Here is a 223892-nt window from a genome sequence, read left to right on the forward strand (position 1 = left end):
ACTCTTTGGTAGAGGTTTCTTTAGGATTGAAAGGTGTTGAGTATATGGTTGAAGATATGATTGAGGTAGACGGATTAGTCAAACGGTATGAAAAGCACACCGCGGTAAGTGGTGTGACATTCAAAGTGAAAGCAGGAGAGGTTTTCGGTTTACTTGGACCGAATGGTGCCGGTAAAACCACAACGATTGAAATGCTGGTGGGTCTTCGAAAGCCCGATGAAGGGACGGCTCGACTGGCTGGATTTGATATTCGGAAAGAGATTGGTAAAGTAAAAGAAGTAATTGGGATTCAGCTTCAATCTACCTCATTATTTGAATTATTAACAATCCAAGAAATTATGGAGATGTATGCAAGCTTTTATCCAAGTCATGTATCAATACCAGGAATAATAGAAGAAGTGTTATTAACAGAAAAGAAAAAGGCACGCATTAAAACCTTATCTGGTGGCCAGAAACAGCGATTAGCCATTGCACTCGCATTAATTCATGACCCTAAAATTGTTTTTCTCGACGAACCAACAACAGGCTTAGATCCCCAAGCAAGAAGAACATTATGGGATATTATTGAAAACCTGAAAGCAAAAGGTAAAACGGTTGTGCTTTCCACGCATTATATGGATGAAGCACATGTGCTATGTGATCGAATTGCTATTATGGACCAAGGTAAGTTAATAGCGCTTGATACACCTGCTACGTTAGTGAAAAATCTTCAATCAGATAGTGCGGTGGAATTTTCACTTTTACATAATGAAGATGTTTCTTTTTTACATTCATTACAAGGAGTAAAGCAAGTGAGCAATCGAAATGAACGATATGTTTTATACACAGATTCCATTCAGCTAACGTTAACGGATTTAATTCAACAAGCATCGAATCAAAACATCAATCTCCAAGATCTTCAGACGAGAACTTCAACATTAGAGGATGTATTTATTCATATGACAGGAAGGAGTCTACGAGAATGAAGGCATACTGGCAACTAACATTAGCCCAACTCCGAATCTTTTCACGCAATCGCCAAGTACTCTTCTTCACACTGCTGTTTCCGCTAATTCTGATGATTGCATTAGGAACATTTGTCGGTTCGGGTGGTGGCGTCTCCATCTCACTTTCGATTGTAAATGAAGATGATACGAGTGCTTCAAAAGAGCTTGTCTCTCTATTTAAAGAAAATGAAGCGATGACTGTCGATGAATCTGATGATCTAAAGGCAGCGCTTGACCGACTAGAAAAAGGCGATGTACAAATTGTCATGGTACTTCCAAAAGGCTATGGAGATTCCATATCGACTAGAACTGAACAGGATCCCGCCTATACATTACCTGTTTACTATAACGAAACCAATATGTCTGCTTCACAGATCGGGCTCGCCGTCGTGAATGCAACTATTGATCAATGGAGTAAGAAAGAGACCAACTATACTCCAATAGTTGATATTGAATCTAAAGGGGTCCGTGCACTAGACATTGGATACATTGACTTTCTAGTACCAGGTATTGTCGCCATGATGATTATGAGTAACAACATGAATGGTGTTGCTGGTCAAATCTCAGCTTGGCGAGAACGAGGTATTTTGAGAAGAATGCAAGGTACAAGACTAAAAGCCTCAACATTTATCGCAGCTCAAATTACGGCAAGACTCTTATTAAACGGATTGCAAGCTTTACTCGTTTTACTCATTGCTAACTTAGTCTTTGGTGTCAATGTGAGTGGCTCGTGGTTGGTGTTAATTGGATTTGTCATTTTAGGAACATTGGCTTTCATGGCACTTGGGTTTATCATTGCAGGCATTGCAAAGAATCCTGAAAGTGCTGGACCGATTGCCGGGTTTGCAACATTTCCGATGCTCTTTTTAGGTGGCGTCTTTTTCCCTATTAGCAATATGCCAGACTTTCTCCAACCTATTGTGAAAATTTTACCTATTGCTCATTTAAGCACAGCTCTTCGTGAAACGATGAATGTGGGGACATCTTTAACTGGACTTTGGGTGGAAGGACTCATTCTTAGTGGGTGGGCTATTGTTGCCTTCTTTATTGCCAGTCGTACTTTTAAATGGGAATAAGGTATGGTTGACAGCTGACTGGAAAATAACTGAAAGGACGTTCCAGTCACGGTACGTAACTGGAAGACAATCAATAAACTTGTAGTGATGTCAAAGGAAATGTAAAGTTAGGATTTTAAAGAACAAGTCTAACAAACGGTGATAAACATGATACATACCTTCAAAGATGAAACGATACGTTTTGAAATCAAGTATAAAAACAGAGGTACTATTGGAATCTCAATAGATGGCTATGGAAATATTGAAGTTCTTGCTCCAAAGAAGACACCTAATCATCGTGTCATTGAGGTGTTAGAGGCAAATTGGGATCTTATCCAAAACAAAGTAATGGAAATAGAGGAACGGCTGAACGGACCTCAGGAAAAAGTATATGAAAATGATGAGAATTTTCTATATCTAGGTAAGACCTATCCTATAAAAATTACGCAAGATTCAAGTACACCAAAAGACCGGGTAGAGTTTCAGGTAGAATCGTTGCATATCTATGTGAGGCAGCTTGATGATGAAACAATCAAACAAGCATTGAAGAAATTCTATTACCAGCAATGTAAGGCTTTAGTGGAGGAGAGAATCTCTTTCCATCAACCGAACTTCAAATCCAAACCACGGTCTGTACGTATTATTGACAGTACAACCAAATGGGGAACCTGTGATTCTAATCTCCAATTAACCTTTAACTGGAAACTAGCAATGGCTCCACTTGAAGTCATCGATTATGTAGTCGTTCATGAAATGTGTCATATGGTTCATTTAAACCATGACCGTTCCTTTTGGCGTCTTGTTGGGAAGATCATGCCTGACTATAAAGAGAAAGAGGCTTGGTTGGGAATGTCTAGTTGGAGGATGACGGTTTAGTTTTATTAAATATGTAAGAAAGTATAAATTTCTATTGTTCTTTTCTAACGATTTTGTGTAGTAATCCAGCTCCAGCGCCCAGCCCCTCGAGGTCAAATAACCCTATGACAAATAAAAGGAAAAACCACCTTTTCTTTGTCATAGGAACATTTGCTTGTCGGAGCTAAACGGGGCGCTTGCGCCTTTTGATCTTGGAAATGAACGAATGGTTGATAGATATATTACTGAAAAGGAATAGAAAATAGAAAAGGGTACCCCAGTAAAATTTTACTAAGGTACCCTATAATCTTTATTTAAAACACTTTCGTAGTCCAATCCTCACAATTCCAAATATCAGTCGCAATTTCACGATAGAAATCAGGTTCGTGTGATACCATCAAGATACTACCGCGATATTCCTGTAAAGCACGCTTCAATTCTTCTTTTGCATCCACATCCAAGTGATTGGTAGGTTCGTCTAGAATTAATAAATTCGTTTCTGTGTTTAGAATTTTACACAATCTAACTTTGGCTTTTTCACCACCAGAAAGGACTTCGATTTTACTTTCAATATGCTTCGTCGTTAATCCACATTTTGCAAGAGCAGCACGGACTTCAGCCTGATTCATACCTGGGAACTCACTCCAAATTTCTTCAATACAAGTGTTGTAGTTGGACTGTTTAACTTCCTGCTCGAAGTACCCAATGTATTGGTACTCACCACGTTCCACTTTACCCGAAATTGGATTAATCAACCCAAGAATACTTTTTAAAAGAGTAGACTTTCCAATACCGTTTGCACCCACAAAGGCAATTTTTTGTCCGCGTTCCATTTTCAAATTTAGTGGGCGAGAAAGTGGATCATTGTATCCAATAACTAGATTCTCTGTCTCGAAAATCCAACGACTAGCTGCGCGAGCTTCTTTGAATTTAAACTCAGGTTTTGGCTTTTCTTTCCCTAATTCGATAACTTCCATTTTGTCCAGCTTCTTCTGACGAGACATCGCCATATTCCGAGTTGCAACACTTGCCTTGTTACGAGCAACGAAATCTTTCAAATCAGCAATTTCTTGTTGTTGACGCTTGTAAGCAGACTCTAGCTGTTGCTTCTTCATTTCATATACTTTTAAGAAGTTATCATAGTCACCAACATATCGATTCAGCTCTTGGTTTTCCATATGATAAATCAAGTTAACAACATTGTTCAAAAATGGAATATCATGTGAAATCAAGATAAATGCATTCTCATATTCCTGTAAATATCGCTTCAACCACTCAATATGTTGTTCATCTAAATAGTTTGTTGGTTCGTCTAATAATAGGATTTCAGGTTTTTCTAGCAAGAGCTTAGCTAGCAAAACTTTAGTACGTTGCCCACCGCTAAGATCATCTACATCTCGATCGAGTCCAACATCGTCTAATCCTAGACCACGAGCAACTTCCTCAACTTTTGAATTAATTAGATAGAAGTCATTACTATCTAACGTTTCTTGTAGCTCTCCAACTTCTTCGAGTAACGCATCGATATCAGCACCTTCATCACCCATCTTTGCATAAAGTTCATTAATTTCTGCTTCAGCATCAAAAAGATATTGAAAAGCAGTACTCAAGGCTTCACGCATCGTAGTACCTTTTTGAAGTACAGCATGCTGATCTAAATAACCAACACGAACCTTACGTGACCATTCCACTTTCCCCTCGTCGGGTTGTAGTTTCCCAGTGACAATATTCATGAAAGTAGACTTACCTTCACCATTTGCCCCAACTAGTCCAACATGTTCGCCTTTTAAAAGCCTGAAAGACACATCATTAAAAATGGCACGATCACCGAAACCATGACTTAAACCTTGTACATTTAATACGCTCATTTTTTTACCCCTTATCTAATTTCACTTGTCCTATGTGGATATCTTACTAGATTTAGACTAAATTCTCTATCTTATTTTCTTGGCAAATTCTATGAACTTGTGGGTGAAAGCAGGGGGAACAGTTCGAGTACCGAGCGGACGGTTCTACTGGTTAAGGCTCTATCGGAATTTCAAATGCCGTTCAATGGCTAATGAATAATAAAATAAAGTAATGAAACAAGACAACACCTACTAGGGAGTTGTCTTGTTTTTCCTTAATACTATTATTTATTTACTTCTCATGCTCTTAACTGTATAGAGAAGGGTGAACAAGAAAATGAACCCAGCAAGTATAAAAGAAAGGTTTGCATAATTTAAATGGTCCCCTGCATGCTCAACACCAATGCCAATAAACGCCCATACAAACACAAGTGGAAATAGGTAATCTTCTTTGGATAACGTAAATGAAATAGCTAGAATGGTAGCCACTATGAGTTCAAGATATCCCCAAGTTAATGAAGATATTCCAAATACATTCCAATTTATATCAGTTAAATAATAGGTGATATTAATAATCGTTGCAATGGAGATCCAACCAAGATAAATGGAAAATGGAGCTAAATCAATTAGAGCAGGTTCCGTAACCTTTATTTTTCTATAAAGAGCAATTAAAGTGGCTAATAAGCAGACCATGATCATAACGGAAAGACCAAAATAATTGTAATGCCACGCAAAAATCCATGAAGAATTTAATATACAACTTAATATAAATAACCAACTTGTGTTTTGATATAATGGCAAGTTTCTTCTGCTCTTAGTTATTTGCCGGATGATCCATATGGCGAGTAACCCATAAATGACAGACCAAATCGAGAAAACATAACCTGCAGGAGTAATGAAAAGATCCAGTCGATCACTGATTTCCTTTGTAGTCTGGTCATTTAATGGAAGGGTAACCGCTAAAGTATTCACAATAATGACAAGAATAAAAGCGATGATATTCAATATAAGTTTCAGCAATATAAAAGACTCCTCTTTACTATATTATATAAGGGCAATAGGTACAGGGACTTTGTCCTTTCCAATTAGAACAAAGTCCCTGTCCCCTTGAATCTTAAAACGAAATTATTTTGTTATTTTAAGGAAAGTATCATCCTCAACAGTTGCCGTGTTTTTCCCATCGTATTGATCCCACTCATAGGTATTTCCCTGCATTTCACCAATTCTTATATTAGTAGTTTTGGCTGAAGCTGTTACATTTGGTGTGGTCGAAATTCTACCGTTTTTACCCATTGTAAGCTCTGTAGGTGGATTAAATGCATAGGAATGAAAATACCAATTTTTAATCATGTTGTGCCTGGCTGTCTGATTTGTCGATGGTATATAATCTGGACGAAGGATCGAGAAGGCTGTTAAAGTTTCTAGCTCTGGATTGCTATCGGCGCCCCATGTATCTGAAAGTGTTGATGACTTATATTGCTCGAAGACGACCCCTTTGGCTTTTAACTCTTTTACATAACTATTAACGGTTGCTCCTGTTGAGCTCCCATTTAAGTAACTCTTACTTCCACTCGTCCAGTACGGGTCTAGTAATGCTACTCTGTTTGGTAATAGATTGCTCTGGAGATTCCCGGCATCTACTTGGTCACTAACCAATTTCACTAGTCGAACAGCCATTTGATTGCCTAATGAATGTCCAGCAATTCGAATATTACTGCCTTGATAACCTGAAAGCGCTTCTGTAAAGGATGCATAAAATAATTCTCCAGCACTTACGGTTGGCATATTGTCTGTTCTATAAAAACCATATATATCCTTCCAACGCATTCCTACAGATGTAGAAGCGGACCAAATCTTATTTTCCGCGGAGGCAACGAAACTTTCGTCTGAAAGCTGATTCCAATAGAAGATTCCAATATTCCACCCTGCATCAACCCATGCATCTCCAAAATTAATGTTCAAGCCATAGGTTGAGTCGTTATTTTTCCCATTGAAGTTTTCTCTAAATAAAGAACTCGTTGTACCGGGCTGCCAGCCATGAACATAAATAAAGGTTGGCTTACTCGGATCAAAATAAGGATTGCTTTGACCTGAGACGAATTTTTCCGAGACATTCCCTTTACCATACCAATAAATTCCCGTATCAAGGGTCTTCCCATCATACGTACTGGCAGCGCTTGCAGAATTAACAAAGCTTAAACTACTTAAAAGAAATAGTAATACTAAACTAACCGAGATGAATTTTTTTAACACCATTTTACCCCCTAATATATAAATTTGAGAAAAATATACGTATCTTAGAAAATATAATTCTAATAATGGATATGTTGAGTAATTTTAATTATTCAAAAAGACTATAGAAGTAAGTAATAAGTCAGAGGAGATCTACCTATGAGCCTAGTAGATTTAAAACCTTGCCATTTAACAAGGACTTACTAGAGAGGACTTTTAATGTAGGACAGGAGGGACAGGTGCTTTGTCCCTTCTTACTGAGACAAGGTCCCTGTCCCCATGGATTCCATGGATTTCCTTAGAAAAGTAACAATCCTAGTGATATGACGGCTCCACTTACAAATAAGATAACGACACAATATCCCATAATGTCCTTCGCCTTTAAGCCAGCGATTGCCAGTGCCGGAAGAGCCCAGAATGGTTGGATTAAATTCGTCCAAGCATCTCCCCAAGCGACAGCCATTGCTGTTTTCGCATAGGATACATCCAGTGCGTCAGCAGCAGCTAACATTACTGGTGCTTGAACAGCCCACTGACCTCCACCAGAAGGAACGAAGAAGTTAACGATACCAGCACTTATAAATGTGAATAGAGGGAACGTAAACTCATTAGAGATGGACACAAATGCCTCAGACATTACTGCGGCAAGACCTGAAGCTGTCATCATCCCCATAATACCAGCGTAAAACGGGAATTGGATGATAATCCCCCCAGCACCCTTTACAGCATCAAGCACAGACTCCAAAAATCTTCGAGGAGTACCATGGAATAGAATACCAAGGAATAAGAAAATAAAGTTAACGATATTTAAGTTTAAGTTAAAGCCACTGTTCACAAAATAGTAAACTAAGAATGCTAAACCTAATAGACCAACTAATAATGAAACGATAAAGCTATTTTCAATCTTTTCAGCAGGAGTCATCGCTGAATGTTCAATAGTCGCAGCTTGAAAGTTAGATGAACCTTCAAGTAACTCAGGGCTTACGGTAATGGTTTCTTCCTTAGATGGATGCATGAAGCGATTTAAGACAGGTAAAATTAAGAAAAGGGCTAACACAATGATTACGTTAAAAGTAGCAAAAATTGTTTGACTAGTAGGAATGATGCCAATTAAATCCTGTGAAAAATGTCCCTCGGTCGCAATCGTAAGTGGAATGGAACCAGAAAATCCACCATGCCACACAACGAATCCACTGTAAGCGCTTGCAATTAATAGCCGGTAATCGACATTAGAAACCTTTTTTGCAAGCTCCTTTGCAAACAGGGCTCCGATTACAAGTCCAAATCCCCAGTTAATCCAGCTCGCAATAATCGAAATAACCGTAACTAAAATGATTGCTTGACCTGGTGATTTTGCTTTAGAAGCCAGAGCGCCAAGCCCTTTCTTAAACAATGGACTGCTTGCCAACACATAACCGGTAACTAATACTAACACCATTTGCATCGAGAAGGCTAACAGACTCCAAAAACCGTCACCCCAATACTGAACCATGTTCATTGTTGAGCTTTCCGTAAGCAATAGGCCAAGCCCGAATACAACAAACGTTAAAATGACAACAAACAAAAACGGATCGGGCAAATAACGCTGCATAATACGATTAAAAAACGAAATAACGACCTTCACTTGGAAAACCTCCTTAATAGTAGTTTGTGGTTTGCACATAGATATATTTACTACATTAATTATTGATATCCTTCAAATTGTGATATTAGAAGTATAGAAGAGGAGAATATTATTCTATTTTGTTGTGATGTTGCCTTCTTTTGCAGTGAGGGTATTGTTACGTTTTCTTGTTGAATAGTTTGTTATGTATATATGTCGACAGTAGGTACAGTTACTTTGTCCTTTCCAATGGGGACAAGTTTCCTGTACCCATGGATTTTCAACAAAATCCTCGATTTAAGCGAAAGACTATGTTCAAATTCATTAATCAAAAAATCGTGTTAATAGATGGAGAGTGGTGAACTCAACTAATGATTGATTATGAGCTGGGTGTATCGGAATATAAGAGATTTATAGTCAAGCGTATAGACACTGATTATTTTAGTGAAGAGGAACTGTAGAAGGGAATTATTTCTACTTGTACAAAGTAAGTAGGAGAGCTGTCACTTCCATCGTTTTCCTAACGTTATAAAACACCAATCCTGATAAAATGAAGGGTGAGGTGTTTTATATGTTTATATCCCAAATGTTACTACACAAAACGGAGCAACCCTTTGACTCCGATGATTATATAACAGAATTAAAACTAGACGGAATTCGTTTATTATATGCAGTTGATTTACATGGTAAAGTACGTCTTTACACTCGTCATAAAATGAAGTTACATCAAAGTTCCCGGAGTTAGTTGCCTTAAATAGTATTCCACCAGGCACCGTACTAGACGGAGAGCTGATCGTTACAAACGAGGATGGGAAGCCTGACTTTGAAGCGGTCATGAGTCGTTTTCAGTCTAAGCGATCAAATTACAAGATTAGTTATGTAGTCTTTGATGTGCTACTTCATCAGGGAGAATCCGTAGCTAGCCTGCTGTTATTGCAGCGAAAGGAACTACTGACGGAGTTGATTCAAACAGACACTGACTTACTAGCAAAATCTCAGTTTATTGAAGGTAACGATGTTGCCTTTTTTGAGTTAACGAAGGCACAGTCACTTGAGGGGATTGTCTTGAAAAAGAAAGAATCCAAGTATGAAATAGGGAAGCGTAGTCACTCTTGGTTAAAGTGTATTAATTATCAGTATGCTGATGTGCTTGTTACTGGTTATCGTAAGAATGAGTTTGGGTGGTTACTTAGTGATTATAACGGAAAGTCTCTTGGGTTTATGGAGTTTGGGGTTCCTGAGCATGAAAGAAAACGAGGGTACCAGGCTAAGAGATTGCATGAGAGTTCGGAGTTTGTTTATATAGAGCCGTTTGAGACTAAAGTTAAGTTACGGGAGTATACGAAAGCTGGATTATTGCGTTTACCTTCGCTCGCTTAAGTGGCGGGTTTTTTTGATATAGGCAATACCCTGTTATATAAGCGTGTAGTTTAAATGATGAACAAGTTAAAAATCAATTTTAAAGCTACAATCCTAAATACTTATACTAATATGACCTTATAAAGTAACCTTAATGCCATGTGAATTTATATTGGATTTTTTTGTAATATTTTGTTGAAAATTCGTTGATAAACTACTAAGGTTGAAATATATAAATCCTCATTGAAAGAGCAAGTAAACGGTTATTTATATATGAGTAGTGTATATATTTTTTACTTGAATAAAAACAGGCAAGGTGCAGTTTGCATAAAGCTAGAAGTATTAGAAATGTTATGGGTTTGCAGAGATAAAAAATTCATCATTGGTTATTGAAACAAATGCGTATGTATTGCTAGATTCTATAGTACTAATTCAATGGAGATTTTATTTGTTTTCTAATAAGTGAGGGGATTTTAAATGAATGTGGATTACAAGAATATTACTATATTATCTGAAATTGAAAAGAAAGTTAAAACTCTTAATAAGCTAAGAAACACGAGAATAAAAATGAGTCTCCGTTTAAAGAAATATAGTGAAAGATGGAAGGCGATTTTGTTTGTGATGAATATTGAGGCAGTTGTTTTTGTGTTATTGTCCCTTGGAGGGGAAGAAATTGACTCAATATTTACAGGAGCTACATTTAGTATACTAGCAGGAATTTTTTCAATTTATGTTATCCTGATTCAGTACTATATTAATGAGCTTAATTATAACGAAAGAGCATTAAAGGTACATTATCATCAATTAGATATAGAAGACCTAATTTTAAGACTAAAAGATTTATTAATTAAAGATAATAGTGATAAAAACAGGTTAACAGAAAAGGATTATTTAGAAGAATTTAATACTATAATGTTTGAGTATCAAACATTATTAAAAAATAATGAGAATCATCATCCGATAGACTTTGAAGTAAGCATGAGGGAAAAGGCAGAAAATAGTGACAAACTAAAGAGAATTTTTGATCTAACTGTCGATAATATAGTCCTTTCCTTTAATTTGGTGCTAATAATCTTATTACCTATAGTAACCACTGTAATTCTTCTAGCTATGAGGTAGTTACTATGATAAGTGTATAAAAAATTTGGAGTTAGCTTATAAATATGTCTTTGTAAGTTTAATACAATTATAACCCTCAAACTGTTGCAAAAATGAATGTTAAAAGACCTTGGAAAGAATGCAGTATAAAAAAGTCAATGCAGAATGCTGAAATTTATCCCCCTGTGTGTGTTGAAGAATCTATGTAACCAGTAGAACCATACCACTGGTATCATTTAATTGAGAAACTATATGCCCCTAGTAGAATTTTTATTAGACTTTTTTACTTTTTATCATTATCTTACTGAATTATGCTGTGTAATCACTATAAGGGGAGGAAGTTGTTTATGTCTAAAAGAGATATATCATTAGTAGAATATACCTGTCCAAGTAATAGAAGACGTGTGAAATTAAATGAAATTTATAGAGGTAATACCAGTATAAGTAAATTAGAATTAGCCATAGCAATTGCTAGAACCATCCTAAAGGATCCATATAAATTACCATTCTTAATATATCAGACTGGATCATCTCTACTCTTTTTAAAATATGTAATTACTAAGGATAGAAATCTGTCATTAATTGATGGTGCTAATAATTTGTTTAGGGATTTCTCACGAAGTTCGAGAATAGGGGAGTTGGCGCAAGGAGTTTCATATTTATTTGCTCTGAATTACTTAAAGTTCCCATGTTTAATAGACTTTAAGGATTATACTAGAATCGAGCTACTTCCCGAACCAAACTTAAATGAAAGTACTCCTGACTTTGTTATGTATGATCCATCAGGTGGAGATATTTTCTTGCTTGAAATTAAGGGACGATGGCCGAATGAGGTAGATTTAGTTGAGTTAAAAAAGAAGTTTAAGAAAGCATTAGAACAATGTGTAAGTGGAAATAACTATTTTATATCACGAGGTCTCACAAATCCTGTCAGAGGAACATACGGGATTATTGTCGATTTTTTTGAAAAATCACATTCTGAAATCACTACATTAAGGTTAAGTGACCCTGAGGGAAAACCAAATGGTATGATTAAAAATCAAACATCACTTATAAAACAACACTATGTAAGTTGGTTTTTAATGTTAGGGCATCTACAGACCGCTATGAGATTATATAATGGTTTAGATATAGGCGATTTTCAAGCAAGGAAAATTAACTTTAACGGTGAATTGTTCTATATATTAGACCAAAGCGAGAGTGAAATAGATACTTTGCTTTCTCATATACTTGGTGGTAATTATATTTATGGAATATCTATTAAGATATGGGACTTACTAAATTCTCCGAAAGAAATTAATAACTCTACTAGACTTACTTTTAAGTCAGTGGACAAGGAAGGTATTCATTTGTTTTCCGATGGAACTATTGTGATAGAGAATGATTATCAGAAACAATTATTAAATTCAAATAAAGAAGTAGTAACAATTAACATAGATATAGATAGATAATAATTATTAATAACTTCGTAATGTTTAATGAGAGAGATAGAATAATGGACAAAAGGGTACAAATCTCCTCTAAGGAACAAAGGGACGGACCTTCTGTTTTTTTTTTAGAAAAACGAAAGAAACGCAAGATTCGTCCCCGTGTTTATCCGGGAGTAACGAAAGCTGGATTATTACGGTTCCCTTCGCTCGCCTAAGTGGCGGAGGTTTTTATTCCATTAAATGAAATTCGAACTTCTATTTTGTAATATATGGTAGAATATTGTAGAAATTATGCAGGAAAAACCTTGCAAATGGTGAAGTACTCAAAAGTTACTATTTTAATAAATAAAAGGAATGATCCTAATGTCAGCAATAACCGAGAGTAAAATAACACAAGTATTGGATTGGGCATATGAGAAGGCAGTTAATGGCTTGCCTGGTACTGATACTGCAGCTGATTTAGCAGAAAGCTATTTAAGTAAGCATTCAGATGTTGAAAAGGCGATTGAAAGTTTAATTAGATGGCAAAATGCAAAAGGTGCAACTAGTGGATTCCTTACTGGACTGGGGGGATTAATAACTCTACCAGTAGCAATACCAGCAAATATAGCTTCTGTTATGTACGTGCAAATTAGACTGATAGCATCCATAGCACATATGAGGGGTTATGACTTAAAAGATGACCAAGTAAAGACTTTTGTGTTTGTATGCCTAACTGGTCAAGCAGCGACTGATATTTTAAAACAAGCTGGTTTAAAATTAGGTACAGCATTAGCAAAACAGGCAATAAAGAAAATTCCGGGTGAAGTTATAAAAGCAATAAACAAAGCTGTAGGTATAAGACTGGTTACTAAGTTTGGTGAAAAAGGAATTATTAATCTTGGAAAGGCAGTTCCATTGGTTGGGGGTCTTATTGGTGGAACTGTAGATGGAGTTGGAACTAATATAATTGGTAACACTGCAAAAAAGTTGTTTGTCTAAATCAAAAAGCTTATCCCATAATGCTAGAGGAGAGAATCACATATGGAGTTGGAGAAGGAGAGAGCTATATCCAACCAAAAACAGGGATTTCATAGATATTTGTTTCTTATTACAATAATAATTTCATCCATGTTAATTTCAGGTTCAATCGGATATACAGCTAGTCAAATGCGTATCAGCAATAGTGTTGGCGATACGACAGAGATTAGTACTATGAAAAACAGAGTAAATGAAGCTAGAAATAATTCATTAAAAGTAATTGAAACAGAACTACCTAAAATAATTAGCGAAATAGAAGAATACAACCAGGATGTAAATTTATTAGTTGAGAAAGTTGAGGAACTAAAGGGTAATTTAGCATTTATAAGGGATTCAATAGACAAAATTGGTACAGCATTTAAGCTTGTTAAAGGAGTCAATACTTTTGTAGATCTTCCTATTGTAGGTAACATAAGTACTAACTTAAATTTAAACATAAGTACCAATTTAGCTTTAGCTAAAAATCAACTTAATGAAATTGATAGCATAATAGTTGAGTTGGATAACTTAACGGTTCTTAAACAAGAAATGAAAGAATCTCATCAAAAGTTAAATCTTCTATATGAAGAGTATCAAAAAGAAAAAAGCATTGAACATTTATTACAAATTGAACAAGAGTTAAACTCAAACTTGATTTATCAGATTGAAGAATTAAGGAAAGCCTCTATAGAAACTAGTAAACTTTTTGAACTATCTTCAAGTGTTCTAACTGCAATAAATTCAATAAAGGATATGGGCAAAAATACGCTAGATGCAATTCAGTTTTGGAAAGAAAATGAAGGTAATTCTGTAATTGGAAAAGATATAAAAAAAAGTTTAGAAAAAGATGCTATAGTGAAGATTCAAAAGTTACCTAGTGAATTGGCTCAACGATCCAAGAGTAGTATAGCTTCAATAAACAATGTTCAAAGAGAGCTACAGACTATAAAGACAGCACAATTGATCAGTAGTGAGTGAAGGGGGGATAACCCTCTTTTATTTTTTTTGGATTTAGATAAGTTACGGTGAACCATATCACTAGTAAAGAGAGTGAAGAATTCAATTTGTTAACTAGTATATCAAATTGATAAATTTAAATTTTTTAGATCTCTATTATCCTTTAACTAAAAGAAAATCATCGTCATTTTTTGTAAGATAATGTATAATTTTGCAGGTGCATAACTTATTAAAAAGGGAGGGCTTCAAGTATGAAATTTAGGAGGGGGATCTCTAACTGTTCTATTTGGTTAAAACAAGCTTGGGTTCTAAAAAGTGTTGCTACTATATTAATTGGTCAATCTGGTATCTTTATAATTATTTTCTTTGTTGGTCCATCAAAACAAATTTCGTTAATTGAATCAATGTCACAGTATTTAGTGAAAGGTTCTTTATTTTTATCAAGTATTTCAATTGCCGGAAGTTTAATTTCTGCATACTTCTTCGATAAAAGAGAAGAGAATCAAGAATCGGTGTTTGAAATTAGTAAAAGTGGTTTAGTGTACATAATCCTTATAGGATGTTCTGCAGCAATTTCTTATGCTATTTTACCTTCTACATTTAGTCTGTATTTCCTAATTATACAAATATTAATTTTTTTAGGATTAATATACTGGAACTTCAAAATTAATCATATTATCCATAATAAGGAATCTTATTCGAATTATATTGATTTAAAAGGCAAAAATGCCATGGAGTCAGGTAAGAAGATTGAAAGTCATAACGGTGTCAGTTTTTAGAGGTAAGGGGGGAGATCAAATGTCAGCTGAATCACTGTCTTATAAGTATATAGAAATTGAACAACCTATTGGGACAATCTATATCGGAAAGCTTAATGCAGAAGATATTTATTCTATTTCATATTCGAGAATAAGAACAGAATATGAAGACGGTATTCAAAGAGTTAGAAATGAGGATCGAGTAAAGGCTATTGCTAATTATTGTAAGGACCCAGATGCAATTTTCCCCACTCCAATAATACTTTCAGGGGATTCTAAGTACGTTGAGTTCGATTTGATAAATCAAACAATAAATTTAAATTTACATTTATTAAGCAAAGATAATTATAGATTTAGTATAGTTGATGGACAGCATAGAATAGAGGGAATACATCGTTCTGGGTTTGAGAATAGATTTATATTACCTATAATGCTTATATTAGATACTACACCAGAACAAGATGCATATTTATTTTCAGTAATTAATGGTAATCAAAAACCTGTATCTAAATCACAGGTTTTAGACTTATTTTCATTGTCTAGCGAACGAACTGTCCAAAAGGTCTGTAATTACTTAGTTAAACAATTGAACTCAGACTCGGACTCAGCATTGTATAGAAAAATAAAAATGTTGGGTATAAAGGACGAAGTGTCCCCAAAAGCGACCGTATCCCAAGCAACTATAATAAAGAATTTAATTAAGTATATTTCAAGAAATGTTGAAAAAGATAACCTTGATATAAAACTTAAGCAGAAGTTAGAAATACTAGACCCTAATACTTTTATTTTTAGAGATTATTTCATAAGAGAAGAAGACGATGTTATTTATAGGGTCCTTTTGAACTATTTTAATGCAATTTATATTGTTGAAAATAATTTGTTCAATAATAAATTAATTGATGAAAAGACTATTAATTTTCTAAATAAGACTGTCGGATATACTACTAAGATACAACTTTTAAGACCACTTTATTTAAAAGGTTTAGGTAATAAATCACTAAAGGTAGAATACTTTGAATCAGAGCTTGATATGGTATTTGAGAAATATAATGAATTATACCCGAATCTTAAAATTTCAGACAATTATGGATCAAGTGAAAGTGGTGCAAAAGAGTTATATCTTGACCTTATAAATTGTTGGGTATTGTCTAATGAGGAAAATAAGAGGTATCTATCTAAAACGGAAATAGAAAAAATAGATCCTAAAAAGAATATGTAACTTTTAAAGATTTTATGACACTCTATCTATATTGGTTGATATTAATGATGATTTACAAGATGGGACTAATAGTTTAACTGGATAACTAACTAGTGAACAAATGGGCTTTCTCTATTCATAGACGATTACACACACCAGTAGATTAAAAGTCTTGGCTACTTAAACAAGTTATATAAAATTATAAAACTTAAGCTCGATACACCATCATTATTGTGTATCGGGCTTTTTTTTTTAGAATTTCTAGAAAAAGATCAATAAACAATGTAACAGTTACTTTTGTTTATGTTACAATAAAAATTACAAAAACATATGTAACTGTTACATTAGTTTGCTATACTATTAATAGATTTTGCCGAACGGGGGGATATTATGTCTAATATTAAGATTAATGTTATGAAGTCTGTACAAAAAGAAACGAATACATATTCGGGATTTTTGACAAAAAAAAATGCAGGTACTTTGTTGTTTTCTGACCATTACCCACCAATAAATAATAGACTTGGGTATCAAAGACCACCGGACCAAAAGAGGGCAGAATCTTTTGCTAAATACTTAAAGACAGTTAACTCGGCTTTTTCAACACCAGTATTGCTAAACTCTAGAACTAAAATAAAATACTATGAAGTAGCTCCCGGATTCGGTTATATAGAATTACCGGTAAAGGAATGCCTTTCAATTATAGATGGTCAACATCGCAGTTTAGGGATAATTAGACATTTTGAAGATGATATCGTTATTCCATTTTTGATATTTGAAAATTTAGAACCAGAAATAGAACAAGAACTTTTTATCACAATTAATAGAGAACAGAAAAAGGTATCCATGAGTCATGTCCATTTTATTGGTAGAAATAATGATGAATACTCAGAGGTTGCTATAAAACTAGAGTCTGATATTAATAGCCCTTGGTATCAAAATGTAAATTTAGTTGGTGCAAGAGGCACTAAGAGACCTGTTTCACTTCAATCACTAAGAAGCTCTATAATAGAACTGCTTCAAGCTGGGGAAATCAAGGTATTAAATTTTGAGCAAAAATATAATATTGCTATTGATTTTTGGAGTGTTGTCTCTGAAATTTGGCCGGAGGCATGGGATTCAAAAAAGAATTCCCTTCTAACTAAAGCAATTGGAACATTAGCATTAAGTAAATTGGGTGGCTTTATTATTCCAAATTGCTTAAACGACCAAAAAAATGGACTTAATAAAGATAAGTTAAACAGTTATCTAAGCAAGGCATCAAAAGTTAATTGGATGAGTACTGGAGATTTTAAGGGGTATTCTGGCCGTCATGGTGCAGACTTAATAAAGAATGAATTAGATTCAATAATCTTTAAGGATTGATAACATGATGATTAAATTAGTATGGGAGGGAAGACTTCCTAATTACTGGGATATTACTCAGTGGACAATTATTATAGAGGACAAGCTATACATACTAAATAAACTATCGGGTGAAAGGTCACTATTTAAATTAGATCCATTAAAAATAGAACAAGATAAAATGAAAACTACTTCTAATGTAATCCTCGGTAATTACAGTGATTTAATAATTTTAGGTAGGTTGCTTGATGCCAGGTCCCATATTAGTTTGAGAAATGTTACAGCCTACAATATTCATACTTTTCAAAGGGAATGGAGAATAAAGGAAGATTTCCTCTTTGAAAAATATAGAGTGCCATATTTTAACGGAACAAAAACATGGAATGTCGGAAAATTACAAGTAAGTCTTGCTACAGGTAAGGTTGATACTAAGTCATCAGTTGAAGATAAAAACTGTTACGAAATGCTGATAGGTCAAAATGATTTCCGTATGTTTGAATTTCAAGGAATTATAGACAACCACTATATATATTCGAACCTTTCAAATGATGAACTTTACATTGTAAAACCTGACTCGATTCTGGAAAAAATAGTTAAATTAGAAGATTTGAAACATGTTAATAAGAGTGTTTTTGGTACATTTCAGTCCGAAAGGAATAACTTGTCTAACGATTCAACTATTACCAGTGTATTAATTAATAGTTATTGTGTAGTGTGGGTTACAAATGAGAACAACGTTATTGTACATTTTTATAAAACTGAAAAAACTGTTGAGATAAAAAATGAATTCAGAGACGTAGACCTATGTCTAAATTCTATTACTAATAAGCAAGTTATATTATATGGAATAAAAAGTTATGAAGAGGGATCAATATTAATTATTAATTTGGAGGATCTTTAATGGTTTCTATAGAAGAGAAGCAAGTGGTAAAAAGTGTAGGTACGAGATTTGGCGGAATTAGTCCATCTGTTCTTAGAGAACTATCAGGAGTCTACCAGCCCTTTGTTAAGGCAGTAAAAGAAATAGTATCAAATTCTTATGATGCAGATGCAAAAAATGTTTATTTGAACTTTATAGACAATTATAAACATCTCTCGATTGAAGATGATGGACATGGAATGAATCCAATAGAGTTTATAAGAGATTATATTCGTATTGGTAAAAGCCTTGCTAAAGAGGAATATACAAAGAGTGGTAGACCTAGAATCGGAGGTAAAGGAATTGGGTTTCTGGCACCAGCTAGATATTGTGAGAGTATAAAAGTAACTACAAAAAAATCTGGTACTAGTAACTCATTTTTATTACTAGAGCCTAAAGGGAATTTAGATATAAATTTATCAGATATACTAACCACTGGGGTTAAAGATGATTTAATTCTAAAGTATATAAAAATAGATAAAGTTACTGATAAAAACGATATGGAAATAGAAGTGATTATAGAGGGATATACCTTAAAATTATTACACACAATTGAATCAATAAAAGTGTGGTACTCATTCGACTCTTCAAACATCGAACTAAGTGCAATAATTAACTTTGACCGGTTGTTCGCATTGGATTCTAGTAAGAGTTTAGAGGATATAGATAATTTTTGTGAGGTCTCATTAAAGGAAGTAAACAGTGAGAATAAGAGTGAATCTTATACAAAAATCGTTCTTAATAATATAAACGAATTTGTTCAGTATGAATTAGGTAAGAAAGGAAAAAAAGGTGCCCGTAATATTGAAAGCTATAGTGGTATTGAACAATTCCTTTGGAATCTAAGTAGAACAATACCAATTAAATCAAATATCCATAAAAACATACCAAATGAATTAAAGAAGTTTATATCTAATGACATTGATGGTGAAAACAGAGGCTATATTCTAAATGTTCATTATTCATTAGACGAAATTGACTTTAAACCACTAGCGCGTCAAATCATACAACCTGTAGAACCACTTGAGATGGAAGATGACCGTGATATAGTAAAATTAATTGAATACCAAGATGAGAATATGGAAATAAAAGGGTTTTTAATAGGACAATCAACAACGATTTTTCCTGCAGAATCTAGGGGAATACTTATTAGGGTTAAAGGTGTGGGAATTGGTGAACCGACATATTTTGACTTAGATAAAAAATTTACAGGCTCTTCAAAAGTTGCATTAAGTCAAATTTCTGGTGAAATTAACATTATTAGAGGTACAAACGCAATAGAGGATATTAATCCTGGAAGAGAAGGTTTTTATAAAGAAAGTAGAATTTACAACTTTATAAGAGAAATGTTAATTGGTGAAGATAATGAAAGATATTTCGGTTTGCTAAAGGATGTAATGGATTCAATTATCCTTAGAAGTGAAGTAAGAGCAAGTATTAATAATTTCGTTAAAAAATATGAAGGTCAGAGAACAGCAATTAAAGAAACAGCTATGATTATTGGCGAACTAGGAACCCTTAACCCAGAATTAGAAGATAAATTCTTTCTAGAAAAGGGTAGATATGAAATGTCACTTTCACCAGCAGTTCAGTATAAAGCTGAGGGTAAATTAGCTTCCTATGAAGTTAATTTAGTTGACAGTATTGATGGTCCTTACAAAATTGATTATGGTAATAAAAGGTTGCTGTTAAATAAAGAGGCAGATATTTGGAGACGCAATATTAGTATCAGAGGAATTAATTTTGATATTATTTATAAATTAGCAAATAACTCTAGTTTATTTTGCGAAGTTAATCCTAAGGCAAAAAAGATCTTTATTAATTGGAATCATCCAATGCGTGCGAGTATGGGAGATAATACTTACATTAAACATTGTTTAGCAACAGTAGCATCTGACCTTCCACAAGACCAATTAAATAATTATATTAAGGTCGTAACAAATAAAGTCCAGTAGGTGATAGAAATGGAAATAAATACGATTTCATGGTTGGGGAAACTATCACAAAAAGATAAAGTATTACTAGTTAATCCACCGGTCCAGGAAGTTAGATATGCTTGGTTAAAATGGAATCAACCTCTTGACCTCTTACTTTTAAGTAGTAAATTAAGAGAGGAAATAGGTTGTAGCGTTGAAATTTTAGATTTTATGCTTCCAGATGAAAATGGGAGGGTAACAGCTAAGGAATATAAACAAAAAACAATAAAAAATACAAGTTATAAGACAAGACTATATGGTACTCCGCTAGAACAGATATCCCAAAGGCTTGACCTCGTCTCTTCTAGTTGGAAGCCTACTCACATAGTTATTACATCACTTACTTCATATTGGTATGAACCAGTTTTAAGGTTATTACCGTATTTTAGGACAACATTTCCCGATGTATCTATTAGTTTAATTGGTGCGTTTCCTGCTATTGAAACAAACGAAGCTTTAAAAACAGGAGCTGATTTTGTTGTAAAGGGAGAGTTTGCTTCTAAACACTATCTCCCTAATTACAAAATTTATAAGAGTAATATATCTTCTATATTAAATGACAAGAAAGATATTAATTTTGGTGCAGTTCGTTTTAATAATGAGAATAAAGTTGAAAATCTATACAAACAGATTATAAGTTTGCAAGAAAGTAATATCAAAGACATTGTTATTTATGATGAAGATATTCTGAAAAATGCTCAAGAAGAATTGTTGGATGTATTTGAACTTCTGGATAAGAAAAATATCAATGTTAATTTTCATGGTATATGTGGTTTACAACCGGCCAATGCCAAAGGAGATATATATCATAGAATGCTTAAGGGTGGATTTAGGTCCTTCTTCTTTGAATATGAGCTTGAATCTAATGAACTTAATTTAGATAGTTATAAAAAAATCTACTATGACCTAATTGAATATAACTCTATAAGGAAAATTCCCTCAGGGAGTTTAGCTGGTTTTTTAATGATAGGAACTCCAGACGATGATTTAGAGAAAATGTTTAAGCATAGTTTTAATATTTTAGAAACTTGCACTTCCTTAATACCAAAACCTTTTACCCCACGTCTAGGTTCAGAGCAATATAAAAAAATTACTGCTGAATTAGGTGTTGATTACTTATCACCACATTTGTTTCCAATGGCTGATACGAATGGTATTACAAGATCTGAATATAAAGATTTCTATCAACATGCGGCCTTCTTAAACGAGAAAAGAAATGGTAATTCCTTTAATTATTTTGATGGATCGTATACAAGTGCTTCATTACGGAAAAGCTTAGGCAAGAAAGTTGGTACGATATGAAAAAGAGAAATAAGTTAGCAATTTTAATAAATCCACCTATATATGATACTCAATATTGGGCAAGATGGAGCCTTCCACATGGATTGTTAAAAATTGGGACATGGCTACGTGATGAGGGGTATGACCTAAAACTATTTGATTGTTTGAATCCTTATGGTGAAGATAGTGGTGTTTCTGGCAAAGCAGTAGACTTTGAGAGTTATGATGCAGTTAGAAAAGAAAAGAAATCTGTTGCTGTACTGGGAACAAATATTGAAAAAGAAGTACAACCGTCTTATAAATTAAAGACTAACGAAAAATGGAAGTATACATTTGGAATGCCAAGATTTTTACTTGAACAAAGATTAACAGAATTAAAGGATGATATTAAACATAAAAATTACCAGGATATAGAGGTTTGGATTACGTCAATAATGACTTACTGGTGGGAGAGTACTAGGGATGTAATTGAAGTTGCTCTAAACGTATTCCCTAATGCTAAAATTAGGGTTGGGGGAATCTATCCAACCTTAACACATAAATATAATCATCCGCAAACAAAGCTAGGCATAGACCCTTTAGTAATTAAAGGAGATTTATTAGATCTTAATGACCGAGACCAGATGTCCAAGCATATAGTTGTATATAATGAAGTTCCTGCTGCTTCAAACCTAAACTTGGCACTTGATTTATATAAAGATGATGAGAGACCACCTTATACAATTTTAACAACATCTAGAGGTTGCCCTCATATTTGTGCATACTGTGCTTCGAATGTACTTAATGATGGGACAAAAGTAAGAAATAGAACGTTAGAAGACGTAATAAAAGAGATTAAAGAAATGTTTCGGCAAGGAACTCGTGTATTCTGCTTCTATGAAGATAACTTATTGATGAAAATGCGAGAATTCAAGACAATAGTTAAAGCAGTAATGTCAGATAAATCACTCCATGGGATAAAATTATTTGCACCAGAAGGTATTGAAATTGGTGTTGCGATGGGGGATAGAAAGCGTTACTTGTTAAAGATTAGAAACGAAGATAGAATTATCTCTACATTGACATGTGAAAGTCTATATAATTTGAAATTAGACGAAGGTAAAACAGATATTAAACCTGAAGATAAAATGGACCTCACAGTTATTTTAGAAGAAGACCTTACGGAAGGTGCTGTAGAGATAATAGAAGAAACTCCTGAATACATTACAGTTAATGTAGCTGATACGGATACTCTGAGATTAAAAAAGATATATAAAAATCATGGAAGACATGAATTAGTGCTTGAAAATGAAGAAGAGAGTAGTTTAGACCTTTATCTAGTAGGAGTTCCTGAAGTAATATATTTAATGAAACAGGCTGGTTTTGAAAGAATTTATCTTCCTCTTGAGACAATAAAAAAAGAAACTAATGCTCGTTGGAATAGGTCTTGGAACAGTAACCTTGATAGATTCGAAGCACTTCTTCAAGCTTTAACAGAGGTTGGATATGATCCAAGAAGACAGAGTATAAACGCATTTGTTATGTTTGGTTTACCAGGAGAAGACATAGAGGAGATTTATGATACAGCCTTATATGCTTCTGAAAGAGTAGGATCAGTTATACCTATGCTATTTACACCGGTTCCTTCCACACAAGTCTTTGACATGTATCAGGACTATATCCAAGAGAATGGATTTGACCTTCAACATTTAAATGGTAAACTATTACCATTCTATAATTATCTAAGAGACCAAATGGCTGAGACAAACAGTGGCTATGATTTAAAAATAGAAGACTACACAAGGCTAGAGAGTTTTATGCAAAGAATTAATACCAAAGTCCTGGGTGGATCTGTTAATATTTATGGTGATTCAAAAGTTTCGAATTCCTTTAGAAAAGTATTTGGGGAATATGAGTCGGTACTTTAACCAAGTATAAAAATGAAATTTAAATAAAAAATGTCCTGTTAATCAACAGGACATTTTTTATTTCAGACTGTAGACAAACTCGAATAAATTCGAGTATGCCTACAGTCTTTTTTAATTTACAATAATCTTAGTAAATACTAGAGGTGATGGGAAATGATGACGAGAAGCAATAGTATAGAAAGAGATCAATTAGAAATGATTACGTTAGATCAATTAGAAATGATTACGTTAGATCAATTAGTACCAGAAGATCATTTGGTACGGAAGATTGAAAGAGCTATTGATTTCTCATTTATTTATCCATTGGTTGAGGATCTTTATTCAACTTTAGGACGCCCTAGTATTGATCCAGTTGTGTTATTAAAGATGACTTTCATACAATATTTATTTGGCTTACGTTCCATGCGTCAAACCATAAAGGAGATTGAAACGAATGTAGCCTACCGTTGGTTCTTAGGATTTGGTTTTTATACTGAAGTTCCACACTTCTCTACCTTCGGTAAGAATTATAAACGACGTTTTGAAGAGAGCGAGCTTTTTGAACAGATTTTCTATCGTATTTTGAAAGAAATTATGGATCAGGGTCTGTTACGTGAAGACCACATCTTTATAGACTCAACTCATGTTAAAGCTTCTGCAAATAAACGCAAATTTGAAAAGAAAATAGTTCGAAAAGAAGCACGAGCTTATGAAGCGAAGCTTCAAGAAGAACTCAATTTAGATAGAATTGATAACGGGAAGAAACCTTTCCCACCTGAAAAGTTTGAAAAGGAAGAAATAAAAGAAATCAAAGAGAGCACGACAGATCCGGAAAGTGGTTATTACGTTAAAGATGAACGAACTAAGCAATTTGCTTATTCTTTTCATGCTGCCACCGATCGAAACGGCTTTATAATTGGTGCAATGGTAACACCTGGTAATGTTCATGACAGCCATATATTACAGCCATTGGTTCAGAAAGTTATGAATAACGTTAAGAAACCTTTGGCCGTTGCTGCTGATGCTGCTTATAAGACACCTGCAATTTGTAATTTCTTATTAGAAAATGGTATAACACCTGCTCTTCCCTATACTAGGCCGAAAACAAAAGAAGGCTACCTGCGCAAACATGACTACGCCTATGATGAGCACTATGATTGTTATATCTGTCCGCAAGGAGAGATATTGTCATACACTACGACCACTAAGGAAGGTTATCGACAGTATAAATCAAATCCGTTGAAGTGTGTTAGCTGCCCTTTATTAGAACAATGTACTCAGAGTCAAAATCATCAAAAGTTAATACAACGTCACATCTGGGAAGCTTGTGTAGAGGAAGCAGATCACCTTCGTCATACCCCCGAAGTGAAAGAAATTTATGCAAGACGAAAAGAAACAATTGAGCGTGCTTTTGCTGACGCAAAAGAGAAGCATGGTATGCGATGGACTACCCTCAGGGGAATAAAAAAATTGTCCATGCAGGCGATGCTTACTTTTGCTGCAATGAACTTAAAGAAATTAGCCAACTGGACTTGGAGTAGTCCAGAAAATGCTTAAATAATAAGTTTAATAAGGTAGACTATCTGACTCTAAGGGTGATTTATAAGAAATTAACATAATTAAAAAGGCATTTAGGAAAAGAGAAAGCTTCCTAAATGCCTTTTGTCTACACTCTGAAATAAAAAATGTCCTGTTAATCAACAGGACATTTTTTATTTAGTTACTTCTTTATTTTTATATTCTTTTAGTTAGTTAGACTATCGCTAAATAATCTGATACTATTTTAATAGTAAAAATTTTGAAATTATAACTTTTAGAGTTCGGAATTCCAACATAGGAATATACTAGCTCAGCTCCATAAAGGAAATTATGTTTTCGGGAAATGCTAGCTAGGGACGGAAAGACTGCGTTTAAGAAAAAACAAGAAACACATGTTTTATCGTTTTAGTATTAGGTTGTAAAAAAGCTACTTCTTAAGACGGGTATATTTTTTGGTATCAATTTAAATAGGATATAAATATCTTATTTACTCGGGGTTATGGACCTATCTTTCCAAAAATAACGCAGTTTTTATATAAAAAGAAAATCAAGTTAATACATTTTCTTCCAAATATAAAAGGGAATTAATATAGTATAATAGTATGAGTAGAGGTATTTGTTTGAGGGGGATTATTTAAAAAATGCAGAATAATACAAACGATCATGTATTCGGATATGTATTGGAAGTATTAACAACTGGGTTATATCCCAATAATTTAGATATAATTAGAGAATATGTACAGAACGGTTATGATGCTATTCAATCTTTACGTGAATTAGGAGTACGAGGGTCGGAAGAAATTCACATAAATATTGAAGGGAATTCTATAACTATCCACGACACAGGAATTGGAATGGATAGAGACACTGTTGAAAAATATAGATATTTCGGATACTCTGAAAAAATTACAACTAAAAGCACTGGTTTTAGGGGTATTGGGAAATTAGCGGGCTTAAGTGTAGCCAGAGACCTCGAGGTTGTCACATCAAAATATAATATTCCATATCAATATAGGGTTAAATTTCTTGCTTCTAAGATGTTAAACAAAGTAATTGAAGGAAAAAAGGTAGGGATTAACTATCCTTTAAATGAATTAATAAATGATCATACAATTATAGAAGAGTTCCCTGAGGACCCTAATACTCATTACACAAAAGTCATTTTACATGATATTAAAGAGGATGCAAACGACCTATTAAGTACCGAAACATTAATGTCCCATATTGGTCAAGTAATGCCTGTGGACTTTGACGATAATAAATTTAAATTGGGTAAGATAATTCAAGATAAATTGCTATCAAATGTTAACTCTTATAGGACTGTTGAAATTTTTTTAAACGGTCAAAAGGTCTTAAAGCCGTATTCGGATTCAGACGGCCTTTCAGGCCTCACTTTTCATGAAATCCTTTCCGATAATGGTGATGATATAGTAGCTTATGCTTGGGTAATGAAAAATGGTAGTAATTCAAAAGCAATTACAAATGATCAAGTAAAGAATATACGAGCGATCTATAAGGGCTTCATGATTGGTTCAAGTGATATTTTAACAAGTGTTTTGTTTAGCTCAGGACGGCAGTTTTTATCTGGATGGTTTGCAGGTGAGGTTTATATTATGGACGAAGAATTAATTCCAACTTCTGCAAGAGATAATTTTGAAAGTAATGCTGCTAGACAAATTCTGTTTAAAAACCTTAGAGAACAACTAGGGAGGGTTCTAGATAGAACTGCGAATCAAACTTCTAAAGTCAACTCCATAACTAAAGAATTAGAAAAGACTAAAAAAGTGATTCAAAATATCCAGTCTGTGACACCTGAGGAGTTACCTAAAGACGTAATAATACAAAAAAAGAAAGAAATACAAGAAACTACGAAAAAGCTAGAGAGAAAATTAGAGCAAAATAAATCTGCTCTTTCGAACGAGCTAAGAAAAAATGTTTTTAAGATTATTGAAGATTTAAATCAAGAAAAGACAAAAATTGAAGAAATGCAAAACAACAAAAAAGTAAATACTGAGGTCGACTTCAGGCCAAAAGAAAAACAAGTATATGAAATTATGGTTAGTTCAATAAAAACATACTTCAAAAAAGAAGGACTAACAAATGAAGATGAATTAATTTCACATGCATATAAAAAGTTAATAAAAGTGTTTGGTACAAAATCTACTAGTAATTAATGAGGTGTTAAAATTGATTTTAGTGCCAGAAGATTATGATGGACTAAATCTTTCTCCTAATAAGAAGTTACTGATCTCTATGCTTAGAAAGAATCTTTCTGATGACTTTGTTTTATTCTTAGAGATTAATCCAACAGGTATACTTAATATATCATTCGTATTGCTTCATAGAACTCTTGGGGTACTTTGTCTAACAGTTGATGAAGCTAGTCCTCCAGATATCGATGAGTATTTAACAATAGTTAAGCCTATGATTTGGGAGAAGCAAGAAAAGATCTTATTTAATAAGTTAAAACGGGAAAAGGGTCTAGTTTCCGAAAATAATTCATTAAAGTTTGGTTTTAATTGGATATATATATTTTCAAGCATAAATACTCAAGAGTCTAATAGATACCAGGAGTTTTGTAAGAAGCATTGTATATTTAAAGATGCATTCTTTGCTAAGTTTAACAATGAAAATGAGCTTATCCAATTATTTAAGAAGGATGATGTACAAAATGAGGCACTAAATGATGATGAGTTTAATAATTTAGGTTTCGTTTTGGCACCTCATTATTATATCCCGGTAAAAGTTAAAAATATAGAAATAGAGAACAAAGTCAAAGAGATAATTGCCGATGAATTACGACTAGAAACTCAGCAAAGAGAAGTAAAAGCATTATCTTTAGATGCTGAGCAGATAAACATTATTAATCAATTAACAACAGGAGACCAACTTTTGCTGGCTTGTGCAGGGAGTGGAAAAAGTGCTCTGTTAATTGCTAAAGCTTTTAAAATGGCAAGTGTTTATCCGGATAAGAAAATATTAATTACATGTTTTAATACCAACTTGGCTAATTACTATCAATGGAGAATTGATGTTGCTGGGTTCTCTTATAGAAATGTCCAATGTCGAACTTTTCATTCTTTACTCCAACATCTATTAGCAGATAACAATATTAAGAATCCATATAACACATCTTCCGATTCATACTTTAGTGACGTTTTTAGATTAGTAGCCGATGAATTTAACAAAGGGAAAATACTACCACAATATGATGCAATATTTATTGACGAGGTCCAGATTTTTAAAAAAGATTGGTTTAAGTTTTGTTATAATATGTTAATTTCTAAGGAGGAGAATGAACACCTATTTGTAATTGCTGGAGATAAATCACAAAATGTGAATGAAAATATACAAAAAGGTGCTGCTCCATGGCAAGTAGAAGATGAAGGATTTCCAAACTTCGAGAAAAATACCATTAGAATAGAAACAAATTATAGAAACAGTAAACAAATAAATAGTTATATAAATAATTTTGTTACTATAGCCAAAGAGAATCTTGAAAAAGTCGGATATGATTATAGTCAAAAGGAAGACCTATTTCTTCGTGGACGAGCAAAAAGGGATGGTAATGGTCCGGTTGTCATTCCTTCTTCCCGATATGATGAAGTAAAAGAAGTGTTTAGGTCAATTGAGACCTTAAACAATGAACACAAAATCCCTTTATCAGAAATAGCAATTCTTATTCCGCAGAGAACTTATAAAAGTATGAAGTATTTTATTTTAGAATGGTTGAAGGATGAGTTTAATCATAGATATATGGATTATACTCCACTATTAAATGATGAAGATGACTACACTAGATATGGTGAGAGAAAAGGGGTTTCTATCTGTACAATTGAATCTGCACTGGGTTTAGATTTCGAGGCAGTGATTATATGTGGCCTGTTTCCTCTTGGCTTTTACCATAAGGCTTATAAAGAAGAACAATTGTTAGACCGTTCTATTTCTATTGAAGACCTAGAACAAAGAAAAGAAAATTTTTTTAAAAATATTAACCAACTCTATACTGGTATGACTCGAGCTAGAAATCACCTTTATATTGTACTAAGTAATACCCAAAGTAATATTTACAGTAATATATTAATAACCTCACAAGATGAGGAGGGGAACAATGATTATTCTTAAAGATAGCGGGACCTTTAATAATACCCTTAACAGCTGGGTGTATAAAAGTGACCTAACTCCAAATGACTCGATATTATTTGAGACAAGCTATGTCGTTATAGGTGATATTTTTGATTCTTCGGATATAACTGCAAACTATAATCTATTTGTTTTAGGAGACATGAAAGTAGACAAAATCCACGTAAAGAAGGACCTCTTTGTCTTAGGAAAAATTACTGCTAACGAAATTAAAGTAACTGGGGACTTAAGCTGTGAAAAAGACATTGAATGTAAATCAATCCAAGTAGGAAGGTCACTATCTACAAGGAGTTTACAAACTGAACTCGGGGATATTGGAATAAATCTTCATGTTGAAAGTGCATTTATAGATGATAAGTTAAATGTAGGAAAACAAATTATTTGCTTAGAGGGTATAGCTGGTACAGGAGTTTGTAAAGCAAATGAAATACTTATAAGAGACTATAAAAATATTGCAACTGAGTGTAATCAACTATTAGTCCTTAATAATGAATTCAAAAAAGAAGAGCCTTCAAAGAAAGAAGGGTCTAACTTAGAATTGACAAGTTTAATGAGTGAGGACCTATTTGAAAATGATCAATTATTAGAAGAATACTCAAAGTTACAGTTCAACATAAATAATTCACTAATAAATAATTTTGAAAATTATACAAAAAAAATAGAGGAACAATATGATTATGATGAAATTAGTAAAAAGTTTATTGTTCTTCAAAAGAAGTTACCAGCATTGAGTAATTATGTTGAAAGTTATAATAAAATAATTAGATTTTCTGAGAAAAGTAGCATCTCTAATGTTGAGGAATTTATTAGTCTACTGAACCTAAAGCACGCAACCCCGAAATTTTTATATAGTATATCAATTGTTGAAGATGTGTTAATAGGTTTTTATAATCTACAAAAGAATTCATTAAAAGAACTTGAGGTTATTAATACAAACATAGACAATGTTATACATAATCTGTATTTTTTAAACCAAAGGAAGTATTTACTGTCTTCTCATGAATTCCAAATTTTATTTAACAAGTTAACTTCTCATATAAAATTAGGTGGTCAAAATGAAACAGAAGCAATTAAAGAAAACCATGACCACGAATTATCTGAGCTGTTTAATAACATACCTGAAATAAAGCATGGGGAAGTTCAAATAAAGAAAATAGTAAGAGCTAAAGGAATTCGATCTAAGGTGGCAGTATATTCACATGATGTCTCTATTGACCCTGTTGGTGCATGTATTGGTTATAAGGGAGAAAGGATAGAGAAAATTATGAATCGACTAGACAATGAGAAGGTTGATATTATACTTTGGTCCGAAAATCACAATGAGTTTGTTAAAAATGCACTAAGTCCTGCCAAAGTATCGAAGGTTGAAATTATAGGGGATAGTGCACAAGTTGAGGTTTCAAGTGACCAATATACTTTTGCAATTGGAAGAAGAGGAATTAATGTTAAATTAGCATCTGAAATAACAAATCTTACTATTGAAGTAAAGATGAAGTGAGTGAGGAGGAAAGTTATTAATGAGTGTTAATCAAAATAAAACGTTATTTATGAATAGAGTTTTAGAGGATTTTTGTGATGAGATTAAAGGAACTAATAAATATAAGATTATTGATAATCATCCAGAAGAAGAAATACTAGTCGGTAAACTCTCTCCAATTCACAATCAGCAGAATGATGAAAATACTTCAACAACAAACATAAGCAGGATTGGGATGGATTTCTTTATAACTGAGGAAACATTTATTAATAGCACTTTTAATATCAAACCAAAGGGTGAATTTTATTACAGAGTATTTCCTACTCTTGAAGAACAAAGAGAATATATGCTCAAACAGGCTAGGAACCATTTCAATAAAGAGTTCAGCACTTATAATGAACTTGTAGATTTTATACAAATAGATGGCAAAGAATATTCACAAGAGGTTGTTTCTGTTTTCAAGAAGCTTTCAATCCCCGATGACTTAATTATATCAATAACCCCAAGAGAGATCTATAAAGAAGAAAAAAAAATTGGGATATATAGTTCGGAAGAAGACCCTGGGTCAAAAGTTAATTTATACTTAGATAGGATAAAAGAACAGATTCAGGATAGCAAAGAGACCTACGGAATGGTAAGAGATAATATTGAGTTGAAGCACTTAAGGAATAAAGAAAGTTGGTCCGAACTATTAAGGAATTATTCTAGAGATAAAAAAGCTCCTAAAATGAATATAGGTATAGAATGCGAAATTAGAAAAAATGGAAATGAATACAAAGTCTCAATTTCAATAAAAAATCTAACAGATACCGATACTCATAAGAAAGACAAAGTAAGAAGTAATACTCTTTTTAATTCAGGCCTGGAGGTAGAAGTTTTAAACGGTGACATTAAGCCTATAATACTTCCTTATTTTGAAGATGATTATAAATATGATAAGCGTCAGAATGCTATCGGCCATAATTGTACCGTATTAGAAGAAGGGGATAAATTAATAACTACGCACCTCCCTATATACGAACAAAAAAGACTAAAAACACGAGACGATATAAAGGCTTATTTTGAAGACTTAATAGAAAATCCAGTTCAAGCTCTTGAGAAGATTTCCTTTGAAATGGATAAAGAGTATAAAAACTGGAAAGATGATTATGAAAATAACATCTCTAATAATTTAATTACTGAAAAAGGTAAGGACCAATTTAAAAAAGAATTAGATAATTTTCAAATTGAAATAAATAGGTTTAAAAATGGAATTCGAGTTATAAATGAATATGAATTAATAAGAGAAGCCTTTATATGCACAAATAAAGCATTTAGTACTTCTTCAAAAGGCTATGCAAGCTGGAGATTATTCCAAATCGTATTTATTGTGTCAAATATTCCTGATGTATGTACAAGTGAATATACAGAAGATGAAATGGGACCTTGCTATATTGATAAGGTTGATCTATTATACTTCCCAACTGGTGGAGGGAAAACGGAGGCATTCCTAGGGATTACAATCTTTAATTTGTTTTTCGACAGGCTTAGAGATAAAAATGCTGGGGTTACTGCTGTTATTAAATATCCATTAAGATTATTATCCGTCCAACAGGTTCAAAGACTTGCGGATATTCTAGCTGTAGCTGAAATTATTAGAAGAGACCATGAAGATATGCATGATAGTGAGGAGTTCTCATTAGGATATTTTGTTGGTGATAACAATACTCCCAATAAAATTACAGACAAGATAGCAGAAAAGTTTTTAAATATGACTCAAAAAGACCTTAATGATGAGTATCAAGTTATAGATGTATGTCCTTATTGTAGAGAAAAATTAGTTAACGTGGAATTTATTAAAGAAGAACTTCGTTTAGTTCATAGATGTAGTAATAACAGTTGTAACTCAAATGGAATACTGCCTTTCTATATGGTAGACCGAGAGATTTATCGATATCTCCCATCTGTAATTATTAGTACGATTGATAAATTTGCTTCAGTCGGTGTACAAGCAGATTTTAGAAATATACTTGGTGAAGTCACTCAAAAATGTTCAGACCACGGTTATTCTAGTAGATTATCTTGTACTGAAAGAGGATTTTGTAAGGATATAAGTAAGCTTGAGAGAATTAAACTTAAGGACCCAGCTCCAACTTTATTTATTCAAGATGAATTACACTTGATTAGGGAATCATTAGGGGTCTACGATTCACATTATGAAACCTTTATACAATACTTTGTAAGAAATCTGTCTTCTTCAAGGAAGAAAATTAAAATAATTGGTGCAACTGCAACAATATCAGCTTATAGAGAGCAGTGTAACCATTTATACTTAAAGGACCCAATCCGCTTTCCCTGTGAATCACCATACCTTGATAGAAACTTCTATGCATATGTAGATAATAATGAAACACATAGAAAGATAGTGGGATATGCACCTTTTGGTAAGGCAATAATTAATAGTGTTGTTTACTCACTAAAATATTTGAAAATAGTTTTATGGAAATACTATATAGAGCCTGAATTAATTCTAGATATTCCTGATATGAAATTAAATAATAAAGAAGAGGCTCTTAAATTACTAGAAGACTATTGGATTTTCCTACAGTATAACAATGTTAAACTAGATGGAAATAAAGTTTTAAGTGCATTAGATGACCCAATCAACACAGAATTAAAAAATGAAAACATACAAACTTTTGATCCCCGTAAAATGACGGGTGACGATAGTTTCCAAGACGTAAGGAAAGTATTAGCTGAAGTTGAAACGACTAAAGATGTCTATAAAGGATTAAACCTAATTGCAGCTACAAGTATGATCTCACATGGTGTAGACGCAGATAAATTTAATTTAATGTTCTTCTTTGGTATGCCTAATAATACAGCAGAATATATACAGGCATATAGCCGTGTAGGACGTAAATATCCCGGTTTAGTATTTATGATAATGAGGCCAACACGCGATAAAGACCAGAGTTATTTAAAGAATTTTATTAAATTCCATGAATTTAAGGATATTCTAGTAGAGCCAGTACCAATAAACCGTTGGGCAACCAAAGCAATTGAAAGAACTTTTCCGGGGATACTCTCTGGATTACTTCTAAATTATTATGATTTCCATTTGCAAAAGCAATTAGGAAATAATATTTATATGATGAGCAAACTTAAGGAAGTTATATTATCTGAGAAAATCAACAAAGCAGAATTAATAAATCATATTAAGCTTGCATATCAGAGTAATAGTGGGTCCATAGGAAAAATTTATGATGAATGGATTGAAAGTGCAGTGGAGAAGTTTTTTAACAATATCGAGGTTGAAGACTTTAGCCCAAGAAGTAAAAGGGACGTATATATTACCCAGGGTATGGAGAAATTAGACTTTCTAATTCCAATGAACAGTTTACGTGATACTGATACCCCTATTATTGTAGAAATGAAGTAGGAGGTTATAAAATTGAGTAGTAGTGATTTGCGAGATAACCAGATGCAACGAGGATTAAACCAGGCACTATATAAATATTTGCCACACTCATGGATTGACTTTTATAAAAAAGTAGACCGCACTCCTTACACAGCTTACGTAACTCAATGGAATAGTGAAGAAATCCCAAAGGAAGAATTAAACAAGAACAGATTGTTATTAAGAGTTTCGAGAACAGTGGAAGAGTTTAATAATCATGGCAAAATAAAAGATTATATCTTCCCAATTAATGAAGAAACATATTCTGTTCGGACATTGGTTCCAGGGGTTAATTCTGATGTTATAACAGAAGTGAACCCACTGACTTTTTTCTGTGGGAACTGTTCAAAAGTTCATAGCTATAATACTAGTGAGAATTTCTTCAGATACAATCCGAATAGAACTTGTACAGCATGTAAGGTGGGAACACTTAAACAATTAAATTTAGTTTACGCTTGTGAATGTGGTTGGGGAGGTCCTGTCGAACCAATTGGATGTAGAGTCCATGGGAAAGACCACTTATATTATAATGGTAACTTTTCTTTTAGGTGTAAATTTGAACCTCATAGAAAGATTGAGATTAGAAGGAAATGCCCTTCATGCGATAAGAAAAAAGACTTGTATACAAAAAATGCATTAGACATGTCTAACTATCTTCCTAAAAGTTTAACAATGATTGACTTGGTTGATGTTGACCTTGATAAATTTTTAGAAACGAATACAGATGGTAGTAGAATCGTAATAAGTAATTGGTTAGAAAAAATAAATAAGAAAGAATTAAATAAGATTGTAAAAAATAGTAGTAAAAATGATCCTGATGATGAAAGTGACCGTCTTCAGGATCTTATAAAGACTTATATGGAAAAATTACAAGTTTCAGAAGAGCAGGCTACCATGATAGCACGAGTTACTCTTTCTAGTGAGTCTAATGAGACGGTAGTAAATGAAGCAGTTGATGATATTAACCAATCAATTCTAAACCTTAACCCAAATAATTTAAATGATTTGGCTGTACAGTTTCTAGAGTATGATACAGTATTAAACCCACCAAATTCTTATGTATCTACGTTAGAAAATGCAATTAAAGTTTCGAGAAAGCTTAATACAAATGCTAATCCTGAACAATTTGAGCAGTTATCTAAAAAGTTTGGATTTAAACATGTACAGGCAAGTGGTGATATACCTTTTATAATGGCATCATACGGATATACGAGGAAAGAGACAGATCCGGGTAAAGCAACATTAGTCGGGTTTCCAGCAGAAAGAAAGAAAAAGAATATTTACGCTGCAAAGATGAGTACTGAAGGAATTTTATTTGAACTTGATAGAGCTGCAATTATTAAATGGTTACATAAAAATAATATTATCTCTGAACAAAGTGTTCCTGATTTGACTAACGAAACTGAATTAAAAAAATGGTTTATAAATCATATTAACCCTGGTGCTATAACAACATTCTCCCAGATAAATGAGAATACAGATAAGATAACATATTATGTTTATAATTTAATTCATTCAATAAGTCATTCACTGCTAAAGCAGTCAGCTAACTTATGTGGACTTGATAAGAACTCGTTATCAGAGTATATCTTCCCAAATGTTCCAGGTATATTAATTTATTGCCAAAACTCACAGGGCTTAAATATAGGAGCAATGTTTAATATATTTGAAGCTTATTTCGATAAATGGCTTGAATCTACTAAAAGTGCGGTTGAAAAGTGCATTTTTGATCCGATATGTATTGACAGGGACCACGCATGCTCAGGGTGTTTATATTTAAATGAGGTTTCATGTGTTCATTTTAATAAGGACTTGGATAGAAGATTTCTGTTAGGTCACTATGATAGAACTACAGATGATAGATTTTACGGATACTGGGAGGACATTTAAATTGGCACAAATGTATCCAAATGACATAGAGCTTATTGATTGTACACAATCTGAAAAGGACTTCTATTATGAGTTAAAACAACAATTATCAGATAAAATTCATGTGTTTTTCTCAGTACGATGGTATTCTCAAAATAACGGAACAAGAGAGAATAGCGAGAGTGATTTTCTAATATTTGATCCGGACTTTGGCTATATTACCATTGAGTTAAAGGGTGGACAACAGATTGAAAAACAAAGTGATGCCTGGATACTACACTTGGGTGAAAATTCATATAGACAGCTAAAGAAAAGTCCTTTTGAGCAAGCCGAAGAAAGTATGAGGTTCTTTAAAAAGTATTTTGAAGATCAATATAAGCAAGTTTTTAATGGTGTTTATGGCTTTGCTTGTGCATTTCCTAGATATAATGTGCCAGAAGGTTTTGGCACAGATGCTCCTAAAGATATTATTATAGATTTTTCTGATATGAGTAACTTAAAGAATAAGATCAATAGCATCTTCCATTATTGGAGTTCAACTAGAAGAAGCCATGTATTTTTAGTTGATGAAATAAGAAAAAAATTCATAAATCTAATTAATAAACGAATAAATATGTCTACGATTTCTGGTGCAGTACTAGAAAATCAAGATAGAAAAATGAGCATTTTAAATAGAATTCAAGAAAACTACTTAGATTTTTTAGAGAATTATTCGCATGCCTTAATTGCAGGTGGTGCAGGAACAGGTAAGACTTGGCTTGCAGTTAAAAAAGCTATTAGAGAAGCTGAGAAAGAGAAAGATGTATTGCTTCTATGTTTTAATAATGATTTAGGAGAATTCTTAAAAGAACGTCTATTTGAGTATAGGAATATTACTGTCAATACATTCTGGCAATTTGTTAAAGAGCAATTAGATGAAAGAGACTTCCTTACAATATCAAGTGATAAGGAGTTATTAGGGGTTTTTGATAAAATTGCGAACAAATCAAACTTAAAAAAATTTAATTCTATAATTGTAGATGAAGCCCAAGATTTTAATGAAGAATGGGCTATGACTATTAGGTTATTTTTACGCGATGAAAGTAGATCTGAACTTTATGTACTATACGATACTGAGCAAAATATTTTTAATAGAGATTTCAAGAATGGATTTATGATAGAAAGTCCCCCATTTAGACTAAAAGAAAATTTAAGAAATACATCTGAGATTATGAAATGGGTTAAAGATAAGACCCAATTAGGATATTATACTAAGGCAAATAATATACCGGGAGTTAAGCCAGAATTCTCAACTCATAATAGAAAAAAAGATGCTAGAAACAGGTTAGAGTCTATACTAAAGCAATTAGTGCAAAAAGAGTTAGTAAAACAAACTTCTATCACAATCCTTTCTAATAGAATAATAGAGAACTCAATTCTAAATGGTAAGAATACATTAGGGCCTTTTACTTTCGCAGAATCGAGGAAAGATATAACCGATGAGCAGGTATTATTTCGAACAGTACAAGGGTTTAAAGGATTAGAATCAGATGTAGTAATTTATTTAAAGCATAATAAACACCAAGTAAACCCAAGAGAATCCAGTCGAAAGACAGATTTTGTCGCGTATACCCGGGCAAAATTCTTACTATTTGTTATTGAATATCTAGAATATTAAAATTATAGACTAATAGGTTATAGAAAATAAAAACACCATGGCCAATATGAGCTGAGGTGTTTTTTTAGTAAGGTTATTAAGTGAAAATAAAAGTGTATGATTAAATGAAACTCCCAATCATACACTGGCCCTAAGCTGATTATCTAATCTCCTAAATTCTTTCCATTTATGGTAGAATATATTTAAAACTTTAGTCTGAGGTGGTTGGTAATGACATCTGAATCGGATGACCTTAAATTACAAAGGTTGACTGACATTAGTTTTAGCCTGGAGTATCAGAAAAAATGGGCTGATAAAAGAACCAAAGACCACAATACTTTAATGCTAACAAATAACAATAAAAACACTGTTACAAAGTCAGATGAACTGTCTGCTATTACTAATAACTTAAGAAATCTTTATTTAGAACTTGATATTGTACAAGAATTAACATTAGCTTCCTCAAATGGAGTAAGGCTTTTGGAAACAATTGATACTAACCTGAGATATCTTGAGGACAGCCTTTTAGCTAAGTTAAGCGTTTTAAATCCTGATGGTTTAACGTTACAAAATCCTATTGGAATTAATGAAAGTTTAATATATAAACATCATTTTTTAGAAATGTTACTACAAAACTTAAAGGAAATTCAGGTACATGAAGTAGGGCATGAATACGAATTAATACTTAACGACATAAGAGGTCTGGAAGAGATGCAAAAAATATTAAAAGCAGGGGTGACATATGAATAAAACATTTACACTAACAAGTATTCTTGATTCTAAAGATCGAAATAGTTATGTAAATAATTTAGAAAATAATAAAGATGATTTGATTCAATTACTTGATTATTTAGATGCTTTAAATAGTCATGATAGGGATGAAATAAAAAATCTAAATATCCTTTATAGTATTGTTGGCATAGATATAAAAATTGCCATCTTAAAGAAGGTAATTAGATTAGTAAACATAGAAGATAGATTTTTCACTCTCGATTATTTCTTCGAACAAGAAAATTTAATTGAACAAGATGTAAAGGAATATAAATTTAGCATTAATAAAAGTTTATCAGAAGCTTTCCCAGGACTAAAATTTCTAATTATGTACAATGATAATATTCCAATAAATAAAGAAGTTATGAAAAATCTAATGGATATTCATAGTCTGGTTAATAGGTTTAATAACGACTTACTAAAGAAAACAATACATAAAAATTTAGAAGTAATTTGGGATAATATAAGAGAGTTTCTTATTACTGAAAACAATGAAGAAATGCTTGAGAATGTTTTTAAATTCATTGATGTTTTTTCGGGCAATTCAAACATAAGAACTAAATTAACCAAACAACAACAGTATATGTATACTAGCTTTAAGGTTGGAAGGTCGTTAAATAAGGTTAATTTAAATGAAGATACTAACGAAGTAGTTAATAAGGTTAATGAACATCCTAAAGAAGTAGTTAGTAGGGAAAACTTAAATGAGGATATCAAAGATATAGTTAATAAAATCAGTCCAAACGATAACACAAACGGCGTAGTTAATAAAGTAGAAGAAGTTTATGATGAAAATATAAATAATGATCACAATAAAGATTTCGCAAATTTGAAGGATTATAATGGTTTTAAGGTCTATCTTATTAATAATCTCATGAAAATTTCTGAAGAAGATCTAAAGAATATCTTTAATAAAATGGAAAGTTTTACTATAGGTGAAAAAAGAGAATTAACATTTCTTTTACTTTTAGCAATGGATAATATTATCAAGGAAAAAACCTTATTATTTCTAGTGAATGATGGAATCGCTGAATTTTTACCTACAAAAGATATCCTGAAACTTGTTTTACACTTTGAAGATTCATTAGATAAAAAACTGGAGTTAATTAGAAATATATCAAATAACAAAAATAACATCTTATTATTTGATGTCATTTTAGATAATGTAAGAGAACCTATTTTAGGATTAAAATATGTTTCTCAACACGATGAAGACACCTTTATTAACTACTGTATTAGTAGAACTAATAATACAAACGAGGTACTTTTACTTTGTGAGAGTATTGTAAACCATAATAAGTTTAATATTTGGGAAAGGCTTAAGGTTTCTTTTTTAGAAAAGGCTATGAGTCATACTGATACAGTGTTTAATAAAATCGATTTCGTTAAACAAACAGGTTTGCTTAGAGAAAATGATCAGAAAATTCGATTATTAGTCTATAATAAGCTATTTATGTTAGAAAGTGATTTGTGCTCAGCTATAGATTTAGTCCTTGACAATATGGATTATCCAGAAGACATTTTTATATTTCTAGATGGATTATATAAGACACTTGATGAAGAAGCAAAAAAGGTGTTACTCAAATATGTTACAAAAGTACTTAAAGAAGACCAAGAAGCTTATATAATAAAGTCAAACCTTAGGAAATCTAAAGATAATGAATTTACTAGTGACTATATTCTTAATGCATATAAATCTCTTAAAGAAAATTATGAATCAATGAAGTTCTCAAATGTAAATGAAGTTACAGTTAGGGAAGATAATACTTTAAATATCACTAAAGGACTTACTAATTTTATAAACAAATTTGAATTAAGGTTAGTGGATTATCAAAAAGACGATATAGAAAAGGAGTATATTATTGAGGAGTTAAAGGCATTTAAACACCTACTAAGAAATTCTCTAGAGGATGTTGGAATTAAACCGTTGATCCCCCTAGATAAAGATAATGTTAATTATCACTATAGACACCATGAACCACATAATAGTTACAGACAACCAAGTGAAGGTGAACTATGTTCAGTAATAACACATGGGCTAAAGGTAGTTTATAAGGGTGTTGATGAAGTTATATCCTTAGCAAAAGTTGATATTGAGGTGGATCATAATGAATAAGTACAAGTATGGAATTGACTTTGGAACTAGTAACTCATCAATATCTATTATGGTACCAACTGTCAATGGTCTAGAAGTAAAAACTTTAGAACTTGAACCTGGTGATCTTTTTAGAGAGGTTGTTGCTTCTAGAATTGCATTAGAAAAAAATCTTAAACCAATAGAAATAGGACGTTTTGCTTCAATGGCTTTTGCAAGTGGTGAAGCAGCATATTATATTGATCATATTAAATGGAAGTTAACGGATAAAAATATAATCAACCTTAAAGTTGATGGTATTGACTTAGCAACCAATTTACTAAAACATATTAAAGAAAAGATTAATAGAGTTGCTCATCCTGAAGCAAAAGGTGTAGTGTTTGGAATTCCTATAGGATTTACTGATTTTGAGAAGGAGATCTTAATAAATGCTGCAATAAAAGCAGGTTTTGTAAAAGATTCTCAAGAAGGAAGAAATAGTATTGAGTTTGTGTCAGAACCTATTGCAGTAGCTTTAGATTATGGTATGCAATTGCATAAAAATGAAAATATACTTGTTTTTGATTATGGCGGAGGAACCCTTGATATAGTTATTATGAACATGTCAAAAATAAGTTCAGGTAAAGAGGTCAAGCCCCATGAGGTGTTGGCTAAAGCAGGGCGTAAAATAGGTGGCGACTTTCTAACTTGGAGGTTCTTTTTAGAAGGATTTCTACCTAAATATGGTAGGTATGAGTTGAAAAGAGAGTTAGGATTTGACAATAAAGTTTCGGACGATGAAGCAAGAAAGTTTGGCTTTATGAAACTTAGTAAGCTATTAGGTTTAAACAATGACTTATCTAATAACGGAGAATTAAGAGATGAAATGATTCAGATACATGAAGGTTTAATTCTATTAGATGAACTAGAAAAATGTAAATGTAGGCTATCTTTTAATGATACAGCAATACTAAGTGTTATGATTGGTAAACTGTCAATTCCAAGGCTAGATTTCACTGTAGAAGATTTTAGTAAAAGTATTATAAATGAAGTTCATGAAGCAGAACTTGACGTTAATAACGCACTTTCAAGTTCAGGATTAGAAAAGCAGGACATAGATATAGTCTTATTAGCAGGTGGGTCATCTTATATACCAGCTTTTCAGAATATGTTAAAGGAGTTATTCGGTGAGAAGAGGGTTAAAAGCTCTGGCAACCAAATGACAAGTATTACAAGAGGATTAGCTATTGCTGGGTACGAGAGTAATAAAGGCAAGGTTCAACAGGTAGAAGACATTGTTGATTGTAATTATGGAGTATGGAATACAACAAAAGGTGAAGTTTCAGTTATTATACCTAAAGGGGAAAAAATTACTAATACACAAATTAATAAAAGTACGAGAGCAGGAATCTGTAAGAAATATAGATTGTTAGATTCCTCTTCCAATTTAATCGAGTTAGATATTTACCAAGAGAAAGAAAAGATATCAACCATTAAGGTACCAATTGGTCAAAATGAATCTAAAGATGAATTTGCAGTTTATTTTTCAATTGACCGTTCAAAAGGATGGCTACAGGTATCCGTATTAAATATTATTAAAAATCGTTGGATAGACATCCCGTTCAATAGAGATAAAGTAACGATAAAACAATAAAAGGAGCAACATTTATGGAAAAATATTCTTATAATCTTAAGACATCAAAAGGTGAAAATCTATTATTTCCTGTAAGAAATCAAAGCTTTAATATTGACTATCAGGAAGGTAAAGTATTAGGTTTTGGAAGAACAGCTGATGATTTATTTTACGTAGAAACCACCGTTGGAAACCACACTAAAAAGTATGTTATTCAATCTGGTGGTTACATTGAAGAGGTTGGAGAAAATAGTAAAGGAAAAGTCGAAGAAGTAGTTCCAAGTAATAGAGGAAAGATTGAAGAAGTAGGAAAGAGTAAAGCTGGGAAGATAGAAGAAGTAGAAGATAGATTAGTGGGAAAGGTTGAAGAGATATAATATGATCTTATAGAGAGACTGACTAAAAGGGGCATTAATTACCTTTTGATGTCAGTTTTTTCTTTTATCTTTTTTAAAATTTCTGGACCTAATGTTTTTTTCTCATTTTTTTTCAATCAGTTTCTTAGATTATGAATAGGTCATTAGCATTTTTTAGAATATGTTTACAAAAATCTATATAAAGTGTGGAAAAATGATATTTTTACCAGTTGAATATTTGTGCAAAGTAACATGTCTAATCTTCTATCTCTCCTGCAATCTTGGGCACAAAGGAGATAGACTGATGTCAGAAAGGGACCAATTTTTTAAAAATTACTAGGAAGAAAAATCCGTGAGAAGCGTCAAGAAATGGATGCTACTCAGGATGAGTTTGCTGATAAACTCGAAATTCACGTAAATAATTACGGTAATATTGAACGGGGGTTAAATTGTCCAGGTGGGGAAACCATAATTCGTTTAATTACGAATTGCCGAATCGATATTACCGAGCTTGTGCTTGAAGTTGAAACCCAGGCAAAACGGATTTACTCTGATAAAGAATGACTCTTCGAGATTTCATAAAACTGCTAAATTAAAAGAGAGTAACTTTCGAGAAGTTTAAAGCTATGAAGTATCCCTAAAAAACTCCCAATTTATCTTTTGTTTAGGCTCTTTTCTGTGAAAAAAACTTACTGTGAGCTAAATCTTCATAAGGGAAGGAAGGCACTAATTTTCATATCTGTGTTGAGAGCAGTTACTCATGAATGTTTTCTAAAACTTTGTTGCTTTTCAATCTAATATTTCTATATTCGATATGTAGCTTAATAGACATTATTAATTTCTAGGAATTAATAAACAAGTATGTCCAATCGACATACTTTTTTTGTTACAATACAATTAATGTAAATTATTGTAATGGTATAACTAAGGCTAATTGATTGGAGTAAAAATATATGCATATATATAACAAGCTAGTAAGAGATAAAATACCGGAAATCATGGATATCTCAGGTGAAAAATATAAAACAACAACGTTAACTGAACAGGAATACTTAAAAGAACTACTGAAAAAAGGCTATGAAGAACTAGATGAACTAATAAAAGCTGATAACAAAGAAGATACACTAGAAGAACTAGCTGACTTACTTGAGATAATTAATGCAATAGCTATATATCATGGGGCAAGCCTTGATGAAGTCAACAAGATTAGAGAAAAAAAGGCAAATGAACGCGGTGGATTTGACGAAAAGGTCTTCTTAATAGAAGTATCAGAATAATAGATATTGTGGGGGTAAACATGTTTAGAAATGTTTTAATAGAATTAGCAAAAAGTCTAAAAGTAGTATATACACTTAAATCAACTAAACCAAATTGGATTACGAAAGCAACTGACCAGGAACTCCATGTTGAAACAGAGTCATCCAGGGAAAAGTTTAACCTAAATCAAAGTCCAAGACCTTACGCCATTATTACCTATGATTTTATTAATACTGCATGGGAAGAGTTTACTAGTAAACTAGATGTGTCAAAAGATGACTTTGCTCTTACAAGAGGAAGGACTTCATTTTTAATGGCTTTCTTCTCTCAACTTCCATTTGTAAAGGTTGGTAAAGATAACGGGTTAAGAATTAGTCTACAAGAATTCCAAACAGACGAACTTCCCAATGAACAGTTACATAAGGTTATTCAGTTTTTAGATGATATTCTCGATGGGGTCTATGACCCAGTTAGGCTTAGTCAGCAAGTAGATGGTAACGAATATAGAATAAAATCTAGAGCAAGGCAAGATTTACGATTATTGGGCTTTTTAGACAATGAGCAGAAAAAGAATGAAGATATTTTTGAGGGCTATAGGAATAGCCGGGATAAAAAAGCCTTTATAAGAGGGCTTGTATTATATAAAGAATACTTTAGGTATGCTATTTTCGTCTTAAATCTTTTAAAGGATTACGGTAAGAATGACAAAAAGGAAGCACTAGTTGAATTAGGTATGTTAATTGTCCGAAATTCACGTGGTGAGAATCTAGTGGTTGAGTCAGTTGCAAAGGAGAGAACTCATAACCTTTTAATGTGGTTAGAATACCTGGATGTAATTGATGAAAACTGGAATCCACTTATGTTAACGAATCAATCAACCATGGAGGAAACTATTGTGAATACAAATCTTCAAAAACAGTTCATCCATATCATGAGTAACTACTTAGAAGCCAAAACTCAACCATTTGGTGGTCATGAGCTAGGATCTTTTGTTAGGCATGATATAACCGTTGAGCTTAGAAAATTACCTTTCATAAATGAAAGTTATGTAGTAACGGGTTCTGTTGGACAGGGGAATTGGGCTAGTGTGCCATGGATTGCCATCATGAACAAAGCAATCACAACATCTACACAGAGAGGTTACTATATAGTTTATTTATTCAGTGAGGACATGAAAGAGCTCTACTTAACCCTTGCTCAAGGTGTAACAGAATCTTCTAAGGAAGATATGCTCCGAATTAACTCTGAGATCAGAGACAATATTGCAATGGGACCTAGATTCAAACAGGATGACGAGATTAATCTAGGTGATTCTAAACGTGCCCGAGATTATGCATTTTCTACAGCTGCTTATGTTCATTACACGATTAATGACTTTCCTTCAGAGGAAGTACTTGTGCAGGACTTGAAGCAGATGGTGAATTACTATGAGCAATATATTGATTTTAAAAAGGGGAAGGTTATGGAGTACACTCCACCAGAAACTAATGCAGATGAAGTAGCAGACGATAAAGTCGATTATATGACCCAAAGAGAACTAGTTGAACATATCAATACCTACATAAAAAGCAAAGGCTTCTACTACGAAAAAGAGGAGCTTATTAATCTATACTTATCTATTAAATCAAAACCCTTCGTCATTATCTCAGGCATCTCCGGAACAGGAAAAACAAAGGTAATCCAATGGTTTGCTCAAAGTGTAGGAGCAACAGAAAGAAACGGTCGTTTTACACTCATTCCTGTACGACCAGACTGGAGCGATGGTTCTGATTTAATAGGATACCGCGATATCCAGGGAGTCTTTAGGGACGGTCCCTTAACGAAGGTGATCAGGCAAGCAAAACAAGATCCGGACAAGCCTTTCTTTGTTTTACTAGATGAAATGAACCTAGCCAGAGTCGAGTATTATTTCAGTGATTTACTCAGTGTAATGGAGAGCCGTGATTGGGCGGATGATAGAATCACTTCATCGTTAATTTTGACAGAAGAAGAGGCTAGAGAGAACATCTGGTTTCCAGATAACCTCTATATTATTGGCACCGTAAATATGGACGAAACGACTCATCCATTTAGTAAGAAGGTATTGGATCGTGCGAATACGATTGAGTTTAACCGAGTACAGCTTGATTACCTAGACTTTTTATCAGATCTGGCAGAAGTAGAATCTAAAAACATTGAAAATAAGATGTTCCGTTCCGATTTCTTATATTTAAAAGATGTTGCCAAGTCTAATATGAGCTTAGTAGAAGAAATTTCAACACAGCTTATTCAAGTGAACACATGCCTGCAGCCAATTGGTGCTCAGGTAGGATACCGTGTGAGAGATGAGATTTGTATGTATGTGGCCTATAACCAGAGTGGAGAGTTACTGACAAAAGAAGAAGCCTTTGATAACTGTATTTTGCAAAAGATTTTACCACGGATATCAGGTAGTGATTCGAGAGTGAAGCGTACTTTAACTGAATTGTTCAGGTTTTTGACTAATAAAGTTGTGGAGCTTGATATTGAAAACTATGAGCAGGATATTCCTTTATCAAAATATCCAAAGAGTGCAGCTAAGGTGTATGAGATGCTTAGGAGGTTAGAGGATGACAACTTTACCTCTTTCTGGATTAGTTAAAGAAGATGTTGAGTTAGTCAAAATTGAAACGGTTGATTTTTCACTTGTGATTAAGGGGAAGCCTTATCATGAAAGGTATGTGGGTCTGCAGCAATACCGAAGTATGGACTTTCATGATGAGATGAAGTTTATAGTAACAGGAGAGTATGAAGAGCAGAAGGTGTTTGACGTTACCTCTCAATCGTTAGTAATTCCGAGTAGGCAAGAACGTCCAATCTTTTTTGAAAACGGTGTGTATCAAGTCATGATCTCTCCAAAGAGTGACAAGGAACTAACCTTTTACCATGAACATCCTAGCCTTCGAAAAGCAGTGGACCGGGTGTCTATCGGGAAATCTTATGTGTTGCTAGGGAATCTTCATTTTCAAAGTGAGATAGGATTTACGAGCTTTGAAGTGAGAAGTAAGAAAGAAACCTTACTTGAGGTTACATTAGAAATTTTTCCAACAAAGTTAAATTATAAAGATGACTATCAGAACCTATTAAATGAAGTGAACGATGAGATTTATAATTTAGCGTTTCACTTTTTAAAGAAGACGTATTTAAGTGCCAAGACGAAGTTAGAGGGTAATCCATCGCCCGTTGAATTCTTTCGGCTGATTACGTTTTATTTTGATAGCTTTATGAAGTCAATTGAACAAATTGAGCGCCAGCCACATCATAAGCTTGAGAAACGTCATGAGCTTGTTCGAGGAGATCGGATTAAGAACCTAGACCGTAAAGGGAGAAACTATCTCATTAAGAATAGTAGACTTCTTCAGCCGGTTGATCATGGTATTAAGGTAGGGAATCAAGAGTATCTGCCGATTAAGGGATTAACGGCTAAGAAAGAGATTACTTATATTACTCATGAGAATCGCTTTGTAAAGTGGATGCTGACTAGGCTATCGATGAAGCTTGAAGGTTTATTTGATCGGTATGTGAATCAACGTAGCTGGGGTGAACAAAAGGCTGACGAAGAGATAAGGACGTTGATTGAAGGAATGAAAAACAAGCTTCAAGCAAAGGTAAGGGCTCCTTTTTGGAAAGAGATGCCTCTACCAGACCGAGTGTTTACGAGTTTAGTACTACAGCTAGCACCAGGGTATCGAGATGCCTATCAGATCTTTTTAACGGTTTCAAAAGGGTTAACACTGCATAACAGCATTCATAAAATGTCGGTGAAGGATGTTGCGACACTTTATGAATACTGGACATATTTGAAGCTTGGACAGATACTAGGGAAAAAGTATACGCTCGTTAGTCAGGATATTATTAAGGTGAATAGGGATGGACTGTTTGTAAACCTTGAAGCAAATAAGCAAGCGAAGCGGGTTTATAAGCATCCATTGACGAATGAGAAAATAGAGTTGGTTTACCAAAAGCGGGAGAGTGGGCTGCCAACCATTACCCAAGTTCCTGATACGATGTTAAGTATTTCGAAAAAGGGTGAGAAGTACACCTACAACTATGTATTTGATGCGAAGTATCGGATCGATTTTGCAACTCAAGGTAGTTATTACGGAAATAAGTACACCACACCAGGTCCTATGGAGGATGATATTAACACGATGCACCGTTACAGGGATTCAATTGTTGCTGAGGTTGATGGACCGTATGAACGGACTGCGTTTGGTGCTTATGTATTGTTTCCTTGGGGTAATGAGCAACAATATCAAGACCATCACTTCTATGAAAGTATTGGGAAAGTAAACATTGGTGGGTTTCCGTTTTTGCCGAATGCTACTGGTTTAGTGGAGAGATTTATTGAAAACTTAATTGAGAAGAATCCTGATGAGTTGCAGAAAGAGGGGATTCTGCCAAGAGGTAGTATTGAAAAATGGAAGGAATCTGTTGAGGAAAAGGTACTTGTTGGAGTTGTTTCAACAATAGAAGAGTACCGGTCGACATTAAATAACTTATGTTATAAACTACCTAACTACTCCTTAAGAAAAGGATGGCAGGAAGCGAAGTATGTTGCCTTGTATGTAACGAATCGAGTAGGACTTCAAAACGGGGTTGTCTCATATGGAAAGATATCTGATGTAAAGGTAGAAGATGGTATTGCCTCCTTTTATGTAGAGATCTGGAGGGATTTAGAGAAGGTCATCACACCAGTAAACTATGGAATTGCTAACTATATGCTCACCACACTTCAGAACTTGAAAAATGCTAGGGAGCTTCCTGAACTATTTATGAAGTCAGAAGAGGAGAAGGCAATTTGGCAGATGTTGCGAAGGGTTTCTGATCGGATAAAGGTAGATTTGGATAGCAATACAATGGATCAGGCGGAACGAATAAACGGTTTTGAGATAAAGGGGATCCAGGTTCACTTAGATAAAGAAGGAAAAGGCGTTAAAATTAAAGCAAATGATAGAGAGATTGGAATTAATAGTAGTGAGTTCCTTGGTAATCCCTCTGGAGTATTTAAATGTATTTTGAACGAGATACAGCAAGCATAGGAGGCTTAACCAGACCAATATATAGGGTCTGGTTTTTTCACGTCTTATGGTATGATGTAAAAAACTATTTTTAAGGAGAAAATATGAAAGAAATTCAAGCCTATCTTAAAGAATATCAAAAAGAAATGAACTGGGAAATTTCAAATGAAAACTACAATGAATCAAAACTATCAATACTAAACAACTATATGTTATTAACGACTGAAGTAAGTGAAATTGCAGAGGAATTTAGAGCAATTTTTAATAGAACTGCTCATTTAGTAAAAGAAGAAAATATGAGCGAAGAAGAAGCATTTGCCCTAGCTAAAGAGGGGTACAAGCAGAATATCGGAAAGGAAATAGCTGATTGTATCGCTTACTTAGTTAAGTTTGCTAATTATCTTGAGTTGGATTTAGAAGAGAGCTTTTATGAAAAAATGAATGAGGTTAAAGTAAGGGTTAATAAAGATATATAGGAGATATCCGACAAATGGGAAACACCATGGGACGGTTCTCATGGTACTATGCAGTTTTAAATTAAATTAAGTACTGAGTGGCTTATCAATGTAAGTAATTTTTTTACGTATGCAACGATAGAACTTTGAAGGGGATGATAACTATAGATACTATTACTCACACTTTGTTTGGGGTCGGGATTTATAAAAGTATAAATAAAGAAAAGATGAGTAAGAAAGAGAAATATGCCCTACTTTTTACTTCAATCGGAGCCAGTCAGATTCCAGATATTGACTTCATCTCTCAGTTTTGGGACACAGAGGGTCTATATCAGATGTGGCACAGGGGGATTACACACTCTATTTTTCTTGTTCCGATATGGGCGTTATTATTTTACTTAATAAGTCGTTATATTTTTAGAATAAAGGGCGTACAATCTTACTTTGTTGCTCTCATTTCGGTATTCATTCATAATACAAGTGACGTATTTAATGCATGGGGGACTGGCTATCTCGAACCTTTTTCATCCGTTCGGCTTTCTCTAGGGACAGTACCTATCATTGATTTTGTTATCTGGTTGATCTTCTTATTAGTGTTCCTTGCTTCTAAGGTTTATCCAAAGGTGAAGACATATTCCTTGTTTCGAATTGGGTGGGTGCTAATCACTCTCCATATAGGGATTCAGTCTTTACAGGGATATGTTTTGTACGAGCAATATAAAGCATCCTATCAGGACATTGCTTTATCTCCTAGCTTTATTCCTTGGAATTTTACTATTGTTGGGAAGAATAATCATACCGTAGATATTATTAATGATTCACTTCTGACAAAGGCTGATCTGGTTGAGAGAATTCAATCCAATAAAGAGGTTGATCTCGATAGGCTGTTTGAAATGAATCCTGCAGCAAAAACGTTATACAACTGGGCACCGTTTGTTGTAGTGGTAGATGATGAGGAAAGAGTAGGGATTTTTGACCCAAGGTTTTATCGTAATGGAGAATCATTTCTAGCAGAATATCTTGAAAAGAATTCAAAATAATTGTCTAAGAGAGTTAATAGAATTATATTTATGAAACGAACGGGCGTGCAGCAAATGACTTTGTTTTTTAGTTGTTCTTATTAAACATAAGCAACCGGCATCAATGCCGAAGACCATAAGCTTATTCCTCGGATAAATAAAGAGGTTTAGGCTTTTTTACTTTCAAATCCTTTACATTTTCTGTAGATCGCCTATTTTTATTCAATTCCAAGATAAAGGACTATTACTTGAAGCGTTCACTATAATCTTTACAAAACCCAACGTATACATTGTTCTAATCTCCCATCTCTCCTTCCATAATGGGTTCAAAGGAGATAGAATGATGTCAGAAAAGGACCTATTATTTACGAAGTTAATAGGAGAGAAGATCCGTGAGAAGAGGCAGGAAATGGCTGAAACTCAGGATGCTTTTGCAGATAAGCTGGGAATCCATGTGAACAATTATGGGAATATTGAACGTGGCGTCAACCTTCCAGGTGGACAAACGATTATTCGTCTCATTACGAAATGTGGAATTGATATGACCGAGCTTGTGTTGGAGGCAGATGCCGAGGCTAAGCGGGTTTTTCCAGAAGAAGAGTAATCCTTTTTGCGTATTCTATGAAACAAGTAAATAGAAAGGAGATTAACAATTGTCAGAACTGAAACACTACGAAATATCCTCAACAACCCTCGCCATTTTACCAGGATACCATCCTACCTATTCATCTAAAATCTTAGATCTCCACGGTGAATATTATTGTAAAGAGACGCCCATTAAGTTGATTGAACAAGCCTGCTTAGAAGGTGGCTCGTCGTTAGAAGGAAGGAGAAAAGCACTTAAGCACCTTAAGTCGTTTCATCAATGTCCACCCATACCGATTAATCCTCTAGAAGATCTCTACGCCTTTCCAACCTGCTCGCCTGAATCCTACGATTGTATATGGATTTTCTACGAACACATTCATCATCTTCAACCAAAGCTCCAATCCACCATAATTACCTTCCGTAATCAACAAACCCTTGAAGTTCCAATATCCATAGCTGTGATGAAGAAGCAAATTTCCCGAACAGAATCTTGTATCGTTTCTTTTAGTAAGCCTAAAAAGAGACAGCATGTGTTTTACTCAGATTATAGTTCTCCAGTTTATTACTAGCGTAAAATTGTCGTAGAAACAGGATGATAGCTTGTCTCTACTTAAAACAATCAGTCATTCTATTTTTTATTTTGGCTGTGTTAAAGCACAGTGTTTATTTTTAGTAGAGTTGATTGAAGTGGAAGGACGCGAGACTCCTGTGGGAGAGCGGGTCGCGGGAGACCCCACAGGCACGGTTTTCGCCGAGGAGGCTCCCGGACTCGCCCACGGAAAGCGAGTGTCCTGGAACGAAAATCAACAACAAGTTTTAACAGAGCCTTTATTTTAAATGACCATACTCAAATTCCTATGAATATAGGAATTCAATCCTATATGAAAAATGCTACTTATCAACTAAGCTATATCTATATAATAAGACTGAAGAATTGGTATGATTCTTGGAGTCAAAAAATCATGAAAAAAAAGAGTACCCAAATCTTTTAAATAGAAGGAGAAAGAACGATGAAGATGACAATCAGCAAGAAGTTATTTGCAGGTTTCTTATCAGTCTTGCTGTTATTAGTAGTGATCGTGAGTGTTGGATACTATCAAATATCCTCAGTTGATCAATCCTACACTAATTTAATTAACGGTGAAGCTAAAAAAGTAATGTTAGTTAAGGAATTAAATATTAATGTAAAAGAACAACAAAGTAGAATACGTGGGTACTTGATTGTTAATGATGAGACAGCATTACAAGCGTTCACTGAAGCACATGATTCCTTTTTGTCATTGAGCAAAGAGTTAGAAGGTTTAGTAGACAACCCAAAAGCGAATGAATTATTAAAAGAACTTGTTCAATTAGAGAATGACTATCAGCAACTAGCCTCTCAGCTTATTGAATTAAAACGTAGAAATCAAGTAGAGGAGTACACAAATTTAGTTGCAACACAAGGTCGAGAAATTACGAACAACTTTGATCAGAAAGCACGAGAATTTAGTGAATTTCAAGAAGCTGTTTTAAACACAGTAAACACAGATACCTCTTCAAAGGTAAAGGTTATTAAAAACTTCGTCTTAATTTTAGGCATCATTTCAATTATGATTGGTTTTTTCATCGCCTTGTACATGGGCCGAATTATTTCAAAACCGGTGGTCGAAATTGCAGGAGTTGCTAGAAAAATTGCTGACGGTGATCTCACGATAGATGAAATTAAGGTGAAAAATAAAGACGAGATTGGTGATTTAGCAAACTCATTTAATCAGATGGCTAGTAATCTTAGGATTATTCTTAAACAAGTGGGTGCTGCTTCAGAGCAAGTGGCAGCTTCCTCTGAGGAGTTAACGGCAAGCTCTGAACAAACGACAAAAGCAACGGAGCAAGTAGCCTCTACCATGCAGCAAGTCGCATCTGGTGTAGAAAAGCAAGTGCAAAGTGTAGAAGAAGCCTCTCATACCATAAATGAAATGACAACTGGTGTTCAAGAAATCGCTAATAAATCACAACTTGTCTCGAACTCAGCCATCCAAGCGACTAACAATGCTTCAGAAGGTAGTCATGTCATCAAAAATGCCGTTCATAAAATGTCATCTATTCATCAGTCGGTGAAGGGATTAGGTACAGTTGTTCAAGAATTAGGTGAGCATTCAAAAGAGATTGGGAATATTATTTCCGTCATCAGTGGGATTGCCGATCAAACGAACCTGTTGGCCTTAAATGCAGCGATTGAAGCGGCAAGAGCAGGAGAACATGGCAAAGGATTTGCAGTCGTAGCAGATGAAGTGCGTAAATTAGCAGAACAATCCGCTCAGTCTGCGCAACAAATTTCAAAGCTTATATCTGCCATCCAAGATGAAACGAATAAAGCAGTGATTTCCATGAATATTACGACGAAAGAAGTGGAAGAAGGGATCGGGGCAATCAACACAGCCGGAGATTCCTTCGAGTTTATTCATGGTTCAATTGGTGGGGTGACGGAACAAGTCCAAGAAATTACCTCAGCCGTCCAACAAATTGCCGCTGGTTCGGAACAAATGGCACATGCGATGAGAAGCATTGAAGAGATAGCAGTGTCTTCTGCATCAGGAACACAAGAGGTTGCAGCAGCAAGCGAAGAACAATTAGCCTCTATGGAAGAAATAGCATCCTCTGCCAATGCTTTATCTCATATGGCTGAAGAGCTGCAAGCTTTAATTAGTAAATTCAAAGTATAATGTTGTAAGTGGGCGTTAATTCAAACGGAATTAACGTCTTTTTCACATGGATTTAAAATATGTAGGAACCTCTAGTACCTCCTTAATTTAGACCTTAAAATTATAGTAAAACTTTATTCTAATGCTACTAGTGGAATTTCTTGTAAACGCTTATTATAGGCTTATAAGTATAGTAGAGGAGAGATATTGATGAAAAATTTTGTGCAGTTTCGCATTGCCAGACCAACAGACCGCTTTGAAGAGGTAATTACCTTTTACGAGAAGGGATTAGGATTAAAGAGAGTGGCTTCTTTTGAAGATCATGATGGATATGATGGGGTTATGTTTGGTTTACCTGACGTAGACTATCATTTAGAGTTTACTAGACATGTAGAAGGAAGTCCGTGTCCGGCTCCTACAAAAGATAACCTCCTTGTTTTTTATATTCCTGATGAAGTGGAAGTACTTAAGGTGAAAAATCAATTAGCTTCCCTTGGGTACCATGAAGTTGAACCAGAAAATCCATATTGGAAAGCAAAAGGTGTCACCATAGAAGATCCAGATGGTTGGAGAATTGTCCTCATGAATACTAAGGGGTTGCAGAGAGAAGGGTGAGGCAGTATTGTCTCTGGATTTGTTAAAGGTAAGCGAACTATATTAGTGATGCTAGTATATGGTAGATTTTTCTACGAATACATAAATAGATGATTTTCTTAAGAATCGCCCAAATCTTTTAAAAAAAGTTTATAATTAGTTAAGCTTTACTCCACCTAGGAGGTAAAGCTTTTTTATTTTGAAAAAATAATTTTTCATTTATTGTATACAAATCTATCCCCCATTTCGTTCTAACTACGAAAGGAGCTGAAACAATGAAGAAGCCCTCAAATGAAGAAATAAAACGTCTATCTAATGAAATCTATCATAAGCTTTGCTCGATGGGGGCTAATCCAGAGGATGCGAAGGATATTGTGCAGGAGTCGTTATATCGTGGATTTTTAAACATGGATGGAATTAATGCGAAGGCATTTAAATCATGGCTATATAAGGTAGCGATTAACCAATATTATGATCTGTATCGAAAGAATACTAGTCGCACGATGATTGAGTATGAGGAGACCTTACTGGAAGTAGAAGGAAATCATGTGGAAGATACCGTGATGAAGCAAGAAGCAAAAGAGGAGTTTGACCAGGTATTACACCATTTAAAACCATTAGAGCGGCAATTAATTAAAATGAAGTATGAGGATGAATACTCGTATCGGGAAATCTCGGAACAGCTGCAATTAAAAGAAAGTAATGTGAAGACGTATTTATATCGTGCTAGGAAGAAGCTTACAACCATTTTTGGGAGGGATAAGAATGAATAAGGAACCATTTCAGTCTAATGATATTGAAGGAATTGTGAATAAAGCGAAAAGGAAGAGTGTAATTCGTAATGTCATCATTTCAACCATTTCTGTACTACTAATAGGTGCGCTTTTTCTATTTATTAACGGTCAAATTGTAGGTAAAGCCTATAATAAAGCAGTAGAGGCTAATCGGTTACTATTTCAAATCTCACAGCCTAACATCCATATTGGAGGGGGAACCTCTGATTATGGCATTCTATCAGGAACATATAACTACAATAAATATAAATTGATTGAAGATCGAGTGGTTCCATGGGGGAATGATGTACGGGAGTTTAATGCGTTAGGACATAACCATAACTCTTCCGCTATCGCCGTTTACGATGAGACTAGCGTTGGAGAGACAGAAGAAAATCGTCACTATTATAATACAACAAACGGTCAAAGAACAATGCAGTTTTATCATCCTTGGTTTGAGTATAAGACGGTCCATAACGACCTAGAATTGATACAAAATGCCCCAGATGGCGCGGTTATGGAGGTAGCGGTTTCTTTTGACCAGTCTTATACGGTAAGTGAAGTTCAGGAGTTTTTCAACCTGAAAGATAAGATTACTTGGTACCGTATTAATGAGTATAACCAAGATGCGAAAGAGCAATTACAAGGGCTACATAGCTCGGGTGAATCAGCATCATATGTGTATGGATTTAATGTGGAAGCGCTGAAAGGCGAAGGAGATCTGGTCGCACAAGATGAGAAGGATTTAGTTGCTACGCTAGAAGAGTTAAAGGAGACAGGTAATTATGGTTATTTAATTGAACCTCTTCTAGAGAATGTCACTCAAAATATGAATGATGGAATCATCCTTGGTGTTGTGGTAACGGGAACGAAGGAAGAGCTACTAAAGCTAAAAGACGAGCAACATGTTAGAGGGATTTCGTTAGGTGCGGTTGCAACAGAATTCTAGTCAAAGAGTAGCGTTGATCCAAGATGGATCAACGCTATTTGTGAGGAATTTTTTAGGAATCAACGATTATCCGTAATCTCTATAATTTAGTACTAGATTTTGAAGAGAATATGGAAGCGAATGACCACATGACAGAAGACCGAATCCTTTCGTTAGCTGGATTTGTTCATAAAAATGAAGAGGACCTAGTACAGGAAGTTGTTAAAATTATGGACCGGTTAGAAGTTATTTTTTATGATTAAAATAATGTTAGATGAGAACTGATTTTTCTCTAAAAAAATTGATGTCCTGACTTATATATAATTCAGAAAAGTAGCGTAAAGAAGGGTATTAAAATGGGAAAAGTAACGCCGTTTTTAATGTTTCAAGATGGGAACGCATCAGAATGAAGAACTTGAGAATCTTTATGAGAAACTCGGTGAAGGTGGACAAGAACTAATACCATTAAACGATTATGGCTTTAGTAAAAAATTTGGTTGGATTAATGACAGATTTGGAGCTTCATGGCAACTTAATCTTCCGTTTTAGCGGCATAAGAGAGATAATGAAAAGACGAAAAGAAGCTGGACCGAACTATGTGGAAGTCAAAGGTTCCGATAAGGATTTACATTATTTTAGGAACAGGCCGGTTTTCCCGAGTTCTGTTGAATACGAGCTGTTAATAGTCATTCAAACTTCTGAACAGGAGGGGAAAGATGAAAATTTATGTGGATGCAGATGCTTGTCCGGTGAAAGATATTATTATTTACGAAGCAAGTAAATTGGAAATTCCGGTAATCCTGGTTACAAGCTTTTCTCATTTCTCTAATGCCGAACAGCCACCAGGAGTGAAAACCATTTATGTTGATTCTGGAGCAGATGCTGCCGATTATCGGATTGTGAAGTTAGTGGAAAAAGGTGATATGATCGTAACGCAAGATTATGGTCTTGCGTCACTAGGTTTGGCAAAAGGGATCATCGTTCTCCACCATAAAGGATTTAGATATACCAATGAAAATATTGACCAATTATTACAAACACGTTATTTAAGTGCAATGGCTAGAAAAGGCGGACAGCGAACAAAGGGACCAAAACCTTTCACAGCAGAAGACCGGGAACAATTTAGGAAACTTTTTAAACAGGTCATTTCTCGTGAAAAATTAGGCTAAAACTCAGAGATTCAAAAAGGAGATAAATATTTTGAAATATGTAAAATCGCAAATGCAACAACTCATTAAGGAAAATAAGGAACTGCATACACGCTTTAAAGAACTAAAAGCGGAGCATGGTCTTGAAAAAAACAATGCCCTCAAGGCGTTGTACCATTCCGAAGTTGCGGATGGTGGAAAGTATCAGGTTGCTTACCAAGCACTTGATCAGCCTAAAAAGTAGACTCTTCTTATCCTATTTACATTCTCAGAACTTAAAGAGTTTCTAAGGGGCTGTTAGTTTAACCTTTGCTGCTCAATAGGAGAATCCCTAAAACATTGGAAGAGAGAATAAGAAAAGGTCCTACTCAAGTGAAGAGTAGGACCTTTTCATTCCAATAATCCCATTTATTTCCGTGGGAGTTTCCTAGTATCTTAACATGACCTCTTCTGCAGTTAAGATTTATTTTTGGGGGGATGATGTTTATTCACAAATTGACTAATTAACTGATTCACTTCAGCTGCTGCTTTGGTTGGGATTCTGTGGTCAACATTCTCTATAAATTCCAATTCATTAATCGGTATATGATCATGTAATAGCTTGGCATAGGGGTGAAACTGTTTGTCCTTTTCACCATAGATTAAGATTGTGGGAAGATTAATATCTCTTAAGCGATGCGTGCAATTATAGTGCAAGCTACAAGCGTAATATTGTTCAATGTTTCTAGAATCTCCCTGTTTGGCATCTGTAAACATTTTTTTGAAAAATTTATAGTTAGTGGAGTTACTCTTTGAAATACCGAAAGCAAGGACCGGTACTAATCCAGCCTTAGCGATTTTAACTCCTAGTGAAATCCTGTTTTTTAGAAGTGGATCACTTACTTCAGACATTCCACTCAAGATCACGCCACCAAAAGAACGATGATGTGAAGTTAATAAGAATTCCAATACAATCGATCCTCCAGTAGAATAACCACATACAAATGCTTTATCAATGTCAAGATCATCGAGTATACGTTTTATATCTTCAACAATAAGCTGATAGGTAATGGGTGTACGTGAATACGAACTTTTTCCGTGACCTCTAATATCAAACGTAATGACTTTAAAAGACTTTGACAGACCTTCAAGTTGGTACTCGAAGTTAACAGATGTTAGTGTAGGCGGGTGAATAAACACAATAGGAATACCTTCACCCTTAACTGTAAAGTAAATAGAAGTCCCGTCTATATGTAGCGTAGGCATATAAAAATAATCACCTCAAATGTTAAAGTAACTTTTCATGTATTTATAGTTGTCAGTTTAATGGTACTTTCATCAAACACTAACGTGTAATCTTTTAAAAAATTCGCTATTGGTGTAGTTACTAGTTTCTTACGGATCTTTTTATTTATACAGCTTTAACATTTGAGGTATATATTTTTATCTGCAATACATAAAAAGGTTTAATTTAACAGGGCCGTCATCTATAATGATATCATCAGGCAGAAATAGGGAGAAAAACATGAATTTTGAGTATATCAACTACAATGTGATAGATAATTTATTTTATATATTAGTAAGTGTTTTTATTTTCTTTTCTATTTTTGAAAATATTAAAAAGTTTCACCACTATAAGAAAGTGGTGATTACTATATGTATGGCTGTGCCGATCATGTTAACGATGAAATATCCCATCTATATTGATGAATATTGTGTGCATGATTTGAGACAGATTCCTTTCCTTTTAGGAGCATTATATGGAGGGTGGCCTGTTGGAGGAGCACTGTTAATAGTGTTACTAGCGTTTCGATTTTTCGTGTATGGATTTAATTTCTTAACTCTGATTGTATACATAATTACGTTTTTAATGGTCCTTCTCTTTTCTAAGAAATTTAGGTCACTAAGTAGGAAGGAAAGGTTACTGTACACTCCTATATTTACGCTGATCGTGGGACTCATCACGACATTCATCTCTGTAGGTATATCGGACTTTTTTGTTGTTACCCAAGCTTATGTGTTTTATTTTATTGTTTTACCACCTGTTTTAATGGTGTTTGTGATTTATATTATTGAGCTTTTGAGAGAAGCGGTAAGTATCAAGTCGAATATGGTGAAGTTAGAAAAAATGGAAGTCGTGAGTCAGCTAGCAGCTAGTATATCTCATGAGGTACGGAATCCTCTGACGGTCGCGAAGGGGTTTGTTCAGTTATTAGATCGCACACAGACGTCGGAAGAAAAAAGACTCGAGTACTTAAAGCATATCGAGAGAGAGATAAATCATGCAGAGGCGATTATTACCAATTACCTTGCTTTTGCCAAGCCTGTTGATGAGAAAATAGAAAGCATTTCAGTAAAGAAGGAAATGAATAGCTTGCTGGAGACGTTAACTCCTTTAGCGAATATGAATTCTATTAAAATATCGAGTGATTTCATGGATGCTAGCGTTCAAGGAAACAGGGAGTATTTTCATCAATGTCTGTTAAATATTTTGAAAAATGCAATGGAAGCGATGCCAAATGGTGGAGAGCTTCGTGTAAGAAGTTTCATTTTAAAAGAGAACATCGTGATTGAAGTAAAGGATACTGGCGTTGGAATGGACAGTGAACAGATTACACGCTTTGGTGAACCTTACTATACGAACAAGTCAAAAGGAACAGGGTTAGGTTCAATGGTTGTCCTAAAAACTGTGCAGAGTATGAATGGAACGATTAAGCTAACAAGTGCGATTAATGAAGGAACGACTGTTAAGATTACTTTACCGATCATGTAACGAATGAAGAAGCAGACCTATGATGTAATTGGGTCTGTTTTTCTTTTAAAGGTAGAAAAGAAAAGGATATAACGATATAGTAAAAAGGCTATACTGACAAACAACGAGCTTTAACTTTTTGGAGGTTTATAATGACAAACAACGATCTATTAATTCGATTACGATATGCGCTGGATTTACGAAATTCGGAGATGGTGGAGATTTTTGAGCTGGGTGGCGTTTATGTGCAGCTAGAAGATATACCAGCCATTCTGACAAAATACGAGGATGAGGAAGCTATTCCTGAAGAAGCGGCATGTAGTAACAATATGCTAGAGTCATTTTTGAACGGATTAATTACGTATAAACGTGGAAAGCAAGAGCCGAAACCTGGTCAGCCTGAAGTACCGGCCATTACGGGTGAGCATGCGAACAACCTGCTGTTTAAAAAGGTAAGAATTGCGCTTTCCTTAACGAGTGACGATATCATGGACATTATGGAAGCAGCTGGAGTGAAAATTGCCAAAGGTGAACTAAGTGCCATCCTACGAAAAGAAGGGCATAGTAATTATCGCGTGTGCGGTGATAAGTTTGCTCGGAACTTATTGAAGGGATTGGCGATTAGGTATCGGGGGTAATTCCATATTATTTAGAGAAGCAATTCGTAAAAGAGTTAGCTTCTTTTTTTTGCCGAGATCTAAACTCCGAACCAGTGGTGTTTACTTTGTTGATTTTTTTGTTGGGTTTGTTGCTTTTCGTTGAATACCAATCATTAGTTTGACTATAATAGGAGTAGGAGGTGAGCAACTCTTGATTAAAGAGCATGAAGAAGATATTTTATGGGATACGGTAACGATTCTAAAAGAACAAAATCGTCTTGAGAATGCCTTGGTATTATTCAAAACACTAATTGAACGAACACTTTCGATCGTAAGACTGCCATCCAAGTTTTTGGAAGAAGTGAAGATCAATTTACCATCTAATGAATTTGTAGAACAGATTCGCATGTTAGATAAAGAGATTTATCAATCTATAAAAAGCAGTAATACGACGAAAACCTATGAACTATCAGTAGAATTTATTGAGACATTATCAGAGATTATTCCTGGTACAGATCGAAAAGGTTTGATAGCTAAGATTCTAGCAGAACAATCAAAGAGTCATGTAGGTGTAATGAATACAAGATATGACTTGTTTCAAGCTTTTCCAAAAGAACAAGCTGAGGTCTACACGTCCTCGGAGGCGGCTGAGATGATTGGTGTGTCTGACCAGACAATACGACGATGGTGTGAACAAGGAAAGTATCCAGATGCTTATCAAACCCAAGGTGGCCATTGGCGAATTCCCAAGCAGTACTTTAAAATAACTTCTGAAGAAGCAATGAAGAGAAGAGCCTTTGAACAAGAACTTAATGAATTCAATGCTCAGCAGGGGGAGGTGGATGAAGATGAATTCCTCTAATTCTTCCTACCCTACTGTATTATTTGATACAACTGTTCTATGTGGTGCAATAAGAGGAGAAGGAATAAATCGTCAGCTACTAAAATTGGTAACCCAAAACTTATCCTATCGAGTAGTGATATCAAGAGTTTGCTTGATGGAATTCATACGAAATGCAACGGTTGATGGAATCGGAGGTGTTACATATCCGATGGAGATGGGTGAGAGGTTTTTAGATGTATTCGTTTATCCGGTTTTGGAAAACTCCCCTGCAGTGAATAGTATTGTTGGCCGCCATCATAGGAAAATTGTTAGCCGGAATGAAATGAAGATTGGACAAGCCCTTGCAGAAATTAGTGGGCTTTCAATCATAGAAGCTGTTCGTTTAGCTGAGGAACAAGGATTGCAAAGGCCTTTACGAGAATACGATCTACAAGATGTTCACGTCTGGGTAACGGCCATTCAAGAGAAGTGTTCATACATTGTAACGAGTAACACCCAACGCTTTCCAGAATTGATTGGAGAGATTAAACGGGTAAAACCAGGACAATTCTATAATATGATGATGGATTAAAACTAAATATTGGTCCTCAAAGAAAATCTTCAAGACTTTCCCCTATATTTTTAGCCTCAATTAAATTGCCTTTCCATAAAGCTATAACTAGTAAGCTAAAATGCGATGCCCTTAAACCTATAAATAAGGAGGAACTAATATGTCCATTAAAAATAATGAGTTATCCCAAGAACAACGCAAAGACCTACTCCAAACCCTAAAAACCCGTTTTGAAAACAACATGAACCGCCATGAAGGAATAGAATGGGCAAAAGTCCAAGCAAAACTAGAAGCAAGTGTTGAAAAACTATGGTCACTTCATGAAATGGAAATCACGGGCGGTGAACCGGATGTGGTGGGCTATGACCAGCAGAACGACGAGTATATCTTTTATGACTGCTCACCGGAAAGTCCAAGTGGTCGGAGAAGTGTGTGTTACGACCGAGAAGCGTTAGAATCTAGGAAGAAAAATAAACCAGAGAACAATGTCATGGATATGGCTACCGACATGGAAATTGAGCTTTTGACAGAAGAGGAATACCGGGAGCTGCAGAAGCTTGGGCAATTTGATCGGAAAACATCAAGCTGGGTAAAAACGCCTGATCATATAAGGAAGCTGGGCGGGGCTATCTTTTGTGACCGTCGCTACGACACGGTGTTTATGTATCACAATGGAGCAGACTCCTACTATGCGGCTAGGGGCTTCCGCGGGTCATTGAGAGTCTAGGATTGTACAACCAAATACATAAAGAAAGGCTATTGCTTTCAAGCAGTAGCCTTTGTTTATGTAGATGTAAGGGATCTAGGATTAAACGTTGCTCGTGATTGTCATACGTATCCCTTTACCTATAGTCTTCCCAGTAAGATGGCATTTGAACGAACAATCGTAAGTGTTATTTCGACATAATCCTCACCGAGAAAGCCAGTATTACAGCTAACCAGCGACTATTATGTTTAGGAAAGTTCAACCAGATGTAGTTCTAGATGCTATTTTAAATATTCTGAAACCTACTCCTTTTTGTTACGTAGTAATATATATTAAATGAAAAGGATGTGACGTATGAAAAGAATAAGATATTGGATTTTTACGTTACTAGTCATGGGGGGAAATCTGGGCTTATCGTACCTTTTATCCCATTCTATGGAGATACGTTTGTTAGATGCAATGTTTTATGTAGGTGCAATCACTACGGTCATCTTTATCTTTTTCTCTAGCTCGGGTGGGTTTCTTTCCACGAGAAATGAAGCACATATTGCAACAAGTATAGAAGGGAGCAAGAGTAATTACCAGATGCAGCATTCTTCTTTTTCACTAAGGGTAAATCCACTTGTTCTGGGATCTGTTTTATTTTTATTTCTAGGATTTATTCTAGCTTTTTTCGTATAAGAGTTATGGAGGCGTTGATGTGAAGAAAAACGTTAAAACTTATAGTCTAGTTGTATTAGTGACCATCATGTTTCTGGCCATTATTGATAGTATCAATACTTCTAATTCAGCAGCAGACATACAAAATGAAAATGAGAGGTTGCAACACGAAGTAAATGACTTGCAGATAGAGCTAGAGGTTAGTTCCAATGAAGTGATTACTATACGAGATGAACAAAATCAATTAAATGAAGATCTTTCTACATTACAAGAAGAAATTAATTCTCTATTATCTCCGGTTGTCTATCAAGACTTTATGGATGCAGTTGGCACCGTTGAGAGCTATAAAAAAGAAACATCATTTCTTAAAGTAAATCAATATTTTACCCTCTCCACTTTATTTCCTACCGCTGACAAAGAAGGCAACTGTCCATGCTACCTATCATTTGCTACTTATGGTGGGATAGAATGGCAACCAAATGCAGTGCTTGATCTTAAAGAATTTAGTGTCCAAAAAGAAAGAATTCTCCTCACTTATGAAACGGCACAACCTATTTCTCATCATTATCAATTCGTTTTAGTAGAGTCAACAGGGATCAAAGAGGAATCGGCACCTCGATGGAGAATTGAAGAGATTAAGAAGATAAGTAAAGAATTTTAAAAAAGGTTAAGAAAAAACTTTGTTGACTACTAGTTTTAGATAGGAGGAGAATATGTATTCTATCATTTACACCGTACTATTAACTGCGACCCTCATATTTTTAATGTGGAAAAAGGAAGAAGAAGAGTCTATTTTTCCACTCAAAATCATTGGGTATTATTTATTAGGATCATTTGCGTTTAATTTCGATGAACTTTCTATACCTCTTGGCTTTATCGTGTACCTGTTATTTTTCAGACCTAAGTTAAATGTAAAGGTAAAACGGATGGCAGCAATTATTGGTGTTGTGTCTTTTGTGATTGGTCATTGGATAACACCAAGTGTTGTTCAGCATTGGGAAAGCCGTCCTATAAATATTGAACATACACTAGGTTCAGTCTATGAGCTGAATTTCCAAGAAGAATTTGAGCTCGTCAAAGATGAATTAGACCTAGAGAGTCAACTAGTAATGCTTGAGAATTTTAACGTCGATTATCTACAAGATGGTGAAGTGACGGGCATGGACTGGCAATTAATAGGACACGATGGAACTAGCTATCAACTATATCAAGTCAGATATGAAATTGGTAAGGATAGGTATCAAGTTACGCAAAGTAAGGTTCAATCATGGCTTCAATATGATCGGTTAATTGAGGCTGGTAATTTTTTTGAACATCTCAATGTTCTGGATGTGAAGGAACTTACGAAGGAAAAGGGTGACTACCATTCTTATGTCATTCAAAGCTCAGGGGAGCGAATGAATGTCGACGTCGAAAGTGAGGGGGAGAAATACTTTTTATCAAATGAAGGTATAGAAGTATTAGAAGATAAATGGCTGCCAGCTGAAGGTAATCATATCATTGCTTATGCCATGAAGAAGACGTCAGAACAAAAAGACCAAAATGGAAATGTAACACAAGAGAGTTTTGAAGGTGTAGAATCTTCTATTTATCTATTTGATGTAAGTTATGGTGAGGATTGAGGGGTTTGATATAATGAGGACAGTAAAGAAAAAAGAACGAGAAGATAACCCTATTAGCCATTATTCCGATGCTGTGAACCGGTCCATGATTGGTGACCCTGCAGCATTACTGTCAGGCGGTTGTCTTACTAAGGTCTTTACAGTAGTCATCATCTTAGGTTTTATCATTTTAGTAAAATGGCTTATTTAGGAATTCACGAATCGTTGGAATTTAGGTGGTGAAAAAATGTTGAAATCTAAGAAGGTCTTTATTACCGTTAGCGTGTTATTTTTTATGGTTATGTCAGTTTTATTTAACCCCTCGAAAGAAGAATATATAAAGTTCGATGAGAATCGATCAGGCGTTTCAATGCCTGAACATGCACGAATTGCAGAGGCAGATTTCATCTTTTTTTCCATATATGCATCCGTTCCGAAGAACACAGTAGACGAATATGGTATCCTCCATTTAGGTTTTCTAGGACTGTTCTTTCAACTGACAGATGGGCAATTTGACGAATCTATATGGCATCAGTTTTTGAAGTAAGGTCTTGGATTTATAGAACAATCAGTTATGAGTATGGAGGACATCATGCAAAACGAATCGACAGTAAAAAAACCATTTATTTATAAAATAGGCATGTTTCTTATTATTTCATCATTTATCATATGGGTATTTCCTGTTGGCATTCCTTTTTTGCCGATTTCAGGAAAAATGAAAGCAATCAGTATTACAAGCAGCTTAATTATAGCTGAGGTCTTTTTCTGGGTAGGGGCGTTAATGGTTGGAAAAGAAGTTGCGAGAAAGATACGAAACTCTCTTAACCCTAGGAACTGGAGGAAGAAGTCAACAGATCAGCAAGATGGAGCGGGAGACGCATGATTCATTTAGGAAATAAACCAGTAATCGTAGGGAAGAAAGTAATCTTAAGACCTTTTCGAGAGGAAGATTTTTCTTATATAGAAGAGTGCCTCAAGGATCCGGAAGTGATTAAGCTAACTGGAAGTAACGAAGATTATGATAGGGAAGCCGTATATAAGTGGTACCAAACGAGAAATGCACAAACGGACCGTTTAGACCTGGCTATTGAGGACCGTGCACAAGCCATCTTGGTAGGAGAAGTGGTCGTCAATTTATATGACGAGACGAGTCAAAGTATGAACTTTAGAATTCTGATTGGTCCAAGAGGGAGAAATCGAGGCTTAGGAACGGAAGCGACGCAATTGCTAATTGATTACGTCTTTACAAACACAGAGCTACTTCATCTCAATTTGAGTGTTTATGCCTTTAACCCAAGGGCTAAAAGTGTATATGAGAAGATTGGATTTGTTGTGGAAAGTATAGATAAAAACGAGTTAGAGTTTGAAGGGGAATGGATCGATTCAATTAATATGAAATTGACGAGAGAAGATTGGTTGAATAGACAATAGAAAGGTAACGGAGCTTTGGTTTGAAACCAAGCTTTTTTCGTTATTTTTTATTTATGAAGAATTCCGTCCCTTCGACCAAGCTCTTATTTGGTGGTCCTTTTTTCAAATTTATGTAACTTTATACTTTGTTTGTTCGTATGTAATAACAGACTAATAGATAAGGTGGAAGGAACATATGAAATGTCATCAATGTCAAACTGAAATGGTAAGAGATTGTAATGTTACTGTCGAGGGTGGAATGTACGGAATTAAGATTAGTAAAAAAAGAAAAGGACTTTTCAACAAAGTATCTGCCAAAACTAAAGCAGCGGTTTGTTCAAGTTGCGGTTATGTAGCTTTATACATTGATGAATATAATGATTTTAGAGAGTAATAGGAAAGGGTGCTCAAGCAATGAAAAATATACCAATAGAACTTTCACCAACAGAAGAAAAACGCCGGGATTGGTATGAAATAAAACTATCAAATGCCCAACGAAGAGTCTCGGAGTTTGCTAGGGAATATCAATGGGATCAGTTTGTGGCTACCCCGTTAATTAAGAAATTTTTGGTTTGTAGCACTAAGGAACAGTTTGATAAGGAGGTAATATCAGCTTTTCAATTGGACCCTGAAACTACTATTCCCAAAACCTATTCTGCTGTCATTTCTCAGGAAGTTTTACTAGCAGTGACACCTGAAACATATGCTGAGAACTATCCAAATGGGCAGGAAGAACATGCGTATGAAAAATTACTCGCGCATGAACTCGCTCATGCTTTTCATATTCGCATTTTAGAAGGAAAAGAAGAAGAGATGGGACCTCGATGGTTTTACGAAGGGTTCGCTCTATTAGTAGCTAATCAGTTTGAATACTTCACAGAGAAGATGAAGAAAGAAGATATGCAAAAGATCATCAATACGGATGAATCGGTTTCATATGTCTATTACCGTCAGATCATGGATGAGATGCTTAAACAAATGGATGTAAAGCATGCAGTAAATTGTGCTAGAGAACTGAGTTTTAGGATTATTCTATAATACTATAATATATGGAACCTTACACTAATGAAGGTAATAATCCGAGAAGGATTATCGTTTACTATTGTTGAAGATATTATATAAATAAATTATGGGTGAACTTAGGAAGAGTAATGAACCCATCATTACTGAAATTTTTTTTGTAAGAATCACAATAAAAATAATGACTACTGAAAGATAGAGGTGTGCTGGTGGAATTATGGGATGTGTATGATATAAATCGGAACAAAACTAATCGTACATGGGTTCGTGGTAAGAGACTTGAACCAGGGGATTATCATTTAGTGGTTCATGTGTGTATTTTTAATTCCAATGGGGAAATGCTCATTCAACAAAGGCAGTCCTTCAAAGAGGGGTGGCCTAATCTGTGGGATCTCACTGTAGGAGGTAGTGCCACTTCTGGGGATACTAGTCAAACTGCTGCGCAAAGAGAATTGTATGAAGAGATTGGCTTAAAAGCAGACTTTCAGCATGTACGACCTCACTTAACCATTAACTTTGAGTATGGATTTGATGACATTTATTTAATCCAAGAAGATGTGGAATTACATAAGCTCACTCTACAACATGAAGAGGTTCAAAACGTGAAATGGGCAAGCAAGGAAGAAATACTGACGATGATTAAAAATGAAGAATTTCTACCATACTACGAAAGTCTCATCCACTTACTATTTGATTGTCGAAACAAGCGTGGAACGATTAAAAGGTGATAAGACTAAGCAATTTTGTAAGTAATAATAACGATTTAAAGGGACGGGAAAAACATGAAAAACTGGTTGTACACATTTTACTTTTTTATACTTGGTGTTATTTCTTTTATTACCCAAGAAGTAGTTACTTTTATCATGTTAGGATTAGTTTTAGTTAGTCTTACTAACATTCATTCAACATTAAAAGAAATATTGGAAGTTAGAAAGAATGAAAAATAAAAACGGTCCAAAAAGATGGGTATTATCACTTTTTTGGTTTAATTACACGAAATAAATAAAGATTTTAATGGTGGTGATTATTATGGGCAAAATACTATCTTCAAAAGAGCTTATGAAATATATTTCGAAAATGAATAGTGATAACTCTGTTTTCCAGTTTTCCATTCCTGGAAAGGGGAGGTTTACACTAGTGTTACAAGAAGAAGATGAAAAGTCTATACACATGGAAGCTGATGAAAATCCTGAGTTAAAACGAATGTTAAAAGAAAGTCAGGAGCAGTATGAGAATGGACGCGGAATGTCTACCAAAGAATTATTAAAATCAATAAGACTATAGAGGACCTTATTTTAATTAGAAATAAAAAAACAGAACGCTTGGTTCTGTTAATTCATTTATTATAATGCTAAAACTGTTTTACATTTCCCACACAATCGGAGCTTTAATAAATAACTTAGGCTCTAATAAATGCTTTTCTTCCTAATTATTCCTTCTCCTGATCAAACCACAATGGTTCCTTGTCATCCACATCACCATTATAATTGATTAAGATCTCTTCTCCTGCTTTTATATCTTTGTAAGCATAGAAGTCAAATGTGTGATTATCAAAGTTAATCTCATAAATGGCATTAGGCTCATAAGAATGATTAAACAGCATTCCATACCCAAGAAGGATTGCCGTATGATGAATCCCATATTCAAAGGCATAATCAGCTAGTAACGTTTTTTCAATGTGTTCATGTTGTTCATTGGGATAAGCAATGACAGGCGCTTCATGTAAGAGTTCACCTTTTTTTATATCACGAGAAGCAAAAACGCCTCTGTTAAACTCTCCGTCATCACTAAGTAACGATGCTTTAATCTCGATCATGTTGCGTTCACCTACTCACTATAAATTAATCTTTTTTCATTGTAACATACCTCATGGGTAAAGATAGTTTTCTTACGTATTTGGCTTTATGTCCAGTGTACACATTCTTCCTAATAGAACATACAGGAAGGACATGCTAAACTTAGTATGAGTTATTTTAGCTGTAAAAAGAAAAGATAAATTAGAGGTGGTGAAAAAATGAAGGTTACGGTAACAAAGAGTGCCCGTGAACAATTTATTCAACAACTTGGTACAAACTTATCTGTTCGAGTTAACGAGTTCCGAACAACTGGTTGAGGTGCTACTTATATGTACGAACTTGCTCAGGCTGAGCAGGGACCAAATGATGAAGTTTTTAAAATAGATGATATGACGATCTTGATTGAACCTTTAGTGGTTAGCCGTTTAGATTTAGATATCATTATTGACCATAATAAAAATTATGGCTTTGTTCTCAAAAATAGTAACGAAATTCTAAGCTTTGGGATGAAATTGAATAAGAGTTCTTAAGGATAGGCCACTGCACTACATATAAGTGAACAGTGGCTTCTATATTAAACAGAATCTATTGCTTTAGTTTAGAAAGCTTCTTCGTAATTTCGGTGATTTCTTTCTCAACCTCATATAAATTATTTTGCATTCTTTCCCGGCGCGCTGTCAGTACATTCAGTTGTTGCTTTAGTTCTTCTCTCTTTTCACTCATTACCGTTTTCCCCCTATGTTGACAAGTTTGTTCTAAGTACCATGATAGTTTCCCTCAGATTGGGACATTTATATAAAGGTAAAATTGTTCCTTTTTATGGTAATATTTCTCAAGCAAACAACTGCAAAAAAGCCACCTTCTAAAGGTAGCTTTCCATTTAAATACCAATTACTTTGCAATAAGTACAAAACTGTTCAAGGAATGATCTTCACCGATCGTAGCATTCATGAGTTCATAATAGCTATTAACTAATGTTTGAATCATGGGGGAAGTCTGCTGAAATTCTTTCCGAAGACTATTGGCATAACTTTTTTCCCAATGTCCATCCTGTAAATACGTCGCATCGACGGTAGTTTCTTGTGCGATGGTAAAGCCTGCATCATGAAGTTTCTGTCGAATCTGATGTTTATGAAACAGGTTTTGAATGTTCCCGTCGTTATTTACATAGTTGGAGTACAAAGCCAGAATGGAAGCTGCACAAAAATGGACACGTTGTTTCATAGAGGTGAAATCAAGATCCCATTCGGCAAAGCAGATACATGTTGCCATTGTCCGTAGCTTTTTGAAGTATTGTCGTAACTCTTCAGGGTCCTTGAAGTACCAGGAACAGTGAGATAATACCGCTATATCGAATGGTTCGCTTGGTTCAAACTTATTGAAATCCGTTTCAAAATGGAAGGTGATGCGACTCCCTAGTTTAGAATGTTGGATTCGTTCTGTCGCTTGACCTAATGTTAACGGTGCTCCGTAGTCAGGGCTTGCCATGTCAATGGCGACAACCTGTCCGGTTTCTCCGACAGCGTCTGCAATGGCAACACTTGTATCTCCTTGGCCGCAGCCAATTTCTAATACGCGCATCCCTTTTTGAATACCGAATGATTGTACTAAAGCTAATCGATGTTGTAACTGAACTTGTTGTATTGAATCATCATTAAATAATTGATAAGTTGATAAAAATGCTTCCGTTTGAGCGTTAAGTTGAAAAGTTGTCATAATGGTTCCTCCTCATTTTAGAGTGCAAAAAAAGACAACGAGAGGGACCAATCGTTATGCATGCATTAAGATATAGTCAGCCTCACGTTGTGTATGATCGTAGTTATTGCTAAAACCATCAATTCATCGACTCCTCATTTTAAGTTACACTTATTTAAGCATGAATAGGTAGGGATGTAAATGTACTTGGCCTAATTGCTAGACATCCACAATTCTATTTCCAAAAGGTGTAAAATAACGTATAATTCTTGTGGGCTTATACTACAGCGAAGAGGTAGATCATGAGATTACGAGATTGGGATGTAAATTTAAAAGTAAGGTTATACGGAGAGTTTTTTGTAAATGTGTTGTTTTGGATGTTCTTCCCGTTTATGGCGATTTATTTTTCGGATGAATTCGGAAAAGACAAGGCTGGATTGTTATTGATTTTGTCCCAGGTGTTTGGGGTCCTCGCGAACTTAGTAGGGGGCTATTGTGCGGACCACTTTGGACGAAAGAAAATGATGGTCATTTCTACGTATGGACAGGGTATTTTCTTTGTCATTTTTGCCTTTGCCAATTCCGTATGGTTGGAGTCAGCATGGTTAAGTTTTATTTGTTTTACAGTAGTTGGAGTGTTCGGGTCTTTCTACTGGCCAGCGAGTCAAGCCATGGTGGCGGATGTTGTGGCGGAAAAACACCGAAACTCCGTGTTTGCGATTTTTTATACAGGAATTAATATAGCGGTTGTCATCGGGCCGATTGTTGGAGGTATATTCTTCTTTGAGCACCGTTTTGAATTATTGATGACAGCGGGTGTCACAAGCTTTGTCATCGGATTCATTTTACAAAAGATGGTGAGCGAAACCGCACCGATGCTGCAAGATCAGGCGGTAAAGAAAACAGAGAAAGAAACATGGGTAGGTGCCATCACAAAGCAGGTGGCAGACTACAAAATTATTGTGCAAGATAAGATCTTTCTATTATTTATCGTTGCAGGTGTGCTGTCTTCGCAGACCTTTATGCAGTTAGATTTACTAATGGCTGTTTATACGAAAGAGTTAGTGCCGCTTCAAACGTTTCTTGCATTCGGAGACTGGAAGCTTGAGCTAGGTGGGGAGAAAGCATTCGGTCTTATTGTTGCGTTTAACGGCTTTATGGTGGCGTTATTAACGGTATATATTACAAGGCAGGTTGATAAATATAGAGAACGAGACGTGTTTATTGCATCGTCCATTCTTTATGGAATTAGTATTTTACTGTTCGGACAAACGAGTGTACTTTGGATTTTACTGGGGGCTATGGCGATTTTCACGATGGCTGAAATTATGGTCGTCGGAATTCAGCAGAGCTTCGTCACGAAAATCGCACCTGAACATATGAGAGGACAGTACTTTGCAGCTGCTAGTCTTCGGTTTACAATCGGTCGTACTTTTGCTCCAATCTCCATCTCTCTTTCGATGTGGATTGGGTATGAGTGGACGTTTGTGATGTTGACGGTTCTTTGCCTCATTAGCGCGCTGATTTATTTTGGTATGTATCAATTGTTTGAGAAGCAGGAAAAGCAAGTAATGAAAAAAGTGATTGTTTAGGATAGTCTCCGTTTTGGGGGCTATTTTTTTATATAAAAGCTTGCATGAAAGAGTTTATGAGAATCATAGAATGGTAGTAGGTAGATGATAGAAATGGAAAGGAGTGTAGAGATGAGCTTTCATGCAGAAAAAATAGAATTGGAAGATGCCTTAGAAGCGATCGAATATTATTACAATAAAGGTTGGACAGATGGCCTACCGGTTGTACCTCCGACAGAAGAAAAAATACTAGCGATGTTAAAGAGTGTAAACATGACATCGGATACAGTCGTTGGTTCCATTCCTGAGAGAGGTCGAGTGTTTACAGCAGAAATAGTGGCCATTAATGCGGTGATGGCGGGCTGTTTACCGGGTTATTTTCCTGTTGTCATGGCAGCCGTACAAGCTATGACGGATCCGAAGTTTGGCTTACATGGTCCAACAGCTAGTACACATGGTGCGTCTATTATGATTATTGTAAATGGTCCAATCGCTAGTCAGATTGGGATGAATAGTGGAGGTAACGCTTTTGGTGGGAGTAATCGTGCGAATGCTACCATCGGTCGAGCGATACGGCTTTTATTAATCAATGCTGGTGGGGCACCTGAGTTTGATCGTGCAACTTTGGGTCACCCAGGCAAAATCAGTTTTTGTTTTGCAGAGAAGGAAACGGAATGGACACCTCTACATGTACAACGTGGTTTTCAAAAACATGATAGTACCGTCACTGTTTTTGCTTGTGAGGGACCGAATCAATTCCAGAATCATAGTGCGTTACATGCTGAGAATATATTACGAACACTTGCCGACCGGATGACGGCACTTGGTACGTTTAATATGGGAAGTGACACCGAGATGGCGGTTACCATTTCTCCAGAACATTATCGAGATCTACATGGACAAGGATGGACAAAGGAAACCATTCAAGAATTTCTATGTAAACATGCTAAAAGATCGGTTGCTGATTTGAAGGCGGGAGGGCTAATTGAAGCCCCGATTGAAGAGGCGGACCATCGTATGTTTAAGCATGCCGTATCAGCACCAGATCAAATTTTACTAACCGTAGCAGGAGGAGAAGCAGGGCGATTTTCTGCTTGTATGCCTGGTTGGTTTAGCTCCAAGCAATGTCAAGCCATTACGAAATCGATTAGTGTTGCAACAGGCTTTACATGAGCAGATTGTTAAATAGGACCAATAGTTTATTGGTCATAACGATAATAAAATAAAAGAGGTGAAAGCATGGGGATTAGCGTTTTCAACCCTACGAGTGGCCCAAGTATAAAGCAGGTAAAGATGGCACAAAGAGGCAAATCACTAGAAGGAAGTATTGTCGCATTAATTGATAACGGTAAGAAAAATTCTGATCGAGTATTGCTTGCGATCGGAGAAAAACTTAAGCAACAATTTCAGGTAAAGGAAGTTTTTATTCATAAAAAAGCTTCATTTTCGCACCCGGTAGAGGAAGCGGAAGCAGAAATGTTAGCCAAAAAGTGCGATTTTATCATATCGGGTATTGGGGACTGAGGTTCCTGTAGCTCGGGCAGTTTGCTCGATGGAATTGTAATGGAAAAGGAGGGGATTCCAACAGCAGTAGTGAATACAGAACCTTTTATTTCTTCAAGTAAAGCAATGGCCGTTGCACATGGTATTCCTGATTATCCTTTTGTGATCATTCCGCACCCTATTGCGACGACTGAAGCAGTGCAGCTGAACAAGTGGGCAGAACAAACGATTGAAGAGGTAGTAGAAATACTAGTAACTGGTAATCAATTAAAAACTGTATAAAAATAATAAAGTACGATATTTGCACTCTTTTTTTGTCGTTTTTTATGAAGTCATGTTCCTCAAAAGAACATATAATAAATAGTAGAATAGTACCTTGAAGTGAACTAATATGACAAAATTTTTGTGTTTTCTATTACTATTACCCTCAATTATCAGAAAAATATGACAAAATAACTACAAAATTTGTTGTCGAAAATAAGTAATTAGATTGATTTTACCTAACTGAAAGTCATATTAATATATAAGTAAGAGATCAGACGGAAATCAAGACGCTGAATCTCGATAAAGGCAAAACTGGTGAAAGCCAGTGACGCAAAGCTAAAGGGGCTAAGGTGTGAGATTCACACTAAGCCAGCCAGTTACCGAAAGATTTGGGCGTTTTTTTTGTACCTACAAAACCCCTCCTTTCGGTAAAGGCGGGGTTTTTTTGTAGGCTCTTTTCTAAAACTTTGTTGCTTTTTTGACCTACCTTATCTGAAGTTAAGCTTATTCTAAACAATAAAATGAAGTATTTATCGTTTAGAAAAGAGCAACTTTCTAGATAGAAAGTAGAAGTCATTAAACTAGTATGTAAAAATCCGGCTTTTGGGATTTTTACGAAAGCAACAATTTATGCGGAAAAAGCCTTTCTATATCACATGGAGGTGAGAGTAGAATGAAGTTGTTCAACCAGAGCAATAATGAGGAACTAGCTGCCGAAGTAGGTAGGGCGTATTCTTTTTTTAAGCGCTTACAAGGGCTCATGTTCTCTAAGGAATTGCCACAAGGTTGCGGTCTTCATCTGAAACCCTGTCAGTCGATTCATACGTATTTCATGAACTATCCAATCGATGTGGTGTTTGTGAACCAACAACTTGAAGTAGTTGGGATTGTTGAATCGATTTCACCGAGTAAGGCTACCAAGGTATATCGTTCTGCTAAGTCCGTGTTTGAATTACCAGCAGGAACGGTAAGCAGAACCAACACTAACATTGGAGATGTGTTAGTGATCAAAGAGTCGTAGGAAAAGAGGAGGAGCTATGAACAAGGTAAAAGGTTTGTTAACAGAAGAACAAGGTCAGGGAATGACAGAGTACGGTTTAGTATTAGGGATCATTGCGGTAGCGGTAGTAGGATTCTTAGTTACACTACGTGGAGAAATTACAGCGATGTTCCAAGATGCCTTAACGACAGTACAAACAAGAGCAACTGGAGACGGTTCAGGAAATTAATAAATTATAAAAAAACAATAAAGGGAGATGGATGAAGATGATGAACAAATTAAAAGGTTTAGTAACAGAAGAACAAGGTCAAGGGATGACAGAATACGGACTAGTATTAGGGATTATTGCGGTAGCGGTAGTAGGATTCTTAGTAACATTACGTGGTGAAATTACAGCGATGTTCCAAGATGCTGTTACATCTGTACAAGGACGCCAAACAGGAGACGGTTCAGGTAACTAATAGAGAGTTTATCTTAACTAAAATATAAAGGAGCGAATGATCATGATGAACAAATTAAAAGGTTTAGTAACGGAAGAACAAGGTCAAGGGATGACAGAATACGGACTAGTATTAGGAATTATTGCGGTAGCAGTAGTAGGATTCTTAGTAACATTACGTGGTGAAATTACAGCGATGTTCCAAGATGCTGTGACAGCTGTACAAGGTCGTCAAACTGGAGACGGATCAGGTAACTAAAAGGTAAATCGGCTCGACTAGTAGGTTTGAGGAAATTGCTATTATACTTAATTATTATTACATGATCTCTTATCTCTACTATTCTATGAGTCCAATGAAAATGAATGTTCTGACACAGCCCCATACGTAATAGTACGTGGGGCTGTTTTTGTAAGTACCTAGTAGTTATTTCTTACAAGAAAGGTGGGATACTTCGTGGTGTTAAATATCCTCCTCCTCATCGTTTTACTTATTTGTTTAATAACGGATCTTAAAAATAGAAAAATCTACAATAACGTTATTTTCCCGTCGCTCTTATTAACGTTTATTCTTCATTTTATATTTGATGGATGGTCCGGTTTAGGATTCTCCTTACTAGGGTTTATTGTCGGTTTTTCCATTTTACTCATTCCCTACTTTTTAGGTGGGATGGGGGCTGGAGATGTAAAACTATTAGCCCTTATTGGTGCAATAAAGGGCATGCAGTTTGTGTTGATCACGTCTGTTTATATGGCTTTATTGGGAGGAGTCATCGCGCTCTTTGTCTTATTTTTTAGAAAAGGTGCTTTTCAAAGAATTAAGTCAATCTTCTATACGATGTCGTGCTTCAGGTCCGGTGTGAAGTTACCTTTATTTTTGGATAAAGAAGGGTTGAAAGCGACTTATCCGTATGGTGTAGCCATTACCGGTGGTGCGCTGCTCAGTCTCTTTTATAAAGGTTGGATTTTATGATGATGAAAGATCAAAAAGGACAATCCTTGGTAGAAATGGCACTGTTACTACCAGTATTGCTACTTATCTTAGTGGGAATTATCGATGTTGGAAGAGTGCTATATTCCTATTCTCATCTTCATCTTGCTACTCAAGAGACGGTTAGATTAGCAGGGTTAGGTAAGTCGGATCAGGAAATTACTCAATTTGCTAGAGATTATCTTCATATAGGTGACGCTTCTACCTTACAAGTAACGATTACACCGAACGAGCAAAACCGGAGTTCAGGTGAGTATGTATCGGTTACTTTACACTATCCGTTGCAGTTGCTAACACCTATTATTTCTAAAATCATTCCGAGTCCAGTCCAGCTACAAGCAGATTCAACGATTCGGGTGGAATGAGGTAAATCTATGATTGAAAAAATAAAGAAATTACGAGATCACGAGAATGGTAATGCCATTGTGCTAATGACGATTGCCCTTCTTGTTTTAATGACCATGGCAGGCTTAGTAATCGATGGTGGTAAACTATTTGTCACGAAAAGCCATCTTCAAAAGACAGCAAATGCCTCTGTGTTATCAGGTGCTCAAAAGCTAGCAGAAGGTGAACAGAGTGTCACGCATGTCGTCCATGACGTCTTACAGTTTCATAACGAAGAACAGAGCTTACAAAACATTTTCGTCGAAGAAAATCGTTTAGTAAGAGTGGAGTTAAATAAAGAGATGCCCTTATCTTTTTCTACCTTGTTTGGAATGGAATCCAGTCCTGTCCATGCAACTGCTGCTGCTGAAATTGGGACAATGGGGAAGGCAAGTGGAGCGGTACCGATTGGCATTGATGAGAGGTTTCAGCTTGAATTTTTTAAAGAGTATGAGCTAAAAACCGATACGAATGGCAGTGATACTGGCTGGTTTGGAATCTTGTCATTAGGTGGACCGGGTGCTGATACGTATTATGAAAATTTTATGAACGGGTATGATGCGGAAATTCAAGTAGGTGATATTATTCCTACTGAAACGGGTAATGTGGCCGGTAAAACAAGGGCAGCCATTAAAGCTAGAATAGACAATTGTCCCTATCCATTAGAAGAGGCTATTGATAAAAAGTGTTCTAGAATTATTTTAATTCCGGTTTATCAACCAGTATCCGTAAAATCCAACCAAATTAAAGAAGTAAAGGTTCGGGGATTTGCTTACTTTTACTTAACGAAACCGGCATCAAGTAAAGATACGTCGGTCCATGGCATGTTTATTGAACTAACAGGACCCGGGACGATTGATCCAAGTGCTGTAAATAGAGGCGCATATAGCATAAGACTAACTGAGTAGGTGAATATATGAAATCAAAATTTATCCTAATTTTAGCCATCGTCATGGGGATTATGACAACGTTCTTATTTTTTAATTATATGAAGAAGTTTGATACCGAAATGGCCATTAGTGAAAGCATGATTGATATTGTGGTCGCAAAAGAAAAAATTGTGGCTAACACGAAGTTACATGCCAATTTACTAGAAGTGAGATCGGTTCCGGAAAAAGGGGTGCATCCTCAGGCGATTAAAGAAATGTCAGAGCTTGAAGGATTATATGTAACGTCCCCAATTGAAGCGGGTGAAGCGATTTTAGAGCATCGTGTTCAATCAGCTATTGAAGAGAATCTGTTCGTTTCTCGAAAAGTGAGTGAAGGACATAGAGCAGTATCAATCGGTGTCGATTTCGTCCAATCTGTCTCTACGCTCATTGAGCCTGAAGATTATGTGGATGTTGTATTCAGTGAAGTAGTGAGTACTAACCCGACAACGATTCAGACAGAACAAATATTAAGTCGAGTCCGTGTACTCGCAGTAGGGACAAAGATGGTACCAAAAACCGATGAGAGTGAAGAATATGTGGAGTATACATCGGTTACGTTAGAACTGAAGCCGGAAGATGCGGTGACGGTGATCAATGCATCAGAACGAGGAAACATTCAATTTACCTTAAATAGTAAAGTGGCAACAAAATAATACCCTGAGGAATGGTGTAGAAAGAAAGTGGGGGTGAGTCAGATGAGTGAGGAAAAAGGACAAAAGCGTGGCGAATTTATAGCGATATGTAGTGCGAAGGGCGGGGTTGGTCGAACGTTATTGACCGTTAACCTTGCTGTTGCACTTTGTAAAAAGAATATAAGAATCAGTGTTCTAGATGGCGATTTTCAGTTCGGGGATGTCAGTCTTGCGATGGACTTGCAATCTACGTTTACGATTAAAGATGTCATTCAAGAATTGAATCGATTAGATGAATATACACTCGCGAGTTATCTCAGCCATCATGAGAGTGGGGTAAAAGTATTATCTGCTCCTGAACAACCAGAATATGCTGATTTAGTGACGGAGGAAGCGTTAGAAAAGATTATCCCACTCATGCTAACTCAGAATGAATATACCATTGCCGATACTGGGGTAGGTTTAACTGATAAATCCCTTTCTCTATTAGAAAAGGCTGATCAAATTCTACTTGTGACCAATTTAGAAATGGCAACGTTAAAAAATACGAAGCTCATGTTAGAAACATTGGACAAGCTTGAGTTACGAGATAAAGTTCGATTAGTCGTCAATCGTGCGACGATGGAGAGTGTCATTCAAGCCGCAGATGTCCCGGACATACTTGGTGAAGAAGATCCGATTTATATTCCTAATGATTTTCAAATATCATCTCAGTCTTTGAATATCGGGATACCGTTTGTGATTAATCAAGGAAAAACAGAACTAGCTAAATCGATTTTTAAAATGGCGGAACAAATTTCTTCTCGCCGTGAAATTACGATGATTAAAAAGAAAGAACCATCTTTTCTGACAAAGATGTTTAATCGAAAGCGTGTGAAGGAGGGAACCGAATGAGTCTATTAAAAAAGCTTGAAGAAAAAAACAAACATACAATGGACTCTTCCGGCGAGGAAGTGGTAGAGGAAGTTTCACAACCTAAGAAGGATATTATATCTACTCTGCGTGAATCCAGAAGGACAGAAACGGTTCAAACGACGACTCCTCAAAAACCGAAACAACAACCTGTTAATAAGCATCAAGAATTAAAAAGCCTTCTTCATAAACAAATCCTTTCTGAGATGAAGGATGACAATGTAGAGGAAATCATTCCTAAGCTAGATGCAATGGCGATTGAGATAATGAAAGAAGATGAGTCGTTTCGAGGGAAAATTGACCGTAAGAAAGTAGTCGAAGAACTCATCAATGATTTAACAGGTTTTGGACCGATTAATCCATTATTAATGGATGAAGAGGTAACAGAGGTAATGGTAAATGGTCCAAACCAAGTATACGCCGAGCGAAAAGGGAAGTTAGAGTTAACAGGCATCCAATTTCGTGACAATGAACATGTCATGAATGTAATTGAAAAGATTGTATCTCCGATTGGTCGCCGTATTGATGAGAGCAGTCCCATGGTAGATGCTAGATTACCTGATGGATCTCGTGTAAATGCGATTATTCCACCCCTTGCTTTGAATGGACCAACGATTACCATTCGTAAGTTCGCTAAAGACCCTTACACAATAGAAGATTTAATTCGTTTTGGTACGGTGACAAGGGATATGGCCATTTTCCTTGAAGCGTGTGTAAAAGCAAATTTAAACATTTTTGTTAGTGGTGGAACTGGCTCTGGGAAAACAACGACACTGAATGTACTTTCAAACTTTATCCCGCATGATCAGCGAATTGTGACGATTGAGGATGCGGCAGAATTACAGCTTGGTCAGGATCATGTTATTTCGCTTGAATCACGACCGCCGAACATTGAGGGTAAAGGAGCTATTCAGATTCGTGACCTCGTGCGAAATTCTTTGCGTATGCGTCCAGATCGCATCGTCATTGGGGAGGTTCGTGGAGGAGAGGCACTCGATATGCTTCAAGCGATGAATACAGGACATGATGGCTCACTTGCTACAGGTCACTCTAACAGTCCAAGGGATATGATTGCTAGACTTGAAACGATGGTGTTACTTGCCGGTGTGGATTTACCTGTGCGAGCGATTCGTGAACAAATTGCAGGAGCGGTGGACCTCATCATCCAACAATCTCGTCTAAAAGATGGAACGAGAAGGATTGTAAATATCACCGAAGTTCAAGGACTAGAAGGGGATGTCATTGTTCTTCAAGACATTTTTTCATATCGTCAAGACGGTGTCGGTCACGATGGAAAAATTATTGGGAAGCTTATACCAACTGGTGTACGACCTAAGTTTTATGAACAACTAGAAACGTCGGGCATTCATATTCCAGCAAGTGTATTTATTGAAGATGAGGAGTGGAGTTAATGAAATGGTTTCTTCTCGCTCTAATTTTGTTTTCTTCCTTTTTATTTTTTACCGCCATTCTCCAGTTCATCTTTTTATCAAATAGTAGATTAGAAAAACGAATGAAACACTACTTATCCGTTCAGGAAAAGAAGGGTCTCGATCGAAATAAATTTAATTTAATGGTTCAAATGCAGGTAACAAAGCAAAAGATCCGAACGCAAGTCCTCACAAAGGACAAGAACAATCGATTAGAAGTCATGATTAGCCGAGCAGGCTTGCCTTTGAAGCCGGAAGAATATGTCCTCTTTCAATGGATTTTAACTGCATTTTTTGCAGGAGTTGCCTTTCTCATTTTTGGTCATATCGTGTTTGCCGTCCTAGGTGCCGTGACAGGGTTTCTTTTACCAAAATGGTTTTTAGGGAAAAAGCAAAAAGAAAGGTTACGTGCCTTTAATGATAGCTTGCCTGATATGATTACCACCATCGTAGGATCTCTACGGGCCGGTTTTAGTTTTCCACAAGCCTTAAAAACGGTGGTAGAAGAAGCGAATAATCCGATTAAAGAAGAGATGGAAACGGTACTACGTGAAATGCAGTATGGAAGCAGTATTGAAGATGCTATGCACGGTTTAAAGGATCGGATGCCTTCTGAAGACTTAGACTTAATGATTCAAGCTATTTTGATTCAACGACAAGTTGGAGGAAATCTAGCAACCGTTTTAGACAAAATTGTGGAGACGATTAGAGACCGTACAAAGATTCAGCGACAAATCGTCACGTTAACCGCTCAAGGAAGGCTGTCTGGCATTGTCATTGGTCTATTACCTATCATTTTAGGATGTGTGCTTTATTTAATTGAACCTACTTATATTGGTACGCTTTTTACGAATGTGATTGGTATCATTATGCTAACGGTAGGTGCGATCTCTAGTTTAATTGGATTTGTATTTATACGAAAATTAACGTCAATTGAGGTGTAACCATGTTATATTTCACCTTTTTCTTAACGATTACTTTCTTTATATATTTTATTTTTATCTTCCAAAAAGAACGCAGAGATGTGGTGAAAAGGAGATTAGCGCTTTTTTCAGATCGAACGGATTTACAAGGGGTGGAGGAACAAGAGGAATCTGAAAAACGGGAAGGACTTGTAAAGCGAGGGCTTCAGTATCTGTGGAAAGAGTTTAAACGGAGCTTTAAACAGAAGCTACCAGGTGAGAAGGAAGCTAAGATCGAAATCAAGTTGCTACAAGCAGGAAACCCATTTGGCATGACACCAGTTGAGTTCCGGTTATTACAAATCTCCCTGTTTATTTTGTTTCCAATTTTATTTATTGGGTACGGGGGATTGCTGAATTTTCATACGGGTGCCATTATTCTTCTATTTTTGCTATCGATTGTTTCAGCAATGTTCCTTCCTCATTTTTATTTGAAGCAAAAAATGAAACAACGTTATCATATGGCTATTCGTGAGCTACCAGATGTACTAGATTTGCTAACAGTTAGTCTAGAAGCGGGACTTGGATTTGACTCTGCCTTAAGTAAGCTTGTGTCTAAAAAAGAAGGCGTACTCGCGGATGAATTTCACCGCTGTCTTGAGGAAATTCGTTTAGGAAAAACAAGAAGAGAAGCACTCTCTGGTGTGAGAGACCGCTTGGACGTAGACGAAATTAAAATTTTAATCAGTAGTATCATTCAAGCTGAAAAACTCGGAATCGGAATGGTTCAAGTACTACGAATTCAATCTTCCGAGGTACGAGACCAACGAAAACAACGCGCAGAAGAAGAGGCCATGAAAGCACCTATTAAGATGCTCTTCCCACTTGTGTTATTCATATTTCCTAGTATCTTTATCGTCTTGTTGGGGCCAGCTATTTTACAATTTATCGAAACGTTTAGCCAGTGATCTTTAGGGATTACTGGTTTTTTTGTGTTAGTATGATTTTTTTATCTAGAAGGTATTCACGGTGATTGTTTGGATAAAATACAATCATTGATAAAACAAGGAGGTTTAAAGAATGTCTGAATTAGAACCAGTTGAATACGAAACAGGTACAGCTATCCGTGATTACGATATTATTGACATTACAGCGACTGAAACCGGGTACGAGGTCACGCTTGATGTGAACTTAGACAGTGGGTACTCATTATCTAGAACGAAACTTGAACTATCTAAGGAAGACTTAGAAGGGTACGAAACGAGTGAAGTAGAAGAAGGCATTAAGTATGCTTTAGGGTTTTTTAGTGAGTGATTCGACAAAATTCGGGTGGTGCCTGGCACTTGTCGACTCTGTCGCCAAGTGCCAGGCCTTTCTGTATATACAGGGAATAAATTGAAACCAGTTTTCAGGGACCTGTAAGGAGAAGTTTTTTTGCAAGGATTTGGAATGGTAGACTACCATAGAATAGAAACGAATCGTTATGTCTTAATGTACTAACTTTAAACTATATTAATGAAGTGTTTCATCACTTTTTAGAAGAAGAGATTACAAGTTTTATGGTAGAGCCAGGTAATGAAAGATCCATTAGTTGATAGAGCGGGTAGGTTTTAGAAGAGATAGGGAATTTAGCGATCATTTTGGTAAATTATTATTTGAGTAAGTCTTTAGCTGAATCCGATGTGTGGGGAATAAAGTGGTGTCTTAATTCGTAATTGGTAAAAATTAATAAAAAGCTAATACTATTAGAAGATTTATGCATTAGCTTTTTATATGTTATAGTATAGGTTTGGTAGGCTCATTTCCTACTAACGGAATTAATTAATTTTTATAACATACAAGGTGGTCATATGAGTAACAAAATTAATAGACAACTAGAAAAACAAATGATGCAAGCCTTACAAAGGGTGAAAGATTTTAGTAGGCAACAGGAAGAGAAAGTAGATAAGAGGAACTGGGGACCTATTGATGTTCCGGTTGGTTTGCAGGAGGCTCTAAGTACTTATACGAAGATCGAATTGGATTCTATTAGAAAGAAACTAGAAATTAAAGGTGCTAGTAGCTTGAAAAAGGATCAGCTCATTACAGTACTACAAGAGAGCATTCCTCAGCATCTGGAGAGTGTTTGTCTCACATGGGATAGTGAAAGATTTGATTTAGTGGCTAGTGTTGCTAGTAGTGGAGGCTATGTGAAGGCTCCGTATTTAGATAGTTTTCAAATAAGTTATCTTCGTGATAGCGGACTCGTCGTGACAGGATCTTTACATGGAGAGCGAATCCTTGCTGTTCCTGAAGAACTAATTAAACCTATCCTATCATTGAGAAATAATATAGAAGTCAGAGCAAAAATAAAGCGTAATACGGAATGGGTTAGATTAACATACGGGTTATTACATTATTATGGAACCTTACGTGCAGATCAGATGTTTGATATGTTGGAAAAGTACATGAATGAAAAACTTGATCTAAGAGAGTATTTAAATGTAATTCATGATGCGAAAGCCTACAGTAAAGAAATTAAAATTGATGAGACTGGCTTCTCCAATAGAAGAGTATTTGACCCAAAACAAGTAATTAAAGAACATGAAATGAGAAAAGGAGTTCCGTTTTATCCGTTTTCAAAGGAACAACTTCTCACAGCTGGAGAACCTGGATATATTGAGATCACTAAAAGCTTTCAGCAAGTTGTTAGCTTCCTTACCAAGCAATTTGAAATCAGTAAGGAGGATGCAGTTCTATATGTAAGTGAGTGTGTGTTTGCGGCAAGGAGTGGTGCCAGCCTCAATAGTGTCATTCAGTATTTAGCCAATCTAATAAAGATTGACAGTGAGGACACTTTCCAAGCCTTAACCAATCACATTATCTACTTAATGAATAACACGAAACAATGGTATCTTAAAGGTCATACCTCCATGGAGTTAAAGGAGCAGAAACCATCAAATCAACAAACCAACCAATTAAGTAATCCTTCTAGTACAACAGAAGAGAAGATTGGTAGGAACGATCCGTGCCCATGTGGAAGTGGCAAGAAGTACAAAAAATGCTGCGGCTGATTCATGGGAACTCTATGGATTTTATAAGGCTCATCTACTTGCGTAGATGAGCCTTATTTGTATTCGACAAAATTCGGGCGGTGACAGGCACCAAGTCTTTGGTGCCTGTCCAACCATAAAACCTTGTGAGATCATTTTAAAACGTGGGTAGTTAATGGAAAAAAGGGTATTGGTGTAACTAGCAAACGAGATTCCTGTTTTTAATGTTATCCCTTGTCGAAGTGGAATTAGTCACTACACTGATGAATATACATCTCTAGATGTTACGAATTAGGTGTAAGGTATTCGACAAAATTCGGGTGGTGCCTGTCACCGAGCCGGTGACAGGATACTTAAGTAAATATAAATTATCGTAATATTATAAACTACTATAAAACTACTAAACTTCATAAAAAATAACTTTGAAAAGTAATTATAGTTGTGTTAATATACATCTAGTCGTATGAAAATGTACTAATATTTTTACCGGAAATCGGGGAAATTATTAGTGATAAAGTAATTGAATCGGAGGTATGGGTATAATGAAAAAGAAGTTTTTAAGTATAACTTTTATGGTAGGTCTATTAGTTGCTTTATTGGCAGCTTGTGGTACAGGAGCTAATGAAGGGGCAGAGCAGGGTACAACTAACGGTAACGGTGAACAAGCAGAGTCAGGTAAGAAGCTTGTCATGGGTACATCTGCTGATTATCCACCATTTGAATATATTGATACAAAGCAAGGTGGAGACATTATCGGATTTGATATCGACTTAGTTAATTATATTGCGAAAGAATTAGGCTATGAGATTGAAATTAAGGATATTGCTTTTGACGGCTTAATTGGTGCTTTACAAGCGGACCGTGTTGATTTTGTTGCATCTAGTATGTCAGCAACTGAAGAACGTGCTAAGAATGTTGATTTTTCAGTAACGTATTATACTTCTGGGGAAATGATCATTGTTAGAAAAGGTGACGGTCTTGAGAAGGTTGAAGATTTAGTAGGCAAAAAGGTAGCTGTTCAATTAGGATCTATCCAAGAAGGAACGGCAGAAAGCTTAAAAGAAGAATTAGGAGATCTAGAGGTTGTAAAATTGAACAAGGTTCCTGAGCTTATTCAAGAATTAAAGTCGAACCGTATCGATGGAGTCATTTTAGACCAAACGGTTGCAGAAGGTTATGTAAACCAGTTTGATGATCTAACAGGTATTCAACTAGCGGTAGACGCAGCAGGTACAGCTATTGCTTTCCCTAAGGGTAGTGAATTAGTGGAGGAGTTCAATGGAGTCATTGAAAAAATGAAAGAGAATGGAGAACTCGATAAGCTTGTTCAAAAATGGCTAGCTGGAGAAGGGCAATAATAAGAGTATATAGAAATGAGGTGTGGGCATGAATTTGGACTTTCCCCAAATCGTGCCTTCTATTCCGTTTATATTATATGGAATATGGGTAACGATCAAATTTGTTATTGTTTCGGCAATACTTGGTTTCTTCTTAGGAACAATTTTAGCACTATTTAAAATTGGTAAATTTAAGGTGCTTAGATGGATCGCAGATGCTTATACATCTGTATTTAGAGGTACGCCACTTATTTTGCAATTAATGATTATTTACTTTGCTGTACCACAGTTAACGGGATATAATATCTCAGCTTTCCTTGCAGGGATTCTAGCGTTTGGATTAAATTCCGGTGCTTATATTTCTGAAATTATTCGGGCGGGAATTCAAGCGGTAGATAAAGGACAAGTTGAAGCGGCAAAGGCATTAGGTGTTCCTTATCGTGCGATGATGATTGATATCATCATGCCACAGGCAATGAAGAATATTTTACCTGCACTTATGAATGAATTTATTACCTTAACAAAAGAATCTGCACTAATCTCTACAATTGGAACTCTTGATATTATGAGAAGAGCTCAAATTGTAGGTGCTGATACGTATCTATATTTTGAACCGTTTTTAGTGGCGGGTCTTATTTATTATCTAATGGTAGTTGGCTTAACACTCCTTGGAAAAGTAGTAGAAAGGAGATTGAAGCGCAGTGATTAAGGTAGAAAACTTATCAAAGTCATACGGAAAACTTGAGGTCCTAAAGGGGATTTCGACAACCATAGAAAAAGGTGAGGTTGTTACGATCATAGGTCCTTCTGGTTCAGGGAAATCAACGTTTCTCCGTTGTTTAAACTTATTAGAAGAACCAAGCGCAGGACAGATCTGGATTGGAGAAGATGAGATTACCAATCCAAAAACGAATATCATGAAAATCCGTCAAAAAATAGGAATGGTCTTTCAACATTTTTATTTATTTCCACACATGACGGTACTTGAAAATCTAACTTATGCTCCAATGAAGATTAAAGAAATCTCAAAGAGTGAAGCAGAGGCAAAAGCGATACAGTTACTAGAAAAAGTCGGTTTAAAAGAAAAAGCAAATGACTATCCAAACCGTCTATCTGGTGGACAAAAGCAGCGTGTCGCCATCGCTCGCGCATTGGCAATGGAGCCGGAAGCGATGCTCTTTGATGAACCAACCTCGGCACTAGACCCAGAAATGGTCAAAGAGGTGTTGAGCGTTATGAAGTCATTGGCAGGAACAGGGATGACCATGGCCATCGTTACACATGAGATGGGATTTGCTCGCGAAGTAGCGGACAGAGTCATGTTCTTAGATGAAGGAAGACTTCTAGAAGAAGCAGATCCAGCAACATTCTTCTCTGCACCTAAAACCCAGCGTGCTAAGGAGTTCTTAGAGAAAATATTATAATAGTTGAAGTCCGGAGATATAAGTCTCCGGGCTTTTTTTGTGTGATTCGACAAAATTCGGGTGGTGCCTGTCACCGGTCGAAGTGCGACCGGTGACAAGAAGGGGTTGGGAAAATACTATAGAAATAGTAGTTATTAAACCTATTTTTTATCGTCTATTTTCCCAATACAAGCATCTTCAAAATAATGGTAATATGTAATTGGCTAGCCACCTATTATAATACGGGAGGGTACAATGATAACTAAACTACTAAAATTGTCTGTAGCTTCTATTATCCTATCAACTTTGGTTTTTAATCCGTTTACCATTGAAGCAAAAAAGGAATTGTCATTTGATGATAAACTAGAGGTCTTCCATCACGAGTATGGATTATCACAAGATTTTGAGAAAGCATTAAAAAAGCTAACTAATAAATATCCTGAAATTAGTATTATCTCTTACGATGAGAACATTATTCAAACTGATACTATGCAGCAAGAACCTGACAAAGGCGATTATGGTACTAATTCTGTAAGCGTTGGTAATTTGAAGTGGAATGACGCGATTCTTTATGATAATGACTCTCAAAAATATAACTATACTGGTGGTTGGACCTGGTCTAGTATGAGTTCTAGCACACCATACGATATGGTTGGTGTTTTTCCAAGTGATACTTCTTTAATGACACTTTCACCGGGGACTAATTTAACATTAAGAGGTTATAATTATTCGGGAACAAGGACAGCTCTATGGACAACTAGTGGAACTACTAGTGGAGGTGTACAACTAGCCACAACCTTGAACTCAAAAGGTGTAGCTTTTTGGATTGACGATAAGGAAGTTAAAAATGGGACCATCTCTGTACATTTAGGTAAAACCACAAGGGATCCTAATGCTCGCATTCAATTGCAATATAATCATTCTTATACCAGTAAGAATGTTACGGGTATAGGTGGTTCTGTTTCAGTAAAAGATGGAGGCGGTGGGTTCAATGTAACGTGGGAAACACAGACAGTAGGTCAAGGTCCCTTCTACTCTCCAGGAGCTTATATTGGAGATACCACTTATTAATAATTACTTCAAAGTATATTAGATCACTAGTACAATAGTATCAATAGAGTAATAATAGGTGTCTCACTTATTATTACTTTATTTTATGATAAGAGATAGGAGATAAACATTATGAGAAAATCATTCTTCATTCTTCTTGCACTCTCAGTTCTAATGATGTCAGGCTGTCAATACGATGACTCTAAATATCAAGCTACTAAACAAAATATCCAATACCATTACTTTGAGGCAATTGATAGTCATGCTGTCTTCCTTCAAGAGTTACAATTCGTTCCATCAGATCAACTCCTCCCTTTTGTTCAAGGATACACAATGCGGAATAAGCATAACGACCTATATGCAGATGTGGAGGTCATTGCATATGAACAACTTAACCAAAAGTTATCTCCTGAGATGATTACTACTATACAAGAAGTGAATAATACGTTGGATCGCTTAATCTCTTCCCTCTATAGCTACCTATCTCAAGAAGGCAATGACATATCAAAAACTACAATATCTGATTTTACAAATTTAGGTGTACAAATAGCGCATAGTGATCAATCCAACCTAACTTTATACAATCTATTAGTTTATCCAGAACATATACAAAAAAATTATGCTGATTCAGACATCAGCTTGTTTTTACTAGAGTTAAAAGAACTCTTAAGAAAGATGCATGACAATTTAATCATTTAAAAAATCATCTTTTTTTAAAAGGTGGTTTCTTTTTTTGTAACGGTGTTATAATTCTTTAAAATAAGTGGTACATACTAGTATACTGTTCATAATATTGGAATTAATTAGATTGAGGGATACTCATGTCCAAAACTCTAGAAATCTTACATTCTGAGATTATAGCTGAAGAAAAAAAGGCTACCCCATTCTGTTAGCTGGGGCTATTGTGTTTTTTGTATTCACCTTTTTACCTTTTGCTTTACCAATGGAAGTGGTGTATTTGATTTGGATTTTTGGTTTAGGGGCCATTTTTCCATTGGGAATATTACTAAGTAAACTACTGGGTGATAATATTTTGTCGTCTAAAAATTCACTAGCTAATTTAGGTGGAATTGTGGCAGCTCCACAGGCTTTTATTATCCCCGTCTTTATTATTGTGTTTCAACATATACCTGAATATCTACCATATACGATTGGACTCCTTGGAGGGTAACATTTTCTGCCTTATATGTGGATATACAGAATTCAAAGCTTATTTATTTGTAACTTTAGCAACTTGTTTATCGTCCTTTATAGTAGGTGGCTGGTTTGTCAATCAGACATATACGCTTGTGCCGATTGCCATTTTGCTTACTTATGTAGTATAAGCGGAATCTTTGCCATGTCGTTTAGAAAAGAAAAGGAAAGCATAGCCTTTCAGGTGAAATCTATCATTGGGCATATGTATTGGTGTTTTTATCAGCAGTCATTATGTCCATCCTTCACTGGGAAGAGAGTGCCTACCTTTTCTATATCGCCATTATCTCGTATGCACTCTGCCTGTTTGGGTATGTAGCGGGGAAAAGGAAAAGGAGAAACTGGCTCGCTGATCATATTGGTGGAATGCTTGGATCCTATATCGGGATTGTGACGGCGACGATTGTGGTGAACAGCCCGAATATACCAATCATCAACGAGATGCCTGTACTCATTTTCTGGTTTTTGCCGACCATTATTGGCACACCTCTTATTATAAAAGTAGGGTATCGTTATAAGCCGAGAAAAAGGAAGGACATTTCAATAACATGACACAGATTACATTTTTAGCTTCATCTAAAAAATTTGTTATACCAGATGAGATAGAAGAATACAATAATCGTACTATATTTGAACGAGAAGAGGATGCAATCTATTTTAGTGTTGAAGAGAATGACTATTGGAAAAAAGAAGTGAACGGGTTATTTTCAATGCCTTATATCTATGAAGCACATGGTGTAGGCAATAAACTATTTCTCTTATACCTTGAAAAGTATATGGAGGTCGGGGATGTAGTTGAAATATACTATGTACCAAGCCAAAATCATTTTCATGAATACAGAAGAAGAATGGAAGAAGCCCCTTCCCCAATTGAAGTAAACACAGGGAGCTATACTTATAAAGACACCTATGGTACCTATCAACTGAATCCTAAAAAATGGGTAGAAGAACTGAGTCATCGTAATTATGTGACTGAATTTGGTATTACTACTTTTGTGAAGTATTAATCGTTAGGGGGAAGTAATGAAACCATTCATTTTAATTTGTTCAGTGATATTGATTTTAATGGCTGGATGCAATCCAAAACCACAGTTTGATATAAGTGAGATTCTGAATCAATCCGAGGAAAAGTTAAATAAATTCGAGGATATCGAAACAACAGCATCTGCATTTAATGGTAAAGAAGATATAAAGTTTAGAATCATGGTTGAAGGAACTCCTAGTGAAGAAGAAGCGATTGTTTTGTTTAACAAAATACTTGATAGTTTAAAAGAATTCTCCAATCATGAAAACTTTTGGAGCTATTATAATGGTTATTTTGACATAAAGAATTACGATGAAGGTGTAATCTATGAAGCGACAAAAATGAAAACAGAAAAAATAAAAGTAATGTCAAAGTAAACATGGAATGAAGAAATACATTTAAATTTTAAGGAGAGTTCTTATGAAGAAAATGAATATCACTATAGTCTTCTTCTTTTCAATACTTTTAATAAGCTGTAATAACCATAGTCCAGAGCTTTCCGAAGAAGAAGCAAAACAACTAGTATTAGAGCATCATTCAAAGTCAATTGGTACAGTTGAAATAGTATCTATTAAAGCTGAATCTGATGGCTACCGCGTAGTATGGAAGAATGTTGAGAACTGTGAAAGAGGGACAGATATCGTAAATCAAAAAGGGGAAGTAGAAATGGTTGTAAGTGAGATCTGTTAGATTTTAATTATAGGAATAGGAAACCTCTTCTACAAGAGGCTTCCTCCCAACTTGCTTTATTTTTGAACAGAAGTTATAGCGATCTTATTTTCCCTCACAATACTTCCTCTCGTTAAGGAAAAGACGGCACACAGTAAGGAAATGATGACAATACCGCCACCAAACCAGGCTGTATGAGTAACCGTAACGGAATGACTAATCACGATACCACCAAAGGCTGATCCAAGGGCAATCCCAACTTGTAAGGCTGAATTATTAAAGCTTTGCTGGATATCAGATGTGGCAGGATCCGTTTGAATCAAGTAGCTTTGTTGAGGAGGTGCTAAACTCCAACTTAATGCTGCCCACAACATCATCATGGGTATAAATAAGATTAATGAAAACGTCGAGAATGGTAAGAAGAACAGGACAATGGCAAATGCACTGATCACGACGATGATACTTTTATGTGCTCCGATTGAATCCGAAAGAACGCCTCCGAATGCCCCACCACCTACTGCAGCAATTCCAAATAATAGATAACACAAGCTAATCCAGTTGGAACTCATTTGAAGCTCCATTTCTAGGAACGGGGTGAAATAGGCATATAGCGTATAGTGACCTGCTAGCATGAACATGGTGGCTAGATGGGCACTCCCAAGTTTCGCACTACCCACTGCTTTTAATTGTTGTGAAAGAGGAATTGACTGTTCCCCTGGTACTTTCTCCAAGAAAATGGATATCAGAATAAATGACCCGATCGCAAGCACGGCTATTCCGAGAAATATGAAACGCCACCCGAAAGTATCAGAAATTAGAATGCCCAGAGGCACCCCCAATACGAGGGAAGAGCTTATGCCCATATAGATAAGTCCCAATGCTTTGGCTCGGTGGGCTGGAGCCACAATTTTAGCAGCGATTGTTAAGGACAGAACCACAATCAGTGCTGTACTCATCGCAGTTAAAATCCTAGCGAACATCATAAATGCATAGCTGAAGCTGAAATATGTCATGATGTTCCCAATAAAGAAAACAAACAAGGAAATCAGATATACTTTCTTACGCTCTATTTTGCTGGTCATGACAAGGAGAACAGGCCCGGCAACAGCATACACGATTGCAAACACAGAAATGAGTTGTCCCGCACTACTTAGAGAGATATTTAAGTCGTTTGCAATTGTAGGAAGTATGCCCCCCACTATTAATTCGACCAATCCAACGGCAACCGTTGATAAGGCGAGTATAAATACTTTAAGATTCATCTTTTATTAAACATCCTTTCTTACTAGGAAAAGTTTCAGAAAAATAACAAAAATCCTGATTACAGAAAACGAATCGAGTTCATTTTTCTGTAATCAGGATTTTATGGTTCCTGGTAGAGACCCTCTAGCCATATTCTAGAGGTTATACAGGTCGTATGAAGTTACTTTCAAGAGTTTACTAGATATCATCTTATTAATCAAGAGTTAGTTTAATTCTGAATGCTTGGTTTATATTGACAATTTTTGGCACGAGACTTATCGTTAAGGTAAGCAACAGAAACATGAACCTAGGGGGAACCTATTTGGAAATCTGGTATTGGCTCTTTATTGCCTTTCTTTTAACCTATGAACCTATCTACGGGTATGTTGATTATCAAAAGTTTAAAGTAAGGGTCCGTCAAAACCCTGATGAAAGGGTTCGCTACTATAAAAAAGTGATGATTGGACTATGGGCACCGACTATTTTAATTCTAAGTTTGGTACTATTCGGCACCTTAACATTTGAGGATATAGGGCTAAACTGGGTTCAGTTGAATACAGAGACGTTAGGACCATGGCTGACCTATATCATCATCGGGTTTGGAGTTCTTTATATACTTGCCCTTCTGTATTACATAATCGCATCAAAAGTAAGTGTAAAGATAAAGAATCAATTGAAGACGGCCAAGCAGACGCAATTAGATAAAGTCCAGTTTATTGATATTTTGCCTGTTTCGACTGCAGATAAAAAAGTATGGACCTATGTTTCATGGACCGCGGGTATCACAGAAGAAATCATCTATCGTGGATTTCTCATTTTTGCCTTGATGGAATTGTTTCCATCTTTATCGGTGTGGGTTGTACTAGTCGTATCATCATTATTATTCGGGCTTGCCCATACGTATCAAGGATTTTCCAACGTGGTCAGAACTGGAATCGTTGGTTTGTTCTTTGCCCTACTATACATTTCGTTCGATTCTCTTCTTCCTGTGATATTTTTGCATTTCTTAATTGATTATGTGGGGAAGTTGGGAGATGAGGAGGAATAGGTTTGGAAACCTTTTGTGTTGCTGATCGTATAGTTTATTACCACGATTAATCAAGTTATACAAAATTGGGCATTGATCTACGGGGATTAGTGCCCGTTTGTATGTAACGATGAGTTGATTTTTAGAGGAACAATCATTGATATGATAAAGTGGAAAATAGTTTTCGTGGAATTCAGACTAGAATTAGTGAAATCATGTGAAATATCGTGGAATAATCTATTTTTCTGTTGAAATATAAGCAAAAAAGCTGAAATACTCTTTATTTTCGTGGAATGATAGCGTCCGACAGAAAAAGTCGAACGCAAATATACCTTGTTGATAGATTTATCAATAATGTTCAGGAGAAAGTAGAGTTAAATGGTCCAAAGATGAGTTAAACTAACGGATTTCAACTTAATAACCTACCAAATCTAACTTTCGTGATACCTACTGGCCATTTGTTCAAACACGTAATTCTCCATTTAAAACTCCATTGTTAGTATTATAGCAAAAAAGCATTCTCCCCTAAATGAAAGAAGAGGTTACAAATGAAAATACTATTCGCAATTATCTTCCTACAGTTGTTTACTTATCCACTATTCTTTATAGATTTCTTCACATTGTTCTCCTTCCAAACGGTCATGTTAATTTGGGGGTTATTAGTTGCTCTAGGATTTTACTTTGGGTTCAGAGGAGTTATTAAATACAAGGAAGAGATTAAGATGTTTATGTTATCAACGTTGACGTTTATTACTAGTGTCTGCTTATTGTTCTTTATGTATTTGGTTACTCTGGCTTCGATGTAAGTAGTTTCTGATGCTTTTAAATAGAATAGTTATAGAACAATTCTGAAGGAGGGGGTTTAAATTGACAATAGTAGAGAGTTTGATTCTTCCGATTGGCATTCCAATTCTAGTCTGCGTAATCCTTCATTTGTTCTTGTCAAAAAGGTATAAAGATGTAGATAAAGTGGATAAAGGATTTGTATTTAATTACCACAGACTCTCTTACAGAAGGAAGTTTTTACGAACGCTAACCATTTCACCAGTTTCAATCATTGCACTAGTTATTATCTATTTATATTCAGGGTGGAATTTATTAGTGTATGTCACTTTCCTTGCATTGACCTTAATCGTTATGTGCATGCAATTATTGTACAATTATAGAAAGTGGAAGAATAAAGAAGAACGTAACGAAATAGACTTTTAGATTTTTAATTGTAGAGGTGACAAATGAAAAAGCTTCTATCTATATTCATCATTTTATTCATCTCAATCGGATGCACTTCAACAGATGAGAGAGACGATATTTTTAAATGGAAAGGTACTTATGTTGGGGATAACAGCTCAGTTGCCGGTATACTAAATTCACTACAAAACAAGGATAATCTTAATGGGTTTGAACTGCAGACCAAGGAAGAACCTTATGGCATCATCCTTCATTATGACGATCTATCTATTAAAGAAGATATACTTTATAATGCTACATTTATCTTTGCTCTTATACATAATGCTGATTGGATTACTTTTACTAACGGGATGCAAAGAACTACTATTACGAGAAGTGAGCTGCATGACTGGTATGGAACGAATTTGAATAGTAAAGAAAGTACAGAAGATTTAGTAGAGATGATTAATAGATTCTCAAAAGATAGTAGGAAGATAGACGAGTTAATAGAGACTGAAAATATTGAATGAAAGAGGAGGTGTACACATGAAATCCTTCTATCTAGGAATCTGTCTTTCTATTTTATGAATTATTGGGTCTTTATTAATTTTGGGGTCTCATAAGGCCTACTTGATTACAGGGGCTATAGGGGTTATCTTTTTAGGGATATCCATGATTTATTCGGGTTCATTGGTAAGTGGTAATCAAATGAGGGCAAACTTTGCTACGGAATCAGTAGAAGACCGGGAAAGTAGAAAGAAAATAATGTTCCGTACTGCCATCATTGGCTTACCTAATTTTATTATTGCTATTATTTTATATATTTATTTGAACTAAAGAAGAATAGAAGAGGTAAAAAATTGATACACCAAATGGGGTTATATGGTGAGTATTTTCAATCCATAAAAGAAGGGAGAAAAAAGGTAGAAGTCCGTTTATATGATGAGAAGCGTAGAAAGATAAAAGTCGGAGATACCATTGAATTTATAAAGGTTCCTGAACAGGATGAAGCGCTGAAGGTTCAAGTAACTGACCTTACTATTTACGCTACATTTCAGGCGATGTATGAGGACATACCGTTTGAAGATTTCGATTGTGAAGGATGGACGATGGAAGAAATGATAGAGGGAACGTATTCCATATATACGCCAGAACAAGAGCAGAAATGGGGAACGGTTGCCATTACCATAAAGTACTGAAGTCAACCCAATTCCTATTATGAAAAAGCATGTATATGTGAATAATATAGTGGTTGTGAAAAAGTACGTAAACTAATGAAAGAAGGCAATTGTAATGGTTATCGGACATATTAAAGAAATGGTTCGCCATCCCGTAAAATCTTTTTCTGGGGAGAGTGTGGAGAAAACAAGAGTATTGGATTATGGTCTATATGGAGACCGCAGCCATGCCTTTTCAGATGAAACAAGACCAGGCAAATTTCTAACGATCACCCAGTTTCCGGAGATGGTTCGTTACCAAGCTAGATTTGTAGGAGAAGAATCATTGGAAGCATATCCTAAGGTCGAAATTGTAACACCGGAAGGCAAGACTCTTGATTGGGGAAGTATAGATTTAGTGAAAGAAATTGAGACCAAATCGGAACGAAAGCTTTCACAAATTATTTTTCCCCCTTCAAATGTGCCTTTAGGAGCGATTGAAGAAGAGCATATTCAAATTGTGACGGATGCATCTGTACAAAAGTTAGAAGAAATGTGGGGAACTACTGACCTTGACTATCGACGTTTCCGCCCTAATCTTCTCCTCTCACTAAATGAAAAAGTACCGTTTATAGAAGAAGAGTGGCTAGGTAGACGAATGAAGATAGGAAACGAAGTAGAGATAGAGCTAATTAGACATTGTGAACGATGTATGATTATTACGGTTAGTCCCGAGAATGCAAAAACGGATATGACATTACTTAGAACAGTGGCCAAAGAACGAGAAAACTGTTTTGGAGTGTATGCCTCGGTCATCAAAACGGGTGAAATCCATGTCGGTGACGAAGTCCATCTTTTATAAGGTGGACTTACTTGCTTTTGAAGAAACTAATAAAGGTGTGATTTTTAATGTATGTAGAACCAATCGTTATATTAAGAGAATTAACTCTTCATGATGTGGAAGATCGTTACCAGTGGTGCTTAGACAAAGAAGTAACGAAACATTTAAATATGCCAGAAAAGTATCCACCCTTCAGTCGTGAAGAAACCAAAACATGGATTGAAATGTGTATAAATAGAACAAATGGTTATCATCAAAAGGCTATTCAAACAATAGACGGAGTCCATATTGGATGGATCGACCTAAAAAATATCGATCATTTGAATAAACATGCTGAACTGGGCATAGCCATTGGTCATAAGGAGTATTGGGGAAAAGGATATGGTATAGCAGCGATGAAAGAAATGCTTACTTATGGGTTTACTGACTTGCAGCTAAACAAGATTTGGCTACGAGTGGAAGTTGATAATACGAGAGCCATTTCATCCTATAAAAGAATGGGTTATGTGGAGGAAGGCATCTTAAGGCAAGACCGATGGAGAGAAGGAGAGTTTGTGGACCGATTGAGGATGAGTATTTTAAAAAAGGAATTTTTAAATATTGAGGTAGTTTAATAGCTTAACTCTTTGAGGAGGAACAGAAATGGAAGCATTAGGTAACATGGGGTGGATGATATTACATTATATTGTCATCATTATGGGGATAGCCTTTATTTTTTATAGTGTTGGTTCTTTTTTTTCAAAGCCACAAAGAGAAGCTCGTCATGATGCTAAACGGATGGAAGATATTGAACAAAAACTAGATAGAATAATAGAGTTGCTTGAGGAGAAGGGGAGATAATAGGTTAGTGTGAGCGGGCATGCTAAAACATGAAATAGCGATCTTGTCATTCCGATGTATTGGAACTTCAAGATCGCTATACTATTTCAATAATATCCACGTTATAATCCTTTCTAGGAAGCGAATGCTTCAATGTTTCTTCCTTCTTTTTTAATTCCCAGCATACTTCGCTATGCCTTCGCCTTTCTGTTTTCCATTGGAATCACCTTTTCTTAAAGTAGTAGAAGTGGATTCCCGTGTATCGCAGTGTGATACATCTCGCCTAACGTTACTTCATTGTTTGCACTCCTTTTATCAAGATTAAGTTGATCTATATGAAGTCCCAGCATACTTCGCTATGCCTTCGCCTTTCCGTTTCCCATCGGAATCACCTTTTCTTAAAGTTGTAGCAGTGGATTCCCGTGTATCGCAGTGTGATACATCTCGCCTAACATTACTTCATTGTTTGCACTCCTTTTATCAAGATTAAGTTGATTTATATGAAGTCCCAGCATGAGTAGCTATGCTTTCGCCTTTCTGTTTTCCATTGGAATCACCTTTTCTTAAAGTAGTAGAAGTGGATTCCCGTGTATCGCAGTGTGATACATCTCGCCTAACGTTACTTCATTGGCTGCACTCCTTTTCATAAAGTAGGTTTTCTGAAGTCCCAGCATACTTCGCTATGCCTTCGCCTTTCTGTTTTCCATTGGAATCACCTTTTCTTAAAGTAGTAGAAGTGGATTCCCGTGTATCGCAGTGTGATACATCTCGCCTAACGTTACTTCATTGTTTGCACTCCTTTTATCAAGATTAAGTTGATTTATATGAAGTCCCAGCATGAGTAGCTATGCTTTCGCCTTTCTGTTTTCCATTGGAATCACCTTTTCTTAAGTAGTAGAAGTGGATTCCCGTGTATCGCAGTGTGATACATCTCGCCTAACGTTACTTCATTGGCTGCACTCCTTTTAGTTGAGGTAGGTAAAAGCTTTTTTAGTGTCCGGCATAATGGCCCTATGCCTTCGCTTTCTATTTACATTGGCTTCACTCCTAAGGATAATAATGATAGTACATCCCCATATACCATTGGTACATTTCCGCATTCATTTCTTCTCGGGTATCTCGCTCCTTCTTCTTTTGGCTTAGATTCTTAAAGAATTGTTTCACTGGCTGCACTCCTTTCTGTTTGGCTTGTCCTAATAGTACTATAGATTTTAGTTTATTGTAAATATTCTAAATATTTAGTTTTAAACGATTTTTGTCGATTTATGGGCTCTTATCTCCTTCATTCTTCATCAGACTCTCTTTTTTAAAATTTTTTATAAATAAAGGATTTAAAGTTTAATATTTAGAAATATATAATGCAATAACTAGTGGATGCAGTAGGGGAGAAATGATAAGTGGCTAAAATTACGTTAACACATGTTTCAAATATCCATAGGGAGAGTTTGAATTCTTTTGAACTTCCAAAAGAGCAGGCACAATTCACGTCCTTGCCAAAGGATTATATTGAAGTGACAGAGGGACAGTATCGAATTGTTATTCTAGATCATGATGAACCAGTCGGTTTCTTTTTATTACATTCGACAGATCGAGTGAAAGACTATGTCAATAATCCGACGGCTATGCTGCTCACATCCTTTTCTATTAATCAATCTAAACAAGGTAAAGGCTATGCAAAGCAAGGGATGCTTCTACTACCAAAGTTTGTATCAACAGAATTTCCAGACTGTAATGAACTCGTTTTAGCTGTTAACTACAAGAACATCGCTGCTCAAAATCTATATTTACAAGTAGGGTTTAGCGATACAGGGAGAAGAAAATTAGGGCCGATAGGTGAACAATATATTATGAGTTTGATGATATAAATAACCTTCAAATAGTTACGATGAAATAATAAAGGGAAATCTAGTAAACAGAGGTCATATATGTTCGATCATATAGATTATTTGCAATTTGGAAATAGCAAGCAGAAGAGCGCTTATAACGCAATAAGGAGTTTAGGAATAATAGATCACTTATCGGAGTACCACCCTATTCTTTGTGGTACGTTACCGATAGAAATTGACATTGATGGTTCTGATTTAGATCTTATTTTTGAAGTCTATCAATTCTCTGGGTTTGAAGAGAAGGTGAAAACTCTTTATGGGGATATGGAAAATTTCATGATAAAGAGGACTTTAATTAGAGAAGTCCCAGTTGTGAAAGCGAATTTTATATTTGAGGGATTTGAGTTTGAATTATTTGGTCAACCGAAGCCTGTAAAAGAACAATATGCCTATCTTCATATGATCATTGAATACTCACTTTTGAAACAGTTTCCTCACTTAAAAGCAGAGGTAATGAATCTTAAAAAGCAAGGATTTAAAACAGAGCCAGCTTTTTGTATGCTTTTGGGTTTAGAGGGCGACCCATACGAGCAACTGCTGGACTATGGAACACAATTGGGAATTATTTAACGGAGAGTAGCCTATCGTAAAAGGGGATCTGCTTTTGAGGAAAACAAGAGTACTAACTTGGACAGGTGAATGGGCACAGTCGAGAAGAAAAAGTAATAATGGAAGTATTTCTAGATGTAATGGTTGATCTTTCCTATTGGAAGTACTTCAATACCAAGAATAGAATATGCCAAACCAATTATAGAATTCAGTGGTTTAGGGGGGAGTCTATGAAATTCATACACATATTTGGACCACAAGCGGTTGGGAAGATGACAGTGGGGCAAGAGCTAGCTAAAATAACAGATTTGAAACTCTTTCATAACCATATGACGATTGATTTGGTGAGCCACTTTTTTGATTACAGTACAAAAGAGGGGAAAAGATTAGTAAATTTGTTGCGACAAGAGATATTTGAAGAGGTCTCAAAGAGTGATATGTATGGTATGATTTTCACTTATGTCTGGATGTTCGATCAAGAGTCAGACTGGAATTATGTAAATCGTCTTTCCCAGCTTTTCGAATCTAGAGGTTGGACAGTTTATTATGTAGAACTAGAGGCCGACTTAGAAGAGAGACTGGAGCGTAATAAAACGCCAAATAGACTCAAACACAAGCCTAAAAAAAGAGATATCGCCTGGTCAGAAAATGACGTAAAAAGCACAATGGAAAAACATCGATTAAATTCCTATGAAGGTGAAATTAAGTACCCAAATTATATAAAGATTAATAATAAAAATTTGAGCGCGGAAGAAGTAGCGAAGGTAGTGAAAGAGAGGTTTAATTTATAGGGCATTTACTAATTACTAAGAACTGGTGAAATGTAGAAACAAGATACAATAATAAATATGTAAAAACAGAGGTGTGATTTTTGGGATCATTTGAAATCCGTATAATCGGTTTAATTATGATGTTAGGGGTTATAGCAATAGGGTACTTCATCAATATACAAGGAAATTATCTATTGTTTATTATTGGATTTATTGGGTTAGCTTTATTAGTTGTTGCAGATAGAATTGAAAAAAAGGAAAAGTCTCGAAACGCAAATAAAAAGAACCTGTAATGCCAGGTATATAATAAATGTAAAAAAGTTAGAGAACTCTGTTAACGGAGTTCTCTAACTTTTTTATTTTCTCTTACTTTACAGAAGAGGCAATCTGATTTAAACTCTCGAGGATTTCTGGTTTACTGCCGCCACAAAAGAAGGCAGTCACCAATTCATAGGATGTCTTCAGATCTATTAGATAACAACGGTGGGTCCCCATATCGTAAACAAAATGGCTTTGCTCATCTCCCTTTAATCCATCCACCACTTTATAATTCTCAAGTCCAAATAATTCACGAGCTCTAATTTGAGCCATCTCAACAAACTCTTCTCTCGTTACTTCTCTAATTGCGACCATTCCTACTTTTTCGTTCATACTAATGCCTCCATTAATTTAAATGATTATAAAACTTATTATAAGCCTCATCTATAAAAAAAGTCGTGTAAAAGGCATTCGACAAAATTCGGGTGGTGACAGGCACCTGTCGATTGCCAGGTGCCTGTCTAAGGATATGAACTTTTGGTTATATCTAGACGTTGTTTGCCATATATCTGAAGAAAAGCTAAGTGGACAAGTGACTGTCGTGATTAGTTTTTTTGTTTGAGTTTTAACTGAGAACATCACAGCTTGCGTGTCGGTGCAGAAGGAGGAGGAAATGGGATGGAAGCAATACAACGTTTGTTAGTAGGGTTGGAGTTGGCTCCGACTTTAGCTAAGTACCTATCTATGATGATTATGATTCTTCTAATTGGAATCATCTGTATAGCAGCAAATTTTTTATCGAAGAAAGTGGTCATACGGCTTATCACTCATTACGTGACGAAAAGTAAGTTTCCGAGAGCGACAATGATACTGAAGAGAAAGGTATTTGATAAGTTATCTCATATTTTACCTGCAATTATCATTTATTATTTTGCGGGAACGTTACCAGACTATCAAGTGATGATCGAAAAGGGAGCCGTTGCTTATATCATTATTGTAGGCTTAATGGTGTTCCACGCCTTGCTAACGACGATTAATGATATTTATCAGACGTATGAGATTTCTAAGATAAAACCAATAAAGGGTTATATACAGGTTATTAACATTATTGTGTTGATTCTAGGAGGCCTCTTGGTCATTTCGAACCTGATGGGAGAGAGTCCTTTCATTCTATTAAGTGGAATTGGTGCTCTTTCGGCGGTGCTGATGTTAGTATTTAAGGATTCCTTGCTAGGACTTGTGGCTGGAATTCAGTTGGCGGCGAATGACATGGTTCGGGTCGGAGATTGGATTGAGATACCTAAGTACGGAGCAGACGGCAATATTATTGATATTTCCTTGAACACCGTCATGGTTCAGAATTTCGATAAGACCATTACGAGCGTGCCGAGCTATGTTCTTATTTCAGATTCCTTCATCAACTGGAGAGGTATGGAAAACTCAGGTGGCAGGCGGATGAAGCGTTCCATCTTAATAGATACAAGCAGTATCTCTTTTTGTTCAGAAATGATGTTAGAGAAGTGCAAGCAGATTCATTATCTAACGGATTATGTAACAGTTAAAGAGAAAGAAATTACTGAGTATAATACTAGATTTAATATGTATGAGGAAAACCGTGTAAATGGAAGAGCTCTTACCAATATAGGTGTATTTCGAACATACATCCACAACTACCTTAAGCAACATTCGGGTATCAACCAGGACATGACCTTATTAGTTAGGCAGCTGCCACCGACTGAACATGGGCTACCTATTGAAATCTATGCATTTACGAAGGAAGTCAAGTGGGTAGTGCATGAATCCATTCAATCCGATATTTTTGATCATCTACTAGCGGTAGCCGGAGAATTCGAGCTAAAAGTATTCCAGAACCCGTCTGGGAATGATTTGAAGAGTTTATTAGGAGAAACACCAAGGAAAACCGTGCGTTATAGAAGTGTTGGCTAGTTCGACAAAATTCGGGTGGTGCCTGTCACCTGTCGATATCGACAGGTGACAGGCACCTATCTCTGATTAACTTGGGGATGGTTTTTAATGGCTGAATAATTTAGTCGGAAGCATGAAATAAGAAAAAGTCAGAGTGCAATCACTCTGACCTTTTCATTCGACAAAATTCGGGTGGTGACAGGCACCTGCTATCCTATGTTATCTAAACAAATCCATCAACAACTCCCAAAACCCTTTTTCTTTCTCAGGCTTTGCTTGCTTTGTTTCGGGTTCTTCCAGTTGGACGCTTGCTGTTTTGATGATGAACTGGACAGAGTGAACCTTTCCGTTTTGTGTGGAAACAAATGAAACGGGTTCGAAGTCCGATTTGTCATATTCTGAAATCAACTGGTTGATTTCTTCTACCATTTGTTCAGGTAGATCTTTTGTTTCTTTGTATAATTCTTCCGTACCGTCATGGAGTTCCGTCATTCCAGCTACTATGCCATCTGTTCCACCTGTTAGTTCCACAATGCCGGAGTGTAGACTCGCATAGGAGGACGATAATGTGTTGATTCCTTTTGTGTAATCCATTAAGCCAGCATGAAATGCTCCGTAGTTGGAGGCCAAGGTAGCGAGACCTTTTTGTAACTCGCTGATGGAGTTCACGTCCATGTCCTCAAGGGATGTTGACACTTCCGATGCAATAGAAGTTAGTGTACCACTCATTACTTTCAGACCCTCACTAGTTTCCAGTAAGGAAGGTGACACCTCGTCAAAAGCTGCCTTCACAGAAGTATACGTGTCTTTAACTGTTTGTGCTGCGTTATAACCGGCAAGAAGTTGGTCAACCACAGCGGCATCTGCACCACTACTTCGTAACGCAGTAATTTGCTCTTCTGTTAGCGTATCAGCAGGAATCGAATCGATCGCCCCAGCCAACGACTCATAGGCACCAACATAGTTATCATGCAGCGTGATTAATCCATCTGCTGTTCCTGTCAAACCAGCTGCCAATTCTGTAAGAGCAGCCGGTAATTCACTCAAACTTGTTACATCCACTTGAGAGGAATCACTAGAAAGGGAGGCGCTAATAGCCTGAAGAGCATCACCTATTTCCTTAGAGCCACCCACAATTGCAGCGGACCCACCTGCCGCCTGACTAATCCCATTATGATATTGAACGGAGCCTTTTCGAAGGTCTGCCGCTCCGTTACTCAATAGTGACATCCCATCTTCTAAGTCCGCAACACCATTATTTAATTCACTAATTGCATCTGACAATGAAGCCATGTCATCGGTCATTCCGTCTATTTCAGACGTATCAATCGGAAGAGTGGAGGGAAGGGCGGCAATTTGAATCCCATCAAATTCGAACTCTAGGGCATCCATCTCGACACTCAAAGTTTCCTCTTCACCGGGCATCACCGTAAACATAATTTGTTTATCCTCACCCGCATTAGCGATGATCCCATTTGTTGCTTCTAAATTTTGATACGTATTCGGCAATAGAAGAGAAATTTGCAATAAATAGTTCTCAAAAAATACTGTGTCACTCTTTTCATTAGCTGAGGTTTCAATGATCATTTCAACATGTCCTGACTTCCCAGCAAGCTCAGAGGACTCTATTTCTTTTCCATCAAACAAATAAGTTACCTTTACATCCCACGGAAGTTCGGTATCTGCATCCATATTACCTTGATAATAAAATTTTCCCTCAGATGCATCAATCTGGACCACATTACCTTCCTGCGTCACTTCAGATAAATCGGTTAAATTTTTAACGCTACGATAATTACCATAATCCAAAATCCTACCTGCACGAGACACGTCAATGGTATTCACGACATAAATCTCATTGAGGTCTCCATTTGCCGTTAAGGTTGCATAGACTACTTCATCCTTAGATGTGAATGTTCCATCTTTACCTTCTGCGACGACCAATGCTGGTGGAGTTAAAAAGGAGGGTAACAAAATCGTACAAGCCAGTGCGACAGGGAGTAGTTGTTTTTTTCTCATCATCACTTCTCCTCGTAAAAATTTGCTTTAAGTGTAGTCTTTTTAATCACCCTATCAAATACCAGAAGCATGGCCGGCAAGAATACCACTACCATGATAAAAGCGAGTAACGCTCCGCGACCTAATAGTAAACCGATCGCCGATACAATCGGGTTTGAAGACGTAATCCATAGAATAAATCCAACGCTCGATAAAATCGCAGCCGATATAGAGATAGAGAACGTTTTTTCATCTAATGTTTTCACAATCGCTTCATAAGCAGGCATTTCTCTTCGGTGGTGCTGATAAGCTTCCGTCAATAAAATCGCATAATCAACGGTAGCTGCCAGCTGAACCGTACTGATAATTAAATATCCAACGAATACTAAAGGCGTTTCTGTAAAATAAGGAATCGATAAATTAATCCAAACAGCAGATTGAATCGTGATCAGTAATACAAGCGGTATGGAAATGGATCTAAAGGTCACGATTAGGACAATCGCAATGGCTATAACGGTAAACAGGTTCACCACAATATTATCTTTTGACACCGTCGTTTTAATATCATACAACGTCACACTTTCTCCTAAGCTAAGCGCATCGACACCATAATAGGAGGAGGCTGTTTCCTGTATAGATTGGACAATTGAAAAAGGTATGGCACCCTCCGTACCTTGGTTCGTATTGATGACAATACGGCTATAATTTTCAGAGTAAAACTCACTCGTAATCGATTCATCCAAATATTCAGGTGGAATCACAGGACCCACCATATTCACATAGGAAATGACACTCGTAACATAATCCAGCTTTTCTAAATCCTGAACAAGCTCTGTTTCCTTGACAACATCGCCTTTAGGAACTAAAAGAACAATCGGTGTCATTAAACCAAATGCTTCTTCAACCATAATTGCATCGCTACCTGCACGTGATGTTTCAGGTAGTTTCCCTAAACCATACGTAAAGGCAGTATTACTTTGTGCCAAAAAGGCTGGAACAAGTATGGCTAGCACAATAAGCAAGCTAGGAAATCGTAGTTTCAGCATAAATTTTCCAATCCCAGCATAGCTAGGTACAAAGTTTTTATGCTCTGTTTTGTCCATCCATTTATAAAACCATAATGTCAAAGCTGGTAAAAAGATCATTACACTGATAAAACTCAGTACAATTCCTTTTACTAAATTCACACCTAAGTCAGATCCAATCTTAAACTCCATGAACGTTAGGGCGATGAAACCAAAGAAGGTGGTAGCCGCACTTGCTGTAATCGCTGGAAACGATTTTTTCATGGCAAGCTGCATCGCTTCTTCTGGACTATTCGTTATTTTCCGGTACTCATGAAAACTATGTAGCAGAAACACGGCATAGTCGAGGGAAACGGCCAACTGTAAAATCGGGGCAACCGATTGAGTCACGAAGGAAACTTCTCCAATAAAGATATTTGTTCCTAAGTTAATCAACACCGAAACTCCAATGGCAGTTAAGAACAGGATAGGCTCTACCCATGAAGTAGTCGAAATCACTAATATAAAAATAATGATTGGAACTAGCAAAATGGAGGCATATAACGATTCATTTCCAGCCATTTTCTGTGAAGTAGCAGTGTTAATAGCTTCACCGGCAATTGCCCCGTCTTCACCAATCATTTCATATATAGCATCTGTAATTCTGACCTCATCACCAGCGCGAACACTGATCGAAAAAAGGGCATTTCCATTTTTATAGTAGGTTTCTACCGTCTCAGCGTCAGCGATCTCTAATGGCGTCTTCAAATCAATGACATCATCGAGCCAAAGGACATCAAACACACCGTCAATCGCAGAGATTCTTTCTTTGTAGCTAAGTGCTTCCTGTACTGAAACGTCCATCACCAATACTCGCGTATCAGGTACAGTTGCCGTAAACTCATTCTCCATTATTTCTAATGCGCGAGTGGACTGTGCATCGTCTGGCAAGTAGTCGACCATATTGTAATTAACCGACACAAAAAATTGAGCCACTGCAGAAACCAAAGCAATTAAAGCGAAAACAACGACAACGGCTTTTTTATGTGCAAGAATTCGAGCGGAGATATTAATTTTCTTCACCTCTCTTGAGACTTTCAAAATTTCACTTTATCATTATATAAACACCGTGTTGGATATACAACAAACAGTTATCTACTATGCGTTTAGTTCACAACAGATTGAGACAATGTGTTGGATAACTCAAATAATTTTTGAAAAAGGGTGGAAGTGTTGAGTGCGAATCTAGACAGACGAAAAAAGTACACGCAGATGGTATTAAAGGATAGTCTAATCCAATTATTAAAAGATAAACCAATTTCTAGCATTACGATAAAGGAAATTTGTGAAAGGGCGGACATTAATCGCTCCACATTCTATTCGCATTACGCCAACCAATATGACCTACTCGGCTCGATTGAGGACGAGTTTCTTGAAGATATGTTGGCAACACTCAGTCAGTTTAATTTTTCCAAAGAAGAAGAAGTGCTGCAGATGACGGAAAAAGTCCTAGACTATATCGCGAGTAAACGTGATCTGTGCCAGACCCTGTTAAGTGAAAATAGCGATATTCACTTTCAACAAAAAGGAATGAAAGTCATGAAGGAGCTCATCTATAAAAACTGGATGACCATTAGTCCAGTGGATCAAGAAACTTTTGAATACTTGAGCATATTTGTCGTTAGTGGCTGCATCCATGTCATTAAAAGCTGGTTGGAAAATGGACTCGACAAATCATCACGGGAAATGGCAGAAATCATCAACAATCTCACCAATAAAGGGATTTCTCATATCGTAAAAACTTGATGCAAGAATGACAAAAAATAAGTACAATAAAGTGAAAAATGTCGAATCATAGGAGTGGCTGTAGATGAAGCTAGGAGACCGTATTCGTTTCTTTAGAATACAACAACACAAAACTCAAGAAGAACTGTCTAGTGGAATTATCTCCGTCTCTTATTTATCAAAAATAGAAAATAACCAAAGTCAACCAAGTGAAGAAGTAATCAATCTACTATGTGAACGCCTCGGCATCCAATTTACCGAGGGGGAGGAAGCAAATCTTTTAGTGGAGATTATGGATTGGTACAAGCTGATCATTGGGGGAAATGGAACCCGAGAAGAAATAGAAGATTTATACAAAACCTTGAAGCAAAAGGTTAGTGAGTCAAAGCATTCTAATATCGTGCTGCATTTTACAGTTTTTGAATTTCGTTATCTTATTCAGTTTGTAAGTATAGAGGAAGCTGGAAGTTCGCTAGGCAAGATTCTAGAAATCACAGACCTTTTTACTGAACAACTTCATTACTATTTTAATAAATTTAAAGGGTTATATGAATATGTAACGCAAGAATACCAAAGGGCATATGACCACTATCAAAAAGCAGAGCATTTTCTTAGTCGGTCTGTGTTTGAAAAGCTAGAAGAGGCAGATTTATATTATGCACTAGGGTTAACGAGTGCCAAGCTCTTGAAAAATTCACTTTGTATTAAATATACCACTCTATCTCTTACCATCTATCAAGCCCTATATCAATATAAGAGATGTGCAGAGTGCCAAATCATGATGGCTATTTCTTATACGAATAGTGCGGAACTAGATAAAGCGGAAGAGTGTTTATTGTTAGCCGAAAAAATAGTTGATACACTAAGTAACTCCAAGGTAAAAGATTATTTAAGTGGATCGATCCATCATAATCTTGGTTATGTATATTCCTGCGGTAAAAAACTAGATGAAGCGATCTATCATTACAAGCAAAGTATTGAATACAAAGTAAAGTATAATGATCAAAAAACGCTTAGCTCCATTCACTCGCTCCTTTTGCTTTTTAATCAAAAAGGTGATACTACGTCTGCGCTTCTTTGGGTGAAAAAAGGTATTGAGAAACTTCAAGATAAAGATATAGAATTTTTCTATCACTTTAAAACTTGGGAGTACATACTAAATGAGCGGACCCCTGAATTCGAAAAGTTCGTAAAGAAAAAGGTAATCCCTTATTTTATAGATACCGAAGATCACGAATATGTAGCAGATTACTGCGAAATTCTAGCAACTTATTATGAAGATCAACGTAAATATAAGCAAGCGAATCATTATTTAAGAATGGCTGCGAGTGAGTTAAGAAAAGCCGTTCCGTTTTAAGGGGCTAAAAACGAATTGTTAAGAATGTGTAAAGTAATGAAAGTGCTACCAATTTTCCTGCCTTAAACCCAGGAAAATTTTTAATATTTTCCTATCTTTTTCTATTCCTAGTCTGATATAATAATAGTGACTAAAGAATCAGAAATGAGGGATAAGGATGGGGATCGGTAAAAATATTAAATATATTCGTACCCAAAAAAGAGTAACTCAAAAAGCCCTAGCCGAAGGTATTTGTTCAATATCTTACCTCTCAAAAATAGAAAATGAGTTAGCTGAACCTAGTCCAGAAGTGCTAAACCAATTCTGTGACCGCCTGGGTATATCTAACGAAGAAATCGACAAACAAAATGATACGTTAGCATTGCTAAAGTCAGAGTTTGATGTTCTGCATAGTATTATTCGTGAAAGAGATAAGGAAAAAGCAGAGCTTAAGTTCAATGAAATTATGACCAATTTTCCTAACCTTATTGAGCCAGAAGCTTATCTGATAAAAGCTCTTTTTGAACTAAGATTAGCTATCATGAATCGTGATAAATTACAGGCTGATACTTTCTTTATAGAGGTAGCTTCTCATATTAATTATCAGTCGGATTGGACAATGCAGTATTATTATAGATACTGTGGACTCTACCAATATCTGTATGGAAGTTACGAGGATGCCATTGAATATTACCTTCTAGCTGAGAGATATCTAGAGGAAGATAAAGAGGAAGTATATTATCATTTAGCTTTAGCTTATTATGAGTTAGATCAAATCTCTATATCAACTTTTTATATAAATCGAGCTTTAGATTTATTTATGAAGAAAAATCAAGTTGAACTTGTAACTAACTGTAAGTTATTGCTAGGTATTAACTATACTAAGCTAAATGAATTTCAAAAAGCTAAAGCCTACTTTAATGAGATATTAGAGAATTCTAATAGAAATAATACTTTTTTAAGGGGCAAAGTTTATCATAGTCTTGGTGTATTATACTCAAAAGAAGGAGATTCCGCCAAAGCAATACAATACTATTTTGAATCTCTAGTAACTAAAGAGAACAGCTCTTCAAAGACTATAACGATGTACTTTTTAGCTAAGGAGTATTATAAGCAAGATGAATTAGAATTGGCGTACGATTGGCTAGAAAAAGGGTTTGAGAATGCTGTAGAAAATCAAGATCAAGACTACAGGGTAAAATTCACTGTATTAAAGTTTTTTATCTTAAGAGAAGAAAATGGAGTGGACTTTGAGGATTACCTAGTTAATGTAGCAATTCCTCACTTCGAAGCTAAAAATGAAACTCATACTGTAAAAGAATATATAGAATTACTAGCTTCTTACTATGAAAGAAATAGACAATATAAGAGTGCGAACGAGTTGTTAAGAAAGCTCATTACTTAAAGGGGGTGAAATGGATGAAAAGCTTATTTAAGAAAATTTCGATTTTATTAGTGGCAATTGTGGTAGCAAGTACGATAAGTTACTCTGTTTCTACAGAGGCTGGTAGTGCTGATTTACCAGAACCATATAGCATTAGCTACTCTAAATTCTAGTACATAGATAACAATAAAATTATTTTCTTAGTGGCAAGGTGAGAACCTATGCCACTTTTTCTTTTTTACACTATAAAAAAGAATAACAGTTAACTATGAAGAATAGTTGTAAAATGGTTTTTATACAGATTTTACATAAATCCTAAAATTTTAGTGCTGTTTCTCAAGCCCATATCATTAAATGATAAAAAAGGAGGCCCCAAATGAACCCCAAACAACAGAATCGCTTCAACAATTTTATCATCATAGTCTTATCCATCAGTATCATAATGAACTTCACCTTACTTACGAAAGTGAACCATATTGAAAATGAGGTTCTTAATATCTCTCATGAGCAACAATATTTGAGTGAAAATGTAAACAATCAAAGCAATCAGATTCATCATTCGTTGAATGAATTTTTTGCGAAACAGAGTTGGATGGGTCCTATTACGATGAATACTGATTCGAAAGAGTTGGATGTGGAGAAACCGGTAGCTACGTTTGAGTGGCAGGTGAAGGAGCTTCAACCTGATTCAAACGTGATCTTCCATTATGCTTATGGTGAAAGTGACAATTTTATTGAACTCCCGGCGGAAGAGCTGCAGCAAGGGTTGTTTCAAGTGAAGGTGCCAGTTGAGGCTAAACTGGAACCACAATGGGAAGCAGTAACGATCATTTCTGGTTCTCATATTGAGGAGAAATCAAAGCAGGCGGAAGAAGAAGCGTATCATGAGCAATCACTAAAATACTTTATATCTGTATCCTATGGTGACACAGTGAGGAGTAGTGAGATTAGTAGCGAATACTTGGGCTACCTTGGTACGAATCTTTATGGAGTTCTTCAAACAGATATCCACTTGAATAAGAACAATATCGGTATCACATTAATGAATCATGGTGTATATGAATCTCACAATCAATTGAGTGAAGTGTATCTATTGTCATACGAGGGTAATAAGTTGGTGAGCGAAGAAGAGATTCCATTTAATGAAGAAATGTCACCACCCGACGGACATATGCGTTTGTACGAACTCAATGATATTAGGAAATATGAAGATATGAAGCTCGTCATCAGAGCCATTTATAGCGATGGAGAAATCTTTGAGCAAGAAGTGTACTAGAAAGGAAGAATCTTTTGGTTCTTCCTTTTTCTCATCATTTTACTTGAAAAGTTAGAGGAACTGTATTCATTAAATAGTTATTCGGTCCAATAGAAAAAGGAGATGTGGAAACGAATAAATCATATTTTCCTTTTTCAAACGTAAGTCCTGTAAGGTTCATGCTGAACTTTTCACCTTTTGACATAGTTTTTTTGATATCAGTAAAATCGACTTGCTTTACAATGCTACCATCCTTCCTGTTCCTGATGGTAATTGTAATTTGGGGTTGTACATCAAATTCAATCCCTTCCCCTACATATTCAAAATACGATGAGATCTCAATCGTATCTTCTTTTTCATACTGTCCCTGATCTGTCTCAATAGAAAGAATAAAGTCATACATTTTGATTTCCTCTTGACTCGGTTCTAGAGAGGTGCTGTTAGCGCAGCTAGCCATAAATATTAAACTAAGTACTATTAATAAAATGCCTCTCATTTACTTAGCCCCTTCTTCTAGTTTCTTAATCTTGTTTTCTAGCTCGTCGACCCGTTCTTCTAACTTATACACCTTGTTTAAAGCCATAATGGGAAATCCAAAGACAGCGAGTAATAATAGACCTCCTACAATGAATTGGCTCATTCTTTCCTCTCCTCTTATCCTATTTTTGTAGTATCTACACTAACTTTAACAAAATTGGAAAAAGAAGTTAATAATTATTTAGAGTAAACTCATTTAGAGTGAAACTTATTACCTTCTTCATTCGTAAATAAATAAACAGTTTTTTTGAGGGAGTTAACTCACTTCAGTGCTTTAAAGCTGTGGGGGCCAGGCCCCCATAGCTTTAAAGCGGTAAAGTTAGGGAGGGGACACGAATGACAAACTCTTGGGATCGACCAAAGTTAACTATTCCTAAAACTAAGGGTGAATGGATATGGGATGTCATAGGATACTTCTCTTTCATAGGCTCTATTGTTTTATTAGTTACCGTTTGGCATCAGCTGCCAGAACAGGTGCCTGCACATTATAATGGCGCAGGAGAAGTAGATCGTTGGGGTTCAAAATGGGAACTACTCATCCTTCCAGGGATTGGAATGTTTATGCTACTACTTATGCAAACGTTAGAAGCATTTCCTGAAACACATAATTATCCAAGCCGCTTTAATCCATCTAATGCGAGACAGTTTTACCTTCAGAGTAGAAAAGTGCTCAATCAGGTGAAAAATATATGTCTTTTGTTGTTTTCTATTATTTTGCTAGAGTCCATTTCCGGTGCCCTCGGTTGGGGACTTGGTCTGAGTAAATTCTTTCTACCTTTGACCATTCTAGGTACGGGAATTCCAATTGTCATAGGTATTTTGAAATTTAGGAAGATCAAATAAGTCCATAGAGGAAGATATGTATGAAAACATGGTGGCACGAAAAGAAAGAGAAGAGAAGAAAAAGACGAAGTGAGAAAAATCCCGGACAATATACGTTTGGTGATTTTATGGCGGATCTACTTCTATGGGTTCCTGAATTATTGCTGTTCCCATTTAGGATATTATTTTGGTTAGTTCGAGGCTTGGGAAGAGTAATTGGGAATTTCTTTGATCTCTTCTAAAGAGTGAATCTTCTCATGGAGGTCACTCTTTTTTTATGCTTTTTTTAGTAATTTACACACTTTGTTACAAGAACCCATTGCATAATTATGGAAACTGTAATATAGTACATTATATCACTAATGCACTAATTCACTACACGCGATGGGAGGTACGATTTTGATTTTAGACACAGACAGCACGAAACCAATCTATGTGCAAATAGCTGAATGGCTAGAAGCAGAGATCCTAAATGGAAACTTAACAGCAGATCAAAAAGTATACTCCCAATATCAGCTTGCCGATATGTACAACATCAACCCAGCAACCGCAGCAAAAGGCCTCAATTTACTAGCAGATGAAAACACCCTATACAAAAAAAGGGGGCTTGGCATGTTCGTATCTCAACATGCAAAGGAGCTAATCCTAACCAAACGAAAAAACCAAACACTTAAGGGACTAGTCAAAGAAATGGTTCTAGAAGCTAAACGCCTACATGTCGACCAAGCAGAGCTTATGGACATGATCAAAAAAGAACTTCAAGAAGAAGATTGATTCGACAAATTTCGGGTGGTGCCTGTCACCTGTCGAGGACTGGGGTTTGGCACTGGAACGAAAAGAGGAATTAAAACGAAGTGATTCGACAAAATTCGGGTGGTGACAGGCACCTGTTTTCAGTCAGTCACACTTCAGAAGGGGGATCAACAATGAACGTAATTGAATGTAACGAGGTTACTAAGGTCTATGGCGGTACAAAAGCCGTAAATTATCTATCGTTCACGATTAAAGAGAACACGATTACGGGTTTAATTGGACGGAATGGAGCGGGGAAATCAACCATCCTGAAACTAATAGCTGGGCATATTAAGATTTCGTCTGGTGAGCTGAGAGTGTTTTCGGAACAACCGTTTAATAGTTTGAAAGTGTCTTCGAATCTAATGTTTGTAGATGAAAATATGGTATTTCCCAATTCTATATCTTTGGCTGCGATACTCAAGGAAGTTGGGAAGTTTTATGCGAATTGGGATGAGGAGTTAGCCAATCGGTTATTCCAGCATTTCTCATTTAAAGAGAATGACCGTTATGACCGTTTATCAAAGGGGAAGAAAAGTACGTTCCATTTTATTGTGGGGTTAGCCGCTCGTTGCTCGATCACGATTTTCGATGAACCAGTTAACGGGATGGATGCATCGGTGAGAAAGGACTTTTACCGAGCGATTCTGAAAGACTATATTGACCACCCGAGAACCATCATTATATCTAGCCACTTACTAACGGAAATGGAAAACCTTTTAGAGGACATCTTGCTCATTAAGGACGGAGAGAAGTGCTTGCATATGTCGGTGCCACGATTAAAGGAATATGCAATCGGATTAACAGGTGCCTCACATGTTATAGAAGAATGGACGGATCGTTCAACGGTGCTGTATAAGAAATCGTTACCTAATAACTATGTCTATGTAGTAATTGAAAACCAATTGAGCAGAGTGGAAAGAGAACAAGCAAAATCAAATGGAGTGGAGTTTACTCAGGTGTCAGCTGAGGAGTTATGTATGATGTTGACGGGTAATATGACAGGAGGGATTGATGATGTCTTTAACAGAAACTAGCGTATCTCAAATAATCCTTAGACAGTACCGTTATAAATGGAATTCCTTTTTCGGGGTCATCACCTCCTTAATTATCACCCAAATGGTAGGAATACTCATTTCTTTAGGAAGTACGAGTGGAGGGGGTTCAAGCTCTGACACTTTATCTGTAAATATATCTTATTTTTCTGGGGATATCATCATCAGCTTTTCATTTATTTGGGCGTTAATTGTTGCGATCCTGTTAACAACGAAGGCGTATCGTTTCGAGGACTTTACCTATGTTACGAATCGATTGACTAGTAATCTATCTAGCATCCTTTTCCTTGTATCGGCAAGCATCGTTGGTGGCATTACGACAATTCTTTCGAGTATATGTTATAAACTCATTGTGGTATTTATCTATCATGACGTTTATCTCATTTATTCTCCCATTTCTTTTAAAGAGCTAGTATTGGCTATGGTAGTCACCACTTTATACATGATCCTGTTTATGTCAATCGGCTATTTAATCGGGATGGTGGGGCAACTCCATCGATTGTTTATGTTTGTATTTCCACCACTGCTTCTGTTTCTTCTATTTAGAAATGATGGGGCTGTAATAGAAAGTTTCATCTTTGAACATTCATTTCTATTATTTTTCATAAAAACGTTTGGAGTTTCGTTCCTATTTTTTGTCCTATCCGTCATCTTTTCTAATCGAATGGAGGTTAGAGTATGAGTGTAACAATGATTCCATTCCTGGTTTTGCTCATTATCTTAGTCCTTGTATTTATACCGGCATTCTCTCCTATGATGAGGTCGAAGAGAATAGGATTTTTATCGATGCTCAATTTTAAATTGCTGGCCGGTATTTACTGTTTATTGCTACTCGTATCACTCTGTATCTTTTATTTACTGCCGACTGACACTTTTTCATCAGTTGATGAAGAATTCGGGCAAGTGGATGTAGAGGAAATGGACCAATACAGAAACTCTATTTATGAAGCACTGTATAAAGGTGACATAGAAGAAACAGAAGGGATCATAAAAAATAAACAATGGGAGTTCCCAATTAGTGGGGAAAAACTGACGCTTACTATGAATGAAGAGCATTCTTCTTTATTGGTTCTAGCAGAAAGAAGTAATGAATTAGACGGAAAGATTGTAGCGACCTATTACACAATGAAGTCTTATATTGACGGAATCTCGTTTTCAGAACAACTCAATTCACCGACTATTAAATTGCAAGATGACAATCTGGTCATTATAGACCCAGAACCGCTAGAGTTACATTTCTATAAACTTAAAAAGGAGTTCCCTATTACTCAGTTCAATCCAGATAAAAGAGAAGAATATATGATGGAAACAACGATTGGGGTCAACGTTCTGTATGTAAAAGTTCCCGAGAATTTAGAGGTCATCGGAAACATTCAGTTTGTGGAGAAATAGTCGGTTGAAACACACGTTAAATAGCGTGTGTTTTTCATTTTAGGCAGTTTTAAAATGGATATTTATGTTAAAATTAATGTATGCAAGAATTTAGGAGGTTACGATGATTTTACATATTCTCCTCATGTGTGGAATACTATACAGTTTTATTATGTTAGCACTCTTATTCAAGAATAGATCAAAAGAAAAATATCACTGGTTGCTTTATATCTCCTTAAATATTACTTGTACAGCATCGTTCTTAATGAATTTGAAGAATTAGGAGGTGTTTTACATGCCAATCTGCAAGCATTGTGGTTGTGAGTGGAGTTGGTACGAAACCTTCAAAAAAATGTTTACCATTAAACATAAGTTAACGTGCCCTTCATGTCATTCTTTTCAATATTTGACGAAAAAATCAAGAAATCGGATGAGCTTATTTAATTTTGTGCCTTTATTGGTTTTCATTCCATTCGTATCTTTTGGTATTAGTATAGGTTATCTCTTGCTACTAGGTTTTATTGTTTTTCTAACGATGTTTCTAATCATGCCTTTCCTGATAGAGTTGAGTAATAAAGAAGAACCAATGTGGTAGATCATGTTTAGGGGTGGTCATTTGAAAAAAATAAAATGGGTCATTATTGCTGTTCCTTTCATTATACTTTTGATTTTTGCAGCTACTTACATTCCGCACAAAGTTGTGGATATGGATGCATCTAACGTTTCAAAAATTACAATTTTTGATGGAAACACAGGATACGAAATGGATATTACTGATAAAAGTAATATCACCTATATCATTAAGAATCTGAACGAAGTAACTTTTCAAAAAGGAAAATCTTCATTTGGATATATGGGATTTAGCTTTAACACCACTATCTTCGATCACGACGGAAAAGTCATACAGAACTTTATCATCAATTCTACTGATACTATCAGGTACAAAGGCTTTTTCTATAGGGCTAAAGATCAACTAATTGATTACGATTACATCGAGCAGTTAGTGAGAAATCAGTAAATAGCTTGAGTATAAGATTCTAGGTAGTTGCGATCATTTGGAGAACACTATAAAGGCTGTTTTCAATTAGAGCGAATAAAATCACATAAAAATAAGGTAAATGAACATAAAGTCCGCTTGGATATGTATATCCAAGCGGACTTTATGTTTATCTTTTCCAGAGTTAGAACTCATGCGGTTCTAATTTCATTACTGCACCAAAATATTGTTGAGCTGTCGTAAAACTGATAAAAGCACAAAGTTCACTTATTTCATCCTCAGAAAAATACTCATTTACTATTTCGAATGCAAAGTCTGGAACCATTCCTTTGGGGTATTTTAAAAACACCTCCGTAAACCCCACTGCAACAGATGTTTTTTCATCAAATGTATCAAGCTCAGGCTTTCCTTTTGCCTTGCAATACTCACAACCATTGCTTTGTGCCAATGTTCTTCTAACTTGTTCTTTTAATTTAGACGACAATAGTCCGTCTTGTTCTAATATTTCTCCTAAATTAGACCATACCTCCATAACTTTTGCATTATGTCCTAAAAGCTTTTGGAAAGGTGTTTTCCCAAAATTTGATTGATTAATTCTTGCCATTTGTATTACCCCCTTGTTACATTAAGTATAAACAGTGAAATATAAAATTCACATTAAACTAGGAATGTGTTTGAGGTTAAAATATTTAAATTATTAACAAAATAGAGAGGTTTTACTTTAAAAATGAAAATAGACGATATTGATAAAAAAATAATTAGTGAATTGGCTGAAAATAGTCGGTTATCAATGAGCGAACTCGGAAGAAGAATTAATTTATCCTCACCATCTGTAACTGAACGAGTAAGACAAATGGAGTCTTTTGGCATTATAAAAAAATATACTCTAGAAATTGACTACGAAAAATTAGGACTACCTATTCAATGTATAGTAGAGGCAACAGTAAAAAATGGGGACTACAAACGATTTATGCATTTCATAGAAAGTCTTCATAATGTTGATTTTTGTTACCGAATAGCGGGTAATGCTTGCTATATGCTTAAAATACACTTTGAAAATTTTGCTAAAGCAGAAGAGTTTATTAATACTGTAAATCCTTATGCTTCGACTGTTACACATTTTATTTTTTCAGAAGTCCAAACAAGTATGAAAGTCGATTCACAGTAACCAAAATTGAAAAAGTTATAATGAGTGCTTTTAAATAAGACAATAACAAAATGGAACGCTTGGATGTTAAACGTTCCATTTTTTACTGCTATTCAATATGCTAAACATACTGGGATGTAGCACGTGATACTATGTGTTTTTTATTTGTTCCCGCAAGCTTTTTATGCTGTTTATTTGTTAGGAATAATTAAGCATTTTAAACTTCTTTAAGAGTAATAACTATTGTTCACACTCTCTGTTTCCCCACAAAAAAATAAGCCGTAATCCATGCCGTGATCGGAATCACAAGTGTCACACCAATCCCTGCACAGAGAATTGTAAGGATTTCTGCACTGAATATTTTCGAATTCACAATTTCGCCTGGTGTATAAGTTAAATCTTTAAACCAAATCAACAGAGCAAGATAGCCACCAAAAAAGGCGAAAAATAACGTGTTCGTACTGGTCCCTAAAATATCCTTCCCAATACTCAAACCAGAGCGGAATAACTCTTTCCGACTAATATCAGGGTGGTGGTAATGAATTTCGCGCATCGGGGAGGAGATCGCGATGGCCGTATCCGTGATAGCTCCAATGGTACTCATGATAATCACTGCCGCCCCAATCTTCACAAAATCTACTCCGATATAAAGCGAAAACGCACTAAGCTCGACAATTTCTTCTTCACCAAATCCTTGAATCTTGGCTTTACTTGTGATGAAAAAGATAAAGATTAGTAAGACCACTGTTGAAATGACAGTAGAAAGAAAGGCTGTTTTGGTTTTACTATTTACTTCATTTATATAGAAAAGGTTAATACAGCTAATCACTACACAAGCAATTAAGGTTAGGATAATCGGATTAATATTCGGGTCGTTCATTAAAATTACCGAGATAATAATGACGCCAAAATTTAAAAATATAGCTATAAACGATCGAATGCCTTTTCTACCACCAATCACAGTCATTAATAGAAAGAGAATGGCGCCTAGCAATACAAGTGTATTCATGCTCTCGCCCTCTTTCTATTTACGAAATAGATTGTCGTGTACAGACCAATTGGAATGGTTAATACTATTCCAATACCTCCTGCTAACGCTCGAGCTAGTTCTAGAGAAAGGTTCATTGATAACGTGAACCCGAATGGGGAGGAATTCTTGAAATAGAGAAGCAACACGGGAATCGAGCCACTAACATAGGCAAAGAACAATATATTCGTCATTGTTCCCATAATATCTCGTCCAATTTCCATCCCAGAAGTAATGAGTGATTTTACGGAAATCTGATGATTTTTTTCATACAAGCTAAAGATGGAAGAGCTCATCGTAATGGCTACGTCCATAACTGCACCAAGTGAACCAAGAAACAATCCCGATAAAAACACCACTTTATAAGGTCGAGTAATAAATTGCAGCTCTTCATATCGTAGCCCTTTTTCTCCAGTGATCCATAACACGAACCAGGTTATGAATAATGAAAGGAACGTACCAAGAAGTGTGGCGACAATAGCGGCATACGTTTTTTCGTTCAAGCCGTTGACGAGTAATAAGGATATAACCGTAAATAAAATGACACTGATACTGCAAATCAGTAGCAAGCTCCAATTAGAATGAGTGATATAAACATCCAGTGCATAAGATAACAGCGCGGCATTCACGACTAAACTGATAATAGAAAGAAACCCTTGTTTTCTCCCTACAAAAAGCAACACAAAAATAAACACCCAAGCCACTAACACGATATATTGATCTCGTTTAACTTCAAGGATTGTTCCTTTCAGGTTCTCATCTATTTTTACAAAGATCTCGTCCCCAACAAAGAATTCGTGATCATACGCCTTCGTTGAGGTGTACTCATTTAGTAATGAAATTTGTGTGCCCTTTTCATCACCATTTTTAATAACCGCCGTGAGAACCTGTGTATATTGAACATCTTCATTTTGAAATTGATCCACCATTTCCGTTTGGTCAATCAGTTGTACTTTTACGATTTCCGCAATAGGGCGTTCATAAAAGGAATGATTGGTATGCACAAAAACCATACTGGCGGCAAAAGCAAGAATGGTGATGGTATAAAAAAGTAGTTGTTTGCTAGTTATTTTCTTTAAAAAATTCAAAATAAACCTCCAGCTCCGAAAAGAGATACTGTCTTACCTTAACCGATTCATCATAGGTATGGCAATTTTGATGTATAAATTTAATGAAGAAGCATAAACTAAAAATTGGTGATGAGTTGAAAAGTAAATTTTTTGACGAAAATTGTAGACAAGTATTTTAGCCTGTGATATATTTATAACTGTTCTTACAAAAGAGCCACATAATATGCGGGTGTAGTTTAGTGGTAAAACCTCAGCCTTCCAAGCTGATGTTGTGAGTTCGATTCTCATCACCCGCTCCATACATATGTTTACAAACGCAGTGTTTCGTTTAAGAGAAAACGGAGTATTGCGTTTTTTATTGTTCTATAGAACAATTTGCAATTCCTCCGTTTACTTGTGTAAACATATTACTCATCGCCGTTAAAAGTTCATGTGCTTCTTCTGATTCCATAGAAGCTAATAAGTATACAATTTGGAGTGCTGACGTCGTTTCTTCTGTAACAGCTGTTCGTTTTGCATCCACATAGGGACTGCCAAATGGACCAGTCTGATCTACTGATACAAGCTTTCCTGAAGCATCGATCTCTCTATTGTTCAACCCTTCGTACGATTCACTTTCACGACCAAGTCTTATTTCAAGATCACCGTTTAACTTGTCCGCATCATAAATCCCTATAGGAATACCATATTGCATGGAAAAGAAGTTGTTAATGTCAGCAGCAGAGTGTATTGTTGTTAAAAATTGTCTTTTTGCTACTCTTCTTAGTAACGCTTCATGAGATGGACGATATTTACTAGGGTCCACACCAAGCTGTTTAAACACTTGTCGCCATTCTTGAATACCTTTTTTAAAGTCAGCCAGAGGAGTGGAGTCAAGATCAATGGCAATCGATTCTTGATACAATTGAAGACGCCCTTTAATCATTTGAGGCGATGCGCCAACTACGATATTTTTATATGTAATAACACCGATTTTAAAACCGGGTATCGTTTGGGCTAGCTTTGAGTCTATAGAAATTTTCAAAAACTTACCTCCTTTTTGAGAACTGTGAAATATGATACTATCACTATATAATTTTGATCAAAACTTATCAAGAAAGGAGTGATTCGCATGGATATTCGTACGTTACAGGAAGAGCTTGTTCAGTATAGTAAAACGATTGGCATTGATAAGATCGGGTTTGCCAGCCCGTCGCCCTTTATTGAATTAAAAGAACGACTTGTGAGACAGCAAGAATTAGGTTACCAGTCTGGTTTTGAAGAGCCAGATCTTGAGAAAAGAACGAACCCAGAGCTTGTTTTACCACAAGCAAAATCTATTATCGCCATCGCGTTAGCTTACCCGTCAAAACTAAAAAATGCACCAAGAAGTACAAAGTCAGAGAGACGCGGTATATTTTGTCGTGCCTCATGGGGACAGGACTATCATGATGTATTACGTGATCGTTTGAAAAAGCTAGAAGCTTTTCTACTTGAACGAGTACCAGATTGTCGTCTGAAATCAATGGTTGATACAGGCGAGCTTTCGGACCGAGCCGTTGCAGAGCGAGCAGGAATCGGCTGGAGCGGGAAAAACTGTGCGATTATCACTCCTGAATTTGGATCATACGTGTACCTAGGCGAAATGATCACAACCATTCCGTTTATTCCAGACAAGCCCATTGAGGATAATTGTGGGACATGTACAAAATGTATTGATGCCTGCCCAACTGGAGCGCTCGTTCAGGGCGGTCAGTTAGATTCAAATAAATGTATTGCGTTTATTACTCAGATTAAAGGATTTATACCTGATCAATATCGTGAAAAGATAGGTAACCGTTTATACGGATGTGATACCTGTCAGCTTGTCTGCCCTGAAAATAAAGGCAAGGATTTTCACTTTCACGCAGAAATGGAACCTGATCCCGAAATCGTAAAGCCGTTGCTAAAGCCATTACTGAGCATTTCAAACCGAGAGTTTAAGGAACGATTTGGTCCCATCTCCGGCTCATGGCGAGGAAAAAAGCCGATTCAACGGAATGCGATTATTGCTTTGGCTCATTATAAGGACGAAACGTCCATTCCTGAGTTAACAAAAGTTCTCTTTGAGGATACGCGTCCGGTCATGAGAGGAACAGCTGCATGGGCGATCGGTAAAATTGGAACAGACGAAAGTCAAAAGTTACTGTTGAAAGCCAAGGCACGCGAAAAAGACGAAGATGTCTTAAACGAAATTGAAAAAGGCTTACAGCTATTAACGAAATCATGAATCTATTCTTCTATTCATACCTATAAAGTAGCACCTCAAAGAAAGGGTGAAATGTAGGATGAATGTGCGAAAAGTGTTAGAAACATATATTTCAGGTAGAGTTCATGCCAATGTCGGTCGTCAGTCTTCAACTCGTAAGGATTGGAACCAGAGATACAGACAGTTAAAAGAAAGAGAAGCGTTAATTGTTAAAAGTCAGGCGCTTTGTGAGATTTCTAAAATAGAAGAAGTCCCAAATGGTGGGAAAAGGGTTCATTATTCCGTTCGCTTCATGGACCTCATCAAACAAAACAATCATTTTGTGAATGAGGAAAATGTTGAAGAGAGAGTTGCCTTCATTCAGCATAATCAGGTGGTAGATGATCAATTAATAACCAATACGATGAATGAAGAGCCTTTTGATGAAAGAGATCTCGTGGCAGAGGATGACGACGAACGTGCACCGTTTATCTACGACCGTAGAGCAGCGGTGCAATATGCGGAGCAATGGTGGGATTCATATAACCCTCAATTCAAGAAGTTTGAAGTAGATTGCACGAACTTTATCTCACAGTGCTTGCACGCAGGCGGCGCATCGATGACGGGTTACCCAAACCGTGGCAAAGGCTGGTGGATGAAAAATGGCAATTGGAGCTATAGTTGGTCCGTCGCGAATGCTTTACGTCGTTATTTACCTAATGCAAAGTCAGGAGTAAGAGCTATCGAAAAAAATAGCGCGGCCGAGTTATCCATTGGTGATGTTATTTGCTATGACTTTGAAGGGGACGGCAAATTCAATCATAACACGATTGTCGTCGCGAAGGACCGAAACAACATGCCACTCGTTAACGCACACACCCATAATAGTCGGATGAGATATTGGTCATACACAGACTCAACAGCCTATACCCCGAACATCAAATATGCTTTTTTACACATTGTGGATGATCGATCGAAGTAGACTTGGCGAATGCCAAGTTTTTTTCATGCTTAATTCTATATTTTCGTTTATGGTATACTACTGAATAGATGATTTGATGACGAGGTGAACAATCGTGGGAATACATGTCGTAATGTATCAACCAGAACTCCCTGCCAATACGGGTAATATCGCACGAAGCTGTGCAGCCACAGACACAACATTACATTTAATTCGTCCCCTGGGCTTCTCGCCAGATGACAAAGTGTTAAAAAGAGCAGGGCTTGATTACTGGCAGCATGTGAACATATATTATTATGACTCACTCGATGAGCTTTTTAATAAATACAAGGACGGAGAATTCTACTACTTAACGAAGTTTGGCCAAAAGCCACATTCGACTTGTGATTACAGTAACCTAGAAAAAGATTATTTCTTTGTTTTCGGAAAAGAATCAGACGGTCTACCGAAGGAATTAATCGAACGGAACATGGATCGCTGTTTACGCATCCCCATGAATGATGAGGTTAGATCACTAAATTTATCAAATACAGCCGCTATTTTAATCTATGAAGTGTTGAGACAGCAAAATTTCCCTGGACTAACGTAAAAAGTCCGGGTTTTTTATTGGGCTTTTGAAGCACGTAGTCCGGAATTGCACACAAATGAAGGGGTAGCGTACAGAAGTCGGGAAGAATTGCACAGTACTTAAGGGAATACGCACAGAACTAACGATTAATTGCACAAAACCAAAAATGAGCTGTTTCAAGTTTATAGTAAAAAGTCGTGGTGTCTAAAACCGATTATAGTGGTAACCGCACAAATCCCAGTACCAACAAAAAAACCAACCGTCCACCGGTTGGTTTCTTCTTACTACTATTATTTTTTAATACCTGGCTTTGAATTATAACCAGCTGAGAAAATAGCTGTTAAAAATGCTAGAGAAACCCCGAGAATTAATATAAGACCCATCTTACTTACGACCTCCTTTAGAACCTAGTCTTCCCAAAAACATAACTCTATTATAGCGAAATTGTCCAGATTCGTCATTGAAATGTATGACATTTTCAAATTTTTTTAGAGAACCTCTTTGCAACGGCCGTCATAGGCTACTGTATAACTTGTAAAGGAGGCAACAGTTGATGCGACGAAATTATGGTAGCATTCAAAAGTGTGAGGAAATCCCCGTACAATTTCCTCCTCAGCATCAGGATATTCACCCAGGACTTCAATATGTGATGGACCCACAACCAATCAGTGAGGTAAAGTCATACAAGCCAGCTGGTAAATTAAAAGGAAAAATAGCGCTAATAACAGGCGCTGATAGCGGTATTGGCCGTGCTGTTGCCATCGCGTATGCTAAGGAAGGGGCGGACATCGCGTTTGCTTACTTATACGAAGATCAAGATGCCCAGGTTACGAAACAGCGAGTAGAAGAGTTAGGTAGAAAATGTGTAGCATTCAGAGGAGATCTTGGAGACGAGGAGTTCTGCCAAACAATCGTTGCTCAAACGGTACACCATTTTGGAAAAATAGATATTTTAGTAAATAATGCAGCCATGCAATTTGTGTCTGATAGCATTTTAGATATCTCAACGGCTCAGCTTCACCGTACGTTTCAATCGAATGTATTCTCTATCTTCTATTTAACAAAAGCAGCTTTACCTTTTATGGAAAAAGGAAGCTCAATCATTAACACCTCGTCCGTTGTCGCCTATCGAGGTCATGAAAAATTAATTGATTACTCATCAACAAAAGGGGCGGTCGTAACCTTTACTAGATCCCTTGCCCTTTCTTTAGCGGGAAAGGGAATACGCGTAAACGGTGTGGCACCTGGTCCAATTTGGACACCACTAATCCCGTCCAGCTTTTCTGCAAAAGATGTCATGACGTTTGGCTATAGAGAAACAGAGATGAAGCGAGCCGGTCAACCTTACGAATTAGCGCCAGCTTTTGTGTACTTAGCATGTAGTGATTCAAGCTATGTGACAGGTGAAATGATTCATGTAAATGGCGGCAGTTTTGTAGGAGGGTAAAAAGGATCATTCACAAGATAAATTCCAATCCAAGTAATGATAAGGGACGGCTCTGCATAGATTGTAATAATCTCAACTTCTTACAAGGAAGTAATGAAGGAGGTCCTTATGGATATATTAAGAAGAATTGAAGAGCATCGAGAAGAGGAGCATCGTCTTAAGTGGGAAGGTACCTTCGCTGAGTATTTGGAGCTTGTAAAAGAGCGTCCTTACATCGCACAGTCTGCTCATTCGAGAGTATACAATATGATAAAGGATGCTGGAATTGATGAAGTTGATGGAAAAAAGAAATATAATTTTTTCAGTCATCAAATGTTTGGACTAGAAGAAGCATTAGAAAGACTAGTGGAAGAATACTTTCATCCAGCAGCAAAGCGCTTAGATGTTAGAAAACGGATCCTTTTATTAATGGGCCCTGTAAGTGGAGGGAAATCCACGCTTGTCGCCATGTTAAAACGTGGACTTGAAGCTTATACCCGGACAGACAAGGGAGCCATTTATGCGATCAAAGGTTGTCCGATGCATGAAGATCCTTTGCATCTGATTCCAACCCACCTAAGGGAAGAGTTTTTCCAGGAATATGGTGTTCGCATTGAAGGAAATCTATCTCCACTCAATCTAATGAGATTGGAAAAGGAATACGGTGGCCGTATTGAAGACGTCATCGTTGAAAGAATCACTCTATCAGAAGATAAGCGTGTCGGAATTGGTACATTCAGTCCATCAGACCCGAAATCTCAAGATATTGCCGACCTAACGGGTAGTATCGACTTTTCCACAATCGCAGAGTTTGGATCAGAGTCAGATCCACGTGCCTATCGTTTTGACGGAGAGCTAAACAAAGCAAACCGCGGTATGATGGAATTCCAAGAGATGTTAAAATGTGATGAAAAGTTCTTATGGCACTTATTATCTCTTACCCAAGAAGGTAACTTCAAAGCAGGCAGATTCGCCCTGATTTCCGCAGACGAATTAATCGTTGCCCACACAAACGAAGCAGAATATCGCTCCTTTATCTCCAACAAAAAGAACGAAGCCCTTCATTCTCGTATTATTGTTATGCCTGTTCCATATAATCTGAAAGTCTCAGAAGAAGAACGAATCTATGAAAAAATGATTAAAGAAAGTGATGTATATAATGTTCATATTGCTCCACATACGCTTCGAGTGGCAGCAATGTTTACGATTTTAACTCGATTAAAGCAACCGAAAAAAGGTGACATTGATTTAGTTAAAAAGATGAGACTGTATGACGGAGAGTCAGTAGAAGGCTTTAACCTAGTAGATGTAGAGGAAATGAAAAAGGAATTTAATGACGAAGGTATGACTGGTATTGACCCGCGTTATGTCATTAACCGAATTTCTTCCGCTATTATTCGTAAGGAAAATCCTTCAATCAATGCGCTAGATGTTCTACGCTCGTTAAAGGATGGATTAGATCAACACGCATCTATTTCCAACGAGGACCGAGAGCGCTTTATGAACTATATTTCAGTTGCTCGTAAGGAATACGACGAAATTGCCAAGAAGGAAGTTCAAAAAGCATTCGTGTACTCCTATGAAGAATCAGCGAAAACATTAATGGATAACTACTTAGACAATGTTGAGGCCTTCTGCAACAAGAATAAGCTAAGAGATCCATTAACCGGTGAAGAGATGAATCCGGACGAAAAGCTAATGCGTTCCATTGAAGAACAAATTGGCATCTCGGAAAATGCGAAGCGAGCATTCCGTGAAGAAATCTTAATCCGTATCTCAGCTTACGCTAGAAAAGGCCAACGCTTCGATTATAATTCGCATGAGCGTCTACGCGAGGCGATCCAGAAAAAGCTATTTGCTGACCTAAAAGATGTAGTGAAGATCACAACTTCGTCCAAAACGCCGGATGAAGTCCAACTGAAGAAAGTTAATGAAGTTGTAGCACGCCTAATTGAGGAACATGGCTATAACTCGACTTCAGCAAACGATTTACTGCGTTATGTAGGAAGCTTACTGAACCGGTAAATAGAAAGAGGAGGGTACTCGATGATGAGTACCGCTCCTTTTTTTACATTCGTTCCTCGGGAAAGTGTTTTTGCGCAAAATTTTCCATTTAAGCACAAAACTTGGATTTTCAGCACGAATTTAAAGTTTTCTGCACAAAATTTAGAATTACTGCACAAAAATAAAGATTTATGCACATATCAAACAAACATTACGTTGTTTCACCCCCACCTTCACAGGGTAAATAACTACCAGAGGTGATTGATAATGAACAAAAGCAGAAAACCAGAAAATAGCTCAATGGTTAGTAGTCTAGAGGAATTAAAGAAGCATTCTAAAGTAATGGAACAAATGGAAACAAACAAAGAATTGAAAAAAAGTCATTTGACTCCTGATCCAAAGCAGTTTCAAGAAAAAGACCATTCGTAAGGTATGAATATGAAATCAATTTAGCAGGCTAAAGAAAGCCGATAATCCTTTGCTACAAAAGGGATCTATTCTCAAAACAACTTGTCTAATTTTGAAGGATAAAGGCCCAATTATCAAAATAATTTGTCAATTATTGAGTTAAGCTGCATAGGATAGAGTAATCCACTTTTCATCAAGATAAAGTAAGAACCTCTAAAAGCCGTCAAGTTAGTGTATGCCGTTTAAAGGATGATGGTGATAAAAAAATTAAAAATTTTTAGGAGGGGATATAAATGATGAATGAGAGTAATGTAGATAACTTTATGATTTCAAAAGAAGATTGGTCCCTCCATCGAAAAGGACATGACGATCAGACACGACATAAGGAAAAAGTACAAGAGGCGATCAAGAGTAACTTACCTGATTTGGTAACGGAAGAAAGTATTATTATGTCAAATGGCAGAGATGTCATTAAGATTCCGATCCGCTCATTAGATGAATATAAAATTCGGTATAATTATGACAAGAATAAACATGTAGGGCAAGGCAGTGGAGATAGCCAGGTGGGAGATGTTGTCGCAAGAGATGGTTCTGGCAAACCACAACCCGGTCCAGGAAAAGGAGAAGGGGCAGGCGATCAAGCGGGTGAAGACTATTACGAAGCTGAGGTCTCGTTAATGGAGCTTGAGCAAGCATTCTTCAACCAACTAGCCTTACCAAACTTACAGAGAAAAGAACAAGATGAAAACACCATCCAGCACATTGAATTTAATGATATTCGAAAGACAGGACTCATGGGTAACATTGATAAAAAGAAAACGATGCTTACTGCGTTTAAACGCAATGCCCTCCAAGGGGAGGCAAAATTTCATCCTATTTATAAGGAAGATTTAAAATTTAAGACCTGGAATGAAATTCAAAAGCCAGATTCAAAAGCTGTCGTCCTGGCCATGATGGATACGAGTGGTTCAATGGGTATTTGGGAGAAGTATATGGCGAGAAGCTTTTTCTTCTGGATGACTCGCTTTCTTCGAACAAAATATGAATCCGTTGAAATTGAATTTATCGCTCATCATACCGAGGCAAAGGTCGTGCCAGAAGAAGACTTTTTCTCAAAAGGAGAAAGTGGTGGAACGATATGCTCCTCCGCCTATAAAAAAGCACTAGAATTAGTAGACGGCAAGTATTCCCCCACTCGCTACAATATCTATCCATTTCATTTCTCAGATGGTGACAACCTAACATCAGACAATGTCAGATGTGTCAAACTTGTCGAAGAGTTAATGAAGGTATCCAATATGTTTGGATATGGAGAAGTCAATCAGTATAACTAGCAAGGATATACCCAAATAAAAAAACTTATCAAAGATGACAAGTTTTTTCACTGGATAATTATACTTTTAATCTAGGTTTCTTCCAACCAAACTTTGACATTACTTGCTGAGCTAAATCAGTAAATTCTGACTTGAAATAAATTGCTTTTATCTTTTCCTTCATTTGTTCTGCAAGTTGTTTATCAATTTGGTTAAGTAATATCATTAATCCGATTTCTGTACGTTCATCATTGTAAGAGAGAGAATCTCTTACTGTTTCAAGCGAATTTATTGGTATTGAAAAATTTTGAATAGCATATTTTAGTGCTTGCCTTATGATTATATTTGGTTTGTCAAAAAAACTTTCAAGATGTTCATTAAACCAATTATTCAATGCTTCACTCATTGCATGATCCAACATTAATTTAACGATTTCATCTTTTTCTGAATCAGTAAACGTTAAGGAGTGAAGTGAATCGATAATTTCAATTACTTGTTGTAACTGTAATTGTTTCTTTAACTCCTGATAAAACAATGAATAGACATCTGCTTCATGGCTTCTTATTTTGGTAAGTATAGTATTTTGCTCTTCTAACTTATAGAACTGGAATCTCTCTGCAAATGCTCTTATGTGTTCCTTGTGAGAATAAGATGAATTATTATAAATATAAGTGTTAAATTGTTGATTGCCACTTGGAATATGACTAGCAGAAATGGTTATAAACTTATCTCTATTGATTGGTGATAAAAATTGAAAAACACCAGGGTTATCTGAAATGAAGTTAAATTTTTCAATTAGGTCTAATTGTGACGAAACAGCAGAACATTCATCTAAATAAATACCAAATAATTCATTTAGTGTATTATTCCATTGGTTACGATATGGATAATTGCCAGAATATAAGTAGCTAGACTGTTCGTTAATCAATGCAACCATCTCGCGCTCAATATCTAACATATGATCATTATGATACCTTTTTAAAATTAAAGGTAATTTGAATTTCGATTTAAAGATATCGCTGGATGCTTCAAATCTTAAAGAGTCAAATTTCTCGAAATTAAACAAATCCGGATGGATTTCGGAATACTTTTTCAATAGTGAATTTGAGCCTTCAAATATAGATAGTAAATCAAGCTGCATTGAATCATTTGATTCGACGATGTTTTTCTCTAGAATAATAGAATGCAATTGTTCAGCAGTTACAAGATTGTCAACAAACATAAATGATTGTTTTATCTCCTTATCATGTACTCCTGTACCAAACTCATATTTCCCAATGATCCATCCAATAACAGAAGGAATACTTACAAGTTGACTTCCTAGATATAGTGCATCCTCAGGATTATTGTTCCAAACCTCTTGAATCGTTTTTAACAGCATAGTATTCAACTGATTATCATCCACATAATCTTTCAATAATATGTTTAATTGTAATAGGACATGTTCACTAAGAAGACGGATTCCATCTCTTTCACCATAATAATACAGGAGCTCTGTTATAGATTCTACATCATTATTATTAATTAGGGGTTCGAAAATATAAGTATCAAAACCTTCAAAAATAATATCATCAAGGATGTTTATATAAGAAATAAATCTCTTTGCCTCAGCAACATTTATGCGACTTTTTGTCCCATCATCAATGTGAGTTAACCAATCTACAATGTTAAACGGTAATTGTAAACTACTATAATCTATGTTTTGTTCCTCAACATCCTCATGTTCAGTCTGAATGTTATGAAACACGGAGTCTACTGTATCTAAAAGAATAGTAATCCATTTAAAGTCCTTAAACAATGAATGGTCCTTTTCAAGTTGTAACAATTTTTCTTCAACATAATATGGATCATTATCTACTAAGTAACCAATCTGTCTAGCATTATCTGAAATCAAATTTACCAGCTTTTCGTGAATATTTAGGCGTTCTATTAATTGGGGATGCTTTCTCCATGCTTCAAAAATAACATCATTATCATAACCTCTTCTATTGTTTAAGATTTTACCCCCAAATTTTTCCCAAACAATATTAGATGTAACTAATAAATCAAATACCTTTAACACGTTTTCTAAAGGGAAATTTATAATAATATCAATATTTTGTTCTAACCCATATTCCCAATCATGTCTTCTGGATTCAGTAACATGAGTAACATACTTCGAATCAGTGAATAAAATCTCTAAAATGTTACCCATTTCGATTTCGTTGTTAAATTCTTCTATTATTGAATCCAAGATTATAGGCTTTTCATCTAAATCTAATTTTTCAAAATTCAATTTGAAAGTTGCCTCATCTCCATTGATAAGTGATTGTCTTGCTTCCATTAAAGTTAGACGACCCGTAATTGGATTAAGTTCTGTATTATGGAAGTAAAGATATGGCCGTATGTCAAAAGGGATAAATTTTAATACTTTAGAAATAAATAAACGTGGGAAGTTTTCATTCTTCTTATATCTTTCAAGGACATCTTCTACATTTTTTGCGTTTCTTAATAGAGACGAATCTCTTTTTAATGCATCAAAGAATTGTGGATAATCAGTTTTTAGTACAGTAAAAATAGCCAGGTCTATTGGGTTTTTTGTAAGAAAAACTGTTTTGTTCTCTAAATCCCTACGTTTGGCAAGTTCCCAATCAGCTGTAAAAGCATTGAGAATTTTTATTACTTGACGGGGTGTTGTAATTTCTGAATGGATTAAAACACTCAATACATTGTTTAAAGATCTTTGGTGATTAAGGGACCAATCGTTCGGTTGTGCCAGTAATAAGCCAATTGCATATTCTTTCATATTCCGTTGTTCAACTAGTGGCAATCTAATCATTAAGTCAAATGTTTTATTCAGAAATTCAGACACTTGATTATCTTCATAACTGTCATGTTTTTCTCCGTCGTAATCTACAATAGCCTCTCTTAACTCTTCACGTAGAATATTTTCATCACAAGGTACAATAAATGTACAGTTATTGATACTCTTCATTCTTAAGAAGGTGCGAACAGTATTTAGAGAAGCGTAGAGTTGATTATGAGGTAGCCTGTCCATGTCATCAAATATGATAATTACCTTATTATATTTTTCAGATTGAGTTTTTAGTAAATTCTCAAATCGTTTTTCAAATTGGTCACTGAAACTTAATGGTATGTCATTATATGTAATAGTCTTCCCTATAGAAATTTGAGATTTAGCAATTAATCCAATAAGTAAAATTATATAAGTACCAATGCTAAAACTTGATATAAGTTCCTTTACCATTGGTGCTGAGAAGTAAGAACCAATCGTTAACAGAAGTACAAATAAACTTGTAATAATCCAAAACGATATTTTCTTAGCAACTAAGAGACTCATTGCTGCAAAAAAACCACCAAGCGTTAAGTTATCTGCCTGGCTTTTGGTACGTTCAAAGCCATCTTTAACATTTACACCAAATTCTGATTCTAGGTCTCGAAGGATCTTCCGTTGTAATGAAGTTGGGTTTTCAGCAAATTTCCAGACACTCACAGTTATAAACTTTACTTTTTCATTTTCATTATTATACATATTCTCTAATAAACTTAAAACTGTTGACTTTCCGGACCCCCATTGTCCTGCTAAACATATATGCATTGCTTTTGAAGCAGTATCAATTGCTGCTTTTAACATTTCAGCAATATGATAAAATTGAAATTTATCTTCTTCCCTTATACCAATCGGAACATCATTAATAAAAGTAGGTAAGGCCTTCTTTTTTTCTTTTTTTAACATAATTTCCTCCCACCTAATACACAAATAATAAACCAGATAATATTTCCATTTTAACTCAAATACTCGAATAATAGTTAAGTATATGGCGAAAAATGGAACTTTTTCTTGGATAGACTTATTAAATTTTGAAAAAAACCAAGGGTATTTTTACCCTTGGGAAGGTTATATGTTTGTGTATAGCTGGATTTGGAAGTGGTCCTTATCTTTCCATTCCTTTTTTCTCAAATACGTAATCTTCTCAAAAATACTCTTCAACAATCGATTCTTTTTCTCTACGTTATTAGTTTTTCGGTATGTTTCCAAAACGTTTTTCATTTTGGGCAAGAGTATTGCTTGGTTTTGCACCTGCTGCCGTTCCTTCATAAGTGACTCTTCTAAATGATTTAATTCATTCTGCCCTTTTTTGATACGTTCAGAAATAGCTTGTTGTCGGACCAAAAAGGTGTCAACATCATAAACACCTTTCTCTAACAGGTCATGTAACTTATCCTTTTGGTCATTAAGCTCATCCAGTTCTTTTTGTTTTACCTTTAATGCTTTTTCTTTTACTTCGACAGTTAGCTTCTTCTTTTTCTTAGGAACCATTTCTTCCGTAATTTCAAGTTGACTAATGATATCTTCAAGACCTACCAGTATTCTCTCTTCAACAAGTCCTAATGAAGCCCCTTTTTGTATCCCTTTGCAACCAGGATTTATGCACCTAATCTGCGGTTGTGGGCGATCTTTTCTGGGTTGAAAGGCTAAAACTCGCCCACAGAGTTCACACACTAATAAACCTGCAAGTGGGTTGGAAAGCTTTTTTGTTTTGTGTGTAGGTGGTCTCCAACGGTTGCTATGTAACTCGTTTGCTCGTTCAAACTTTTCTGTATTAATGATGGACTTATGTGCATTTTCGGCAACTTGCCATTTACTCTTCGGGACTTTTCTTTTAATATACTGACCGTGCTGCTTTGTGTATTTGTATTTGCCCCAAATGATTTTACCCGTATAAACCTCATTTTTTATGATAAACGAAATGGTGGAAGGGCTCCAAAAATTACCCCTAGGTGGAGTGACACCTAATTTATCCAACTCTTGAGCAATAGCTTGTCTTCCGTGGCCTTGAATAACCAAGTCAAATATAAGTTCTATCACCCAGCGAGTCTCAGGATCGGGGTAAAGCCTAAGGTTCTGGTCTCTTAAATAACCGTATGGTGGAACCTTTGATATGGACTTTCCTTCCTTAGCTGAAGTTCTTCGACCGTTTTGCATTCGCTTTACTATTGTCTTCAGCTCTTCTCTTGCGATGAGTGACTTTATACTAAAATTGAGCTCCTGATTATCTTCAGTCGGATCAATTACTTCAGTAGGGGTGATAATAAACGTTTCTGAGTAGCGAAATACACGATAAATAGTACCTTGATCGACCATATCTCCACGACCAAGACGATCTAAGTCCATTACTAATACTGCATTTGCAATACCTGATTCAACTTCTCTCAATAAATTCTGCATTTGAGGTCGTTCAGAAATGAATTCTCCAGAAACCACTTCTTCAAAAATATCAATGATATTGTGCCGTTCCTTTTTGGCTAATTCAAATAATTGCCTGCGATGCCTTTCTAAGGTATCGTATCCACGCCCTTCTTCGTATGCTCGTTTTTCCTCGTCAAGGTCTTTACGACTCTTTCTTAAATAAATGAACACGTCTAATTCTTGAGGCCTGTACATATGGACTCACCTGCTTTCGAGCCGTTCGATTAGTTAATCATATGCAAAACTTTGGACAATCATGAGATAACGCAAAAGATTCCCGAAATTATCTGTTTCATTAGCATATATATGGAACAGGGGGGATTTTTTTATGAAGAAAATCCAAAAAGGTAATACCACAATCGTTATACATTCTCATCTAGCAGACCTTGATAAAGAAGAACAAAAAAGCTGGTTCACAACTGAGTGGGCCAATAACAATAAAGTCTTAAAAGCAATCGTAGAAGCAGCTGTAGCATGTGAAATCGAAGAGGATGAATGATTTTATCTTCTTCTTCACGGTGGACAAGTATTCACTATTATGAAAAATATTTTACTAAAATGAATACACTTGGACTAAATGGATACTATAACCACTAACCTAACAAATTGGAGGGATAGGTCCATGGGTCGTAAACAAAAGAAACATGAAAAAATTGAAACAGCTTCTGTAACTTTTCATAGAGATCAGGAAAGAATAGAAGCCTTTGTAGATTGGCTTTCAGATGAGTTGATTCACTATATCGAAGAACAATGGACAAAGGGATATTCTAAAGAGTAAAGGGGGGACATGTTTGAAGAGGACCATTATTTATACAAGGCAATCAACAAGCGAGAAGAACCAACCTAATTCAAAAGAATTGCAAACACATACTTGTTTAAAGATGGCAGAGCAAAATAATTGGGTAGTACACGAAATTATGCATGATGAGGTTTCTGCTAGAACCAAATCCAGTCAGGAAAGAAAAATGTTAACTCAACTATTATTAGAGGTTGAAGCAGGGACGGTTGAACGTATTATTGTTTTCAAAAGAGACCGAATAGCTAGAAGAGCACATGAGTATATGGAAATCATAAAATTACTTAAAGAACACGAAGTAGAACTATGTTTTTCAGCAGCAAATGAACCACCCATAATGCCTGGTATGATTAGTGATTTTTTAGAATACATTCTTGCTGGTATGGCCCAGTTAGAAGGTAATGCTATTCATGACAGAAAAATACAATCCAGGAAAATCAAAGCAAGAGATGGTTTTTGGGCGGGAGGCTCTCCCCCTTTCGGTTATATCTCTCAACAGGGTGTTCTGAGTATTGATAAACAGAAAGTATCATCAAATTTGGAAGAATCAACAAAGAAAGAATATAGTAAAGCTGACCTTGTAGGATTGTTGTTTAAGGGGTTTATAGAATTGTGGTCAGTAAACGAAAGACTAGATGAGATTTTGACAAAAATGAAAAATCATCCTAAAGCTGTAGAGTGGAAATGGAAAGACCTAAACATTGAAACTCTTCAAAGTCGTCTATCAAACCGTTTGTACCGAGGTCAATTGATGCAAAAGATTGAAGGGACTTTTTTAAGAACAATGGGTGCAGAAAACAGGGAACGAATAAAATCACTGGCATTAATTGAAAAGGAGACCTGGCTCCAAGCAAACAGTATGTTAAGTAAGACATTGTCGTTGTTTCCCCTTGAAGAAAAAGAAGTTATTAATCCATTATTCTCAGGTTTAGTATACTGTGGACTTTGTTACAGGCCTATGGAAACAAAAACAAAGTATTACTCATGTGAAAATACAGAATGTACAAGGAGGAAGTTTCAAGTACAAATTAAAACAATTGATCAAAGTCTTAAAAAGAGAATATTAGATTATTGGGAGTCAAGTCTTGATAATAATTCAAACAACGAATTATTTCAAAGGTTAAAAGTAGTGATTATTCAAAAATGTAAGGAGGAGATGGAACAAAAAAAGTCCAAGCTCCAAAAGGCGGAATCGAATTTAATAGAAGCATATTTAAATGAAAACAGAAAAGTATTGACAGATGCCTTACGGAATTACGAAGGAACCCTAATTCAATGGAAACAAGAATGTGAAAAATACGAACTAATCCAAAAAGGTTTAGACGACCTGCTTTTACTTATTGTAGGGCATTACCAGAGTCTATCTTTTGAAAAAAGGGAAGATGTAGCAATTAAAATTGTTGGGGGACTAGCAGAGAAAGTTTTGGTTTTCCCAAGTAAAGAATTTTCAATTCATCTTCATTACAATCTTAGTCAAGTAAAGGGGAATATAATTGGAAGCGAATAAAAAAAAGTGGGCTATTTATGAAAGGGTATCAACAAAAGATCAAGAAACAGAAAATCGTCAAACACCTAATATTACAGAGTATATTAGCCGGTACTTGCCTGAAATCAATATAAACGACGTACTTAAGTTTTCAGAAAAGAAATCTGCATATCGTCTTGATAAGGAACAAAGGGAAGAATTCAGTGAATTACTAGATAAAGTCCGTGCTGGTGAAATTGATGGAATCTTAGTATCAGATGTAGACCGAATATCACGTAAAATTGAGGAACACATTGAACTAAGGGCTCTATTTGATGAACTTAATGTTGATGTTCGCATCACAAACAAAAATTCTGATTACAAACCTCCCTCTCCACAGGGGTTAATCGCTTCAATTATTGAGGATGGGTTATCAAAATTAGAAAGTGATAATATTTCTGTCAGAACTAAAGCAGGATTAGAGGTTAAGCGCTTGAAAAAGCAGTATGTAGGGGGACAACTACCCTTTGGTTATAACTGGGTAAAAGGTGAAAATACCTCCATGCCAGGGAAGGCCGTAGTTGATCAGATAGAGAGCAATATTGTAAAAAAAGTATACAATCTTTTTGAATTCCTTCCAAGCTATTCTTTTATAGCAAATTACTTGAACAAAAACTACCCAAAAATTGCAGCGAAAGAATTAAATGAAAAAGTAAAGATAGATTGGACAATTCCCCATGTTAAAAATCTCCTCTTGAATCCTTGGTATTGTGGATATCATATGCCTCTTGTAAATGTTAAGAATATTACAGAGGACCAGCTATTATCTAAATGGGAGAAAATTACTTTCCTGTGTGATATGCCTATCATAAGTGAAGAACAGTGGATAAGGGTTTGGAGATTAATCCACAATAACAAACTGTTGGATTCAAGAATAAAAACCAAATTTACCTTTCAAGGATTAATTAAATGCTCATGTAATGAAACACTCAGAGGGCGTGATCAGCGGACAAAAAATCCCTATGGAGGAGATCCATATGGGAAACGTTGGTATATGAGAAAAGAATGTGACCATAGGATTTCTGAGGAAGATGCTATTAAAGAGTATGATAAAGAGCTTCAAATAGATACGATAAATGAAAAGATTAAGAGGGTTTTGCTCTACAGAGTTCGGGAGGAAATCATACTACAAAAAAGCCGTAAAACTGAACTGCAGAAAAACCTTAACACTATACAGTCAAAACTTAAAAAGCTTGAACAGGTTAAGGCAAAGGCTGATAAACTTGAGGATTTACTTTTACCTGAGTACCGTGATTATTCTGCATTTCTCATTGTAAAGAATGCATTAGAACAACAATTTAATAGCATTTCTCAGGAACTGGACTACACTTGTTACCTACTAGGAAAGTGGGAGGAGCTAGAGGGAGACTTTGGGAGTAAGGGAAAGTGGGTTTTTGATTTATTAGAAGATCTTAAGGAAGACCTTAGTGAAGAATATAGTAGAATCGAAGTCCTTTTTCTAGTCAAGGAAATTGTTCTCGATGATCAAAATGAATTACATTTTAACTTTTATAAATAACTGCCAAATGACCCTCATTTATGATGGTCATTTTTATTTTATCATTCGAGTTACGAGTTGGGGCTTTAGAACAGTGGTTCTTTACCAAGAAAATCCACTACGCAAAAACAGGGCTGGATGAAAAGAATTTTACCAAAGCAAAAGGATTTGTTCTATGCTAAAAGTAACCACAAGAAAAATCAACAATTTTTAATGAAGGACTTTTTAGAAAATAGCTGAAGATAATACTTTGAAAATACTAAACTATTTTAAACTAAGATTGTACAAGCTATCAGCATAAAATGGGACAAGCTAATAACCGGTATTTCTCGGCAATTATGCTACGTTATGCAACATAACTCGGTCAAGAGTAAAAGAAAGGATCCTTTCTTTTACCCTTGACCGAGACAGATAATAAAAATAAGGCTTCCAGAACATTGGTATCATAGGTTTGAAAGCCTTTGTTTGTTTTTTAGCAGTGAAATTTGATTAATTCGATTGGCTATTTCTCGGCAAAAGGTTTGAAACAGTTAATGTTTCTCGGCAATTGAATGAGATTATGCTAATGAAACTATGAAAATAGTACAAGATATAAAATCTTTAAAAATACCCAAATAAAGGATACTACTCGTCCATTCTGCATACCGTTATAAAAACAATATAATGGAGGAGTATTTTTGGATAATTGGAAACCAGTAGATTATACAATTGACCATATGTCTCAAAAGGTTGCTAATCAAATTGGGCAGCTTGTGAGGAAACTAATCATGGAAGGGGAAGTTACTGTAAAAGAAATTGATCAAGTACAGTATATTAATATAAATGACATAGATCGATACGTAAATCTAAATGGTTATACAGAAGGAACACAGAAAGTGGATAAATTATTACCAGAAATTATAAAGAGGTTGGACGACCTTCAAGACTCTTATAAGCAATTACAAAAGGATTCTTCGATTAATGAGACTGATAATAATCCATTAGGTTTCACGGCACCTTCTAGAAATAAGAATCCTAGGTATTTCTATCCTAAAAACATTGTAAATCAGACTGAACCATTTAGAAAACTGTCTTTTAAAGACTTTAGTAAAATCGTAGAAAATGTTAGGAAATATTATCATCTTCGAATAGATCCAACTCATTATAAAAAAAACATGCCAAGAACATTTTCTGAGTACCTCTATTGTTATTTATACAATGAGAATGAAATCCTAAGGGGAAATATCGATCATAAAAGAAGTAAATTACATCAAAAGCCTAATAAACTCGCTAGTAGCCATAAGTATTATTTCTCTCCATTAAAAAAACAATATTCATCAATGAAGCTATTAGTCTTGTCTGTTTGGGAAAGTGAGGAGGCCATTTTAGATAAAATTATTAAAGATTCTATTATTAATGTTGGACTTTTGGATAAAAAATCAACGAATGATGACCATCAGTTAAGTTTATTTAATTAAGAGTGATTATTGGCTGTTGCTCTGTGGATTTGCCCTAAAGGGATTCCTAGGGTCATCTACCATTAATAGAAGTGGTTAAATATACGACTATCCTTTTCCCTTTAGAAAAATATGCAGAATATAAACAGACCTTGCTTTAGAGGTTGTTTTTGGGCAACCTCTATAAATAAAGATATATCATGCCTTTCTGTTTATAATTATAAAAATGTTTATATAAAAATGAATAATTGATCGAATCTTGACACATGATATCAGTAGACAGGAAGGGGACACCTCTTTATTTAAGAAAATGAAAGATGCCATTAGGTATCAAAATGTTAATATCAAACTGTATTTTGATTGGTGAATCCTAATGAAGAGTCTCTTGGGAGAATAAAACATGGAAACCTATAACCAAGTTATGTAGCCAAGAAAAAGGTTTGACAATGTTCATACTTAGTATGACCTTAAATGGTTTGTTTATCTCTTCAAAACTAAATCCAATCCTTCCTCAACTGTTGTAAAAAAATAGTGGGCAAACACAGGGTCTTGTTCATAACATGTCCGGAACAGTTTGTTTACCCGTTCTAGGCGTTGTTCCAGTTCTTCATCCGCACTGTTTTCATTCACGGGGTATATGTGTAGATCTTGTTGGAGCTTGTTTATCAAACTCAGTTTGATGTTCTCCGTTTTTCCCGTCTCAAGGTTTGATAAATATCCAGCTGATACACCCAGCTCTTTAGCAAACTCGACAAGTCCAATTTTTTTCTGTTCACGTATTCTTCGAATATGCTGACCGAATGGTGATTCCATAACATGCCTCCGTTCAATTTTTGTATATTAAGTCATTATTGTTGGTACTAGGAAAAATGCATCTAGACTCCATTTTAGACGCTTTACATCCCTTATATTCATGAATAGCTACCTTTCCAGAAGAATAAAAATGCTCTAATCGGTTTGACATCATTGTCATACCGTCTTTTTTTGGCTAATATTTTCCTATTCAAGATAGAACGTATGTTCTTTGTAATGAGAGTGAAGGAGGGAGATAGATAGATTGATTCGGAAGTATGTACGTAAATCGAGTTGTGGATCTTATTCACTTAGTTGTGAAAGGGAAGGATTATAAAAGAAAATCCTTGTTTTCTGGGCTTTTGTTTAATCCTTACGACAAAATTATGTTAACCTCTGAATTTAATCAAGAGCTGCATGACGTTTAAAACAAAGAACAGAACACATCAACAGTGCTTATATGATTTCAGAACATGGAATGTGAACATTGTCTCCACCTAACTAAGGAGGGAGAATATACATTTGATACTACGTGATCGAGGAAGTAAAAAGTGGACGGCGATGATGCTAACAGAACATGTTGCACAGATTCGCCAATACTATCTAAATGATAGCAAGCAGCTACTGCCAGAACTAGACGAGATGCAAATAGAAGAGATTGAACGAACTATTCGAGAAGCTTTTGAACATGGCCATTTGTTAGAGGTAGATACATGGAAAGACGGGTATTTTACGAAGCGTTGTGGGTATGTGAAGAAGGTTAATCCTCACGGAAGAATGATTCTATTTAAAGATGAGTTAGAAGTTGAGTTTTCGATACATTTGTATCGTCTGGTGGGTGCTGCGAGGGTATAATACGGTTACTGTTAAGAATTTAAATAGAAGGTTGTGATAGGATTGGATATTTGGAAACTGGTGCTGATGAAAGTAAAGGAAAGGATTTCAAGCCCATCATACGAGACTTGGTTTACTAATACAAAAGGCGAGGTAAAAGAGGACACACTAATCGTCTACTGCGGAAATGACTTTGCATCAGATTGGTTGGAGAATCGTTATCACAACTTACTCATAAATATTCTAGCTCATATTCCAGATGCTCCAGCTTACATTAAATATGTAGCTGATTCAGCTTTAGTTCCGATCAGAAAAAGTAATGACAATCAATCTGGCCAACATCCCACGTTATTGCAGCAAATACAATTGCTTGAAGAACGTGTAAAGCACTTAGAATCAATACTAAATACCCCTATTGTTGAGATGAGTGACGAGGGTAAGAAAATGATACAAGAGAGTCTAAGAGATCTTTCAGAAGGTAACTTTCAAGAGTTCCAATCAGTGGATGATTTCATTAAAACGTTGGACATTGACATTGATTCACCCAATGAAGAGACACAGGATCACAAAAGCAAAAAGTTCATCGTAGCTGGAGAAATAAAAACCAAGCAAATGAAGACTATAAGCGAAGTAAAAGAACTACTTGCAGAAATAGAAGAGAAATACGGCTTTTGTTTTGTAGGAGATATACGTTGAAAAGGCATGGAGGATAATTCCTATTACTTAAGAATTATCTTCTATGCCTTTTGTTGTTGAGTTTATCATAGTAAGTTGCCGGTTTTTCATATTTCTTTGCCAATCAATTATATCAATTGCTTCTTTGGCACTTATTTTTCAATTGCACCTTTTCACCTTCAGTTAATCCCGAATTGACTTGTTTTAAAAGCAAATCAATGAATCTATTTGTATATTCCATATACTTTTCATATGCTTCATCTTTCACGGTGGGTCCATCACCTTTCGTTTTTTCTTTTTATACCAAGAAGAAAGAGATGAATCTGGGCAAGTATAAATGAGGAAGGACCCTTTTCTCTAGAGTCCTTCGTCACCACATCCATTTCTAATGCTAATTAAGGTATTAAAATAACTGAGGTTTAGTATGTTTTCACCCGTTTTTTTACGTTTTCACCTTAGTATCGGAACCGTTTATTTTATAAGTAGACTTTTTTTGAAGGGTAATTGTCATATTTTGTTGAATTACTTCCTTCAAAAGGGAGGTTATATTATGGAATTCCACGAGAGAAGATTAAAAAAAGAAGCAAAAGAAATCTCGGAACTAATTGAGATAGCTTTACGTGAACAGCAATTTAAGTATGGTAGGATGAAAATGGGGGAGAAATTCTTATTTTTTGATAAGCAGTTTAATAAACTTGTGGATGAAAGACATCTCCATAATATTAAAAGTGATTTATTTTTACATTGTAGCATGTTACTTCATCCATTTATAGATGATGGTCCAGTTCATTAATGCAAATAAAGGTTTTAACAATGTTAATGACAGGTCTGTATTCGTTGATTCATCAGAAACTTTATACAGATTATAACAATAAAACATAATAGCAAATAGCACTCCAACATATTGACAGCTATTGTCATGGTCCAAATTAGGGTGCTATTATTTATGTTAACCATCCTAGATACATAGAAATGAACTAAACTAGTATAGGAGAGTCCTAATATGAAAAAGAGAATGAACTATTTAATCTTATGTGTAACGACCATCTTTATAGTTGGTTGTACCAGTGTAGAAGATTCACCCAATACAGTTGTAGAAACAGAACAAGAAGAAACACCAGTTGAAACAAATAATGAAGAAGAAACCATCACTATGGATGATGAACCAGTAGAAGAGGAAACATCAACCCTACCAAATGATCAAGTGTTTGCCGGATTTCAACTTATTGAAGTGGATGGCGGAGATTTATCAGGAACTCGTGAACCTAACGTCGTCGTGGACATTGGTTATGGAGACCGTGAATATTGGGCGTTTACGAATGAATTTGGGCAACTGGTCCGTGTTATTGCTGCCCAAATCATTTTGCAAGATGACAACAACGAACCGGTATTATCATCTGGTAGATACTATTCGGATGAAGCGAAAGTTCCTGGTGTTGAAAGTGACTTACTAGATGAAGGACACATCATTGCTGATTCTCTCGGTGGAGTATCCAATGCTTATAATATTACCCCTCAAGAAAGTACGCTCAATCGACATGGAGACCAAGCCTATATGGAGGACGCAATTCGTAGAGCTGGTGGAGCGACGGATTTTGAAGCGATTATCACCTATCCAGACACGGAAACACAGATTCCTTCTCATTATCAGTATACGTATACGTTAAGAGGTAACGTAATTGTGGATTCATTTGACAATGTGAACCCTGATGAGGTTAACGAATCCCTTGGTTTAACAAATGACGATAAGTATTCAGAGCCTACGGTTTCAACTAGTTCAAATGATGAAGGTGATATTTCAAGCGTTGATACAAACGGTAATGGACAGGTGACCATTAAAGAAGCAAAAGATGCGGGATTCAGTATGCCGATTACGAGTGACCATTGGTTATATAAATATATGGATGACCGAGATGGTGACGGTATGGTTGGGGAGTAATCCCTTAGGACTTTGAAATAAATGAACGGAAGAACATTTTTCACTTTTGACGATTTATAACTGTTTGCGAATGGGTGGTTTGATCCTAGAGGGATTAACCACCTTTTCTGTTGAAGTTATTAAGCTAACGGGAAGTTGTGCGGCCGAGCCTAGGTCGTATCATATAACGGGTGGGATTCCCGTCGAGTAAGAACTAGCCATTCACTCGTAGCGAGTCTTGGAGGACTAAAGGTAACTTTGGTCTTTAAGCGTAGACAGTTAGGTTGTGGGCCGAAAGCCTAATGGTTGAAGGGATTGAGCTCCATAATGTTAGTAATTCGAGAGGGCTGATGTCTTAACTTCGGCAGAAAGCAATATTTCATTCATCGCTAATGGCAAGAAGAATGAAACCTCTCTGGGGTCAGAGACCTTGGCACGTAACACATTGATATGATACGCCAACTCGGGAGACCCTAATCGGTCTCTTCTAGTTTAGAAGAGTATAGTGTACAAGCAATACAAAGCAAGGAAGCTAAATGTTGATTAGGGAGTCGGATAGCAGCGTAGTACCAATGAAGTTGGGTAATGCCGATGGAGGAAAGGCTAGCTACCAGTTATCACCCTTACTAGGGAAACATTTACTACACACAGAGGTAGGAACATTAAATGGAAACGGAACTACTAAGGATAGCAGAATTAGCAAAATCTGATCCTAAAATGAAATTTACATCTCTTGCACATTTACTAAGTGAGCAAGCATTAACCCAATGTCATCATGAGTTGCCAAACAAAAAGGCAACTGGAGTTAACGGAACAACTAAAGAACAATATGGTGAGAGTCTAGATAGAAACATAGTGGACTTGGTTAGTAGGCTCAAAAGTAAGAGTTATCGTCCTGTTCCAGTGAGAAGGATGTATATTCCAAAGCTAAATTCTGATAAGAAAAGACCCTTAGGAATACCTGAACATGAAGATAAGATTGTACAAAGAGGCATAACGAAAATACTAAATACCATCTATGAAATTGATTTTCTAGATTGTTCTTTTGGTTTTCGACCAAACCGTAATTGCCACGATGCATTGAAAATACTGAACTACTATATTGAAAAGAGGTCAGTAAACTATGTGGTAGATGTAGATATTAAAGGATTCTTTGACAATGTTGTCCACACATGGATGATGGAGTTTCTTAAACTGAGAATTTCTGACCCTAATCTATTAAGAGTAATCAATAGGTTTCTTAAAGGTGGATATATGGAAGAGGGAAAGAAATACAATACGGACACCGCAAGGTGGAGTTATATCTCCGATATTAGCCAACGTATATCTCCATTATGTTCTCGACCTATGGTTTGAGAAGAGAGTCAGGAAGCAGTGCAAAGGACAAGCTTACATGGTGAGGTATGCCGACGATTTTGTTTGTTGCTTTCAATCTAAAAGTGAAGCCGAACAATTCTTCCATTCGTTAAAAATGAGGTTAAAGAAATTTAACTTAGAAATAGCCGAGGATAAAACCAAGATTATTCCCTTTGGAAGGTTCGCAGAAAAAGAAGCGAATAAAAAGGGATATAGCAAACCGGCTACCTTTGACTTCCTCGGCTTTACACACTACTGTGGAGAAAGTAAACGAGGTAAGTTTAGAGTGAAGCGGAAAACAAGCAGGAAGAAAGTCCAAGGCAAACTTAAGGAATGTAAGGAATGGCTGAAGAGCAATAGAAATAAAGATATTCATACAATCCTTGATAGATTTAAACGCTCTCTTATAGGCTATTACAACTATTACTGCATTACAGACAATACTCAAAGTGTAAACAAATTTAGAGACCTTATCGGATACTTACTGTACAAATGGCTCAATAGAAGAAGTCAAAGAAAATCTTTCACCTGGTACAAATTCAGACTTTTTCTTAATCAAAATCCCTTGCCTTACGTAAAAGTGAAGGTAAATATATATGACCTGAGAAAAGAGATAAGCTACATCCTGTAAATGATAACTAGGAGGAGCCGTGTGCGTGAATAGCGCAAGCACGGTTCTGTGAGGGGGGAGAATACAATCTACCGAAAGGTGGAGAGGTTCTCTTCTACTCGACTTGTTTAATAAGAGATTTAATTATTTGGAGGCTTAAAAAAGTGGATTACATTCAACATTTAAGATCAATGGTAGGAACTGAAAAGGTTATTATGGTTGTTGCTGGTGCATTTGTTTTTGATAAAGAAAATCGAGTGCTGATGCAAAAACGGTCTGATAATGGACAATGGGGTTTTCCAGGGGGATTTATGGATTTAGGAGAAAGCATTCTAGATACAGTTAGAAGAGAAGTTTACGAAGAAACGGGACTCAACATAGAAGAACCAAAGTTATTTGGGATTTATTCTGGTCCTCAATACGATAAGACATTTTCAAATGGCGACCAAGTTTCATTGGTGCAAATTTTATTTATTTGTAATCAATACAGTGGGAATTTAGTTGAAAACAACGAGGAGTCGATCCAGAATAAGTTTTTTCCACTTGAAGAACTTCCAGAAAATATATTCAACGAACATAAAATATTTATCGCTGACTTATTATCAAGAAAGCCACGGCCGATTATTGGGTAGTTATTCCTTTAAACAACTAAAGGTAAGGTTACTTTAAGAAGGGATTGAAAAAAATAAGAGTAAAAGTATGTTATAAGGGTGGATTTTATGAAACTTTCTGAAATAGAGGCTTACAAGGCAATGATGAAATTCTTAGAAAAGCATTACGAGCGTACACAATCTGATGATTTTGGGGATTTTTTAAGTGGACTTTTATTATTAGAGGATGGCAGTAGTGCTGACCCTGCTGCTTTAGAAGAGTGGTATGAATGTATAAAAGAAGTAAACAAAGCTAATTAAGCTAAAGGGTGCCTAATAAAAGAGGCTAGATATGCAGGGTTTTATGTACTTCCTGTTATTTAGGCTCCTTTTCCATTCATAAAACAAATTGCTATAAACTGCAACAGCATAGTTGATTTTGAAATACACAAATCATGGCTATATTTTTTCCGGTTAATTATGAATAATCCTTTACTAAGTTAAAGTAACCAACTTCCTATTCCAGAGGTTTATGAAAATTTTTATCAACAAACATATTATTATATCAACACTTCATTCCGGGGGATTATGAAAAATTACAAGCAGGGACGCACTCTAAATGCAGCAGAATCAGTTGTGATAAACGAAACTTCAAATGAAGTTTTGAACGTTTCTACGAAAGAAGAAAAGAAGATTGTAAGGAAAAAGAGAATGTCATATGTTCAGCTGTGTGATATCTTCCTATGGAGCTGAACTTTATATATATACCCGCTAACAAGACCCCCTACAATAAGTACGAAAAGTGAGTTAATAGGGTTATCAATAAAAACAAGGACCTGATATAACATACTTTCTTTATCAATAACTATCATCTCTGAATCTCTTCGTCCATTTTGCGCGAAGAATGAAGGTAGATTTATAGCCATGACAGTGAATAGAACAATACTTAGATTTATCTTCCAGTTTCTCTAATGTCAAATTCAACTTAGTGAAGAAATCTAAAGAAAACGTGAGAAAATAGGAGTTTAATTTTTAGTTTGTTTAGGTTATTTTCGTGTTATTTCCCAAATTAAAAACCCAAAAATTCGAGCAAATTTGCTCGAATTTTTGGGTTTGTCTTTTTACTAGGTTCCCATGGCTGCCATGTTAACTAGCCCATCGAGACTTAAAGCCTAAAAACCAAAAACCAAAAACCAAAAACCAAAAACCAAAAACCAAAAACCTTAAACCCTTTTGTTATGACCTATGAACATAACTGATTAATTAAAATTGGCTATATGTATTATCTTCTGATAAATCTTGGTATATTTCGCATTGATTTTAAACATATTTCGTAGCTTAGTTGCGCAAATAAAAAAGTCAAATTTTTCTTGATTTTGGAATAATTTAGTGTAAACTTAAAGAGTAATTGAAAAAAGGAGGAATTGATATTGAAAAAGGTATTCACCATCTTTGTTATGTTAGTTTTGGTTTTGAGTATGTTTAGTATTACGTCATTGGCCTCTAGTAAAGAAAAAGCTCCAGTTGTATACAATGATGTGGTGACGAAAGAATACGACATTAATGGTAATAAAGTTAAAGTGAAAATATCAAAAGCAAATGAACAAAAACTTTCCCCTAAAGTCTTAAAAGGCCTCGCAGAAGAATTCCCAAATGCATCAACCATAAATATTTATAATGTTGGGGACATGGAAGTGTCTGAAAAAGATTTCACATCTCAAGATAATATAAATCCTAACCATCATAAAGCCTCTCAAAAGAAAGAGGGTGATTTTTCTACATTAGGTACTCAGTGTAGTTATTATGGATTGTGTACTGAACATTCTCATTACTATGTAACAAGCAAATCAAAGACAAGTTATGGTAATAGAGGGCCATCCCGATTCCTTATTTCTGTAGCAAGAGGAGCAGAAAAAACATTTGGATATCAAAAAACTCTATCACAGAATAGTAGTGTTACTGGAGGCGTCTCTTCAATGCAATCAGAAGTATCCGCAACGATATCTTCTGGAGTAAGTAAAACATGGTCATCTACATACAGATTTTCTGGTATAAGTCCTGAGATTATACTACCTAATAATACACGGGATTTTTATTGGGCGGGAATTTTTGATAGCGGGAATTGGAAAGGTAGAGAAGATAGATATGATAAATACGGGTCATACACGTCTTATAACCAAAGTGGTAACTTTACGGAGTACGTTCGGTATGTAGAGTGGTCAGTTGATTACCAAGTAAAGTAAGGGAATAATCCTTACTTTGTACAAAACACCAAATAATCTTGTCCAAATGGTGTTTTGTACATGTTTTATCCTTTTTAATGTGAAATTCATTATAGATAGAGGAATAATTAATGCTAAAAAAAAAAACATTAAAATTTATTAGGAAATCCTTAATTATTGTGGTTCTTATCCTAATTTCTACTTCTTGTAATTCTTTACAAGATTTATCAAAAAACGAAATTACAACTGGATCAATCGTATTTGAAGGAGAAGGGAATAACTGGAAAGCTGTTTATACTTTTGACGCGGAGAGATATCAAAAATATAAAGGAAATTATTTTACTATTATTAATATAGGCAATGAAAAAACTGATCTTAAAGATATATATATAGAATTAACAAGCGATACAATTAATATGCAGGGTATTGTCGGAGATATGGACACTAAAGAATTTATTAATGAAGATGGATTCCAAGAAATTACGTTCGTCGTTGGTACAGTTAATGAAAATACTTATGCAGAAGACAAATACAAATTACTTATTAAATTCAATAACAAAGAGGATATATTAACTTTAGAAAAAAAAGAGGATGGAGAGTAAAATTACCCATGTATTTACAAAACTAAAAAACCATCATAAATAGCTGCATAGGCAACTATACGCAAAAGAGGAACTTCAGACAACTAACGAAGTTCCTCTTTTGTTTAAAAAGGAAAATGTCATGATGGTGACGAATTTTAATGAAATTTGATTTTATACATAACCCGTTCTTGGGTAAAGGAGAAAGATAGAAATGGAATTCAACGTTTTTCTAGTGGTTACAAGAGATAAGAGAGATTAGCGCTTATGCCTCTGAATCGGACATCACAGCCATCCTAAAAGGGATTTACGGGGACAGAGTATTAGAAATAATGGAAGCGGACCACCTTACTCATGAAGAACAGTGTGATGGTGTCAAGTATTACACAAATCAATATCATGAGGCCATTAGCATGATTCGCGCTGGTAGCTTAGAATAGGTTTAAGAGGCGATCGAGAAGGAAAAGCATGATAACAATTTAAGAAGAAAGTGGAAGATCTTTGTAATAGGGTCTAACTTGAAAATAAAGAAAACAATGCATTTTGGCTCTTAATACTTGTTGTTTAAACAGAATTATCACCTATTAGATAATGAAAGTAGAGATTGAAAACTAAACATTCATCTCATCTCTAAAATCGAATCTTGAGATTATTCTGTTCCGAAGGAAAAAGAGTTAGGTTTTATTAACCATTGAATAAGTGCAGCTATAGCTCCTAGTATTATAATAAATAAGATCTCCCACAATACTCTAAACTCTCCTTTACTCATCTATATATTATCTATTGCTGGATTAACTTCTATAATACATGTACATTTTCCTTTCCTATCTTCAGAATATTGAAGTACACATTTATATACTCCTATTTCAATGATTGGTTTTAAAGATGGAAATATATGAAAGGAGAGATACAAGTGTGGAGATATATTTTAACTTTTTTTACTGTTAGTTTATTTACAATATTAATCACTAACATAGCAAATGCCCATTCGGGCGGTACGAATGCGAGTGGTAGGAATCTAAACCAAGGAGCCGCACAGCCGAACTTAAATACTGATATTGTTAAACATATTGTAGTACCATTTCCCCCAGAAGATGAGCAGGTACAAATAGTTGATGTGTTAGAACGAACTTTACATTTAGAGAGAATGACATACTCAACTATAGACATTGAAATGTTGTATAATCAACTTGAAAAATCTATTCTTTCTAAAGCCTTTAGCGGTAAACTTGGAACGAACGATCCTAAAGAAGAAAGTGCCAAGGAATTGTTAAAAGAGGTTCTCAAGGACCAAAGAGACTAACTACTTTTGTGGCACGGAACTTTTAGTGTTATTTATGCTAATTTAAAAAGAGGACAGAAAGCTTGGTAAATCAAGCTTTCTGTAAATGATGTTAATTGCATTTTCTAGTAAACCTGAACTTTAGGGGAGGGTATATCCCGGACAGTTGTATCAATATAACCGCCACTCAACCCTAATGTCCGCGTATAAAAACATTCAAGACGAAAAGTTCCGTCACTATATCCTCAAGCAAAAAGCCGATGTATTCCATGCCATGAAGAGCTTCTTTAAAAAGGAAGAAGAGAATAAGATGTATGCGTAAAAGACAGGGAGACCTGTCTTTTTTTAGACTTTAAAGTAGTCGTGTTGTCATGTATTAGTAGTTCTGATATACCTAATAGTAGTTCAAAGTTTTCATATATCAGAAAGTAGGTCTTAAAAGATGAAAACTGAAAAAGAAAAGATGTTAGCTGGTGAAATGTACGACCCTACTGATTCAATCTTAGTAAAAGAACGTGAAGAAGCAAGACGAAAGGTTAGAATCTATAATCAAACGTTGGAAACAGAAAGGAAAAAAAGGACACAGTTATTAAAGGAATTACTCGGTTCAACTGGAGAGCATGTGTATATGGAACCGAATATACGATTTGATTATGGTTATAACACGTACGTTGGAGAGAACTTTTTTGCCAACTTTGATTGTACTATTTTAGATGTGTGTGAAGTACGATTTGGGGATAACTGCATGTTTGCACCTGGTGTCCACATCTACACAGCGACACATCCACTTCACCCATCTGAACGAAATTCAGGCAAAGAATTGGCTAAGCCGATTACGTTTGGTAACAATGTATGGATTGGTGGTAGTGCAGTTATCAACCCGGGAGTAACGGTAGGAAATAATGTGGTGATTGCATCTGGCGCGGTCGTTACGAAGGATGTCCCGGATAACGTGGTTGTAGGTGGAAACCCAGCAAGAATTATTAAACAAATAGAAATTTAAATCATTTTAACTGGCCTAATAACCCTTTGACTCTGTATAGTCACCTCTTAAGTTCAAACGTATATCAGCAGTGAGTAACGACTTGTTATATTGTACATACTGTTAAAGAATTGGAGGTGGGGTTATGGATCATAATCAAGATTACGATCGTGATGGAGCATTAGATGATGCAATTGATCATGAAGGGATTTCAAAAATCCTGCAAGCAAACCTTGAAAAAGAAAATGAGCTCATGAGAACCTATATACATCTTGCAGAAAGAATTAACGATAATGAAGTGTTAAAGGATCGACTCGAGAACTTTGCTCAAGGTAATGCAAAAAGGACCATGCAGCTTCAAGACGAATTAAAAAATATGCAAAAAAGCTAGCTTCCTGACGCTAGCTTTTTCCATTTTGAAATAGTTGTATAAGCATTTGTTGCAATATAGTATTATTTATTTTATAGTATACATACCTAAAGGGGTATAATATGCAGGATTAAAACTATTTATGACTAAGGAGGATTCATATGTTTGATTACACAGTCGAGACGGACAAAAGTATTACAGAAGCAATAGCTAGCCTAGAAGCTAACCTAAAGGAAGAAAAGTTCGGTGTGCTTTGGCAATTTGACATTAAAGACAAGCTTAATGAAAAAGGGTTAGATTTTGAAAATGAGTATGTCGTGCTAGAAGTATGTAATCCACATGAAGCACAACGTGTGTTAAATGAAAATCTATTAGTAGGCTATTTCTTACCATGTAAAATGGTCGTATATAATGATAACGGAACGACGAAAATCGGTATGCCAAGACCTACTGCACTAATCAATTTAGTGAATAATGATGAAATTATTAAGCTAGCGAAAGACATTGAAGACCGATTAGTGAATGTAATCAATGAAAGTAAATAATCTACACATTGTAGAAGAGACTTCGAACTAAGAATCGAAGTCTTTTTTTTTTCGTCTGAAAACTAAGTAAACAAATGATTTTGGTTGGTTTTATATTTAAACAATCCATCCACAATTTGGCCAAGCCGTACCACCATAATTATATTGAAAACGATTAAACTAACTGAGACTTGTAATTTTTAAATTCAAAAACAGTGTAAACATAATTACAAAGTCAAAAATCAAAGCAATCATCTTGTAGAAAAGTTGCAAAGAGAAAGCTGGGTACCGAAAGGACAAATGCAATGTGATAGGTCTTGGAAGGATTCAGTAGAGCAATAAATGGTCATTTCTTAGGAGGGAAGAGATTATGGAAGTTACAGTGAACAGGGTGCTTGATGCAAAAGGTCTAGCATGCCCAATGCCTATTGTGAAAACTAAGAAAGAAATGACTTCATTAGAGCCAGGGCAAGTGATGGAAATTCAAGCAACGGATAAAGGGTCAACGGCTGATTTAAAAGCGTGGGCTACTAGCACAGGACACCAATATCTAGGAACTCTTGAAGAAGGAGATACGTTAAAGCACTATCTCCGTAAAGCTAGTGCTGAAGAAGAAAAAAGTGAAGTAAAGCATCCCCATGTTGCTAATTTAGAGACTTTGCTCGAACAAATAAACGGTAATGAAAAAATCACGGTTTTAGACGTAAGAGAGCCTGCTGAGTATGCATTTGGTCATATTCCAGGGTCTATTAATATTCCACTAGGAGAACTAGAAGAGCGCTTTGATGAAATAAAAAACGAAGACAATCTACATGTGATTTGTAGAACGGGTAATAGAAGTGATTTTGCTGCACAAAAATTAACCGAAAAAGGGCTACAAAACGTGAAAAATGTAGTACCAGGGATGACGGAATGGACAGGCCCTGTAGACAAAAGCCATTAATAGGAGGAAACCAACATGAAAGTTGCAATTATAGCTGCCAATGGTGGGATGTTTGATGCATACAAGGTATTTAATATTGCGACAGCTGCAGCAGCGACCGATGCAGAAGTGCAAATCTTTTTTACTTTTGAAGGCTTAAGCCTGATACACAAAGAAGGGCATAAAAATTTACCACTGCCTTCTGGAAAAGAACATTTTCAAGAAGGATTTAAAAAAGCGAATGTCCCTCCAGTAGATGAGCTTGTCTCGATGGCTACTGAAATGGGTGTGAAGATGATTGCTTGTCAAATGACCATGGATGTCATGAGTTTAGAAAAGGAACATTTCGTTGAGGGTATCGACGTTGGTGGAGCCGTAACGTTTCTAACTTATGCTAAGGATGCGGACGTCACACTTACATTCTAAAGGAGGTAAGTAATTTCATGTCGCGTGCAGTAACAGTATACACAACCAATACATGTCCCTATTGTGTCATGGTAAAAAACTTCCTTCATGACCAGGGGATAAGTTTTGAAGAAGTTAATGTTCAAGAGAACCCAGAAGCAGGAGAACAGCTGGTGAAAAAAACGGGGCAAATGGGGGTCCCTCAAATTGAGATAGGCGGGCAATGGGTGTTAGGGTATGATCCTGAAACCATCATGGAACTTTTAGAAAAATAGAAGGAGATGGAAAAATGGCTACTGCAACAGCACTCAAAACAATATCTGTTAAGGAATTAGCAAAAAAAGTCGTTAATCATGAAGATTTATTTATATTAGATACACGTAACACCGGTGACTTTGATGATTGGAAAATAGAAGGACGAAATATCGAGGTCATTAACAGCCCCTATATTGAATTGTTAGAAGGTGTAGACTCTATCCTTGATAAGTTACCGAAGAGCAAAGAAATCTATGTCGTTTGTGCCAAAGGTGGCGCTTCTGAATTTGTTGGAGAGCAAATTATGGAAGAGGGATTCACAGATGTTTATTCGGTAGAAGGTGGAATGAAAGCATGGAGTGAGCATCTTGAGCCGATTAAGATTGGTGACCTGAAAACGGGTGGGTCCATCTATCAATTTGTTCGAATCGGTAAAGGATGCCTTTCCTATTTAATTGAATCTGATGGTAAAGGTGCCATTATTGACACCAATCGGATGTTAACTCCTTACGAACAGATGATAAAGGAGCATCAGATTACATTAACTCATGTATTAGATACCCATTTACATGCAGACCATATTTCAGGAGGTCGAGCAATAGCTGAAAAGCTTGGTGCAACCTACTACCTACCACCAAAGGATGCAACGGAAGTAAACTTTGACTATTCACAAATCAATGACGGGGATGAATATATCGTCGGTAAAACAACTATCAAAGCTGTTTACTCTCCAGGACATACAATTGGAAGTACATCGTTTGTTATTGATGATCAATATTTATTAACAGGTGATATTTTATTTATTGATTCAATCGGTCGTCCAGACCTAGCGGGTAAGGCAGAAGATTGGGTAGGGGATTTAAGAACCACCCTTTATCAAAGATATAAAGAACTTGCAGATGATCTACTCGTTTTACCAGCCCATTACATGGGAATCAACGAGATGAATGATGATGGAAGCATCTCAGCAAAACTAGGGGAGCTCTACCAACAAAACCACGGTCTCAATATTACGGATGAGAGTGAATTTAGAAGAACAGTCACGGAAAATTTACCACCTCAGCCTAACTCATATCAGGAAATTCGGGAGACCAATATGGGGCAAATATCTCCGGAAGAAGAGAAGCAAAGAGAAATGGAAATTGGTCCAAATCGCTGTGCAGTCAGATAGGAGGGAAAACTACATGGAAGCAACCAAAGTATTAGATGCAAAAGGATTAGCATGCCCGATGCCTATAGTTAAAACGAAAAAAGAAATGGATGCTTTAGGTTCAGGTGAGATTTTAGAAATTCATGCAACAGATAAAGGGGCAAAAAATGATTTAACGGCATGGGCCCAGTCGGGTGGACATGAATTGATTAAAGATGAAGAAGCAGATGGAGTGTTAAAGTTTTGGATTAAAAAAGGCTAAACATATCCAGGGAGGGTAACATCATCTTGTTACCTTCCCCTTTTATCGGAGGTTATGGAATTGGCATTTGAATTTATAGTTGTTATCTTTTTAATTGGATTTATTGGTTCGTTTATTTCAGGGATGGTGGGGATCGGTGGTTCCATCATCAAATATCCGATGTTATTGTATATCCCACCTTTATTTGGAGTAGCTGCATTTAGTGCTCATGAGGTTTCTGGCATAAGTGCTGTCCAAGTGTTTTTTGCCACGATCGGTGGAGTATGGGCTTATCGAAAAGGAGGGTACCTTAATAAAACATTAATTGTTTATATGGGAGGAGCCATTCTAATTGGTAGTTTTATCGGAGGATACGGATCTAGGGTAATGACAGAAGGTGGAATCAATTTAGTCTATGGAATTTTAGCTTTAATTGCAGTTGTGATGATGCTGTTACCAAAAAAGGGCATTGATGATATACCTTTAGATCAAGTTAGATTTAGTAAATGGCTTGCTGCAACCCTTGCTTTGGTAGTAGGAATTGGCGCTGGTATTGTTGGAGCGGCAGGTGCTTTCATATTGGTTCCAATTATGTTAGTTGTACTAAAAATACCAACAAGGATGACCATTGCCTCTTCGTTAGCCATTACATTTATTTCTTCAATTGGCGCTACCATAGGGAAAATTACAACAGGTCAGGTAGAGTTTTTTCCAGCATTAATTATGGTCATTGCTAGTTTAATTGCTTCCCCACTTGGAGTTATGGTTGGGAAAAAGATCAACACGAAGATTCTGCAGTGGGTGTTGGCTGCATTAATTCTTGCTACGTCCATTAAGATATGGATGGATATTCTATTTTAGATGAGTAGTATAGCGAAAACGAATAGCAGTCAAAAGTGAACGTGTTAGAGGTAAATCGTAAAAAGATTTAATCTAACACGTTTTATTACATTAATTTCCATGTTGAGAATCACTTGACATTATACCCAATGGGGTATATTATTAGCTATGTAATCAGTTAGCAGCAATGAGGTGGCAACATGAAACTTCTTATATATAGTATTTTAATTGTAACGTTGTTAGTTCTTATTCTTAGGAAGAATTATTTTCAAAAATGGAATGTTCCTATAATAGAAGAAGCGCAATTTAAAGGACCAATGGTTTTATTAGATGTAAGAGACTATAATGATTCCTATCATAGTCCCGTTAAAGGAGCCGTTAATATTCCAATTGCTTATCTGAGAAGATATTATGAAGAAATTCCAAAACATAATATACTCTTGATTGTTTCGAATCATATTGAAAAGAAGGCAGGAATTCGTTGTCTCCGAAGAAAGGGATTTGAAGTAATAGGATATAAAGTCATACAACCGAATACCGATATAAATTATTTGATTTTTAGTAAGGAGGACGAGATATGGAATACAATGACCAAATGAAGAATAGAGTGAAAAGAATGGAAGGCCAACTTCGTGGAATTCTTAAAATGATGGAAGAAGGCAAAGACTGTAAGGAAGTCATTACCCAATTATCAGCCGTTGGCTCTGCAGTTGATCGAACAGTTGGCGTAATTGTAAGCTCCAACTTAGTAGAGTGTGTAATAGATGCCGAGCAAAAAGGGCAAAGTGCAGATGATTTAATTAAGGAAGCTGTTAACTTGCTAGTTAAAAGTAGATAAATAAGGCTCTTTTCGTATAGATTGTTACTTCGTAAAAATCCCAAAAACCGGATTTTTACTTACTGGTTTAATGTCACCTGCTTTACATCCAGACAGTTGCTCTTTTCTAAACGATAAATACTACATTTATCGTTAAAAGTAAGCTTAATTTCAGATGAACTAGGTTAAAAAGCAACAAAGTTTTAGAAAAGAGCCATAAATAAAAAGGGTTGACACCTTTTTTTAGATGTTGTAATATACCCTTAGGGGTAAGGGTAACACCCTTTAGAAAACATGAAGAAAAGATATATATTTTTTTGCAAAACAATATACCCTTAGGGGTAATTAAAATAAATGGAGGAATTAAACATGACAGAAAAGAAAAAAACAACCATCGTATTATTTAGTGGAGATTATGATAAAGCAATGGCAGCTTATATTATTGCTAACGGAGCAGCAGCATATGACCATGAAGTGACTATTTTTCATACATTCTGGGGTTTAAATGCTTTACGTAAAGACGAGAATATTGAAGTGAAAAAGGGCTTCATGGAAAAGATGTTTGGCAAAATGATGCCTAGAGGCGCTGAAAAAATGGGCCTATCTAAAATGAACTTTGCAGGATTTGGTCCAAAAATGATTAAAGATGTGATGAAAAAGCATAATGCAATGCCATTAGCTGATTTAATTGAAATGGCGAAAGAACAAGATGTAAAGCTTGTAGCATGTACGATGACAATGGATTTATTAGGACTACAAAAAGAAGAATTACATGATAATATTGACTATGCTGGTGTGGCTGCTTATTTAGCAGATGCAGAGGAAGGTAACGTTAACTTGTTTATCTAAAACAAATCCAAGGGGGGATTTATCCCCCAATTACAGGAGGTTTAAAATGTTAGAATATGTAAACTATCTATTAATGGGGCTCGCAGTATTTTTCATTATTAACCGAATGTTACCTGCTAAAGGTGTAAGGCAAATCACAACAGAAGAGTTAAAGAACGAACTAAAAGATAAGAAAAAACAATTTGTTGATGTGCGTACACCAATGGAGTATAAAGGGAATCATATTAAGGAGTTTAAAAATCTACCTTTACATCAATTAAGTAATCAAGCGACAAAAGAACTTTCAAAAGAAAAAGAAGTAATTGTTATTTGTCAAAGTGGTATGAGAAGTCAAAAAGCGAGTAAGGTACTGAAAAAATTAGGATTTACTAATGTAACGAATGTTAAAGGCGGTATGAGCGCCTGGAGATCATAACAAGGAGGATAACAGGGATGAAACAATATACAGCTAAAGAAGTTGAAAATCTTTTAGAAGAAAAAGTAATAAATATCATTGATGTAAGAGAAGTAGATGAAGTAGCAAATGGAAAAATTCCTGGTGCTATTCATATCCCACTTGGCCTATTAGAGTTCCGCATGCAAGAACTTGATAAATCGAAGGAATATATTATGGTTTGTCGTTCTGGTGCAAGAAGCGGTCGAGCGACTCAGTTTCTTGAAAGCTATGGCTATCAAGTCATCAATATGACAGGTGGTATGTTAGATTGGGAAGGGAAAGTTGAATAAATTTTTTTAAACAATTATATACCCCTAAGGGTAATGGAGGTTATTAGAATGGAACAATTAAAAGCAAACTTTATATTAGATGCAAAAGGATTAGCATGTCCGATGCCGATTGTAAAAACAAAAAAGGCAGTTAATGAGTTACAAGCTGGGCAAGTTCTTGAAGTTCAAGCAACAGATAAAGGATCAAAAGCAGATTTACAAGCATGGGCGAAAAGCTCAGGGCACCAATACTTAGGGACGATTGAAGAAGGGGATGTTCTTAAGCATTATGTAAGAAAATCTTCAAATGATGAATCCATCGAAAGAAAACATCCTCATGTTGCAAGCAATGAAGAACTGGAAAAGAAAGTAGAAGCAAATGAAAATATAGTCATTCTTGATGTAAGAGAAGCAGCAGAGTATGCATTTAATCATATTCCTAACGCCATCTCGATTCCACTAGGAGAGTTGGAAGCGCGTCTTGGTGATTTAAACAAAGAAGACCAAATTTTTGTCGTGTGTCGAACTGGAAATAGAAGTGATTTTGCCGCACAGAAGTTAGCGGAAAATGGATTTAATCATGTAATCAATGTCGTACCAGGTATGAGTGCTTGGTCTGGTAAAACGAATAGTATTTTATCTTAAAAAATTTTAACGAAAAATATACTACAGGGGGTAAAAATAATGACTGTAAAAGCAATGAATGCCAAAGAAGTAACAAAAAAAATCTTTAATAAAGAAGACTTGTTTATCCTTGACGTTCGTAACGAAAGCGATTTTCAAGATTGGAAGATTGAAGGAGAAAATTTCAACCACTTTAATATTCCTTATTTTGAACTGTTAGATGGAGTAGAAGAGATTCTAGACAAACTCCCAACTGACAAAGAAATCTTAGTAGTCTGTGCAAAAGAAGGTTCATCCATAATGGTAGCTGAAATGATTGCAGAGCATGGGTTAAACGTTTCTTACTTAGTAGGTGGTATGAAAGCGTGGAGTGAGCACTTAGAACCTGTGAAAGTTGGAGACCTTCAAGGTGGAGGCGAGATTTATCAGTTTGTTCGAATCGGTAAAGGTTGTCTATCTTACATGGTCGTATCAAATGGTGAAGCTGCGATTATTGATGCTACTCGTATGACTGATGTTTACCTGGACTTTGCTAATCATGTAGATGCAAAAATCACTCATGTTTTTGACACTCATTTACATGCAGACCATATTTCAGGTGGAAGAACGATCGCCGAGAAGACTGGTGCATCATACTGGTTACCACCGAAAGATGCGACAGAAGTGACGTTCGAATACAACGCTTTAGAAGGTGGAAATGTCGTGACAATCGGAAATACAGCGATTGATATTCATGCTCTATATTCTCCAGGTCACACAATCGGTTCTACATCATTTGTGGTGGATGAAAAATTCCTTCTTTCAGGAGATATCTTATTCATTGATTCAATTGGTAGACCAGATCTTGCAGGAATGGCGGAAGATTGGGTAGCCGATTTAAGAGAGAGCTTATACTTTCGTTACAGAGAGCTTTCAGAGGATCTAGTTGTGTTACCAGCCCACTTCATGATTATTGATGAATTAAATGAAGATGGAAGTGTATCAGAAAAGTTAGGAACACTGTTTGCTAAAAATCACGGTCTGAACATTGAAGACGAAAATGAATTCAGAAGAATGGTAACGGAAAACTTACCACCACAACCTAATGCCTACCAAGAAATTCGTGAAACAAACATGGGTAAAATCAACCCTGACGAAGAAAAACAACGTGAAATGGAAATCGGACCAAACCGTTGTGCGGTAAGATAAGTTAATTTAACGATTGTGAAATTAATTCACCTTTCTGCTTAAGCAAAAACAAAAATAAAGATAGATCATAAGTAAAGGCATTTTTCATAAAGATTGTTACTTTTGAACACCATTTTTTAATGGGTAGTGGAATGAAGCGGAAGACACTTGACTCCTGCGGGAAATAGAGGAAAGGTCGAGACCCCGCAGAAAGCAAGTGTCTGGAGCGCAATGGAACGACAAGTTACTTACTTTTAACTGGCTAAAAGCAACAAATTATGCGGAAAGAGCCTAAGTAAAAAAATTATATCGGAGGTTTTACAAATGGAAGCAACAAAAGTATTAGATGCAAAAGGATTAGCATGCCCAATGCCAATAGTGAAGACAAAGAAAGCGATGAATGAACTAGAATCTGGTCAAATTTTAGAAATCCATGCAACAGATAAAGGGGCAAAAAATGACCTTACTGCTTGGGCAAAATCAGGTGGCCACGAATTTTTAAAACACGAAGAAGAAAATGATGTTTTAAAGTTTTGGATAAAAAAAGCGTAACAAATAAGGGAGCCGAGTAAGGTTCCCTTTTTTTAACAAGGCTCTTTTCGTATACATTGTTGCTTTCGTAAAAATCCTAAAAGCCGGATTTTTACTTAATAGTTTAATGTCAACTGCTTTTCAATTAGACAGTTGCTCTTTTCTAAAGGATAAATACGGAATTTGTTCGTTAAAGGTTAGCTTAACTTCAGATAAAGTAGGTTAGAAAGCAACAAAGTTTTAGAAAAGAGCCTTTAATAAGGAGGTAACACGATGGACTTTGCATTTATTATCACTATTTTCTTAATTGGTTTTATTGGATCATATATCTCTGGTATGCTTGGAATTGGTGGTTCCATTATTAAATATCCAATGCTTTTATATATCCCACCATTATTTGGATTAGCGGCCTTTACGGCACATGAGGTATCAGGTATCAGTGCGATACAAGTGTTCTTTGCGACCATAGGTGGTGTATGGGCATACCGAAAAGGTGGATACTTAAACAAATCGTTAATTGCCTACATGGGTGCTAGTATCTTAATTGGTAGTTTTGTTGGAGGCTACGGCTCGAAGCTGATGTCAGAGGGTGGTATTAATATTATCTACGGAGTATTAGCGTTAATTGCTGCCGTCATGATGTTTATTCCTAAAAAGGGAATTGATGATATCCCTCTAGATCAGGTAAGGTTTAATAAATGGTTAGCGGCAATATTAGCACTTATTGTTGGTGTAGGAGCGGGGATTGTTGGTGCTGCAGGTGCATTTTTGTTAGTACCAATCATGTTAGTTGTATTAAAAATTCCTACACGAATGACAATTGCTTCATCTTTAGCGATTACCTTTATTTCATCCATCGGTGCAACAGTTGGTAAAATTACAACAGGACAGATTGATTATTTTCCTGCCTTTATTATGATTGTTGCGAGTCTTATTGCATCTCCTTTAGGTGCAATGGCTGGGAAAAAAGTAAATACAAAAATACTACAAGTCATTTTGGCAGTCTTAATCGCAGCAACAGCGGTGAAGATTTGGCTAGATATTTTATAAACTGGGGAAAATATAAGAACACTGTGCAGGAGGGATTAATAATGGTAAAAGTAACGGCAGCAGCGATGAACCAAATTACGAAAGAAGTAAAAGATCTTCTTGATGAAGGGAAAAAGCCATTCATTCGTCTAGCAATGGGCATTGGCTGAGGGGGTCCACAGCTTCGTCTGGCTCTGGAAGAGTCAGCTTTAGAAAAAGATGAATTAGTAGAAATTGATGGAATTATCTTTTTGATCAATGAAGCACACAAGGTGTATTTTACAGATGCAAAAATCGATTATACAAAAAGTTTATTAGGTGGAGGAAATTTTACTGTTCTTCGGGTGTAGAAGACGTAAAGTTTCTCTACACCCTTAACTTTTATCGGGAAGGTGTCATATATGAAGGTTAAAAATCTAGCATTTTATGTACCTATGATTCTACTTATATATTTTGGTTATCATTTCTTAGAAAAAAAGAGCATTGAAACGATTTCTATTTCTGAATTAGAAAATAAATTACAAATTCAAGATTCTGAGAATGTAGTGTTTGTTGATGTTCGTGAAAAACATGAATACGAGTCTGGACATATACAAGGGATGGAAAACTACCCATTAAGTACACTTGAATCAGAATATAAGAATCTTCCACGAGACTCAGAAATCATACTATTATGTAGAAGTGGAAAACGGAGTCTTCAAGCTGCTCAAATCTTAAAAGATCAGGGGTATACAAATATTAAAAGTGTTGACGGCGGTATTCTCCAATGGACAGGAGAGTTAGTGAGCTATAAATAATTCAAATTCAAGTTGGTGAAAACATGAAAAAACAAAAAGATTGTAAGCAAGGAACGTGAGGAATGAATCAGCAACATTCTAAATCATATGTTCCACCCATATGACCTGGAATGTTTGTGTGGCTCCTGGTAGGAGTTATTCTACTTATTCAAAGATTATTTTAGCTAGGCTCTTTTTTAAAATTTTGTTGCTTTTCAAACCAATTTTCAAATCAATTTCCCTTCTAATACTATTAAACCGAAGTAATAGTTGTTAAAAAAGAGCAATTGTCTCTATTTAAAGCACTGATCACTGTACTACCGAGTAAAAATCCGGCTTTTGGGATTTTTACGAAAGCAACAAATCTATACGAAAAGAAAGAGCCTTTAGCTAAGAGAGACGATTGTCTCTTTTTTTTATACCCATATATATGGGATAAGGTGTGTTGTGTAGATTTCAAAGTAAGTCTTGGTTTAAATCTCGGTCTCTTGCATGATACTAGTATTACCATGGTTTTCATTTGGTTCATTGCCCCGAAAGACCTTTCGGAAATACGTCCCCGTCGCTTTGACTTCTTCTGTGCTCGTGCTAGGAATATGTACGCTGGCTGTACCTTTTAAATGGGTCAGTAAGCTGGTTGATAACGATGGATTAAACACATGGAACCATACAAAAGAGTATTGATGCATACAAATAAAAAGTGAAATTCAAGGAGTAGACATATGTCAGAGGCGGTAACAAATGCAATAGAATTAAATAGTTCTCATATAGGAGCTTGGTTCCCATTTATAACAATTCTTATTTATGGTGTAATTCTTCTAAAGATAAACATAAAACTGACGAAGCTGGAGATGTACTTAACAAGCCTATTTGCCTTATACCTTTCCATTATAACCGACTATGTTCTTGGAATGACTTTTCAATTTTATGAGTATTTTGATCAGGGTGGAGATATTTGGACACCAATTACAGTAATTCCCTTATATGTCCTTACAAACTTAGTATTCTTGAACCTTTATCCATTTACATCTTCTCAATGGAAAAAGTGGATATATATCCTCGTATGGTCTCTATACGCAACTGTTTGGGAATGGTTTTCTGTTGAATACACCTCTTTTTTTTCTCATGATAATTGGAAACTATGGTATTCTGCGGTTATCTATCCATTCTTGTATTTACTAATACTTGGAAACCTCAAGTTTATCCGAAGCAATCAGGTGGGGACAAAAAAGTAAGGCAGGGGTAATTAATGATGGTTTCTGGCGATAAATATAGTACATTAAATAAATCAATTTTTTTTGATTTTATTTATTTGCATTTTGCAAATAATATGTTATAGTTTGGATATAAAAGGTAATAAATACTGAACTAATTAGAGTGAATTATCAGTTTTACTACCCTAATATACTTGCATATAACAAGTTAAGTCTTGGTGCGTGATAAAATTAGTCCATCAAATTACGTAGCACTCTTAGAAGGAGAGGAGAATGAAGATGAGAGAATCCTTCCAAACCATTATTAGACGTTTCGGCATCCTTAGTAAAACCTGTTGTTCAGTTGACGGGATCGACGTATCCACTATTCAAAGTCACATCCTTTATGAAATTAACAAAAGAGAAAACCCGACTATCCAGCAACTGGCAGAAATATTGGGTGTGGATATTACCACGTTCAGTAGGCAAATTCAAAAACTGGTGAATATGGAACTTGTTCAAAAAGTTTCTAACTCTGAGGACAAACGGATTACTCACTTGCAATTAACGGAAACAGGAGTGAAAGTAGCAAACGGCATAGACCAACAGGTAAATAGGTTCATCCAAGACATCTTCATGCAGATGACGGAATTCGAAAGAGAGAATGTTGAGCGTTCCATTAAACTTTTAGCCAATGTCATGGAAAATGTGACGTTTCGAGAACAGTCTGATTGTACGGATGAGAAGTGTTAATCCAGGAGGAGCTTAGGATGAAGATACGAGAAGCAACTATAGAGGACCTTTCTTCTATACAAAGCATTTACAACCAAGGAATTGAAGACCGAATTGCAACACTTGAAACAGCTCTAAAAGATGATAGCTACATGCTAAATTGGTTTCACCAACACCAGGATCGTTACAAGATTATCGTCGCTGAGCTAGATGAAGAAATAGTAGGCTTTGCATCCTTGAATCCCTATAATGCGCGGGACGCCTATAAGGGAGTAGCTGACTTATCTGTGTATATATCAAGACAGGCAAGAGGGAAGGGAGTTGGAACCCTCTTATTAGATGAGATTGAAAAAATAGCAATTAACCATCACTTTCATAAAATTGTCTTGTTTACCTTTCCATTTAATGAACTAGGTCAAGGGCTATATCGTAAGAAAGGCTTTCGTGAGGTAGGGGTATTTAAAAACCAAGGAATACTAGATGGTCAATACGTTGATGTCATGGCGATGGAGAAGTTATTACGATCATAAGGAGGAATGGAGATGAATTCACAATTACCGATAGCCATTATAGGTGGGGGACCAGTCGGACTTGCGGCGGCTGCTCATTTGATAAGGAAAGGTGAAAAGTTCATCATACTAGAATCGGGGAATCAAGTAGGTGCAAGTGTACTAGAGTGGGGGCATGTTCGAATGTTTTCACCTTGGCAATACAATATCGATCAGGCGGCAAGGGAATTGTTAGAGAAATCAGGATGGCAATCTCCAAATGGACCGGAGATCCCTACCGGAAATGATCTCGTCACTCAATACTTACTGCCACTCAGTGAGCTAACAGAAATAAAAGAAAGTCTTCTATTAAATTCAAAGGTTGTCGGCGTCACAAGAAAGAGTATTGATAAATTAAAAAATACAAAGCGAGAGACTGCTCCATTTCAACTTTATGTTGAAGTCGAACATGAAACGAGAGTCGTTGAAGCGAAAGTTGTTATTGATGCTTCAGGCACTTGGACACAGCCCAACCCGGCCTTGTCAAATGGCTTGTGGACAAAAGCAGAACAAGAGCTTCAGGACAAAATCTATTATGGGATACCTAATATACCGGATATGAAAGAGCGTTATGCAAATAAGAAAGTCATGATTATTGGTAGTGGTCATTCCGCCATTAATGCGTTGCTTGATATCGCGAGTTTGAAGGACAACTACCCGAATACGACCATTTATTGGGTTTTACGTAAGACGCATGTCGCTTCTGTATATGGTGGTCAAGAAAATGATCAATTACCAGCTCGTGGTGAGTTAGGTATTCGAATTGAAAAATTAGTCGAGTCAGGAACAGTAGAGGTCATTACTCCGTATTACGTTCAACAGTTAAAACCGGTTGGTGAACAAATCCAGATAATCGGACATTTAGGCCAAGAAGAAAAAGTAATATCAAACATTGATGAACTGATCGTCAGTACTGGATTTAGACCAGACACATCCTTCTTAGGGGAAGTTCGCATTCAATTAGATGAGGCCGTCGAAAGTGTAAAAGAACTTGCACCACTAATTGATCCCAATCTTCATAGCTGCGGAACGGTACGACCACATGGAGAGGCAGAGTTAAGACAGCCCGAGAAGGATTTTTATATCGTTGGGATGAAAAGCTATGGAAGAGCTCCGACATTTTTACTAGCAACTGGTTATGAGCAAGTCCGTTCTGTGGTTGCTTATCTAACAGGAGACTTAGAAGGTGCGAAAGAAGTTCATCTAAACCTTCCTGAAACAGGAGTATGTAGTACCGGAATTACCCCCAATTCCACAACAAATTCATGCTGTGGAACAGGGGTAGCGGAGATGAAGGTAGAGATCAAACATACAAAAACGTGCTGTGGTAGCTAGCGCTGAATAGAGTCCACACATGAAAAAATGCTTGGTTTATTAACAACCAAGCGTTTTTTCATCAGTTACTATTTCTCCTATAGCGGTCATCTTGAAAAAATCTTTCCTTGAAGAATTGAAACCCATATAATAGTAAAGCTTCAAGAGTAAATAAGAGTAGTAGGTTGATTTTCTTCAGTCTTACTAATGATGCAATCCCCGCCTTTTGTAAGTAATACACCAACCCATAAGTAAAGGCCCCGTCTACACCTAAATTTAAGAGCATATATCTGGTGAAATTTCCGTACGTCCATTTTAAAATCCACAAGGAACCGACTAAAAAAGGTCCCAGCATAAAAGGAGTGATCCCTGATATTCTAGGATGGAGGGTTTCATACCACCACCACCATCTCCTCTTTTGCGCGATAAAGTTTACAATCCTTACAATGACAGCTATAAATAAACTTGCAGGTAAGAAACGCTTGAAGGCCTCCCTCCCTATCAAAGGAACACTAAACCAGGGGAGAATCATCATCATAACTAACACAGGTTTTAAATATTTTGGAAACTTCATATAGTCCTCCCTTATTCAAACGATAAAAATAATATCCCCTAAAATAGGAAAAATATAGAGGATTACACACAAATTTCATTGAATACTTTCTAGAGTCTAAACCAGGTATAAAAATTGTTCGCATCTAGAAAAGATGATATTTTTATAAGATGATGGTTAGAGACAGGCTGTTCTCTCTAGATGAACAACAACATGTGTTCAGAAAAGAACCGTGAGCAAAGAAAGAAGTGTGAGCGTTGAAGTTAAAATCTACGATACTATTTATATTAACCGTTTTTATTGTCTTCCTATTTTCAAACCAACTGGCGTTAGCCCATTCAGCTTTACTTAAAACCGATCCTCCAAACTATGAAACGTTAGAGGAAAGTCCTACGAAAATAGAAGTTACCTTTCAAGAACCAATCGTCTCTCATTCGAAATCTATTCAAGTACGTCGAACGAATAATGAATATGTTGCCTTAACAGAAGTCCGGCTGTCTACAGATCAAAAAACGATTACGGCAGAACTTGGAGAAACACTTGAGAATGGACTATATATGGTGGATATAAATGTTGTGGCACTAGATGGTGATGTTGTAAATGAAAGCTTTCAATTCCATGTGGAAGCAGATACACCAAAAGATCTACCTCTTATCTTACTAAACCAAGCGCCACTAGATGGTAAGATTATTCAGGAACCACCGACCACCATTGACCTCTGGTTTAATCAACCAGTAGAAATTACTGCGATTGGCCTTTTTAATTCAATGAAGGAAGATATCCCTCTTGGTCAGCCGTATCCAGATCCTTTGGATCCAAGTCATCTAATCATTCCGATTGAAGGAGAGTTAGAACGTGGTACGCACCAAGTAACGTGGTATGCTAAGCCATTACATACAACTAATTTTCTATCTGAGAAAGTAGATGTGTTTTACTTTGCGATAGAAGAATATACGCCCATAACAAAGGATCTACTAAGTGAATATGGTAATCAATCTTTTTTTAGAGAAATAGGTCTCAAACAAGTCGCCTACTTTTTTATTTTTCTATCACTCATGTCCTTATTCGGAGGGACCTTGTTAACACAAAAGATAGTGGGCTATCATGACAAACGATGGAGAATCACTAGCTTCGTACTTAGTAGTCTATTTATTCTGGGTGTGATCTTACTCATGATCTCTCAAAGCTCACAGTTAACAGATGTTACTTTGAATGAATTGATCCGAATAAAATTTATTTGGATTCCCTTACTACAATGCATACTTGTTGTAGCGGGTTTATTGATGAAGAGGTTTAGGATCTATCTGTTTGGAATCGGGCTTTTGTTAATTCCTTTTTACATTGGGCATGCTACGTATCCTAAATACGGTGGGATGTTACCGATGTTGTTAAGTATCGTTCATGTATTCAGCGCCTCTGTGTGGATGGGGGGAATTCTTGCTTTATTGATACCGATGAACAAAGATTTTAAAGAATGGATTCACCAAGCTGGTCCAACTTTTTCAAAGTGGGCAGCCATCAGTCTTCCGTTCATTATTCTGACTGGAATATGGATGACGCTTATTTATGTACCTTCCTTTACTCTCTCAAGTTTATGGATTAGTGATTGGGGACGAAGTATTCTCTATAAAACGGTGGTTACGTTAATCATTTTTGCTATCGGTTTTATACAACGAAGGGCGATTGCTAGAATGGTTGAGAAGGGAACAAAACTTCTGAAGAGAAGACTTCGTTATGAAGTCATTTACATTCTTCTCTTACTGTTCTTTGTTTCCGTTGTTGTCATTTCGTCACCGAGTGCAGCAGAACAAGCGATATATGAAGTAGAAATAGATACAGCTGCTATTCCTGTTAAGCTCGATATAAGTCCACTACAGGAAGGCTTAAATGAACTAACTCTTACCTTTGAAGATCCAAATGTGGAAGAAGTGGATATTGATTTTCACATGCCACCAGATTTCAACGTGAGTTATAAAGCATTTAAAATTGATGATACGACTTTTAAAATCTCAGGCAACTTAATTCATACACCAGGAAGAACAGATGTAACAATTAAAGCACACACGAATGATGATCAATACGACTATCAATATCGATTAATCGTACCAGGTGAAATGATGGAAGAATAGCGAGGTATTTAGGGGATGGCAAAGAAATTGCCGTCCTTTTTCTTGATAAAATAGAAAGGTCTATACACCGAAAAAATACATATAAATGAAGAAATGATAAGAATAAAAAAATACCAGAATTTGGTGTATGATAGAATAATAAAATAATAGAAATAGTTAGTCGTTAATTTCATACATAAAGTTTTCTAGGGTTCCGCAGAGATCTGGACTGGTCCGAGAGAAAACGCACAGTCATATGTGTACACGGAGGGAAAAAAGCCTGGGAGATGGATCGGTTGATCGCTTCCGGGCTTTTCTATATTCGATTACTTAGAAATAGTTAGGAGAGTTGTCAGTATGGAGCTACATTATAAGAAAGCACCGCTGTATCGTTACTTCTTTTTACTTTCGGGCTTAACCTTGTTTGCCTTAGGAAATGCCATAGCGGTAAAAGTGCTGCACGTTGGTTTGCATCCGTGGGAGGTGATGAACGTTGCTCTTTATGAAAGAATTGGCTTTACAATCGGCACATGGAACGTCATCATCGGGATTTTATTAGTGACGGTCGTTTACTTTTTTAGTCGGAGTTATATTCATATAGGTACCTTTTGCAATGCCTTATTAATTGGACCCATTATGGATTTCTTCTTATGGTTAGACATACTCCCGAAGGCCACTCATACATGGATGGATTATTTCATTTTGTTAAGCGGAATCATGATCACTGGAATTGGTGGGGGGCTTTATGTAGCTGCCGGGCTAGGTGCAGGCCCAAGAGATGGATTTATGCTGGCGATCTCAGATCGAACCGGTTTATCTGTAGCAAAGGCCAGGATCATGGTGGAAAGTATCGTTTTGATTATTGGATTTTTACTAGGTGGTCCTATTTTTATCATGACCTTTATTTATACCTTTATCCAGAGCCCAGTTTTTCAAAAGAGTTTGCAATTTTTCAAAGGGATTGTGAGTGTAATGGAAGAGAAGAAATCGATGGCTAATACTGTAAATTAACGTGTTTTGTAGTGTATCGTGTTTCACACTCTTCCATGTCATATGTTACACTCTAATGTAATTAAATAGAGAAAGAAGGATCAACATTGACTAATCAGAGTGTAATATTTTTTGATATTGATGGAACATTACTGAACCATGATAAAGAACTGCCGCGTTCTACAAAAGAAGCAATTTTTAAATTAAAAGAAGCTGGTCATATCGTAGCTATTGCTACAGGAAGAGCTCCGTTTATGTATGAGGATTTACGTGAGGAATTAGGTATTCATACATATATCAGTTATAACGGGCAATACGTTGTGTTAGAAGGAGAAGTGTTATACACGAACCCATTACATATTCCCTCGCTTGAGAAGTTGACGGAAGCTGCCCTTGAACATAATCATCCTGTTGTCTTTATGGACCATGAGGACATGAAAGCAAATGTGCCAGAACACTCCTATATTACGGAAAGCATCGAGACGTTAAAAATCAATCGTTTTCCTTCACACGATCCTCACTACTACAAAGGACGTGAGTTATATCAATCGCTGCTCTTTTGTCCTGAAGGGGAAGAGACCCAATATGAGCAAGCCTATCCAGACTTTGATTTTGTCAGATGGCATCCGGTCTCTGTTGATATACTTCCAAAAGGCGGATCAAAAGCAAAAGGGATAGAGAAAATTGTTCGAAAACTGGGCATCTCTGAAGAAAACCAATACGCATTTGGCGATGGACTAAATGATATCGAAATGCTCTCCACTGTAAAAAATAGTGTCGCTATGGGAAATGCAGAGGAATCTGTAAAGGCAGTCGCGAAATTTGTGACCCATTCAGTAGAAGAGGATGGAATCTTACATGGTCTTAAAATGGTAGGTTTAATATAAATGAAATGATGAAAGCACCGCAGTAATGTGGTGCTTTTTGTAGTTCTTCAACAAATCCTTCTTAATAATTATGGCATTCTTCTGAATCAATGCACCTTAGTGTTTGGTTTTTCTACCGATTCAATATTAGATTTTCTAATGATAGATATAGAAGGGTTTGGTAATTTTTCCATATAACCAAAAATACCGAATTTTCCTTTTCAAATGCCTATAATAAACAAAAAAAAGACATCATTTCTGATGTCTTATTCTACTCATCCTGTTTTTGAAAAAGTCCATTCCAGAAAAAATTAATTATGTTCTCTGCTGTTTCTTCAACGGTCGGGAAGAGGGAAGTCTTATCTGAATTACGATAATTTCCAACCTTTAATATAGCCATATAACTATGTACGGCGAATTTTGTATTTACCTCGGGTATTTCATTCGCCTTGATTGCATCTATGAAAGCTTGTTCTAGTAAGTTAAACATCTTTTCTTCAGAATCTTGCATCTGTTGAAGTTGTTTTTTGTTTAAGGAGTTTTTTGTTTCGCGAACAAACCCCTCTAAATCGATATTAAATGTCGCCTGTAAATGAGCCTCAGCTACGTTATAAAGTCGGTTTTTCAAAGGTTCGTTTACCGATAACATTGCTTCCATATGGTCGCAAATAAAGAGCATCATCTGAACCATTGCTTCGGTAAATAATGCAGCTTTACTTTCAAAGTAATAATAGACCGTTGCTTTCGTCACATTACATTTACTGGCAACATCATCTATTGAGACATCTTGAAACCCATTTGTTAAAAACAACTCGGTTGCTGCCTGAAGGATGATGACATTTGTTGGCTTCTTTTTTTCACGCAAAGGTGGTCTACCAAGCGGACGTTTCTTTTTCGCTTTCAAGCTAGTTCTCTCCTTAGCTTTAGTTCTATTTGAGTATAGCACATACATATTATGATTGATAATTAACTCACGAGTATATATAATGTGAGTGTGATCATATACATTTATTATACAAATATTAAACAAGTAATTGTGAGAAGGAGAAAAACAAATGAATACTTTTCTTGAAAAGATGGGGAAAGCTGTTGGCGGAAGAAGAAGTAGATGGTTTACGTTAGTCATCTGGGTTCTAATTGTTGGATTATTATCTTCTGTATGGCCGCAAGTGAATGATGAAGAAACGAATGATAACAACCTATTACCGGATTCCGCTATGTCAGTAGAAGCTACAAGAATTGCGGAAGAGCAGTTTCCGAATGAAACCGGAGTTCCATTATTATTAGTCTGGTACCGTGAAGATGGTTTATCCGAACTAGATTACCAACATGTTCAGTCATTATATCGTGATCTTAAAGAAGTACCACTCACAAAGCAGTCAATGGTTCCGGAATTTGGAGCATTGCCAACACAGGCTCTGATGCAAGTAGCATCAGGCGATGGCGTGGCACTTACGACGCCAATATTCTTTGAAGAGTCTGCTTCCCTTGAAGACCTTGAAGAAGCGTTAACGGCATTAGAAGAAAAAATTACGACTCTAACGAAAGAAGATCCTTTTAGTAAAGAGCTTGAGGATAAAGGATTACATGTTCGCTTTACTGGTCCAGTTGGAATTCAAACCGATGCGACTGAGTTATTTAGTCAGGCTGACGTAACCTTACTTCTTGCGACTGTTCTACTCGTTTTAGTATTATTGATTATTTTATACCGTTCTGTGATTTTAGCGCTCGTCCCTTTAGTGGGAGTAGGCTTTGCCTATGGGGTGATTAGTCCATTATTAGGTTTTATGGCAGATAAAGGCTGGATTGTAGTTGACGCTCAAGCCGTTTCAATCATGACTGTTCTTTTATTTGGTGCGGGAACGGACTATTGCTTATTCCTAGTATCTAGATATCGTGATGAACTACAGCAAGAAGCGAATAAATATAAAGCACTTCGTACAGCAATTGCGGATTCAGGCGGAGCGATCCTGATGAGTGCGCTTACGACAGCATTGGGCTTATTTACACTAGCGCTTGCAGATTATGGTTCTTATGATCGATTTGCTGTCCCTTTTAGTGTGGCCATTATCATCATGGGGATTGCTGTTTTAACATTGCTACCTGCTATTCTCGCTTTACTTGGTCGAGTTGCCTTTTTCCCGTTTATTCCAAGAACAGATAGCATGATAAAAGAATTGGAACAAAAACGTGGGAAACCTGTTCGTAGGTTGAAGAATAGAAGTCGCTTTAGTCAATTAGCGGGCCGATTAGTAACAGAGAAGCCATGGCATATTATTATCGTGACTGTCGTCTTCTTAGGAGGCCTTGCCGCTTTAGTACCTAAGATTGAATACACGTATGGTGTGTTTGAATCGTTCCCAGAAGATATGCCATCAAGAGAAGGGCATGCGTTAATTGCTAAACATTATCCAGTTGGAGAAGTAGCTCCGATCCAATTATTTTTAGATACGGACGGTGAAGAAGTTTCGGTTAAAGAAGAGCTTGAAGCACTACCTTATGTTGAAACCGTCAGTGAGCCTTCTATTGGTGCAGAAGATGCAACGATAGAACAATATAGCGTGATACTATCTATTGATCCATATGCCTCAGAGGCCATTTCAAAAATTCCTGAAATAAAGGAAGCTGTTGCGAATGTGCTTAAAGAGGTTGGTGTAGATACGCCAGACGAAAAAGTATGGTTAGGTGGAGAAACTGCAACGTTATATGACACAGAAGAAATTACTAGTAACGACCAAAATCTAATTATCCCTGTAGTACTAGCCATCATTGCCGTTTTACTTGTTGTTTATTTGAGATCGATTCCAGCCATGATTTACTTGCTAGTGACAGTTGTTCTGTCATTCTTCTCAGCACTAGGTTTAGGTTGGCTTATTATCCACTATGGAATGGGATCTGTGGCTATGCAAGGTTTGATTCCGCTTTATGCCTTTGTGTTTTTAGTCGCACTAGGTGGAGATTACAATATATTTATGATCTCAAGCATTTGGAAAAATCGAAAGAAAATGCCATTGAAAAAAGCTATCGCAGAAGGTGTAGAAGAAACGAGCAGTGTTATCACATCCGCTGGACTCATCTTAGCTGGAACATTTGCTGTATTAGCTGTTTTACCATTACAAGTACTCGTTCAATTCGGTACCATAACCGCAGTGGGTGTTCTGTTGGATACATTTATTGTAAGACCACTGTTAGTCCCAGCTATTACTACCGTTCTTGGTAAGTATTCTTTCTGGCCAGGAAAGCTTTGGAAACAGGAAGATGGGGAGACACAAGAAGGATAAGGAATAAAAGTAGGAAAAAGAGTTGTTATTAATGGCAACTCTTTTTGCATGGTAAGAGTATAGTTGATCTTGATCGATAGCTGCTAGTTCAAACATGAAAGGTAAACATAAAAATAGAGATAAAGTAAATAGTAAGAGTAATGTATACAAAAAAGTAAAATTTTTGAAGCGTCGTCTCACACTTTATGTTACTATCTAATCAATAATTTATATAATGTGGCTTGGATAGTCAGTGAAAGGGATTAGTATGATCATCAAACATAGTAACATTAATCTAAAATTATATTACAGCACAGTAGTAGTGGGTATCATCATTATGTTCATTGGGCTGTTTGTTGGTAATTCACGAAGTCACCAATTTAATCTAGGAATTATCGTTCATGGAGTTTTAGTTGTCTGTTTTACACTTTGCTTAATCCTATATCCCATCTATAAGTCACAGTTACTGAGAATCGTCATGATGATTGTCGCAACGACTTATTTCTATACCATCTTCTTACTATACCCATACACGTGGTCTAATTTTATTTTCTTATGCTTAATTCCAGCTATGTCTATCTTGTTTTTTGACAAAAGGCTTTTTTATTTTTCTTTATTCTTAAACGCCTTATTAGTTTTTAGTATTTTTAGCTATATTATTTTAGTCGATCAAGAAGAGGTTTTTCCTTATATAGCAAAAGACATGGTTGGAAATGTCATAAACTTTATAGGTAGCCAAGTGATTCTCTTTTATATATTCTACTTAACATATCGTCGACTAAAGAAACAGGAATTATATTATGAACAAATTAAACATTCAGAACGGCTAAAAACGACTGGCCAATTGGCAGCAGCAGTGGCACATGAGATTAGAAATCCATTAACGGTCGTAAAAGGATTTTTACAATTATATGAGAGAGACCCTTCCTATAACGAGGATAATAAGCGACATTTTTCATTAATGATTAATGAATTAGATACAGCCGAAAAGGTGATCTCTCAATTCTTATCTATTGCAAAGCCTGAAAAAGAAACGGAAACTGAACTTGTCAATGTTAAACTTGTCCTACAAAGTGTGACGGATTTACTTAACTCTTATGGTCACCTACATGACCATAACATTATTCTTAACATGGGTGAAGAATGTTATATTGATGCAAGCACAATTGAACTGAAGCAACTTCTTATTAATATTATTAAAAATGCGATGGAAGCCTCAAAATTAGGTGATTCTGTTGAAATTACCGCAGAAAGTAAAAATGGGTTCATTTATATTCATGTAATTGATACTGGAGAAGGAATGACAAAAGAAGAAATAGATTCACTTGGCACTCCCTTTTACTCGTTAAAAAGCAGGGGAACTGGGCTAGGCATGATGATTTGTTTTAATATAGTGGCAAAGTATAAAGGTGCGATTGACATTGATAGTGAGAAGGGGAAGGGCACAACCGTTACGATTCGTTTTCCTGCGGCTAAAGAGGGTAATTGCTGAATAACGTAATGACAAACATTAGAAAACGCTGTTGACTCTTTATTCAACAGCGTTTTCATTTAAGGAATGGTATCTGTTTAACGTAGAAATAAGTTTCATGTCACTCCAGACACAAGATTTCCAGATGAGGAAGCTTTAGCTTCCTTACTTTGGATTGAAGAGAGGGAGCATAAATGTATGATTTACTTAGCAAAATTAGTTATTTTCTCAGTAAACCTTTTTTCAATGTCTTTTACAGCGTTGAAAGTATCCCTTTAATTGCTGCATTTGTACTTGGTTTGGTTGGGGCTTTGGCTCCTTGTCAATTTTACAGGAAATCTTGGAGCGATCACTTTGTATGGCAACCGTTCCATGCAAGAATACATACCGTGGAGGGAAGCCTTCTTCTTTACGTTAGGGAAAATAGTGGTATTTTCTTCATTGGGGATATTGGTTTGGAGCTTTGGGAGTGAATTCCAGCAATCGATCACCGTGTATTTTCCGTGGGTGAGAAAAGCAATAGGTCCACTTATTCTGCTAATTGGATTATTTATGATTGGTTTGTTTACAATGAGATGGACCCTCACCAACGTGAAAATGCCTGAACGATTGTTCAAGAAAGGGAATCTCGGTGCATTCCTAATGGGTGTTAGCTTCTCTTTAGGATTTTGCCCAACGATGTTCGTGTTATTTTTTGTGACACTCATGCCGATGGTTGTTTCGACTTCTTATGGCGTGTTATTACCAAGTATATTTGCCATAGGGACAACGTTACCGTTATTGCTTGCCTTACTGTTTATTTGGTACTTCAACTTAGGTGGAAAAGTGATGCAAAAGCAAGGCAGACAAATAGGATACTATGTACAAAGAATTGCCGGTTGGATCATGATTATACTTGGAGTACTTGATACGATCACCTATTGGTAATCTATCTGCAATAAAAAATCCCTCTCCATTACAGGGAGGGAACATACTTTATAGCATGCTTCGGCATTCAGAGATACAATCCTCTAAATCTCTAGCTGCATGTTGTAATTTTTCGTTTGTCATTTTCCCCATTGCCTTTTGTAGATGGGAAAGCGCACTCTCACATTCCTCGATGCAAGCTTGTAAGTCATTTTTGTTCATGTTTTGCAAAATGAACACCTCCTTAGTTAATTCAGTTATAGTCTTTACTCATAAATAGAGTTTATTCCCAATTAATAGATAAGAAACTAAGTAGCTTGTTAGTAAGCAAAGGAAAATTCTAAAACTCATCTTGTCCTCATACAGTAATAATGGAGGGGAAGTTATGAGTACTAGTCTAATTTTTCTAGTCAGTAGCATAGGAATTTTGTGTTTCTATATTTTGTTTTTAACAATGACCGCAAGGCGAACTCTACCGTTAATGGTAGGAATGATGGTAGCCATGTCTTCTGGTATGATGATTGGACTCACAATCGGATTGATTGGTGGGATTCTCTATAAAGGTGATTTATTTCTATCAACATTACTTGGGGCAAGTGCAGGTATTGTAATAGGAGGACTAACTGGGGTAGTAGTGGGGGTGATGGGGCTTCTGGATGGCATTCTGTCCGGTTTAATGGGAGGTATGATGGGGGCTATGTTGGGAGAGATGATTGACCCCAACTATCATGAAGTGGCCACGAGAAGCCTTTTTGTTCTTTGCATCATGGTGTTATGCCTACTAAGTACAATTCTAATTCCTAAAATAGAAACCAACAGCTGGTTAGTGGAACTTCCTAAGAAACCTATTTTCATCTTATTAATAGTAAGTGGAATGATTTTCACATCGATCTTATCGGGCCCCGTTTGGAAAGAACCAACATCTCAATCCCATCATCATAAGCATAATGGAAATCAGGAAGAGCAGTCGAAAGTAAAAACGATAGAACTAGATGCAGATGAGTTTCATTATTCATCAGAAGTGCTTGAGATAGCTCAAGGTGAAAAAGTAAAGGTCATTTTACATAATACAGGTGAGATTGAGCATGATCTTGAGATTCAAGCAAAGAACGTAAGGGTCTATTCCAGTTCCAATCTCCATGATCATCATGCCAGTGATCTCATTCATCTCCATGCTCAGCCAAACCAAACGGAAGAGATTGAATTTACGATGTTAGAGAAGGGAACCTTTACATTTACATGCACCTTACCCGGTCATGAAGAAGCGGGAATGAAGGGAATCATAAAAGTTAGTTAAATCCTAATAAGCAGCCAATTTATACAAAATTGGCTGCTTATTTTATTGAAAAAACTTAAACGTGATATAAGTTTTCTTTCGTTTTTTTGGAGCTAATGATAAAATTCAAAAAGGATGAAATGAGGAGGTGTTGGGCAAATGGCTTCAAAAGTAAATGACATTATATGTACAGTTTCCAATCTTTTTCACTCTAAAGGTTACGAGAACACCAAGCTCGGTGAAATTTTAGCTGAGACTGGTATTGGGAAGGGACAATTCTACCATTATTTTAAATCGAAGCGGGATTTAGGAGAAGCGGTCATTGATTATTTAATAGTTGAAATGACAGAAGAGCTATTTGACAACATTCTTGATCAACCTCTTCCACCTAAAGTGAAGCTAAAGAAAATGCTTGATAAAATACTACACTTACAACTAGAGAATGATGGGAAACGTGGTTGTCCAATTGGTAATCTAGCGATTGAATTAAGTGAGCATGAACCATTGTTTAGAGAAAAGTTAGCAAAATTCTTTGAACAGTGGGAAGAAAAGATACAACAGATTTTTGATGAGATGAAAAAAAATGGTGAAATGAACTCTGATACAAACGCACTGAAAAAAGCCCGCACCATGATTGCGACAATTGAGGGTGGGATACTACTAATGAAAAATAAACAAGATGTAGAAGTTTTTCAAGACATCATTGAAACCATGCAGCTTGAATATGGAATAACAGGTGAATATGTTGATAGAAAGTAATAGAGGAAAATGGAGAATAACAATGCATTTACATTGACTCCACTTTTCCTTTTTTGTTAAAATTCACTGTACCTACCAGTTGGTACAGTTTTGAGATATGAGAAAATTTGGGTAAGGTATTCAACGTAAAAAAGACAATTGTATGGAGGTAAATAGTATGACTTTAGAATTTTCGACTTTATTTTCAGCCACGAATATAAAAGCCATTCCATTAACTAATCGAATTGGATTAGCTCCGATGACACGTACAAGTGCAACTCCGGAAGGATTAGCAACGGAGGATATGGCCCGGTATTACACCAATTTTGCCAAAGGAGGTTTTGGCCTCATTATAACGGAGGGTACTTATACGGATGATCAGTATAGCCAAGGCTATTTTAATCAACCTGGGATTATAAATGAAGCACAAATTGATGCTTGGAAACAAGTAACGAGTTCTGTTAAACAACAAGATGCTAAAATCTTTATGCAACTTATGCATGCAGGCGCATTATCACAAGGAAATCGCTATACAACCGAAACGGCTGGGCCGTCCGCTGTTAAACCACAGGGAGAACAACTAGGTTTCTATGGCGGGAGTGGAGAGTTCGCTCTACCGAAAGTGATGACGGAGACTGACATACAAAATGTCATACAAGGCTTTGTAAAAGCTGCAAAAAATGCAAAAGAAGCAGGTTTTGATGGCGTTGAAATACATGGAGCAAACGGTTATGTTCTTGATCAATTTTTAACAGACTATACCAATGAACGTCAAGACGAGTATGGAGGAGCTATTGAGAAGCGACTGAGACTATCCATAGAAGTAGTAAAAGCTATTCGAGAAGCAGTTGGTGTCGACTATCCAGTAGGAATTCGTATTTCACAGGCAAAGGTAAACGACCCTAATCATAAATGGAAGGGTGGAGAGTCTGACGCTGAAATCATTTTTACCAAGTTGGAAGATGCTGGCGTTGATTTTATTCATATTGCAGAGCCAAATGCGGCTGCACCTGCGTTTGGTGAATCGGGTCCGTCCCTTATTGAACTAGTAAAAAAATATACGGATACAGTTGTGATTGCAAATGGATCATTAGGTGAACCTAATATAGCTGAGGCACTGCTTAATGATGGAAAAGCAGATTTCGTAACAGTAGGGAAGGCTGCATTAGCCAATCAAGATTGGGCTAATAAAGTGAAAGAGGGTAAGCAGCTAGAGGAATTTGATTTCCAAAAAATTCTATTACCTCAAGCTTCTTTAAAGGAGTTCGAAGTAAAGCCTAAAATTGAATGGCTTGGTGAAGGTATGGTATGCGGTCCTGACGGAAATTGTAACTAACGAGGAGGTATTAAAAAATGAAAGCAATTGTTATTGAGGAATATGGAGATAAAGATGTACTGGTAGAGAGGGATATTGATACACCCCATATCACAGATGACCAAGTTCTAGTGGAAGTACATGCAACTTCTATCAATCCAATCGACTGGAAAGTTCGAGCTGGTTATTTAAAAGAAATGCTTCCTTTTGAATTCCCCATCATTTTAGGATGGGATGCAGCAGGTGTTATTGTGGAAGCGGGAAGTAATGTAACAGATTTCAAGGTTGGAGACCGAGTGTTTACCCGTCCAGCAACAACCAATCGAGGAACATATGCAGAATATCTATCTGTAGATGCTCATTTACTCGCCAAAATGCCAGATGAAATGAGCTTTGAGGAAGCAGCAGCTTTTCCCCTAGCAGGGTTAACGGCATGGCAATGTCTTGTTGACTTTGGAAACATTCAAAAAGGCGACAAGGTGTTAATTCATGCTGGAGCAGGCGGTGTTGGAATATTTGCGATTCAAATCGCGAAAAGCATAGGTGCTTATGTGGCAACTACTGCTAGTGAGAAGAACATAGAATTCTTAACATCCCTTGGTGCGGATGAAGTAATCAATTATAATGAGAATGATTTTAGCGAGGTATTAAACGGATTCGATCTTGTGTTAGATTCAATGGGTGGAGACATTCAATCTAAAAGTTATAAAGTGTTAAAGGAAAATGGAAAACTTGTCTCGATTGTTCAACCACCTTCTGAAGAAGAAGCAGCAAGCTTTAATGTGCAAGCTGGATTTGTTTGGTTAGAGCCAAATGGCAAGCAGTTACAGCAATTAGCTGAGCTTTATGTAGAAGGTAAAGTGAAGCCAGTAATTGATAGTACATTTGATTTTACTGAACAATCTCTAAAAGATGCCCATAGTCTGAGTGAAACTCATCATGCACGTGGGAAAATCATCATTCGCATAAAGAAATAAAAACTAGAAGATCAAATCACAAAAGTGGTTTGATCTTTTTTGCTAAATTGACGTCGTAAATAGATTTCCGGCTTTTTGCTCATCGGGTATTGTCTGTGTTACGTTTAATATGATAGCCAAAATGAATGAAGTTGACCTTAGACACAATGAAAAAACTATACTTTATCATATAATTTGAAAGAGCCATTAGAAATAAGGGGTTTTATGATGGGAAGATATAATTCATTTCTTATAGTATGCCTATCTTTCATAGTAGCAGGAATGAGTGGATGTTTTAATCGAACAGGAGAAGAAAGTACAGATAAAGCTCAAGAATATTTAAGCAACCCAGAACAGTACATGGAAAGGTTAGAAGAAGCACAGGACGAACATATTGAGGAGCATGTCCATGAGGAAGGAATTGGTTACGAAGAACAAATGCACCGATGTGAAAAGGAATTAGAGGAGACAGATGAAATGATTCTATCCAATCCAACCTACTTCGGTTGTATGATGGTACTAGATCAAAGCCCTGATCAATACGTCGGCAAAGTCGTAAAGTTTAAGGGTTTCATATATAGGGAGCCCGACTTTACGAACCAACAATTTGTAATAGGACAGCAGGGTGAAGACGGGGGGATTTATGGTCTTTTGACGTCAACACCTGAAGCTAGTAAGCTTTCAGATCATCAGTGGGTAGAGGTAAGAGGAGTCTTATCTACGACAAATTATATAAATAGTAAGGTGCCTTTTCTTGACGTGTTAGAGATAAGGGAGATTGACTCTCCTCAATAGGCTAAATAATAGGGTATAATGACAGAAGAGAACAGTTGGATTTTCATACTCATAGACTAGAAGTAAAAAAGGCGGTGGAAAGAGTGTGTGCGCCTAATGAAAACATACTTCAAAACGTCGCATTTGAAGCCAGTGAAAAGATAAGAGAGAAGACGATCTATAAATTTGTTGATGTGATTGTTCAAACTCCAAAGGGAAGTAATCATGGACTCGTTACCGGAGTGATAGTAGAAGATCATGGAAACAGATATGAGGTAAAGCCCAATTCAAATGGATTGAGATTTGCGGTGGGGGAGATCTCTTTTAGAGAATATAAACAGCTTGAAAGAAAGGAGTTTCGACTCCTATTTTCTATATTCTTTGGTGGAATTTTAACTTTCCTTGTTATAATGGGGATCATTTCTAGGCTTTTATAAGGATCTTTTCTAAAACTTTGTTGTTTTTAATCTAAAATTCCTAATAACCTCCCCTTTTTATATTGTAAATCTGAGTTCCAATAGTTAGAAAAGAACAACTACCTCTGTTTAAAGCACTGGAAATTGTACTACCAAGTAAAAATCTGGTTTTTGAGATTTTTACCAAGTAAAAATCTGGTTTTTGAGATTTTTACCAAGTAAAAATCTGGTTTTTGAGATTTTTACCAAGTAAAAATCTGGTTTTTGAGATTTTTACGAATCAACAATCTATTCAAAAACAGCCTATTATAAAGCTTCATAAATATCATTACAATCTATACTGACGTTTAGGATATAAGGAGAGATCATAATGATGGAACAACCAGAAACGAAAGTAAAATTAGCTGTGAATGGTGGAATTTCGTTTGGTGCAAAACTTAATGCTAAACAGCTAGTCACTCTAGCAGAATATATGGATGATGGACAAGAGATTGAGTTGACGACATTTCAACAACTTTATATAGAAGTTCCAGAGACACAACTCGAGACAGCTAAGCAAAGATTTAAGGAAGTAGGACTATCTTGTTATCCAGTTGGAAATTATGTGAAGAGTCTCCGGACCTGTAACTTCTGTAAGGGAGCGGAAGAGGAAGGGATGCCTGTTGCTCTTGAATTGAATGAACGGCTTGCCGGAAGGTCTGTACCATTTACACTTAAACCAGCTTATACTGGATGCCCAGTCGGATGTGGAGAACCTCTAGTGAATGATATTGGTGTCATGAAGGTAAAAGACGGATATGACCTTTATATAGGAGGTAGAGCCAAAGGAACAAATGCCAAAGTTGGTACTTTATTCCTAGAACAATTAACACCAGAGCAACTCTATGAAACGGTCGATCAGCTAATTGAAATCTATCAATCTCATGGGAAAAAGAGAGAGCCATTTGCTAAGTTCGTGGAGCGCTATGGGTTTGAGGAGATTTATAATCAGATTGTTAGCTAGTTTTAAAGATAACTTGAACTAGGAAGTGAGAAAAGGAGGTAGAATATCATCATTCTACCTCCTTTTTTACATTAATGAAAATTATCCCAATAATAGTTGCCGATAATATAACCAAGAACATCTGCTGTACGGAAGAGCTCCTCAAATGAGTTTTCTACTCCGCCTATTTCAATGATGACACTGTTCGGAGAAAGATCTTGGTTGTAAACCCCATTACCTTGTGTAGAGTCCTTCACGATTACCCCTTTTGATAGTCCTGGAAAATCCTTATTTACTAACGTATGAAGGGAATTCGCAAAAGTGAGATTCTCTTGATAATTTTCGTGTCCACTTCCAACCACAAATAATAGCTTTGCAAAATTGTTATTATTAATAGTCGTCGTTGTATACTCCCATGGAAGTGAATCTCTGTGTAGATCAAAGTATAAATCTACATGTTTATTCACCTTTCTTTCATTTAAGACAATCTCTCTTGACATGACATATGAATGTTTAAAATGTAAGTTTCGTTCAGTTAACAAGTTGAATATATCCTGTTCATCGACTTGACTCCATATTCCTTGTCGTTTCAAAGATTGCTGAAGTCGTTCTCCTACGAGAGAAATATTTACTTTTGAATGATAGGCTTCATTAGGAGTAGTACCTTTAGGAAAGTAAGGTAGAAAAGATTCCCGGTTATGCGAGAAGTAAATAAGAACTACTTTTCTGCCGAAAGTACTATGAAACTTACTTTCATCAATAACGGGTGATTTTATAGACTGTTTGATTGATTCTACACCATCTTTGTCAACTGTAAGATTCTTATCCTTTATTAGCGCATCTAATGTAGGTGTTACCTCTATGGATGCGGATTCTATTCCTTTATTAGATTGTTTAGGAAGATGTTGATTGACTAGGGTGGTTGATTGTTCACTTTCAGGTAATGAAATTGCATGATGTTTTGTTGACTCGTTTTCTTTTTCATTAAAGAAATGGACATACCAATCTGTTATATAGCCAATATAGATTGCTAAGGCTAAAAATAATAGAATACTTGCGAAAAGTAATCTTTGTAATGTCTTGGTGGTATTTGCTTTATTCATTTTATCCAGATTACCTCTATCAATGTTTATTATATATATCGGGTTAATTGTAAGATTTTTAAGAAGTACTCTACCCTATTAACTGATAGATTAATGATGAAGGAGAGGATGATGACAACCAGATTTGGTTTTAATTCTAAACAAAGTTTAACAGAGAGTTATTTAATTATACTTCCACAGTTTCTGCATCATTAATGGATATGGTACTATTAAAAAAGCTTCGTTAACTTAAAAATCTTAATCATAGAGAGGACCAATATAATGAAGAAAAGATATATATTGATTGCTATCATTTCTTTCGTATTATCAGCATGCGGAAACCAGGCACCAGAACAAGAGAAATCCGTAGAAAAGGATAGCACGAATTCTAATCATCAAAGTACTCATTCAGCAATCGCTGCAGACGAGTTTTTCGCGCCTTTTTCAGGAAACTTAGAGCATATTCATGGATTAGGATATGCGGGTAATCAACAAGCCATTTTCTTTGCCTCACATGATGGATTAAAAGTATATGAAGATGGAAGTTGGTACAGTGCAACTGAATTTAATAATGATTATATGGGCTTTAATGCTGTAGATAAAGGTTTTTATACAAGTGGTCACCCGGGTAAAGGTGTGGATCTTGAAAATCCACTAGGACTTAGTCGTAGTTATGATAATGGAAAGACTTTAGAATTTCTAGGTTTTCAAGGAGAGAGTGATTTCCATGCTATGGGAGTAGGATTTGAAAATCATACGGTTTATGTTCTAAATGAACAAAAGAATTCTAAAATGGATGTCGGCTTATATGTTACGGAAGATGACGGTGAAAATTGGGACAAACTAGCTGCTACGAATCTTGGTGAAAAAATATTTAGTATCGCTGTTCATCCAGCAAATAGCAAAATTGTAGCAGTTGCTAGTGAAGAAGGTATATTTTTATCAGAGGATCGCGGAGAGAGTTTTACTTTACTAACCTCTAACTTACAAGGTACTTCTGTCTTTTTTTCTACTGATGCATTGTGGTACGGTGCTTATGGAAAAGAGCCTATATTAATGAAGTACCTATTATCAAATAGTAGTCAGGAGAAAGTGAATCTACCTCAAATGGAGCAGGATGCTGTCATGTATCTTGCCCAAAATCCTCAAAATGAAAAGGAAGTCGTATTTTATTCATTTAACGGGGATGTATTTATTACGCAAGATGGGACGAGTACTTGGGAAAAGATTGTGTCAGCAGGTACTATTAAGTAACTAGTGAAAGGAAAGACTGTAGTTGTAAATTTTACAGTCCTTCTTTATTTCCTGACTGTTTTACCTATTTCTGTTAGGTTCTTTTCTAAACGGAAAATAACACATTTATCGTTAAAAGTAAGTTTAGCTTCAGGTAGGATAGGTTAGAAATACAACACAGTTTGTCCTCTAGTAAATAAGTGCAAACTTTGAAAAAGTATAGATATATAGTTAAAATAGAATCAACATATATGAAGAGGTGACTTATAATGAATCAAATCACACTAAATGTTTTAGGGATGACCTGAGGCCATTGCAGAACCTCCGTGGAACGGGGATTACATGAATTGAATGGTGTACAAACGGTTGAAGTAAATCTAGAACAGGGGACAGTATTGGTAACTTTCGATGAAAGTAAAACATCAAAAGAAGACATGATCGATAAAATTGAAGATGTCGGTTATGATGTGAAGAAGTAACCACTTCGCCTGCTATTAACATAGGACATACAGAAACGCATGGAAAAATACATCCATGCGTTTTCATGTATTCAGCGACCTACTGAAATGCATTAAACTGATCACGCTTACTAATCCAGTAAGCAACCAAATAAATCAAAATGTATATTGGAAAAGAATAATAGGTTTCCCACTTTACTGGCTCATACAGATCAAGCCATATAAATAATGGCTCTCCAACAAATGCTGCAAATCCGCCAAAGAAAAGAGCTTTTATAAAGGGATGAACATTTTGCTTATACTGCAACATGAGCATGACAATAACTGGGAATATACAGAAGTCCCAAGGTAGGTAAGAAGGAAGTAAAGGAATTAGTTTGTGCTTATAATACCAAAGCCCCAGTGTGACTCCTAAAAAATCGAGCCAACAAGTAATGATAATAACAAAGAGCCCAGAATATAATAAACGATCAGTACTATCAACTTTTCTCAACTTTAACCATAATACCCAAGGTAAGATGGTCAATAGTAGTTGAAGCCACCATTCCCAAGTGAATACGGTATATTCACACCAAAGGGCAAACAGCTTTGAATTGGCGTTATCAACTTGTTCGTAAACTTGTTGAACTTCTCGATCGTAGTTAATTGGCATGAAACTTTCCCCATCTATCGTATTTCTTCTATTTTTTTACTCAACACGATAAACTATTCCTATAAGCTGGAAAATCTAGAGAAAGAATGGCTATTTCCGTATAGATTGTTACTATCGTAAAAACCTCAGGAAGCCGGATTTTTACTCGGTAGTACAGTGTCCAGTGCTTTAAATAGAGGGAGTTGCTCTTTTCTACCAATGATCACTTAGGTTTTACGATGAAAAAGGGTAGTTTTTTAGAAAAAGTTGAGCAACAAAGTACTAGAAAAGATCCTTAAAAATTATTGTAGAAAATTTTAATTGAGGCTAACTTCAGCAGTCTTACTTGATTAAATGTTATAATATACTTACTTAAAAAGTGCATATGCTTCAAACGGGAGGAGGGTGTATATGGTTGATAATCCATTACAACAAGCTAAGGCAGAAACTATACATAAAAAGCTCAGCAAAAGGAAGGTTCTCTATCGTACGTTCTTTCTATTTATAGGTGCAGTGCTCATGGCCCTTGGAATTGAGGTCTTTTTAGTGCCCAATGATATTATGGACGGCGGAATTGTAGGGATTTCGATTATTCTTTACAATTTAACCGGAATCAAGCTTGGTCTATTTATTTTCCTATTAAATATTCCTTTTTTCTTTATAGGATATAAACAAATTGGGAAAACCTTTGCCATCTCTACTTTGTTTGGTATCACGGTCTTATCTCTAGCGACAAACTATCTTCATCATGTCGCTGCTTTTACACAAGACATGCTATTAGCAACTGTATTTGGTGGAATTGTATTAGGTGCAGGTGTGGGAATTGTCATTAGGTATGGTGGAGCTCTAGACGGAAGTGAAATTCTAGCCATCCTCATTAATAAAAAGTTTCCTTTTTCCGTTGGTGAAATTATTATGTTCTTTAATATTTTCATCTTTGGATGGGGTGGATTTGTTTTAGGATGGGACCGTGCCATGTATTCCATTCTTGCTTATGTCATCGCTTTTAAGACAATTGATATTGTCATAGATGGATTAGACGAATCGAAATCAGCTTGGATTATTAGTGAGAAATATCAAGAAATCGGGGATGCGATCCTTGCCAGATTGGGACGTGGTGTCACGTATCTTAAGGGTGAAGGTGGATTTACCGGAGATGATAAGAAAGTCATATTCTGTATCGTCACTCGATTAGAGGAAGCAAAATTGAAATCTATAGTTGAAGAACTTGATGAATCAGCATTCCTAGCAGTTGCTGATATAAACGAAGTCCGAGGCGGTAGATTTAAAAAGAGAGATATTCACTAGAATGTATGCCACAGCTTAAGTTGCTGTGGCATTATTTGTCGGACTTGACTGTATACCTTTAGGGGTATAATATATAAGAATAGACAATTAATCATGAGTAAATTTATAAGGAAAGTAGTATATAAGGAGGACGAAAGCGTGGAATATAACGACCAAGTAAAGAATCGTGTAAAGCGCATGGAAGGACAGTTAAGAGGAATCTTGAAGATGATGGAGGAAGGAAAAGATTGTAAAGAAGTCATTACCCAACTATCCGCAGTCCGTTCAGCGGTTGACCGCACAGTCGGAGTCATTGTGAGTGCCAATTTAGTAGAGTGTGTGTTAGAAGCTGAGAAAAAAGGCCAAAAAGCTGATGTATTTATTAAAGAGGCAGTTGATTTATTAGTAAAGAGTAGGTAAGAATATAATTTTCTGACCTTATTGGCGAACATGAAAATTTATCGCTCAACTTTCAAAGGATATTGGCGAATTTATAAATTTAAGGGCGAAAACCTACAAGATAACGGCGAAACAATAGACTTTATCTGCATGTAGATGACGCCCTTTATTATATGTTTAAATATACCGCTAGGGGTAAAAATAATTTAAGAGGTGTCAAATGGAGATTATTCAATTAGGGTCACTTGCTATTTTACTCAAATGGCTTTTACTCGGGGTAGCAGTTTTTATAGGGCTACTGTTTTTAAAATACTATACAAAGAAAAGTAGTGATTCTCTATCATTTGACCTTATTTCAAATAGCGTATTTTGGGGCTTTGTTGTTTGGAAACTTAGCTTACTCATCATAGAACCAACGTTAATAATAAATAGTCCGTTATCCCTCTTATACTTCACTGGTGGTTCGACTGGTTTACTGCTAGCCATCATTTTTTCCATCGTCTATGTGTTATGGAAATCTAGAGAGACAAATGTATTAAGGGCAGGCTTGTTCTTTAGCTTGGTCGTTATGAGTGGATATCACCTCTTAATGGTCCTCTTTTTAGACGACCAACATCTATATCATATATTGGTAGCACTCGGATCTATACTTGGTCTATGGTACATAAAAACATCTAAAATTGTAATCAAGGTCATCATTTATTATTCCTTTTTGAGGGTGGCATTGTTACTTGCACTAGTAGACCCTAACGATGAGAGAGTGTTCATCTTCACCTTTGAACAATGGTTTTTTGTTGCCATCATTTTAGTATTATTGATCTTTTGGGAACGTCTTCCTATAAAAAATGAAAATCTTGGAGAAACTAACTAAACCAAGAAAGGGATGAGAGTGAAAAGGATGCCAAAAAAGATTACAGTTTTAATGGGTTTAGCGGTCCTGTTTGTTTGGGGGATCTACGAAAATCATTACGCTGCAAACGAACAAGCAGATCTAGTCGTGACAGCTGATTCTATCGATGAGAATAAAGTGAAAACAGGGTTAATGCAAGGAAATTTGGCTCCTGATTTTACGGTGAAGGCTCTAGATGGAACAGATATTAAGTTATCTGACTTTAGAGGGAAAAAGGTCATTCTTAATTTATGGGCAACCTGGTGTCCACCATGTAAAGCGGAAATGCCGCATATGGAGGAGTTTTACAAGGAGCAGAAAAGTAATAATATCGTAATTTTAGCTGTAAATCTAACCACCGCCGAAAAGAATACAGAAGTTGTAAAAGAGTTTGCACAAGATTACAAGTTAACATTTCCAATAGGCCTTGACCAATCAGGAGAAGTGGGAAAAACGTACCAAGCGATTACAATTCCAACTAGCTATATCATTGATCGAAATGGAATCATCCACCAAAAAATTATAGGACCAATGGATAAGGCAATGATGAAAGAGTTAGTAGATGGTATAGAGTGAAATAAATATAGATATGTAAAGCAATCCTTGTTAGGGTTGCTTTTCTTATGTGAAAAAATAAATTTAGTATGTTAATTAATAATTATTTATTGTAAAACAATAAATAATGGTTTACTATGGAAATCTAAGAATGATTTAACAGTTTGAGGTTTTACAAATAAAAATTTGAGTTTGTGGGAGGGGAGTATATGTCGATCATTTTATTATTAATAAGTGTCATAGGTATTTTAGTTTTTATCATTATTCGAAATCCAATCATCGAGTTACTAGGTAAAAACAATCCAATGGTAACTAGATTAAAGAGAATGATGTGGTTTCAAAATCATTGGTTTTCAGGTATTTTTATCTTTCTTCTGAATGCCCTTCTATTCGGTTTAACTGGACTTATTTTATTCGGTATAACAACGCGACTAATGATTCCATTTATCCATATACCAATTATGTTTGGGGCAGTCATCCTGAGTATTTATTTTTGGTCAATAGTGAACCAGGCATGGAGTGGCAAGAAGAGAGATCGTTTAAAAATGGGGACTGTTGGTAGCAGTTTTTATGCAGTATTAGCCTGTTACTTCGTCTATGAGCTAGTAACTCTTGAACCTCTTTTTCCAGGCGACGATACGTTTATGGCAGCAATTGGTTTATTTTTTGGAATCATTGTCACAACGGTTGCCTTTGCTACTTGCTTGATTATGACAGGGTTTCGTAAACAGAAGCCAGGGGATGTTGGGTGAATAAAGGCCTTCTTGCTGTCTTAATAATTTTGCTGCGTTTCAGAAGGATAACGGCTTCTTTTATGGAAAATAGTAGCGTAGCTTAAAAAAGAGTAGAGAAAGATGTTGGAGGTGTCCTTTATGAGTAAGTTTGAAACTCTTCATTTGAATCGTTATGTAATCGACGTGTATGACTTAGGAATACCGAACCGAACGGGGACTTATTTTCTGAATGAAACGAAAAAAGCCATTATTGATACAAGTGCTAGTCCTTCCATTCCTTATCTATTGGACGGATTGAAGGAATTACAAGTCAATCCCAGTGAAATTGATTATGTAATAGTTACTCATATCCATTTAGACCACGCTGGTGGCGTCGGGCTGTTGCTTCAACATTGTCCGAATGCGACTGTCATCGTCCATCCGAAAGGGGCTAGACATCTTGTTGATCCATCAAGATTAATTCAAGGGGCAAAGCAGGTTTATGGTGATTCATTTAATCAGTTATTTGATCCCATTTTACCGATTCCTGAAAATAGAGTACAAGTTATGAATGATGGAGATACACTTAAACTCAGTGATGATTGTACGTTAACTTTTTTACATACACCAGGACATGCGAATCATCATTTTACAATTCATGACTCAACTACAAATGGTTGTTACACGGGTGATACGGTTGGTGTCAGTTATGAGGTGGTTCTACATCGTCCATTTTTCCTTCCGTCTACTTCACCTAATCAATTTGATCCGGAAATGATGCTTCAATCTGCCAAACGAATAAGAGACATAAAGCCCACATATATTTATTTCGGTCATTTTGGAATGACCCATCAAGTGGAGGAGGTATGGAAACAGCTAGAATACTGGATTCCTATTTTTATTGAAACGACAAAAGAAGTAGTTTCATCAACAGGGGACCAAAATGCCCTACTGCCTAAATTGATAGAAGCCCTACATAAACAGGTAATGGAACAGCTTGAAACGCCAGTGTCAGAGGAAGCACGAAACATGATTAATTTAGATCTCCAAGTTTGCTCGATGGGATTACTTGATTACGTTTCAAAGCTAAAGTAATTAATTTGCTCACAAAATACTCTGGTGAGTAAGGGTTGCAGCTAGCAAACTAAACGCAAGAAAAAGAGTCAAACTTGCAAGTAAATCGAAAAAGTCGCAAGTAAGTCACATAAAGTTGTAAATAAAAATGCCAAACGCAAGAAAAAGAGTCAAACTGGCAAGTAAATCGAAAAAGTCGCAAGTAAGTCACATAAAGTTGTAAATAAAAATGCCAAACGCAAGAAAAAGAGTTAAACTGGCAAGTAAATCGAAAAAGTCGCAAGTAAGTCACATAAAGTTGCAAGTAAAAATGCTAAACGCAAGAAAAAGAGTCCGACTTGCAAGTAAATTAAAAAAGTCGCAAGTAAGTCACGAAGAGTTGCAAGTAAAAATGCTAATCGCAAGAAAAAGAGTCCGACTTGCAAGTAAATTAAAAGAGTTGCAAGTAAGTCACGAAGAGTTGCAAGTAAAAATGCTAAACGCAAGAAAAAGAGTCCGACTAGCAAGTAAATTAAAAAAGTTGCAAGTAAGTCACGTAGAGTTGCAAGTAAAAATGCTAAACGCAAGAAAAAGAGTCCGACTTGCAAGTAAATTAAAAAAGTCGCAAGTAAGTCACGAAGAGTTGCAAGTAAAAATGCTAATCGCAAGAAAAAGACGCCGACTTGCAAGTTAATTAAAAAAGTCGCAAGTAAGTCACGTAGAGTTGCAAGTAAAGATGCTAAACGCAAGAAAAAGAGTCCGACTTGCAAGTAAATTAAAAAAGTCGCAAGTAAGTCACGAAGAGTTGCAAGTAAAAATGCTAATCGCAAGAAAAAAACGCCAACTAGCAAGTAAATTAATAAAGTTGCAAGTAAGCCAATCAAAGTCGCAAGAAATAGTCCTATTTTTAATAAAAACAGACAAACTAAAACCACTAAGTACTCTCCGACTTAGTGGCTTTTTAATAACTAATTTACAATTGAGATAATAAGGGCCTTAAATACTTACTCTACGAGATTTTCAATCTGGTGAGTTGCAAGGATAAGAGTATGCCAATAATTCAAATCCACGTTTTTGAAGAATAGGGGCACTCATCGGACTAGCATCTACAGTTAGTAGAGAAAAGCCTTTTTCTTTTGCATCCTGGGCACGAATGGCAATTAAGGAAGTGTAAATTCCTCGGCCACGATAGTCAGGAAGGGTGGACCCACCCCAAAGACTTCCAAAGGAAGTTCCTTTATGTAAATACATCCAAGCGCCACTTACTACTTTGCCATCGATGATTACAGCATAGATGAATACGTGATTTGGATCATTTTTTAAGTCGCGTTTCAGTCTTTCACCTAGCTCAGCATGAGAAACATTCCAAATTTGATCCTCCAGTTTTACAAGTTCATCTATCCCTTTGTCATCTGTTACTCTGACAATTTCTGGGCCAATCTTCATGCCCAATAGATCTTCTTTAGACATGATATCTAATACCAATAATGCCTCCGGTTCATCAATCGTAAATCCTTTTTCACTTAATAGTTCCTTCAAATTAGAGGGTTGATCATAGTCGAAGTACTTCCATTCAAATGGCTGAGAAATACTTTTGAAGTATTCGATTTCTTGATCAATGACGCTATGAACATTTTTCTCATTTAGTTCGGAATAAATCACGAAGCCTTTTTCACCAAGGGTAGAAACATTACGTACTGTAAATTCTGTTACAATTCTTTGCCAACCAGGATGTTTTGCTTCGATTCTCTGTTCTTTTGTATATATACTGAGTAATTGTTGTTTATTCATGGCAATACCTCCAACTTTAATGCTTATAATATTCCACATCTGTGTAAAATTTACCTTTATTTCCAGGCAAGCTAAAAAAGGCCTAAATCTTTAGATTTAGGCTTACCAAACGATTACTTCTGTTTCAATAACAAGTAAATAAAATAAGGTGCTCCGATTAAAGCGGTCATAATTCCAGCGGCAATTCCCTCTGGTTCAGCAAGGTTTCTTCCTATTGTATCAGCCAGTAATAAGAGAAACCCACCGATTAAGACGGCAATCGGCAAGAAGAGCTGGTGTCTAGGTCCAACTAACGCTTTTGCGATATGTGGTGCCATTAATCCGATAAAGGCAATGCCTCCAGTCACGGAAACTGCGGCTGCAGCTAAAGCAACTGCTGTTAACAGAAGGATGAGCCTTTCTCTTTCAATAGGTACACCCAGTCCAATAGACGTAGATTGACTTAAATTTAATAAATTTAATTTCGTCGCTTTGTACAGTGTGAATGGAATTAAGACAATTAACCATGGAAGGATTGCCACTATAAATGGCCAATCCGTCCCCCAAATACTACCTGCTAACCATTTGGCAATAAAGTCTACTTTTTCTCGTTCCGAAGAAGAGATGAGGACAACCATCATTCCAGATAGAGCCATAGAAAATCCAACACCGATTAGAATTAGCCTAACAGGTTGAAGACCAACCTTTCGATTGTATGAAAATAAATAAATGAGACAAGCCGTAATGAGGGCTCCGATAAATGCTACAGCAGGAAGCAGGTAGACAAAGGAGCCCGCATCAATAGGAAAGTACAAAAAGAAAACGGCAATCGCGACCCCAGCACCTGAATTAATCCCTATGATCCCTGGGTCAGCTAGATCATTTCTCGTAATTCCTTGTAAAATAGAGCCTGATACTGCTAGTGCCATTCCTGCAAGGAGAGTAATAAAGATTCTAGGCAATCTTACAGAAAATAGTACAAATTCTTCTTTAAAGGAGCCTTGTCCGAGCAAAGTAGGAATGAGTCGATCATAGGAAAGAGAGGCGTAACCGAGTCCCATACTTACGACGATAGTTGCGAGAATTAATAAGAAAAAAACGATGAGTAGCAAACGCTGTTTTTTTAGGATGTTAGGATGAATCATGTGAATGCTTTCCCTCCTTTATGAACAATAAACAGGAAGAAAGGAAGCCCCATTAACGCGACGATTGCAGGTACTGGTGTTTCGAATGGTGCGTTTATATTCCGACCCAGTGTGTCAGCGAATAACATAAAAGTTGCTCCGAACACAGCTGACATGGGAAGAACAAATCGGTAGTCCGTTCCAACTACGGCACGTACAATATGTGGAATCATTAAGCCGATAAAGGCAAGATTTCCAACTAATGCTACCGAGGCACCAGCTAACATAATCACAATGACAAACAATAGAAACTTAATTTGTGTAATTTTTTGGCCAAGCCCAATTGCAAGTTCTTCATCTAAACTAAGAATCGTTAATTGTCGGGATAAAAAGAAGGAAATAATAATACCAACGGCGATAAACGGTACAATCACTTGCAGCTGCTCCCACGTTGTACCAATAATTCCTCCTGCACTCCACATGGACACTTCTTTTGTTATTTTAAAATAAAGTCCAATACCTTCCGCAATGGCATATAAAAAGGCAGAAACTGCCGCACCAGCTAACACAATTCGAAATGGTGAGAAACCGCCCTTCTTGGCAGAGCCGATACTCACGACCATGATGGTACCAACCGCCGCTCCAATAAAGCAGGCAATCATAATGGCAAAATAATTGGCTGTTGGAATAAGTGCAATGGTTAAAGCTAGGGCTGCATTTGCTCCAGCTGTTAAGCCAAGTAGACTAGGATCTGCAAGCGGATTTCTCGTAATACCTTGCATAATCGCACCTGCTACGGCTAAGCCAGCGCCCACAAATATAGCCGCAATTTCTCGAGGTAGTCGAATTTCACGAATCATGATTAATGTGTCTGTTTTCACATTAGATGTTAAAGCAAGCCATACTTCCTTGACACTTGTCTCGGCAGCACCGAAAACTAATGAAATAAAAAAGACAGCGATGAAACCTAGTAGACTAATCACTAGTTTCAACAAAAATGGGTATGTTTTCATAAAACCTCATCTCTTCCTAAAAAATTGAAGAACTATGTATAGTATAACTATTTTCTTTCAAAAAGGCTGTTCCGAACCAGAAAACTACTATAAAAAGAGAAGAGGAATTCATGAAAGAATTCCTCTTACTTAATATTACTCACCAAGAAACGATTCAATAAAGAACTCTAATTGGTATTCTAGTGTAATTGGGTCATTGAAATAAAATTCCTTCGCGTTAGCGACAAATGTACGTCCTTCTTTAACAGCAGGAATGTTCTTATAAGTTTCTGATTCCATGAAAGAAGATTCTGTTTCTTCGGCTTTACTCACAATTAAGTAGTCCCCAACGAATTCAGGTAGAACTTCTAGTGATAATGAGTAGAATCCAGGCTCTAAAGCTGTTTCTTTCACTTTTTCAGGCATGTTTAATTTCATTTCTTGATATAAAATTTCTGTACCACGTGCCCAGTTATCACCGAATACGTATAATTCTTTGTTGAAGTTTTCAACAACTGTTACCGTAGCATCTTCACCAATCTTAGCTTTGATTTCTGTACCAGCTTCTTGTGCACGCTTTTGGAAGTCGTTGATCCAAGCTTGACCTTCTTCTTCCTTATTTAGTAACTTCGCAATTTCTAAGTGTTGTGTAAGGTAATCTAATTTACCATAAGTGAATGTCACAACTGGTGCAATTTCTTGTAATTTATCAATGTTCTTTGTAGAAGATAATCCGATAATTAAATCTGGCTCTAACTCAATAATTTTCTCTAAGTTGTCTTCAGCTACTTCTTCAACGCCCTCAAGGTCATAACGTGGATTCATTTTAGACCATGAATCAACACCAACAATCGGTGTTTCAAGTGCTAATACACTTCCAGCAAAAGTAGAAAGTACAACAACGCGTTGTGGATCAGCAGGTACTTCAACAGGCCCATTTTCTGATTCATATGTAATGGTGCCAGCAGCTTCTGTCGTTTCATTAGCCGTTTCTGTTTCGTTTTCAGTTGTTTCCTCTTTTGCTGCTCCGCAAGCTGCAAGACTAAATACTAGCAACAGTAGTAGGAATGGTAGTAGGTATTTTTTCATTTTTTTCTTCTCCTTTTAATAGGTTGTATGTGATACACATCGGTTTATTGGTTCTTGGATCCTTACCGATTTGAGCATCGATTTGAAAAACTTCTCTTAACACTTCATTGGTGATGACGTCTTCAGGAGTCCCTGCTTTCACAATTTGCCCAAATTTCATGGCAATAATAAAATCTGCAAAGCGTGCTGCCTGGTTTAAGTCATGCAATACCATAACAATGGTACGTTCTTGTTCTTCATTTAGCTTTTGAAGAAGTTCTAAAATTTCCAACTGGTGGGCCATGTCCAAGTAGGTAGTAGGCTCATCAAGGAAAATCATTTCTGTTTCTTGTGCTAGAGCCATCGCAATCCAAACACGTTGGCGCTGTCCACCGGAGAGAGCATCAATAGGATGGTATTTGAAAAAGGACGTCCCGGTAACCTCAAGGGCCCAATCAATTACTTCAATATCTCTTTTTGTTAGTCGGCCGAATCCTTTTTGATAAGGGAAACGTCCATACGATACGACTTCACCAACGGTTAATCCACTTGCACTTTCTGGATTTTGAGGGAGAATGGCCATTTTCTTAGCCAATATCTTCGTATTTTCCTTTGAGATACTCTCACCATCTAGAATGACGGATCCTGCCTGATGAGGAATGATACGGGTCATTGCTTTTAATAGTGTCGATTTTCCACAGCCGTTAGAACCGATAATGGTTGTAACCTTTTTATCCGGTATCTCAATTGAAAGATTTTGGACAATTAGTCGATCTTCATAGCCGATATTTAAGTCCTTTGTGTAAAGGCGAACCATAACCTGAGCCTCCAATTTTATAGATGTAAACAATATTGATAATCATTATCAATATAAGTTACAATATAAATATAGTAATAATGAGATTCATTGTCAATAAGATTTAAACAATATATATATCATATCACAAAATGGAGTGATTATTTTGGAGCAGATCGAAACCTTTGATGTGACAATTATTGGAGGAGGACCAGCAGGTTTATATTCTTCCTTTTATAGCGGACTTCGTGAAATGAAAACAAAAATAATTGAATTTCAACCATTCTTAGGTGGGAAGATTCATATCTACCCTGAGAAGATGATCTGGGATGTAGGGGGGCTAACACCTACACCAGGTGCCAAATTAATCGATCAATTAGTAGAGCAAGGACTAACCTTCAACCCAACAGTTGTACTAAATGAAAGAATTACATCCATCTCTAAAGATGAGAAGGGTCTATTTATATTAAAAGCAGCATCCGGTGCAAGACACTACTCCAAAACGGTTATAGTTGCTGTTGGAAGCGGAATCTTAAAACCACAAAAGCTTCATATCGAAGGTGCTGAAAGATATGAAGTGTCAAACCTTCACTATACAGTGAAAACATTGAAATATTTCAAAGATAAGGTAGTGGTGGTATCTGGTGGTGGAAATTCTGCTGTAGATTGGGCTAATGAGTTAGAGCCTATCGCCAAGAAGGTATATGTGGTTCATCGTAAGCCACAATTAACGGGGCATGAAGCCCAAGTGACTCAACTGCTAAACAGTTCAGCAGAGTGTATGTTCAACACTTCTATAACGAAACTCATTGCTTCTGAAAATCAAGAAGAGATTCATAGAGTCGAACTAACCAACCTTGAAACAAGCGAAACCAGTGAGCTAGCGGTCGACGAAATTCTAATTAATCACGGTTTTGAACAAGATGCCTCATTACTAAAGAATAGTGAGCTAGACTTTACATTAATCGATGACTACTACTTAGCAGGTAACTCAACAAGTGAGACCTCCGTGCCAGGGCTTTATGCAGTAGGAGATATTTTAAAACATGATGGCAAATTAAATCTCATTGCCGGTGCATTCCAAGACGCCGCTAACGCAGTGAACAAGGCCAAGCTCTTTATTCAGCCAGATGCGACATCAGTAGGAATGGTATCATCTCATAATGAGGTCTTTAAAAAGAGAAATCGTGAGCTAGTGAAGCAGCTAGTAAGATAAATTGACTAAGTCAGCATAATGTTGCTGACTTTTTTCTTATTTTATAAAGAAAATGCCGGATTAGATGTAAAAGAACACATTCATAACGTAGAAGAGTAAGTTTTGAAACGTCTTAAGCAGGACATAATAGGGGAATTGCACAGTAACTCGAGGGAATTGCACAGTAACTCCAAGGAATTGCACAGTAACTCGAGATAATTGCACAGTAACTCGAGATAATTGCACAGTAATTCGAGATAATTGCACAAAACGTGTTTCGCCAATCCTATATAACAAACCAAAAGGCAAGATAGATCACTACCTTGCCTTTAATTAGCTACACACTCCCGCACCAATTCCTCAATGGCACCCAACTGTTCTTTGTACTGATCCGGCAGGTTTATGTGGCAACACTAGAAGGAATAAATGATGCGTTCTTCGTAACCGTCTTTATTGCAGCAGTCGCATTAGTAATGGCCTTTTTCATAAAAAGAGCAACGCCAGCAGAGGATTCATTAATAGATACAAAACAACCAAAGCTTGCAGAGAATTAAGAGTTTACTTAAAGAGTAGCTCCATATTTTCTCTGGAAGATACTAACAAAATTCCGATACCTAAAACACAAAAATAAGGCATTGTAGAATAAAGCTAATGTCACTATAATGAAGGTTAACCGTTATAATGTAGGGTTTATCAATAAATAGTTAAGTCAACATCCGAGGGTAAATACCTCGGATTTCTAATGGGAAAAGGTGGACATCATGAATAAAAATAAAAAGAGTTTAACAAAACCACTAACTTTGTTTGCATTGACTTGGCCTATCTTCATCGAATTATTTCTTCACATGCTGATGGGAAGTACAGACACATTTATGCTTTCTCATATTTCAGATGATGCAGTGGCAGCTGTAGGTGTTGCGAACCAGTTAATTTTCTTTACGATCCTGTTATTTGGTTTTGTTGCGACAGGAACTGCCGTATTGGTTTCGCAGTATCTAGGTGCGAAGCTTCCGATTGAAGCAAAGAATGTATCCGCCATTTCTATTACACTAAACCTTATATTTGGAATCATTATAAGTGTTGCGGTTGTATTATTTAGAGGCCAGTTCCTCAACCTTTTCGAGTTGACGAATCAAATTTACGATTACGCGAATCAATATTTACTAATCGTTGGAGGAACGTTATTCACACAATCCTTATTACTAACCATTTCTTCCATTTTACGAGCAAACGGATATACAAAAGAATCCATGTTTATCTCTATAATCATGAACATTATTCATGTAGTTGGTAATGCCATTTTTATTTATGGCTTACTAGGTGTACCAGAGATGGGAGTTCAAGGAGTAGCGATTTCAACTGCCTTAAGTAGAGCAGTGGCGTTACTACTAATTTTTGTACTGATGTATAAGCTTTTACCGATTCATATTCAGTGGAAAGACTACTTAAATTTTGATATAAAGCAAATTAAAAAGATTTTAAATATTGGTATACCAGCAGCGGGAGAACAAGCCGTCTATAATACGAGCCAGATGGCGATAACTGCGATTATTGCCATCCTCGGTGCTGAAATGCTAACAACAAGAGTATACGCTTTTAATATCATGTCGTTTATCTTGTTATTTGGCTTAGCAATGGGGCAGGGAACGCAGATATTGATTGGTCACAAAGTGGGAGCAAGGGACTTTGATGGAGCTTATCAACAATTACTAAAAAGCTTAAAATCAAGTATTATTATCACCATCCTTATTGCAATCATAGTAGCCATCTTCAGAGAGCCACTTATGTCCATTTTCACTGATAATGAAGAGATTATTAAGGTCGGTGGATTTTTGTTACTGTTAAGTTTAATACTCGAACCTGGTAGAACGTTTAATTTAGTGGTAATCAACTCTCTTCGTGCTACTGGGGATGCACGTTTTCCAGTATTAATGGCGTTTATCTCGATGTGGGGAATAAGTGTGCCCGTCTCGTATTTACTAGGAATAAAGCTTGGATACGGCCTTGCTGGAGTATGGGTTGCCTTTATTCTTGATGAGTGGCTACGTGGCATTATCATGTACTTCAGGTGGAAAAGTCGAGCATGGGAAAAGAAAATACTAGTTTCAGAGGAACAAGAGAAGCTGGAGGGGCAGAGGGCTAACTTGGTTGGTGCAGATGCTTAAAGGTGGGAAGAGATGCTTGAAGGCATCTCTTTTTCTTTGCTCTCAATACGCATATAATCTGGATTTTCCGCATATATTTAAAGATTTCAGCATATAAATCAGAAATTCCGCATAAATCGTAAGTTTTCCGCATATATTTAAAATTTCACGCATATCCACTATGTTCCCCAAAATAATGAGCTATTCAGATAGACAACAGAGTACACTAAAGGCAATATCCCTCTACATTAACCCCAACAATGCTAATCCATTATAGATCCCATTGTCCTCCACATCGGTTGTTTTCCGATTCGCGTACTGAAACAAGTCGGGATGACCATTCCCCATGGCGAATCCTTCCCCAACAGTCATGAGCATTTCCTTGTCATTCATTCCATCACCAAACGCGATGGCACTTTCCGGTGATAAGCCTAATCGGTCTAAGACAGCTTTTACAGCGACTCCTTTATTAACATGGTCACGAATCACATCTAAACAGTTCGTTAGACCTTTCACGTTAACTGTTGTAAAATGTATTTCTTTGAATTCTTGATAGTGACGAGAAGCCAATTCTTGATCTGTCATAATCGTAATACCTAACACTTCTTGATTAATGGCAGGGCTATATATCGCATTTTGTTTAAGATGAAAGGTATCAATAAATCGCTGAACAATTTCAGGTTCTCTCGAGCTAAACACATTCTTTTCATGTGTATAGAACACCAATTGATGATTTTCTAATTGAGCGATTTCTAAGAAACGGGTAACATCCTTACTTGGCATCGTTTCTTTAAAAATCTCTTCTCCCTCAAAAATGGCGTAAGCTCCGTTATAAGCAATGAACGACGTGATATTTAGCTCTTCACCAAGCTCTTTTATTTCATGTAAAGGACGCCCAGTGGCTAAAAACACAATAATACCCTGTTTTTGTAACCTCTTAATGGCTGTTTTAGTTGAGTCTTGAATGGTGTGATCTGGTCTCAAAATCGTTCCATCGATATCTAAAAAAACTACCTTGTATGCAGACATATAACTACACCTTTCTATGTAGGATAATGTCATTTTATCAGAACGAAGAGCACCAATGATACATATCCCTTTTAAATGATGACAACAATACTTGTGACAAAAGCCGCTTTTCTTTAAATTGAAAACGCTTTATAACGGGCTTATCATAATAAGTGTAAACACGATAAATAATAACAACTACTAGCATAGTTGAAAGGAGAATAAATATGTCAACAAACGAAGGACAAAAGCCTGATGTTCGTGTGAAGATACAGCGCTTTGGTAGTCATTTAAGTGGTATGATCATGCCAAATATAGGAGCATTTATTGCGTGGGGGATTATTACTGCTTTATTTATCCCAACAGGCTGGGCTCCCAATGAAGAGCTTGCTAAGCTTGTAGGTCCAATGATTACGTACCTATTACCATTATTAATTGGTTATACAGGTGGTAAGATGATCTATGATGTACGTGGAGGAGTTGTTGGAGCTACGGCAACAATGGGTGTAATTGTTGGTTCATCCATCCCGATGTTCCTAGGTGCAATGATTATGGGACCACTTGGAGGTTACTTAATCAAAAAATTTGACCAAGTCATTCAACCACGTGTGAGACAAGGATTTGAAATGCTTGTTAATAACTTCTCAGCAGGTATTTTAGCAGGTATTCTAACCATTATTGCGTTTTACACAATTGGTCCTGTTGTTGAAGGATTAAATAATATTCTTGCAGCGGGAGTTGAAGCAATTGTTAATGCGGGGTTATTACCACTTGCCAATATCTTTATTGAGCCGGCAAAGGTATTATTCTTAAACAACGCGATCAATCATGGAATTTTAAGTCCGTTAGGTGCAAAGGAAGCTGCAGAAGCAGGAAAATCTATTCTGTTTTTACTCGAGACAAACCCAGGACCGGGTCTTGGTATCTTACTAGCATTTATGGTCTTTGGAAAAGGTACAGCTAGACAGACTTCACCGGGAGCAGCTATTATCCATTTCTTCGGTGGTATTCATGAAATTTATTTCCCATACATCTTAATGAGACCATTATTAATTCTTGCAGCGATCGCGGGTGGAATTAGCGGTGTGTTTACATTTACATTATTTAATGTAGGATTAGTTGCTCCACCATCTCCAGGAAGTATTTTTGCACTACTTGCCATGACGCCTAAAGGTGGAGGACATATTGGTGTATTAGCGGGAGTTCTAATTGCAGCAGCGGTTTCGTTCATCGTCGCATCTTTAATCTTAAAAACAAGTAAAAAAGGTGAAGAGGAAGACATCGCAGGTGCAGCAGCAAAAATGCAAGAAATGAAAGGGAAGAAGAGTTCTGTAGCTGGAAGCTTTGAAGCGAATGCAAAAGAATTTGATCCTAAAAATGTTAACAAAATCATCTTTGCATGTGATGCAGGTATGGGTTCAAGTGCTATGGGTGCATCCATTTTACGAAACAAAGCGAAGAAAGCTGGATTAAACGTAGATATTACAAACACATCGATCAGCAATATACCAAGTGATGCAGATGTGGTCTTCACTCATAAAGATTTAACGCCACGTGCAAAAGAGAAATTACCAACTGCCCATCATATTTCAGTTGAAAACTTCTTGAACAGTCCTAAATATGATGAGCTAATTGATCAGCTTCAATAAAACATCTAAGAGATTGACTCGTAATTCCGGGTCAATCTTTTTAATTTTGGCAACAAGTGTAATGACGAAGTTGAAACTTCTCTTCCTTGAGAATTAGAAATAAAACCAATATGATTAAATGGAGGGATGTGTTCAAATTTATTTTGACAACAAGTGTAAAGTTCTTATAAGTAGGCTGTTTTTGTATAGATTGTTACTTCCATAAAAATACCAAAAGCCGGATTTTTACTCGGTAGTAGAGTGTCCAGGGTTTTAAATAGAGAGAGTTGCTCTTTTTTAACTATGATCACTTAGGTTCTACGTATTAAAAAGGGTATGCTTTTAAAGTAGCTTGAAAAGCAACACAGTATTAGAAAAGAGCTTATAAGTACGTCATAATAAGCAAAGAAAAGAAATGCATACCCGACATACAGGAGTGGTTTCCACATGTATATATCGGCAAGAGAACGGAAAATCCTCGAGCTATTATTGGCTAATCAGGATGAAATGACGGTTAAAGAGATGGCGGACGCACTTGATGTGAGTCCACGAACGGTTCACCGTGACTTAAAAGGGGTAGAAAAACTAATAAATGAGCACGATCTTACTCTCAACAAAAAGTCAGGGATTGGGATTCAACTTCTTGGGTCTACCGAAAGTAAAGAAAAACTTAGGCTTATTTTATTTAACCTTTCACATAATGAGTATACGCCTGAAGAAAGACAAACCATTATCTTATCAGAACTATTAGATTCGAGTGAGCCTGTTAAGCTATTGGCAATTGCCAATGATTTAAATGTAACGATTGCAACAATTAGCAATGATTTAAACAAAATAGAAGAAAAGTTAGAAGCTTTTCAACTCTCTTTAATAAGAAAAAGAGGCTATGGCGTTGAAATTATTGGTTCGGAATCAGCGAAACGTAAAGCAATGAGTAGCTTAATAAGTGAGAATATTGATGAAGCAGAACTAATGTCAGTTATTAAGGAAACGATTCAAAAGAAGTCTACTAGTCAAGTCGATACCATTACCGATCGCTTACTGGGGTTAGTCGATAAGAAAAAACTACTCATCATTGAGAAGCAAATAAACGAGATAAAAAGTGATCTTCCATACTCAATCGCGGATAGCTCCTATATTGGTCTTGTCGTTCACTTGGCTCTGGCCATTGAACGAATTCAACAAGGAGAAGAAATTAATTTTGATGAAGAATATTTAGATAGCTTAAAACCAACGAAAGAGTATAAAGCGGCAGAGAAAATTGTAAAAGGATTAGAAGGAATCTTTCGTATTGATATTTCTAACGGTGAGATTGGTTATATCACCATGCATTTAATGGGGGCAAAGCTTAGAAATGAACGTGATGATTTATTAGAGGATTCAAGCCTTCAAATCGGATTAATCGTCCAAAATCTGATCAAGTTTGTAAGTGATGAGACCGGAGTGGACTTAGTAAAGAATGCTTCGCTTTTTCAAGGGCTAGTTGCCCATTTACGTCCAGCATTATATCGCATCAGACAAAATATGAGAATTTCCAATCCGTTACTATCAAAGATTGAACAGGATTATTCTGAAATGTTCAACCTTTTATCTCATGCAGTACGTGTTCATCTCCCAGAATTAAAGGTACCTAGAGAAGAGATTGGCTACTTAGTCATGCATTTTGCTTCTGCAATTTTGAATAAAGAAGAGACAAAAGAAGTAAAGACTTTAGTCGTCTGTTCAAGTGGAATAGGAACCTCTAAAATCCTATCCTCTAAACTCGAACAGCAAATTAGTGGAGTAAGAACCCATAATGCATCGTTATTTGACTTATCCAATCTAAACTTAGATGAGTTTGATGCCGTCATTTCAACGGTTCCTTTAAAGGATTTTAAGAAAGACTACTTAGTAGTAAGTCCTTTGTTATCCAATGATGAAGTGAATAAAGTGAAACAATTTATCTTTAACCAGAAGCATCTTGTAAGAATTGATTCTAAAAAAGAGAATGTGAAACAGGATCTGGTCGGAATCAATAGCCGTTCGTATCTAACCTTAATAAGTCAGATTCACCGCTATTCAGAAACGATTAAGCAGATACTAGAAGGCTTCTTTTTAAATGAAGTCTCCAATGAAGGAAAGTCATTACAAGTGGTTTTATTAAGTCAATTAGATCAGTTAAGGGATAAAGGTGTTGTAAAGAACTCTCAAGATGTGTTAGAGGAACTTTTAAAAAGAGAAGAAATAGGTGGTCTCGGAATACCTGGTACCAACATGGCTTTATATCATACCCGAAGTGATGCCGTTATACGTTCTAGTTTTACAATTCATCGGCTAAATCGAGCTGCTTCAGTAAAAGCTATGGATGGGACGGAAATGAAGCTTCAAACGATATTGCTGATGATTTCTTCTAAGGACGTAAGTGAGGAAGGCTTAGAGATTTTGAGTGGAATTAGTTCTCTCATCATACGGGATGAAGAAGTCATGGACCATTTTCAATCAAGTAATGAAGAACAGATTGCCAATTTATTAGCAACAGAATTGAAAACAATATTTGATACAAAAGTAGTAAAGTGAGGAGACTTAACATGACAAAAATTTTATCAGAAGAAAATGTTGTCCTACATGCAACATTTAATAGTAAAGAAGAAGCAATCCGTGCAACGGGACAAATTCTAGTAGATAAGGGGTATGTGGATGCTTCCTATATAGACAAAATGCTAGAACGTGAAGAAATCACGTCTACTTATATGGGGAATTTCGTAGCGATTCCACATGGTACAGAAGATGCTAAAAAATCTGTACTTACTTCTGGTCTATCCATTATCCAGGTGCCAGAAGGAGTAGATTTCGGTGGAGGTAACATCGTTAAGGTGTTAATCGGAATTGCAGGTAAAGATGGTGAACACCTAGACATCTTATCCCAAATTGCCATCGTTTGTTCAGAGGAAGAGAATATTGAAAAGATTGTGGGAGCAAATTCTGCAAATGAAATTATCAACTTGTTTTCTGAGGTGAACTAAATGTTAGCTGTTCATTTTGGTGCTGGTAATATCGGTAGAGGGTTTATTGGTAGCATCCTTTCAGAGGCAGGTTATGAAGTTTGTTTTGTAGATGTAAATGCTGAAATGGTGAAACTGCTGAACGAGAAGAAAGAATACAAGGTCGTGTTGGCAGCAGAATCTCGTCAAGAAAACATCGTTACACATGTAAGAGCGATTAACAGTATAGAGGAGCCTGAAAAGTTAGTTGAAACGATTTCAAAGGCTGACCTCGTGACAACTGCAGTTGGACCTAATATTTTACCGCATATATCTAAAGCGATTGCAGAAGGGTTGCGCAAAAGAGCCCAATCTTCAGAGCAAGTATTAAACATTATTGCATGTGAAAACATGATTGGTGGAAGTGCATTTTTAAAAGAGAAGGTTTATGAGCATCTCACTCAAGATGAAAAAAGCCAATTTGACGAACTGTTTGCGTTTCCTAATGCAGCGGTAGATAGAATTGTGCCCATTCAAACGAATGAAGATAAGTTAATGGTGATGGTTGAGCCTTTCTATGAATGGGTAGTCGACCAATCCATGATGGTAGGAGAAGTTCCAGCTATTGAAGGTGTTACTTTTGTTGATGATCTTACTCCTTATATAGAAAGAAAATTATTTACGGTTAATACAGGTCACGCGGTTGCTGCGTATGTGGGGTATCAAGCTGGGCTTGCAACTATTAAAGACGCGATGGAAAATGAAGCGGTGCTAGAAGTCGTTAAAGGTGCGCTTCATGAATCTGGATCTGTGTTAATGAAGAAGTATTCATTTAACAAAGAAGATCATTTGAAATATGTAGAAAAGATCATTAGCAGATTTACTAATCCATATATAAATGATGAAATTCCAAGGGTAGCAAGAGGTCCTTTACGAAAGCTAGGAGCTAATGATCGGTTAATTAGCCCGGCTGTTCAATACTATGAGTATGTAGAAGGGCAGCCAGAAAACCTAGCAAAAGGGATTGCCGCTGCGTTAAAGTATGACGTAAAGCAAGATGAAGAAGCTGTTGCCTTACAAGAAAAGATAAACGAAAAAGGTGCAAAAGAAACACTAAAAGAAGTGAGTGGACTTCCAGAAGAACACCCTTTACTTCAGCTAGTACTTGAGAACTTATAAAAAAATAGCAGCCCAAGGGCTGCTATTTTTAATACAGTTATTCACTAATGAACTTTTATAAATCAGTTCCAATTTTTGTAAAACCTTTCTACGAATGTGTTATTCTATAATTAGATTTAAGAATTTTTGTAGAAATATCTCAACAAGGAGTGAAGTGTTTTGTTAGGTACTATACGGTTTCTTATAGTAGGAATAGTCATGTTATTTTTTGTAATAGGGTGTGAGAAAGAGACAACTGTAAACTATAAATCTACTCCAACATTTCTTTCTCAGGATGAAGAATTTATAGGTATTGAAGGTAAGGTAGGCTTCTTAAAAGTAAATTTTATTGCCAATGAACCTTTAAAAACTTTATGGCATTTTTGGGGAGAATCGGATGAAATGAAAGGAGTCGTTCGAGTGGAAGGGACTCATTTAGAAACAGGAGAAATAAAACTATATTAATAGATGGACATAGTTTCAGGGAGGTAACTTGGGAGTTTAATCATGAGTTTACTCAACCTAATTTGGGAGCAACTAAAACGATGCCGTCCTATATTGGATTTGATCAATCAGGTCTTTGGGAGATTTCGGTATATTTTGATGGTAATCATTTAGGAGAATTTTTTGTAGAAATTAAATAGGTTGAATCGTTTGACTTGCAAAGTATTCTTCTAATTTGAATAGTAATTTTATAACTCTATTTAAACAAACGTTTGATTAATTAACTTTATAAACATTATTAAATTAACATTTTTCAAGGGGTATTTAAATTTAACTTTAAAATGGTTTCAAATATTAATATAGTAGAAAAGTAAAAAGCGCAGCTGGTCACTTAAGTGAATCTAACAATCGACATTCCACACCCCTTCATTTTCAGTACTATCAATCGTAAGCTACATCCTTAATAATAAAATGTAAGCCCTTACATAAAGGTGGTTATTGATTCTCTTAAGAACACGGGCTAATTTATTTTAGGAGGCTGTACATGAAAAAGAGAACAATTTTAACAACAAGTAGCAGAGGACTATTAGAGGACACGCTCCCTTTTAGATTATTTCAAAAAGCTAAACGTTTTGGTGTATGGGATCCTGCCGATATTGATTTATCACAGGATGTAAAGGATTGGGCAAGCTTTACACATGAACAAAAAGTAGCCATTCTTCGTCTGATTTCTCAATTTCAAGCTGGAGAAGAAGCCGTTACAAGAGATCTATTGCCATTAATGATGCTTATTGCAAAAGAAGGTCGTCTTGAAGAAGAAATGTATTTAACTACTTTTCTGTTTGAAGAAGCGAAACACACTGAGTTTTTTAGACGTGTGTTAAATGCATTAGGTGAAAATGATGACCTATCGTGTTATCACTCCGAAACCTATAACACAATCTTTAATGAGATCCTACCGACTGCCATGGAAAGATTGGAAACTGATCATTCGGCAGAGGCTTTAGCAGAAGCTTCAACGGTATATAATATGTTTGTTGAAGGTGTTCTTGCTGAAACGGGTTATTATTCCTTTTATCAATCATTAGAAAAAATTGGAGCCATGCCAGGACTTCTTAAAGGTATTGGTCTACTGAAGAAGGATGAAGGACGGCATATTGCGTATGGAACCTTCCTTTTACAGCGTTTAATTAGTGAACAGCCACACATTTTTGAGGTAGTGACAAATAAGATGGAGCAGTTAACTCCGCTTGCAATCAAGTTGAACCAAGAAGGAATGGTAGAAGATTCGCCATTTCAGGTTAATTTTGAAGATACGATGAATTTTACCATGAAACAGCTTTCCGTAAGAATGGAGATTTTAGCAAGGTCTAAAGGAAGGCGATTAGAAGAAATCTATCAACAATCAGAGAGTGAGCTTGAACGAGCATAAGATGCGAAAACAGTTGATGAATTTATGACAAATGGTTGATGAATTGATTTTCCCAAAACGCAATGAACAATTATGTTACAAGTAGTAGAAGATTGTTATCATAATTAAATTTGTCCCCCTATATAAATAAAAGGTACTTACACAGTATGATTTTTTATGGGGGTGTTTTTCATGTTATTTACAAAAAGGAAACAATATGAAATGTCCTTAAAACGACGAGCAGATGATGTAGAATCTCAAAACGAACAATTAGAAAAGAAGATAGATGCGCTTCAATACAATGTAAACAAGTTGATTGAGCGAAATTATCAAATCTTCGCGATTGAAAAGGATAAGTTGGGTGACCCTGTTGTCATTTATAAAATCCCAGAAGAAGAAAATTATCATATTTACCTAAAGGACTCACAATCCAAGCTGGATGAAGAATATGATTTTGCAGCCATCGTTACTTATCAGGAAGCGGAAAAGCTACTGCGTATTGAGGAATTAAAAGGTACTACTATTAACCAAGGATATGGTTCCATATGTATAGGCTATCTACAAGAGGTGGCTCATTCTCTACGAGTAAGAAAAATTGTAGTAACCATAGATGAACCAGAATCACAGGAGAGAGTGGAGCACTTTTTTAATAAGCATGGATTTAATTTTGATTCTCAGAAGACTTATGCGGAATGGGTGCGTCCATATCGTTAATGGTAAAAAAGGTCAACCGATTTGGTGGTTGGCCTTTTTTGTTGGGTTAGAGAACCACAGAAGGACTACTCCTATAAATGTAGAACTAATACGGATAAACCACTATTTGTTATACAGAGGAGGAAGTTATGATAACAAGGTTACGTTCACTGTTTAATCTATTAAGTGGTATTGGCGTCATTGCATTAACTCTTGCTTTCTTTGAAATAGGAAATGAGTTTGTTCAAATGCATTTTAATTGGTTTCTAGCTTTTCTTTGGATTGGGATGCTCGGAAGGTTTTCTATAGAAAGATTGGAAAAAGTGAATAAGAAGGACCATGGTGTATAGTGAGCGCTATGAGAAACTTTTAATTAGATCCAAATAAAAAACCACCAAGAATAAACAATTCTTTGTGGTTTTAATTTTATGGATTCAATAGGCAAAAGAATCATTCAGTCCAAAACGTATAATGTTTTTTGCCATTTTCTTTTGACTGATAGAGGGCGCGATCTGCTTTTTTGATCAGATATTCCATAGGTAGTTCTTCACCGCTGTATTGGGCCATCCCGATAGACGCAGTAATATCTATATCATTCATTCCTAAAGAAATTGGTGTTTTCAGCTCATTCTGAATATCCTGTGCGATGGTCATTGCTTCCTTTGGCGTGACAGGATTTGCGAGAATAATGACAAACTCATCGCCACTAATTCGACAAACCTTATCGGACGAACGTGTAGAGATTTTTAGTCTTTTTGAGAATTCTATTAAAACTGTATCACCAGCGGCGTGACCATAGGTGTCGTTGATTTGCTTGAAATTGTCTACATCTATATACATTAAGACCATATGATGTAACGTCTTTTTTGAAATGGCCATTTCTTCCTTGAGAAGTTCCGTAAAGTGATAGCGGTTTGGTAAGCCTGTTAACGTATCATGAAAGGCAAGGTATTTCAGCTCTTCCTCATATTTCTTCCGTTCACTGATATCTCTTGAAACAATAATGGTTTTTGCTTCTTGTTCATCTTCGACGTAAGAAGCATGTACTTCCATCCAGACTTGACTTCCATCCTTATGAAGATAGCGTACTTCAATCTTCAATGGCTCTTGTGTTACATGTAACTCGTGTAACATGTTACGGAAAGTGGGAATATCCTCTTCATGAAGACACTCAAAGATAAACTGATCCTGATATTCAAGAGGTGTATAATTTAAAAGCGCTTCAACAGAAGGTGAGATATAAGTAATCACACCGTTATGATCAATAACTTGAATTAAGTCTGATGTGTTTTCAGCGATAAATCTATATTTTTTTTCATTTTCTACAAGCAGACGTTGTGCTTCCACTTGTTTAGTTACATCTTTATACATACCTACGATTAATACTAGGTCGCCTTGCTTGTTTAACACTGGACAATATGAAGCGACGATATCTATTAACTGACCTGATTTGGTTATTCGTTGAGCTTCGTAATAAGCGATTCGTTCTCCATTAAGCATTTTATCAAGAAAAGTTTTTTGATATTCTATTAAGTGATCTGGGATGATTGGAGGAACTGAATGATCTTTCAATTGCTCAGCTGTGTATCCAAGAAGTGCTTCAAATGCAGGATTAGCCTTAGATATTGCACCGTTTGGAGCAATGAGAAAGATTGCATCATTAGTGTTGTTCCAGATTAATTGGAGCTCATCTTTTATAGTAACAATATCAAGAGTAGTATGAGGGTTGTTCATATTTGTGCTCATTCAAGTTTTCCTCCAAGTAACCTTTCTCGTAAGCTAAGATATTTAGATAATACTATCATACTAAAAAAGAGTGAATTTAAACATACTACTAAAGGGTATATTGGATAAAAAACGGAGAAAAAATGTGAAAAATACTAAAGATGTTGTAAAAAATTGTCTTGAATCATTACTTGAATTGATTTAAACTGAAGAAAGTTCAATCAGAAAATACTATATGTTGTTTGTTAGTTTTAAAGAACAACTAAATATTGTGTTTGTCGTAAGCGAAGATGCCATTATGGCTTAATAGGGAATCTGGTTAGAATCCAGAACTGTCCCCGCAACTGTAAGTGCAGACGAATGAAGAGAAACCACTGTGATTGATTCATCATGGGAAGGCTTCATAGTAGGAAGAAGCACGAGTCAGGAGACCTGTCTTGCTTATTAATTTCACTTTTTCGGGGATGGAGAAGATGGAATGGTGACACGGCCTGAAGTCTATTTTCTTCTGCTGCTGGAATCGTTTCATCCGTTCATTGAATTGAGCGGTTTTTTTATTTTTAGCAATTAGGAGGAAATCAGATGACAACAACTACAGGACCAGAATTAACAATTGTATTAGATGCACTAGACTATGCTGCAAAAACTTACAAACTAGATCTAACAGATTTAAAGAATAAACTTTTACATACTTCCAGTACGACCCAAGACGCTAATCAAACGGCATTATTTTATGCATTAAATTCTATTAAAATGGATGAACCTAACTGGACATTCCTTGCCTCTTCACTATATCTACAAGATTTATATAAAAAAGCAGCTAGTAACAGAGGTTATCAGGACTCAGATAAGTACGGGAGCCTATATCATCTAGTCACAGAATTAACCGAGAAAGGAATTTATTCTACTGCTCTATTAAAACACTATACCCAAGAAGAAATGGACTATTTAGAAAAGCAAATCGACCCAAATCAAGACTATTTATTTAATTATATTGGTCTATTCTTACTAGCAGACCGATACCTAGCGAGAGATCATGAACGAAATGTATATGAGTTACCACAAGAGCGTTTTATGGTCATAGCAATGACGTTAATGAGTAAGGAGAATAGAGACAATCGTCTAGAACTTGTAAAAGAAGCATATTGGGCATTAAGTAACCTTTATATGACGGTTGCGACCCCGACTTTATCTAACGCTGGAAAAAGCTTTGGACAATTATCGTCCTGCTTTATAGATACCGTTGACGATTCATTAGACGGCATTTATTTAAATAACTGGGACATCGCTAGACTTAGTAAGGATGGCGGTGGTATAGGAATTTATTATGGAAAAGTTAGAGCACTCGGCTCAGATATTAAGAAATTTAAAGGAAATTCCTCCGGTGTGGTGCCGTGGATACGCTTATTAAATGATACGGCAGTAAGTGTGGATCAACTAGGTCAAAGACAAGGAGCTATCGCCATTTATCTTGATGTGTTTCACAAGGATATCATGAATGGTTTTCTTGACTTAAAAACGAATAATGGGGATGAACGTAGAAAGGCTCATGATATTTTCACAGGAGTTACTGTTCCAGATTTATTTATGCAAAAGTTAGGTGAAGTTGATGAAAACGGTAGGAGTATTGGAGAGTGGCATGTTTTCTGTCCACACCAAGTTAAGCAAATCATGGGCTGGAAGGATGAGAATGGAAACTTATTAGGGTTAGAAGACTTCTATGATGAAACAGACCGTAAGTATTTTACCGAGAAGTATGAGGAAGCGGTTCATCATCCTTTATTACCTCGTAAGACATATCGTGCGATGGAAATCATGGCAAGAATCATGGTCTCTCAGTTAGAGACAGGAACTCCATATATGTTCTACCGTGATGAAGTAAACCGCCAAAATCCGAATAAACACCTAAATGGAGTAGGGCGCACATCTATTTTCTGTAGTAATCTTTGTACGGAAATTGCGCAGAATATGTCTGCCACAACTATTGTTAATGAGTATGAAGACCAAGATGGAAATTTAGTAATGGTTAGAAAGCCAGGAGACTTTGTTGTATGTAATTTATCTTCTATCAGTCTAGCAAAAGCTGTAAGAGACAAGGTGCTACAGCGCTTAATTAACATCCAAGTAAGAATGCTAGATAACGTCATTGATCTTAACACCATATCGGTTGTACAAGCAGAGAAAACCAATAAGAAATTCAGAGCCGTTGGACTTGGCACATTCGGTTGGCATCATCTACTAGCACTAGAAGGAATTCACTGGGAGTCTGAACAGGCGGTTGAGTATGCAGACAAACTATATGAAGAAATTGCTTACTATACAATTCAAGCTTCGATGGAATTAGCAAAGGAAAAGGGAGCCTATAGTCAATTTGAAGGGTCCGAATGGCAAACAGGTAAATATTTCGCGAGAAGAAACTATCAATCTGAAAAGTGGAACAAGCTACAAGGAGACATTTTAACACACGGTATGAGAAACGGTTGGCTGATGGCCGTTGCTCCTAATTCATCTACGGCTAAAATAGGTGGCTCAACCGATGGAATTGACCCATTATATGCAGTGGAATATGCAGAGGAAAAGAAAAACTTCAAGTTTAAAGTAACTGCACCTGACTTAAATCACCATACGTACAACTATTACCGTCGTGCCCGACATGAACTTGACCAAGTTTGGAGCATTAGACAAAATGCCGCTAGACAGCGTCATGTGGATCAAGGAATTAGCTTTAATCTATATGTTAGACATGATATTAAAGCGAAGGAGTTATTAAATCTACACGTAGAAGCCTGGAAACAAGGACTAAAGACAACGTATTATGTCCGCAGCACTTCCCAATCTGAGATTGAAGAATGTGAAGCTTGCCATAGCTAAAGACAAGGAGTGAATGATATGAATGCTCATACACCATTGAAAAAAATTAAAATCATGAACCCGGAATTTCCTAATAAATCAACAGGATTAATAAACGGAGAGTCTTCTGGACTTCTTAATTGGAATGATATTGCCTACCCTCAAATGTATACAATTTATCAAACATTGCTATCAAACTTTTGGAAGGCTCAAGAAATTAATATGCAGGATGATATTAAGCAATGGGACTTGCTTTCGGCAAAAGAACAGGACGTATTCTTACGAATTAATACACAGCTTGCTTCATTAGATAGTTTACAGACACCAACGATGAGCCAGGTCATGGATTATGTAACAGATTCTAGCTGCAAAGCGATTTTCGCTGTTATTTCTCAGCAGGAAGCCGTTCATAACGAATCCTATTCCTACATTCTGAGTTCGCTTGTCCCATTACAAGAACAAAATGAGCGCTTCAACCAGGCGAAAGAAGATCCAATGGTGATGAAGCGAAACAATGTTATTTTGGACGCTTATGAAAGGTTTAAAAAAGAGCCAACGTCTCAACACCTGTTTGAGTTATGTGTGAATTCTATTAATCTGGAAGGCATTTATTTTTATGCAGGCTTTGCTTTCTTTTACAATCTTGCTCGACAGCAGAAAATGTTAAAAACTAGTACAATGATTAGTTATATACAACGGGATGAAATGCAGCATGCTTATTTTACGACTATGTTCTTACGAATTTTATTAACAGAGAATGAAGAGCTAAATACGGATGACAATATTCAATACGTCTACAATACTGTTGATCATGCCGTTCAGCTTGAAAAGGAATGGGCACAGTATATCCTTGCTGATGTTGAGGGTATTGATTTACATGAATTTGAAACCTATATTGAATATCTTGCAAACAAGCGATTACGTCAGTTAGGATTATCAAATTTATATGAGGACAGAGAAAACCCAATGCCATGGATTCATGTATTTAGTGATGAGATGATCAATGAGACCAAATCAGATTTCTTTGAACAAAAATCAAGGACATACACAAAAGTAACTCAATCAAATGGTTTTGATGAATTGTAGGTGTGAAAGATGAGAGTGGCAATCATTTATGCATCAGGCACCGGCAATACGGAGGAAGTCGCGACGGCTATTCACTCTTATATGGGCGGAGAGCTTTATAAGGTGGGCGACTTCCCTCTATCACAACTAACTCACTATGACGCGATATTGATTGGAAGCTATACTTGGGGAAACGGGGAACTGCCAAAAGAAATGAGATCCGTTTATCAAGCGATTGAAGAACTGAGTCTCAAGTCTCTTGTAACAGGGGTTTTCGGTACGGGCGACAGCTTTTATCCAAAGTTTTGTGGTGCAGTTGATGTTCTAAGAGATATGCTTGCTGTCCACACTAATTTGGCCGTTACCCTGAAAATAGAGCAAATGCCGCAGGCAGAGGATTTTGTAAAATGTAGAATGTTTGTTGATCGGGTTTTAGCAAGGCTTGAAGGGAAGAAAACCGCATAATTTAGTAGGCTTGGCACATGAGTCAGGTCTTTTCTTGCTTACGAAAGGTAATTTTCATTATATATGAGCCTAGAAGTAGCATCATAATAGTGGAATTGCACAGAAACTCGAGAGAATTGCACAGTACCACGAAGTAATTGCAGACAAAGTCCGGCGAATTGCACAAAACTCAAGGTTAATTGCACAAAACACAAGGTTAATTGCACAAATGTAAAAGTGCCAGAAAATGTATATATATTTAACCGCTTACATAAAAAAGGGTGATTTATTTCGTAACCCTTGATAAAATAGGGTCATGATGTCAAACCATGAATTGGGGAAGAAAGCATGTCAACCACTACCTATTCGCCTTATATTCATTTTGATCGGGATAAATGGGCGAAATTACGATTTAACACACCACTAACCTTAACGGAAAAAGAGATAGAAGAGCTACGTGGGTTAAATGATCAACTTTCCATTGATGAAGTAGAGGAAGTTTATTTACCGCTGACACGTCTACTAAACTTATATATTATTGCCTCACAACAGCTACATACGGTAACGGATACATTCTTTGGAGAAAGCACGAGGAAAGTACCATATATTATTGGAATTGCTGGGAGTGTGGCTGCTGGAAAAAGCACGACTGCTCGTATCATTCAGGCGCTTTTATCTAGATGGCCCAATCATCCAAAAGTTGATCTAGTTACAACGGATGGGTTTCTCTATCCAAATGCTGTACTAGAAGAACGCGGATTGCTAGGCCGAAAAGGATTTCCAGAAAGCTACGATATTAAAGAATTAATTAATTTCTTATCCAGAATAAAATCAGGAGAGGCTAACGTTACAGCACCAATCTACTCTCACCTTTATTATGATATTATGCCGAATCACTACATAGAGATAAATCAGCCAGATATTGTGATTGTAGAAGGAATTAACGTCCTACAAACGCCGAAGAATGAAGAGGCTAGTGTGTATGTATCTGATTTCTTTGATTTGTCCATTTACGTGGATGCCGAAGAAGAGGATTTATCTAGATGGTATGTCGATCGCTTCAAGCTTCTTCGTAAAACGGCATTTGCCAATCCGGTGTCCTACTTTAATAAGTATGCCAATATAAGTGAGCAGGAAGCAGAAGAAACAGCCATAGACATTTGGAATCGAATAAATAAAATAAATCTAGAGCAAAACATCAGGCCTACTAAAAATCGTGCCGATATTATCTTGAAAAAAACCGCTAATCATTATATCTCTTCCATAAAACTTAAGAAGACGTAGTGTTAAAAGTAGACCATCTAAAAAAGGTGGTCTACTTTTGTTTTTTTTATGAAGGTGAATTGAAATGATTGACACGTATCAAAACCGGACTTATAGTTAGCTGTATTAATAGTTAACAGTGTGAACTAATTGGGACGAGGGTGAAGAATGAAGGAAAACCACGTACAAGAACTGATTGATAAGTACATTGATTATTCGTTTTCAGTGACGAGAAAAGTAGAAAGTTTAATACGAAAAGAGATTGGAGATGACTTAACGACTGAGCAACATTACACATTGAAATATGTGCAGGCTGTGGATGGTTGTACGTCAACGGAGCTAGCTGAAGAATTTGGCGTGAAAAAAAGTGCCATTACAGGTACGATAAATCGCTTAGTAGAAAGGGGATTGATTGACCGAAAGCGTGATGAAGGAGATCGCCGTGTGATTTATCTTTCTCTGACGGAAAAAGGTCATTCAGTGTTCAATAAAACACAGCAAAAAGTTCAAAACATAGTCGAAACCATCATCACAAAATTTGAACAAGCAGAAATTGATGAGTTTATGAGAACATATGAAAAATTGAACCAGGTGTTAATAGATATTAAACAGGAGGAGACCGAGTGAAGACGATAATAAAAGGTAAATGGCTAGTAATAGGAATGTGGATTGCCCTAATAGTAGGTCTTTTTATGATTACTCCTAATATGGCAGACCTGGTACGTGAAAAAGGGCAAATTTCTGTCCCCGATGGTTATTCTTCACAAGTAGCACAGCAAATTTTAGAGGATGCTAAGAATTCAGATGCCGGAGATACTTCTCAGGTAGCACTTGTTTTCCATGATAAAGAGGGACTAACTGGTGATAAACTAGCTGAGGTTGAGGCCGCCATTCATAAACTAGAAACTGAAAAAGAGCTACTCGGAATTACTGATATTCTTTCGCATTTTAAAGAAGAAAGTTTAGAAGAGCAATTAGTAACAGAGGATGGTAAGACAATTTTAACTTCCGTTACTGTCAACATGGAAGGAAGAGAGCATAAGGAAGTTTCAGATTCTCTATATAAAGCTTTAGAAAATACAAGTGTTGAACACTATTACACAAGCGGATGGATGATTGATCAGGATTTAGTGACTAGCTCCCAGGAGGGCTTAAAGAAAACAGAAGGAATTACGGTTGTCTTTATTTTAGTTGTTTTGTTACTAGTCTTTAGATCAGTGATCGCACCGATTATTCCATTAGTGACTGTAGGGATTAGTTATGTCGTTGCTCAGTCCATTGTTGGTATTTTAGTAGTTACATTGAATTTCCCATTATCAAATTTTACACAAATCTTCTTGGTGGCCGTATTATTCGGAATTGGAACCGACTATTGCATCCTTTTGTTAAGTCGCTTTAAAGAAGAAATGATGGAGCAAGAAAGTGTCACAGAGGCGATTATCCAAACATACCGGAATGCGGGTAGAACGGTATTTTTCAGTGGGTTAGCTGTAATGATTGGGTTTGCTGCAATTGGATTCTCTACTTTTAAATTGTATCAATCAGCATCTGCTGTAGCAGTGGGGGTTGCCATTTTACTTATTGCTTTATTCACGGTTGTACCATTCTTTATGGCCGTGTTAGGTAAGAAGCTGTTTTGGCCTTCAAAAGGGACTCTCGAGCATAAGGATAGTGCACTTTGGGATAAGGTAGGTCGTTTCTCTCTAAGAAGACCCGTCTATGCATTATTAATTGTGGCTTGTATCTCCATTCCTTTTCTAGCAATCTATGATGGTGATCTATCGTTTAACTCTCTTGAGGAAATTGGGGATGACGTAAAGTCGATTAAGGCGTTTAATTTTATTGCAGATGGGTTTGGACCAGGTGAATCCATGCCGACTCAAATTGTCATAATAAATGATGAAGCAATGGATTCAGCGGAGTATATAAGTTTAGCAGAAGAAATTAGTCAAGAGCTTGAGAGGGTAGAGTTGGTAGGAACCATTCGTTCCATTACACGTCCAACTGGAGAACCGATTGAGGAGTTGTTTGTGTCATCACAAGTCGACGCTCTTCAAGAAGGAATTGGTAAAGGTAATGACGGAATTAAGGAAATTAGTGAAGGATTACAGGTAGCTAGTAGCGAGCTTTTAAATTCTGAACCAGAACTCGAGAAAGCAACAGATGGAATTAGTGATTTAATTTCAGGTACAAATGAGCTGAAAACCGGGGTGGTACAGCTCCAATCAGGGTTAAGGCAGATTGAGGATGGTTTAGAGGAAGGAGCAGCTGGCTCTGAACAAATTCTAAATGGATTAGATGAAATTAGATCAAATGCAGAATTATTGGTAGCAGGAAGCAAGGAATTATTGACTGGTTATAAAGAGGCAGCAGAAGGGTTAACTGTATTAGAAGGTAACTACGCGGGCATTAGTCAAGGATTAGTAGACTTATCTGGTGCATTGTCATCGTTAAATCAAAGTTTTCAAAACCTAGAAAATAATCCTTCTTATCCTGGTATTAGCAATGATCAAGATTATTTGACGATAAAAGGTACGGTTCAAGAGATACAGGGTGAGCTAACTGGTCTCTCTGAAAATATGAATCTGTTAAACATCTCTCTGGCTGAGGCGAGAGATGGGGTTGTAACGGCGAATTCATCATTTGCTGAAGTGATTGCGGGGCACGAAGCATTAGTTGCTGGTATGGAAGAGTTGCTTCTAGGAATTAAACAGCAACAAGTTGGTTTAGAAGCTTTAGCAAGTGGTCAAGGGGAAATTGTCTCTAAGCTTCCAGGAGTAACATTCGGATTAACTAGCCTTAATGATGGTCAACAACAGCTTTTAACAGGTTTTAATGACATCGGTTCTCAGCTCGGTCAGTTAACAGGCGGACTCACTCAAAGCACGGATGGCTTGAATGAAGTGTATGAAGGTTTATCCTCTGCGCAGGACTACCTCGTTAATTTATCGAATTCTGAATATATGTCTGGTTTTTATATACCTGATGAAGTATTAGAAAGTGAGGATTTCGAAAAGGCATTGGATGTTTATCTTTCAGATGACAGAAAGATTATGACAATCGACGTTATTTTCAAAGACAATCCTTATTCTAATGAGGCTATTAATCAGGTTGAACAGTTACAGGAAGCTGTCACTCGTGTAACAAAAGGGACGAAGCTTGAGAACGCTCAAGTAGCGATTGGTGGAGTAACAAGCAGTAATGCCGACTTAGCTGCCATGTCAAAGGCTGATTACACAAAGACGGTTATCTATATGTTAATAGGTATTTTTATTATCCTTGTATTCTTATTCAGGTCATTAATCATGCCACTGTATTTAATAGGTTCACTTATTTTAACCTACTATACTTCTATGGCAATAAATGAAGTCATTTTCGTCAATATTTTAGGTTATACCGGAATCAGCTGGTCTGTTCCATTTTTCGGATTTGTCATTCTCGTCGCACTAGGAGTGGATTACAGTATCTTCCTCATGGATCGTTTTAACGAGTATAAAGATGTGTCAGTTGAAGAGGCGATGCACATCTCCATGAAGAAAATGGGGACCGTTATTATTTCAGCAGCGGTTATTCTAGGTGGAACATTTGCGGCGATGATGCCATCAGGTATGCTATCGCTTCTGCAAATTGCGTCTATTGTTCTGGCCGGTCTTTTCCTATATGCATTAATCATTTTACCTCTATTTGTACCTGTCATGGTCAAAACATTTGGTAAAGCGAACTGGTGGCCGTTTACACGGGTTTAAAAGATTGACTAGTAGTGGGTTTTATATAAAACTTGCTACTAGTTTTTTGTTTTTGGAGGTTTGAGTGGTGAAATAGCTCTCATTACTATTTTCATAGAGGGCTAGAATTGGATTTATGCGTCAATATCAAAATATAAGCGTCGTTTTAAAAATTTTTGCGCCCATTCCCGATTTTATACGACTAGCTCAACCAGCCCACTCCACCACCCTTTCCATAAAAAGTTGCACGTTTTCAAATTTTTAGCGACAATACCTAATAGAACTATTTAGTATAGGATGGCCAATATGAAAATATCATTAAGAACCAAAATGTTAGTTATGTCGTTTATCGTTGTTTCTATATCTGTCATAACTAGTGGATTTATTATGGTATACAGTGTTTCAGATGCGTTTGAAAAAGAGCTCGGGGAACGGGCAATGGCGATTGGAAGAACCGTAGCCCAGATGCCAAGTATTCGTAATAATATTGGACAACCTGAAGGTGATTCGCACATCCAACCTATTGCCGAACGAACGCGTATTGCCACCGATGTAGATTATATCGTCATCATTGATAATGAACGTGTTCGGTATTCGCATCCTTCTGTCAGTTTAATTGGAGAAAAGTTTGTCGGAGGAGACGAAGGAGCCTCTCTAGTTGGTAATGAATATGTATCTAAGGCGAAAGGAACGCTCGGTTACTCGGTTAGAGCATTCGTACCAATAATGGATGATGAAGGTGTCGTGCAAGTTGGAGTAGCTGTCGTGGGTATTTTACTACCGTCGTTTGAATCACTAGTGACACAATATCGAAATGATATTTTACTGTCCTTAATCTGGGGACTACTGATCGGGCTAATTGGTTCACTGCTCCTCGCCCATAATATTAAAAAACAAACGTTAAACCTTGAGCCATACGAAATTGCAAGAGTGGTAGAAGAACGCTCTGCAGTAATGGAAGGTATGGATATGGGAATTATTGCTCTAGATGAGCAAGGAAAGATTACATTCATGAATCAGCTAGCAGTTCAGTATACTCGTCATCAAAAAGACTATAAAAACCTTCACATAAAAGAATTGCTTCCTCAACTATGGAACCGAATCGTTAATCTTTTACAAGCTGAAGAAAAAGAGGATATTCAAAACCGAAATATCGTTTTATATGAAAAGGCCTACTTACTCTCTCTTTACCCAATTCAAGTAAAAGATGAGATTGTCGGTTTGTTTATTACGATGATGGACCGGACAGAAGCAAACCGATTGGCAGAAGAATTAACAGGTGTCAAAACATTAGTAGATGCGCTTCGTGCACAAAATCATGAATACATGAATAAGCTCCATAGCATTGCTGGACTCATTCAATTAGACCGGACTGAAAAAGCGCTAGAAGTCATCATTGATGAAACTGTCGATGAAGAATCAGTGATTCAATTTTTAAAAGACCGAATTGAAGACTACTCTGTTTCCGGGTTGCTTTTAGGAAAAAGAGCCAGAGCCAGAGAACTAGGTATTTATTTTTCCATCCATAAGGATAGTTATTTACACGAAAACATGAGTGGGTTAAGCTCAGGAGATCTTGTCACAGTAATAGGTAATTTGGTAGAAAATGCGTTTGAGTCTATCCCACAGACACAAGAACATAAAGAGGTAGAATGTTTAATACAAGGTAATGTGGATGATCTATACATTTCTGTATCAGACAATGGGACAGGCATACCAAAAGAAAACCAGGAACAGATCTTCATGTACGGATTCAGTACAAAAGGAAAAGAAGGCAGAGGAATCGGTCTTTCACTCGTCAAAAATATCATTGATTCACAAGAGGGAAAGATACTGATTCATTCTGCTCCTAACGAAGGCACACAGATACAAATTGAGGTAAAGAGAGGTGAAAAGGCTTGATACAAGTATTAATCGTTGAAGATGATCCAATGGTTCTCGAAGTGAATACAGGTTTCTTAGAGAGATTACCACTTTTTAAATTAGTAGGCACTGCTACGAATGGCACCGATGCCATTGAAAAAATCCAAACCTTACGACCGGACTTAGTGTTGCTTGATATGTTTTTACCCGATTCATCTGGGCTCATCGTATTAAAAACAATCAGGGAAGAGGGGCTACCTATTGATTTTATTATGATTACTGCGGCTAGGGACACGAATACAGTTCACGACGTATTCAGATATGGAGCTGTCGATTATCTAGTTAAGCCTTTTCGATTTGATCGATTCAAGACTGCATTAGATGCATATCAAAAAATGTGGAATAAGCTAAACGATTTACCAACCGTCAATCAAGAAGATATAGATGAACTAAAGAAAATCGCTAAAACAGAAGAATACTTACCAAAAGGACTAAGTGAAAATACGTTGCGTCAAGTACTGCTGGCACTCATTGAACAACCAAACCCGACCACGGCCGAAGACCTTGCCGCCTACCTTGGGATGGCGAGGGTGACTGTCAGACGTTACCTAGAATACCTAGTCCAATCAGGTAAAATTAAGGTTCAAATGGAATACGGAAGTGTTGGCCGCCCGAGCCATCATTATTTTCTCTAACTCTCAACCTAGTTGGGAGTTTTTTTATGTGGTTC

Annotated in this window: 231 protein-coding genes, 1 tRNA gene, 7 pseudogenes and 4 riboswitches; of the genes and pseudogenes, 205 read left to right on the forward strand and 34 right to left on the reverse strand. The window is 36.1% G+C overall.

Annotated elements, in window-relative coordinates; translation table 11 throughout:
* Positions 1-44: 44 nt before the first annotated feature.
* The 3 genes from LT143_RS12460 (at position 45) to LT143_RS12470 (ending at position 2917) form a co-directional block, all read left to right on the forward strand.
* Entirely contained in the window at positions 45-965 is a 921-nt protein-coding gene (locus LT143_RS12460; protein ID WP_246943764.1) for an ABC transporter ATP-binding protein, read from the forward strand.
* On the forward strand, positions 962-2062 hold the full coding sequence (locus LT143_RS12465; RefSeq protein ID WP_246943438.1) for an ABC transporter permease: 1101 nt from the start codon (positions 962-964) through the stop codon (positions 2060-2062). The genes LT143_RS12460 and LT143_RS12465 overlap by 4 nt, the downstream gene beginning before the upstream one ends.
* A 147-nt stretch (positions 2063-2209) precedes the next feature.
* Positions 2210-2917 carry a M48 family metallopeptidase gene (locus LT143_RS12470; protein WP_246943765.1) on the forward strand — a complete coding sequence of 236 codons (708 nt, stop codon included), beginning with the start codon at positions 2210-2212 and terminating at the stop codon, positions 2915-2917.
* 293 nt (positions 2918-3210) lie between these two features.
* Here LT143_RS12470 and LT143_RS12475 read toward each other — a convergent pair whose 3' ends face one another.
* The 4 genes from LT143_RS12475 to LT143_RS12490 all read right to left on the reverse strand — a co-directional run bounded on the left by LT143_RS12475 (position 3211) and on the right by LT143_RS12490 (position 8599).
* A complete protein-coding gene (locus LT143_RS12475; RefSeq protein WP_246943440.1) occupies positions 3211-4764 on the reverse strand; it encodes an ABC-F family ATP-binding cassette domain-containing protein in 1554 nt (517 codons plus the stop codon).
* A gap of 267 nt (positions 4765-5031) precedes the next feature.
* Positions 5032-5763, reverse strand: a complete 732-nt coding sequence (locus LT143_RS12480) for a TspO/MBR family protein (RefSeq protein WP_246943441.1) — start codon at positions 5761-5763, stop codon at positions 5032-5034.
* Between the two features lie 105 nt (positions 5764-5868).
* Entirely contained in the window at positions 5869-6996 is a 1128-nt protein-coding gene (locus LT143_RS12485) for a hypothetical protein (protein ID WP_246943442.1), read from the reverse strand.
* Positions 6997-7273: 277 nt separating this feature from the next.
* The gene (locus LT143_RS12490) at positions 7274-8599 is read right to left on the reverse strand and encodes a short-chain fatty acid transporter (protein ID WP_246943443.1); all 1326 of its coding nucleotides are present in this window, start codon (positions 8597-8599) and stop codon (positions 7274-7276) included.
* A 550-nt stretch (positions 8600-9149) separates the two neighbouring features.
* Between LT143_RS12490 and LT143_RS12495 the strand changes: the two are divergent.
* The 40 genes and pseudogenes from LT143_RS12495 (at position 9150) to LT143_RS12685 (ending at position 57443) form a co-directional block, all read left to right on the forward strand.
* Positions 9150-9958, forward strand: a pseudogene (locus LT143_RS12495) (ATP-dependent DNA ligase).
* A gap of 456 nt (positions 9959-10414) precedes the next feature.
* The gene (locus LT143_RS12500; protein WP_246943445.1) at positions 10415-11056 is read left to right on the forward strand and encodes an SLATT domain-containing protein; all 642 of its coding nucleotides are present in this window, start codon (positions 10415-10417) and stop codon (positions 11054-11056) included.
* Positions 11057-11382: 326 nt separating this feature from the next.
* Complete coding sequence (locus LT143_RS12505) at positions 11383-12486, forward strand: hypothetical protein (RefSeq protein ID WP_246943447.1); 1104 nt, start codon at positions 11383-11385, stop codon at positions 12484-12486.
* A 342-nt stretch (positions 12487-12828) separates the two neighbouring features.
* A complete protein-coding gene (locus LT143_RS12510; RefSeq protein ID WP_246943449.1) occupies positions 12829-13446 on the forward strand; it encodes an EcsC family protein in 618 nt (205 codons plus the stop codon).
* 42 nt (positions 13447-13488) lie between these two features.
* Positions 13489-14442 (forward strand): hypothetical protein, encoded by a 954-nt coding sequence (locus tag LT143_RS12515; protein WP_246943451.1) that lies wholly within the window; start codon positions 13489-13491, stop codon positions 14440-14442.
* Positions 14443-14672: 230 nt separating this feature from the next.
* Positions 14673-15200, forward strand: coding sequence for a hypothetical protein (locus tag LT143_RS12520; RefSeq protein ID WP_246943453.1), 528 nt, complete (start codon positions 14673-14675; stop codon positions 15198-15200).
* 19 nt (positions 15201-15219) lie between these two features.
* Positions 15220-16398 (forward strand): DGQHR domain-containing protein, encoded by a 1179-nt coding sequence (locus tag LT143_RS12525; RefSeq protein WP_246943455.1) that lies wholly within the window; start codon positions 15220-15222, stop codon positions 16396-16398.
* A gap of 369 nt (positions 16399-16767) precedes the next feature.
* Entirely contained in the window at positions 16768-17739 is a 972-nt protein-coding gene (locus LT143_RS12530; RefSeq protein WP_246943457.1) for a DGQHR domain-containing protein, read from the forward strand.
* A gap of 4 nt (positions 17740-17743) precedes the next feature.
* Complete coding sequence (locus LT143_RS12535; protein ID WP_246943458.1) at positions 17744-18619, forward strand: hypothetical protein; 876 nt, start codon at positions 17744-17746, stop codon at positions 18617-18619.
* Positions 18619-20592 carry an ATP-binding protein gene (locus tag LT143_RS12540; RefSeq protein WP_246943460.1) on the forward strand — a complete coding sequence of 658 codons (1974 nt, stop codon included), beginning with the start codon at positions 18619-18621 and terminating at the stop codon, positions 20590-20592. Before LT143_RS12535 ends, LT143_RS12540 begins: the two co-directional genes overlap by 1 nt.
* 9 nt (positions 20593-20601) lie before the next feature.
* Complete coding sequence (locus tag LT143_RS12545) at positions 20602-21915, forward strand: radical SAM protein (RefSeq protein WP_246943462.1); 1314 nt, start codon at positions 20602-20604, stop codon at positions 21913-21915.
* On the forward strand, positions 21912-23801 hold the full coding sequence (locus LT143_RS12550) for a radical SAM protein (RefSeq protein WP_246943463.1): 1890 nt from the start codon (positions 21912-21914) through the stop codon (positions 23799-23801). The genes LT143_RS12545 and LT143_RS12550 overlap by 4 nt, the downstream gene beginning before the upstream one ends.
* Before the next feature lie 195 nt (positions 23802-23996).
* Entirely contained in the window at positions 23997-25337 is a 1341-nt protein-coding gene (locus LT143_RS12555) for an IS1182 family transposase (protein WP_418909835.1), read from the forward strand.
* A 623-nt stretch (positions 25338-25960) separates the two neighbouring features.
* Complete coding sequence (locus LT143_RS12560) at positions 25961-27493, forward strand: ATP-binding protein (protein ID WP_246943467.1); 1533 nt, start codon at positions 25961-25963, stop codon at positions 27491-27493.
* A gap of 22 nt (positions 27494-27515) precedes the next feature.
* Positions 27516-29444 carry a DEAD/DEAH box helicase gene (locus LT143_RS12565; protein ID WP_246943766.1) on the forward strand — a complete coding sequence of 643 codons (1929 nt, stop codon included), beginning with the start codon at positions 27516-27518 and terminating at the stop codon, positions 29442-29444.
* Positions 29431-30960 (forward strand): hypothetical protein, encoded by a 1530-nt coding sequence (locus LT143_RS12570; protein ID WP_246943468.1) that lies wholly within the window; start codon positions 29431-29433, stop codon positions 30958-30960. Before LT143_RS12565 ends, LT143_RS12570 begins: the two co-directional genes overlap by 14 nt.
* 19 nt (positions 30961-30979) lie before the next feature.
* On the forward strand, positions 30980-34360 hold the full coding sequence (locus LT143_RS12575) for a helicase-related protein (protein ID WP_246943470.1): 3381 nt from the start codon (positions 30980-30982) through the stop codon (positions 34358-34360).
* A gap of 12 nt (positions 34361-34372) precedes the next feature.
* Entirely contained in the window at positions 34373-36268 is a 1896-nt protein-coding gene (locus tag LT143_RS12580) for a hypothetical protein (protein WP_246943472.1), read from the forward strand.
* 10 nt (positions 36269-36278) lie between these two features.
* Positions 36279-37904: an NERD domain-containing protein gene (locus tag LT143_RS12585; protein WP_246943767.1), complete on the forward strand. Its 1626-nt coding sequence runs from the start codon at positions 36279-36281 to the stop codon at positions 37902-37904.
* A 210-nt stretch (positions 37905-38114) separates the two neighbouring features.
* Entirely contained in the window at positions 38115-38633 is a 519-nt protein-coding gene (locus LT143_RS12590) for a hypothetical protein (RefSeq protein WP_246943474.1), read from the forward strand.
* Complete coding sequence (locus LT143_RS12595; RefSeq protein ID WP_246943476.1) at positions 38626-40770, forward strand: hypothetical protein; 2145 nt, start codon at positions 38626-38628, stop codon at positions 40768-40770. The genes LT143_RS12590 and LT143_RS12595 overlap by 8 nt, the downstream gene beginning before the upstream one ends.
* A complete protein-coding gene (locus LT143_RS12600) occupies positions 40763-42382 on the forward strand; it encodes an Hsp70 family protein (protein WP_246943478.1) in 1620 nt (539 codons plus the stop codon). Before LT143_RS12595 ends, LT143_RS12600 begins: the two co-directional genes overlap by 8 nt.
* Positions 42383-42396: 14 nt before the next feature.
* Entirely contained in the window at positions 42397-42738 is a 342-nt protein-coding gene (locus LT143_RS12605) for a hypothetical protein (RefSeq protein ID WP_246943480.1), read from the forward strand.
* Between the two features lie 327 nt (positions 42739-43065).
* Complete coding sequence (locus LT143_RS12610; RefSeq protein ID WP_336296616.1) at positions 43066-43281, forward strand: helix-turn-helix domain-containing protein; 216 nt, start codon at positions 43066-43068, stop codon at positions 43279-43281.
* A gap of 389 nt (positions 43282-43670) precedes the next feature.
* Positions 43671-43994 (forward strand): pyrophosphohydrolase domain-containing protein, encoded by a 324-nt coding sequence (locus LT143_RS12615; protein WP_246943484.1) that lies wholly within the window; start codon positions 43671-43673, stop codon positions 43992-43994.
* A gap of 20 nt (positions 43995-44014) precedes the next feature.
* Positions 44015-46594: an MrcB family domain-containing protein gene (locus LT143_RS12620; protein WP_246943485.1), complete on the forward strand. Its 2580-nt coding sequence runs from the start codon at positions 44015-44017 to the stop codon at positions 46592-46594.
* Positions 46563-49034 (forward strand): DUF2357 domain-containing protein, encoded by a 2472-nt coding sequence (locus tag LT143_RS12625; protein ID WP_246943486.1) that lies wholly within the window; start codon positions 46563-46565, stop codon positions 49032-49034. Before LT143_RS12620 ends, LT143_RS12625 begins: the two co-directional genes overlap by 32 nt.
* A gap of 83 nt (positions 49035-49117) precedes the next feature.
* The gene (locus LT143_RS12630; protein WP_246943487.1) at positions 49118-49489 is read left to right on the forward strand and encodes a hypothetical protein; all 372 of its coding nucleotides are present in this window, start codon (positions 49118-49120) and stop codon (positions 49487-49489) included.
* 143 nt (positions 49490-49632) lie between these two features.
* Entirely contained in the window at positions 49633-50508 is an 876-nt protein-coding gene (locus LT143_RS12635) for a metal-dependent hydrolase (RefSeq protein WP_246943768.1), read from the forward strand.
* A 322-nt stretch (positions 50509-50830) separates the two neighbouring features.
* The gene (locus LT143_RS12640; protein WP_246943489.1) at positions 50831-51091 is read left to right on the forward strand and encodes a helix-turn-helix domain-containing protein; all 261 of its coding nucleotides are present in this window, start codon (positions 50831-50833) and stop codon (positions 51089-51091) included.
* 49 nt (positions 51092-51140) lie between these two features.
* Positions 51141-51644 carry a competence protein ComK gene (locus LT143_RS12645; protein ID WP_246943491.1) on the forward strand — a complete coding sequence of 168 codons (504 nt, stop codon included), beginning with the start codon at positions 51141-51143 and terminating at the stop codon, positions 51642-51644.
* Between the two features lie 31 nt (positions 51645-51675).
* Complete coding sequence (locus LT143_RS12650; protein ID WP_246943493.1) at positions 51676-51912, forward strand: hypothetical protein; 237 nt, start codon at positions 51676-51678, stop codon at positions 51910-51912.
* A gap of 173 nt (positions 51913-52085) precedes the next feature.
* The gene (locus LT143_RS12655; protein ID WP_246943495.1) at positions 52086-53777 is read left to right on the forward strand and encodes a methyl-accepting chemotaxis protein; all 1692 of its coding nucleotides are present in this window, start codon (positions 52086-52088) and stop codon (positions 53775-53777) included.
* Positions 53778-53966: 189 nt separating this feature from the next.
* On the forward strand, positions 53967-54371 hold the full coding sequence (locus LT143_RS12660; RefSeq protein WP_246943497.1) for a VOC family protein: 405 nt from the start codon (positions 53967-53969) through the stop codon (positions 54369-54371).
* 254 nt (positions 54372-54625) lie between these two features.
* The gene (locus LT143_RS12665) at positions 54626-55123 is read left to right on the forward strand and encodes an RNA polymerase sigma factor (protein ID WP_246943499.1); all 498 of its coding nucleotides are present in this window, start codon (positions 54626-54628) and stop codon (positions 55121-55123) included.
* Positions 55116-56072, forward strand: coding sequence for an anti sigma factor C-terminal domain-containing protein (locus tag LT143_RS12670; RefSeq protein WP_246943501.1), 957 nt, complete (start codon positions 55116-55118; stop codon positions 56070-56072). The genes LT143_RS12665 and LT143_RS12670 overlap by 8 nt, the downstream gene beginning before the upstream one ends.
* Positions 56073-56182: 110 nt before the next feature.
* The gene (locus LT143_RS20465) at positions 56183-56314 is read left to right on the forward strand and encodes a hypothetical protein (RefSeq protein WP_272495790.1); all 132 of its coding nucleotides are present in this window, start codon (positions 56183-56185) and stop codon (positions 56312-56314) included.
* A gap of 127 nt (positions 56315-56441) precedes the next feature.
* Entirely contained in the window at positions 56442-56600 is a 159-nt protein-coding gene (locus LT143_RS12675) for a VOC family protein (protein ID WP_246943503.1), read from the forward strand.
* 167 nt (positions 56601-56767) lie between these two features.
* Complete coding sequence (locus tag LT143_RS12680; protein ID WP_246943505.1) at positions 56768-57220, forward strand: YaiI/YqxD family protein; 453 nt, start codon at positions 56768-56770, stop codon at positions 57218-57220.
* Between the two features lie 31 nt (positions 57221-57251).
* Positions 57252-57443 carry a hypothetical protein gene (locus LT143_RS12685; RefSeq protein ID WP_246943507.1) on the forward strand — a complete coding sequence of 64 codons (192 nt, stop codon included), beginning with the start codon at positions 57252-57254 and terminating at the stop codon, positions 57441-57443.
* Positions 57444-57655: 212 nt separating this feature from the next.
* Here LT143_RS12685 and LT143_RS12690 read toward each other — a convergent pair whose 3' ends face one another.
* Positions 57656-58444 carry an alpha/beta fold hydrolase gene (locus tag LT143_RS12690; protein WP_246943510.1) on the reverse strand — a complete coding sequence of 263 codons (789 nt, stop codon included), beginning with the start codon at positions 58442-58444 and terminating at the stop codon, positions 57656-57658.
* 259 nt (positions 58445-58703) lie between these two features.
* On the opposite strand from LT143_RS12690, the gene LT143_RS12695 reads away from it, so the two are divergent.
* From LT143_RS12695 to LT143_RS12775, 17 genes are all read left to right on the forward strand, one after another.
* Entirely contained in the window at positions 58704-59951 is a 1248-nt protein-coding gene (locus LT143_RS12695) for a sensor histidine kinase (protein WP_246943512.1), read from the forward strand.
* Positions 59952-60082: 131 nt separating this feature from the next.
* Positions 60083-60568 (forward strand): YehS family protein, encoded by a 486-nt coding sequence (locus LT143_RS12700; protein WP_246943514.1) that lies wholly within the window; start codon positions 60083-60085, stop codon positions 60566-60568.
* 172 nt (positions 60569-60740) lie between these two features.
* On the forward strand, positions 60741-61391 hold the full coding sequence (locus LT143_RS12705) for a MerR family transcriptional regulator (protein WP_246943517.1): 651 nt from the start codon (positions 60741-60743) through the stop codon (positions 61389-61391).
* Positions 61372-61944, forward strand: coding sequence for a PIN domain-containing protein (locus tag LT143_RS12710; protein WP_246943519.1), 573 nt, complete (start codon positions 61372-61374; stop codon positions 61942-61944). The genes LT143_RS12705 and LT143_RS12710 overlap by 20 nt, the downstream gene beginning before the upstream one ends.
* 139 nt (positions 61945-62083) lie before the next feature.
* Positions 62084-62650 (forward strand): DUF4256 domain-containing protein, encoded by a 567-nt coding sequence (locus LT143_RS12715; protein WP_246943521.1) that lies wholly within the window; start codon positions 62084-62086, stop codon positions 62648-62650.
* 333 nt (positions 62651-62983) lie between these two features.
* Positions 62984-63310, forward strand: a complete 327-nt coding sequence (locus LT143_RS12720) for a hypothetical protein (RefSeq protein WP_246943522.1) — start codon at positions 62984-62986, stop codon at positions 63308-63310.
* A 19-nt stretch (positions 63311-63329) separates the two neighbouring features.
* Positions 63330-63950, forward strand: a complete 621-nt coding sequence (locus tag LT143_RS12725) for a coiled-coil domain-containing protein (RefSeq protein ID WP_246943523.1) — start codon at positions 63330-63332, stop codon at positions 63948-63950.
* A 52-nt stretch (positions 63951-64002) separates the two neighbouring features.
* Positions 64003-64911, forward strand: a complete 909-nt coding sequence (locus LT143_RS12730) for a hypothetical protein (protein ID WP_246943524.1) — start codon at positions 64003-64005, stop codon at positions 64909-64911.
* Between the two features lie 13 nt (positions 64912-64924).
* Positions 64925-65101, forward strand: coding sequence for a hypothetical protein (locus tag LT143_RS12735; protein WP_246943525.1), 177 nt, complete (start codon positions 64925-64927; stop codon positions 65099-65101).
* A 36-nt stretch (positions 65102-65137) separates the two neighbouring features.
* A complete protein-coding gene (locus LT143_RS12740) occupies positions 65138-65437 on the forward strand; it encodes a hypothetical protein (protein WP_246943526.1) in 300 nt (99 codons plus the stop codon).
* Positions 65438-65482: 45 nt separating this feature from the next.
* Complete coding sequence (locus LT143_RS12745) at positions 65483-65773, forward strand: transporter suffix domain-containing protein (RefSeq protein WP_246943527.1); 291 nt, start codon at positions 65483-65485, stop codon at positions 65771-65773.
* Entirely contained in the window at positions 65770-66321 is a 552-nt protein-coding gene (locus LT143_RS12750; RefSeq protein WP_246943528.1) for a GNAT family N-acetyltransferase, read from the forward strand. Before LT143_RS12745 ends, LT143_RS12750 begins: the two co-directional genes overlap by 4 nt.
* A gap of 175 nt (positions 66322-66496) precedes the next feature.
* On the forward strand, positions 66497-66694 hold the full coding sequence (locus LT143_RS12755; RefSeq protein WP_246943530.1) for a nucleic acid-binding protein: 198 nt from the start codon (positions 66497-66499) through the stop codon (positions 66692-66694).
* A 20-nt stretch (positions 66695-66714) separates the two neighbouring features.
* Positions 66715-67338, forward strand: coding sequence for a hypothetical protein (locus LT143_RS12760; protein ID WP_246943532.1), 624 nt, complete (start codon positions 66715-66717; stop codon positions 67336-67338).
* A 191-nt stretch (positions 67339-67529) separates the two neighbouring features.
* On the forward strand, positions 67530-68048 hold the full coding sequence (locus tag LT143_RS12765) for an NUDIX hydrolase (RefSeq protein WP_246943534.1): 519 nt from the start codon (positions 67530-67532) through the stop codon (positions 68046-68048).
* 54 nt (positions 68049-68102) lie between these two features.
* Positions 68103-68267 carry a hypothetical protein gene (locus tag LT143_RS12770; protein ID WP_246943536.1) on the forward strand — a complete coding sequence of 55 codons (165 nt, stop codon included), beginning with the start codon at positions 68103-68105 and terminating at the stop codon, positions 68265-68267.
* Positions 68268-68379: 112 nt separating this feature from the next.
* Positions 68380-68604 (forward strand): hypothetical protein, encoded by a 225-nt coding sequence (locus LT143_RS12775; RefSeq protein ID WP_336296612.1) that lies wholly within the window; start codon positions 68380-68382, stop codon positions 68602-68604.
* A 145-nt stretch (positions 68605-68749) separates the two neighbouring features.
* Here the strand turns inward: LT143_RS12775 and LT143_RS12780 are convergent, their stop codons facing one another.
* Positions 68750-69136, reverse strand: a complete 387-nt coding sequence (locus LT143_RS12780; protein ID WP_246943539.1) for an SET domain-containing protein — start codon at positions 69134-69136, stop codon at positions 68750-68752.
* A gap of 309 nt (positions 69137-69445) precedes the next feature.
* Between LT143_RS12780 and LT143_RS12785 the strand changes: the two genes are divergently transcribed.
* Positions 69446-69646, forward strand: coding sequence for a hypothetical protein (locus tag LT143_RS12785; RefSeq protein WP_246943540.1), 201 nt, complete (start codon positions 69446-69448; stop codon positions 69644-69646).
* 55 nt (positions 69647-69701) lie between these two features.
* Here the strand turns inward: LT143_RS12785 and LT143_RS12790 are convergent, their stop codons facing one another.
* Entirely contained in the window at positions 69702-69839 is a 138-nt protein-coding gene (locus LT143_RS12790; RefSeq protein ID WP_246943541.1) for a hypothetical protein, read from the reverse strand.
* A 168-nt stretch (positions 69840-70007) separates the two neighbouring features.
* Positions 70008-70832 carry an SAM-dependent methyltransferase gene (locus LT143_RS12795; protein WP_246943542.1) on the reverse strand — a complete coding sequence of 275 codons (825 nt, stop codon included), beginning with the start codon at positions 70830-70832 and terminating at the stop codon, positions 70008-70010.
* Between the two features lie 281 nt (positions 70833-71113).
* Between LT143_RS12795 and LT143_RS12800 the strand changes: the two genes are divergently transcribed.
* From LT143_RS12800 to LT143_RS12935, 27 genes and pseudogenes are all read left to right on the forward strand, one after another.
* Positions 71114-72403 carry an MDR family MFS transporter gene (locus LT143_RS12800; RefSeq protein ID WP_246943543.1) on the forward strand — a complete coding sequence of 430 codons (1290 nt, stop codon included), beginning with the start codon at positions 71114-71116 and terminating at the stop codon, positions 72401-72403.
* A 111-nt stretch (positions 72404-72514) separates the two neighbouring features.
* Positions 72515-73555 carry a hypothetical protein gene (locus LT143_RS12805; RefSeq protein WP_246943544.1) on the forward strand — a complete coding sequence of 347 codons (1041 nt, stop codon included), beginning with the start codon at positions 72515-72517 and terminating at the stop codon, positions 73553-73555.
* A gap of 66 nt (positions 73556-73621) precedes the next feature.
* A complete protein-coding gene (locus tag LT143_RS20610) occupies positions 73622-74167 on the forward strand; it encodes a UGSC family (seleno)protein (protein WP_336296613.1) in 546 nt (181 codons plus the stop codon).
* 277 nt (positions 74168-74444) lie between these two features.
* Positions 74445-74534, forward strand: a riboswitch (cyclic di-GMP riboswitch).
* 288 nt (positions 74535-74822) lie between these two features.
* The gene (locus tag LT143_RS12820; protein ID WP_246943550.1) at positions 74823-75170 is read left to right on the forward strand and encodes a DUF192 domain-containing protein; all 348 of its coding nucleotides are present in this window, start codon (positions 74823-74825) and stop codon (positions 75168-75170) included.
* A gap of 16 nt (positions 75171-75186) precedes the next feature.
* Complete coding sequence (locus LT143_RS12825) at positions 75187-75378, forward strand: Flp family type IVb pilin (protein ID WP_246943552.1); 192 nt, start codon at positions 75187-75189, stop codon at positions 75376-75378.
* Between the two features lie 37 nt (positions 75379-75415).
* The gene (locus tag LT143_RS12830; RefSeq protein WP_246943554.1) at positions 75416-75610 is read left to right on the forward strand and encodes a Flp family type IVb pilin; all 195 of its coding nucleotides are present in this window, start codon (positions 75416-75418) and stop codon (positions 75608-75610) included.
* 42 nt (positions 75611-75652) lie between these two features.
* A complete protein-coding gene (locus tag LT143_RS12835) occupies positions 75653-75847 on the forward strand; it encodes a Flp family type IVb pilin (RefSeq protein WP_246943556.1) in 195 nt (64 codons plus the stop codon).
* A 195-nt stretch (positions 75848-76042) separates the two neighbouring features.
* On the forward strand, positions 76043-76558 hold the full coding sequence (locus LT143_RS12840) for an A24 family peptidase (RefSeq protein WP_246943558.1): 516 nt from the start codon (positions 76043-76045) through the stop codon (positions 76556-76558).
* Complete coding sequence (locus LT143_RS12845) at positions 76555-76941, forward strand: TadE/TadG family type IV pilus assembly protein (protein WP_246943560.1); 387 nt, start codon at positions 76555-76557, stop codon at positions 76939-76941. Before LT143_RS12840 ends, LT143_RS12845 begins: the two co-directional genes overlap by 4 nt.
* 9 nt (positions 76942-76950) lie before the next feature.
* The gene (locus LT143_RS12850) at positions 76951-77868 is read left to right on the forward strand and encodes a Tad domain-containing protein (protein ID WP_246943562.1); all 918 of its coding nucleotides are present in this window, start codon (positions 76951-76953) and stop codon (positions 77866-77868) included.
* Positions 77869-77876: 8 nt separating this feature from the next.
* Entirely contained in the window at positions 77877-78545 is a 669-nt protein-coding gene (cpaB, locus tag LT143_RS12855) for a Flp pilus assembly protein CpaB (protein WP_246943564.1), read from the forward strand.
* A 42-nt stretch (positions 78546-78587) separates the two neighbouring features.
* Entirely contained in the window at positions 78588-79418 is an 831-nt protein-coding gene (locus tag LT143_RS12860) for a CpaE/TadZ family protein (RefSeq protein ID WP_246943567.1), read from the forward strand.
* Entirely contained in the window at positions 79415-80848 is a 1434-nt protein-coding gene (locus tag LT143_RS12865) for a TadA family conjugal transfer-associated ATPase (RefSeq protein ID WP_246943569.1), read from the forward strand. Before LT143_RS12860 ends, LT143_RS12865 begins: the two co-directional genes overlap by 4 nt.
* Positions 80848-81810 carry a type II secretion system F family protein gene (locus LT143_RS12870; RefSeq protein WP_246943571.1) on the forward strand — a complete coding sequence of 321 codons (963 nt, stop codon included), beginning with the start codon at positions 80848-80850 and terminating at the stop codon, positions 81808-81810. The genes LT143_RS12865 and LT143_RS12870 overlap by 1 nt, the downstream gene beginning before the upstream one ends.
* 2 nt (positions 81811-81812) lie before the next feature.
* Positions 81813-82736 carry a type II secretion system F family protein gene (locus LT143_RS12875; RefSeq protein WP_246943572.1) on the forward strand — a complete coding sequence of 308 codons (924 nt, stop codon included), beginning with the start codon at positions 81813-81815 and terminating at the stop codon, positions 82734-82736.
* A gap of 112 nt (positions 82737-82848) precedes the next feature.
* The gene (locus LT143_RS12880) at positions 82849-83082 is read left to right on the forward strand and encodes a hypothetical protein (protein WP_246943573.1); all 234 of its coding nucleotides are present in this window, start codon (positions 82849-82851) and stop codon (positions 83080-83082) included.
* A 536-nt stretch (positions 83083-83618) separates the two neighbouring features.
* Positions 83619-84821, forward strand: a complete 1203-nt coding sequence (locus LT143_RS12885) for an SEC-C metal-binding domain-containing protein (RefSeq protein ID WP_246943574.1) — start codon at positions 83619-83621, stop codon at positions 84819-84821.
* 521 nt (positions 84822-85342) lie between these two features.
* Positions 85343-86158, forward strand: a complete 816-nt coding sequence (locus tag LT143_RS12890) for a basic amino acid ABC transporter substrate-binding protein (protein WP_246943575.1) — start codon at positions 85343-85345, stop codon at positions 86156-86158.
* Positions 86159-86186: 28 nt separating this feature from the next.
* A complete protein-coding gene (locus LT143_RS12895; protein ID WP_246943576.1) occupies positions 86187-86846 on the forward strand; it encodes an amino acid ABC transporter permease in 660 nt (219 codons plus the stop codon).
* The gene (locus LT143_RS12900) at positions 86839-87561 is read left to right on the forward strand and encodes an amino acid ABC transporter ATP-binding protein (RefSeq protein WP_246943578.1); all 723 of its coding nucleotides are present in this window, start codon (positions 86839-86841) and stop codon (positions 87559-87561) included. Before LT143_RS12895 ends, LT143_RS12900 begins: the two co-directional genes overlap by 8 nt.
* 234 nt (positions 87562-87795) lie before the next feature.
* Positions 87796-88611, forward strand: coding sequence for a hypothetical protein (locus tag LT143_RS12905; protein WP_246943580.1), 816 nt, complete (start codon positions 87796-87798; stop codon positions 88609-88611).
* A gap of 111 nt (positions 88612-88722) precedes the next feature.
* Entirely contained in the window at positions 88723-89289 is a 567-nt protein-coding gene (locus tag LT143_RS12910) for a hypothetical protein (protein ID WP_246943582.1), read from the forward strand.
* A gap of 205 nt (positions 89290-89494) precedes the next feature.
* The gene (locus LT143_RS12915; RefSeq protein ID WP_246943583.1) at positions 89495-89761 is read left to right on the forward strand and encodes a DUF7010 family protein; all 267 of its coding nucleotides are present in this window, start codon (positions 89495-89497) and stop codon (positions 89759-89761) included.
* A gap of 168 nt (positions 89762-89929) precedes the next feature.
* Positions 89930-90336: pseudogene (locus LT143_RS12920) on the forward strand (DUF2306 domain-containing protein).
* Entirely contained in the window at positions 90333-90791 is a 459-nt protein-coding gene (locus LT143_RS12925) for a hypothetical protein (RefSeq protein WP_246943585.1), read from the forward strand. Before LT143_RS12920 ends, LT143_RS12925 begins: the two are co-directional and overlap by 4 nt.
* A gap of 16 nt (positions 90792-90807) precedes the next feature.
* Positions 90808-91185: an IolE/MocC family protein gene (locus tag LT143_RS12930; protein ID WP_246943588.1), complete on the forward strand. Its 378-nt coding sequence runs from the start codon at positions 90808-90810 to the stop codon at positions 91183-91185.
* 43 nt (positions 91186-91228) lie between these two features.
* Positions 91229-91498: a hypothetical protein gene (locus tag LT143_RS12935; protein ID WP_246943590.1), complete on the forward strand. Its 270-nt coding sequence runs from the start codon at positions 91229-91231 to the stop codon at positions 91496-91498.
* Between the two features lie 56 nt (positions 91499-91554).
* Here LT143_RS12935 and LT143_RS12940 read toward each other — a convergent pair whose 3' ends face one another.
* Positions 91555-92739, reverse strand: coding sequence for an MFS transporter (locus LT143_RS12940; protein WP_246943592.1), 1185 nt, complete (start codon positions 92737-92739; stop codon positions 91555-91557).
* A gap of 70 nt (positions 92740-92809) precedes the next feature.
* A riboswitch (purine riboswitch) is annotated at positions 92810-92909 on the reverse strand.
* Positions 92910-93041: 132 nt separating this feature from the next.
* Here LT143_RS12940 and LT143_RS12945 point away from each other — a divergent pair.
* The 13 genes from LT143_RS12945 (at position 93042) to LT143_RS13005 (ending at position 101228) form a co-directional block, all read left to right on the forward strand.
* Entirely contained in the window at positions 93042-93767 is a 726-nt protein-coding gene (locus LT143_RS12945) for a CPBP family intramembrane glutamic endopeptidase (RefSeq protein WP_246943593.1), read from the forward strand.
* 527 nt (positions 93768-94294) lie between these two features.
* The gene (locus LT143_RS12950; RefSeq protein ID WP_246943594.1) at positions 94295-94552 is read left to right on the forward strand and encodes a hypothetical protein; all 258 of its coding nucleotides are present in this window, start codon (positions 94295-94297) and stop codon (positions 94550-94552) included.
* A 61-nt stretch (positions 94553-94613) separates the two neighbouring features.
* Positions 94614-94955: an ATPase gene (locus tag LT143_RS12955; RefSeq protein WP_246943595.1), complete on the forward strand. Its 342-nt coding sequence runs from the start codon at positions 94614-94616 to the stop codon at positions 94953-94955.
* A gap of 23 nt (positions 94956-94978) precedes the next feature.
* Complete coding sequence (locus LT143_RS12960) at positions 94979-95443, forward strand: DUF4825 domain-containing protein (RefSeq protein WP_246943596.1); 465 nt, start codon at positions 94979-94981, stop codon at positions 95441-95443.
* Between the two features lie 100 nt (positions 95444-95543).
* Entirely contained in the window at positions 95544-95750 is a 207-nt protein-coding gene (locus tag LT143_RS12965) for a DUF5316 family protein (RefSeq protein ID WP_272495797.1), read from the forward strand.
* A gap of 23 nt (positions 95751-95773) precedes the next feature.
* On the forward strand, positions 95774-96112 hold the full coding sequence (locus LT143_RS12970; RefSeq protein ID WP_246943598.1) for an ASCH domain-containing protein: 339 nt from the start codon (positions 95774-95776) through the stop codon (positions 96110-96112).
* A 94-nt stretch (positions 96113-96206) separates the two neighbouring features.
* The gene (locus tag LT143_RS12975) at positions 96207-96932 is read left to right on the forward strand and encodes an MOSC domain-containing protein (protein ID WP_246943600.1); all 726 of its coding nucleotides are present in this window, start codon (positions 96207-96209) and stop codon (positions 96930-96932) included.
* 47 nt (positions 96933-96979) lie between these two features.
* On the forward strand, positions 96980-97525 hold the full coding sequence (locus LT143_RS12980; RefSeq protein ID WP_246943602.1) for a GNAT family N-acetyltransferase: 546 nt from the start codon (positions 96980-96982) through the stop codon (positions 97523-97525).
* Between the two features lie 28 nt (positions 97526-97553).
* Positions 97554-97751 carry a DUF4083 family protein gene (locus LT143_RS12985; RefSeq protein WP_246943603.1) on the forward strand — a complete coding sequence of 66 codons (198 nt, stop codon included), beginning with the start codon at positions 97554-97556 and terminating at the stop codon, positions 97749-97751.
* Between the two features lie 1376 nt (positions 97752-99127).
* Positions 99128-99595, forward strand: a complete 468-nt coding sequence (locus LT143_RS12990; RefSeq protein WP_246943605.1) for a GNAT family N-acetyltransferase — start codon at positions 99128-99130, stop codon at positions 99593-99595.
* A gap of 60 nt (positions 99596-99655) precedes the next feature.
* On the forward strand, positions 99656-100186 hold the full coding sequence (locus tag LT143_RS12995; RefSeq protein WP_246943606.1) for a DUF4269 domain-containing protein: 531 nt from the start codon (positions 99656-99658) through the stop codon (positions 100184-100186).
* A gap of 209 nt (positions 100187-100395) precedes the next feature.
* Positions 100396-100956 carry an AAA family ATPase gene (locus tag LT143_RS13000; protein WP_246943608.1) on the forward strand — a complete coding sequence of 187 codons (561 nt, stop codon included), beginning with the start codon at positions 100396-100398 and terminating at the stop codon, positions 100954-100956.
* An 80-nt stretch (positions 100957-101036) separates the two neighbouring features.
* Positions 101037-101228 carry a hypothetical protein gene (locus tag LT143_RS13005; protein WP_246943610.1) on the forward strand — a complete coding sequence of 64 codons (192 nt, stop codon included), beginning with the start codon at positions 101037-101039 and terminating at the stop codon, positions 101226-101228.
* 73 nt (positions 101229-101301) lie between these two features.
* Here LT143_RS13005 and LT143_RS13010 read toward each other — a convergent pair whose 3' ends face one another.
* A complete protein-coding gene (locus LT143_RS13010) occupies positions 101302-101586 on the reverse strand; it encodes a hypothetical protein (RefSeq protein WP_246943612.1) in 285 nt (94 codons plus the stop codon).
* Between the two features lie 285 nt (positions 101587-101871).
* On the opposite strand from LT143_RS13010, the gene LT143_RS13015 reads away from it, so the two are divergent.
* Positions 101872-103140: a mechanosensitive ion channel family protein gene (locus tag LT143_RS13015; protein WP_246943614.1), complete on the forward strand. Its 1269-nt coding sequence runs from the start codon at positions 101872-101874 to the stop codon at positions 103138-103140.
* A gap of 198 nt (positions 103141-103338) precedes the next feature.
* Here the strand turns inward: LT143_RS13015 and LT143_RS13020 are convergent, their stop codons facing one another.
* Positions 103339-105138, reverse strand: a complete 1800-nt coding sequence (locus tag LT143_RS13020; RefSeq protein ID WP_246943616.1) for a YhgE/Pip domain-containing protein — start codon at positions 105136-105138, stop codon at positions 103339-103341.
* A gap of 2 nt (positions 105139-105140) precedes the next feature.
* Positions 105141-107084, reverse strand: coding sequence for an efflux RND transporter permease subunit (locus tag LT143_RS13025; protein ID WP_246943769.1), 1944 nt, complete (start codon positions 107082-107084; stop codon positions 105141-105143).
* A 267-nt stretch (positions 107085-107351) separates the two neighbouring features.
* Between LT143_RS13025 and LT143_RS13030 the strand changes: the two genes are divergently transcribed.
* The 5 genes from LT143_RS13030 (at position 107352) to LT143_RS13050 (ending at position 111902) form a co-directional block, all read left to right on the forward strand.
* Positions 107352-107927: a TetR/AcrR family transcriptional regulator gene (locus LT143_RS13030; RefSeq protein ID WP_336296617.1), complete on the forward strand. Its 576-nt coding sequence runs from the start codon at positions 107352-107354 to the stop codon at positions 107925-107927.
* A gap of 64 nt (positions 107928-107991) precedes the next feature.
* Positions 107992-109263, forward strand: a complete 1272-nt coding sequence (locus LT143_RS13035; protein WP_246943620.1) for a helix-turn-helix domain-containing protein — start codon at positions 107992-107994, stop codon at positions 109261-109263.
* Positions 109264-109420: 157 nt separating this feature from the next.
* The gene (locus tag LT143_RS13040; RefSeq protein ID WP_246943622.1) at positions 109421-110647 is read left to right on the forward strand and encodes a helix-turn-helix domain-containing protein; all 1227 of its coding nucleotides are present in this window, start codon (positions 109421-109423) and stop codon (positions 110645-110647) included.
* 14 nt (positions 110648-110661) lie between these two features.
* Positions 110662-110799 (forward strand): hypothetical protein, encoded by a 138-nt coding sequence (locus LT143_RS13045; RefSeq protein ID WP_246943623.1) that lies wholly within the window; start codon positions 110662-110664, stop codon positions 110797-110799.
* 203 nt (positions 110800-111002) lie between these two features.
* Positions 111003-111902 (forward strand): hypothetical protein, encoded by a 900-nt coding sequence (locus LT143_RS13050; RefSeq protein ID WP_246943624.1) that lies wholly within the window; start codon positions 111003-111005, stop codon positions 111900-111902.
* 34 nt (positions 111903-111936) lie between these two features.
* Here LT143_RS13050 and LT143_RS13055 read toward each other — a convergent pair whose 3' ends face one another.
* Together LT143_RS13055 and LT143_RS13060 are read right to left on the reverse strand one after the other, a co-directional pair.
* Entirely contained in the window at positions 111937-112377 is a 441-nt protein-coding gene (locus LT143_RS13055) for a hypothetical protein (protein WP_246943625.1), read from the reverse strand.
* On the reverse strand, positions 112378-112521 hold the full coding sequence (locus tag LT143_RS13060) for a hypothetical protein (RefSeq protein WP_246943626.1): 144 nt from the start codon (positions 112519-112521) through the stop codon (positions 112378-112380).
* Between the two features lie 233 nt (positions 112522-112754).
* Between LT143_RS13060 and LT143_RS13065 the strand changes: the two genes are divergently transcribed.
* The 8 genes from LT143_RS13065 to LT143_RS13095 all read left to right on the forward strand — a co-directional run bounded on the left by LT143_RS13065 (position 112755) and on the right by LT143_RS13095 (position 117476).
* Positions 112755-113261: a DUF1648 domain-containing protein gene (locus LT143_RS13065; protein ID WP_246943627.1), complete on the forward strand. Its 507-nt coding sequence runs from the start codon at positions 112755-112757 to the stop codon at positions 113259-113261.
* A gap of 20 nt (positions 113262-113281) precedes the next feature.
* Positions 113282-113482 (forward strand): hypothetical protein, encoded by a 201-nt coding sequence (locus LT143_RS13070; RefSeq protein ID WP_246943628.1) that lies wholly within the window; start codon positions 113282-113284, stop codon positions 113480-113482.
* A gap of 157 nt (positions 113483-113639) precedes the next feature.
* Positions 113640-114014: a GntR family transcriptional regulator gene (locus LT143_RS13075; RefSeq protein WP_246943629.1), complete on the forward strand. Its 375-nt coding sequence runs from the start codon at positions 113640-113642 to the stop codon at positions 114012-114014.
* Positions 114015-114166: 152 nt separating this feature from the next.
* Positions 114167-115069: an ATP-binding cassette domain-containing protein gene (locus tag LT143_RS13080; RefSeq protein WP_246943631.1), complete on the forward strand. Its 903-nt coding sequence runs from the start codon at positions 114167-114169 to the stop codon at positions 115067-115069.
* Positions 115050-115769, forward strand: a complete 720-nt coding sequence (locus tag LT143_RS13085) for a hypothetical protein (protein WP_246943633.1) — start codon at positions 115050-115052, stop codon at positions 115767-115769. Before LT143_RS13080 ends, LT143_RS13085 begins: the two co-directional genes overlap by 20 nt.
* Positions 115766-116479, forward strand: a complete 714-nt coding sequence (locus LT143_RS13090) for a hypothetical protein (protein ID WP_246943634.1) — start codon at positions 115766-115768, stop codon at positions 116477-116479. Before LT143_RS13085 ends, LT143_RS13090 begins: the two co-directional genes overlap by 4 nt.
* A gap of 274 nt (positions 116480-116753) precedes the next feature.
* Positions 116754-117053 carry a TIGR04104 family putative zinc finger protein gene (locus tag LT143_RS20760; protein WP_418909834.1) on the forward strand — a complete coding sequence of 100 codons (300 nt, stop codon included), beginning with the start codon at positions 116754-116756 and terminating at the stop codon, positions 117051-117053.
* 3 nt (positions 117054-117056) lie between these two features.
* The gene (locus LT143_RS13095) at positions 117057-117476 is read left to right on the forward strand and encodes a hypothetical protein (RefSeq protein WP_246943636.1); all 420 of its coding nucleotides are present in this window, start codon (positions 117057-117059) and stop codon (positions 117474-117476) included.
* 163 nt (positions 117477-117639) lie between these two features.
* Here the strand turns inward: LT143_RS13095 and LT143_RS13100 are convergent, their stop codons facing one another.
* Entirely contained in the window at positions 117640-118059 is a 420-nt protein-coding gene (locus LT143_RS13100; RefSeq protein ID WP_246943638.1) for a carboxymuconolactone decarboxylase family protein, read from the reverse strand.
* Positions 118060-118182: 123 nt separating this feature from the next.
* Between LT143_RS13100 and LT143_RS13105 the strand changes: the two genes are divergently transcribed.
* Positions 118183-118623 (forward strand): Lrp/AsnC family transcriptional regulator, encoded by a 441-nt coding sequence (locus tag LT143_RS13105; protein WP_246943640.1) that lies wholly within the window; start codon positions 118183-118185, stop codon positions 118621-118623.
* Between the two features lie 226 nt (positions 118624-118849).
* Here the strand turns inward: LT143_RS13105 and LT143_RS13110 are convergent, their stop codons facing one another.
* Entirely contained in the window at positions 118850-119611 is a 762-nt protein-coding gene (locus LT143_RS13110) for a YibE/F family protein (RefSeq protein WP_246943642.1), read from the reverse strand.
* Positions 119608-120720 carry a YibE/F family protein gene (locus tag LT143_RS13115; RefSeq protein ID WP_246943770.1) on the reverse strand — a complete coding sequence of 371 codons (1113 nt, stop codon included), beginning with the start codon at positions 120718-120720 and terminating at the stop codon, positions 119608-119610. The genes LT143_RS13110 and LT143_RS13115 overlap by 4 nt, the downstream gene beginning before the upstream one ends.
* A gap of 204 nt (positions 120721-120924) precedes the next feature.
* Between LT143_RS13115 and LT143_RS13120 the strand changes: the two genes are divergently transcribed.
* Positions 120925-120998, forward strand: a tRNA-Gly gene (locus LT143_RS13120).
* Between the two features lie 56 nt (positions 120999-121054).
* Here LT143_RS13120 and LT143_RS13125 read toward each other — a convergent pair.
* Positions 121055-121723, reverse strand: coding sequence for a B3/B4 domain-containing protein (locus tag LT143_RS13125; RefSeq protein ID WP_246943644.1), 669 nt, complete (start codon positions 121721-121723; stop codon positions 121055-121057).
* An 87-nt stretch (positions 121724-121810) separates the two neighbouring features.
* Between LT143_RS13125 and queG the strand changes: the two genes are divergently transcribed.
* The 7 genes and pseudogenes from queG to yhbH all read left to right on the forward strand — a co-directional run.
* On the forward strand, positions 121811-122947 hold the full coding sequence (gene queG / locus LT143_RS13130; protein WP_246943646.1) for a tRNA epoxyqueuosine(34) reductase QueG: 1137 nt from the start codon (positions 121811-121813) through the stop codon (positions 122945-122947).
* Between the two features lie 58 nt (positions 122948-123005).
* Entirely contained in the window at positions 123006-123887 is an 882-nt protein-coding gene (locus tag LT143_RS13135; RefSeq protein ID WP_246943648.1) for an amidase domain-containing protein, read from the forward strand.
* Positions 123888-123981: 94 nt separating this feature from the next.
* Positions 123982-124455 carry a tRNA (uridine(34)/cytosine(34)/5-carboxymethylaminomethyluridine(34)-2'-O)-methyltransferase TrmL gene (gene trmL, locus LT143_RS13140; protein WP_246943649.1) on the forward strand — a complete coding sequence of 158 codons (474 nt, stop codon included), beginning with the start codon at positions 123982-123984 and terminating at the stop codon, positions 124453-124455.
* A gap of 532 nt (positions 124456-124987) precedes the next feature.
* Positions 124988-125881, forward strand: coding sequence for an SDR family oxidoreductase (locus LT143_RS13145; protein WP_246943651.1), 894 nt, complete (start codon positions 124988-124990; stop codon positions 125879-125881).
* Between the two features lie 108 nt (positions 125882-125989).
* The gene (locus LT143_RS13150) at positions 125990-127885 is read left to right on the forward strand and encodes a PrkA family serine protein kinase (protein WP_246943654.1); all 1896 of its coding nucleotides are present in this window, start codon (positions 125990-125992) and stop codon (positions 127883-127885) included.
* A gap of 246 nt (positions 127886-128131) precedes the next feature.
* Complete coding sequence (locus LT143_RS13155; protein WP_246943656.1) at positions 128132-128293, forward strand: hypothetical protein; 162 nt, start codon at positions 128132-128134, stop codon at positions 128291-128293.
* Between the two features lie 275 nt (positions 128294-128568).
* Positions 128569-129603 (forward strand): annotated as a pseudogene (gene yhbH / locus LT143_RS13160) (sporulation protein YhbH); the annotation flags it as partial.
* Between the two features lie 61 nt (positions 129604-129664).
* On the opposite strand, the gene LT143_RS13165 reads toward yhbH, so the two are convergent.
* Positions 129665-133321, reverse strand: a complete 3657-nt coding sequence (locus tag LT143_RS13165; protein WP_246943658.1) for a P-loop NTPase fold protein — start codon at positions 133319-133321, stop codon at positions 129665-129667.
* A 162-nt stretch (positions 133322-133483) separates the two neighbouring features.
* Entirely contained in the window at positions 133484-135031 is a 1548-nt protein-coding gene (locus LT143_RS13170; protein WP_246943660.1) for a recombinase family protein, read from the reverse strand.
* Between the two features lie 133 nt (positions 135032-135164).
* On the opposite strand from LT143_RS13170, the gene LT143_RS13175 reads away from it, so the two are divergent.
* From LT143_RS13175 to LT143_RS13195, 5 genes are all read left to right on the forward strand, one after another.
* Positions 135165-135335: a hypothetical protein gene (locus LT143_RS13175; RefSeq protein ID WP_246943661.1), complete on the forward strand. Its 171-nt coding sequence runs from the start codon at positions 135165-135167 to the stop codon at positions 135333-135335.
* A 123-nt stretch (positions 135336-135458) separates the two neighbouring features.
* The gene (locus LT143_RS13180) at positions 135459-135614 is read left to right on the forward strand and encodes a hypothetical protein (protein ID WP_246943663.1); all 156 of its coding nucleotides are present in this window, start codon (positions 135459-135461) and stop codon (positions 135612-135614) included.
* Between the two features lie 13 nt (positions 135615-135627).
* Positions 135628-137139, forward strand: coding sequence for a recombinase family protein (locus LT143_RS13185; protein ID WP_246943665.1), 1512 nt, complete (start codon positions 135628-135630; stop codon positions 137137-137139).
* On the forward strand, positions 137126-138676 hold the full coding sequence (locus LT143_RS13190; RefSeq protein WP_246943666.1) for a recombinase family protein: 1551 nt from the start codon (positions 137126-137128) through the stop codon (positions 138674-138676). Before LT143_RS13185 ends, LT143_RS13190 begins: the two co-directional genes overlap by 14 nt.
* Before the next feature lie 656 nt (positions 138677-139332).
* Positions 139333-140112, forward strand: a complete 780-nt coding sequence (locus LT143_RS13195; protein WP_246943668.1) for a hypothetical protein — start codon at positions 139333-139335, stop codon at positions 140110-140112.
* Between the two features lie 459 nt (positions 140113-140571).
* Here the strand turns inward: LT143_RS13195 and LT143_RS13200 are convergent, their stop codons facing one another.
* Positions 140572-140904, reverse strand: a complete 333-nt coding sequence (locus LT143_RS13200) for a helix-turn-helix domain-containing protein (RefSeq protein WP_246943670.1) — start codon at positions 140902-140904, stop codon at positions 140572-140574.
* Between the two features lie 257 nt (positions 140905-141161).
* Between LT143_RS13200 and LT143_RS13205 the strand changes: the two genes are divergently transcribed.
* The 36 genes and pseudogenes from LT143_RS13205 to LT143_RS13380 all read left to right on the forward strand — a co-directional run bounded on the left by LT143_RS13205 (position 141162) and on the right by LT143_RS13380 (position 166946).
* Positions 141162-141311 (forward strand): hypothetical protein, encoded by a 150-nt coding sequence (locus tag LT143_RS13205; protein ID WP_246943672.1) that lies wholly within the window; start codon positions 141162-141164, stop codon positions 141309-141311.
* Positions 141312-141405: 94 nt separating this feature from the next.
* Positions 141406-141738, forward strand: a complete 333-nt coding sequence (locus tag LT143_RS13210) for a YolD-like family protein (RefSeq protein ID WP_246943674.1) — start codon at positions 141406-141408, stop codon at positions 141736-141738.
* Between the two features lie 60 nt (positions 141739-141798).
* On the forward strand, positions 141799-142413 hold the full coding sequence (locus LT143_RS13215; RefSeq protein ID WP_336296618.1) for a DnaA N-terminal domain-containing protein: 615 nt from the start codon (positions 141799-141801) through the stop codon (positions 142411-142413).
* Between the two features lie 529 nt (positions 142414-142942).
* Positions 142943-143185, forward strand: coding sequence for a hypothetical protein (locus tag LT143_RS13220; protein ID WP_246943677.1), 243 nt, complete (start codon positions 142943-142945; stop codon positions 143183-143185).
* A 210-nt stretch (positions 143186-143395) separates the two neighbouring features.
* Positions 143396-144331: a DNA/RNA non-specific endonuclease gene (locus tag LT143_RS13225; protein ID WP_246943680.1), complete on the forward strand. Its 936-nt coding sequence runs from the start codon at positions 143396-143398 to the stop codon at positions 144329-144331.
* Between the two features lie 645 nt (positions 144332-144976).
* Entirely contained in the window at positions 144977-145666 is a 690-nt protein-coding gene (locus LT143_RS20615) for a reverse transcriptase domain-containing protein (protein WP_336296614.1), read from the forward strand.
* On the forward strand, positions 145557-146297 hold the full coding sequence (locus LT143_RS20620) for a reverse transcriptase domain-containing protein (RefSeq protein ID WP_336296615.1): 741 nt from the start codon (positions 145557-145559) through the stop codon (positions 146295-146297). The genes LT143_RS20615 and LT143_RS20620 overlap by 110 nt, the downstream gene beginning before the upstream one ends.
* Positions 146298-146440: 143 nt before the next feature.
* Positions 146441-146908, forward strand: coding sequence for an NUDIX hydrolase (locus tag LT143_RS13240; protein WP_246943682.1), 468 nt, complete (start codon positions 146441-146443; stop codon positions 146906-146908).
* A gap of 87 nt (positions 146909-146995) precedes the next feature.
* Positions 146996-147187: a C2 domain-containing protein gene (locus LT143_RS13245; protein WP_246943684.1), complete on the forward strand. Its 192-nt coding sequence runs from the start codon at positions 146996-146998 to the stop codon at positions 147185-147187.
* A 1109-nt stretch (positions 147188-148296) separates the two neighbouring features.
* The gene (locus tag LT143_RS13250) at positions 148297-149109 is read left to right on the forward strand and encodes a hypothetical protein (RefSeq protein ID WP_246943686.1); all 813 of its coding nucleotides are present in this window, start codon (positions 148297-148299) and stop codon (positions 149107-149109) included.
* Positions 149110-149219: 110 nt separating this feature from the next.
* The gene (locus LT143_RS13255; protein WP_246943688.1) at positions 149220-149690 is read left to right on the forward strand and encodes a hypothetical protein; all 471 of its coding nucleotides are present in this window, start codon (positions 149220-149222) and stop codon (positions 149688-149690) included.
* An 892-nt stretch (positions 149691-150582) separates the two neighbouring features.
* A complete protein-coding gene (locus tag LT143_RS13260; RefSeq protein WP_246943690.1) occupies positions 150583-150972 on the forward strand; it encodes a restriction endonuclease subunit S in 390 nt (129 codons plus the stop codon).
* A 139-nt stretch (positions 150973-151111) separates the two neighbouring features.
* Positions 151112-151273 (forward strand): annotated as a pseudogene (locus tag LT143_RS13265) (sporulation protein YhbH); the annotation flags it as partial.
* Between the two features lie 120 nt (positions 151274-151393).
* Complete coding sequence (locus LT143_RS13270; RefSeq protein ID WP_246943691.1) at positions 151394-151954, forward strand: maltose acetyltransferase domain-containing protein; 561 nt, start codon at positions 151394-151396, stop codon at positions 151952-151954.
* A 124-nt stretch (positions 151955-152078) separates the two neighbouring features.
* The gene (locus LT143_RS13275; protein WP_246943693.1) at positions 152079-152324 is read left to right on the forward strand and encodes a hypothetical protein; all 246 of its coding nucleotides are present in this window, start codon (positions 152079-152081) and stop codon (positions 152322-152324) included.
* A 140-nt stretch (positions 152325-152464) separates the two neighbouring features.
* A complete protein-coding gene (locus LT143_RS13280) occupies positions 152465-152848 on the forward strand; it encodes a DUF302 domain-containing protein (RefSeq protein WP_246943695.1) in 384 nt (127 codons plus the stop codon).
* 349 nt (positions 152849-153197) lie between these two features.
* Positions 153198-153770 (forward strand): sulfurtransferase TusA family protein, encoded by a 573-nt coding sequence (locus LT143_RS13285; RefSeq protein WP_246943696.1) that lies wholly within the window; start codon positions 153198-153200, stop codon positions 153768-153770.
* Positions 153771-153785: 15 nt separating this feature from the next.
* Complete coding sequence (locus LT143_RS13290) at positions 153786-154175, forward strand: DsrE/DsrF/DrsH-like family protein (protein WP_246943697.1); 390 nt, start codon at positions 153786-153788, stop codon at positions 154173-154175.
* A 17-nt stretch (positions 154176-154192) separates the two neighbouring features.
* Positions 154193-154429, forward strand: a complete 237-nt coding sequence (locus tag LT143_RS13295; RefSeq protein ID WP_246943698.1) for a glutaredoxin family protein — start codon at positions 154193-154195, stop codon at positions 154427-154429.
* Between the two features lie 14 nt (positions 154430-154443).
* Positions 154444-155580 (forward strand): MBL fold metallo-hydrolase, encoded by a 1137-nt coding sequence (locus LT143_RS13300; RefSeq protein ID WP_246943699.1) that lies wholly within the window; start codon positions 154444-154446, stop codon positions 155578-155580.
* Positions 155581-155593: 13 nt separating this feature from the next.
* Positions 155594-155821, forward strand: a complete 228-nt coding sequence (locus LT143_RS13305; RefSeq protein ID WP_246943700.1) for a sulfurtransferase TusA family protein — start codon at positions 155594-155596, stop codon at positions 155819-155821.
* Positions 155822-155875: 54 nt separating this feature from the next.
* Positions 155876-156661, forward strand: a complete 786-nt coding sequence (locus tag LT143_RS13310; RefSeq protein WP_246943701.1) for a sulfite exporter TauE/SafE family protein — start codon at positions 155876-155878, stop codon at positions 156659-156661.
* 179 nt (positions 156662-156840) lie between these two features.
* Positions 156841-157239: a hypothetical protein gene (locus tag LT143_RS13315; protein ID WP_246943702.1), complete on the forward strand. Its 399-nt coding sequence runs from the start codon at positions 156841-156843 to the stop codon at positions 157237-157239.
* Positions 157218-157478, forward strand: coding sequence for a metal-sensitive transcriptional regulator (locus LT143_RS13320; RefSeq protein WP_246943703.1), 261 nt, complete (start codon positions 157218-157220; stop codon positions 157476-157478). Before LT143_RS13315 ends, LT143_RS13320 begins: the two co-directional genes overlap by 22 nt.
* Positions 157479-157826: 348 nt before the next feature.
* Positions 157827-158306, forward strand: coding sequence for a DsrE/DsrF/DrsH-like family protein (locus LT143_RS13325; RefSeq protein WP_246943704.1), 480 nt, complete (start codon positions 157827-157829; stop codon positions 158304-158306).
* Positions 158307-158352: 46 nt separating this feature from the next.
* Positions 158353-158721, forward strand: coding sequence for a rhodanese-like domain-containing protein (locus LT143_RS13330; protein ID WP_246943705.1), 369 nt, complete (start codon positions 158353-158355; stop codon positions 158719-158721).
* 17 nt (positions 158722-158738) lie between these two features.
* Positions 158739-159032 carry a rhodanese-like domain-containing protein gene (locus LT143_RS13335; protein ID WP_246943706.1) on the forward strand — a complete coding sequence of 98 codons (294 nt, stop codon included), beginning with the start codon at positions 158739-158741 and terminating at the stop codon, positions 159030-159032.
* A 48-nt stretch (positions 159033-159080) separates the two neighbouring features.
* Entirely contained in the window at positions 159081-159656 is a 576-nt protein-coding gene (locus LT143_RS13340) for a sulfurtransferase TusA family protein (protein WP_246943707.1), read from the forward strand.
* A pseudogene (locus tag LT143_RS13345) lies at positions 159650-160823 on the forward strand (MBL fold metallo-hydrolase). The gene LT143_RS13340 and the pseudogene LT143_RS13345 overlap by 7 nt, the downstream one beginning before the upstream one ends.
* A 303-nt stretch (positions 160824-161126) precedes the next feature.
* A complete protein-coding gene (locus LT143_RS13350) occupies positions 161127-161354 on the forward strand; it encodes a sulfurtransferase TusA family protein (RefSeq protein WP_246943709.1) in 228 nt (75 codons plus the stop codon).
* A gap of 252 nt (positions 161355-161606) precedes the next feature.
* On the forward strand, positions 161607-162383 hold the full coding sequence (locus LT143_RS13355) for a sulfite exporter TauE/SafE family protein (RefSeq protein WP_246943710.1): 777 nt from the start codon (positions 161607-161609) through the stop codon (positions 162381-162383).
* 380 nt (positions 162384-162763) lie between these two features.
* Positions 162764-163159, forward strand: a complete 396-nt coding sequence (locus tag LT143_RS13360; RefSeq protein WP_246943711.1) for a rhodanese-like domain-containing protein — start codon at positions 162764-162766, stop codon at positions 163157-163159.
* Between the two features lie 701 nt (positions 163160-163860).
* Positions 163861-164373 (forward strand): hypothetical protein, encoded by a 513-nt coding sequence (locus tag LT143_RS13365; RefSeq protein WP_246943712.1) that lies wholly within the window; start codon positions 163861-163863, stop codon positions 164371-164373.
* Between the two features lie 258 nt (positions 164374-164631).
* Entirely contained in the window at positions 164632-165084 is a 453-nt protein-coding gene (locus LT143_RS13370; protein WP_246943772.1) for a MarR family winged helix-turn-helix transcriptional regulator, read from the forward strand.
* 17 nt (positions 165085-165101) lie between these two features.
* Positions 165102-165593, forward strand: a complete 492-nt coding sequence (locus LT143_RS13375) for an arsinothricin resistance N-acetyltransferase ArsN1 family A (protein WP_246943713.1) — start codon at positions 165102-165104, stop codon at positions 165591-165593.
* A 12-nt stretch (positions 165594-165605) separates the two neighbouring features.
* Entirely contained in the window at positions 165606-166946 is a 1341-nt protein-coding gene (locus LT143_RS13380) for an NAD(P)-binding domain-containing protein (protein WP_246943714.1), read from the forward strand.
* 61 nt (positions 166947-167007) lie between these two features.
* On the opposite strand, the gene LT143_RS13385 is transcribed toward LT143_RS13380, so the two are convergent.
* Complete coding sequence (locus LT143_RS13385) at positions 167008-167499, reverse strand: hypothetical protein (RefSeq protein WP_246943715.1); 492 nt, start codon at positions 167497-167499, stop codon at positions 167008-167010.
* A gap of 236 nt (positions 167500-167735) precedes the next feature.
* Here LT143_RS13385 and LT143_RS13390 point away from each other — a divergent pair, with 236 nt between their 5' ends.
* The 3 genes from LT143_RS13390 (at position 167736) to LT143_RS13400 (ending at position 171463) form a co-directional block, all read left to right on the forward strand.
* On the forward strand, positions 167736-169607 hold the full coding sequence (locus tag LT143_RS13390; protein WP_246943716.1) for a copper resistance protein CopC: 1872 nt from the start codon (positions 167736-167738) through the stop codon (positions 169605-169607).
* 174 nt (positions 169608-169781) lie between these two features.
* Positions 169782-169875, forward strand: a riboswitch (guanidine-I (ykkC/yxkD leader).
* Positions 169876-169943: 68 nt separating this feature from the next.
* Positions 169944-170597: a YczE/YyaS/YitT family protein gene (locus LT143_RS13395; RefSeq protein WP_246943717.1), complete on the forward strand. Its 654-nt coding sequence runs from the start codon at positions 169944-169946 to the stop codon at positions 170595-170597.
* Positions 170598-170683: 86 nt separating this feature from the next.
* Positions 170684-171463, forward strand: a complete 780-nt coding sequence (locus LT143_RS13400) for a Cof-type HAD-IIB family hydrolase (protein WP_246943718.1) — start codon at positions 170684-170686, stop codon at positions 171461-171463.
* 250 nt (positions 171464-171713) lie between these two features.
* Here LT143_RS13400 and LT143_RS13405 read toward each other — a convergent pair whose 3' ends face one another.
* Complete coding sequence (locus tag LT143_RS13405; protein WP_246943719.1) at positions 171714-172346, reverse strand: TetR/AcrR family transcriptional regulator; 633 nt, start codon at positions 172344-172346, stop codon at positions 171714-171716.
* A gap of 151 nt (positions 172347-172497) precedes the next feature.
* Between LT143_RS13405 and LT143_RS13410 the strand changes: the two genes are divergently transcribed.
* From LT143_RS13410 to LT143_RS13420, 3 genes and pseudogenes are all read left to right on the forward strand, one after another.
* Positions 172498-174723 (forward strand): MMPL family transporter, encoded by a 2226-nt coding sequence (locus LT143_RS13410; protein WP_246943720.1) that lies wholly within the window; start codon positions 172498-172500, stop codon positions 174721-174723.
* A 247-nt stretch (positions 174724-174970) separates the two neighbouring features.
* Positions 174971-176194 carry a sensor histidine kinase gene (locus LT143_RS13415; RefSeq protein ID WP_246943721.1) on the forward strand — a complete coding sequence of 408 codons (1224 nt, stop codon included), beginning with the start codon at positions 174971-174973 and terminating at the stop codon, positions 176192-176194.
* Between the two features lie 173 nt (positions 176195-176367).
* Positions 176368-177100: pseudogene (locus LT143_RS13420) on the forward strand (urease accessory protein UreH domain-containing protein).
* A 48-nt stretch (positions 177101-177148) separates the two neighbouring features.
* Here the strand turns inward: LT143_RS13420 and LT143_RS13425 are convergent.
* Positions 177149-177310, reverse strand: coding sequence for a hypothetical protein (locus tag LT143_RS13425; protein WP_246943722.1), 162 nt, complete (start codon positions 177308-177310; stop codon positions 177149-177151).
* Positions 177311-177464: 154 nt separating this feature from the next.
* Between LT143_RS13425 and LT143_RS13430 the strand changes: the two genes are divergently transcribed.
* From LT143_RS13430 to LT143_RS13460, 7 genes are all read left to right on the forward strand, one after another.
* Positions 177465-178376, forward strand: a complete 912-nt coding sequence (locus tag LT143_RS13430; protein WP_246943723.1) for a plastocyanin/azurin family copper-binding protein — start codon at positions 177465-177467, stop codon at positions 178374-178376.
* Positions 178377-178514: 138 nt separating this feature from the next.
* Positions 178515-179114 carry a TetR/AcrR family transcriptional regulator gene (locus LT143_RS13435; protein ID WP_246943724.1) on the forward strand — a complete coding sequence of 200 codons (600 nt, stop codon included), beginning with the start codon at positions 178515-178517 and terminating at the stop codon, positions 179112-179114.
* A gap of 157 nt (positions 179115-179271) precedes the next feature.
* Positions 179272-180429, forward strand: a complete 1158-nt coding sequence (locus tag LT143_RS13440; RefSeq protein WP_246943725.1) for an NADH:flavin oxidoreductase — start codon at positions 179272-179274, stop codon at positions 180427-180429.
* A gap of 17 nt (positions 180430-180446) precedes the next feature.
* Positions 180447-181385 carry an NADP-dependent oxidoreductase gene (locus LT143_RS13445; RefSeq protein WP_246943726.1) on the forward strand — a complete coding sequence of 313 codons (939 nt, stop codon included), beginning with the start codon at positions 180447-180449 and terminating at the stop codon, positions 181383-181385.
* Between the two features lie 207 nt (positions 181386-181592).
* A complete protein-coding gene (locus tag LT143_RS13450; protein WP_246943727.1) occupies positions 181593-182159 on the forward strand; it encodes a TIGR03943 family putative permease subunit in 567 nt (188 codons plus the stop codon).
* A 35-nt stretch (positions 182160-182194) separates the two neighbouring features.
* The gene (locus LT143_RS13455; protein WP_246943728.1) at positions 182195-182575 is read left to right on the forward strand and encodes a hypothetical protein; all 381 of its coding nucleotides are present in this window, start codon (positions 182195-182197) and stop codon (positions 182573-182575) included.
* 352 nt (positions 182576-182927) lie between these two features.
* Positions 182928-183557, forward strand: a complete 630-nt coding sequence (locus tag LT143_RS13460; protein WP_246943773.1) for a nitrite reductase — start codon at positions 182928-182930, stop codon at positions 183555-183557.
* A 71-nt stretch (positions 183558-183628) separates the two neighbouring features.
* Here LT143_RS13460 and spoIIP read toward each other — a convergent pair whose 3' ends face one another.
* Positions 183629-184639: a stage II sporulation protein P gene (gene spoIIP / locus LT143_RS13465; RefSeq protein WP_246943729.1), complete on the reverse strand. Its 1011-nt coding sequence runs from the start codon at positions 184637-184639 to the stop codon at positions 183629-183631.
* Between the two features lie 261 nt (positions 184640-184900).
* On the opposite strand from spoIIP, the gene LT143_RS13470 reads away from it, so the two are divergent.
* Complete coding sequence (locus tag LT143_RS13470; RefSeq protein WP_246943730.1) at positions 184901-185872, forward strand: F510_1955 family glycosylhydrolase; 972 nt, start codon at positions 184901-184903, stop codon at positions 185870-185872.
* Positions 185873-186171: 299 nt separating this feature from the next.
* A pseudogene (locus LT143_RS13475) lies at positions 186172-186330 on the forward strand (cation transporter); the annotation flags it as partial.
* Between the two features lie 79 nt (positions 186331-186409).
* Here LT143_RS13475 and LT143_RS13480 read toward each other — a convergent pair.
* Complete coding sequence (locus tag LT143_RS13480) at positions 186410-186961, reverse strand: CBO0543 family protein (RefSeq protein ID WP_246943731.1); 552 nt, start codon at positions 186959-186961, stop codon at positions 186410-186412.
* A 390-nt stretch (positions 186962-187351) separates the two neighbouring features.
* On the opposite strand from LT143_RS13480, the gene LT143_RS13485 reads away from it, so the two are divergent.
* From LT143_RS13485 to LT143_RS13510, 6 genes are all read left to right on the forward strand, one after another.
* Complete coding sequence (locus LT143_RS13485; protein ID WP_246943732.1) at positions 187352-188248, forward strand: YitT family protein; 897 nt, start codon at positions 187352-187354, stop codon at positions 188246-188248.
* A gap of 138 nt (positions 188249-188386) precedes the next feature.
* Positions 188387-188647 (forward strand): metal-sensitive transcriptional regulator, encoded by a 261-nt coding sequence (locus LT143_RS13490; RefSeq protein ID WP_246943733.1) that lies wholly within the window; start codon positions 188387-188389, stop codon positions 188645-188647.
* Positions 188648-188846: 199 nt separating this feature from the next.
* Positions 188847-189497 carry a hypothetical protein gene (locus tag LT143_RS13495; RefSeq protein WP_246943734.1) on the forward strand — a complete coding sequence of 217 codons (651 nt, stop codon included), beginning with the start codon at positions 188847-188849 and terminating at the stop codon, positions 189495-189497.
* Between the two features lie 27 nt (positions 189498-189524).
* On the forward strand, positions 189525-190091 hold the full coding sequence (locus LT143_RS13500; protein WP_246943735.1) for a peroxiredoxin family protein: 567 nt from the start codon (positions 189525-189527) through the stop codon (positions 190089-190091).
* Between the two features lie 188 nt (positions 190092-190279).
* Complete coding sequence (locus LT143_RS13505; protein WP_246943736.1) at positions 190280-190822, forward strand: hypothetical protein; 543 nt, start codon at positions 190280-190282, stop codon at positions 190820-190822.
* A gap of 120 nt (positions 190823-190942) precedes the next feature.
* Entirely contained in the window at positions 190943-191878 is a 936-nt protein-coding gene (locus LT143_RS13510) for an MBL fold metallo-hydrolase (protein WP_246943737.1), read from the forward strand.
* Between the two features lie 230 nt (positions 191879-192108).
* Here the strand turns inward: LT143_RS13510 and LT143_RS13515 are convergent, their stop codons facing one another.
* The 6 genes from LT143_RS13515 to LT143_RS13540 form a co-directional block, all read right to left on the reverse strand.
* Complete coding sequence (locus tag LT143_RS13515) at positions 192109-192771, reverse strand: hypothetical protein (protein WP_246943738.1); 663 nt, start codon at positions 192769-192771, stop codon at positions 192109-192111.
* Between the two features lie 85 nt (positions 192772-192856).
* The gene (locus LT143_RS13520) at positions 192857-193627 is read right to left on the reverse strand and encodes a GNAT family N-acetyltransferase (RefSeq protein ID WP_246943739.1); all 771 of its coding nucleotides are present in this window, start codon (positions 193625-193627) and stop codon (positions 192857-192859) included.
* A gap of 113 nt (positions 193628-193740) precedes the next feature.
* Entirely contained in the window at positions 193741-194751 is a 1011-nt protein-coding gene (locus tag LT143_RS13525) for a FecCD family ABC transporter permease (RefSeq protein ID WP_246943740.1), read from the reverse strand.
* Positions 194748-195743: a FecCD family ABC transporter permease gene (locus tag LT143_RS13530; protein ID WP_246943741.1), complete on the reverse strand. Its 996-nt coding sequence runs from the start codon at positions 195741-195743 to the stop codon at positions 194748-194750. The genes LT143_RS13525 and LT143_RS13530 overlap by 4 nt, the downstream gene beginning before the upstream one ends.
* A gap of 135 nt (positions 195744-195878) precedes the next feature.
* Positions 195879-196811: an iron-hydroxamate ABC transporter substrate-binding protein gene (locus LT143_RS13535; protein WP_246943742.1), complete on the reverse strand. Its 933-nt coding sequence runs from the start codon at positions 196809-196811 to the stop codon at positions 195879-195881.
* The gene (locus LT143_RS13540) at positions 196765-197607 is read right to left on the reverse strand and encodes an ABC transporter ATP-binding protein (protein ID WP_246943743.1); all 843 of its coding nucleotides are present in this window, start codon (positions 197605-197607) and stop codon (positions 196765-196767) included. Before LT143_RS13540 ends, LT143_RS13535 begins: the two co-directional genes overlap by 47 nt.
* Before the next feature lie 145 nt (positions 197608-197752).
* On the opposite strand from LT143_RS13540, the gene LT143_RS13545 reads away from it, so the two are divergent.
* From LT143_RS13545 to LT143_RS13555, 3 genes are all read left to right on the forward strand, one after another.
* Positions 197753-198802 (forward strand): NAD(P)/FAD-dependent oxidoreductase, encoded by a 1050-nt coding sequence (locus LT143_RS13545; protein WP_246943744.1) that lies wholly within the window; start codon positions 197753-197755, stop codon positions 198800-198802.
* A 383-nt stretch (positions 198803-199185) separates the two neighbouring features.
* Positions 199186-199335, forward strand: a complete 150-nt coding sequence (locus LT143_RS13550; RefSeq protein WP_246943774.1) for a hypothetical protein — start codon at positions 199186-199188, stop codon at positions 199333-199335.
* 207 nt (positions 199336-199542) lie between these two features.
* Positions 199543-200946, forward strand: a complete 1404-nt coding sequence (locus LT143_RS13555; protein WP_246943745.1) for an MATE family efflux transporter — start codon at positions 199543-199545, stop codon at positions 200944-200946.
* A 222-nt stretch (positions 200947-201168) separates the two neighbouring features.
* Here the strand turns inward: LT143_RS13555 and LT143_RS13560 are convergent, their stop codons facing one another.
* Positions 201169-201954: an HAD family hydrolase gene (locus LT143_RS13560; protein WP_246943746.1), complete on the reverse strand. Its 786-nt coding sequence runs from the start codon at positions 201952-201954 to the stop codon at positions 201169-201171.
* Positions 201955-202160: 206 nt separating this feature from the next.
* On the opposite strand from LT143_RS13560, the gene LT143_RS13565 reads away from it, so the two are divergent.
* The 8 genes from LT143_RS13565 to LT143_RS13600 all read left to right on the forward strand — a co-directional run bounded on the left by LT143_RS13565 (position 202161) and on the right by LT143_RS13600 (position 210577).
* A complete protein-coding gene (locus LT143_RS13565) occupies positions 202161-203582 on the forward strand; it encodes a PTS mannitol transporter subunit IIBC (protein WP_246943747.1) in 1422 nt (473 codons plus the stop codon).
* Between the two features lie 426 nt (positions 203583-204008).
* Positions 204009-206117, forward strand: a complete 2109-nt coding sequence (locus tag LT143_RS13570; RefSeq protein ID WP_246943748.1) for a BglG family transcription antiterminator — start codon at positions 204009-204011, stop codon at positions 206115-206117.
* 11 nt (positions 206118-206128) lie between these two features.
* Positions 206129-206563, forward strand: coding sequence for a PTS mannitol transporter subunit IIA (locus LT143_RS13575; RefSeq protein ID WP_246943749.1), 435 nt, complete (start codon positions 206129-206131; stop codon positions 206561-206563).
* Positions 206564-207700 carry a mannitol-1-phosphate 5-dehydrogenase gene (locus tag LT143_RS13580; RefSeq protein WP_246943750.1) on the forward strand — a complete coding sequence of 379 codons (1137 nt, stop codon included), beginning with the start codon at positions 206564-206566 and terminating at the stop codon, positions 207698-207700.
* Between the two features lie 159 nt (positions 207701-207859).
* Positions 207860-208144, forward strand: a complete 285-nt coding sequence (locus LT143_RS13585; protein ID WP_246943751.1) for a DUF4871 domain-containing protein — start codon at positions 207860-207862, stop codon at positions 208142-208144.
* A 523-nt stretch (positions 208145-208667) separates the two neighbouring features.
* The gene (locus tag LT143_RS13590) at positions 208668-209555 is read left to right on the forward strand and encodes a R2-like ligand-binding oxidase (protein WP_246943752.1); all 888 of its coding nucleotides are present in this window, start codon (positions 208668-208670) and stop codon (positions 209553-209555) included.
* Between the two features lie 171 nt (positions 209556-209726).
* The gene (locus LT143_RS13595) at positions 209727-210248 is read left to right on the forward strand and encodes a hypothetical protein (RefSeq protein ID WP_246943753.1); all 522 of its coding nucleotides are present in this window, start codon (positions 209727-209729) and stop codon (positions 210246-210248) included.
* A 128-nt stretch (positions 210249-210376) separates the two neighbouring features.
* Positions 210377-210577, forward strand: coding sequence for a hypothetical protein (locus LT143_RS13600; protein WP_246943754.1), 201 nt, complete (start codon positions 210377-210379; stop codon positions 210575-210577).
* 100 nt (positions 210578-210677) lie between these two features.
* Here LT143_RS13600 and LT143_RS13605 read toward each other — a convergent pair whose 3' ends face one another.
* Positions 210678-211973 (reverse strand): diguanylate cyclase domain-containing protein, encoded by a 1296-nt coding sequence (locus tag LT143_RS13605; RefSeq protein WP_246943755.1) that lies wholly within the window; start codon positions 211971-211973, stop codon positions 210678-210680.
* Positions 211974-212222: 249 nt separating this feature from the next.
* Positions 212223-212406: riboswitch (cobalamin riboswitch) on the forward strand.
* Between the two features lie 128 nt (positions 212407-212534).
* On the opposite strand from LT143_RS13605, the gene LT143_RS13610 reads away from it, so the two are divergent.
* The 8 genes from LT143_RS13610 (at position 212535) to LT143_RS13645 (ending at position 223857) form a co-directional block, all read left to right on the forward strand.
* The gene (locus LT143_RS13610; protein WP_246943756.1) at positions 212535-214823 is read left to right on the forward strand and encodes a ribonucleoside-diphosphate reductase subunit alpha; all 2289 of its coding nucleotides are present in this window, start codon (positions 212535-212537) and stop codon (positions 214821-214823) included.
* Positions 214824-214841: 18 nt separating this feature from the next.
* Positions 214842-215888, forward strand: a complete 1047-nt coding sequence (locus LT143_RS13615; RefSeq protein WP_246943757.1) for a ribonucleotide-diphosphate reductase subunit beta — start codon at positions 214842-214844, stop codon at positions 215886-215888.
* A gap of 9 nt (positions 215889-215897) precedes the next feature.
* On the forward strand, positions 215898-216332 hold the full coding sequence (locus LT143_RS13620) for a flavodoxin domain-containing protein (RefSeq protein WP_246943758.1): 435 nt from the start codon (positions 215898-215900) through the stop codon (positions 216330-216332).
* A gap of 327 nt (positions 216333-216659) precedes the next feature.
* On the forward strand, positions 216660-217595 hold the full coding sequence (coaA, locus tag LT143_RS13625; protein ID WP_246943759.1) for a type I pantothenate kinase: 936 nt from the start codon (positions 216660-216662) through the stop codon (positions 217593-217595).
* A gap of 147 nt (positions 217596-217742) precedes the next feature.
* Positions 217743-218201 (forward strand): MarR family winged helix-turn-helix transcriptional regulator, encoded by a 459-nt coding sequence (locus LT143_RS13630; RefSeq protein WP_246943760.1) that lies wholly within the window; start codon positions 217743-217745, stop codon positions 218199-218201.
* Positions 218198-221320, forward strand: coding sequence for an MMPL family transporter (locus LT143_RS13635; protein ID WP_246943761.1), 3123 nt, complete (start codon positions 218198-218200; stop codon positions 221318-221320). Before LT143_RS13630 ends, LT143_RS13635 begins: the two co-directional genes overlap by 4 nt.
* Positions 221321-221605: 285 nt before the next feature.
* Positions 221606-223201: an ATP-binding protein gene (locus LT143_RS13640; protein WP_246943762.1), complete on the forward strand. Its 1596-nt coding sequence runs from the start codon at positions 221606-221608 to the stop codon at positions 223199-223201.
* Positions 223198-223857 (forward strand): response regulator, encoded by a 660-nt coding sequence (locus tag LT143_RS13645; RefSeq protein WP_246943763.1) that lies wholly within the window; start codon positions 223198-223200, stop codon positions 223855-223857. Before LT143_RS13640 ends, LT143_RS13645 begins: the two co-directional genes overlap by 4 nt.
* The last annotated feature ends 35 nt before the right edge of the window (positions 223858-223892 follow it).

Origin of the sequence: Bacillus pinisoli (genome assembly GCF_023036475.1) — a bacterium.
Classification (GTDB): Bacteria; Bacillota; Bacilli; order Bacillales; family SA4; genus Bacillus_BS; species Bacillus_BS pinisoli.

What these genes read in the sequence shown, in the direction of transcription:
- LT143_RS12460 (WP_246943764.1), top strand. Translation starts at nt 45, where the DNA reads ATGGTTGAAGATATGATTGAGGTAGACGGATTAGTCAAACGGTATGAA.
- LT143_RS12465 (WP_246943438.1), top strand. Translation starts at nt 962, where the DNA reads ATGAAGGCATACTGGCAACTAACATTAGCCCAACTCCGAATCTTTTCA.
- LT143_RS12470 (WP_246943765.1), top strand. Translation starts at nt 2,210, where the DNA reads ATGATACATACCTTCAAAGATGAAACGATACGTTTTGAAATCAAGTAT.
- LT143_RS12475 (WP_246943440.1), bottom strand. Translation starts at nt 4,764, where the DNA reads ATGAGCGTATTAAATGTACAAGGTTTAAGTCATGGTTTCGGTGATCGT.
- LT143_RS12500 (WP_246943445.1), top strand. Translation starts at nt 10,415, where the DNA reads ATGAATGTGGATTACAAGAATATTACTATATTATCTGAAATTGAAAAG.
- LT143_RS12505 (WP_246943447.1), top strand. Translation starts at nt 11,383, where the DNA reads ATGTCTAAAAGAGATATATCATTAGTAGAATATACCTGTCCAAGTAAT.
- LT143_RS12510 (WP_246943449.1), top strand. Translation starts at nt 12,829, where the DNA reads ATGTCAGCAATAACCGAGAGTAAAATAACACAAGTATTGGATTGGGCA.
- LT143_RS12515 (WP_246943451.1), top strand. Translation starts at nt 13,489, where the DNA reads ATGGAGTTGGAGAAGGAGAGAGCTATATCCAACCAAAAACAGGGATTT.
- LT143_RS12520 (WP_246943453.1), top strand. Translation starts at nt 14,673, where the DNA reads ATGAAATTTAGGAGGGGGATCTCTAACTGTTCTATTTGGTTAAAACAA.
- LT143_RS12525 (WP_246943455.1), top strand. Translation starts at nt 15,220, where the DNA reads ATGTCAGCTGAATCACTGTCTTATAAGTATATAGAAATTGAACAACCT.
- LT143_RS12530 (WP_246943457.1), top strand. Translation starts at nt 16,768, where the DNA reads ATGTCTAATATTAAGATTAATGTTATGAAGTCTGTACAAAAAGAAACG.
- LT143_RS12535 (WP_246943458.1), top strand. Translation starts at nt 17,744, where the DNA reads ATGATGATTAAATTAGTATGGGAGGGAAGACTTCCTAATTACTGGGAT.
- LT143_RS12540 (WP_246943460.1), top strand. Translation starts at nt 18,619, where the DNA reads ATGGTTTCTATAGAAGAGAAGCAAGTGGTAAAAAGTGTAGGTACGAGA.
- LT143_RS12545 (WP_246943462.1), top strand. Translation starts at nt 20,602, where the DNA reads ATGGAAATAAATACGATTTCATGGTTGGGGAAACTATCACAAAAAGAT.
- LT143_RS12550 (WP_246943463.1), top strand. Translation starts at nt 21,912, where the DNA reads ATGAAAAAGAGAAATAAGTTAGCAATTTTAATAAATCCACCTATATAT.
- LT143_RS12555 (WP_418909835.1), top strand. Translation starts at nt 23,997, where the DNA reads ATGATTACGTTAGATCAATTAGAAATGATTACGTTAGATCAATTAGTA.
- LT143_RS12560 (WP_246943467.1), top strand. Translation starts at nt 25,961, where the DNA reads ATGCAGAATAATACAAACGATCATGTATTCGGATATGTATTGGAAGTA.
- LT143_RS12570 (WP_246943468.1), top strand. Translation starts at nt 29,431, where the DNA reads ATGATTATTCTTAAAGATAGCGGGACCTTTAATAATACCCTTAACAGC.
- LT143_RS12575 (WP_246943470.1), top strand. Translation starts at nt 30,980, where the DNA reads ATGAGTGTTAATCAAAATAAAACGTTATTTATGAATAGAGTTTTAGAG.
- LT143_RS12585 (WP_246943767.1), top strand. Translation starts at nt 36,279, where the DNA reads ATGTATCCAAATGACATAGAGCTTATTGATTGTACACAATCTGAAAAG.
- LT143_RS12590 (WP_246943474.1), top strand. Translation starts at nt 38,115, where the DNA reads ATGACATCTGAATCGGATGACCTTAAATTACAAAGGTTGACTGACATT.
- LT143_RS12595 (WP_246943476.1), top strand. Translation starts at nt 38,626, where the DNA reads ATGAATAAAACATTTACACTAACAAGTATTCTTGATTCTAAAGATCGA.
- LT143_RS12600 (WP_246943478.1), top strand. Translation starts at nt 40,763, where the DNA reads ATGAATAAGTACAAGTATGGAATTGACTTTGGAACTAGTAACTCATCA.
- LT143_RS12605 (WP_246943480.1), top strand. Translation starts at nt 42,397, where the DNA reads ATGGAAAAATATTCTTATAATCTTAAGACATCAAAAGGTGAAAATCTA.
- LT143_RS12615 (WP_246943484.1), top strand. Translation starts at nt 43,671, where the DNA reads ATGCATATATATAACAAGCTAGTAAGAGATAAAATACCGGAAATCATG.
- LT143_RS12620 (WP_246943485.1), top strand. Translation starts at nt 44,015, where the DNA reads ATGTTTAGAAATGTTTTAATAGAATTAGCAAAAAGTCTAAAAGTAGTA.
- LT143_RS12625 (WP_246943486.1), top strand. Translation starts at nt 46,563, where the DNA reads ATGACAACTTTACCTCTTTCTGGATTAGTTAAAGAAGATGTTGAGTTA.
- LT143_RS12630 (WP_246943487.1), top strand. Translation starts at nt 49,118, where the DNA reads ATGAAAGAAATTCAAGCCTATCTTAAAGAATATCAAAAAGAAATGAAC.
- LT143_RS12640 (WP_246943489.1), top strand. Translation starts at nt 50,831, where the DNA reads ATGTCAGAAAAGGACCTATTATTTACGAAGTTAATAGGAGAGAAGATC.
- LT143_RS12655 (WP_246943495.1), top strand. Translation starts at nt 52,086, where the DNA reads ATGAAGATGACAATCAGCAAGAAGTTATTTGCAGGTTTCTTATCAGTC.
- LT143_RS12660 (WP_246943497.1), top strand. Translation starts at nt 53,967, where the DNA reads ATGAAAAATTTTGTGCAGTTTCGCATTGCCAGACCAACAGACCGCTTT.
- LT143_RS12665 (WP_246943499.1), top strand. Translation starts at nt 54,626, where the DNA reads ATGAAGAAGCCCTCAAATGAAGAAATAAAACGTCTATCTAATGAAATC.
- LT143_RS12670 (WP_246943501.1), top strand. Translation starts at nt 55,116, where the DNA reads ATGAATAAGGAACCATTTCAGTCTAATGATATTGAAGGAATTGTGAAT.
- LT143_RS20465 (WP_272495790.1), top strand. Translation starts at nt 56,183, where the DNA reads ATGGAAGCGAATGACCACATGACAGAAGACCGAATCCTTTCGTTAGCT.
- LT143_RS12675 (WP_246943503.1), top strand. Translation starts at nt 56,442, where the DNA reads ATGGGAACGCATCAGAATGAAGAACTTGAGAATCTTTATGAGAAACTC.
- LT143_RS12680 (WP_246943505.1), top strand. Translation starts at nt 56,768, where the DNA reads ATGAAAATTTATGTGGATGCAGATGCTTGTCCGGTGAAAGATATTATT.
- LT143_RS12690 (WP_246943510.1), bottom strand. Translation starts at nt 58,444, where the DNA reads ATGCCTACGCTACATATAGACGGGACTTCTATTTACTTTACAGTTAAG.
- LT143_RS12695 (WP_246943512.1), top strand. Translation starts at nt 58,704, where the DNA reads ATGAATTTTGAGTATATCAACTACAATGTGATAGATAATTTATTTTAT.
- LT143_RS12700 (WP_246943514.1), top strand. Translation starts at nt 60,083, where the DNA reads ATGACAAACAACGATCTATTAATTCGATTACGATATGCGCTGGATTTA.
- LT143_RS12710 (WP_246943519.1), top strand. Translation starts at nt 61,372, where the DNA reads ATGAAGATGAATTCCTCTAATTCTTCCTACCCTACTGTATTATTTGAT.
- LT143_RS12715 (WP_246943521.1), top strand. Translation starts at nt 62,084, where the DNA reads ATGTCCATTAAAAATAATGAGTTATCCCAAGAACAACGCAAAGACCTA.
- LT143_RS12720 (WP_246943522.1), top strand. Translation starts at nt 62,984, where the DNA reads ATGAAAAGAATAAGATATTGGATTTTTACGTTACTAGTCATGGGGGGA.
- LT143_RS12730 (WP_246943524.1), top strand. Translation starts at nt 64,003, where the DNA reads ATGTATTCTATCATTTACACCGTACTATTAACTGCGACCCTCATATTT.
- LT143_RS12735 (WP_246943525.1), top strand. Translation starts at nt 64,925, where the DNA reads ATGAGGACAGTAAAGAAAAAAGAACGAGAAGATAACCCTATTAGCCAT.
- LT143_RS12740 (WP_246943526.1), top strand. Translation starts at nt 65,138, where the DNA reads ATGTTGAAATCTAAGAAGGTCTTTATTACCGTTAGCGTGTTATTTTTT.
- LT143_RS12745 (WP_246943527.1), top strand. Translation starts at nt 65,483, where the DNA reads ATGCAAAACGAATCGACAGTAAAAAAACCATTTATTTATAAAATAGGC.
- LT143_RS12750 (WP_246943528.1), top strand. Translation starts at nt 65,770, where the DNA reads ATGATTCATTTAGGAAATAAACCAGTAATCGTAGGGAAGAAAGTAATC.
- LT143_RS12755 (WP_246943530.1), top strand. Translation starts at nt 66,497, where the DNA reads ATGAAATGTCATCAATGTCAAACTGAAATGGTAAGAGATTGTAATGTT.
- LT143_RS12760 (WP_246943532.1), top strand. Translation starts at nt 66,715, where the DNA reads ATGAAAAATATACCAATAGAACTTTCACCAACAGAAGAAAAACGCCGG.
- LT143_RS12770 (WP_246943536.1), top strand. Translation starts at nt 68,103, where the DNA reads ATGAAAAACTGGTTGTACACATTTTACTTTTTTATACTTGGTGTTATT.
- LT143_RS12775 (WP_336296612.1), top strand. Translation starts at nt 68,380, where the DNA reads ATGAAATATATTTCGAAAATGAATAGTGATAACTCTGTTTTCCAGTTT.
- LT143_RS12780 (WP_246943539.1), bottom strand. Translation starts at nt 69,136, where the DNA reads ATGATCGAGATTAAAGCATCGTTACTTAGTGATGACGGAGAGTTTAAC.
- LT143_RS12785 (WP_246943540.1), top strand. Translation starts at nt 69,446, where the DNA reads ATGTACGAACTTGCTCAGGCTGAGCAGGGACCAAATGATGAAGTTTTT.
- LT143_RS12790 (WP_246943541.1), bottom strand. Translation starts at nt 69,839, where the DNA reads ATGAGTGAAAAGAGAGAAGAACTAAAGCAACAACTGAATGTACTGACA.
- LT143_RS12795 (WP_246943542.1), bottom strand. Translation starts at nt 70,832, where the DNA reads ATGACAACTTTTCAACTTAACGCTCAAACGGAAGCATTTTTATCAACT.
- LT143_RS12800 (WP_246943543.1), top strand. Translation starts at nt 71,114, where the DNA reads ATGAGATTACGAGATTGGGATGTAAATTTAAAAGTAAGGTTATACGGA.
- LT143_RS12805 (WP_246943544.1), top strand. Translation starts at nt 72,515, where the DNA reads ATGAGCTTTCATGCAGAAAAAATAGAATTGGAAGATGCCTTAGAAGCG.
- LT143_RS12820 (WP_246943550.1), top strand. Translation starts at nt 74,823, where the DNA reads ATGAAGTTGTTCAACCAGAGCAATAATGAGGAACTAGCTGCCGAAGTA.
- LT143_RS12825 (WP_246943552.1), top strand. Translation starts at nt 75,187, where the DNA reads ATGAACAAGGTAAAAGGTTTGTTAACAGAAGAACAAGGTCAGGGAATG.
- LT143_RS12830 (WP_246943554.1), top strand. Translation starts at nt 75,416, where the DNA reads ATGATGAACAAATTAAAAGGTTTAGTAACAGAAGAACAAGGTCAAGGG.
- LT143_RS12835 (WP_246943556.1), top strand. Translation starts at nt 75,653, where the DNA reads ATGATGAACAAATTAAAAGGTTTAGTAACGGAAGAACAAGGTCAAGGG.
- LT143_RS12845 (WP_246943560.1), top strand. Translation starts at nt 76,555, where the DNA reads ATGATGATGAAAGATCAAAAAGGACAATCCTTGGTAGAAATGGCACTG.
- LT143_RS12850 (WP_246943562.1), top strand. Translation starts at nt 76,951, where the DNA reads ATGATTGAAAAAATAAAGAAATTACGAGATCACGAGAATGGTAATGCC.
- cpaB (WP_246943564.1), top strand. Translation starts at nt 77,877, where the DNA reads ATGAAATCAAAATTTATCCTAATTTTAGCCATCGTCATGGGGATTATG.
- LT143_RS12860 (WP_246943567.1), top strand. Translation starts at nt 78,588, where the DNA reads ATGAGTGAGGAAAAAGGACAAAAGCGTGGCGAATTTATAGCGATATGT.
- LT143_RS12865 (WP_246943569.1), top strand. Translation starts at nt 79,415, where the DNA reads ATGAGTCTATTAAAAAAGCTTGAAGAAAAAAACAAACATACAATGGAC.
- LT143_RS12870 (WP_246943571.1), top strand. Translation starts at nt 80,848, where the DNA reads ATGAAATGGTTTCTTCTCGCTCTAATTTTGTTTTCTTCCTTTTTATTT.
- LT143_RS12875 (WP_246943572.1), top strand. Translation starts at nt 81,813, where the DNA reads ATGTTATATTTCACCTTTTTCTTAACGATTACTTTCTTTATATATTTT.
- LT143_RS12880 (WP_246943573.1), top strand. Translation starts at nt 82,849, where the DNA reads ATGTCTGAATTAGAACCAGTTGAATACGAAACAGGTACAGCTATCCGT.
- LT143_RS12885 (WP_246943574.1), top strand. Translation starts at nt 83,619, where the DNA reads ATGAGTAACAAAATTAATAGACAACTAGAAAAACAAATGATGCAAGCC.
- LT143_RS12890 (WP_246943575.1), top strand. Translation starts at nt 85,343, where the DNA reads ATGAAAAAGAAGTTTTTAAGTATAACTTTTATGGTAGGTCTATTAGTT.
- LT143_RS12895 (WP_246943576.1), top strand. Translation starts at nt 86,187, where the DNA reads ATGAATTTGGACTTTCCCCAAATCGTGCCTTCTATTCCGTTTATATTA.
- LT143_RS12905 (WP_246943580.1), top strand. Translation starts at nt 87,796, where the DNA reads ATGATAACTAAACTACTAAAATTGTCTGTAGCTTCTATTATCCTATCA.
- LT143_RS12910 (WP_246943582.1), top strand. Translation starts at nt 88,723, where the DNA reads ATGAGAAAATCATTCTTCATTCTTCTTGCACTCTCAGTTCTAATGATG.
- LT143_RS12925 (WP_246943585.1), top strand. Translation starts at nt 90,333, where the DNA reads ATGACACAGATTACATTTTTAGCTTCATCTAAAAAATTTGTTATACCA.
- LT143_RS12930 (WP_246943588.1), top strand. Translation starts at nt 90,808, where the DNA reads ATGAAACCATTCATTTTAATTTGTTCAGTGATATTGATTTTAATGGCT.
- LT143_RS12935 (WP_246943590.1), top strand. Translation starts at nt 91,229, where the DNA reads ATGAAGAAAATGAATATCACTATAGTCTTCTTCTTTTCAATACTTTTA.
- LT143_RS12940 (WP_246943592.1), bottom strand. Translation starts at nt 92,739, where the DNA reads ATGAATCTTAAAGTATTTATACTCGCCTTATCAACGGTTGCCGTTGGA.
- LT143_RS12950 (WP_246943594.1), top strand. Translation starts at nt 94,295, where the DNA reads ATGAAAATACTATTCGCAATTATCTTCCTACAGTTGTTTACTTATCCA.
- LT143_RS12960 (WP_246943596.1), top strand. Translation starts at nt 94,979, where the DNA reads ATGAAAAAGCTTCTATCTATATTCATCATTTTATTCATCTCAATCGGA.
- LT143_RS12975 (WP_246943600.1), top strand. Translation starts at nt 96,207, where the DNA reads ATGGTTATCGGACATATTAAAGAAATGGTTCGCCATCCCGTAAAATCT.
- LT143_RS12980 (WP_246943602.1), top strand. Translation starts at nt 96,980, where the DNA reads ATGTATGTAGAACCAATCGTTATATTAAGAGAATTAACTCTTCATGAT.
- LT143_RS12985 (WP_246943603.1), top strand. Translation starts at nt 97,554, where the DNA reads ATGGAAGCATTAGGTAACATGGGGTGGATGATATTACATTATATTGTC.
- LT143_RS12995 (WP_246943606.1), top strand. Translation starts at nt 99,656, where the DNA reads ATGTTCGATCATATAGATTATTTGCAATTTGGAAATAGCAAGCAGAAG.
- LT143_RS13000 (WP_246943608.1), top strand. Translation starts at nt 100,396, where the DNA reads ATGAAATTCATACACATATTTGGACCACAAGCGGTTGGGAAGATGACA.
- LT143_RS13010 (WP_246943612.1), bottom strand. Translation starts at nt 101,586, where the DNA reads ATGAACGAAAAAGTAGGAATGGTCGCAATTAGAGAAGTAACGAGAGAA.
- LT143_RS13015 (WP_246943614.1), top strand. Translation starts at nt 101,872, where the DNA reads ATGGAAGCAATACAACGTTTGTTAGTAGGGTTGGAGTTGGCTCCGACT.
- LT143_RS13020 (WP_246943616.1), bottom strand. Translation starts at nt 105,138, where the DNA reads ATGAGAAAAAAACAACTACTCCCTGTCGCACTGGCTTGTACGATTTTG.
- LT143_RS13025 (WP_246943769.1), bottom strand. Translation starts at nt 107,084, where the DNA reads ATGGTCGACTACTTGCCAGACGATGCACAGTCCACTCGCGCATTAGAA.
- LT143_RS13035 (WP_246943620.1), top strand. Translation starts at nt 107,992, where the DNA reads ATGAAGCTAGGAGACCGTATTCGTTTCTTTAGAATACAACAACACAAA.
- LT143_RS13040 (WP_246943622.1), top strand. Translation starts at nt 109,421, where the DNA reads ATGGGGATCGGTAAAAATATTAAATATATTCGTACCCAAAAAAGAGTA.
- LT143_RS13045 (WP_246943623.1), top strand. Translation starts at nt 110,662, where the DNA reads ATGAAAAGCTTATTTAAGAAAATTTCGATTTTATTAGTGGCAATTGTG.
- LT143_RS13050 (WP_246943624.1), top strand. Translation starts at nt 111,003, where the DNA reads ATGAACCCCAAACAACAGAATCGCTTCAACAATTTTATCATCATAGTC.
- LT143_RS13055 (WP_246943625.1), bottom strand. Translation starts at nt 112,377, where the DNA reads ATGAGAGGCATTTTATTAATAGTACTTAGTTTAATATTTATGGCTAGC.
- LT143_RS13060 (WP_246943626.1), bottom strand. Translation starts at nt 112,521, where the DNA reads ATGAGCCAATTCATTGTAGGAGGTCTATTATTACTCGCTGTCTTTGGA.
- LT143_RS13065 (WP_246943627.1), top strand. Translation starts at nt 112,755, where the DNA reads ATGACAAACTCTTGGGATCGACCAAAGTTAACTATTCCTAAAACTAAG.
- LT143_RS13070 (WP_246943628.1), top strand. Translation starts at nt 113,282, where the DNA reads ATGAAAACATGGTGGCACGAAAAGAAAGAGAAGAGAAGAAAAAGACGA.
- LT143_RS13080 (WP_246943631.1), top strand. Translation starts at nt 114,167, where the DNA reads ATGAACGTAATTGAATGTAACGAGGTTACTAAGGTCTATGGCGGTACA.
- LT143_RS13085 (WP_246943633.1), top strand. Translation starts at nt 115,050, where the DNA reads ATGTCTTTAACAGAAACTAGCGTATCTCAAATAATCCTTAGACAGTAC.
- LT143_RS13090 (WP_246943634.1), top strand. Translation starts at nt 115,766, where the DNA reads ATGAGTGTAACAATGATTCCATTCCTGGTTTTGCTCATTATCTTAGTC.
- LT143_RS20760 (WP_418909834.1), top strand. Translation starts at nt 116,754, where the DNA reads ATGCCAATCTGCAAGCATTGTGGTTGTGAGTGGAGTTGGTACGAAACC.
- LT143_RS13095 (WP_246943636.1), top strand. Translation starts at nt 117,057, where the DNA reads ATGTTTAGGGGTGGTCATTTGAAAAAAATAAAATGGGTCATTATTGCT.
- LT143_RS13100 (WP_246943638.1), bottom strand. Translation starts at nt 118,059, where the DNA reads ATGGCAAGAATTAATCAATCAAATTTTGGGAAAACACCTTTCCAAAAG.
- LT143_RS13105 (WP_246943640.1), top strand. Translation starts at nt 118,183, where the DNA reads ATGAAAATAGACGATATTGATAAAAAAATAATTAGTGAATTGGCTGAA.
- LT143_RS13110 (WP_246943642.1), bottom strand. Translation starts at nt 119,611, where the DNA reads ATGAATACACTTGTATTGCTAGGCGCCATTCTCTTTCTATTAATGACT.
- queG (WP_246943646.1), top strand. Translation starts at nt 121,811, where the DNA reads ATGGATATTCGTACGTTACAGGAAGAGCTTGTTCAGTATAGTAAAACG.
- LT143_RS13135 (WP_246943648.1), top strand. Translation starts at nt 123,006, where the DNA reads ATGAATGTGCGAAAAGTGTTAGAAACATATATTTCAGGTAGAGTTCAT.
- LT143_RS13145 (WP_246943651.1), top strand. Translation starts at nt 124,988, where the DNA reads ATGCGACGAAATTATGGTAGCATTCAAAAGTGTGAGGAAATCCCCGTA.
- LT143_RS13150 (WP_246943654.1), top strand. Translation starts at nt 125,990, where the DNA reads ATGGATATATTAAGAAGAATTGAAGAGCATCGAGAAGAGGAGCATCGT.
- LT143_RS13155 (WP_246943656.1), top strand. Translation starts at nt 128,132, where the DNA reads ATGAACAAAAGCAGAAAACCAGAAAATAGCTCAATGGTTAGTAGTCTA.
- LT143_RS13165 (WP_246943658.1), bottom strand. Translation starts at nt 133,321, where the DNA reads ATGTTAAAAAAAGAAAAAAAGAAGGCCTTACCTACTTTTATTAATGAT.
- LT143_RS13170 (WP_246943660.1), bottom strand. Translation starts at nt 135,031, where the DNA reads ATGTACAGGCCTCAAGAATTAGACGTGTTCATTTATTTAAGAAAGAGT.
- LT143_RS13175 (WP_246943661.1), top strand. Translation starts at nt 135,165, where the DNA reads ATGAAGAAAATCCAAAAAGGTAATACCACAATCGTTATACATTCTCAT.
- LT143_RS13180 (WP_246943663.1), top strand. Translation starts at nt 135,459, where the DNA reads ATGGGTCGTAAACAAAAGAAACATGAAAAAATTGAAACAGCTTCTGTA.
- LT143_RS13200 (WP_246943670.1), bottom strand. Translation starts at nt 140,904, where the DNA reads ATGGAATCACCATTCGGTCAGCATATTCGAAGAATACGTGAACAGAAA.
- LT143_RS13205 (WP_246943672.1), top strand. Translation starts at nt 141,162, where the DNA reads ATGTACGTAAATCGAGTTGTGGATCTTATTCACTTAGTTGTGAAAGGG.
- LT143_RS13220 (WP_246943677.1), top strand. Translation starts at nt 142,943, where the DNA reads ATGGAATTCCACGAGAGAAGATTAAAAAAAGAAGCAAAAGAAATCTCG.
- LT143_RS13225 (WP_246943680.1), top strand. Translation starts at nt 143,396, where the DNA reads ATGAAAAAGAGAATGAACTATTTAATCTTATGTGTAACGACCATCTTT.
- LT143_RS20615 (WP_336296614.1), top strand. Translation starts at nt 144,977, where the DNA reads ATGGAAACGGAACTACTAAGGATAGCAGAATTAGCAAAATCTGATCCT.
- LT143_RS13245 (WP_246943684.1), top strand. Translation starts at nt 146,996, where the DNA reads ATGAAACTTTCTGAAATAGAGGCTTACAAGGCAATGATGAAATTCTTA.
- LT143_RS13255 (WP_246943688.1), top strand. Translation starts at nt 149,220, where the DNA reads ATGCTAAAAAAAAAAACATTAAAATTTATTAGGAAATCCTTAATTATT.
- LT143_RS13270 (WP_246943691.1), top strand. Translation starts at nt 151,394, where the DNA reads ATGAAAACTGAAAAAGAAAAGATGTTAGCTGGTGAAATGTACGACCCT.
- LT143_RS13275 (WP_246943693.1), top strand. Translation starts at nt 152,079, where the DNA reads ATGGATCATAATCAAGATTACGATCGTGATGGAGCATTAGATGATGCA.
- LT143_RS13280 (WP_246943695.1), top strand. Translation starts at nt 152,465, where the DNA reads ATGTTTGATTACACAGTCGAGACGGACAAAAGTATTACAGAAGCAATA.
- LT143_RS13285 (WP_246943696.1), top strand. Translation starts at nt 153,198, where the DNA reads ATGGAAGTTACAGTGAACAGGGTGCTTGATGCAAAAGGTCTAGCATGC.
- LT143_RS13290 (WP_246943697.1), top strand. Translation starts at nt 153,786, where the DNA reads ATGAAAGTTGCAATTATAGCTGCCAATGGTGGGATGTTTGATGCATAC.
- LT143_RS13295 (WP_246943698.1), top strand. Translation starts at nt 154,193, where the DNA reads ATGTCGCGTGCAGTAACAGTATACACAACCAATACATGTCCCTATTGT.
- LT143_RS13300 (WP_246943699.1), top strand. Translation starts at nt 154,444, where the DNA reads ATGGCTACTGCAACAGCACTCAAAACAATATCTGTTAAGGAATTAGCA.
- LT143_RS13305 (WP_246943700.1), top strand. Translation starts at nt 155,594, where the DNA reads ATGGAAGCAACCAAAGTATTAGATGCAAAAGGATTAGCATGCCCGATG.
- LT143_RS13310 (WP_246943701.1), top strand. Translation starts at nt 155,876, where the DNA reads ATGGAATTGGCATTTGAATTTATAGTTGTTATCTTTTTAATTGGATTT.
- LT143_RS13315 (WP_246943702.1), top strand. Translation starts at nt 156,841, where the DNA reads ATGAAACTTCTTATATATAGTATTTTAATTGTAACGTTGTTAGTTCTT.
- LT143_RS13320 (WP_246943703.1), top strand. Translation starts at nt 157,218, where the DNA reads ATGGAATACAATGACCAAATGAAGAATAGAGTGAAAAGAATGGAAGGC.
- LT143_RS13325 (WP_246943704.1), top strand. Translation starts at nt 157,827, where the DNA reads ATGACAGAAAAGAAAAAAACAACCATCGTATTATTTAGTGGAGATTAT.
- LT143_RS13330 (WP_246943705.1), top strand. Translation starts at nt 158,353, where the DNA reads ATGTTAGAATATGTAAACTATCTATTAATGGGGCTCGCAGTATTTTTC.
- LT143_RS13335 (WP_246943706.1), top strand. Translation starts at nt 158,739, where the DNA reads ATGAAACAATATACAGCTAAAGAAGTTGAAAATCTTTTAGAAGAAAAA.
- LT143_RS13340 (WP_246943707.1), top strand. Translation starts at nt 159,081, where the DNA reads ATGGAACAATTAAAAGCAAACTTTATATTAGATGCAAAAGGATTAGCA.
- LT143_RS13350 (WP_246943709.1), top strand. Translation starts at nt 161,127, where the DNA reads ATGGAAGCAACAAAAGTATTAGATGCAAAAGGATTAGCATGCCCAATG.
- LT143_RS13355 (WP_246943710.1), top strand. Translation starts at nt 161,607, where the DNA reads ATGGACTTTGCATTTATTATCACTATTTTCTTAATTGGTTTTATTGGA.
- LT143_RS13360 (WP_246943711.1), top strand. Translation starts at nt 162,764, where the DNA reads ATGAAGGTTAAAAATCTAGCATTTTATGTACCTATGATTCTACTTATA.
- LT143_RS13365 (WP_246943712.1), top strand. Translation starts at nt 163,861, where the DNA reads ATGTCAGAGGCGGTAACAAATGCAATAGAATTAAATAGTTCTCATATA.
- LT143_RS13370 (WP_246943772.1), top strand. Translation starts at nt 164,632, where the DNA reads ATGAGAGAATCCTTCCAAACCATTATTAGACGTTTCGGCATCCTTAGT.
- LT143_RS13375 (WP_246943713.1), top strand. Translation starts at nt 165,102, where the DNA reads ATGAAGATACGAGAAGCAACTATAGAGGACCTTTCTTCTATACAAAGC.
- LT143_RS13380 (WP_246943714.1), top strand. Translation starts at nt 165,606, where the DNA reads ATGAATTCACAATTACCGATAGCCATTATAGGTGGGGGACCAGTCGGA.
- LT143_RS13385 (WP_246943715.1), bottom strand. Translation starts at nt 167,499, where the DNA reads ATGAAGTTTCCAAAATATTTAAAACCTGTGTTAGTTATGATGATGATT.
- LT143_RS13395 (WP_246943717.1), top strand. Translation starts at nt 169,944, where the DNA reads ATGGAGCTACATTATAAGAAAGCACCGCTGTATCGTTACTTCTTTTTA.
- LT143_RS13410 (WP_246943720.1), top strand. Translation starts at nt 172,498, where the DNA reads ATGAATACTTTTCTTGAAAAGATGGGGAAAGCTGTTGGCGGAAGAAGA.
- LT143_RS13415 (WP_246943721.1), top strand. Translation starts at nt 174,971, where the DNA reads ATGATCATCAAACATAGTAACATTAATCTAAAATTATATTACAGCACA.
- LT143_RS13430 (WP_246943723.1), top strand. Translation starts at nt 177,465, where the DNA reads ATGAGTACTAGTCTAATTTTTCTAGTCAGTAGCATAGGAATTTTGTGT.
- LT143_RS13435 (WP_246943724.1), top strand. Translation starts at nt 178,515, where the DNA reads ATGGCTTCAAAAGTAAATGACATTATATGTACAGTTTCCAATCTTTTT.
- LT143_RS13440 (WP_246943725.1), top strand. Translation starts at nt 179,272, where the DNA reads ATGACTTTAGAATTTTCGACTTTATTTTCAGCCACGAATATAAAAGCC.
- LT143_RS13445 (WP_246943726.1), top strand. Translation starts at nt 180,447, where the DNA reads ATGAAAGCAATTGTTATTGAGGAATATGGAGATAAAGATGTACTGGTA.
- LT143_RS13450 (WP_246943727.1), top strand. Translation starts at nt 181,593, where the DNA reads ATGGGAAGATATAATTCATTTCTTATAGTATGCCTATCTTTCATAGTA.
- LT143_RS13460 (WP_246943773.1), top strand. Translation starts at nt 182,928, where the DNA reads ATGGAACAACCAGAAACGAAAGTAAAATTAGCTGTGAATGGTGGAATT.
- spoIIP (WP_246943729.1), bottom strand. Translation starts at nt 184,639, where the DNA reads ATGAATAAAGCAAATACCACCAAGACATTACAAAGATTACTTTTCGCA.
- LT143_RS13470 (WP_246943730.1), top strand. Translation starts at nt 184,901, where the DNA reads ATGAAGAAAAGATATATATTGATTGCTATCATTTCTTTCGTATTATCA.
- LT143_RS13480 (WP_246943731.1), bottom strand. Translation starts at nt 186,961, where the DNA reads ATGCCAATTAACTACGATCGAGAAGTTCAACAAGTTTACGAACAAGTT.
- LT143_RS13485 (WP_246943732.1), top strand. Translation starts at nt 187,352, where the DNA reads ATGGTTGATAATCCATTACAACAAGCTAAGGCAGAAACTATACATAAA.
- LT143_RS13495 (WP_246943734.1), top strand. Translation starts at nt 188,847, where the DNA reads ATGGAGATTATTCAATTAGGGTCACTTGCTATTTTACTCAAATGGCTT.
- LT143_RS13500 (WP_246943735.1), top strand. Translation starts at nt 189,525, where the DNA reads ATGCCAAAAAAGATTACAGTTTTAATGGGTTTAGCGGTCCTGTTTGTT.
- LT143_RS13505 (WP_246943736.1), top strand. Translation starts at nt 190,280, where the DNA reads ATGTCGATCATTTTATTATTAATAAGTGTCATAGGTATTTTAGTTTTT.
- LT143_RS13510 (WP_246943737.1), top strand. Translation starts at nt 190,943, where the DNA reads ATGAGTAAGTTTGAAACTCTTCATTTGAATCGTTATGTAATCGACGTG.
- LT143_RS13520 (WP_246943739.1), bottom strand. Translation starts at nt 193,627, where the DNA reads ATGAATAAACAACAATTACTCAGTATATATACAAAAGAACAGAGAATC.
- LT143_RS13525 (WP_246943740.1), bottom strand. Translation starts at nt 194,751, where the DNA reads ATGATTCATCCTAACATCCTAAAAAAACAGCGTTTGCTACTCATCGTT.
- LT143_RS13530 (WP_246943741.1), bottom strand. Translation starts at nt 195,743, where the DNA reads ATGAAAACATACCCATTTTTGTTGAAACTAGTGATTAGTCTACTAGGT.
- LT143_RS13535 (WP_246943742.1), bottom strand. Translation starts at nt 196,811, where the DNA reads ATGAAAAAATACCTACTACCATTCCTACTACTGTTGCTAGTATTTAGT.
- LT143_RS13540 (WP_246943743.1), bottom strand. Translation starts at nt 197,607, where the DNA reads ATGGTTCGCCTTTACACAAAGGACTTAAATATCGGCTATGAAGATCGA.
- LT143_RS13555 (WP_246943745.1), top strand. Translation starts at nt 199,543, where the DNA reads ATGAATAAAAATAAAAAGAGTTTAACAAAACCACTAACTTTGTTTGCA.
- LT143_RS13560 (WP_246943746.1), bottom strand. Translation starts at nt 201,954, where the DNA reads ATGTCTGCATACAAGGTAGTTTTTTTAGATATCGATGGAACGATTTTG.
- LT143_RS13565 (WP_246943747.1), top strand. Translation starts at nt 202,161, where the DNA reads ATGTCAACAAACGAAGGACAAAAGCCTGATGTTCGTGTGAAGATACAG.
- LT143_RS13570 (WP_246943748.1), top strand. Translation starts at nt 204,009, where the DNA reads ATGTATATATCGGCAAGAGAACGGAAAATCCTCGAGCTATTATTGGCT.
- LT143_RS13575 (WP_246943749.1), top strand. Translation starts at nt 206,129, where the DNA reads ATGACAAAAATTTTATCAGAAGAAAATGTTGTCCTACATGCAACATTT.
- LT143_RS13580 (WP_246943750.1), top strand. Translation starts at nt 206,564, where the DNA reads ATGTTAGCTGTTCATTTTGGTGCTGGTAATATCGGTAGAGGGTTTATT.
- LT143_RS13590 (WP_246943752.1), top strand. Translation starts at nt 208,668, where the DNA reads ATGAAAAAGAGAACAATTTTAACAACAAGTAGCAGAGGACTATTAGAG.
- LT143_RS13595 (WP_246943753.1), top strand. Translation starts at nt 209,727, where the DNA reads ATGTTATTTACAAAAAGGAAACAATATGAAATGTCCTTAAAACGACGA.
- LT143_RS13600 (WP_246943754.1), top strand. Translation starts at nt 210,377, where the DNA reads ATGATAACAAGGTTACGTTCACTGTTTAATCTATTAAGTGGTATTGGC.
- LT143_RS13605 (WP_246943755.1), bottom strand. Translation starts at nt 211,973, where the DNA reads ATGAGCACAAATATGAACAACCCTCATACTACTCTTGATATTGTTACT.
- LT143_RS13610 (WP_246943756.1), top strand. Translation starts at nt 212,535, where the DNA reads ATGACAACAACTACAGGACCAGAATTAACAATTGTATTAGATGCACTA.
- LT143_RS13615 (WP_246943757.1), top strand. Translation starts at nt 214,842, where the DNA reads ATGAATGCTCATACACCATTGAAAAAAATTAAAATCATGAACCCGGAA.
- LT143_RS13620 (WP_246943758.1), top strand. Translation starts at nt 215,898, where the DNA reads ATGAGAGTGGCAATCATTTATGCATCAGGCACCGGCAATACGGAGGAA.
- coaA (WP_246943759.1), top strand. Translation starts at nt 216,660, where the DNA reads ATGTCAACCACTACCTATTCGCCTTATATTCATTTTGATCGGGATAAA.
- LT143_RS13630 (WP_246943760.1), top strand. Translation starts at nt 217,743, where the DNA reads ATGAAGGAAAACCACGTACAAGAACTGATTGATAAGTACATTGATTAT.
- LT143_RS13640 (WP_246943762.1), top strand. Translation starts at nt 221,606, where the DNA reads ATGAAAATATCATTAAGAACCAAAATGTTAGTTATGTCGTTTATCGTT.